Below are 229,990 nucleotides of genomic sequence, written 5' to 3'. Positions count from 1 at the left end.
TCTCGTGCTTCAGGAAGGCGTCGTACTCGGCGGGCTTCAGCCGTTGCAGCGGCCCGCGCCAGCCGTGCCGGTGCGAGGCGTCGTCCAGCCCGGTGCGCAGGGCCTTTTCCGCCGCGGCCTGGTGCACCGGCTCCATGCTGGTGCGCACGTGCAGGCCCAGTTCGTAGATGGCGTCCTCGCCGTAGCGGTCCACCTTCAGGCCCAGGCGCTTGACGTTGGCCTCGCTGAAGAAGTCGATGAGCTGGCGGCGCACCTCTTCGAGGTACCACGCGCCCTCGCGCCAGCCGCTGTCGTCCATGGACCGGTACACCAGGGGCTGGGCCACGGCCTCGTCGTATTCGGCGCGGTTGATCCAGCCCAGCTCCAGCATGCGGTGCAGCACGTACATCTGGCGCTGCCTGGTGGCGTCGGGGTCGCGGAAGGGGTTGTACTTCGAGGGGGCCTGCGGCAGGCCGCCGATCACCGCCGCCTCGGCCAGCGACAATTCGTTGATGTGCTTGCCGAAGTAGGTGCGCGCCGCCGCCTCCACCCCGTAGGCGCCGCCGCCGAGGTAGATCTGGTTCAGGTAGATGGTGAGGATTTCATCCTTGCTCAGGTATTTTTCCAGCCTGTACGCAAGGATGGCTTCCTTTATCTTGCGCTCGTAGCTCTTTTCCGAGGTCAGCAGCAGCCGCTTGACGATCTGCTGGGTGATGGTGCTGCCGCCCTGCTTGATGGACCCGGCCTGCATGTTCTTGAGGAACGCGCGGAAGATGGCGATGGGGTCGATGCCCTCGTGCCGGTAGAAGCCGTCGTCCTCGGCGGCCAGGAACGCCTGCGGAACGCGGGGCGACATCTTGTCCAGCGGCGCGAGGAAGCGCTTTTCGCGGTAGAAGTAGCCCATCACGCTGCCGTCGCGGGCGTACACGGTGGTGACGAGGGGGGGGCGGTAATCGGCGATGCGGGTGAAACTGGGCAGGTCGTGCGAGGCCCAGACCACCAGCATGGCGGCAAGCCCGGCCGCGGCGGCAATGCCCAGCGCGCCGACGATGCCGAGGGTGAGCAGCAGTTTTTTCATGGGGGTGCGCGTTACAACGTTTCCGGCCCGTCGTCCAGAGCACCGGGTTTGCCGGGCCGGGGCGGCCTGCGGCGGCCGCGCGGCGCGGTGCGGGGATCGGGGACGGGCTGGGGTTTGGGCAGGGGGGCCGCGTCCCGCGCTCCGTGGGGAGGCGGCGCGGCGGGGGCCTCGACGTCATCGGCCACGGGGGTGGTGAAGGGCAGCCCGGCCTCCGGGGAGTCCAGCGGGGGCAGGCCCCAGGCCAGGCGCATGCGCCCGAACAGCAGGCGGACGTCCTTTTCCGTCAGGTGCACGGCGGCCAGCACGCTGGCCAGGGTGCGCCCTTCGCGCACGGCCACGCAGTGGTCCGGGGTGAACAGGGTGATGCGCTCGCCGCGCATCCACAGGGGAAACAGGCGACAGTACCAGGGCCGCGCCTCGCGCGGCAGGCGGCAGCCCTCGGCCCCCAAGAAGGCGCAGTCGCCCCGCCGGTCCACGGCCAGGCGCAGGTGTTCGCCGTGCAGGGGGAACAGGGCTTCCACGGCCGCCTCCTCGCCGGGGAACAGGCGCTTCATGCCGTCCACGAAGGGGCGGGTGTTGCGCTCGGTGGCGAATCCGCCCACGTGGTCGCACCATTCCACGATGCGCTCCCATTCCGAGCGGGACAGGGGGAAGCAGAATTCCTCCTCGCCGGGGGTGGTGGAGCAGCATGTGGGGCCTTGCGCCGCGCAGCGGGCGCAGGCCGAGGGATCGGGCGCGGGCGCGTCCCGTCTGGCATGGGGTCTGGCGTGGGGCCGGGCGCAGGGGGCGTCCGGCGTTCCCGGCGTTCCGGAAGTTGCGGGGGGACGGGGGGCGCGCGCCATGTCAGTAGGCTCCGGAGCCCGAACTGGGCCAGTTGCCGTTGAAGCCGCGCAGCACCACCACCCAGAAGGCCCGGCCGGGTTTGCCCCGGTGGGTGGACTGGTAGCGGGTGACCTGCGCGGAGTCGAACATGGCGCCAAGCTGGCGGGGCATGTCCGGCCCGTCGCGCCGCACCAGCACCGCGTCCCAGCCCACCTTGTCGGCGGGCGACGGCCAGATGTCGTACTGGCTCATGCGGCGGCCGAAGTCGGCGCAGTAGGTCACCGGCTGGCCGGGGGCGTAGAAGGCCAGCGAGGCGGTCATGTCGTAGGCGTCGGAAAAGAAGAACACCCGGTCCGGGTCGGGCAGCTGGCGGCGCACCTCGTCGAGGTGTTCGCCAAGGTCGGCCCAGCCCTTCAGACGGGTGGCGGGGTTGTACTGCGGCGGCAGGGGCAGGACGTCCTGCGCGTGCACCAGGCCGAAGGTCAGCACGCCCAGCACCGCCCATACGGGCACCAGCCTGCGCCAGGCGGTGGTGCGCGCGCCCTCCGCGCGGAGGGCGGCGTCGCGGCGGCGGGCGGCCAGCAGGTCGGCCAGGCAGCACGCGGCCAGCATGATGCCCGCCACATAGCTCATGGCGGGCCAGTTGGGATAGATGCGGGTGTGCAGGCTCCACAGGGTCATGCCGCCCCACAGGGGCCAGAACCCGGCGGCCAGCAGGATGTCGCGGCGCAGCAGGGGCGCGTCGGCCGCGGCTTCGTCCGTGCGCCCGGTGCAGGCGTTGCGCAGGGCGCGCCAGCCGCCCGCCAGCATCAGGCCCAGCCACCACGGGGTGATGATGCCCGCCTGCGCGCCGAGGTGCTCGGGCAGGCGGTCCGGGGTCAGGAAGGTCTTGGCGGCCTTGCCCGCCACCCCGGCCAGGGTGGCCACGTGGCGGAAGCTGACCCAGTCGTTGGCGATGTTCCAGGCCAGGATGGGCAGCATGCCCACGGCGGAACCGGCGGCCATCACCGCCAGCACGCGCCAGGCCACGCCGCGCGCCAGCAGGCCGTGGCGCGCGAGGCCCCATAGCCACAGCACGGCCACCCCGCCCATGGCCAGCATCATGTACTTGGCAAGCACGCCAAGGGCCATGCAGACGAACAACAACACCCATGGCGCGCGGCGGCGCGGTTCGCGCGATATCCAGTGCAGGCAGAACAGCGCCCCGGCCCAGCACAGCAGCAGGGGGCTGTCGGTGGTCATCAGCACGCCCGAGGCCATGAACAGTGGCGTGGCGTTGGCAACGAACAGGGTCAGCACGCCCAGCGCGGGCGCGCGGAACAGCCGGGCGACGCCAAGGTACAGCAGGGTCTGGGCCATGGCCGAATTGACCACCGCGCCCATGCGCACGCCGGTTTCCGTGTCGCCCAGCAGGGCCGTCCAGGTGTGGATGAGCCACGCGATGAGCGGCCCCTTGGAGTAGTAGGAAAGTTGCAGCCTGCGCGACCAGTCCCAGTACTGCGATTCGTCCTGCACCAGGTCCAGTTGGCCGGACACCACGAACCACAGCCGGACCAGGGTGGTGACGGCGATGATCGCGCCCGCGCACAGGGCGGGGTTGCGTTCCCAGACGGGGGCCGGGGAGGAAGGGCGGAATTCGGGCCGGTGTATGGATGCGGGCATGCGCGCGAAGCTGACCTGTGGGGATAGGGGGGATGGGGGCGGCGGGCGCGGGCGAAACCGCGTGCCGGGGAGCGTGTCTGGTGTGAATCGTTTTGGTTCGAACCTGTCTGGCGCGAACCTGTCTGGCGCGAACCGCTCCCGAACGGCGCCGCAGGGAATGTAGCCTCTCGGAGTGGGGGTGTCCAGAAGGGCGGGACGCGGCCATGGCGGCCCGCTGCCCGCCCTTCCCGTTCAGGCGTGTGCGGTTGTCGCGGGGCTCTTGCCGCCGCGCGGGGTTTGCTACCTGTACAGCCGCTTGAGCACCTTCAGCTTCAGGTCCGAGCCGGGGGCGAAGCGCAGCGGGATGTCGAAGAAGTTGGAGCCCACGGCGGCCGCGCACGGGGCCGAGAAGGTGGTCAGACCGGCCGGGCCCGCCACCGCGCCGTGCCCGGTTTCGCCCACGCCCCCCTGCGGCAGGCGCGGGTTGGCGAAGTGGGTGGCCGCGTCGTTGATCAGCACGGCCCCGGCGCGGGTAGTTTCCATCAGCCGTTCGCCGCGCGCGTGGGCGGTGGTGAAGGCGTACAGCGCGGTGAGCGCGGGCAACCCGGCCAGGAAGGCCGTGGCCTCGTCCAGACGGGCGTAGGGGCGCACCGCCAGCACGGGGCCGAAGCCCTCCTCGCGCAGGACCGGGCTGTCGTCGGGCACGTCGGTGATCAGGGCGGGCGGCACGTACAGGGCTTCCCGGTCCGGCTGGTTCTGGGAATCCCCGGGGCCGAAGGGCAGGGCGCGCCCGGCGGCCAGCCGTTCCGCCTGGCGCACGAACCCGGCGGCGGAGACCATGCGGCCGAAGTCCGCGCTGGCGCGGGGCTGCGGGCCGAAGGCGCGTTCCAGTTCGGCGCGCAGCGCGTCCAGCACGCGGTCCAGCACGGTGCGCTGCACCAGCAGCACGTCGGGCGCGGCGCGCAGCTGCCCGGCGTGCAGGAACTTGGCCCACACGATGCGCCGGGCGGCCATGGCGATGTCCGCGTCGCCGTGCACCAGCGCGGCGGACGGCCCGCCGGTGATGGCGGCGTACGGGGTCAGGGTGCGGGCTGCCAGCGCGGCGATGGTTCGCGCGCCGCGCGTGTCGCCGTCGTACCACACGAAGTCGGGCGCGGTGGCCAGCAGGGCCTCGTCCGTTTCCGCCCCGCCGGTGACCACGGCCACGTGCTCCGGCTCGAAGTACTGGCGCACCAGCCGGGCCACCATCTCTGCCGTGGCCGGGGCTTCGGCCGAGGGGCGCAGCACCACGGCATTGCCCGCGCCGACGGCGTCGGCCAGGGGCACCAGCAGGCTGCGGAACGGGTCGGCCCAATGACCGTGCACGACCACTCGGCCCAGCGGCTGGCGGCGCACGTAGCTGCGCGCCTTGAACTGCCCCAGCGACGAGAGCACCCGCCGCCCGCCGCAGAAGCCGGGCACGGCCTTGATCAGCCAGTCGATCTCGTGCAGCGCGGGCACCACCTCGCGCACCAGAAAGGGGTGCTCCGGGCGGCCGTAGTCGGCGCGGATGGCGTCGGCCAGGCGGTCGCGGTAGCCCTGCACGCCTTCGCGCAGGCGGCGCAGGGCGTCCACCCGCGCGCCGGAGGGCAGCACCGCGCCCGAGGCGATGAACGATTTCTGGCGCGCGGCCAGCGCGGCCATGTCCTCACCGATGACCGAGGGCCCGGCGACGGAAGCGCCTGCGGCGGCATCGGCAGGGGAGGACGGGAAGGGGGATGCGGAGGGCTGGGCGGAACTGGTGGCGGAGGTCTGGGTCATGGCGCGCTCCTTGGCGGACGTTCCGGCTCGGGGCGGATGCGCCCCGCCCGATGCGGAGGGTTCGGCGGAAGGCTGGCGGCTGGCCGGGGCGCGGGACGCCCGCCGGTACGGTTCGCCATTGTGTACTGATAACGCATCCCGTGTCGCCGCGCCAGTGGGGGCGGCGGGGAAACACGGCTGCGCGGGCGTCTTGACAGGTTTGGCGCTTGCGGTGCAGGGTAGACTGGCCTTCGTGCGGCCCGGCGTCTGGAAGCAGCACTCTGAAACCAGCACTGACGGGGCCGGTCACTGCGGGCGCACGCGACACCGCTTGCGCCCCTTCGGCGTGCCCGTGGCACGGCGCGACGCAGGTGCCCCTTTCCCCATGCCGCGCGGATGCCGCAATGATCCGTCAGGGAGAGTTTTCACGATGTCAAAGGGTTCCAATCAGTTCGACGTCATCGTCGTGGGCGGCGGCCCGGCCGGGCTGTTCGCCGCGTACCATCTTGCCGAGCATTCCGGCCTGCGCACCTGCCTCATCGAGCGCGGGCAGGACGTGCGCAAGCGCAGTTGCCCCATCAACAAGACGCAGAAGTGTCTGAAGTGCAAGCCGTGCCACATCCTGTCCGGCATGGGCGGCGGCGGCCTGTTTTCGGACGGCAAGCTCAATTTCATCCACAAGCTGGGCAAGACCGACCTTACCCAGTTCATGCCCCGTTCCGAGGCGGAAGCCCTGATCGACGAGACGGAGACCATCTTCAACCGTTTCGGCATGGACGGCCCGGTCTACCCCTCGGACATGGAGGCGGCCAAGGCCATCCGCAAGCAGGCCAAGAAGCACGGCATCGACCTGCTGCTCATCAAGCAGAAACACCTCGGCAGCGACTGCCTGCCCGACCATATCGCCTCCATGTGCGCACACATCCGCGACAAGGGCGTGGACATCCGCACCGGCGAGGAAGTGCGCGCGCTGACCGTGGAAAATGGCGCGGTGCGCGGCCTGGTCACCGACAAGGGCGAATATTCCTGCAAGGCGGTGATCATCGCCCCCGGCCGCGTGGGCGCGGACTGGGTGGGCGAACTGGCGCGCGGGCACGGCCTGGCCGTGAGCCAGCGCGGCATAGAGGTGGGCGTGCGCGTGGAGGTGCACAAGGACATCATGTCGGACATCACCGACGTGATCTACGACCCCACCTTCTTCGTGCAGACCGACAAGTACGACGACCAGACCCGCACCTTCTGCACCAACCCGGAAGGGTTCATCGCGCTGGAGAACTACCAGGACTTCGTGTGCGTGAACGGTCACGCCTACCGCCACCGCAAGTCGGAGAACACCAACTTCGCCTTCCTGTCCAAGGTGGTGCTGACCGACCCGGTGTCCGACAACCAGGGCTACGGCACCGCCATCGGGCGGCTGGCCACCATCATCGGCGGCGGCAAGCCCATCCTGCAACGCTTCGGCGACCTGCGGCGGGGCCGCCGGTCCACGTGGAACCGCGTCAACAAGGGCTACATAGAGCCCACCATGACCAACGTGGTGCCCGGCGACATCGCCATGGCCCTGCCGGAACGCATCGTGACCAACCTGGTGGAGGGGCTGGAGCAGCTGAACAACGTCATGCCCGGCATCGCCAACGAGGAAACGCTGCTCTACGCGCCGGAGATCAAGTTCTTCGCCACGCAGGTGGAGACGGACAACCGCCTGGAAACCTCGCTGAAGGGGCTGTTCGTGGCGGGCGACGGGCCGGGGGTCGCGGGCAACATCGTGTCCGCCGCAGCCACCGGACTGATCCCGGCCAAGGCCATCATCGAACGGCTGTAGCGCGGCGGCGTGGCGGGAAACGGCCCTTCGCGTGTCTTGAAAACCGCCGTTCCGGTCTTATGTTCTTGGACGAGACACCAGTCGCGCCCAGCGCGAGGGAGGTGATGCGCATGTTCACCGGCATAGCACGCGTGCCACGGCACGTATGGGACAGCGACCCGGCCGTCCGGGACGACTTCGAGCGGTTGATCGAACGGCTGGAAGGGCTGGCCCTGGATGTGGGCCTGGACCCCGAACGCAACATCTGCCTCACCGACGGCGAGGGGGATGTGCGGGTGGGGATCAGCGAGGAGATGGACATGTATCTCCGCGAGGAACCCGGCACCTGGCGCATGTAACAGGTACCGCGCGTCGGCCCGGAGGGGGTGCACCCCGGCGGATTTTCGGCCGGGAACCGGCCGGGCATGACGCGTGAACGGCACGATGAAGGGGCGCTCCGCCTGTGGTGGAACGCCCCTTTTTCGTGGTCTTTTTCCGGCGCGCCCCGCCTGCGAGCCCCGCCTACGAACAGGACGAGGACACCGAGTTGGGCGGAAACACCCGGATGGCCCAGGTCAGCGCCAGCGCGAACAGCGCCGAGACGATGCCCACGCCCGCGTCCCAGAACGGCGGCGCGCCAAGGGCGATGCGCATGAGCAGGGTGGCGATGACGTAGCCCGAGTTGCGGAACACCGCGTGGAACGAGGGCATGAAGGTCTGCGCCACCAGCACCATCAGGATGTCCGCGAAGATGAGCACCGTGTAGATGGTCTCGAAGAAGTCGAACGACTGGCCGGTGGTGGCGAACATCCAGCCGTCCCACAGGGCCACGCCGATGAACGTCACGAACAGGCCGAGCGCCAGGATCTTCTTGGCCATGACGTAGTGCATGCGGTCCATGGCCGAGGTGATGTACCCCTGCGGCCGCTGCACCTTGTAGTACAGGCCCAGGCACAGGAAGATCACCAGCGCGGCGCTGGCCGACACGATGATGTGCAGCACGGGCTGAAGATCGAGCGACAGGGTGATGGGCTCGTGCATGTGCGAAAGCTCCTTGAAGGAGTTCCGCAGCAGGATCAGCGCGAGGATCTCGAACTGCTTGCCGACGGAGCGCGACAGCGAGCAGGACAGCACCAGGATCAGGCTCATCACTTCCAGCACCAGCAGCATGGTGAAGGCGAAGTTGACGGCCTGGAAATGGTTGGAGGGAACGAAGCGGGTCAGCTCTTCCGGCAGGCCGGTCAGCAGGCCGCGCCGGTTCAGTTCGATGGCGATGATGCCGCCGATGAACGCGAAGATGAGACCGAGCGCCACCCGGCGCTGGGTGCGCGGGTGTTCCCAGTAATGGTGCAGCAGGTCGAAGAGATGGGTGAGTGGTTCGAGGCGGAACATGGTCGTGCCCGGGCGCCGGGGCCTGATGGATGGTTTCGGGTCTTGCGGGCCACGCGGAGTGCGAGCCGCGTGCGCATGTGACCGACGTCGTCCGCCTATAGCAGGAAATAACGACAAACAGAAAGGGATTTGCCTGAATTTTCCGAACCGTCGGTTGGTCCGCCCCGGCATTGCCGTATGGGCTCGGGACCAGGTTCACCGGCAAATCCCTTTCATCGGGAAGTGTTCCGTCGGCATTATTCCGTTGCATCCTCCGCCGGGGTTTACCTGCGGGGCCAGGGGAGCACCCGCGGGCCTCTGCCATGTATGTCTGGGAAGCAGGGGCCTTCCCGGACTTGCATGACCTTTCCCTTACCATAGGGATAAGGCCGCGCAGCGGGGCGTCAAGCGCGGCGGGCGGCGGCTGGCGTTATTTTGTGAGGGGGAGGGGGGCGGTGGAGGATGGACGACTGACATCGCGGCCGTGCGGTCCGTGAGCACGGCGGCCTGCCCAACCCGCCATGCCCGCCGAAAAAACAGTTGACGCGCCGCCTTCCCGTTGGCTATTGAATCGCTCCGCGCCACCGGCGCGCCAGCGCGTCCCCATCGTCTAGCTGGCCCAGGACAACGGCCTTTCACGCCGTCGACAGGGGTTCAAATCCCCTTGGGGACGCCAAATTTCGGAATCGAGAGAGCGGCAAGGTACGAAATACCTTGCCGCTCTCTCGATTTTGCGGGGTTGATCGGGAACGCCAGGCCCGAATTGGTCTTGCATCGGTTCGGTTGGAAATCTGGTCCTGTAGGCTTGTAAAATCACCCACGTGATGGCATATTTTACACCATGAGCAAGCGCACGATACATGTCCGGCTGCTGGAAGCCTTGTCCGACACTCCGGTCGTTTTCCTGCGGGGCGCCCGCCAAACCGGCAAGACAACGCTGGTGAAGCAACTGGCCGAAAAAACTGTCGATACCGATGGCCGTCAATATATCAGCCTGGATTCGGCAACCGCTCTGGCCGGGGCGCTGGATGACCCGACGGGTTTCCTGCAGGGGTTGAAGAAGCCCTTGATCATCGACGAGGCGCAACGCGCATCCGCCCTGGTGCTGGCCATCAAGGAGGATGTTGACCGCGAACGTCACCCCGGACGCTATCTGCTGACCGGTTCTGCCAACATTCTGGCCTTGCCGGGCATTGCCGACTCTCTGGCGGGCCGCATGGAAGTATTGACTCTGTATCCGCTTTCGCAGGGGGAGATGGCAGGTGTCCGGGAAGACTTCATCCACGCGCTGTTCCAAAAGGATTTCCCGTCCGGGAACGCACCGGTTCCATTGACCAGGGACGCGCTCCTGGAAGCCGTCGCCGTGGGGGGGTACCCGGAGGTGCTTGCCAGAAGCAGCCCCAGGCGTCGCGCCGCCTGGTTCGACTCGTACATCACCACCCTGGTGGAACGGGATGTGCGCGATATCGCAACTATTCAGGATATCAGCGGGTTGATCCGCCTGTTGCGTCTGCTTGGCGTCCGTTCCGGCACGTTGCACAACCAGGCCGAACTTTCGCGGAGCGTGGGCGTGCCCGCCAGCACTCTGGGCAGGTATATCCCGTTGCTGGAGGCGCTGTTCCTCATTTGGTTTCTGCCCGCCTGGTCGAGCAATTTGAGCAAGCGGCTGGTGAAGTCGCCCAAGATCCACGTCTGCGATTCCGGTCTGGCCTGCCATCTGTGCGGCGCTGATGCGGCGCGTCTGGCCGACGATTCAATCCTGGCCGGACGGCTCCTGGAATCCTTCGTCGCCGGGGAACTGCTGAAACAGAGCAGTTGGACGGAACATCCGGTGTCGCTCTACCATTATCGCTCGCAAGGCGGCGAGGAAGTGGACGTGGTGCTGGAAGACCGGGCCGGGCGCGTGGCAGCCGTGGAAGTGAAGCTGGCCGCCAGCGTGGCATCGCACGACATCAAGGGGCTGGCGTCACTGCGCGACGCGCTGGGCGATCGCTTCGTCCGGGGCGTGGTCGTGTACACCGGTCAGGAAGCCATACCCATGGGAGACAGGATTCTTGCGGTGCCCATCGGGATGGTGTTTGCAGGGTAAACGCGGGTAGGCAGCGACTTGGGAGGCTCTTTGCCGGTTTTGCCGATCCGCTGGTGCGGACGCGCGGGAGAACAGCAGCCGGGGGTGCCCGCCGGGCGCGCGCGGCACGTCAGCGTTTGGAACGAGGGGGATAGTCGCTTTCCCCGTTGTCTGACAGGCCAGCCGCAATTTCATCCGTTTCCATCCGATTATGGGGTTTGCCGGGGCGACGCCGCCCGCTGTCCCCCCGGCTCCTCGCCCAAGCCCCGCCATGCCCCGCCACGTTGACGCCACCCCGCCGAGTTCCTATGACTGCCGGGTGCGCACCCTCAGCAGCAAACCGGCACTCCGGCCAGACACGCAAGGCTTCGAACCCGTGCCCAGCAGCATCCCTCTGGCCGTGATCCGTGCGTGTGCCCTTGCCGTTGCAGTATCCCTTGCCTGCATCGTCGCCCCCGCCTCCCCGTCCCGCGCCTCCTCCGCCACCCCGGCCCGCGCGGCTCCTGTCGTCCAGCCGCAGGACGCGGCCTCCGCGCAGCGGGTGCTGGTCATCGGCGGCGACAGGAACTACCCGCCCTACGAATACCTGGACGACAAGGGCCAGCCCACCGGCTTCAATGTGGACCTTTCGCGCGCCGTGGGAGAGGCCATGGGCGTGCCCGTGCGGTTCGTGCTCATGGACTGGTCGCGCCTGCACGACGCCCTTGCCGACGGTACGGTGGACGCCCTACAACGCACCCCGTACTCCAACCTGTGGCTGCGCGAGGCGGAACTGACCCCGCCGCACACCACCATCAACCACGCCATCTTCGCCCGCAAGGGCACGCCCGCCGTCTCGTCGCTGGAAGAACTGGCCGGAAGGAAGGTCATCGTCCACCCCGGCGGCAGCATCAACGACATTCTCGACGGCATGGGCTACGAGAAGGACCTGATTTTCTCCAAGACCCCCGTGGGCGGGCTTCGCCGTCTGGCGGGCGGCGAGGCCGACTACGCGGTGGTCGCCATGCTGCCCGGCATGTTCACGCTGGAGCACGACGGCATCGACAACGTGCGCGTGGTGGCGAAAAGCGTCACCAGCCAGCCCTACGGCTTTGCCGTGCGCCACGGCGACGAGGCCACCCTGGCCCTGCTGGGCGAAGGTCTGGCCCTGGTCAAGCAGTCCGGCCGCTATCAGGAACTGCGCCGCAAGTGGTTCGGCGTCATGGACACGGAAGGCATCTCCGCCCGGATGGTGGCGCGCTACGCGGCCGTGGTGCTGGGGCCGCTGCTGCTTCTGCTGTGCGCGGCGGCGCTGTGGACGCGCGCGCTCAAGCGGCAGGTGGACCAGCGCACCCGCTCGCTGTCCGACGCCCTTTCGCAACTGCGCGAGAACCAGCAGCAACTTGTGCAGGCCGACAAGATGGCCGCCCTGGGGGTGCTGGTTTCCGGCGTGGCGCACGAGATCAACAATCCCAACGGGTTGATCCTGGTCAACGTGCCCATCCTCAAGAAGCTGAACGCGGAAGCCATGCGCGTGCTGGACGAGGTGTACCGCGAAAAGGGCGATTTTCCGCTGGGCGGCAGCAGCTATTCGCGCATCCGCGACAAGCTGCCCCGCATCGTCGAGGTGGTGGAGGAAAGCGCCCAGCGCATCCGGCGCATCGTGGACGACCTGCGCGACTTCTCGCGCGTGGCCCCCGCCAGCGACCACCAGTCCTTCGACCTGGGCGAGGTGGCGCAAAAGGCCGTCCGGCTGGTGGGCAGTTCCATCCACAAGGCCACCGCGCGTTGCGACACGCACTTCGCCCCCGGCCTGCCGCCCGTGTGGGGCAACCCCTCGCGCATGGAGCAGGTGGTGGTCAACGTGCTGCTGAACGCCTGCCAGGCCCTGCCCGCGCCCGAAGACGGCGACCCGCGCGACCCGCGCGAGCGGGGCATCACCGTGTCCACCGCCGCCGCGCCGGACGGCAAGTCCGTGGTGCTCACCGTGACGGACGAGGGCGTGGGCATCGCGCCGCAGGACATCCCCCGCCTGACCGATCCCTTCTTCACCACCAAACGCACCAGCGGCGGCACGGGGCTGGGGCTTTCCGTCTCGGCGGGCATCGTGCAGGAGCACGGCGGCAGCCTGGACTTCACCTCCGAACCGGGCCGGGGCACCACCGTGCGCCTCGTGCTGCCCGTGGCAGGCGGCGGCGCGTCATGAGCGGATACTGTGCCGACACCCCGGAAAGCCTCGCGGCCCCCGGCATCCTCCTGGTGGACGACGAGGCGGACTGGCTGGCCTCCATGACCCTACTGCTGGAATTCTCGGCCGGGTTCTCCGACGTGCGCGCCTGCCAGGACAGCCGGCAGGTCATGGACATCCTGGACGCGGGGGGCGTCGGCCTCGTGCTGCTGGACCTGACCATGCCGCACGTGTCCGGCGTCGAACTGCTGGCCGCCATTGCCGAACGCCACCCCGAAGTGTGCTGCATCGTGCTTTCGGGCATGAACCAGTTGGCCACCGCCGTGGAATGCATGCGCCTTGGGGCCTATGACTACTACGTCAAGACCGACGACGAATCGCGCATCGTGGGCGGCATCATGCGGGCCATGCACATGCTGGAACTACGCGCCGAAAACCGCGAGGTGGCCAGCCGCCTGGTGTCGGGCCAACTGCGCAGGCCGGAGGTCTTCGCGGCCATCCACACCCGCAGCGCGGCCATGCACGCCATCTTCGCCTACATCGAGGCCGTGGCCGGAAGCCCCCGCCCCCTGCTGGTCACCGGCGAATCGGGCGTGGGCAAGGAAAGCCTGGTGCGCGCCGCCCACGAACTGAGCGGCAGGCGCGGCCCGCTGGTGGCCCTGAACGTGGCCGGGCTGGACGACGCGGTGTTCGCGGACACGCTGTTCGGCCACGTGCGCGGGGCCTTCACCGGGGCGGACGCGCCGCGCCGGGGGCTGGTGGAAGAGGCGGCCGAAGGTACGCTGTTCCTCGACGAGATCGGCGACCTGTCCATCGCCTCGCAGGTCAAGCTGCTGCGCCTGCTGCAAGAGGGCGAATACTACCCGCTGGGCAGCGACCAGCCGCGCAGGCTGTGCGCCCGCGTCATCGCCGCCACCCACGCGGACCTTGCCGCCAGCGAGCGGGAAGGGCGCTTCCGGCGCGACCTGTTCTTCCGCCTGCGCACCCACCACGTGGCCGTGCCGCCCCTGCGCGAGCGGCCGGAAGACATCGCCCCGCTGCTGGACCACTTCCTGGGCGAGGCGGCGGCGGCCATGGGCAAGCGCAAGCCCACCCCGCCCCCGGAGCTGGCCGCGCTGCTGGCCGCGTATCCCTTCCCCGGCAACGTGCGCGAACTGGCGGCCATGGTCTACGACGCGGTCAGCCTGCACGCCGGGCGCATGCTGTCCATGGATGTCTTCAAGCGGCACATCGGCGCGCCGGAAGCGGCAACCGCCGTGGCCGCCGCCGTGGCGGAGGGCGACAACCCCTTCGCGGGGCTGACAACCCTGCCCAGCTTCGCCCAGGCGGAACGGCTGCTGCTGGACGAGGCCATGGCCCGTTCCGGCGGACGGCAGACCCTGGCCGCGCGGCTGCTGGGGGTCACCCAGTCCGCCCTGTCCAAGCGCCTGAAGGCGCAACGCCGCCGCGACGACGCCTGTTGACGCATTCCCCCGCCGTTCCTCCCCTTTGTTTGCCATGCTTCCGCAACCCTGCCGCCACGCCCGGCGATGGGGTATTCCCGGCGGCATGTCGCGCCATTTGGTAATAGTCGCCAACATGGCGTGAATGCTCGTCTTTCCTCGGAAAGGAAAAATGTCGTTCCCGGCGGCATACCCCTTCGCGTCCTCCCCGTCTCCGTCTTGTCCAAATAGTCACAGGGATTCCGCAAAGTTGCCGGAACGCTCCGGACTGGCATCGTACCTGCTTTCGCGTCGCAGCCACGGACGGGCCGTATCGCTGCCGGCGACGCTCCGTGGCGCGCGCGGCATGGGGCCGCGCGCCGCAACGCAAGGAGAAGGAGTACCTCCAGATGATCAAGGACATGAACGATACCGACGCGACCCGCCGCAACTTCATCAAGGTGGGCATGGTGGCCGGCGCCGCCGCGCTGCTCACCCCCGTGCTGGTCAAAACGGTCCAGGCTGCGGACGCCGCCGCTCCCGCCCCCGCCGCCCCTGCTCCGGCCCCTGCCGCGGCCGCCGCCTCCGGCCCCAAGCTGAAGATGGGCGACGTGCTGCGCGTGGCCCGCGAAAAGCTGTACCCCATCTGCCGCGTGTGTCCGGAATGCGACGGCGTGGCCTGCGCGGGCGAAGTGCCCGGCATGGGCGGCATCGGCTCCGGCCAGGCGTTCAAGAACAACTACAACGCCCTGGCCCGCATCGAACTGGTCATGCGCACCTTCCACGACGTCAAGAAACCCGACCTCACCACCACCCTGTTCGGGCAGAAGCTGTCCATGCCCGTGACCTCCGCCGTCACCGGCGGCGTCACCTACAACATGGGCGGCAAGATGACCGAAGAGGAGTACATCAACTCCATCCTCGGCGGCTGCCTCGACGCGGGCACCCTGGGCTGGGTGGCCGACGGCATCGGCGACAAGATGGAGGTCTTCGAGCGGCGCATCTCGGTGCTCAAGACCCAGTTCGGCGGCAAGGGCATCGTGACCATCAAGCCCAAGACCAACGACGAGATCATCAAGCGCATCCGCATGGTGGAAGACGCCGGCGGCGTGGCCGTGGCCATCGACATCGACTCGGCGGGCCGCGCCGCCCGCGCCGTGCCCGGCCAGACCGTGGAGCCCAAGACGCCGAAGCAGCTGGCAGAACTGGCGAAGTCCACCAGCCTGCCGTTCATCATCAAGGGCATCATGACAGTGGAGGAAGCCCGCATCGCCGTGGACGTGGGGGCCAGGGGCATCTGCGTGTCCAACCACGGCGGCCGCGTGCTCGACTACACCCCGGCCACGGCCACGGTGCTGCCCGCCATCGCCGCCGCCGTGAAGGGCAAGACCACCATCCTGGTGGACGGCGCGGTGCGGCGCGGCCAGGACGTGCTGAAGTACCTGGCCCTCGGCGCGGACGCCTGCCTGTGCGGCCGCCCGCTGGTGCGCGGCGCGCACGGCGCGGGGCGCGACGGCGTGGCCCTGATCATGAACACCATCAAGGACGAACTGACCGTGGCCATGACCCTGACCGGCGTGGCCGACGTGCGCAAGGCCACCTCAAACGTCATAGCAAAGGTGCAGGCATGAAACGAGCCTGGAGTCTCCTGCTCCTGGCTCTGCTGACCGCCTGGCCGGGGCTTGCCCTGGCGACCAGCGAAGGGAAGGCCCTGCGCTACGGCGGCGGAGGCCAGGGGACCGTCATGTTCGACGGCAGGCTTCACGCGTCCAAGGGCTTCCGGTGCGACGACTGCCACTCGAAGCTCTTCGACACCAAGAAGACGGCCCACATCACCATGGCCGACCACTTCACCGACAAGGCCTGCTTCAAGTGCCACAACAACACCGACAAGTCCGACGCCACGGGATACCCCCCCACGGCCTCGCGCGACTGCGCCACCTGCCACCGCAAGGTGGCGTCCAACGCGGTCACCTCCACCGACGCCATGGGCGGGGTCATCGCCACGCCCTTCGCCGGTGACGAGGCGCAAAAGGCCCTGCTGCTGGCCGGCAAGCGGGGCGTGACGGCTCAGAGCACGGCCTGCCTGTCGTGTCACGGCGCGGACACGCCGCCGCACCCGGTGACCGAGCGCGGCCAGACGCTGGACCTGCATATCGACCGGGACGCCTACATGCGCGGCACGCACGCCAACCTGCCGTGCGCCACCTGCCACATCGGGCAGAAGGGCGAAGACAGCTTCCTGCTGCAACCCCACGCGGTGGCCAGGCCAGACAACGCGACCTGCCTGTCCTGTCACAACGTGGGCCTGGCGCACCAGGTGAAGGCTTTCGGGCAGAGCGCCCACGCCCAAAAGCTGGGCGACAAGGTGTCCTGCGACAGCTGCCACAACCCGCACGCCCAGCCGAAGAACCCGGCCAAGGTGGCCTACGTGCCGCTGACGGCCATGTACAACGCCCAGTGCCTGGCCTGCCACGGCGACGCGGGCAAGCTGCGCGAACTGTCGGGGCGATCCGTGCCCGACGCCAAGTCCGCGCACTCGTTCCTGGCCAACTGGGACGCCCACAGCCGTTCGGTGATGTGCGTGGAATGCCACACACCCAACGACGCCGACGGCTCCATGTCCACGCCCGACTCGCACCTCATCGGCGAGAAGAAGACCGCCCTGCGCAACTGCGCCACCTGCCACACCTCGGGCGATTCGCTCATCGTGGTGCGGGCAAGCGTGCACGTGGACGGCGCGGGACCGGTGACCTCGGGCTACTTCCCGCCCAAGCGGGTGATGCCCGGACTGGACGGCCCGGCCGCCACCGGCCTTGCCGCCGTGGCCGCCCTGGTGGCGCTGCACGCGCTGGGCCGCATCGTCACGGCATACATGGTCAGGGCACACATGGTCAGGGCACACATGGTCAGGGGCAGAAAACACCACGGTCCGCTGGTCGCGGAGTTCGTGTATCCGGGCTTCGTGCGGGTCACCCACTGGATCAACGCCGCGCTGTTCGTGGTGCTGGGCTACACCGGGCTTTCGGTGCGCTTCACGGAAAGCCCGTGGGCGCTGGGGCTGGAGGCGGCGACCCGCATCCACAACGCGGGCGGCGTGCTGCTGGCCCTGAACTTCCTGGCTTACGTGGCCAGGGCCTTCCTGACCGGAGACATCCGCCAGTATCTGCCGGGGCCGGGCGAGGGCGTGCGCGCCCTGTTCACCCAGGCGCGCTACTACTGCTTCGGCATCTTCCGGGGCGAACCCCATCCCTTCCCGGTGACGGCGCGGCGGCGGTTCAACCCGTTGCAGCGCGTGGCCTACCTGGTGGTGTTTCTGCTGGGCATGCCGGTGCTCATCGCCTCGGGCCTGCTGCTGCTTCTGCCGGAACCGGCGTCGGCGTCCATCGCCCCTCGCCAGTTCCTGGTGGCGGCGCACTTCGTCATCGTCATCGCCTTCGGGCTGTTCTGCGTGGGCCACCTGTACCTTGCCACCACCGGGGCGACCCCGCTCGGCCTGGTGAAGGGCATGATCACCGGGCTCCATGAACACGAGCAGGACGGCCACCGCCCGGACGGGAAGGACGGCGACGGCTGAGCCTGAGCTGAACCTGCACATGAAGGGGGCCGGTCACCGTCGGCCCCCTTCGGCCAGCGACAAAGCGGGCGCCGGGGATTTTCCCGGCGCCCGTTCCTGTCGGGCAGACATGGCGAAATGGAGGCGGACCGGCCTACGCCCGGAATTCCGCGTGCGGGGGCAGCAGCGGGGCAAGGCCGGTCATGAACCGGTCCAGCGCCAGGGTGATGCGTTCCGAGGCATGGCCGTCGCCGGGTGCGGCGCAGGCCGCCGCCATGGCCGCGCGGTGGGCCGGGTCGTCCAGAAGGGCCGCCGTCTCGCGCAGGATGGCGGCCTTGTCCGTTCCCACCAGTCTGGCGCGCCCGGCGCGCACCGCCTCGGGCAGGTGCGGGGTGGCGCGCAGGGCCAGCACCGGCACGCCCAGCGCGGCGGCCTGCTCCAGCACGTCGGCGGCGTCGGTCAGCACCAGACAGGCCGCGCGCAGGCAGGCCACGAATTCTGGCAGCGGGGGCACCGGCATCAGGCGCACGTTGGGCACCGCGCCCAGCAGCGGGATGGCCGCATCGCGCAGGGGGCGGTGGCTGCCCACCGGCACCAGGAAGCCGGTGTCGCGGCGGGCCAGGGCCAGTTCGCGCACGGCCGCGCAGACGTTCTTCAGGGCCGGGGGGCTGGCGTGCATGCCGTTCAGGCTGACCAGCACGGTACGGCCTTCGGGCCAGGGCCGGGCAGGGACCGGCGGCGCGGCGGCCCGCACCGTAACGGAACCTTTTCCCTCACCGTCCGGAGCCGGTCCCTCCGCCTGCCCGGTTTCCGCGAACCGGCGCAGACTTTCCGCCACCGTGGCCCCGGTGACGGCGATGCGCGCGCCGTCCACACCTTCGTGCAGCAGGGCATCGCGCGCCGCAACCGTGGCCGCGAAATGCAGCGAGGCTACGGCCGCGATGCAGCGGCGGTTGCCTTCCTCGGCCGGGGGAATGCCTGTCCGGCCTTCGGGGGCGTCATGCGGCCCGGTGTCGATGTGGGCCACCGGAACGTTGTTGTGGAAGGCCGTCAGCGCCACGGCCAGGGCCGTGGCGGAGGCACCCTGCACTAGCACGATGTCCGGCCGCAGGCGCGAGACCACCAGCCCGAAGCGCAACACCGCGTTGCCTGCCAGCAGGTGGAACTGGCCCTCGTCGATGTCGCCGGGCAGGCTGAGGTCGATGTCGCACTCCATGTCCAGGTCGTGCAGGGTGGGCACGAACCGGTCGCGGTGCAGGCCCGCGCCGACCACGATGGCGTGGAACCGGGCGGCCCCTTCGCGCAGGGCGCGCACCACCGGCGCGCAGGCGATGGCCTGGGCGCGCGTGCCCACCACCACCATCACCCTGGTCCGGCGCCGGGCGGGAATGTGAACGACGTTGTCCGCCATGGTTGCCTCCGTTCCGGCGGGCGGCGCGGAGCGGGGTGCACGGGTGGAACATTCCCCCGGCACTGCCGCGTGCTTCCGCCGCCCGCACCGCACGATATTTCGCCCAGCCATAGCAGATGCGCGCAGCCGCGTGCGGGGCGGGCGCGGCATCTTTACGCCGGTTGACACTATTTAACGCGGGCGGCGGGCACGGGCTTGCCCTCGCGGCGCGGAGCGGTTAGCCAGAAGGAACGGACCCGGACCCAGGGCCCGCGCCCTGCCCGCGCTTCAGTCCACGCCCCAGCCTGCATCATGACCGCGCCATGACCATGCCCATATGACCATGACCATGCCGACGCACACGCCCCGCCGCGCCGCCGGATGCCCGCAGCCATCCGGCCACCTCCCGCGCCCCGCCGCGCCGGGACGCATGCGCACGCATGGCGTCTGCCCCCGTTGCGGGGGCACGATAGGCCGGGGCCGTCCGTTCGGCCTCGGTACGCTGCTGCGGCGGGGGCTGTCCGCGCCGGTGCGCTACCTGCGGGCGGCCCCGCTGCCCCACGCCACCGGGGGCGTTTCCGCGCTCATCGGGGCCGGTCTGGCCCGCGTGGCGCTGGAAGCGCTGGCGGAAGAGGCGTTGTCCCTGGGGCTGCTGCTGTTCATGCCCGCGTCCGGCTGGTTCGGGCTGGCCCTGCTGTGCGGGGCCGACGGCATGAGCCGCTACCGCGAATACCTGCGGGTGCGCCGCATGCTGGACCGCTGGGGGTACACGCCCCGGCTGCTGCGGCCCCTGGCGTCGTCGCGCTGCCAGCGCGACGCGGCCATGCAGGCCGCGCGCGAGACGGGCTGCGCCGACAGGGCCCGCGCCTACTACCGCGAACTGGGGTATCGCTGGTACCACCTGCTGCCCGACAAGGTGACGGCCAATCCGTTGACATTTCTCGACATACGGTTCCTGAGAGCCACATTTTTACCCGGCAAGCGCTAGGGGCTGTTTCTAAATTGTCCTTTCGCCCGTTGGCATCCGACCCGAAGGGCGCGAAGCGTGCCCGTTAAGCGAGCTTGCGAGCTTTACGGGCATCGTGCGCAGAGCGGTCAAACTTCGCCTGCCATGTCGGTCGAATACGATAAGAGTATACTCCCTCATGGCGGGCTCGTTTTCCTTGCCAACGAACGAAAATCCTAATTTAGAAATAGCCCCTAGGGGGCTGCCTCTGCCGTGCCTTGCCGCCTGCCCGCAATGCGGTGCGGAGCGGACCCGGCGCGGCAAGTTCCTGTCGCGCCGGGGCGCGTTCTGGTGTAGGCTGGCCCGAGGCGGTGGCTGGTTTCCGGCAGTTGCGCCGCCCATTGCGGGGGGAGCGTGCCGGAGATATTCCGGCCCCGACGGGAAGGGGACTACGGGGCGGCGGCGAGCGCCGCCGGGGAGCGCACGCATGGCAGCCGACGACGGCCTTCACGATCACGACGCCACCGGGGTTCGCCCCGTAGCCGGGCAAACCGGCGACATGGCCGAGCACTATCGCCTGCTGCTGGAGCACCTGCCCAGCGGCTATTCCCTGCACGAAATGCTCTGGGACGAGCACGGCCAGCCGCGCGACTACCGGTTCCTCGACGTCAATCCCGCCTTCGAGGCCATGACCGGCCTTGCCCGCGACAAGGTGCTGGGGCGCACCCTGTCCGAGGTGCTGCCCGGCATCGAGCCCAGGTGGGTGGAAATCTACGGCCGCGTGGCGCGCACCGGCGAAAGCGTCAGCTTCGAGCACCGCGACGCGGTGCTGGGCAGGCACTGGGAGGTGCGGGCCTGGCGTCCGGAGCCGAACCGGTTCGCGGTGGTCTTTTCCGACGCCACCCGCTGCCGGGTCATGGAGGACGAACTGCGGCGCTTTTCGGCGTTGCAGCGGGCCATGATCCGCAACATTCCCCTGGACCTGTGGGCGCGCGACGCCACCGGCCGCGTGGTCATGCAGAGCGACATCTCCGTGGCCATGTGGGGCGACCTGACCGTCTCGCCCGACAGCGAGCGGGACGTGCCGGAGGCGACCCGCGCCATGTGGGAGGACGTCAACGCCCGCGCCCGCGCCGGAGAGACGGTGCGCCGCGAGCACGAAGTGCTGCTGCCCGACGGCAGGCGGCGCGTCTTCTCCAGCGTGGTGGCCCCCATCCGCGACGGGACGGGCGAGGGCATCCCCGGCATTCTCGGCATCAATATCGACATCACCGAACAGCGCGCCGCCGAACAGGCCCTGCGCGAGAGCGAGCAGCGCTTCCGCTCGCTGATCGAGAACGCCCTGAACCTGCCGGTGCAGGGCTACGACCACGAGCGGCGGGTGTTCTTCTGGAACGCCGCCAGCGAACGGCTGTACGGCTTCACCCGCCAGGAGGCCATGGGCAGGCGGCTGGAGGAACTCATCATCCCCGAGGACATGGCCGCCGAGGTCCGGCGTGACATCGCCCGCTGGATGGCGGCCGGCGCCGCCCCCCCGGCGGGCGAGTTGCGCCTGCGCCACAAGGACGGCAGCCCGGTGGCGGTGTTCTCGTCGCACGTCATGTTGCAGGGGCCGGGCGGCAAGCCCGAGATGTACTGCATCGACGTGAACCTCGACGATCTGCGCCGTGCGGAACTGGCCCTGCGCGAGAGCGAGCAGCGCTTCCGCTCGCTGGTGGCCAACCTGCCCGGCGTGGTCTATCGCTGCGAGGCCGAGCGGCCGTGGCGGGCGCTGTTCGTTTCCGGCCAGGTCGAACAGCTGACCGGGCATCCGGCGGCGGAATACCAGAGCGGGAGCCTGCCCCTGGAGCACATCGTCCATCCCGACGACCGCGCGCGGGTGGCCGGAGAGGTGAAGGCGGCCAACGACCCGGACGGGCATTTCTCGCTGGAGTACCGGGTGCGGCACGAGGACGGCACCCTGCGCGCCGTCATCGAGCAGGGGCGGCGGGTGCGCGACGAGGAGGGCAGGGAGTTCCTGGACGGGGTGATCCTGGACGTCACCCCCCTGCGCGAGGCCCTGCGCGAACTGGCCGCCGCGCTCGACTTCCTGGACGCGGTGATGGAGGCCATGCCCTCCGCCCTGGCCGGGGTGGGTCCGGACGGGATGATCATCCACTGGAACCGCGCGGCCGAGGAGGCATCCGGCCTCCCGCGCGACGCGGCGCGCGGCCGCCCGGCGGCGGAGGTGCTGTCCCGGCTGGTGGGGACCGCGCCGGAAGTGCACGAGGCCGTGGCCCGGCGGCAGGCCGCCCGCTTCGAGGGCCTGCCCCGCGTGACGGGCGGGAGGCTGCGCCATCTCGACGTGATGCTGTTCCCCCTCACGGGGCAGGCGGGAAGCCCCGGCGTGCCGGGCGCCGTCATCGTGCGGGTGGACGACGTGACCGAACGCACCCGCCTGGCCGACATGCTGGTGCAGACCGAGAAGATGCTGTCGGTGGGCGGCCTTGCGGGCGGCATGGCGCATGAACTGAACAACCCGCTGGGGGCGGTGTTGCAGGGCGTGCAGAACATCGTGCGCAGGCTGGACCCCGACCTGCCCGCCAACGCCCGGGCCGCCCGCGAAACCGGCGTGTCGCTGACGGCCCTGCGCGCCTACATGGAGGCCCGGCGCATCTCGGAAATGCTGGACGGCATCCGCGACGCGGGCACCCGCGCGGCGGACATCATCGCCACCATGCTCGAATTCACGCGGCCGGGGCAGGGGCGGCGCACCACGGCGCGGGCGCACTCGCTGGCCGAGCGGGCGCTGGCCCTGGCGGGCAGCGACTACGACCTGCGCCGCCAGTACGATTTCCGCAAGGTGCACGTGGTGCGGGACTATGCGGAGAACGACGACACCCTGACCTGCGTGCCCACCGAGATCGAACAGGTGCTGCTGAACCTGTTCAAGAACGCGGCCCACGCCATGGCGGAAAAACGCTATCCGGCCGGGCAGACGCCCGCCCTGCGGGTGGCCACCCGGCGCGAAGGCGACGAGGTGGTCATCGTGGTGGAGGACAACGGGCCGGGCATCGAGCCGGAGGTGCGCCGCCGGGTGTTCGAGCCGTTCTTCACCACCAAGCCGCCGGGCGTGGGCACCGGGCTGGGGCTTGCGGTCAGCTACTTCATCGTGGTGCGCACCCACGGCGGCAGCATCGCCTGCGACGGAGTGCCCGGCGAAGGGGCGCGGTTCACGGTGCGGCTGCCGGCGAAGCAAGCGGTGGACGGCTAGGGCCTTCCGGGGTTCGGGGTTGCGGTTGTTTGTGCAAGTTGCCCGCACAATGCGGGCCGTGCTTGCACAAGTTGGCGCATTGTAGCATTCGGGCGTATGCGATGGCCTAAGCGTGCGGAGTCGGGAATGTATCCCGGCATGCACCGCGCGCGGTGGGCGGCACTTTTGCGCGCATCATGCGCCTTCACGGGACGGAACCATGATCGGAGAACTGTTTCAGCCGATGCATCTGCTGGTGGTCGGCATCGTGGCCCTGTTCGTTTTCGGGCCGGACAAGCTGCCCCAGCTGGGCAGGACACTGGGCAAGGCCGTGCGTGAACTGCGCGGGGCCATGAACGAACCCGACGAGATCACCAAGGACAACACGAAGTAGGCAGTGCTTCCCGGCCCGGCGAATGTGGCCCGGCGAATGCGAACGGGCCAATACGAACGGGCCAATACGGACGGGCCAATACGGACGGGACGGGCGCGGCGGTTGCCGTGTCCGTCCCGTTCGTGCCGTTTGGCGATGAGGGGAACAGGTCGGCGGCTAGTGCGCGGCAATCCACCATGCGGCGGTGACGGCGGCCAGGCTGGCCACGCGGAACAGCTGGCTCTGCACCAGCAGCACCAGCCCCAGACGGGGGGTGAAGATGCCGGTGTGCGACGGCAGCTGATGGCGCAGCGCCCGGATGGGGGTGGCCACGATGGTGCCCAGCACCAGGGCCAGGGCGGTCTGGGCCGTGTCCAGCGAACCCGCGTCCAGCAGGGCGGCGGCAGCGGCCACCCCGGCCGAGAATTCCGCCGCGGCGGAAAACACCACCACCCCGGCGGCCTCCACCGGCAGGATGCCCAGGCCAAGGCCCCCGGCCGCCAGATCGCGCAGGGCGTCGAACACCCCGGCCTGGTGCAGGGCGTACATGGCAAGGTAGGTGGGCGCGGTGAACAGGGCCATGCGCCCGATGCGGCGGCGGAACCGCGTGCCCACCAGGGCCAGGGCGCTCCGCAGGCGTTCCGGCAGGGTGACGGGGGCGTTCGGCCCGGACATGTGCGATCCGGACATGTGCGATCCGGACATGGGCGATCCGGACATGTGCGATGCGGAAGCGCGTGGGCTGGCGGAAAGCTGGCCGGACGGCGGCCCTCCGGCCTTTTCCGGCGGTCCCGCCCGCCGGGTGAGCAGCAGGACCAGCGCCGTGCGCAGCAGGGCGGCCACGCCGTTCAGCGTCAGGTAGATGATGCCCGCCGTGCGCGCCAGCGGCCCCACCACGAAGAAGGTGGTGGGCAGGTGCAGCAGGAACACCGGCAAGCCGGAATTCAGCAGGTACGACAGGCGCAGCTCGCGCGGGGAAAGCCGCCCGGCCGTGTGGGCCTCCATGAGCAGCGAGTTGGACGCGGCCGTGGACAGGAAGGCCGTGGCGAAGGCCGCGCCGCTGTCGTCGGGCAGGCGGCCCCAGCGGGTCACCGGGCGGGCCAGCCGGGCCAGCAGCGGCGTCCAGCCGAAGGCTTCCACGGCCAGGCCCACGGCCAGGCCCACGCCCATGGTCACCAGCATGTGCAGCAGGGGGCGCACCAGCCCCGGCCACGCCGCGTGCCAGGCCAGCAGCTTGGGGTCGCGGGCCAGGATGGCTCCCAGCGCCACGGCGCAGGCCAGCAGCGGCAGGGCCACGCCCATGCGCGAGGCGCGGCGTCCGCCCGCCCTTTCCCGGTGGTCCCGTCCGCCGGGGGGCCTGTGCGCGCCGCGCCCCGGACCGTGGCCCGGAGCCGTGGCGGAGGACGAGGGCGCACCCGGCGCGCCGGGGGGCTGGGACGGGGCGGAGGCATCGTGCTGGCGGGCGTGCGGAGTGGGCATGGCGGTGGGCGGTGTGGCGGGGCGGATGGCTGTCCGGACGAGCATCGGGTTTTGCGGGGCTGCCGCCGGTCGGCAGCCTGCGGGGGCATTGCGGGTTGTAGGCCCGGCGGCGGCGCGGCGCAAGGGAAAACCGCGCGTCATGTCGGACCTGGCCGGGCTTGGCCGGACCTGGTCGGACTTGGCCGGACTTAGCCAAGCTTGGCCGGGTGAATCCGGCAGGGCGCATCCCCGCCGCAAAATGCCCGCATGCCCGGTGGCCCTTTGCGGGGAAAGGCGCTATATTCCGCGCCGGACGATGCCTTGCGCCGCGACGGCGGCTTGTCGCCGGGACGGCACGCGGGCGTCATCATCCGGGGACGGTTCCGACATATCATGCGCGGCGAGTCCGGTCGCGGTCCAGGCTCTTGACCTGCCGGGCCGCGCGGACCGTATCGGCGCACACGCGGGTTCTCACGGGGGCATGGCACGGCCAGCGCCCCGGCCGGGAGGGATCATGGGGCAGACCGGCATTCTGCTGGAATCCGGCACCAACGAACTCGAAATCGTCGAGTTCTTCGTGGACGAGGCCGCTCCCGACGGCGCGGCGCCCGTCGCATCGGGCATGTCGGGCGGCGCCGCCTGCGGGGCGGAAGCATCCCCCGAGGCGGCCTTTGGCGTGGCGGGTGCGCCGGCCTGCGGCGCGCTGCGGCGGCGTTACGGCGTCAACGTGGCCAAGGTGCTGGAAATCATCCGCATGCAGCCCGTCACCTCGCTGCCGCAGATGCCCCATCCGGCGGTGCTGGGGGCCTTTCCGCACCGCGACGGGCGGGTCATCCCGCTGGTGGACCTGGCAAGATACCTGGGCATCCGGCGTGACCCGCACGGCGAGCCCAAGATCATCGTCACCGAGTTCAACGGCGTCGTCACCGGGTTTCTCGTTTCCGGGGTGAACCGCATCCACCGCATCAGCTGGACCGCCGTGGAGGCCCCCGGCCGCTTCCTGCAGGAAGCCAGCCGCAATTCCATCACCGGCATGGTCCGGCTGGACGAGCGGGTGGTGTTCCTGCTGGACATGGAAAGCATCGTGGCCGAAATGCACCCGGACCTGTCCATCCGCATGGAACGGCCCATGGGCCGGACGCCCGCCGGGGAGCCGGAGGCGACGACGGCGCAGGAGGCGCAGGCAACCCTGCCGCCGCGCCGCTACCGCATCCTGCACGCAGACGATTCCGGCAGCGTGCGCCGCCTGGTGCGCAGCCTGCTGGAGGCTGGCGGCCGGTTCGAACTGTTGCAGGCCACCGACGGGCAGGAGGCGTGGGAGATGTTGGACGGGCTGCGGCGCGAGGCCGAAGCCAGGGGCGCGCCCCTGGCCGACCTGGTGCAGGCGGTGGTGTCGGACATCGAAATGCCGCGCATGGACGGCCTGACCCTGTGCCGCCGCATCAAGGAAGACCCCGCGCTGCGCGCGCTGCCGGTGGCGCTGTTCTCGTCGCTGGTCTCGGAACGGCTGGGCCACAAGGGCGAATCGGTGGGCGCGGATGCCCAGTTCGCCAAGCCGGATCTGCAATTGCTCAGCCAGAAGGTGCTGGAGTTGTTGGGCGAAACCGCCTGACGGCCCTTCCTGCCCCGCGTTCCGCCGTTTTTCCTCGCCGTGACCCGCCACTCCATCGCGTGGCGTGTTTCCCCCGTCTTCCGCCACAACGTGCGGGGCGCGCCGTTCCCCATGGAACGGCGCGCCCCGATTTCGCCCGCGACGCACCGACTGCGCCACGGACCCCTGCGGATGGAATGCGTCCGACGCATTCCCCCGTACCGGCTGGCCTTGTCCAACCGCCCTCCGGCACGGATCGGGCATCGACCGACATGCCCGTTGTCTGTTGCCATATACTTACCAAGAAGCGTGCCACTCGTGTCGCAGCGGTGTGACGTGGTTGAATTATTATAAATTACAGTATGTTGTGATTATATTGATTGGGTGGGCAAATGGTATTGTGGTGCTTCGCGGGAGTTTGTCCGCGATGGCGGACGGCTTGAAGCCGATAAAAATCCGCGATGGCGGATGCTGTTCATGAGCGGTTATCCGCGATGGCGGACAGCCGGGTGGGATGCGGCAATGCCGGGGCTCAGCGAGGGGGGATGCCGTGCTTGCGCAGCAGGTCGTACAGGTGCGAGCGGGAAAGGCCGGACAGGCCGCAGGCGGCGCGGATGTCGCCCCCGGCCCGGCGCATCAGTTCGCGCAGATAGGTGGTGAACTGGGCGTCCCGGAAATCGAAGAAGCGGGGCAGTTTGCCGGGGAAGGGCGCGGCCTCCCGGCTGCCGGGGACGGAATGGAATGCTAGCATGGCCGGTTGCGGCACCGGTTCCGCCCCGCCGATAGACGGCCCGGCATGCGTGGGCTCCGGAGGAGGGGCGTAGTGCGGCGAGGTGTAGATGGCATAGGGTGCGCGCGGCCCCCAGCCGGGCGAAACCGGCGATGCTGACCGGGCCGGGGTTGCGGGGGCGTTGGTGCGGTCCCGCGCGGGGTGCGGGCCGTCCGCTTTCCGGTGCGCGGCGTTTCCGCGCCGGAGCGCTTCGACCGAGGCTGCGAGGGCTGCCGGTTCGGCGGATGCCGCCGCTGGCCCGCCCTCGGGGGATGCTTCCGCAAGAACGGCGCGTTCCCCGATCCCGTACAGGCAGGACGGGCCGCCCGGCCCCCCGTGGCCATCGGTGGCGGCCACGCCGTTGCGCGCGGCGGTGCGGGCCAGGCAGATGCGCAAGTAGTCCGGCAGGTGGCGGGCGAACAGCTTGGGCGCGTCCTGGGATGCCAGCACCGCCCGCTCCAGGGTGTGGATGAGTTCGCGCACGTTGCCCGGCCAGTGGTAGGCCAGCAGGGTTTCGTGGAAGTCGGGCGAGATGTCCTTTTCCGGCAGGGCGAAGCGCGCCCAGATGCGCGGCAGGTAGTGCCCGGCCAGGGCGGTGACGTCCTCGCACCGCTCGCGCAGCGGCGGAATGCTCACCACCACCGTGCGCATGCGGTACAGCAGGTCGCTGCGAAAGGTGTTGCGCTCGGCCATGTCTTCCAGGTCGCGGTTGGTGGCGGCGATCAGCCGGAAATCGCTGGTGATTTCCGTACGGCCGCCCACCGGGCGGAAGCGGTGCTCCTGCAACACGCGCAGGAACATCTTCTGCATGGACAGGGGCAGTTCGCCCACTTCGTCCAGGAACAGGGTGCCGCCGTCGGCCTGCAACACCAGGCCGTCGCGGTTGGAATCGGCCCCGGTGAAGGCCCCCTTGCGGTGGCCGAACAGGATGGACCCGGCCAGCGAGCGCGGCAGCGAGGCGCAGTCCACGGCCACGAAGGGCGCGGCCGCCCGGGGGCTGTTGTCGTGGATGGCCCGGGCGAACAGTTCCTTGCCCACGCCCGTCTCGCCGGTGACCAGCGCGGCGGCGTCGCTGCCCGCCGCCTCGGCCACCACGTCCAGGCAGCGGCGGATGGCCGTGCTGACCCCCACGATGGAATGCTTCAGGCGCGACGAGGGCCGCTGGGCGGGCAGGCGGGCGCGGTAGTCCAGCGCGCGCAGCAGCGGCAGCACCACCCGGTCGGCGGGCAGGGGCTTGCGCAGCCATTCCCACGCCCCGTGGCGGATGGCCCGCTCCGCGCCGTCCGGGTCGCCCCCTTCGGCGGTGACGATGAGTTCCGGCTGGCCGGGCAGGGCGCGCAGGCCGGGCATGGCTTCCACGCCGTTGCCGTCGGGCAGGGTGGCGGCCAGAAAGATCACGTCGGCGTCGTCGGCCAGCAGGCGGCCCTCCACCAGCCCGCCCGCCCGCGAAGCCCGGTGGCCCAGCCCTTCGGCAATGCCCGCCACCAGTTGGGCGAAGGCGGCGTCGGCGTCGATGATCAGCACGTGGGCCATGGGTGTTCCGTGGGGTTGCGCGGCCGGGGCCGGGGTGGCGGTTGCGCCAGTTGGGCCGGTTGCGCCAGTTGTGTTTGCCGGGGGCGGAGCGGCCCGTCAGGCCCGATCAGGCCCAATTAGGCCCGAATGAATAGGCCGGTGGCAAGCCCTTCGTGGGCGCAGTGCAGCACCCCCGCCATGCCGGGGTGCAACTGGTCCACGGTTTCGCCCTTGTGGTTCTCCAGCCGGAAGTCGCCGGGGTGCAGTTCCGGCCGGTGCAGGCCGGGCAGCAACAGTTCCATGGGCCGCGCGGCGCGCCACGGGGCGCGCACGGACACGTGCCACGCGCCGTCCCCCGCGGGCTGCTCGATGCGCGCCACCACCGGGCGGCGCATGGCGTCGTGCGGCAGGCCCCGGCTCAGCCGTCTGCCGCCGGGCAGGAAGAAGCCCGTGGACAGCGGCCTGCTGGCGGTGTTCAGCAGTTCGTACAGGTAGTCTTCATGCCGGAAGGTGCGCCGGGTCAGGTCGTCCAGCGCGGTGCGGTAGGCGTCGGTGACCTGGGCCACGTAGCCCGCGCTCTTCACCCGGCCCTCGATCTTCAGCGAGGCCACGCCCACGGCGGCGAACCAGCGCACGTACTTCACCAGGCACAGGTCGTTGGGGGCCCAGAAGCTGGAGTGGAACGGGCCGTCCTCCACCGCCTCCCACGCGATTTCCCCGGGCCGGGTCTTTTCCTCCACGGCCAGGGCCATGCCCAGGTATTCGAAGCGGCAGGGGTGGGTGCACTGGCCGAGGTTGGCCGGGCGGTTGTTCATCCAGGCCGAAAGCAGGCAGTGCCCGGACACGGCCAGGCACACGGCCCCATGCACGAAAGCCTCGAATTCCAGCCCCGGACAGGCCCGCACCAACTCGCGGATGCCGGACAGGTCCAGCTCGCGGGCCATGTTCACGCGGGCGGCCCCCATGTCCTGCCAGAACAGGGCCGCCTCGGCGTTGGCGGTGTTGGCCTGGGTGGAAACGTGCAGCGGCAGGCGCGGCGCGCGGCGGCGGGCCATGCGGGCGACGCCGGGGTCGGCCACGATCAGGGCGTCCATGCCCGCCGCGTCGGCCTCGTCGATGGCGGCCTCCACGTCGCGCAGGTGGCGCTGGTGGGGCAGGCTGTTCAGGCAGTAGTAGGCGCGCGCGCCCACGGCATGGGCGCGCCGGGCCGCCTCGGGCAGTTCGTCGGGCGCAAAGCCCTGCGCGCCCGCGCGCAGGTTGGGGCCGCGTCCGCCAAGGTACACGGCGTTGGCCCCGTAACGCAGGGCCGCGTCCAGCTTTTCCATGTCGCCCGCCGGGGCCAGCAGTTCGGGCAGCGCCGGGCGCGCGGGGTCGGGAGGGACCGCGTCTTGCGGGGATGCGTGGGGGGATGATGTGGAGCCGGTGGTCATGATGTGGGTGGCTGTGGTTGGCGGCGGTGGACCCGCCGTCGGTTTGCGGAGTGCGCGGGGCGGTGGGGCGCGGGTGCGCGCGCCTACACCGGCAGCCCCTGGCGGCGTCTGCGTTCCTTCAGGTCGTCGAGCACGGCGGTGGTCACGCGCAGGCCGCCGCGTCCCCGACCCAGCGCGATGCCGGGCTTGCCCGCGCCGTGGTAGTCCGAGCCGCCGGTCAGGGCCAGCCCGTGCCGGGCGGCCAGGTCCACGCAGCGGCGGGTGTCGGCCTGGGAATGTTCGCTGTGGTAGGCTTCTATGGCGTCCAGGCCGTGGCGCTTCAGGTCGGCCACGGTGTCGTCCAGCCATTCCGCAAAGCCGTTGCCGGGGTAGCGGAACAGCATGGGGTGGGCCAGGGCCACGGTGGCCCCCACGGAATGCAGCAGGCGCACGCCGTCGGCCGGGGACAGGGTTTCCTTGGCCACGTAAGCGCGGCCGCCGGGGCCGATGTACCGGGCAAAGGCCTCTTGCGGCGTGGGCACGTAGCCCTTTTGGTGCAGGATGCGCGCGAAGTGCAGGCGGCTTACCGATTCGCCGCCGGAGATGGCCTCCACCTCGGCGTACTCGATGTCCACGCCGCACTGGCGCAGTTGCGCGGCGATGCGGCGGTTGCGGGCGGCGCGGTGGCCGCGCAGTTCGGCCAGGGTGGCGTCCAGCGGGGTTGAGCCCGAGGGGGGGGCGTCGCCTTCGGGCAGCCACAATCCCAGGATGTGCAGTTCGCCGTGTTCGCAGCGCACGCCCAGTTCGCACCCCCGGATGACCTCCAGGCCGAGTCGGCGGCCTTCGCGGACGGCCTCGTCCAGCCCGGACGTGGTGTCGTGGTCGGTGAGCGCGATGGCGGCCAGCCTGGCGGCTGCCGCCTTGCGGACCAGTTCCGCCGGGGTGTCGCTGCCGTCCGAGGCGGTGGAATGGGAATGCAGGTCTATGAAACGGATGGACATGGCTGCTCCGGATCCCTGATGCCCCGTGCCCGTTGCGTTGCCGGACGGAGCGGCGGGGTACGGCGCGATGCTACGTGCCGCCCCGGCGGGTGTCAACAAAGGCGTCCGGCATCCCGGACGGGGCTGTCATGGGATGGAGCCGGGATGGCGGCGGGGAGATGCCGCCGGCGGCGCGCGGAAAACCGGCCATGCCCGCTCCGCTTGAGCAGGCGGCGGCTTCGGGCTATGGTGCGCGCACAATGCAACCAAGGAGTGCGCCGTGTCGCTGAACAAGGAACTGCTGGAAATCCTCGCCTGCCCCAAGTGCCGCCAGCCCGTGGAACCCGTGGACAACGAGCGCGGCCTGAAGTGCGCCCAGTGCAAGGTGGTCTATCCCGTGCGCGACGAGATTCCCGTGATGCTGGTGGAGGAGGCCGTCCCGGCCGAGCGGTGGGAGCAGGGGCAGCGCTCGGTGAAGTAGCGTACCCCGGCCCCGCCCCGCCCGCATCCGCATTGACAGCGCCGCCGGGGGTGTTAGCTATGCCGGTGTGGCCCCGGTTCGCCGTGGTCCCGGTCCGCCGTGGCCGGGCGCCGTCCGCAACCCGCCGACCAGAAGAGGTGCGCATGGTCATCGACTTCAGCGCGTTCTACGAATTTCCCAACCTGCTCGACCGCCTGGCGGGCGACGCGGGTCGCACCCTGGCGGCCACGCGCGGCCGCGCCCAGTTTCCGCCGCTGAACATCGGCGAGGACGACGCGGCCATCCGCGTGCGGGCGCTGGTGCCTGGCGTGGACATGGACGGGCTGGACATCACCATCACCGACAAGACCCTGGTGCTCAAGGGCGAACTGCCCGTGGTGCGCGGCCGGTACTACCGGCAGGAGCGGCCCACCGGCCCCTTCCAGCGGGTGGTGACCCTGAACGTGCCCATCGACCGCGACCGGGCCACGGCCACCATGAAGGACGGCGTGCTGGAAATCGTGCTGCCCAAGGCGCAGGCGGTGCGGCCGCGTACCGTGCATATCGAAGTTCGCTAGGGGCTGTTTCGAAATTGTCCCTTCGTCCGTTGGCTGCGTCAAACTTCTCCTTCCATTTCGGTCAAATACGATAAGAGTATATTCCCTCATGTCAGGCTCGTTTTCCTTGCCAACGAACGAAAATCCTAATTTGGAAACAGCCCCCAGGAGACAGCCGTGACGCCCCCAGACCGCCGCCCCCGTTTTCCGCATCCCGCGTCCCGTCCCGCCCGCCAGAACGAACGGGGCGGCCAGGGCGGGCCGGAAGGCCGCGCCCGGCAGGGCCGGTTCGCCCAGTCGCCGCAGCCGCCGCGCATGCGCCCCCAGGCCGACCTGGTGGAGCGCGAGGACGGCTTTCACCTGTTTCTGGACATGCCCGGCGTGGCCCACGACGGCCTGGTGCTGGACGTGGAGGGCGACGAACTGATCGTGCGCGGCATGACCCGCTTCGGTGATTGCCGCGACATGGGACGCGACGGGGGACGTGAGGCCACGGCAGACGCCGGTCCGGACGTGAAAGCCCCTCCGGAGCCCGCCCCCTGCGGCTGCGGCCCGGCGGGCGGCCTCCGCGTGCACGCCATGGAGTTCGGCGACGTGGAGTACCACGCCGTGTTCACCCTGTCGGACATGGTGGACGCCGCGCGCATTTCGGCCCAACTGGCCAACGGCGTGCTGACCATCCGCATGCCCAAGCGCGAGGCGGCCGCGCCGCGCAGGATTACCGTCGAGCACGTGTAGCCCGCGCGCCGCATCCCGGCCATTTTTCCGCTTTTCCGCATACGTCCACGTTCCGGGCCACCGCCTCAGGGCGGCGGCCCGTTCCCTTCCCGGCGCGGCGCACGGCGGGCGCGCCTTCCTCACCATCAGGAATCAGACGACCATGAAGCTGCTCATCGCCTCCGACCTGCACGGCTCGCTGCCGCGCACCGAACTGGTGCTGGAACTGGCCCGCACCCACTATCCGGACGCCCTGGTGCTGCTGGGCGACCTGCTGTACCACGGCCCGCGCAACCCGGTGCCGGAAGGCTACGCCCCGCGCGAGGTGGCGGCGCTGCTCAATGATTGGGCCCCGCGCATCATCGCCGTGCGCGGCAACTGCGATGCCGAGGTGGATGCCATGGTCCTGCGCTTTCCCCTGCCGGAAGCGGCGTGGATATTCGCCGACGGGCTGCGCATCTGGGCCAACCATGGGCACCATCACCAACTGCCCGACCGTTTCCCCGGCCTGGCCCCCGGTGACGTGTTTCTGTGCGGGCACACCCACATCCCCCGCGCGGAAACCGTGGACGGCCTGCACATCTGGAACGTGGGCTCCACCACTCTGCCCAAGGACGGGTACGTGGCCTCGTACGGCCTGTACGAGGCGGGCGCCCTGTCCATCCGTGACCTGGACGGCAACGAACTGCTGCGCCACACCCCCGGCCATGCATGACGCCGCCCTTGCCGCGCGCCTGCGCCAGCCGCTGACCGTGGGCGGGCGCACCGTGCCGGGACGGCTGTGGCTGGCCCCCATGGCCGGGCTGGGCCACGCCGCCTTCCGCGAGGTGGTGGAAGGCTACGGCGGCTGCGGGCTGCTGTTCACCGGCATGTGCAACGCCCGCGCCGTGCCTACGGAACGGCCGGAAAAGTCCGAGGCGTTCTCGTGGCGCGAGGGCGAGCCGCCCCGGCTGGTCTGCCAGTTGTTCGGGGCCGAACCGGAGCACATGGCCGAGGGCGCCCGCCGGGTGCAGGCCGAAGGCTTTTTCGGCGTGGACCTGAACATGGGCTGTTCCGTCTCGGCCATCGTCAAGCGCGGCTGCGGCGCGGACCTGCTGCGCGACCCGGAGCGGGCCGTGCGCATGGTGGCGGCGGTGCGCCGCGCCGTGGACATTCCGGTGTTCGTCAAGTTCCGCACCGGCTGGTCGCCGGACCCGCAACCCGCCGTGGACTTGGCCCGCCGCTTCGAGGACGCCGGGGCCGACTGCCTGGTCTTCCACCCCCGCGTGGCCCCGGACCGGCGCACCCAGCCGCCCCGGCGCGCCCACATCGGGCTGGTCAGGGCGGCGGTGTCCATTCCGGTCATGGGCAACGGCGACGTGTTCACGCCGGAGGATTGCGCCGGGTTGCTGGACGACACCGGCTGCGACGGCGTGTCGCTGGGGCGCATCGCCGTGGCCCGCCCGTGGGTGTTCGCGGCCTGGACGGGCGTACTGACGGGTGCGCTGGCGGGTGGGCCAGACGACGACCCGGCCCGCAATCCCGCCCCGTGGCGCGAGGCCCCGCTGGCCCTGCTGGACGCGCTGGCCCGGCGGCATGGCCCGGCCCGCGCCGTGCGCATGTTCGGCAAGTTCCTGGTCTACATCACCGCCAACTACACCTACGGCAACGGGTTGCGCGGGCGGCTGCTGCGGGTGATGGGCCAGACGACCGCACCGCCCGCTCTGGATGACCCCGGCGGCCTGCGCGCGCTGCAAGATGCCCTGCGCGCCGAACTGGACCCGCTGCCCGCCGTGCTGCGCCGCCCCAGCGCCCTGCTGTTCGGCATGTAGTCCCGTTTGCCCCTACCTCGGCCAGGCCAGCAGCACGTCCTCGCGGCGCAGCGGCAGGTCCAGCGCGTCCTCCGGGACGGCGTGCGCCGCACCGCCTGCCTCCAGCCCCGCCGCGTACCCCGGCGGCAGCGCCCACACCCCGATGGCCGGGCCGCCGTCCATGCGGATGGCCAGCGCCACGGCCTCGTCGTTCAGGCCCAGGATGCGGGCGGGCCTGCGACACCACGGCAGCCGCGCCACGGCAGGCAGCGGCGGCGCGCCCTTCTTCCGCTTGGGCATGCAGGGTTCGCCGCGCAGACGGAAGGACAGCAGCACGCTGGTCCAGTCCCCCTCGCTGCCGTCGGCGCGGGCGGGCGTCAGCGTGTCCTCCTGCCGGGCGAACAGGCGGAACACCTCCACCCGTGCCCGGTGGTAGGTGTCCGTGCGGCGGCAGCGCACCCCGCTGCGGTGGATGGCGAAACAGGCTTCGTTGATGGCGAGCAGACGGCGGGTTCCCGTGCAGGTGACGCCGGGAATCGTGACCATGGAATCGGCAAGTAGCTGGAACGGCATGTCGGTTCCTCCTGCTGATAACCTACTTTCCCGGTAGGCTATTCGGAAGCGGAAGGCAAGGGAAATCGGAGGAAATTCGTTCCATATGTTTCATTCCGATACGCGCCGTTCCGACATGCATCGGTATGAAATACGTATCTGCCTGAAAGAAGAGATGAAAAAACGGGTCCTGCGCCGTGCGTGCGCGGGACCCGTTGCGTTTCCGGCCAGGAAAAGGGTGAAGGAAGGCGAGAGCCCCACTCGGCCCCACCCAGTTCCACTCAGTTGAAGACGATCCGCCCCGCCTCGTCCAGCTTCAGGGAAGGCACGTGGGCAACTTCCCAGGGGTGGCCGTCCGGGTCGGCGAAGTAGCCGGTGTAGCCCCACGGCTTGTCGCGCGGTGCGTCCAGCACCGTGCCCCCCGCCGCCACGGCCTCGGCCAGCAGCGCATCCACCATGGCCCGTTCGGTCACGTTGTGGGCCAGGGTGATGCCCCCCGGCGCGGGCTTGGCCCCGGCCATGCCGCAGTCTTGCAGCAGTTCTTCGCGCGGGTACAGGGCCACGGCCAGTTCGCCCACCTGGAAGAACACGATCTTGTCGCAGTCCGGGTAGGCGGGCTTCCAGCCCAGGGCCTCGTAAAAGGCCCGGCTGCGGGCAAGGTCCGCCACGCCGAGCGTCAGCAGGCAGATGCGGGGAATGGGCATGGGGTCTCCTTGGGGGGTGTTGGGCCGCGATGCCTATGTGCGCCCCACCAACTCTTCGTCGGGCTTGGGCTTGGCCGAGCGCTGCTGCACGATCTTGGAGCCGGGCGGCACGTCGTGGGTCACCCACACGTTGCCGCCGACCATGGACCCCTTGCCGATGGTCACCCGGCCGAGGATGGTGGCCCCGGCGTACACCGTGACGTTGTCCTCCAGTATGGGGTGGCGCGGGTTGCCCTTGATCAGCACGCCGTCGCCGTCCTTGGGGAAGGACAGCGCGCCCAGGGTCACCCCCTGGTACAGGCGGCAGCCGCGCCCGATGATGCACGTCTCGCCGATGACCACGCCGGTGCCGTGGTCGATGAAGAACTCCTCGCCTATCCGCGCGCCGGGGTGGATGTCGATGCCGGTGCGCGAGTGGGCCATTTCGCTGATGATGCGCGGGATCAGCGGCACTTCCATGCGGTACAGTTCGTGCGCGATGCGGTGGTTGATCATGGCCGCGATGGACGGGTAGCAGAACACAGTTTCGCCGGGGCTCTTGGCGGCGGGGTCGCCCTCGTAGGCGGCCTTGACGTCGCTGGCGAGCATGCGGCGGATTTCCGGCAGCTTCTGCAGGAACTGGATGGCCTTGTCGCGCGAGTGCAGTTCGCAGCTGCCGCATTCGCGCGCGAAGTCGGCGCAGGTGAAACACGCCCCGCGGCGGATCTGTTCGGACAGGATGCGGAAGATGGAATCGAGGTTGGCGGCCAGGTGGTAGCGCATCGATTCCAGGTGCACGGTGGCGGTGCCGAAAAAGCCGGGCAGCAGCGCGGCGCGCAGACGGCTGACCATTTCGGCCAGGGCTTCCAGCGAGGGCATGGGCGCGTCGTGCAGCGAGCGGTGGTAGACCGCTTCGTACGATTCCGGCGCGCACAGTTCGCCCGCGATGCGTTCCAGTTCGGGCATGCCTTGCAGCGAGCGGGCGTCGAGGTCGTCGAGTTTCTTCATGCGCGTGCGATCCGTCGGGGGTTGGGGGTGATGGGCGAAAGGCGCACCAGACGGGGTCAGTCGGGCATTTCCGTAAAGAGAGGAGTGGAGAGATACCGCTCCCCCGTGTCGCACACCACGAACACCACGCGCCTGCCCGCGAATTCCGGGCGGCGCGCCACGGCCAGCGCGGCGAAGGCGTTGGCCCCGGACGAGATGCCGCACAGAATGCCTTCCTCGCGTAGCAGCCGCCGGGCCATGGCCAGGGCGTCCTTGCCGGGCACGCGGATGATTTCGTCGTAGACCCTGGTGTCCAGCACCGGGGGCACGAAGCCCGCGCCGATGCCCTGGATGGCGTGCGGGCCGGGGGTTCCGCCCGACAGCACGGGCGATTCGTCCGGCTCCACGGCAACTATCCTGACGGCCGGGTTCAGTTCGCGCAGGCGCTTGCCCGCGCCGGTCAGGGTGCCGCCGGTGCCCACGCCCGCCACGAAGGCGTCCACCTTGCCGCCGGTGTCGGCCCAGATTTCCTCGGCCGTGGTCTTGCGGTGCGCCAGCGGGTTGTCCGGGTTCACGAACTGGCCCAGCATCACCGCGCCGGGCGTTTCGGCCACGATGCGCTCGGCTTCCTCGATGGCCCCGCGCATGCCCCTGGAGGCCGGGGTGAGCACCAGCCGCGCGCCGAAGCCGCGCAACAGCGCCTTGCGCTCGTTGCTCATGCTTTCGGGCATGGTCAGCACCAGGGTCAGGCCGCGCACGGCCGCCACGAAGGCCAGGCCCACGCCGGTGTTGCCGCTGGTGGGCTCCACCAGCATGCCGCCGGGGGCCAGTTCGCCGCGCTCCATGGCCCCGTCGATCATGGCCAGGGCGATGCGGTCCTTTACCGAGGCGCAGGGGTTGTTGAATTCCAGCTTCGCCACCACCTCGGCCGCGCAGCCTTCGCTGACGCGGTTCAGGCGTACCAGCGGGGTGCGGCCGACCAGTTCCGTCATGTCGCGGGCGATCTTCATGCAAGCCTCCTCTGGGTGTCCGGTGCGGATGGACAGGGTAGCGCGCGCGGGGGCGGCGTGCGTGGCCGCCGTGTCGCCGGTGTACGAAAAGGGGGAGGGAGCGCCCCCTCCCCCGAACGTGCGGTAACGTATGTGCGGATGCAGCCGGAACTGTTGGCGATGCCTACGGATGCCACAAACGGCCCGGCGCGTACAGTGGCAGGGGGGGCAGGGCCACGCCCTTGCGGGCCGCTAGCAACTGCACGCGGGCTTCTTGAGCGCCGCCTCTGCCTCGCTGCCGGCGCGGAAAGGCGACATCTCGCGCAGGCGGGCGATGACACGCGGCAGTTCGCGCACCACGTGGTCCACTTCCTCCACGGTGTTGAAGCGCGAAAGGCTGAAGCGGATGGAGCCGTGCGCGTAGGTGAACGGCACGCCCATGGCCCGCAGCACGTGCGAGGGCTCCAGGCTGCCGGAGGTGCAGGCCGAGCCGGAACTGGCGCATACCCCCAGCTGGTCGAGCAGCAGCAGGATGGCCTCGCCCTCCACGTACTTGAACGAGATGTTGCTGGTGTTGGGCAGGCGGTTGTCCCGGTCGCCGTTGACGATGGCGTCGGGGATGGCGGCCAGCAGGCCCGATTCCAGGCGGTCGCGCAGGGCGCGCACGCGGGTGTTCTCTTCCGCCATGTTGGCGGCGGCCAGGTCGCAGGCCACGCCCAGGCCGATGATGGCGGGCACGTTCTCGGTGCCGCCCCGGCGGCCGCGTTCCTGGTGCCCCCCGCGCAGGAAGGGCCGGAAGGCCGCCCCGCGCCGCACGTACAGCGCGCCGACGCCCTTGGGGGCATGCAGCTTGTGGCCGGACAGCACCAGATAGTCCACGGGCAGTTCGCGCACGTCGATGGCCAGCTTGCCCACGGCCTGCACCGCATCGGTGTGGAAGGGCACGCCGCGCTCCTTGCAGATGGCGGCGGCCTCGGCCACGGGGAAGATGGTGCCCGTCTCGTTGTTGGCGAACATGATGGACACGATGGCCGTGTCCTTGCGGATGGCCTCGCGCAGTTCGTCCAGGTCCATGCGGCCCTTGTCGTCCACGCCCAGCAGGGTCAGTTCGTAACCGTTCTTTTCCAGGTGCTGGGACAGGCTGAGCACGGCGGGGTGCTCCACCCGGGTGGTGATGATGTGTTTCTTCTCGGGCTGGGCGGCCAGCGCGGCGCGGATGGCGGTGTTGTCGCCCTCGGTCCCGCACGAGGTGAACACGATCTCTTCCGGCGCGGCCCCGATGAGCCGGGCCACCTGCTCGCGCGCCTCGCGCACGGCGCGGCCCACCTGCCCCCCGAAGGTGTGCATGGACGAGGGGTTGCCGTACAGTTCGCCGAAATAGGGCAGCATGGCCGCAAGCACGGCCGGATCCACGCGGGTGGTGGCGTTGTTGTCGAAGTACACGGTGTTCACGCTGCCGCCTCCTTGACCACAATGTTCTCGTCCACGTGCTCGCGCAGGGTCTTTTCCACGAAGCCTTCCAGGGTCAGGCGGCTGGAGGGACAGCTGGTGCACATGCCGCGCAGGGCCACGTAGACGGTGGAGCCGTCCATGTCCACCAGTTCGATGTCGCCGCCGTCCTGTTGCAGGCGCGGGCGGATTTCGCCTTCCAGCACCTTCATGACCAGTTGCATGCGCTGCACGTTGGTGAGCTTTTTCGGCGCGGCGGCCAGCGGGGTTTCACACAGCGGGGCCTTGCCCAGTTCCGCGTCCAGCAGCTTCTGGAGTTCGCCCACGCATTCGCCGCAGCCGCCGCCGGCCTTGGTGTAGTGGGTGATTTCCTCCACGGTCTTCAGGTTGTTCTCGCGGATGGCGCGCACGATCTGCTCGTCGGTGACGCCGAAGCACTTGCAGACAAGCTGCCCCTCGTGCGCGTGTTCCACGGCGGGTTCGCCGCGCCAGTTGCGGATGGCGGCCTCCAGCGCTTCCTGCCCCATGACCGAGCAGTGCATCTTTTCCTTGGGCAGGCCGCCCAGAAATTCGGCGATGTCGCGGTTGGTCAGCTTCAGGGCTTCCTCCACCGTCATGCCCTTGATCAGTTCGGTGAGGGCCGAGCTGGAGGCGATGGCGCTGGCGCAGCCGAAGGTCTGGAACTTGGCGTCCACGATGCGGTCGTCTTCTATCTTGAGATAGAGCTTGAGGGCGTCCCCGCAGGCAAGGCTGCCGACCTCGCCGATGGCGTTGGCGTCGTCAAGGGAGCCCACGTTGCGCGGGTTCAGGAAGTGCTCACGCACCTTGTCGGTATACTCCCACATGTTGCTGTTCCTCCGGGGGGCGTTAACGCGAATCGCGCGTCATTATGCGGCATATAACAACGCACGTCCGGCCGGGGAAGGGGCGGAGCGGATTTTTCCGGTCGGGATTGTGCGGCGGAACAGGCGGCGGAGCGGGAAGCGGACGGGAGGGGGCGCGCCGGAGGCGTTGCGGCGCAAGGGGGCGCTACACCACGTTGGCGCCGGAAAGGATCATCACGAAGCGTTTGAAGATGTCGAGGTCGATCTGTTCGCGCATCTCGTTCATCATCAGGCGCAGCACCTGGAAGGCGTTCATGGCCGGGGCGTAGGGGCGGTTGGAGGTCAGGGCGTCGTAGATGTCGGCGATGGTGATGGCCCGCACCGGCAGGGGGATTTCGCCGCCGGCGAGGCCGCAGGGGTAGCCGGAGCCGTCCAGTTTCTCATGGTGGAACAGGATGCAGTTGATGGCGTCCTGCGACAGGGGCATCAGCGTGCACGCGCCCACGCCGAACACCGGGTGGCGGTTGACCTCGATGCGCTCGTCCGGGGTGAGGGTGCCGGGCTTGGCCAGGATGTCCGGGTTCACGAAGGTCTTGCCGATGTCGTGGAGCATGGCCCCCAGGCCGAACTGGACCAGGCTTTCCTCGTCGAAGCCGTAGCTTTGCAGGATGGCCTGCGAATACACGAAGACGTGCAGCGAGTGGGAATAGGTGTGGTAGTCGTGCGCCACCAGCGAGGCCACGGTCTTCAGCGAATTCTCCAGCGTCAGGAAGCTGATGCCTTCGGTGACCAGGGCCAGGATGCGGTCGAAGGTGGCGCGCTTCAGGCTGCGGGGCAGCTTGCGCTCGAACACCTCCTGCACGATTTCGGTGGAGGTGGCGTAGAACAGGCGGGCCCGTTCGGGCAGGGGGATGGTTTCGTCGGAAAGGATGCTGCCCAGGTGCTGTTCGCGGTGTTCGCGGTACAGGGGGTGCTGCGCGCGGTGGACGTAGATGCTCTCCACCCCGTGCGCGCGCAGTTGCAGGCGATGGCGCGGCGTGAACTGCTCGCCTTCGTGGGCGTAGAGGACGAACCCCTTCTCCTGCCTGATGTACACGCCGAAAGAACCCGACATGTCGGGCAGAAGCATCGTGGTGGGCACCGCGAAGAATTCCGAGGGGTCCTGTTGCGCAGCCGATGCCTGTGTCATTTCCAAGAATTTCCTGGATGTTGCAGTGGTGCCGGGCCGTTGAGGACGCACCTCTCCCCTCGCAAGGCATGACGGAAAGCACAAGCATTGTCAACTTTTTCTAGACTTTCTCTTCAGCGGAAGGGGTGGGGGGAAGGAATAGCGTGTCGGCGGGGCCGCCGAAGCGTGCCGGACCGTGCGCTTGCGCTCGCGCGTGGCTGGTCCCGCAGTCCGGCGGCGCCCTCATGCGTCCGGTGGGGCCGGTCAGTCCATCCCGGCGCCGAAGCCGCCGTCCAGCATGGCCCCGGACAGCACCAGCACGAAGCGCCGGAACATCTCCATGTCCAGGGTGGACGCCATTTCCGCGCGCATGCGGTTCAGCACTTCGAAGGCCGAGGTGGCCGCGGGCAGGCCCCCGCGCGTGGAGATGAGCGTGTCGAAGGTGTCGGCCACGGCCAGGGCCCGCACCACGGGCGGAATCTGGTCACCGGAAAGCCCGGTGGGGTACCCGCTGCCGTCCATGCGCTCGTGGTGGAACAGGATGCAGTTGATGGCCTCCTGCGTCAGGGGCACCTGGGCGATGGTGGCCACGCCCTGCGCGGGGTGGGTGCGGTACACCGCCTCCTCGTCCGGGGTCAGGCGTCCGGCCCGCTCGATGACCGTCTTGGGCACGCGGGTCATGCCCACGTCGTGCAGCAGGGTGCCTATGCCCACGCGGATCAGCGCCGCATCGTCCAGCCCCAGGGTCTGCGCCAGGGGCATGGTGTAGATGAACACGTTGATGGAGTGGGTATAGGTCTTGTAGTCGTGCGCGATGAATTCGCCGAGGGCGCGCAGCGAATCGGCGCTGGTCAGGAAGCGGATGGACTGGGTGACGAAGTAGTGCAGCCTGCGGAAGGTTTCGCTGTCCAGCGGCACGGGCATGCGCGCCTCGAAGGCGGCGCGCAGGATTTCGGTGGAGGCCCGGTAGAAGGTGCCCGCCCGTTCCGGCAGGGGAATGGACTCGTCCTGCAGTATGGCGCCCAGGTTTTCTTCCACGTAGCGGGTGTAGTTTTCGCGCTGTTCAAGAAGAACGTACACCTCGCGCACGCCGTTCTCGAACAGGTTGAGCCGGTGCCGCTCGGTAAAGGCTTCGCCTGCGGCGGCATACAACACCAGGGTGTTGCCCTGCCGCAGGTACACGCTGAACGACCCCACGGCCTTGGGAAAGATCATCAGGGGCGATACGGGGAAGAAGCGCGGGTCGCCCGCCGGAGTATGCGAAGGAATTGTTTCTTTCATGGGATGTTACGCAATGGACGTGAAAGCCGTCCGGAAAGGAGTGTGTCGTCGTGCGGCGAACATACCGTTGTCGCGCGGCGAAGGAAAGGGCCTTGCGCATGCGGCCCGAACTTGTGGGCAGCCCCGGGGATTTTCTTGAAAGGCCCCGTCCGCTCGGCTAACGTTTATGCCGGTTGCGCCGATAGGCTGTAACGTGATGCATGCCGCCAAATGCATCCGTTGCGGGCGCACGCAGCAAATGCTCCCGGCGCGGGGCGGCGCCGCCAGACTCCACCGCCATTTTGCCGTGTCCTGTCACACAAGGAGATGCCTCGATGATGCAAGGGTTGCGCATCCGGACACTTATCTTCCTGCTCGCACTGGTTCCCCTGGTCTGTCTGGGCGGTTTCGCCTGGCTCGGTTCGGTGGGCGCGGGCTCCGTCACCCCCGGCGCCATCTGGCTGGCCGGGGGCATCACCGTGGGGTGCGCGGTGGTGCTGGCCATAGTCCTGGCCCTTCTGCTGCACGCCAAGGTGGTCAGGCCCCTGGGCGAGATCACCCGGCGGCTCGACCTCCTGAAGGCCGGGGACCATTCCGTCTGTTTCGCCTGCGACGGCGGCGATGAACTGGTCGAGATGCGCATCGCCCTCGATGGGCTTATCGGCCAGTTGCGCAGAAACCTTTCCTTTGCGCAGGGCGTGCTGAAGGGCATCGACACCCCCTTCGTGGTGGTGGACCCCAAGGAGGTGCTCACCTACACCAACACCAACCTGCTGCACATCCTGGAGCACGACGGCAAGCCGGAGGACTTCCACGGCCAGAACGTGGCCCAGTTCTTCTACGGCGACGCCACCCGGCGCACGGTGCTGCGCGACTGTATCGAGAACGGCACCGTCGCCCGGCGCGAGGTGGACCTGACCGGACGCAAGGGCGGCAAGCGGCGCATCTTCATCAACGCCTCGCCCCTGTACGACATCGAGGGCAAGCTGATGGGCGCGCTGTGCATCTATCAGGACCTTACCGACCTGCGCGCCCGCGAGGCCGAGCTGGAGGCCACCAACCGGCGCATCGCCGACGCGGCCCGCCAGTCGGAGGAAATCTCCGGCGAGGTGGCCCGCACCTCGGCCACCCTGGCCGGGCAGATGCGCAACGCGGGCACCCTCACCGACCGGCAGGCCGGGCGCATCGGCGAGACGGCCGCCGCCATGGACGAAATGAACAGCGCCGTGCTGGCCGTGGCCCGCAGCGCCTCGGACGCCGCCCATCAGGCCACCGACGCCCGCGCCAAGGCGGAAGCCGGGGCGGGCGTGGTGGAAAAGGCCATGGCCGCCATCGACGAGGTGAGCGCCATGGCCGCCCGGCTCAAGGCCGACCTGGGCGCGCTGGGCACCAGGGCCGAGGGCATCGGCCGGGTCATGGAGGTCATCAGCGACATCGCCGACCAGACCAACCTGCTGGCCCTGAACGCGGCCATCGAGGCGGCCCGCGCCGGTGACGCCGGACGCGGTTTCGCCGTGGTGGCCGACGAGGTGCGCAAGCTGGCCGAAAAGACCATGAACGCCACCCGCGAGGTGGGCGAGGCCATCCGGGCCATCCAGGAAGGCACCCGCGATTCGGTGGCGGGCATGGAGGCGGCGGTGCATGCCGTGGAGCGCTCGCGCGGGCTGTCCGCCGAATCGGGCGCGGCCCTGGCCGAAATCGTCACCCTGGTGGTGGCCACCAACGACCAGGTGCACGCCATCGCCACGGCGGCGGAACAGCAGTCGTCCACCAGCGAACACATCAGCAGTTCCGTGGCCGAGGTGCGCGACATCTCGGGCAAGGTCACGTCCGAGGTGGAGCAGGCCGGGCGCGCGGTGAGCGCGCTGGCCGACATGGCCGGGCAGTTGCGGGGGATCATTCATAATATGACAGCATAGGGGCGCAAGCCGCCCCGCCCCGAAAGACAAGGCAACGCGGCCGCCCGTCGGAATACTCCGGCGGGCGGCCTTCGTGTCTGTTCTGTCTGGTGTGGCGCGGGGCTACTTGCCGCCGGGCTTGGGGGCGTCCTTGGGGGCGGCGGGCTTGGCCGGTTCCGGCTTGGAGTCGCCATAGCTCACCGAGGACGCCGGGGCCGTGGGGCCGGGCTTGGCCGGGGCAGCCGCAGCCTTGGCGTCGGCAGGCTTGGCCGGGGCCGGGGTGGCCTTGGCCGCTTCCGCGGGGGCGGAGGTGGGGCAGCCCTTGGCGCAGGGGGCGTCGCCCTTGGGCAGGTCGGCGGAGATGGTCAGCGGGTCTTCCACCACGGCGGGGGCCGCGCTCCATTCCAGTTCCAGCGAGAACTTCTGCTTGTCGCCCTTGCGGCGCGCCTCGATTTCCACGTTCACGCTCTGCGGCGGGGTCAGCACCACCGATTCGCCGCTGCGCTCCACCACGATGCGGCCTTCCTTGAAGCCCTTCAGCAGCGCTTCCAGGTAGGCCACCGCCTCGGCGTAGGCCATCTGCTGTTCGATGCTCACCTTCTGCTTTTCACCGTCCATGGGAATCCTCCATTCGTTGGTAGCGGTTGTGTTCGGTGCGGGCCGCGCGGACGCCCTGCCGGGCTCAGCACAACGAAAGCAGCACCGGATTGAGCAGGCGTTCGTCGATGTACGGGGCCGACTGGCGGCTTACCAGCGGGCAGTCCAGCACGCGGATGCCCAGTTCGGCCAGGCGCTGCAACATGGCCCTGGGAATGCCGCCGGGGTAGCGGCCGCCCTTGGAATCCACCAGCATGAAGTCCAGCACGTCGCGCGGGCTGATGGCGTCCGGCGCGTCGTTGCGCAGGTGGCGCAGCAACCGCTCCACCTGCAACTCAAGGGTGTGGCCCAGCAGTTCCGGGTCGCTGCCGGTGTTGGGCACGAAGACCTTGGGGCAGCGGGTGGCGGCCAGGGCCGCGCCCACGCCCGAGGGCAGCAGGTTGGCGATGACGCTGGAATAGAAGCTGCCCACAGGATAACACACCAGTTCGGCCATGGCGATGAGTTCGCGCACCTTGGCCCGCAGGCGCAGGTCCGCCGGGGCGGTGTCGTCGGGCGACCTGCACAGCCAGATGTCCTCGATGCGCGCGGTGAGCGGCGGCATGCCGTTCTTGCCGGTGAAACGGTGCTGCCCGCCGATGACCCGGCCGTCGGCCAGCTTCACGGCCAGGTGCAGGTCGGCGTTGGCGATGGGCCGCACCACCCCGCGCACCTGCACCAGCTTGGAAAAGATGAAGATCACCGGGTCCAGGTGGCGGCGGTTCTGGAGGTAGCCGGACGCCAGCACGATGTTGCCGAGGCTGGCCCCGCGCGGGTCGAAGCCGCCTTCCTTTTGCAGCCCGGCATGCTCGATGAACGCGCCGATGTGCGAGCGCACGATCTTGCGCAGCGGGTCGGGTATGGCCCGCACAAGGGGGTGCCTGCCCTGGGCCAGCGCGCCGAGGGTATCGGCCAATTCCGCTCGGTCGCCCTCGGCGGGCAGGCGGAAGGCGAACAGCCGGAACACGGCGGGGTTGCCGTGCAGGCTGCGGTCGGCCAGGGCCATCAGCCGGTTGCGCAGGTCCCCCACGGCGGGCATGGCGAAGGCTTGGCGCAGCCGGGCGGAACTGCCGCCGGAATCGAACGGGGTGATCAGGTGCACCGAGTTGTGGGTGTGCCGCGCAAGGTCGGTGGCGGCGTCGCGCAGGGCCGTGCCCCCGCTGAAGAACAGGATGCGCGGCCCAAGGTCCGGCGCGCGGGCGAAGCGTTCCACCTTCACCGGGTCGGGCAGGGTGACCTGCCGGGTCAGCAGCAGCCGGGCCATTCCGCGCCCGGTCCTACAGCCCGCCCGTGGACAGGAAGCGCATGCACGCATCCGCCGCGTCGTCGAAGTCCACCCCGCCGGACAGTTCGATGATGGGGACCCCGGCAAGGGCGCGCGCATACTCCGCAAGGCCGGGGTCCTGGTCCCAGCCGCCGGGGCCGGGCAGGTAGAAGACCCCGGTGGACTTCATGAACGCAGGCAGCAGGTCGGGCCGGTCGTCCGCGCTGTCCATGCGCACCCGCAGCGGTTCGCCGTTGCGCCGCCAGTTCAGGATCACCAGCGCGTCCAGCGGGGCCTGCGGTACGAAGCGCCCCGGTCCGAAGCAGTCGGAGATGATGGCGTCGTACTTGCGCTCCAGGTGCCACAGGGCGTCGGGGGGCAGCGCGGACAGGGTGACGCGTTCCTCTTGGGTCAGCACCGGGGCAAGGTCGGGGTTGGCCAGGATGGTGCCGGGGTTGATGCGCGGCTGCTTGGGAATGCCCAGGCAGCGCGGGGCGGCGACGCCGCTTCCCCGTTCCACCAGCACCCGGTCGTTGCTGACGAAGGTGGTTCCCCGGCTCATCAGCCGCAGCGACAGGGTCGACTTGCCCATGCCCGAAAAGCCCGCCACGGCCAGGCCGCGCCCGGCGTGGGACACGGCGGCGGCGTGGCCCAGCAGGCAGCCCCGGTTCAGCATCAGTTCCAGGTAGCGGTTGTTGATGAAGTTGACCACCTGGTTGTCGTTGGCGATGCACGGCCCCACGGCCACGTTGTCCCCCCCGCCGAAGGCGAAGAGCATGCCCGTCAGCCGCTTGTGCACCATGCGCCCATCCGGCAGGTCCAGGTATTCTTCCTTGACCGTGCGCTTGCCCGCGTCGGGCCGCTTCACGGTGAAGGGCAGCCCCCAGTCGCGGCGCGGGGCCTCGTGCGCGGTGACCCGGATGACGTCCGCCCCGACGGGCACGCCGTGCTCCGGCACGTCCGGCGTCAGGAATCCGCCGAAGTAGCGGGACAGCTTGTGGTGCAGTTCCGGCGCGTTGGTGGCCACGCGCACGTACACGTCGTTGATGCGCAGGGCCAGTTCATGGGTGGCGGGGTACCAGCCGCGCACGTCGGCGGCCAGGGCGGCGCGGGTCAGGTGCGGGGAAAGGGTGCGGGCGGCGGTGGCGCTCATGCGGCGGGCTCCATGGGGGTATCACCTGACAGGCAGTTCCGCACGTGCTCCAGCAGGAGTTGCGCGGCGTCCAGCCCGCTGGTTTCCAGAATGCCCCGGAACCCGCCGAAGGCCGACACCTCGAAGACGTAGGGGCCGGACGCGGTCAGGGCCACGTCCACGCAGGTGAAATCAAGGCCGAACAGCGCCTGCGCCCGCTCGGCCATGGCGATGACCTCGGCCGGGGGCTCGAACGGGGCATATTTGCCGCCGTCGGCCGTGGTAGTGTTCCAGCTGCCGTTGGTGCGGCAGCGGGCATAGGTGGTCAGGTACCTGCCGCCCAGGAACACCACCCCAAGGTCCTGCCCGCCTTCCAGCTCGATGGTCTTCTGGATGTACAGGATGGAATGGTCGGCCTTGTAGGCCGCCACCCTGTCGTGAAGGTCGTGAAGGTCGCGCAGGTCGGGGCCATCCTCCATGACGGTCATGCCCCGCGCCTTGGTGGAGTACAGCGGCTTGAACACCGCGCGGCCGTATTCCCGCACGGCTTCCACGGCGTGGTCCACGTCCTCGGTGATGGTGGTGGGCGGCATGGGTACGCCGCCGGACTGCAAGGTGATGGTGCAACTCAGCCGGTCCAGCACCCGCAGCACCCGCAGCGGGGCCGAGAACATGGGCAGGCCCCGTTCGTTGAGCAGGCGCAGCATTTCCAGCCGGTCCAGCAGGTCCGGCGAGTACCACGCACCGATCTTCTTGATGATCAGCGCGTCCAGCGTGGAAAGGTCGGTGCCTTCGTACAGGCAGCGGCCCGACGGCAGGTCCAGCCGCACCTTGTCCATTTCGATGAGCAGGCGGTGCCCGGTGGCCCTGCCCACGGTGTCGGCCAGCAGTTCCGACGACCAGCCGCCGCTGGTTCCTACGACGCCAATGCGCACGGCGCTTCCTCCCTCATGATGGCGTTGCGGCCGCAGTCCAGCACCTCCACCGGCAGGCGGAAGCTTTCCCACGGGCCGCGATGGGCCACGATGCGCTCCATCAGGTAGTGCGAGCGCAGGTACATGTCCTTGGCGAAATGGTGGTTCAGTTCGAACCGGGTGGATGTGTACAGCGAACGGGCCAGCGCCAGGGCCAGCCGCGCCTGGAAGGTGGCGTCGCCGCGCGCGTCCGCCACCCCGAGGGCGAAGAGCAGGAATTCGCGCATCACCCAGCGGATGCGCCCGCGCAGGGCGGGCTCGAATACCGGCAGCCGGTAGTTGGAGACCAGGAACACCGAAATGTCCTGCACGTAGTCGCAGTCGCGCGAGCGGTGCAGATCGATGAACCGCACCGCCTGCCGGGTGTGGTCGTAGACCAGGTTGTTCACGTTGAAGTCGCCGTGGATGAACACGGTGAACGGCGCGGGCAGGGTCTTTTCGATGGCCTCGCAGCGGTCCATGAGCTGTTCGGTGGACAGGGCGCCCGCGCCGCACAGGCTGACGCCGTCGCGCCGCAGGCCGGGGTGCACCTGCAACACGGACTCCATGCGCGAACGCATCTGGCGCATGTAGTCGGTGGGCACGGGGCCGGGCGCGGCCGTCCTTTCCCATATCGCGTGCAGGGTCTGGAGCAGCACGAACATGGCGTTCTGCAGGATTTCGCCGTCGCCGGTCAGGACGATTTCGTCCAGCGTGCACCCTTGCAGGAATTCCACCAGCAGCGCGGCGGAGTCGTCGTCCTCGTGGTAGCCGAAGATTTCCGGCACCAGGTTGGGGAACAGGGTGGACCAGCGGGCGATGTTGTCCCGCTCCCTGATGATCTTCTTCTTGTTGCCCTGCTTGTAGATGGAGCCGAGGCCACCGGGGCCGCCCCCGCCTTCCGCGTCGCCGGTGGAACTGCGCGCGTTGCGCACCCGCTCCACCCGGCCGATGCGGCAGCCCGAGCGGGTGCCCCAGATGGAACGGAAGTCGATGTCCGACAGCGAATCGCCGAAGCCCGATGTGGATAGCGTTTTCTGCAACGCCTCGAACTGCTTTATCTTTATCTTTTCGCCCAGCACGCTGAAGATCAGCGCCTCGCCCACGTTCAGCAGGCTGTCGCCGATGCGTTCCAGATACCGGAAGATGAAGATGGTGGTGATGCGGTCGTGCACGCTGCGGCCGTCGGACATTTCGGCCAGGGTGCGGTGGAACACCGCCTCGTACAGCCGGTCCAGCTCGTACTCGCTGCGGCAGATGGCCAGGGCGCCGGGCAGGTCTTCCTTTTCCAGCGCGGGGATGATGCGGTTCAGGCTGGCCTCTATCTCGGCGAAGATGGGGTCGTACTCGTCGGCCCGCAGGCGGCCGGGGTCGGAAAGGTGGGCCATCTGCCCCAGGATGTTCACGCAGAAGTCGGCGATGCGCTCCAGGTTCACGGCAATGGTATGGATGGCCCGGATGCGGTGTATCTCGCGCCGGTCCAGCGAGTTGTCCGTGTGGATGCGCGAGAAACACTTGTTCTCGATGATGGTCTTCAGGTTGTCGATGTAGTCGTCGCGCCCGGTGATGCGGTCGAACAGCTCGCGCGTGGGGGTACGCATGAACTCGTGCGTGGCGCGCAACTGGCCCGAAACCTCGAGCACCAGGAACCTGAAGTTTTCGCTCAGCCCTTCGAAGGTGATCATGTGCGGAACATCTTGCCTTTGGGACTGTCCGTTGAAGAAGGCGGGGGCGGCGCTCCGGCCCCGTTCTCATGGAGGGGCGTCAGTTGCTGCTGACGGACAGCGTCCTGTCGGTGGTTTCCACGCGGGGGGCGTCCTTCCATTCCAGCTTCAGGCTGACCTTGCTCGACCCGCCCTTGCGCCGGGCCTTCACTTCCACCTGCAACAGCCCCTGCGGGAACAACTCGATGCGCTCGCCGCCGGAGGACAGCACAAGGTGCTTGCTGCCCACGCCCTCGGTGAGCGCTTCAAGGAAGGCGCGGATGGATTCGCAGTCTTGCAGCGATTCGAAGACGAACTTTTCTTCCGAACTCATGGCTGTCTCCTGTCTCGGATTGGTTATGCCCCGCGCGGGGGGCGGCGGCGTGCCGTACCGGTGAAGGTCGGGTGACGGCGGGGCAGGGCGGGGGTGGGGGACAGGGGTGCGTCGCGTCGCCTGCGGGCCGTTGTCAGCCCGCCAGTCGCGCCCGGTAATCCCTGATGACGCTGGCGCGGCTCACCCCGGTCAGCGAAAGGCGCTTGCGCACGGCGGGGTCGTCCCAGGCCGGTTGCAGGCCCACCTCGCGGGCGGCCTTTTCCGTGTCCTGCCGGTCGCGCGGGCGGGTCTTTTCGCCCAGGTGGCAGTCGTCGCCCATGAACACCAGGATTTCGCGGCGCGAAAGGCCCGGCCCCCGGTTCTTGCGGTTGGCCACGGAGATGAGGAATTCGGTGTACCGGCTGGACTGGGGGTTCCACACCTCGTAGCCGTCCACGTCATATTCGGCGAGCAGGATGGGCCAGAACTGTTCCGGATGCGGAATGACCACGCACCCGCCAAGGCCGTGCGCTTCTTCGATGAACTCCGTGGCCCGGTAGAAGTAGCCGAGCGGAAAGCGCCGCTTCACCTGTTCCTTCACCGCCTTCAGGTAGGCTTGCACCCGGTCGATGAAGGTGTCTTCCCAGTGGCCGCGCAGGCCGTCGATGAAGTTGCGCAGCAGCTTGTTCTTGACCATGTCCTTGGGCAGGTCCGCGCCGTGGGTTTCCAGCAGACGAGAGAACTTGCCGGTCATGGTCCGGGCGAAGGCCAGCACGTCGTCGTCGGCGCCGGTCTCGCGCACGGCGTGCCCGGCCGCGTCGTCGTCGGGCCGCACCACGGCGCGCACGTAGTCGTACAGTTGCGAGGCGCGGTACCTGCGGGTGTGGGCCAGCATGGAGCGCAGGGTGTGCGCCCTGTCGCCCGGAAGGGGGGCGGGCGCGTCCGCGCAGCCGCCGGTCGGGGCGTCGCCGGGCGTGCCGTCGGCCACGCGGCGGCTTTCGAAGTGCAGCAGCAGTTGCACCTTCTGGTTGAAGCCGCTGGAATAGCAGTCCACCTCCACGCCGGTGTAGCCGTCCCAGCTTGTCAGTTCGTTGTGCTGGGTGGGGATGATCAACTCTTCCTCGCGGCCGGGGAACATGGTCTCGATGCGCCGTCGGATGAGCCCCATGGGCACGAATTCCGGGTGCCAGTGGGTGGCCAGCACCTCGCGCTGGGCCTCGTGCACGGCCGGGGGCGTGGTCACCTGTTCCTCCTGCCAGGGGGCCAGTTCGGTGACGACCAGCGAGCGGAACAGGGCGTCCTCCTGCTCGGTGACGTCATCGGAAAGGGCCTGCAACCGGGCTTCGAGGTCTGCGCACCGGCGCGCCGGGGGTTTGACGATCTTCATGGCGGGCGGCCTATTTGTAGCGGTCATGGCACAGGACCATGAGCCGGTAGAGTTCTTCCACGGCGTGGCGGATTTCCGGCGTGACGGGCGGAATGGCGGCCGGGGCAGGGGGGACGCCGGAGGGGGCGGCGGCGGGAGAACCGTCCGTGGGCGCGGCCTCCAGCGCCGCGCGCAGGGCTTCGGTGGCCTGGCGATACGCCCCGTAGTGTTCGTCGCCGTAGCCCGGATATTCCACCATCAGCAGCGAATCGGACAGGAACGACGCGGCGGCCTCGGGCGGGGGCATCGCCCCGGCCTGCACGGCCCGGCGCAACGCCTTGAACGACGAGCGCATCCGCTTCTTCAGCGACTTGTACGAGGGGCGTCCCGGCGACCGGGCCGTTTCGGCGGCATGGGGCGGGATGGCGGCCGCGTCGGGGGTCTTGACCTTGAGCACCACCTCCATCTGGCCGAAGGCGTGCGTGGCGTTGAGCTTGAACTTGCGGAAATCGCCCAGCCCGGCGGCCAGCAGCGGGTCCGTTTCGCCGCCGGTTGCCGCGCCGGACTGCTCCTCGGCATCGGCCCGCTCCAGGGCGTCGGCAATGCGCCGCAGCACGGCGGGCAGTTCCTGCCGGGTGATGGAAAAGGAGGTCTTTCTGCTGCCCATGGTCAGGTACCCCGATGGCGGGCACGGTGCCCCGTTTCTGGCCGCTTCCGCGCCGTGTGACGGTTCCGGAACGTCGTCTTCCGGTCATATACACGCGGGCAAGGCCAGCCTTGATGGCCGGACGGTGGCGGTATCGTTACAATGATATTCCGGACGTTACGTTTGCATGACGGGGGGCTGCCGCCGACACGCCATGCCGCCTTGGCGTTGCGGAACCATGCGGCATGCATGATGGAATGCGGGAACGCCATGCGGCGGCACGCGGGGGCGGGCACGTGCGCATGTTGCAGTGTTCGCTTGCGAGGCACGGGGTTTGCTTCACATTCGGAGATCCGCCAGTGCGGCATGTTCTGCCGTATTACGATATGATGTCGCGGCATGGTGATGCCGCGCGGGCCGATGTTCCGCGGAGGACTTGCATGAACTGTCGCGGCACGGTATGCGGCGGCAGCGGGATGAGGGTTCCGCACAAGACGAACACCCGCGCCGGGCAAGGGGAAACAGGCATCCGCGCGGGATGATGCACCGGAATGGAGGTGGCATGACGGTATTTCGGGGAAGGATGCAGTGGGGTCCGGGCGCCGCGCGGCTGCTTGCGGTGGCCCTCGCATCCCTTCTGCTGGTCGCGGCGCTGTCGGGGTGCGGCCGCAAGGCCGTGGCTCCGGCCCCCGTTGTCGAGGCGCGGAAGGAACACTGCCCCCAGCCGCCCGCCTCGGTGGAGCGGCGGATGTGCCAGCGCGAACGGCTGTGGAACGTGGGCTACGCCCTGCGCGAATCCAACGCCCCGCTGTGCGGCGGGCGCACCGTGCTGGACGACGGCGTGGTGGTGGTCAGCACCGACACGCTGGACGACATGCTTTCGCCGGTGCGCTGGGGCGACCTTGGCGCTTTCGTGGAAATGCGGCGCTGGCGCGACGCCTACGCGCGCGAGTACGGGCTGGATGCGCGCCACCGGGTCATCAGCGTGCTGCGCGGCAGCGGCGGCGAAGAGGCGGGCATCCGCCCCGGCGACGTGCTGGCGGCGGTGAACGGCCAGCCCATGCCCACCGGCAAGCTGGCCGCGCGCACCCTGCGCTGGCAGGTGACCAAGGCCCTGGGCGCGGGCGACACCGTGACCTACACCGTGGACCGGAACGGCCTGCGCATGGACGTGCCGGTGCGCTTCCGCCGGGTGTGCGACACCGTCATGGACGTGGAGGTGCGCGACACCGTGGACGCCTCTTCCACGGGCCAGTCCATCCACGTGACCATCGGCCTGCTGGAGCGCTTTTCCGACGATGCGGACCTGGCCGCCGTGCTGGGCCGCGAAATGGCCAGGCATATCCGCCAGACCGGCCAGACAGGCCAGACGGGGGGCGGCGCGGCGTCGTCGGGAACCGGCAAGCCCGGCGTGCGCGGATACTACGGAATGCCCCCGGCGGGCGGGCTGGTGAAGCCCGAAGCCGCGGAGGCGGACCGCCAGACCGGCGGCCACGACATCGACCGTCTGGCCCTGTTCTGCATGGCCCGCGCGGGGTACGACCACCGCCGGGCCGGACCCATGTTCGAGGCGATGGCGGAACTTCCGCCCTCGCGCCGCTCGGTGCTGCACGGCGAAACCGCCCCGGCTGGCGCCGACGCCCGGGCGCGCTCCGCCCGGCTGGCCCTGGCCGTGGCCGAGATCGACGGCAGGCTGGCGGCGGGGCAGCCGCTTGTGCCGTAGTACGGCGCATGCCCGCATCGAAAACAGGAACGGGGCGGAAACCATGCGGGTTTCCGCCCCGTTTTCGTTCGGGGGGTGAGGACTGTCCGGGGGGCCACCCGGAGGCTGCCCCGGCGGCGCGCTACGCCTTCAGGATGGCCCTGGCGAACTCGTCCTGCACGTCGGTGATGAACGGGATGCCGGTCTCGCGCTCGGTCTCGCGGTTGCCCGAGGCGATGTCCTCGCGGCGGATCTGGTCCAGCGAGAAGCGGCGCGCGCCCGCCATCAGCTGCTGCACGCCCGCGCCCAGCTTGTCCAGCAGGGTCCACATGGCGATGGCCCCGTACGGCAGGTCCTTCATGGCCTCGCGCCCGATCTTGGCCTGCATGTCATGGTACCCGGCGAAGATTTCCGCCGCGGTGGTTCCGTGCTCGGACACGGTCTTGGGCAGCGTGTCCCAGTTGCCGCTGACGCGGGCGCGGTTTTCGGGCTTCAGCACGCCCTCGATGTTGGACCCGAGGAAACCGGGAATCATCATGGCCCGGCCCATGCAGATCATCTTCACGTAGGGCGCGCCAAGGGCCAGCCCCTTGAATATCTGGCTGGGCTTGGCGAAGCCGCCCGCGAAGGACATGTCCACCACCCGGCGGCCGCTGGCGGCCAGCAGGGCCGCGTATTCGGCGGCCTTGGCGTGCAGCAGGATGGACGGCACGCCCCAGGTTTCCATCATGTCCCACGGGCTCATGCCGGTGCCGCCGCCCGCGCCGTCGATGGTCAGCAGGTCCAGTTCGCACTCGGAGGCCAGGCGGATGGACATGGCCAGGGCTTCCATGCCGTAGGCGCCGGTCTTCAGCGAGATGCGGCCGAAGCCCAGCGAGCGCAGGTAGGCCACCTGGGTCATGAAGTTCTCGCGCACCTGCTCGTAGCCGGAAAGGTCGGTGTAGCCCAGGCGGCTGTGCCGGGCGAAGCCCTTCACCGCGCCGCTGCGGTAGCCTTCCTGCACCTCGGGCCGGGTGGGGTCGGGGTCCACCAGGTAGCCGCGCTGGTTCAGGAACTGGGCGTAGTCCAGGCTCTTCACCTCGATCTCGCCGCCGATGTCCTTGGCGCCCTGGCCCCACTTCAGTTCGATGATCACCTTGTCGCCGTACTTGCCCGCCACGTATTCGGCCACGCCGTTGCGGGTGTCCTCCACGTTCAGCTGCACGATGATGGCCCCGTGCCCGTCGTAATAGCGCAGGTAGTTGTCGATGCGGCGTTCCAGTTCGGGGGCCCTGGTGATGCGCCCGTTCTCCAGCACGGCCTCGCGGTCGATGCCCACCACGTTTTCGCCCACCACGATGGGCACGCCACAGATGGCGCAGCCGGTGGCGAAGGCGTCCCAGTACTTGGCGGCCACGAAGGTGGAGCCGAGGGCGCCGGTCATCAGCGGGTAGCGGCAGGTGGTCTTGCTGTGCGCGCCGAAGGAGGCGGCAAGGGAAACATCGGTGAACAGGGCGTCGCCGCTGGCGGCCTTTTCGCCCGCGCCGCAGGCCCCGTAGTTGTAGCCCTGGATGCGCAGCGAATTGTACGATACGCCCACGTGGGTGGTGTTGCCGCTGCCGGCGGTGACGATGCCGAAGTCGCGCGGGTACAGGGTTTCCCGTCCCTTCATGCACGACAGCCAGGTTTCGCACTTGCCCATGCAGTCGGCGCGGCACAGGGTGCACAGGCCGGATTCGGCCGTGTTGCCGCGGTTGGTGGTGCCGAGGACGTCATTGCTCTTGAGCCACTGGGACATGCTTCCTTCCTCCGGGGTGGTCCATGATATGCCAGGTGATGGAAAGCGGGCATACCGCCAGGAACCGGGCAAGGCAACGCGGGCGTGCATGACGGATGACATGCTGTTGCAAGGGTGTTTCCGGATGGTGCATGCACCGGGCGCGGCAAGCCGCACCCGACGCCATGCAACGGCCGCAGTCCGGCATGGCGGATGCGCCGGGAAGGGACGTCCCCCGCGTGCATGGGCATGGTTCGGTGTGGAGCGCCGGTTGCCGTCATCTGTCCGCCATGGAACCGGCAGTGGCGGTACAGCCATGCCGCAGTGGTATGCCCGCGCGTATGGCCGGGCGCAAGCACGGGAATGCATGATTTTTACAATTTCGGCTTGCTACATTTTTGTCGTAAAAAATGTCAGATTTTGACATTTTTATTCCAAAAAATTGGTACGCCGCACAGCTATCCCGGAAATATTCGCTTTCGAACTGCCCTGAATGAGGCGGCGGACGAGGCGACCTTGTAATCCGAATATGTCGAAAATGTAGAAAATCGGAAAAATGGAACGTGGGCCGTCATGACCACCATGGCTGGCCTGTCCGGCGTATCCGGTGAATCCGGTGAATCGGGCGTATCCGGTGAATTGGGCGCAGTTGGCGCGTATGGGAGGAATCATGAAATCATGGCGCAAGGAATTGTGGTTCAACGTGCCCACGCGGCGGGCGTTCATCAACATCACCCCGCAGGTGGACGCGGAACTGGCGGAAAGCGGCATCCGCGAGGGGTTGTGCCTGGTCAACGCCATGCACATCACGGCCAGCGTGTTCATCAACGACGACGAAAGCGGCCTGCACCACGACTACGAGCAGTGGCTGGAACGGCTGGCCCCGCACGAGCCGGTGCGCCAGTACCGCCACAACGTGGGCGAGGACAACGCCGACGCGCACATGAAGCGCCAGATCATGGGCCGCGAGGTGGTGGTGGCCGTGACCGAAGGCAAGCTGGACCTCGGCCCGTGGGAGCAGGTGTTCTACGGGGAGTTCGACGGCGGGCGCCGCAAGCGGGTGCTGGTGAAGATCATCGGGGAATGACCCCGGCGGACGGCGTCAGGGCAGGGTGGCCCAGTAGTAGCCAAGCCCCACCAGCGCGATGGACGCGGCGCGCAGGGCCTGGTTGACCACGATGAGTTCCACCGCCAGCGCGGGCTTGAAGTATCCGGAGTAGGACGGGAACTGGTGGCGGAAGGCGCGCATGGGCGTGGACAGCACGTTGCCCGCCAGCAGGGCCAGCACGATCTCGCGCTCGGTCAACGCTCCGCCGCCCAGCACCGCCCCGGCGGCGGACACCGCCGCGCCGAATTCCGCCGCCAGGTGCAGCAGCACGATGCCCAGCGCTTCCGGCCGCAGGAAGGACAGGGCGTCCATGTGCCGGGCCATCCAGGCTTCGGCCAGGTGGAACCAGCCCGCCTGCTGCATGAAGTACACGGCCGCGTATGTGGGCACGGTGAAGAAGACCACCCGCGGCATGCGCTTGCGAAAGCGCAGCCACGCCGTGCGCAGACCGGCCCGCCAGCCTCCGGATTCATGCCCGTCCAGATGGCAGGCCACGCAGCCTTCGGGCAGCGGGGGCAGCAGCACCCGCCCGCAGGCGACCGTGAGCGCGGTGCGCAGGAAGGCGGCCAGCAGCGTCAGCCCCACGTAGACCACGGCGGGAAAGCCCAGCACCGGCCAGGTGATGAAGAACAGCGTGGGCAGGTGCACGAAGTAGCTGGGCAGGCTGTTGAACAGGTTGGCGAAGCGCAGTTCGCGCCTGGACAGTTCGCCCTTTTCGTAGCTTTCGGCCAGCAGCGAGTTGGACGCCACGGACGAGAAGAACGCCAGCGAGAACGACGCCCCGGCCACGTCGCGCAGGTGCCCCAGGCGCACCAGCGGCGCGGCCAGCCGGGCCACCCCGCGCGTCCAGTGCAGGGCCTCTATGCAGTTGGCCACGAACAGCCCGGCGGACATGGACAGCACCAGACGCAGCAGGGGGCGGCCAAGGCCGTCCCAGAGGTGTCCCATGGTCTGCGCGTCGGTCATGCGGGGCTCCGTGCGGGGGAAGGGGGATGCGCGTCGTGCGCACGGCTGGGGCGCGCCGCGCAACGCCGTGGCGGCGCATGGCCCGAGGCATCAGGTAGTGGCGGGGCAGGGGGGCGTCAAGCGTCCCGGAAACGGGGAGCGGTCGGCCATGGAACGGACGGGGCCGCGGCGGGCAGTCCGGCGGTCCGGCGGTCACACCAGGCAGGACACGCTGTCGAGGTAGGTGGACAGTTCCAGCTGCGTATCGGTGCCGAGGTCGGCGAACTTCAGGCCCAACTGCACCCGGCTGCCGTCCATGGAGATGCTTTTCACCAGGCAGGAAAGGGAGGTCTGGGCCGCGCCCTCGCTGCCGAAGAAGCCGCACTGCAACACCAGCATGTCGTCCACGGCGGTTTCGCGGAAGGGGTCCTCGCGTTGCAGTTCCAGCGAGACCTTGCAGCCGCCCTCGCTGAGGTCCAGCAGGATGCACTTGTGCACGCCATGGCGGCCGTGCACGGCGGCGGGCAGCAGGCAGTTGACCCGGCGGTGCCGGCGCAGGTCCACCTGTTCCATGGAGTCGGGGTACTCCACGAACAGCAGGAAGCCCGGCTTGACGATGTGGTTCAGCACCTGGCTCTTGAAACCGAAGATGGTGCCCCCGGCGATGTAGCGCAGGGTCACCATCTCTCCGTTCAGCAGCCGCGCGCGGATGCCGGGCACCAGCGGCATTTTCAGGATCAGGTATTCGAAGTGCTGCAACCCCACCAGTTCGCTGGACAGGTTTTCCTTGGTGCCCGCCATGTTCAGCAGCATGCGCGTGCCGAGGGGAAGGTCGAGGGCCTGGCCGTTGCGGGTGCGGGTGACCATTGAGCGCTCCGTGGCCCGCTCGGCGGGGCGTCCGGTGGTTGCGTTGCGGGGGTGCATGCGCGTTTCTAGCCGGATTTCCCCAAAAAAAGAATGGGGGATAACCCTACCGGGTTCGCCCCGCCATCGGCAAATGCCATGGCTTTGGCCGGTCCCCCGGTACGGGTCATTCCCGGTATCCCGTGTCTGGGGGCAGCCCGCCCGACGAGGCGCGGGTGCGGGCCAGCACGTCGCACCGTTCGTTCTCCGGGTGGCCGGAATGGCCGCGCACCCAGTGAAAGCGCACCGTGTGCACGTCCAGCAGGGGTTGCAGCCGTTCCCACAGGTCGCGGTTCTTCACCGGCTTCTTGTCGCTGGTCTTCCAGCCGTTGCGACGCCAGCCCGCCAGCCATTTCTTTTCCACCGCGTTGCGCACGTACTGCGAGTCGGTGTGCAGGTCCACGCTGCACGGTTCCTTCAGGATGGAAAGGGCCTCGATGACCGCCAGGATTTCCATGCGGTTGTTGGTGGTCAGGGCGAAGCCCCCCGAAAGCTCGCGCTCCGAGCCGTTGCAGCGCAGCACGGCGGCCCAGCCGCCGGGGCCGGGGTTGCCGAGGCACGAGCCGTCGGTGAAGGCCTGGACGTTCTTCATGGTCATGTGATGGTCCGGTGATGTCGGTTGGGGGTAACTGGATGGCAAAAAATATGGCCGGGCCGGATCATGCCTCGCCCAGCTTGTCCCACAGGTATTTCAGGGTGCGCACCAGCCCTTCGGCCCACTGGCCGGACGCCATGGCGGGGCGCAGCCAGTCGTTTTCCAGGGTCTGGGGCAGGGTTTCGCCGTAGGCCCTGCGCACCAGCGGGGGCAGTTCCACGATGGCCTGCCCCTTTGCCGGGCACAGCCCCACGAAGATGGTGCGGGCGTCCACGGTGGGCAGTTCCGGGGTGTCGCGCCGGATGTGGATGACCAGCTTCAGCCCGTGCACCTCGCGGAAGGCGCCTACCAGTTCGCGCAGGGCCTTTTCCTGCGCGTCGGCCAGCAGGTCCGCCTCGTCCCATACGGCGGAGGAGGCGCGCAGGTCGGCCAGGCGGCGTTCGTTGTTGGCCCAGAAGGCCCACGCCGTCAATGCGAACACGGTCAGCAGCAGCATGGTGCGCAGCAGGAACTGGCCCGGCGTGTCGGCGTGGACCAGCGGCAGGCGCGGCTCGCCGCGCTCGCGCTTGGGAAAGAGGCGGAACATGGATCAGGCTCCTGCGTGCCGGGCTGCCGGTCTGGCGGTGTGGAGGTCCGGCGGTACGGCAGCCGGACGCCGGCTATGCGGTGGCGGCGTCACCGGCCAACGCCTCGGCGATCCAGGCCGTGAGCGGGGTTTCCAGCAGCGCGCGGATTTCGGCCAGGCGTCCGGGCGTTTCCGCCTCGAAGCGCAGCACCAGCACCGGCTGGGTGTTCGAGGCGCGCACCAGGGCCCAGCCGTCGGGCCAGGTGATGCGCGCGCCGTCGATCTCGTTGACGTCGTACAGCGCGCGGAAGTGTTCCTGCGCGCGGCGCACCACGTCGAACTTCACCTCGTCCGGGCAGGCCATGTGCAGTTCCGGCGTGGCGTACGAGGGCGGCCAGCCGGGCAGTTCCGTCAGCGGCACGCCGGACGCGGACAGGATGCGCAGCAGCAGGGCCGCCGCGTAGATGGCGTCGTCGAAGCCGTACCAGCCCTCGTTGAAGAACATGTGCCCGCTCATCTCGCCCGCCAGCGGGGCGTCCACCTCCAGCATGCGGGCCTTCATCACCGAATGGCCGGTGATCCACATGGCGGGCTTGCCGCCGTGGGCCTCGATGTCGCGGAACAGGCGGTGCGAGCACTTCACGTCGGCCATCACCTCGCCCCCCGGCTTGCGGGCCAGCAGGTCGCGCGCGAAGAGCGAGAGCAGTTCGTCGCCGAACAGCAGGCGGCCGTGCGCGTCCACCACGCCCAGCCGGTCGGCGTCGCCGTCCAGGCCGATGCCCAGGTCCGCCCCCTCTGCGGCCACGCGGGCCTTGAGGTCGCGCATGTTGGCCTCCACCACCGGGTCGGGGTGGTGGTTGGGAAAGGCCCCGTCCGGCTCGCAGTACTGCGCGACCACGTCGGCGCCCAGGCGGCGCAGCAGTTCGGCGCAGATCTCGCCGCCCGCGCCGTTGCCGCCGTCCACCACCACCTTCAGGGGGCCGGAGGCGCGCGGGGCAAGCCGCACCCGCTGCGTCACCGCCTCCATGTAGGCGGGCACGATGTCCAGGGAACAACCCACGCCCTTGCCGGAGGCGAAGCGCCCGGCGGCGAGGATTTCATAGATGCGGCGGATTTCGGTGGTGTGGATGGTGGTCTGCCCCGCCCACACCTTGAAGCCGTTGTATTCCGGCGGGTTGTGGCTGGCGGTGATCATGATGCCGCCCTGGCGCTCCAGGTGGCGCACCGCGAAGTACAGCAGGGGGGTGGGCACCATGCCCACGCTGACCACGTCGATGCCGCAGGCGATGAGCCCGGCGGCCAGCGCGTCGTGGTAGGCGGGGGAGCTGTGGCGGCAGTCGTGGCCCACCACGGCGGACGGGATGCCGCGCTCCAGCAGGTAGGTGCCGCAGGCGCGCCCAAGGCGCTCCACCCATTCGGCGTCGAAGTCGGCATCGACGATGCCGCGTATGTCATAGGCCCGGAACGGGCGGTCGGAAATCGGCTTCATGGGTGCTCCGGCAGGCGGGGTGGGGCCGCAAATCGGCGTCATGCCTTGACCGCATTCCACATCTGCCCTATTTTTGAGGCATTATGAACTGGGATTGGGAAAAACTGCAAGAAAAACGGCAGCGGCACTCCGGGTGGCGCGGTGGTTCCGGCGGCTCCGGCGACGGTGACGACGGGGGCTCCGGCGGTTCGGGCGGTTCCGGTGGTTCCGGCGGCCCTGGCGGCCCCGGCGGTTGGGACGACCCCTCCGGACCGGACTTCGAAAAGCTCGGGGAAACCTTCCGCAAATTCCGCGAATACCCCTTCCCCGCCGGGAAGCTGGTGGTCTTGGTGTTCGTCCTGTTGTGGGCGGCATCGGGCATCTACATCGTCGAGCCCGACGAACTGGGGGTGGTGCTGCGCTTCGGCCGCTACGACCGCACCGTGGAATCGGGACCGCACTATCACCTGCCGTTCCCCGTGGAGTCGGTGTACACCCCCAAGGTGACCCAGGTGCAACGGGCCGAGGTGGGCTTCCGCTCGCTGGCGCAGGGCGCGTCGTTCCAGCAGGGGGGCGGGCGCATCGTGCCCGAGGAAGCCGCCATGCTCACGGGCGACGAGAACATCGTCAACGTGCAGTTCAGCATCCAGTACCAGATCAAGGACCCCGTCCAGTATCTGTTCAACGTCACCAACCCCTCCGCCGTGGTGCGCAGCGCGGGCGAAGCCGCCATGCGCGAGGTCATCGGCAACAGCCGCATCGACGCCGCCCTCACCGACGGCAAGCAGCTCATCCAGAACGACACGCTGGCGCTGTTGCAGGATATCCTGGACATCTACCAGGTGGGCGTGCGCGTGCTGGCCGTGCAGATGCAGGACGTGCACCCGCCGAAAGAGGTCATCGACGCCTTCAAGGACGTGGCCAGCGCCCGCGAGGACAAGAGCCGCATCATCAACGAGGCCGAGGCCTACCAGAACGAGATACTTCCCCGCACCCGTGGCCTGGCCGCCGAGGTGGTCAACCAGGCCGAGGCGTACCGGCAGGCCCGAGTGCGCGAGGCCGAGGGCCAGGCCAACCGCTTCCTGGCCGTGCTGAAGGAATACAACAAGGCCAAGGACGTGACCCGCAAGCGCCTGTACCTGGAGGCCATGGAAGAGGTGCTTTCCGCGCCCGGCATGGAGAAGATCGTCATTCCCGGCGAGGCGGGGGCGCGCATGTTGCCCTACCTGCCGCTGGACGGGGCGCGGCCCCGGGGCGACGCGGGCGCGGCCCGCAAGGGGAGCGAATAGCATGGATCGCCGTACCATTACCGTGCTCATCGCCCTTGCGGCGCTGCTGATCATGGGCAGCCAGTGCATGTACACCGTGCACCAGACCCAGAAGGCCATCGTGCTGCAGCTGGGCGAGCCCGTCGGCGGCGTGGTGACGCCCGGCCTGCACTTCAAGCTGCCGTTCGTCCAGAACGTGGTGTACTTCGACGCGCGCATCCTGGACTACGACGCCCGCTCGGCCGAGGCCCTGACCAGCGACAAGAAGGCCATCGTGCTGGACAACTACGCCCGCTGGCGCATCACCGACCCGCTGACCTTCTACCGCACCGTGCGCACCATTCCCGGCGCCCAGGCCCGCCTGGACGACACCGTGTACTCGCAGTTGCGCGTCTTTGTGGGGCGCAACACCCTGACCGAGGTGGTCTCTTCCAAGCGCGCCGAAATCATGGGCGCGGTGACGGCCCGCACCTCTGAACTGCTGCGCGAGTACGGCATGGAGATCATCGACGTGCGCATCAAGCGCACCGACCTGCCCACGGAGAACCAGCGCGCCATCTTCGGCCGCATGCGCGCCGAACGAGAGCGCCAGGCCAAGCAGTACCGCTCGGAAGGCCAGGAGGAATCGACCAAGATCCGCTCCGCCGCCGACCGCGAGCGCACCGTGCTCATGGCCGAGGCCACCCGCAAGTCAGAGGTGCTGCGGGGCGAAGGCGACGCCGACGCCGCGCGCATCTTCTCCGAAGCGCTTACGCAGTCGCCGGAATTCTACGATTTCCAGCGCAGCCTGGACGCCTACCGCAAGGTGTTCCGCGACAACACGCGCATCATCCTCACCCCCAACGATCCGTTCCTGAAACAGTTCCAGGGGCGCTAGTGTAACATTGTTACACTGCCTTTTCACGGGCAGTGTAACAATGTTACGGGCTGTCGCTCCGATACCGGAAAGCGCGTTACGCTATACAGGCTGCTACCACCGGGAATCATGGACCCTATCCAGAGGTGGCACCGTTTTTGTATTGCCAGAATGCGTAACGACCCGGCATGCGGGCGGTAACGAGCGACGCAGCGTTGCCGATGCGGTGCATCCGTTTTCAGGCGAGCACCTGCATCACGGCATTGACGTGTCGCTCGTTCCATGCGAGGCAGCACTCCACGGTGCGCCGCAACCTCCAGGAATGTGAGGCGCACGCCGGGGACCGGTTTCCGCCGCGCCGGGGCGCGGCCGTGGGGCCGTAATTCTTGAATGGGAGAACACCGTGTCCACCTTTGAAGAAGTTTTTGAGCGCATCAAGCTGGCCACCAATACGCGTACCCAAGTGGAACTCGCCGAGGTGCTCGACATCCGACAGTCCAGCATTTCCGACGCCAAGCGCCGCAATTCCGTGCCTTCCGACTGGTACATGAAGCTGTTCGAGAAGTTCGGCCTGAACCCCGACTGGCTCAAGAAGGCCTCCGGACCCATGTACCTGCGCACCGAGCAGGGCTACCAGCCTCTGGACGCCCCCGCCGCCGGCATGGTGCTGGAGGATCCGGCCCGCTACGGCGACCCGGATGCCAAGAGCAGCGTGGTCACCGTGCATTCCATGCACTGCGAGGTCACGGAGCAGGGCGGTGGCCCGCTGAAGGCCATCGGCAAGCTGTCCGTACCGCAGTCGTACTCCGGCCCCACCGTGCAGGTGGTGCGCATGGACGCATCGAGCATGGAACCGCTGGTGCGCAAGGGCGCCTACGTGGGCATCGATACGGTGCAGAAGAATGTGGTTTCCGGAGAACTGTACGGCGTGTACGTTCCTTACGAGGGCGTGGCGCTGAAACGCATCTTTCTCGATGCGGAGAAGGGGCGCTTCGTGCTGCGTTCCGAAAATCCGGCCCACCCCGAACAGTACCTGCCCGTGGACAAGCACGCGGAGCGCATCGTGGGCCGCGTGGCCTGGGTGCTGCAACGGTTCTGATCTCCGTATTCCCTGCGGCAGCGCAAGACCTGCGGGGGGAACACGAACAGGCCATCAGGAAGGGGCCGTGCCGTGAAGGCGGCACGGCCCCTTTTGCGTCGTGGAATGGGGGAAAACCGGTGGGGGCTGGGTGTGTCGCGCATCAGATATCTTGCATTGAATGGTGAAACGCGGCATATGCCGAAGTGAATCCGATCCGTCGCGCTGCCCGCCTCCCCGCATGCGTCACAGGCCCCGCCGCCAATCCCTCAGCACCGCCGGACAGCGCTCCATGACGCAATCGCAGCCCATTCCGGAATCTTCCCGCCCTTCGGTGGTCATCGTCGACGACGAGCAGATCGTGGCGCTGGACATCAGGCGCACCCTGGAACGCCTGGGGTACGCCGTGCCCGCCATGGCCGCCGACGGGGAGGAGGCCGTGCGCGTGGCGGGCGAGTTGCGGCCCGACCTCGTGCTGATGGACATCCGCCTGCGCGGCACCATGGACGGCATAGAGGCGGCGGGGCGCATCTCCACCCAGTACGGGGTGCCGGTGGTGTTCCTGACGGCCTTTTCCGACGCCGCCACCCTGGAGCGGGCCAAGTCCTGCGGGCCGTTCGGCTTTCTGGTGAAGCCCTTCGAGGAGCGCGAACTGCATTCCACCATCGAGGTGGCCCTGCTGAAGCACCGCGCCGTGCGCGAACTGGACGAGGCGCGGCGCGCCGCCGAGAACGCCAGCATCGCCAAAAGCGCCTTTCTCGCGGGCATGAGCCACGAGATCCGCAATTCGCTCAACGGCATTCTGGGCATGACCGACCTTGCGCTGGAATCGGCCGGGGACGAGGAACAGCGCGACCATCTGGTGACGGTGCTGGAATCTGCCGAAACGCTGCTGGCCCTGCTCAACGACGTGCTGGACTTCTCCCGGCTGGAGGCGCGGCAGATCCGCCTGGTGGAGCGCCCCTTCGAGCCCGCCGCCGTGGTGCGCAAGGTGATGCGCTCGGTGCAGTCCGAGGCGGCCCGGCGCGGGCTGGCCCTGTCCTGGCGGGTGGCGCCGGAGATTCCCCCGATGCTGGCGGGCGACCCGGTGCGGCTGACCCAGGTGCTGGCCAACCTTGTGGGCAACGCGGTGAAGTTCACCCATGCGGGGGTGGTCTCGGTGGAAGTGGCTCCGGTGCCCTCGCCGCCAAGCCTGTTCGAATCGCTGTTTCCCCCCGGCGAGCCGGGCGGGGCCACCCTGCTGTTCACCGTGCGCGACACCGGCATCGGCATCGCCGAGGACCGGCTGGAATCCATCTTCGACATGTATGCCCAGGCTTCGGAAGATACCGGGGCCACCTACGGCGGCGCCGGCCTGGGCCTTGCCATCTGTCGCCAACTGGTGGGCATGATGGGCGGCAGCATCTGGGCGCGCAGCACGCCGGGAGCGGGCAGTTCGTTCCATTTCACCTGCCGTCTTCGCCCGGCCCCCGCCGCCCAGGCAGGGGTGGCCCGTGCCGCCACGACCGCCCCCGGCGGGCCGGACTGTCCGCCGACCTGTCCGGCGGCCCCGGCGGGCGGAGCCCCGCGCCCGGCGCGGCCGCACGACCAGCCTTCCGCCCATTCAGCATCCCGGCCCGCACCCCTGTCCGATCTTCAGCCCGGCGAACCGGCCGGCCGTTCGCTGCACGTGCTGGTGGCCGACGACAGCGAGGTGGCCCGCACCATCGCCGCGCGTCTGCTGCAACGGCGCGGACATACCTGCTCCACGGCCCAGGACGGCGTGGAGGCCCTGACCCGCCTGGCGGCGGAACGCTTCGACCTGGTGCTGCTGAACGTGGAGATGCCGCGCATGAACGGCTTCGAAACCCTGCGGCGCATCCGCAATTCCATGCACCCCGGCGTCAGCCCGGCCCTGCCCGTGGTGGCCATGACCGCCCACGCCCTGGCGGGCGACCGCGAGCGCATGCTGGCGGCCGGTATGGACGGGTACGTGGCCAAGCCCATCCAGCCCGCCGCCTTTCACGAGGAAATCGCGCGGGTGGCGCGTCTGGCCGGGCTTGTCCGGCAGGGCTGAGCCCGTCGGCAACGGCCTTGCGCAACGCTGCGTGCGATATCGCACTGCATGCCGCATGGAAAAGACTTTGACGCAGTGTGCGAAAAGGAACACTATGCCGCATCACCATGCGCACATCGGACGATCACGCGGCACAGCCCGTCCCATCCGAGGGGGATGACGCGCCCCTTTCCCCGCACGCGTCCCGTTCCGCATCCGCGCCCGCCGGAGACGGCTTTCCGCCGCTGGCTCCGGGCGGCCCGACGGCTGCGGGCCGGGTGATGCGCCTGCCGCGCCGCCTGCCGCCGCCGGTGGCCGCCCTGCTGGCCCAGATCGCCGATACCCCCGGTGCGCCGCACGCCCCCGCCGATGCGGCAGGCTCCACAGGCCCGTCAGGCTCCACGGGCCAGGCCCCGGCGCACGACGCCCCGCCCGCGGGCGGCTTCGCCTACGCGGCCTCGGTCATCCTGCCCCAGACCGGCTGGCCGGAGGCGGAATTCCTGCCGCGCCTGGTGGGCGAACTTTCCACCCCCGGCAACCTTTCCGTGCTCGAGCGCGAGATGCATCGCCGGACGGCCGCGGCGCCCACTCCCTATTCCCTGTCCCTGCGCGGCGAAACCGGCACCTCGGTGGAACTGCTGGTCACCCCTCGCCCCCTGCGCGGCGCCGCGCGGGCGGCGTCCGGAAAGGACGGGGCGGAGCCGGTGCTGTGCGCCAGCCTGACGGCCACCCCCCTGTCCAGCCTGTCCAGCGAGGGACCCGCCCCGGCCTGGACCGAACGCACCCGGCTGCTCAACCTGCTGGACCGGCTGCCCGCCTACGTGGTGCTGCTGGGGCCGGACTATTCCATCCGCTACGAGAACCGGGGCTTTCGCCAACTGTTCGGCCCCGGCGTGGGCCGCCCCTGCTACGAGGTGATCCGGGGCCAGAACAGGCCCTGCGCGCTGTGCCCTCCCTTCGACGTGTTCGATTCGCGCACCCTGTGCGTGTACGACTGGGCCTGCCCGGAACGCCGTTCCGCCTTCCGCATCTATTCCTACCCCTTCGAGGACGTGGACGGTTCGCCCCTGGTGCTCAAGCTGGGCATCGACATTACTTCCGGGGTGCGGGCGCAGGAAGCCCTGTCCATCAGCGAGGGGCGCTACCGTTCCATTACCGACAACCTCACCCTGGGCATCGCCGTGCTGGACCGGGCGCTGGGCATCACCGCGTCCAACCCGCGCCTGCGCGAATGGTTCGGCGATGCGGCGGCGTCCGGCGGCCTGCTGTGCCACATGCTGGCCGAGCACTGCGGCGAGGACAACGCCCGCTGCCCCGGCTGCGCCTGCCTGGCCACCTTCCGCGACGGCCAGACCCACGAATGGCGGCTGGAGGCCACGGCCCGCTCCGGCGGGCGGCGATCGTACCGCCTGACCTCGTGCCCCATCCTGGCCGGGGACGGCGGGGTGGATTCGGTCATCGTCATGCTGGAGGACGAGACCGACCGCCTGCGCGTGGAGGAACGGCTGCAACGCGCCCGCAAGCTGGAGGCCATGGGCACCCTGGCCACGGGCATCGCCCACGAGATCAACCAGCCCCTTTCGGCCCTGCAACTGTACGCGGGCAGCCTGGAAATGCTGGCGGAAAAGGACCGCGCCCCGGACCGCGAAACCCTGCTGGCCCGTCTTTCGCTCATCCTTGGCGAAGCGGCGCGCATCCGCGACATCATCGACCACATGCGGGCGCTGGTGGCCCACGGCGACGCGGCCCTGACGCCCACCCAGGTCGAGGCGGCGGTGGACCGGGCCCTGGGCCTGGTGGGGGCGCAACTGCGGGCCCACCGGGTGACCGTGGAGCGCGTGCTGCCGCCGGACCTGCCCGCCGTGCGCGCCAACCCGGTGCAACTGGAACAGGTGGTCATCAACCTGGTGGTCAACGCCATGCACGCGCTGGACGCCAAGGAATGGGCAGACAGCCCGGACCGGCGCATCCGCATCGAGGCCTCGTCGCCGGGCCGCGTGCTGCTGACCGTGTCCGACAACGGTCCGGGCTTGCAGGGCCTGGAGGGCCGGGTCTTCGATCCTTTCTTCACCACCAAGGATCCGCACAAGGGGCTGGGGCTGGGCCTCGCCATCGTGCACAGCTTCGTGGAATCGTGGGGCGGCGAGATTTCCGTGTCTGGCGGCGAGCCGCCCATGACCGGAGCCGCCTTCACCCTGGCCCTGCGCCGGGCCGAGCCGCCGGGGGGCGGCGAGGGGCCGGAGGGGGCCGCAGGGGGCGGATAGACCGCCTTGCGGCATGAACAGCGCATCGCCGGGGGGCTGCGCGCCACGCGGCCACGGGGCCGCCCAGACAGGAAAGGATAGACAGGAAAGGATAGACAGGAAGAACGGAACAAGGGGGGGATGGACCGCGCGCCGCGCGTGCACGCCAGTGCGCGGCACGGCGCAGACCAAGGTGCAACCCAAGGCGCCAACAGGACATCCCGCATGCGCATACTCATCGTCGACGACAACCTGCCGAGCCTCCAGAGCCTCAGCCTCGTCCTGCACGACCTGGGCCACGAACCCACGCCCTTCGAAGACCCGCTGGCCGCGCTGGCCGAAGCCCGCACCACCTGGTTTCCGCTGATCATCACCGACATCCGCATGCCCGGCATGGACGGGCTGACGCTGCTCTCGCACCTCAAGGAGGATTCCTCCACCGCCGAGGCGGACGTGGTGCTCATCACCGGCCACGGCGACATGGAAACCGCCGTGGAGGCGTTGCGGCGCGGGGCCTATGACTACCTGAACAAGCCCATCAACGCCCGCGAACTGGCGGCGGTGGTGGAGCGCTGCGCGGAGCATCAGGCCCTGCTGATGGAAAACCGCGAATTGCGCGAACACCTCGACGAGGCCGTGGAACAGCGGGCCGACGCCCTGCGCCGCGAACTGGAATCGGCCCGCACCCGGCTGCGCCAGGTGACCGGCATCGGAGAGGTGGTGGCGGCCTCGTCCGTCATGTCCACGCTGCTGGACGAGACGCGGGTGTTCCACGCCGAGCCGTCCGTGCCCGTGCTCATCGAGGGCGAAACCGGCACCGGCAAGGAAGTGGTGGCCCGGCTCATCCACTACGGCGAATCGGGCAACGACGCCCCGTTCATCGCCCTGAACTGCGCGGCCATTCCCCACGAACTGTTCGAGGCGGAACTGTTCGGGCACGAGCCGGGGGCCTACACCGGCAGCCGCGCCGGGGGCGCCCCCGGCAAGCTGGAACTGGCGGGCAGCGGCACCCTGTTCCTGGACGAAGTGGCGGAAATGCCCCTGACGCTCCAGCCCAAGCTGCTGCGGGTGCTCGAAGAGCGCTGCTTCTACCGCCTGGGCGGGGTGAAGCGGCGCGAATTCCGGGCCAGGGTGATCTGCGCGGGCAACCGCGACCTTGCGGCCATGGTGGAGGCCGGGCAGTTCCGGCGCGACCTGTACCACCGGCTGCGGGTGGGGCACCTGCGCATTCCCCCGCTGCGCGAACGGCCGGAGGACATCCCCGTGCTGGCCGGGCTGTTCCTGCAACGCGAGGCGGTGCGCAAGAAGAAGCGTTTCACCGCGCTCTCGCCCGACGCCCTGCGCCTGCTGGGACGCCATCCGTGGACCGGCAACGTGCGCGAACTGGAAAACGCCGTGGAGCGCGCCGTGCTGCTGCACGACGGACCCGCGCTCACCGCCCGGCATCTGGGCTTTCTGGACGAGGACGGCGCGGGCGAGTCGCCGCTGGCCGTGCGGCGCGACGGCGACCGGCCGGGCGCGTGGCGGCTGGACCCGGACAACCTGACCCTGCCCGACGCCCCCTTCGACGTGGAGGCGCTGGTGGACGCCCTGGTGCGCAAGGCGGTGGAGCGCTTCGGCGGCAACAAGAGCCGCGCGGCGGCGCACCTGGGCATCTCGCGGTTCGCCCTGCACCGGCGGCTTGCCAAGTAGCGGGTGCGCGGACCACCGGCTCGGAAACCCCTACCTTTCGCATGGGGGATCTGGTGATATGTGCGGGAACGCCCTACTGTGCGGAATCGCGCGTGCGATTCCGCACGGTAACGGGTGGGAAAAGGGCGCACGCCCGGGCACGGAATTCTTCTGGCGTTATATTTGCGTGTATTTGTTGAGAATACGCCGCAGATAGTGTCCGCTCACATTGTGGCACGCGGATTGCTAAATCAAAGAAACGACTGCGGGACACTAGCCGTATCGGCGGTCCCCCCCCCGACCCCCGCAGTCGAACACAGGCTCTGATGTGCCGGGCCCAGGCGGATATCCCCCCCCATCCGCCCGAGGTTCCGGGGTGTTACCTCAGATCCCCCCTTTCGGAAGCCTTCTGTGCGGACATCCCCCCCGTCCCGCAGAAGGCTTTCGACTTTTCCGGCATGCGCGCGGGCGGGGGCATGGCGGTTCGCGCACCCGGCCTCAGGCCCCGCGCCCGATTCCCCCTTGCCTCGCACGGGCGGCGGCTGTAGCATCCGGCCCGAATCCTCAGGGCGGGGTGAAAGTCCCCACCGGCGGTATTCCCGCGCGGCCACGCCGCGCCGGAGAGCCCGCGAGCGCCCGCTCCGTCGTGGAGCGGGGTCAGCAGACCCGGTGAGATGCCGGGGCCGACGGTAACAGTCCGGATGAAAGAGGACGCGGTGCGCCGCACGGCCAGCCACGTGGGCATCCCACGCACTGGCGCGGCGTTTCGCGTGACGGCGGACACGCATCGTGCGCGCCGTCACGCCGCGTTTCCACACGCCCTGATTCTGGACCTCCAGCCAAGGAGATGCGCCATGAATCAGTTGTCCCCCACTTCCGTCGCGGCCGGAGCCACCGGCCCTCCCTTGTCGCCCGTCACGCCCGTGCCGCAGGCCCTGGACGCCCTGCGCGCAAGGTGCGGCCGCACCGGCAACTCCAGGGGGGTGGGCATGGTGTAGCGGACCGGCGTGCCCCGGCATCCCCGCCCCTGCGGGCCATGGCGACTGCGACGCCGGGCCCGTGAGAAGGAACCGGATGAAGAAACCGGAGAAGGGGCAGGGAAGAGGGCTTCCGCCACCGGAACGTGCCCGCCCGGCGACTGCGACGCCCGGCGGGAGCCCCGGAGGCGGGTGAAGCCCATCCGCCGGATGGCACGGCAGGATGATGAAAACGGCGCGGCGGGGGTTACCCCGCCGCGCCTTCAAGTCCTGTCCTTGCCGTTGCCGCCCTCATGCATGCCATTCGCACCATTCGTACTATCCGCGTCGTCCAGCGCAGCATCGGGCTCAGCATCGGGCTCCGCCTCGGGCGTCGCGTCGAACCAGTCGGGCAGGGTGGTGTCGTGGTAGGCGCGCAGGGTCATGTTGGCCGGGCTGGCGGCCATGTCCCCGGCCAGCCGGGCCAGGGTGGCGTTGATGAACTCGAAGGCCGTGGCCACCCGCTCCTCGCCCTCGCCCCGCGTGCGCCCGGCCAGGGCCAGCAGCACGTCGGCGATGCGCAGTCGGTCGGGCGGCGCGCCCAGCACCCAGGCCGGGGCATCCTCGCACACCCGCACCGCCATGCCCTCGCGGGCCAGGCGGTCCAGCACGTCGTCCAGCACGTGGTCCGGGGCGTCCAGCAGGGCGGCCATGCGGTGGCCGGGCACCGCGCCCGTGCCGCGCGCGAAGGCCCGGGTAAGCAGCAGCATGGCCAGCACGGCCAGCCGGTCGCGTTCCAGGCGGCTCACCCGCCCGGCACGGAGGTGCTTTTCGAAGGTGGGCGCGTTCTGCACCGCGTGGCACACCTCCACGCCGAACAGCACCACCGCCCACGAGACGTACAGCCACATCAGGAACAGCGGAACCTGCGCGAAGCTGCCGTAGATCAGCCCGTAGCTGGCGAAGCGGGCCTGCCAGACCATGTACGCGTATTCCGCGCCCTGCCAGGCCATGGCCGCCAGCAGCGCCCCGGCCATGGCCGCGCGGGGCCGCACCTTCGTGTTGGGAATGTACGAGTACAGGAACAGCAGCACCACGAAGACCATGAACAACGGCAGCAGCTTGAGCAGCAGCAGGTAGGCCTCGCCCACCGGGGCCACCTCCAGCAGCCGCCCCACCACCCTGCCGCTGCGCAGGCTGGCGCCCAGGGTGACGGCGGAGCCCATCAGCAGCGGGCAGACCAGCATCACCGAAAAGAAGTCGGTGAACTTGCGCCACGCGCTGCGGCCCTGGCGCACCTTCCAGATGGCGTTGAACGAGCGCTCGATGTTGGCCATGAGCATGCCCGTGGTCACCAGCAGGAAGGCCGCGCTCACCGCGCCCATGCGGCCCGCGCTGGTGCGCTCCACGTATTCCAGGATGCGCGCCACCGTGTCCTGGTTGCCCGCCGCCAGCCGCAGCAGGAACATCTGCGTGACCTCGGCGTTCTGCACGCCCAGCCCCTTGGTGATGGAAAACACCACGGCCAGGAAGGGCACCATGGACAGCACGAAGGTCATGGTCAGGGCGGAGGCGCGCAGCAGGCACTGGTCGTCCACGAAGCCCAGCGCCGCCAGAAAGGCCCGCCGGACCAGCCAGATCAGGCCGCGCCGGGCGGGGGGGCCTGTTTCGGCGCGTTCCTGCCACACGTCGCGGGTCACATAGCGGCGCACGCGTTTGGCGCGCTCGCGCAGGGTGGTTCCGTGCATCCGGCCTCCACGGGTTGAGGGGGGACGAGGCGGAAGGCGAGCCGGGCGGGGCCGCATCAGCCCCTTGCCATGGACCGGGACAGTTCGTACCATGGCCTCATGCAAGCGTACCAGACCGGGACCGATGCAGGCAATCACGTGCCGCGCGAGGAGCGCGCGCCCTCCCCGTCCCGCGTGGCCGCGTGGCGCGCGCTGGCGTCCGCCGCGCTGTGCGCCCTGCTGCTGACGGGGTGCAGCGGCACCCGGCAGGCAGCGCCCGAAGCCTCGGCCACTCCCCTGGCCCCCGGCGAGGTGAAGATGGACGCCGCCGGGCAGGCGGCCAGTGCCCATGCGCCCGGCTCTCCCGGTTCGTCCGGCCCGTCCAGCCCGTCCAGTTTGTCCGGTTCGCCCGCCGCCTGCTGGAGCCCCCTGCTGGGGCGGCTGGCGGCCGACGGCGTGTCCGGCGGGCGCATCGACGCGCTGTTCGCCCAACTGGGCGATGCGGTTTCGCCCGACCCCATGGGCCGCAAGGTCAAGGAACTGTACACCACCAAGTTCCTGCGCCCCGAGCCGCAACCGGTCCCCCCCGGCCAGAAACCCAAGCCTCCGCCCCCGCCCATGTACCCCGGCGTGGTCACCGAGGAGAACGCGGCCAAATGCCGCGCCTTCCTGACCGTAAACGCGCGCTGGTTCTCGCTGGCGGAATCGCGCTACGGCGTGCCGCGCGAGGTGGCCGTGTCGCTGCTGTTCGTGGAGACGCGCCTGGGCACCGCGCTGGGCAAGGGCAACGCCTTCCGCAACCTGGCCGCCATGGCCGCCGCCGACAGTCCGGACATGGTGCCCGGCTACATCGCCGCGCTGCCCGGCGCGGACGGCAACCTGGACTGGATTTCCCTGCGCATGCGCCAGAAGTCGGACTGGGCCTACCAGGAACTGAAGGCCCTCATCCGCCACGCCGACGCGCTGGGCCAGGATCCGCTGACCATGCCCGGCTCCATCTACGGCGCCGTGGGCATCTGCCAGTTCATGCCCTCCAACATCCCGGCCTACGGGGTAGACGGCGACGGCGACGGCCGGGTGGACCTGTTCTCGGTGGGCGACGCGGTGTTCAGCCTGTCCAACTACCTGGGCAGGCACGGCTGGCAGCCCGGCATGCGGCGCGACGCGCGCTACAACGTGCTGAAGCGCTACAACAACAGCGCGGCCTACGCCAACACCATCCTGGCCCTGGCGGACAAGGTGGCGGGCAAGTCCGCGCAGCCGGGCAAGTCCTCCAAGCCCGCACCGGCCAAGCCCGGTACCCCCGCTCCACAGGCCAAGCCCACACAGGCCAAGCCCGCCAAGGCCGCCGCCACGGCCTCGGCCGCGCGGTAGCCTTGCCCGGCGTGACCGTTCCCCTCCGTGCATGGCGCGCGCCGCGAACCGGCAGAGTAATAATGGTGGGCCGATTTTTCCGGGGTTAGCTTTTGGCATCGCCGCCCAGGAGGCCCGATGTCCGTCGCCCAACCCCCCGAATCCCCGCGTCACGGTCCCCCGTCTCCGCCCGCGCCCCCGGTGTCGCCGCGCGGCATGCTGCCCGCCCTGGTCCTGCCCCTGACCGCCCTGGCCCTGCAATGGGCGCTGTGGGACTACATCCGGCCCTATGCGTGGTTCCTGTTCTATCCCGCCGTATTCCTCGCCTCGTGGACGGGGGGGATGGCGGGGGGCATCGCCGCCACCCTGCTTTCGGCGGTGCTGGCGCTGTTCTTCTTCGTTTCGCCCAGCCTGTCCTTCATTGTGGACGATTCGACGAGCCTGCTCACCATGGGGATGTTCCTGGCCATGGGGATGCTGTTCAGCCTGGGCCACCAGCGGCTGCGCGACGCCGCCCACCGCGCCGCCGGGGACCTGGAGCGGCAGCGGGCCGCTCTCGCCGAGGCGGACGCGACCAGCGCGCGGCTGCGCAAGGCCAACGCCGAACTGGTGGCCCGGTGCGAGCGGGCGCATGAACTGGACGCCTTGAAGACCCGCTTCTTCGCCAACATCAGCCACGAATTGCGCACCCCCCTGACCCTGCTGCTGGGACCGCTGGAACGGCTGCTGGCCGAAACGCCGGAGGACGACGAGCGCCGCCGCGCGCTGGGCACCATGCTGCGCAACGCCCGGTTGCTGCACCTGCACGTGGACGACATGCTGGATCTTTCGCGCGTGGACGCCGGGGCCATACAACCGCGCCATGCCGAGGCGGACCTGTCCGCGTTGACGCGCGCCACCTGCGCCTGTTTCGACACCCTGGCGGCCCAGCGGGGCATGCGTTACGGGGTGCAGGCGCCCCTGCGGCTCGCGGCGCAGGTGGACACGGACAAGTACCGCCGCATCCTGCTCAACCTGCTGTCCAATGCCTTCAAGTTCACCCCGGACGGGGGCAGCGTGTCCGTGACCCTGGAACGCCAGGGCGGCGACGCGCTGCTTTCGGTGAGCGACGACGGACCCGGCGTGCCCGCGGACCTGCGCGGCGAGGTGTTCGAACGCTATCGCCAGAGCGGCGAGGGGGCGCGGGGGCTGCATGGCGGCAGCGGCCTGGGCTTGGCCATCGTCAAGGAATTCGCGGAACTGCACGGCGGCTCCGCCAGCGTGGAACAGGGGGCCGAGGGCGGGGCGCTGTTCCAGGTGCGGCTGCCCCTGGCCGCCCCGCCCGGCGTGGAGGTGGCCCCTGCGGAGCCCGCCGGGCCGGGGGGCTTCGCGGCGAATCCGGCCGATCTGACGAATCCGGCCCGTCAGGCCCGGCATCCGTCGCCGGAACCGGACGGGACGCCGGACAAGGGCGACGGACTGGTGCTGGTGGTGGAAGACAACCGCGACATGAGCGCCCACATCGTGGACATCCTGCGGCCGCACCACCCGGTGGCCGTGGCCTTCGACGGCGAGGAAGGGCTGCGCAGGGCGCTGGACCTGCGGCCCGACCTCATCGTGTGCGACGTGATGATGCCCCGCGTGGACGGGCAGCGCATGGTGGAACAGTTGCGCCGCTACCCCGGCATGGCCGACGTGCCCGTGCTGATGCTTACCGCCAAGGCCGACGACGACCTGCGGGCGCACCTGCTGCACGGCGCCGTGCAGGGGTACATCCGCAAGCCGTTCACGGCGGCCGAACTGCTGGCCAGCGTGCACGCCGAACTGCGCGACCGGGCCCGGCACAAGGCCGAACTGGACGAGAGCGAGACGCGTTTCCGCGCCACCTTCGAGCAGGCGGCCGTGGGCCTGGCTCTGGTGTCCCCGGACGGCAACTGGCTGCGCGCCAACGGCAAGCTGTGCTCCATCGTGGGCTACTCGCCCGAAGAACTGGCGGAACTGCGCTTCCAGGACATCACCCACCCGGAGCATCTCGACACCGACCTTGTCCAGATGCGCCGGGTGCTGGCCGGAGAAATCGGCAACTACACCATGGAGAAGCAGTACCTGCGCAAGGGCGGCGAGCCGGTGTGGGTGAACCTGACCGTGGCCCTGGTGCGCAAGGCCGACGGCGCGCCCGACTATTTCATCGCGGTGGTGGAGGACATCCAGCGGCGCAAGACCTACGAACGGCGTCTGGCCGAAAGCGAGGAACGCTTCCGGCAGGTGGTGGAGAACGCCCCGGAAGCCATCTTCCTGCAGAAGGAGCGCAGGTTCGCCTACGCCAACCCCGCCGCGCGCGCCCTGTTCGGGGTGGACGACCCCAAGGAGATCATGGGGCGCGGCGTGCTGGGCTTCATCCATCCCGACGACCGGGACATGGTGGCCGAGAGCATCCGCGTGCTGAACGAGGACCGGCGCAGCACGGCACAGGGGCACGTGCGCATCCTGCGCAGGGACGGGGCCATCGTGGATGCCGAAACGTCGGCCGTGCCCTTCCGGATGGGCGTGCGCGACGGCGCGCTGGTCTTCGTGCGCGATATCGGCGAGCGGTTGCGGGCGGAACGCGAGATCCGCGACATGGCCCGCTTCCCCGGCGAGAACCCCAATCCGGTCATGCGGGTGAACCCGGAACTGGTGCTGCTGCACGCCAACAAATCCAGCTCCCCCTTCCTCGAAGGCTTCGGCGCGCGGGTGGGCGCTCTCTTTCCCCCCCGGTTCGCCGGACCGGTGGCCGAGGCCCTGCGCACGTGGACCGTGCAGACGTTCGAGGCCGAATGCGGCGGACGCAGCTACGCCATGACCGTGAACCCCATCGCCGACGGAGGCTACGCCAACATCTACGGCATGGACATCACCGAACGGAAGAACGCCGAGCGCGACCTGATCCAGGCGCGCGAGACGGCGGAAACCGCCACCAGGGCCAAAAGCGCCTTCCTTGCCAACATGAGCCACGAACTGCGCACCCCCATGAACGGGGTGCTGGGCATGCTGCAACTGCTGGACGCCACCCCCCTGGACCCGGAACAGCGCGGCTACGTGCAGGTGGCCCACGCGGCGGGCAGTACCCTGACGCGCCTGCTGGGCGACCTGCTGGACCTGGCCGGGGTGGAATCGGGGCGGCTGACCATCCGCGAGGAGCCGTTCGATTTCGCGGCGCTGGCGCACGAGGTGCAGGCCGTGCTGCGGCCCGAGGCGGAGCGCAAGAACATCGTGCTGGAGGCCACGGCGGACGGCGTGCCGCCCGGCCTGCTGGGCGACCCGGTGCGCATCCGCCAGATGCTGCTGAACATCGTGGGCAACGCGGTGAAGTTCACCGACCGGGGCCACGTGCGGCTGCGGGCCCGGTACGGGACGCCGCGCGGTCCCGGCGGCAAGGGCGCGCTGACTGTCGAGGTCGAAGATACCGGCATCGGCATCCCCGAAGGCATGCTGGCCACCATCTTCGAGCCGTTCACCCAGGTGGAGGACGTGGTGTCGCGCAGGCACGGCGGGGCCGGGCTGGGGTTGTCCATCGTGCGGCGCATTGTGGCCTTGATGGACGGCGAGATATCCATATCCAGCACCGAAGGGCGGGGCACCGTCGTGACCCTGCGTCTGCCCGCCGCCGCGACGGACGGGACGCCCGCGCCTCCGGAGGCCGGAAACGGGCTGGATGCCGCGCCCGCGCGCCACGGCCGCCTGCTGCTGGCCGAGGACGACCACGTGAACCGGCTGACCGTGCTCTGGCTGCTGGACAAGATGGGCTACGAGGCGGTGGCCGTGGGGGACGGCGCGGCGGCCCTGGAAACCCTGCGGGCGGAACGCTTCGACGCGGTGCTGATGGACGTGCAGATGCCGGTCATGGACGGCCTGCGGGCCACGGCGGCCATCCGCCAGGCCACGGACCTGCCCGGCGGGCCGGGCGTCCCGGTCATCGCGCTGACCGCCTACGCCATGGAGGGCGACCGCGAACGGCTGCTGGCGGCGGGCATGGACGAGTACATCGAGAAGCCGGTGGACGTGCAGGCGCTGCGCCGGGTGCTGGCCCGGTTCGTGGGCGCGCCAAGTGTGGCGGTCGAAAAGGTCGGGCCGGCCTGATCGCAAAAGGCCGGGGAAGCCGCGCCGAACGGCCTACATGGCCCGGCGCAGACGCCGTTCCACGCGGCGCGCGGCCAGCGAGCAGGAAAAGGTCAGCACCAGGTATAGGGCCGCCACCGTGAGCCAGATCTCGAAGGTCAGGTAGGTGGCGGCCATCAGTTCCATGCCTTGGAAGGTCAGTTCGCGGATGGAGATCACCGACAGGATGGCAGAATCCTTGATGGTGGAGATGAACTGCCCGGCCAGCGGCGGGACGATGAGCCGGAAGGCCTGCGGCAGGATGACGTGGCGCAGTTGCTGCCGCCGGGTCAGCCCCGTGGAGGCCGACGCCTCCCACTGGCCGCGTCCCACGCCCTCCAGCCCGGCGCGCACGATTTCGGTGATGTACGCCCCTTCATACAGCCCAAGGACCACCACCCCGGAAAGGAACACCGGCAACTGCTCCGGCGGGGCCAGCAGCACGGCCGAGGCCCCCGCCAGCCACACCCGCGCGACCGGGGGCAGCAGGAAGGCCGCGCCATCGGCCACGGGGGCGAACAGCCCGGCCAGCAGCGGGGCGAACTGCGAACTCACGAAGAAGTGGAAGATGAACACCAGCACCAGCGGCGGCAGGTTGCGCACCCCCTCCACGTAGGTGCGCGCCACCATGCGCCGGAACAGGCGCGGGCTGGCCCGCAAGAGGCCCATGCCGGTGCCGATGCACAGGGCCAGCAGGGTGGACCACAGCCCCAGGCGCACCGTGACCAGCAGCCCTTGGGCCAGCATGCCCGGCACCCAGCCCCGTTCCGCGTCATGGCGGACCAGGTACTGCCCCACCACCCCCCAGTTCCAGGCGTAGTCCATGCGGCCGGCCCCGTTCCAGAACAGCCAAGCACCGGCGGCCAGCAGCAGGGCCAGCAGGGCCGCGTCCAGCCGCCGCGCCGCCGGAGGCGACAGGAAGTCCTCCACCGCGCCGGGTGTGCCGAACGCGTCACGCGGAGAGGGCGATCCGGGACGCCGCGCGTCCTCGTCCGCACCCTTGGGGCGCGGGGGGCGCGGGGGAAAGGCCGGGACGTTGTGCTCCGGCGGCAGGGCCGGGAACGGGCGGGGAGCCATGGATATCCTGAAGGGTTGTGGGTGCCTGCCGGGCTGGCGCGCATGCCCCGGCAATCCCGGGCGCGCCGCCCCCGGCGGGAGTCCGGCGCGCCCGGAAGCGGGACACGGGCCATGGCGCGAGGAACGCTACTTCAGTTGCGCTTCCCACTCGTTGGTTTCGAACCAGTAGTGCTTGCGCTCCTTCAGCCAGCCCTCGGCATCCACCAGGCGGATCCAGTTGTCGAACACGTTCAGGGTGTCCACGTCGCCCTTGCGCACGGCAAAACCCACCGGTTCGCTGGTGAAGGTGCCGGGCACGGGCAGGAACAGCTTGTCCGGGTTCTTCAGCGCTTCGAAGGCGGGCAGCGGCGCGCTGGAAACCATGGCGTGGGCGCGGCCGGACAGCACTTCCTGGATGGCCGGGGCCTCGTCGTCGAACAGGCGCAGGGTGGCCTTGGGCAGGCGCTTTTTGGCTGCCGCCGCGGCGGTGCTGCCGGTGCGCGCGGCGATGGTCACCTCGGGCTTGTCGAAGTCGTCCAGGCTGGTGAAGCCCCTGGCCGTGGCGCGGCTGGCCATCAGGGCCATACCCGCGTAATCGTAGGGGATGGTGAAATTCACCTTCAGATTGCGGTCGGGCTTCACGCTCATGCCGCCGATGATCACGTCGAACTTGCCGGTGAGCAGGGCGGGGATGATGCCCGACCACTTGGTGGGCACGAATTCCACCTTCACGCCCAGGTCTTCGGCCAGGCGGGTGGCCACGTCCACCTCGAAGCCGATGAACTTGCCGGTCTTGTCCTGCATGGCCCACGGCACGAAGGTGGAAAAGCCCACGCGCAGCACGCCGCGTTGCAGAACGTCGGCGATGACGCTTTCCTCGGACAGTTTCTGGCGCACGGACGCGTCGGCCGCGCGCGCGGGGGCGTGCGGCGCCAGCAGCACCGCAAGCGCCAGCAGGGCGGCCAGCAGCAGGGCCGGGCCATGGAGACGGGTGGGGGGAGTGGTCGTGTGCATGGGTGTGCCTCCGTTGCGTGTTGCCGCCGGTGGCGGCGCGGGGATGCCGCCGGGCGGCGGAGTGGCCGCGTCCGGCCAGTGGCTGTCCGGACGCGTCAGAATTCGTAGCGCAGGCGGCGTTCCAGCAACTGCGCCAGGGCCGAAAGGGCCAGCGTGAGGGCAAGGTACATGCCCGCCACGAGAAACCAGACCTCGAACACCAGGAACGTGTCGGCGGCCACCGCCTGGGCCTGCATGGCCAGATCGTGCAGGGCGATGGTGCTGACCAGGGACGAATCCTTGACCAGGGACACCAGTTGCCCGGTCAGGGGCGGCAGGGCGGTGCGGGCCGCCTGGGGCAGCACCACCTCCATATAGGTTCCGGGCACGTCCATGCCAAGGCTGCGCGAGGCTTCCCACTGCCCCGTGGGCACGGACAGGATGCCCGCGCGCAGGATTTCGGCGATGTACGCCCCCTCGAACAGCGAAAGGGCCAACACCCCGGCCGCGAAGCGGCCCATGCCCAGCACCGGGGCCAGCACGAAGTAGACCACGAACAACTGGATGAGCAGCGGGGTGTTGCGCACCGTCTCCACGTAGCCCACGGCCAGCGCGCGGCCCACGCGCGAGCCGGACTGGCGCAGCAGCGCGGCCAGCAGGCCCGCCAGCAGCGCCAGGGCCAGGCTTGCCGCCACCACCTGCAACGTCACGCCAAGGCCGTCCAGCAGCGGCCCGGCGCGCAGCCCGCCGTCGGACGTCACCGTGAACAGGTGCCGCCACAGCCGATGCCACTGCCAGTCGTAGCCCGATGCGGCGGTGCCGCGCAGGGTGATCCACACCAGCGCTCCCATGACGCAGCAGTATTGGGCCACGTCGCGGGCCACGCGCAGCAGGGCGCGCCCAGTGGAGGGGACAGGTGGCGTGGCTGGCGGAGAGCCGGGCGCGGTGCGGTGCGCCGCAACGGGGAGCGGGGCCGGGCGGTCCCGGCCGTGTCGGGAATTTTCCATTCTGTGGCGCAGCATACGCCGCAACACGTCCCCTGCCAAGGTGTACGGCGCGGACGGAATGGGCGCGGGCGTGAAAAAGGGCGGGACAGGTTGCCCTGTCCCGCCCGTTCATGCGGTGTCTGCGCGGCCTTGGCGGCCCCTGGGAACAGACGCTACTTGTTCAGCTTCACTTCCTGCGGGAACACCGGCAGGTAGCGGTACGACAGGCTGAGGATCAGGGCCGCGTAGGCCATGATCATGGCGCTGGCGCCCCATTCCGCCCAGTTGGGGGCGTAGGTTTCCCAGCTGTCGAAGGGCATCACCGGCGCGGCCAGGGCCTGCACGGTCATGACGTAGCGGTTGATGGTCACGCCGATGCAGTCAAGGATGGCCGCGGTGTAGAACAGCGTGCGGTTGTTGCGCAGCGAGGGCGTGATCAGGATGATGGCGGGCAGCACGCCGCAGGCGAACAGTTCCGCCCACAGCAGCCACTTGCCGTAGATCCAGCCGTAGAACAGCTGGTCGAAGGTCAGGCCGGAGCGGGGCAGGATGTCGTTGGCCCAGGCCCAGGTGTCGGCCAGCTTGAAGACCATGTACACGGTCAGCATGGTGCCGGCGATCTTGCCCATCAGGCTCTTGATCTCCCAGGTGACCAGCCGCTTGCCGGACATCTTTTCCATGATGGTGCACACGAGCACGGTGAACACCGGCCCGGAGCCCACGGCGGAGAGGACGTACAGGAAGAACGTCCAGGGCCAGATGAAGAAGCCGTCGCGCGCGATATACGGGCGGGCGAAGAGCACGCCGTACATGCCGCCCAGCGACCCCTGGTGGAACGTGGACAGGAAGGCGCCGATGCCCGCGAACAGCGGCATCATCAGGTGGAAGTTGTGGGCGATGGCGTGCACCAGCTTGTTGCGGTTCAGCTGCTTTTGCTCGAGGATCAGCGGCACGTACTCGATGATCAGCACGAGGCAGTAGCAGGTGATGCAGAAGATCACTTCCGTCAGCATGGAGTGCACGTTGGCGTGCCAGTAGCCGAACCAGGCGCGCAGCGGCTGGCCGATGTCGAGCACCAGGACGAGCATGGCGCCCGAGTAGCACAGGAAGCCCACGATGACCGTGAGGTTGATGATGTTCTTCAGCGGGTCGATGTTCAGGATGTAGCGCAGAAGGCCCGTGAAGAACGCGCCCGCGCCCAGGGCGATGACCGCGAGGTCGAAGGTGATCCACAGCCCGAACCCGAAGTAGTCGTCGAGGCCCGTGACGCCGAGGCCCTCGGACAGCACGCGGAAGGCGGCGTACAGACCCCATCCGAACACGGCCATGACGGCCGCGATCCAGACGAGGAACTTGGACAGCGAGCAGCGCGTGCAGCCTTCGGGGAACAGCGCCGCGTCGATGGGAAGGTCGTAGTTCTTATCCATGGCCGCCCCCTACCCTTTGACCTTTTCGTTTTCGAGATAGTTGTCGCCAAGACGGCGCACCCACTCGCGGCGGCTGACGTAGTAGACCTGGGGGTCGGTGCCCAGGCGTTCCAGCAGCCGGAAGGCGTACTTGCTCTTCACGAGTTCGTGCACCTTGTGCGCGGGGTTGTTCACGTCGCCGAACACGATGGCCCCGTTGGGGCAGGCCTCGGTGCACGAGGTGATGTAGTCGCCGTCGTTGAGGGCGTTGGGATCACGGCCCTCCACGCGGGCCTTGTCCTTGGCCTGCATGAAGCGATGGTGGCAGAACGAGCACTTTTCCACCACGCCGCGCGGACGCACCGACACGTCGGGGGTCAGGGTCTTGTCCATGCCTTCGGGCCAGATCGGATCGAACCAGTTGAAGTACCGGGCATGGTAGGGACACGAGGCCATGCAGTACCGGCAGCCGATGCACCGGGGGTAGATCTGGCTGACGATGCCGCCTTCCTCGTTCTTTTCGGTGGCGATGACCGGGCACACCGACACGCACGAGGGCTTGCCGCACTGCATGCAGGGGCGGGGCAGGTAGGCCACTTCATGCTCGGGGAAGGGCTTGCCGTTGGTCAGTTCGTATACGACCAGCCAGTTCAGCGACTTCAGCTTGTTGCTGGCGTCCGGCTGGGGGGCGATGTTGTTCTCGGCCTGGCAGGCGACCATGCACGCGCCGCAACCCGTACATTTGTCCAGGTCGATGGCCATTCCCCACTTGATCTTGAATTCCTTGAATGAGGACATGACGTACGTTCCTTATGCTTTGGCGATGTTTACGCCGGCGCTGGTCCAGACCGAAAGGCCCGTGCCGGGTTCCGCACCAGCTGCGAGCAGGCGCATGACGTTTTCGCCCTTGCCCTTGCTGAACTCGTCGAAGGCGGTGTGCCCGTGCCCGGCAGGCACGGCGACCGTGTCGTTCATGACGCCTTCGAACACGTTCACCCGCACCGTGAACTTGCCGGCGGGGTTGGAGAGCTCGATGCGGTCGTGCTTCCGCAGGCCCAGCTTGGCGGCCGTGGCCCCGTTCATCATCACGTAGAGTTCCTTGCCCTGGATTTCCCAGCGCCGGACGGTCTTGGTGTTGAAGGGCGGGGTGGCGGTCATGCTGGTGCCCACGTTCAGCTTGGCGACCGGGGCGAGGGCGACGGGGAAGGCCGGGGCCTTCACGTCGATGGCCTTGGAGAGTACGTCGGGGCGCAGCGCGATGCCGTTGACCGGCAACACCGCGCCGCTCACGTGCGCGTTGGTGGCCGAAGGCTCGGTGAAGCTCGCGCCGCGGGCTTCGGCCTTGGCTTTCAGGGCATCCGCGAAGGCGGCCACGCCAAGGTCGGCGCCCAGCTTCTTGGCGATGCCGATGACCACGTCGCCGGCGGGGCGGGCGTCCACCAGGGGGGCCAGCGCGGGCACGGCAAGGGCGTAGACCACCTGGCCGCAGCCGTAGGGGGTGTCCACGTCGTCGAAGCGTTCGAGGCCCATGGGCACCGGCAGCACGAGGTCGCAGGCCATGGCCGTTTCATCAAGGAAGCTGGTGAAGGCCACCTTGAAGGGCACCTTGGCCAGCGTGGCCTTGACGGCGTCGGCCTGGGGCAGCGCGTAGACGGGGTTGGCCTCGTAGAAGACCACCGCCTGCGGGGCCGCGGCCTTGCCGGAGGCCACCTTGCCGAGCCACGCCACCAGGTCGTTCTGCAGCAGGGCCTTGCGGTCCATGGCGGCAGGCACCACCTTGCGGGCGTGGGGCAGGGCGCGGATGCCGCCTTCGCGGTTCATGGAGCCCAGCAGCGAGTTCAGGGCAAGGCCGGCCAGCACGGGAGCCGCGCCGCCGCCCTGTCCGAACTCGGACCCGGCGATGACCAGCGGCCGCTTGGCCTTGGCCAGTTCCTGGGCCACGGCGGCAAGACGCTTGGCGTCCACGCCGGTCTGCGCCGCCACCTGTTCGGGGGTGAACCTGGCGGCCAGGGCCCTGAACTCGGCGAAGTCGGCGGCGGGGCTGGCAGCGCCCGCCTTGATCAGCAGGTTGGCAAGACCCAGCGCCAGCACCGCTTCGGTGCCGGGGCGGATGGCCAGCCACACGTCGGCGGTGGAGGCGGTGTTGTTCTGCACCGGACCCGCATAGGCGAAACGCACGGCCGGGGCTTCGCCATGGGGGCGGCCCACCCGGAAGGCGTGGCGGTTGCGGATGACCGGGCCCCAGGTTTCGAGCACGTTGGCGCCGATGGCGAGCACGTAGTCGCTCTTCTCGATGTCGTAGCCCACCTGGCCTTCGCCGCCCATCAGTTCCCACGCCTTGGCGGCGGGCTGGGCCTCGCCGGGCATCAGGAAGCAGGACTTCGAACCCATCTCGGCGGCCAGCGCCGTGAACAGTTCGTTGATGGTGCCGGTTTCGTCGCCGGAGACGACGGCGAGCCTGTCGCCGCCCTTGGCCTTCTTCAGGCCTTCCACCAGCATGGTTTCGGCCTCTTCCCAGGTGATGCCCACGTACGCGCCGTCGGCGGTGCGCTTGAGCGGGCGCTTCATGCGGGAGGGGCTGTACAGCAGTTGCACTTCCGCCGCGGCGATGGACGAAAGCCCGCCGCCGAGGGGGTGATCGTTGTTGGTCAGCACGCGCACCGGGCGGCCGTCCACCAGCCGCACCCGCACGCCCACACCGGACGGGCACAGCTTGCTGACGGTGGGCACGTACGAATTGGCGCCGTCGATGTTGCGCGGAATCCACGACCAGTTCTGCGACCAGATGGACACGTCGTCCAGGCTTTTCCAGACGACGGGGGTGGCGAGAATGCCCGCGGTGGCGCCGCCGATGAACTTCAGGAAACCTCTTCTGTCCAGAGCCATAGCACCACCCCTTTACTTGTGGCAGACGAAGCAGGCATTGCTGGAACTCGTCACGCCGTAGTGGTTCTCATTGGCGTGACAGCGTTCGCATTGCCACATCTTCATGGTTTGCTTGCTGTAACCGGTCAGCTTGTTCTCGTAGAGGGTCGGAGCGCTGTCGGAGTTGGCCACGTCGGGGTGGCACTGCGCGCACAGTTCCGATTCCTTGAAGTCGTGACACTGGTTGCAGCCGTCAAGGGAATGGGCGGCATGGCTGAAGAAGACGTTGTCGGGCTGGATCTGGTAGACCAGCCACTTAACTTCCTTGCCGGTTTTCACGTACTCGTTGACGAAGCGGGCTTCCTCGGGGTCGGAACCCATGACGTCGGAATGGCAGTCGGCACAGCTGGCCGTGGAGGGCAGACCCGCGAAGGTCCCGTCCTCACGCAGCACATGACACTGCTTGCATTCCATGCCCGCGTCTTCCATGTGCACCTTGTGGCTGAAGCGTATCGGTTGTTCCTTCTTGCTGTACAGCATGTCCGGAAAGACCCACCAGCCAAAGATGAGCGACACGACCAGACCCACGAGAAACGGAGTGATGCCGCCGCCGCAGCACTTCCCGCCATCCGTCGCGCAGCCTGAACTGTTTAACTGCCTGTCCTCCATACCCTTCGCCTCATTAGCTGATTTGAGAGATGAATAACGAATGCCCACACTTGCCACGACAACCTTACTAGGCGACAGTTTGAAAGCCTGTCAAGGTGAAATATTTCACGAATCCGCTTCCATTTCGCGCAACTAGGTGAAATCGCAAAGCGGCTGAGCGGCCGTTCAGCCCTCCTTGCGGCGTCCGTACACGTCGTCGAAGCGGACGATGTCGTCTTCGCCCAGATACGGACCGCTTTGGATTTCAATGAGTTCGAGGGGAATGCGTCCCGGGTTGGTCAACCGGTGAAGGGTGGCTTTCGGAATATCCACCCATTCATTCTCGGTCAGGGTGCGTTCCTCGTTGCCAACCTGCACAAGCGCGGCGCCTTTGGCCACCACCCAGTGCTCGCTGCGGTGATGGTGCATCTGCAACGACAGGCGCGCGCCGGGGTTCACCTCGATGCGCTTGACCTTGCGGCCGGGGCCCTCGTCGAGCACCGTGTAGTTGCCCCAGGGGCGGCGCACGGTAAGGTGCACGTCCACCAGCGGGCTCTTTTCGGCCTTCAGTTTTTCCACCACGTCCTTCACCCGCTGTACCTGGTCCTTGGCGCAGATCAGGGTGGCGTCGCGGGTCTGCACAGCGATGACGCCGGAAAGCCCGATGGCCACCAGCTTGCCCCCGCGTGAGAGCAGCAGGCAGTCGTCGCAGTCCAGGGCCATGGTGTCGCCCTGGACCACGCAGCCGCGCTCGTCCTTGGCGCCCAGGCGGTACAGCGCCTCCCAACTGCCCAGGTCGTCCCAGCCGAAGTCGGCCTCCACCACGGCGATGCGGTCCACGTGCTCCATGATCCCGTAGTCTATGGATATGGACGGCAGGGTGGCGTAGCCGTGGGTTAGCGGTATGCCGGGGGTCAGCGAGGTATCCTTGCGGGTGGCCCACCACGCGGCCAGTTTCGGCTGGAAGCGTTCCACGGCGGAAAGCAGTACCGCGCCGTTGAACACGAACATGCCGCTGTTCCAGAAATGCATGCCCTCGCGCAGGAAGGCGCGCGCGGTTTCGAGGTCGGGCTTTTCCACGAACCCGTCAACGGAATAGGTGGGGGCAAACGCGGGGGCTGGGGAGGGGGCCTGCGTGGAACCCGGCAGGGGTTCGCCCCGGCGGATGTAGCCGTAGCCCGTCTCGGGCGTGGTGGGCGGCACCCCGAAGGTGACCGACCAGCCTTCGGCGGCCAGGTCGGCCCCGCGCGTGACGGCGGCGCGCCAGCGCGCCTCGTCGTGCAGCAGATGATCGGAGGGGAACACCGCCAGCAGGGGGGCGTGGCCGTCGTGGCCCGCGTCCGCGCCGCCCATGGCCGCGTCCAGCCCCAGCAGGATGGCGGGCAGGGTGTTGCGGCCCACGGGTTCGGCCAGCACCTGGGTGTCCAGCCGTTCGTCCAGGGCGCGGGCCTGGGCGCGCACCTCGAACATGTGCTCCTCGTTGGTCACGATGTGCACCCGCTCGGGCGGGAACAGCGAGAGCACGCGGCGCACGGTCTGCTGGAGCAAGGAGAGGTCGCCGCTCAGGGCCAGCAGTTGCTTGGGGAACAGCGCGCGCGAAAGGGGCCACAGCCGGGTGCCGGAGCCGCCCGCCAGGATGATGGCGTGGCAGCGGCCGAGGGCGGCAGGGGAATCCGCCGGTGCATGGGCGACCGTGGCGGTGAGGTTGGCGGGGGATATGGTCATGCGGCGGCCTTACGCCTGGGGGGCGGGTTCGAAGGTGAAGGGCGAATCGAAGTCGCGCAGCCGGGGCAGGCGGCGGTCTTTATCGGACAAAATGGGCGGGATGTCCGGCCAGGGGATGGCCAGGTCGGGGTCGTCCCAGGCGATGCCCCCTTCGATTTCCGGGGCGTAGTAGGCATCGACCTTGTACTGGAACTCGGTGCCGGGCTCCAGGGTCATGTATCCGTGGGCGAAACCGCGCGGCACGAACAGCCGCGCGAAGTTGCGTTCGCTCAGTTCGCAGCCGTACCATTTGCCGTAGGTGGGCGAGCCCGCCCGCAGGTCCACGGCCACGTCGTACACCGCGCCGCGCGTGGCCCAGACCAGCTTGGCCTGGGCAGCGGGGGGCAACTGGAAGTGCAGCCCGCGCAGCACGCCGGGCTGTTCTGACCGGGCGTGGTTGTCCTGCACGAATCCGGCGGCAACGCCCAGGCGGTCGAACAGTTCGCGGCGGTAGGTTTCGAGAAAGAAGCCGCGCTCGTCCCTGAACACGCGGGGTTCGAGCCGAAGCAGGCCGGGAATGCCGGTTTCGATGATCTGCACATGGCCTCCGGTGCCGGTGAATGTGGAATCCCCCAAGCGCTTACCCGATTGGGGGGCTTTTTTGAAGCCCCCACATGCGCCCCCGGCGTTTGCCCCGCGCGGCCTGCGCGGCACCCGCCCCCTGTTGCGCGGCGATTCCGCGGCGGACGCGGATTGCCAAAACCGTTGCTCATGCCCGCGGAATTGGGATACAGAAACGCAATTGTGGCGAACTTCGCAGTATGTGTCCTACCTATGGATATGCCATGAGCGAGCGAGAGACGGCGTGGAAGGCGCCCGAACAGGGGATGGGGATGGTGTTCGAGGATGCCGGGACGGCGCGCGAGGCCGCGCTGGAAGCGGAGATCGGGAAGTTGCGGGCGGAACGCGACGCCGCGCTTGCGGCCGAGCGCACGCTGCGTGACATCCTGATCTCGATTCCCGACCTGCTGACAGTGCACGACCGGGCGGAACAGGTGGTGTTCAGCAACTGGCAGGGCGACAACGTGCGCTGGGAGACGCAGGGTGGCGACCAGCACGGCAGGAGTTGCTTCGGTTGCTACTTCCGGGGCGAGAAAAACTGCGATGCCTGCCAGATAGCGGAGGTGTTCGACACCGGCCGCCAGAAGGTCATCGAGCTGTACAATCCCGATTCGCGCACCTTCCGGTCCATCACCGTGTTCCCGGTGCGCAACGCCGCCGGACAGGTGGCCATGGTGGCGGAATACGTGCGCGACGTGACCGAAACCCGCCGCATGGAGCGCGAACTGCGCGTGGCCAAGGAGGCCGCGGAGGCGGCGGACAAGGCCAAGAGCGAGTTTCTGGCCTCCATGAGCCACGAGATACGCACTCCCATGAACGGCGTGCTCGGCATGCTGGACCTTGCGCTGGACACTCCGTTGGACGAGGAGCAGCGCGAATACCTGGAGGCGGCGCAGAATTCCGCCGAATCGCTGCTGGCGCTCATCAACGACATCCTCGACTTCTCCAAGATAGAGGCGGGGATGGTGGAACTGGACAGCCAGGTGTTCCGCCTGCGCAAGCGCCTGTCCACCCTGCACACCATGTTCGTGCACCGGGCGGAGGAAAAGGGCCTGGGCTTCGCCTTCCTGGTGCCGGAAGATGTGCCCGACGGCCTGGTGGGCGACCCCATGCGCCTGCGCCAGGTGCTGGTGAACCTGCTGGACAACGCCCTGAAGTTCACCGAGCAGGGCCGCGTCTCCCTTGCCGTGCGCATGGTGGAGTCCACGCCCGAATCGGCGATGCTGGAATTTTCCGTCACCGATTCCGGCCCCGGCATTCTGGAGAAGCACCGTGAACACATTTTCGAGCGGTTCGTGCAGGCCGACGGTTCGCTGTCGCGCCGCCACAAGGGCACGGGCCTTGGACTGGCCATCTGCAAGCGGCTGTCGCTGCTCATGGGCGGGGACATCCGCGTGGAGAGCGCGCCGGGGCAGGGTAGCACCTTTCACTTCACGGCCCGCTTCGACACGGCCCGCCTGGAAGGCGAAGAGGCCGCCCGCACGCCGGTGCAGACGCCCGAGCCGGAGTGCCGGGCGCGCATCCTGGTGGCCGAGGATCATCCCATGAACCTGATGTTCATCGAAAAATTTCTGCAAAAGCAGGGGTATGAGGTGCAGTCCGTGACGGACGGCAGCGAAGTGGTGCCCGCGTTGCGCAGGCAGGAATTCGACCTGGTGCTGATGGACATCGCCATGCCGGTCATGGACGGCATGGAGGCCACGCGCATGGTGCGCAAGGCGCAGGGCATGGCCACCAACAGCAACGTGCCCATCATCGCCATGACCGCCCACGCCATGAAGGGCGACCGCGAACAGTTTCTGGCGGCGGGCATGGACGACTACATCGGCAAGCCCATCAATTCCGACAACCTGCGTAGCCTGCTGCTGAAGCACATTCAGAAGTGCCGCCGGGGCGGGGTGGCAGGCGCGGGCAACGGGGCCTTGAACGGTGCCGGGTAGCGTGGCCGGGCGCGCCATGCCGTTGCTGACCCAGCGCGGGCAGCGTCCCGCGCGTGGTGTGAACCGGAGTGGGGAACGCCCGGTGCCTGCGCCACGCCGCCGGGCGCAACGGGTGGCCGCGTGAAGACCTTTCTGCTGTATTTCGCCACGGCCATCGCGGAGATTGCCGGGTGCTACCTTGCGTACCTGTGGCTGAAGGGCGGCAAGACGGCGTGGCTGCTGGCCCCGGCCGCCGCAAGCCTTGCGGTGTTCGCGTGGCTGCTGACCATGCACGAGACGGCGGCCGGGCGCGTGTACGCGGCATACGGCGGCGTGTACATCGGCGTCGCCATCGGCTGGCTGTGGCTGGTGGACGGCGTGCGCCCCACGCACTGGGACGTGGCCGGGGTGCTGGTGGCCCTGGCGGGCATGGGCATCATCATGTTCCAGCCGCGCTGACGGGCACGTGTCGCTATGCAGCCGGTCCTGCTTCATCTTGACCGCCACCCACGGTCAGGGCATAACCGCCCGGCGAGGCAGAGCAGTGGCGTATCGTTTCTGGTACGGCCTGCCCGTCACCACACGCGGAAGGGTGGCAGAGTCCGGTTTATTGCGGCGGTCTTGAAAACCGTTGTGGGGGGAACCCCACCGGGGGTTCGAATCCCTCCCCTTCCGCCATTTCAGTCCGCTTCCGAGCGCACCAATAGCCGCACTTGGCCCGCATAAGCGTCCTTAACAGTCTCTCCCATAACGAGCAGTTACAACGCGGCGGCAGCCACGTCGGCCCGGAGGCGAACGCGCTTCCACATTGCGCCGTAGCGAGCCGGATGCCCCCCGTCAGCCAGCGACCCGTCGCTCCTGCATCCAGCGGCGGTAGCGCCTGGCGCGGCATTTCGCCTCCGCCAGCGAGACGATCAGCGCCCAGGCCGGCGAGATGCCGGGTACCGTGCGTCGGCGACGACTGAGGCGGGCCATCTGATACCTGACGGCAGCCATGTGCGCCGCCGAAGCCAGCGGCTTGCTCTTCCACGAGATTGGCTTGAGCTTCGGCGCATCCGGTCGGCCAAGCCGCCAGTTGCGCGGCAGGTTCGGTTCGATGGCGAGCGCGGTGGCGATCCCCGCCATGGCGATACCGCTGTCGATGACCTGCTCCGCGACCTCCCGCCGACGGATGCCACCGGTGACCATGAGAGGCGTCGTCGCAACAGTGGCGATCTCACGGGCGAATTCGAGGAAATAGGCTTCACGCGCCAGCGTGCGTTCGTCGCGGGCGGAACCCATCATCGCCGGCGCCTCGTAACTGCCGCCGGAAAGCTCGACGAGATCGACGCCGAGGGAACTGAGCATCTTGACCACAGTCTGCGCGTCTTCGGGCGAGAAGCCGCCGCGCTGGAAGTCGGCCGAATTGAGCTTGACCGCCATCGCAAAGCCGGGCGTGACCACGGCCCGGATGCCGCGCACGATGTCGAGCAGCAGGCGCGCCCGGTTTTCGAGACTCCCGCCCCAGCGGTCCTGCCGGTGGTTCGACAGCGGTGAGAGGAACTGGCTGATGAGGTAGCCGTGCGCTGCGTGGACCTCCGCGCCGGCGAAGCCCGCTTGCTCAGCGAGCAGCGCGGTGGTGGCGAAGCGGCGTTCGACCTCCGCGATGTCGGCAGCAGTCATTTCGCGTGGTACCGGGAACCGTTTCGACTGCGCCCCAAGATCAAGCGCAACCGGCGATGGCGCCAGCGTCTCCTGGCCGAGGTCTGCCGGCATCTGCCGTCCAGGATGGTTGATCTGCATCCAGACCTGCGCACCGCGCGAGCGTCCCGCCTCGGCCCAAGCCCTGAAGCGGTCGAGGTGGCGGGCGTTTTCCAGCACCACGCCGCCCGGGCCGGTCATGGCGCGGGCGTCGACCATCACGTTTCCGGTGATGATCAGCCCCGCCTCGCCCTCGGCCCAGGCCCGGTAAAGGCGGATCAGGTCGATGGAGGGTGCATGGTCTTCATCGGCCATGTTTTCTTCCATGGCGGCCTTGGCGATGCGATTGGGAATGACGGCGCCATTGGGCAGCGCCAGCGGTGAGAACAGGGGCATGAGCGGTCTCCAATTTGCGGTCTGGACACTTCTTAACATTCAAGTTAAGCTTAAGGTCAAGCACCTTTTGACGGAGTTCCGACCATGAAGATCGGGGAGCTGGCGGAGCGCAGTGGCCTCACCTCTTCGCGCATCCGCTTCTATGAGAGTATTGGCCTGCTGCAGACCGTCGAACGCCGGCCAAACGGCTACCGGACCTATCCGCCAGAGGCGGTCGTCGTGCTGGACCTGATCGTGACCGCGCAGAGGGCGGGCTTCAGCCTCGACGAAATCCGCACGCTGTTGCCGAGCGATCTGGAGCAGTGGGAGCACGGCGTGCTGATCGAGGCGCTCCGCCGCAAGGTAGCGGATATCGAGGCGCTGGTGGCGCGGCTCATGCAGAGCAAGACGCAACTTGTGTCACTCATCGCGGATATCGAGGCCAAGCCTGACGACATCGACTGTGCCGCCAACGCGCGCAGGATCCTCTCTCGAATGCTGGACGGAAAGGTCGAGAATCCGACGTTGGGGGGCGATGATGTCAGGCTGCTCGGCAAGGCAAGCCGCCGCCGTCCGGTCAGGGTCCGTTAGTTGGCAGTCCCCCGCACCAGCCAGTCGATCGACCTTCCCGTCCTCAGCCCCGCATCGATGAGCCAGTCCGGCGGGATGCGTCCGTTCTTGCGCGCGTTAGAGATGGACGCCGCCGACACGTTCAGGAAGGTCGCCAGTTCGCGGTCGGTGCGCGCGCCCGCCGCCTCCTTCAGGCGTTCCAGCACCATGGGCGCCTGGCGCAGCCCCACCTCGCCGGAGACGTCGCGCGCCACCACGTACACGCGGGGTTCGCCGTAGATGGTGTCGTTGTACACCAGCCGTGAATGCACCGTGGAATAGCTGCCCGACAGGTTGCGAATGCGGCATTCGAAGTGCTGTTCGCGGTGTTCGCGCATGGCCCGCAGCAGGGCCTGGCGCACGGCGGGCAGGTCGCTTTCGTGCAGCAGGTCCAGCACCGGCCCCATGTCCAGGGTGTAGGCGTCGTACGGCTCCTGCCGCCCGAAGATGGCCGGGGTCAGCGTCTGGCGCGACCGCCGCAGTATCCGGCCCTGGTCGTCGGTCACCACCACCACGTCGCCATGGTGGGCGTGCAACTGCTCGATGAAGGCGTTCTCCTGCACCACCTTGGAGGAAATGTCCTGCGCGATGCCCAGCAGGCCGATGACCTCCTGCCGGTTGTCGTCGAAGATGGGCCGCCGGATCACCCGGTACCACACGGAAGGGTCCAGCAGATGCGGCACCGCCGGGTGTTCCAGTTCCCGCTTCTCCTCGAACACCTTCAGCGCCGCCTCCACGGGATAGCGGGCCAGTTCCGGCGGCATGAAGTCGTATTCGGTGCGGCCCATCACCTCGTCGCGGGTGCGGCGGTAGGCGGCAAGATACGCGTCGTTGACGGCCACGATGCGCAGGTCGCGCCCGCACACCCAGGCCAGCCCCGGCAGGGCGTCCACCACGCGCGAAAAGTCGCTGGCCAGCTTGGATGAAAACGCGAACGGCCGCTCCTGAAAGTAGCCGCTGTAGGCCACCATGCGGCCCGAGGCGTCGCGGATGGATTCCGCGCTGTACCACAGCGTCAGGGGCGAGCCGTCCTTGCGGCGCAGGGTCACCTCGCCGTTTTCCACCTCTGTCCGCTCGATGAGCTGGCTGACGATGCGCTTGCGCGCCGTGGAGGTGAAGTAGAACTCCCGCGCGGAACGGCCGATCAGTTCGTCCCGCGTGTACCCGCAGATGGCGCACAGCGCCGGGCTGACCGCCTGGATGACCCCGCTGGGCAGGATGGTGAAGCCCATCTCCTGCCCGCCCTCGGTGGTGCGCGGCCTGCCCCAGGCCACATAGGCGGCGCGGTGCGCGGCAATGGCGCCGGATGCGCTGCCGCCAGCCCCGCCTTCGTCCCCGCCGGGCACGGGTATGGCCACGCAGGTCCAGCTTATCTGGCGGATGCCCGCGCCGTCGGGCAGGGTGATGCGGGTGCGGCTTTCGCGCACCGGCGCGCCGTCCTCGGGCACGGGGGGCACCTCTTCGTGCCGCCAGCCGTGGGCGGGCATGGCCTCGCCATCCCCGCCGCTTCGATGCAGCCGCCGGGCGGGCTCGTTGGCGTACAGCACGCCGCCCCCGCCATCCAGCAACAGGGCGGGTACGTCCATGGCATCCAGGCGGGGGGCATAGAACGCGACAAGATCATTGCAGGTCATGGATTCACCACGCTTGAACGGCCGGGCAGTCCATTCATGAAATATGAATGCAAAAATTTACCATGTTCATTGACGCTGTACTTCTGCCTGCTACACTCCCGTGGCCCTGTCAATGTTCGGCGGGCATATTCTGCAAGTACGGGAAGTTGTCATGCGAAAGCCGTTGTTCCTGCTCTGTCTTGTCCTTGTTCCGCTTCTGCTGCCGATGCAGGCCCGCGCCTCGGGCTATGCCGTCTACGAATGGAGCGCGCGCGGCACCGCCCTGGGCGGCGCCATGGTGGCCCGCGACGCCGACCCCTCGGCCGTGGCCTACAACCCGGCCAACATCACCGACCTGCCGGGGGGGCAGGTGCAGGTGGGCGCCACGGCCATCAAGCCCAACGCCACCATGAACTTCAAAAGTCCCGCCGTGGAAGACCGCGACTTTTCCGACGCCATCTGGGGTCTGCCCACCGCCTACTACACGCAGCAACTGTCCGACCATTACTGGTTCGGCCTCGGCATATTCCCGCGCGTGGGGCTGGGCACCGAATACGCCGGCGGCGACAACTGGGCCGGGCGCTACAACTGCTCGTACGCGGGCATCCAGTCGCTTTCCATCAACCCCAACCTGGCCATGAAGTTCTCCGACCAGTTCTCGCTGGCCGTGGGCATTGACGCCACCTACCTGCGCTTCATGTACGATTCCACCATTCCCGGCGCGGACGTGAAGCAGGAAATCGACGCCGACGGCTGGGCCTACGGCTTCAACGCCGGGGCGCGCTACAGGCCCTACGACTGGCTGGCCTTCGGCCTGACCTGGCGCAGCCAGATCGATCTCAAGGTCAATGGACACGCCGACTTTTCACAGAAGGGCGGTTACACTCCCGCGTGGGATCGCGGCGACGTGTCCGGCACCGAGCCCATTCCCGAATCGGTCACCTTCGGCGTGATGGTCAAGCCCATCGACCGCCTGAGCCTGGAAGCCGACGTGGTGTGGACCCACTGGAGCGCCTATCAGGCCCTGACCATCAACTACGACCCGGCGCTGCTCCCCGGCATGTCGCGGGTGAGCAAGGACAAGGACTGGAACAACACCTGGCGGTTCCAGTTCGGCGCGGAATACGCCCTGACCGACAGCGTGGACCTGCGCGCGGGCTACGTCTACGACCAGAGCCCCATCAACGACACGTACGAGGACTTCGCCGTGCCCTGTTCCGACCGCCAGATCGTCACTGTGGGCGCGGGGTGGAAGGTGGACCAGAACTGGGTGCTGGACGTGTTCTACGGCTACCTGTGGATGACCGACCGCCACTACGACGCCCGCCCGGCCGACTACATCAACGAAGTGGACCGCGAGGACGCCCACGCCCACATGGCGGGGCTCAGCGTCACCTACAAATTCTAGCCGCCAAATCAGTTCCGGAGGTTGCTCCGGCTTCTCACGAATCCGCGAACAGCTTCTGGTTCTCCCCAGCCGCCCGCCGTTCCCTCCGGCGGGCGGTCTCAGTTTCTGGGCCAGCCCACGGTCTGGCTGATGACGATGCGCCGGTCGGCGGGCAGGCGCAGGGCGGCATGCAGGGCCGCCTCGTCGTAGCTGGCCCGCACCACGTTGCCGAGCCCGGCGGACGCGCAGAACAGCCCCGCGCCCTGGTACATGGAGCCAGCGTGCATGGCCGCGTACACCGGGTCTTCCGACGCGGCGGCCGTGTACACCAGGGTGACCGGGGCCGTGGCCACGTACGACTGGCGCGCCAGCAGGGGGCGCAGGTCTTCGGCGGCGGCGCGCTCAAGGGCGTGGGCCGCGCCGTCGTAGCGCCACGCCCCGTCGGCGCGCACCACGTACACGTCCATGCCCTGCCGGTTCCTGGCCGTGGGCACGGTGCGCTTTCCATCGGGCCGGTTGACGCCCCAGGCCGCCCACAAGAGATCGCCCAGCACCTGGTCGGGGATGGCGTCCTCGCGGAAGGCGCGGGTGGAGGCGCGCCCGGCCAGGGCCTGCATCAGCGGCTTGCTTCCAGCCCCGCCCGCCGCGCCGGAAAGGTCCGGCGGCGGCAGGGCCACCGCGCCCTGCGCGGCGCGGGCCTCTCCGGTCAGCAGCGGGCGCAGGGCGCGCCGCGCCAGTCCCGCCATTCCTTCCGTACCGCTTCCGTTGGTGCGTCCCGCCGGGGCGGGCAGCCCGGCCGTGGCCAGCGTGCCGCCCAGCAGGGCCAGCACGGCCAGTACGGCGCGTCGCGTGATGCGGGCGCCGGCGCCTGTCGTGTCCAGCATGGTCAACCTCCGTGTGTGTCTCGCGGCGGATTCCGGGGTCGCGGCCCTCCGCCATTGGTGCAGGGTGGCGCGCCGTGCCGCCCGCGTCAAGCGAAGGCCCGCGCGCGGGATTTCCACCCCAGGCGGGAGCCGCGCCTCTCTCCTGTCGCGGCGGCAGGTTGCGCTCGGAAGAGCGCCAGCATCACCCCGGAAAGAATCTAATATCGAATAATCATGAATGTTGCGAAGATACGAAATGGAAATGTTTTTCGGAACGTGGAGAGATATCGCTCTTTCTGATGGGCAGGACATCCGTACAGCGATATCAGCGTGGAACATTTGAAACATGCAGCTACCGTGCAAGGAGCACTGTCCATGAAGCTGTCTGTCAAACTTTCCTGTGCATTCGGAATCATTCTCGCAATGATGCTCGTATTGGGAGGATATGGAAACTACATGTTCGGAAATATCCTTGCTGATGTCCACGACGTAACGAAGAACTGGCTGCCAAGTATCAAGGAACTTGGCGAATTGCTGTCGGGGTTGAACAACGTGCGTCGTGCGGAGTTGCAGCACATCATCGCCAGCAACAGGGCCCAGATGGACGACGAGGAGCGCGCCATGGACAAGGGGCGCACCGACGTGCTGAACGCGCTGCGACGCTACGGACCGATGATTTCCAATCCCGAGGAGCACCGCCTGTACGAACAGGCGGCGGCCCAGGCGAACGCCTATTTCGCCGTTCTGCCGGAAATAATCTCTCTGTCGCGGGCCATGAAGACGGAGGAAGCCAACCGGATATCCGTGGAGAAGGCCCGGACGTCGTTCCGTGCGGCCCTGGCCACCCTGGCGGAGATGGTGGCGGTCAACGACAAGGGGTCCACGGCGTCGGGACTGGAGGCGGAAAGAGCCGCAGCCTCGGCGCGCACGGTCAGCCTTGTGTTGATGGCGCTGTCGCTGGGCCTGGGGCTGGCCGCCACGCTGTACATCATCCGCTCCACCCTGGCCCAGTTGGGAGAGGATCCGGGCTACCTGCACACCGTCTCGCGCGAGATCGCGGCGGGCAACCTTGGGGTGAGCTTCCGGCCCAGCCGGTTCAAGGGCGTGTACGACGCCATGCAGCAGATGGTGGGCACGCTGAAGGGCAAGATCGCAGAGGCGGAGGACAAGAGCCGCCAGGCCGCCGCCAAGGAGCAGGAAGCCCTGGCCGCCATGCACGAGGCCGACGAGGCCCGCCGCCAGGCCGAGAACGCCAGGCGCGAGGGCATGCTGCAGGCCGCCGGACGGCTGGAGGGAGTGGTGGAGGTGGTGTCCTCCGCGTCGGAGGAACTGTCCGCCCAGATCGAGCAGTCCGACCGGGGAGCCGAAGAACAGTCGCGCCGGGTGGCGGAAACCGCCACGGCCATGGAAGAGATGAACGCCAGCGTGCTCGAGGTGGCCCGCAACGCGGGCGGAGCGGCCGACGTTTCGGAAAACGCCCGCCGCATGGCCGACGAGGGGGCCGCCATCGTGGGCCAGGTGGTGGAGGGTATCGGGCAGGTGCAGCAGCAGTCGCTGGAACTGAAGCGCGACATGGAGGAACTGGGGCGGCAGGCGGAATCCATCGGCCAGATCATGAACGTGATCAGCGACATCGCCGACCAGACCAACCTGCTGGCGCTCAACGCCGCCATCGAGGCCGCACGGGCGGGCGACGCCGGGCGCGGCTTCGCCGTGGTGGCCGACGAGGTGCGCAAGCTGGCGGAAAAGACCATGCACGCCACGCAGGAGGTGGGCGCGGCGGTGCGGGGCATTCAGCAGGGCACGCGCACCAACATGGAGCACGTGGACCGTTCCGTGGGCGCCATCGAGGAAGCCACCGGACTTGCCCGGCGCTCGGGCGAGTCGCTGCGCGAGATCGTGCGCTTCGTGGATGCGGCGGCGGACCAGGTGCGCGGCATCGCCACCGCGTCGGAACAGCAGTCCGCCGCCAGCGAGGAAATCAACCGCGCCGTGGAGCAGGTCAGCGCCATTTCGGCCGAAACTGCCCAGGCCATGCGCGAGGCGGCCACCGCCGTGAACGAACTGACCAGTCAGGCCCAGGTGCTCAAGCGCCTGGTGGAGGAACTGAAACTGGGGTAGGCGCGCCGCCGCCGCGCATCTGCGCGCGGCCCGCCCCGGTGGCGTGCCGCGCGTTTTTTTGTCTGGCGAAGATGCGCTTGCCATTATAAAGGAAAGCCGCACCGCAATATTGACGTGTGCCGGCAATTCCCCTATTACGGGTCTGCATTGTATGTGCTATTTTTCACAAAAAGCGGGGCAGCACAAGAGGGGTGCCTCCGCATTTTCGGGGAGAACCATGTTCCGTTTCCGTTTGTCCAGCAAGGTGTGTCTCGTGGCCGTCATCGCGGGGGTGGTGACGGCCGTGGTGTCCATGCCCGTCCGGGCTGCGTCCCCCTATGCGGGCAGCGCCGCGTGCCAGCCCTGCCACGCCGGGGAATACGAGAAGTTCCAGAAGTATTCCAAGAAGGCCAAATCGTGGAAGAGCGTGGCCACCATGGCCCCCAAGCTGACGCAGGACGAACTGCGCGGCTGCTACGAATGCCACGTGACGGGGTACGGCAAGGGCGGTTTCGTCGAGTACGCCACCACCCCGCAGTTCGCCGACGTGGGGTGCGAAACCTGCCACGGGCCCGGCGCGGCGCATGCCGAAGCGGGCGATCCGTCACTGATCGGCAAACCCACCATGGCCACCTGCGAAGGCTGCCACAACGAAAGCCGGGTGCGTTCGTTCGGTTTCAAGCCGTTGTTGCACAGCGGCGCGCACTAGGGGGCGGACATGGCGGGCACTCTCGCGCGGTCTCTCAGCCTGCGCACCTCGCTGCTGGTGACGGTCATCGCCGTCGCCGTGTTCGCGGTCATCATCGGCACCGGGGCGTGGCGCCAGCGCCACGCGGCCCTGGAAGAGCTGGAGTCGGTGGTCACCCGCGAGTCGGCCATGATCAAGACGGCCATCGACCGGCCCATGCTGCTCGGCAACGACGCGGGCACCCGCGCCGAATTCGCCGAACTGGCGCGCCACTACTCCGACACCACGGTGCACCTGGCCAGCTTCAACGGCAACATCACCTATTCCACCCGGCCCGACGTGGAACGGCGCGACCTGGCCGACGTGCTGACCGACCCCGGCCTGCGCGACCTGACCGGCCGCGCCCGGCGCGAGGCGCTGGAAGCCTCGCTGCTCTTCGAGCGGGACGGGCGCTCCATTTTCGCGCACGTGGTCGGCATCCGCAACGAGCCGTCGTGCCATCACTGCCATGGCGCATCGCAGCCGCTGCTGGGCCAGCTGGTGGTGATGCAGGACGTCACCCCGGTGCTGGCCGGGGTGCACGGGCGCATCCTGGAAAGCGCGGGTATTTCGGCGGCGGGGCTGGTGGCGTTGCTGGCCGGGGTCATCCTGTTCATCCGGCGGGCCATCGTGGACCGGGTGCACCGCCTTACCGAGGCCAGCACGGCCATCGCCGGGGGGGACCTGAACGCGGACCTGGCCGTGGGCGGCCACGACGAACTGGCCCGCCTGGCCGCCAACCTGCACGGCATGGTGGGCGGGCTGAAGAAGGAACTGGGCTTTTCCAAGGGCATCCTGAGCGGCATGACCCTGCCCTTCCTGGTGGCGGACACGGAGGGCCGCGTCAGCTACTGCAACGCGGCCCTGCTGCGCATGCTGGGCCTGGACGGCGACCCCGAAGCCCAGGCCGGCAGGACCGTGGGCGACATCATGCACGGCGAGCCGCAGCGCGACACGGTGACCAACCGCGTGCTGCGCGACCGCACCGCGCGCACCGGCCAGCGCGTGACCCTGAACAGCCGCAAGGGCGGCCAGGTGCACCTGGTGGTGGATTCCGCGCCGCTGCTGGATCTGGACGGCAATCTCATCGGCGCGTTCAGCGTGTATGCCGACATCACCGAAATGCAGCGCCAGCAGGCGGACATAGAGGAGCAGCACGCCCGCATCGCCCGCGCCGCCGACGCCGCGCGTCAGGTTTCCGCGCGGGTGGCCTCCGCCTCGGGCGAGTTGTCCGCCCAGGTGGAGGAGGCCAGCACCGGGGCCGACGAGCAGCGCGGGCTGGCCGTGGAAAGCGCCACGGCCATGGAACAGATGAACGCCTCCGTCATGGAGGTGGCCAGCAACGCCGGTTCCGCCGCCGACCTGGCCGGTTCCGCCCACGAGCAGGCCCGGCAGGGTTCGGCCGTGGTGGAAGAGGCCGTGGCCTGCATCAACCGCGTGGCCGGGCAGGCCCGCGTGCTGGAACGCGACATGGGCGAACTGGGCAGCCAGGCCGAAGGCGTGGGGCGCATCATCGGGGTCATCGAGGACATCGCGGACCAGACCAACCTGCTGGCCCTGAACGCGGCCATCGAGGCGGCCCGCGCCGGTGACGCGGGGCGCGGCTTCGCCGTGGTGGCCGACGAGGTGCGCAAGCTGGCCGAAAAGACCATGCAGGCCACGCGCGAGGTGGTGGGCTTCGTGGAGGCCATCCGCGACAGTGTGGCCCGCAGCCGCGCCGCCACCGACGAGGCGGTGCGCCTGGTGGAGCAGTCCACGGGGCTTGCGGGGCGCAGCGGCGAGGCGCTGCTGGCCATCGTGGGCACCGTGGACCGCACGGCGGACCAGGTGCGGGCCATCGCCACGGCGGCGGAGCAGCAGTCCGCCGCCAGCGAGCAGATCACCCGCGCGGTGGACCGCATCAGCTCCATTTCGGGCCACACGGCGGACACCATGCGCCAATCGGCAGAGGCCGTGGGCGACCTGGCCCGGCTGGCGCAGGAGTTGGATGCCATCATCGACGAGATGCGCTGACGCCCGGCAGGGCCCGGCTACTCGGTAAAGCCGGGCGGCAGGCCGCCGGATGGCGGCGCGCCGTCGCCGTCCGGGTAGGGCGGGGCTTCCTCGCCGTGCGCGCCGTCCGGCTTTCTGGGCGTGAACACCAGGCGCAGCCCGCGCTCCTCGGCCGCCGCGCGCATGCTGCCGGTGGCGATGCGCAGGGCGTCGCGCGTGCGGATGACGATGGCCTTCTCGCCGGTGGCCTGCGCCGTTTCCGGGCAGTGTTTTTCGCAGAAGCCGCACCCGGCGCAGCGGACCGGGTCCACGTGGGGCACGCCCACGGCGTAGCCGGGCTCCGGCTTCAGGGCGATGGCGTCGTAAGGGCACACCTCGTCGCAGACCAGGCAGCGCTTTTTCTTTGCCCAGGCCAGGCAGTGGTCGCGCAGCACCTCGGCCGTGCCGATCTTGGCGTAGGTGCGCTCGTCGGCCAGCCGCCGGATGGCCGTGGTGGGGCAGGCGCGGGCGCAGGCGTGGCAGGCCGGGTCGCAGAAGCCGCGCGCCGGGGTGACCACCGGGCTGAACATGCCCAGCGCGCCGCTGGCCAGCCATGCGGGTTGCAGGGTGTTGGTGGGACAGGCGGCGGCGCACAGTCCGCAGCGCACGCAACGGGCCAGAAAGTCCGGCTCCGGCAGTGCGCCCGGCGGGCGCAGCACCCCTTCCGGCCTGCCCAGGGCCGGGGCGGCGTGGCCCAGCGCGGCGGCGCAGGCTCCCACGGCAAGGCCCGCCAGCAGCGCGCGGCGCTGCGACCGGGCATGCGGGCTTCCGGCACCGGTGGCATCGGGGGCGGGGACGGCCGCGCCAAGCGCGCCAGGTGCGTCGGCTCCGACAACATCCCGGAGGGCGAAGCGCACCGCGTCCACGGGGCAGACGTCGGCGCAGCGCAGGCATTTCAGGCATTCGGCGTGGTCCGTGGCGCGCGGGGCCGCCACGGGGATGGCCCCGGCCGGACACTGCCGCGCGCAGGCTCCGCAGGCGGTGCAGGCGTGGTCCACCCGCCGCCGCCACGGGGCCGCGCGGCCCGCAAGGCCCATGGCGGCCCCGGCAGGGCAGAGCATGCGGCACCACAGGCGCGGGGCCAGCAGCCCGCCCGCCAGCACCAGCGCGAAGAAGCCGACGATGTAGCTGGTGGCCGCGTAGCCGGGCACGGGGATTTCCGCGAAGGCCAGTCCGGTGGCCCCCATCCGGCGGGCCAGGGGGGCGGCCAGGGAAAGGCCGGTCTCGGCCAGCCGGGCCACCGGAGGCCAGGCGGCCAGCGCCCAGAACCGCGCGGCCAGCGGCAGCGGCGCGGCCCAGAACACCAGGTCCAGGCCCGCCAGCGCGGCCGTCAGCACCCCGGCCAGCACCGCGTACTTGGGCAGGCGCGGCACGGCGGGGCGGCGTGCCGCGTCATTCCGGCGGGATTCCGGCCGCCCGGCCTTGCGCCGCCGGGTTTTCGCCAGGCGACGCCACACGGCGTCACCGGCGTCCACCATGGCCCCGAACGGGCACGCCCAGCCGCAGAACGCCCGGCCCAGCAACAGGGCGGACGCCAGCACCACCAGCCCCGGCACAACCGCGCCGATGAACGCACGGCCCGCCACGCTGGCGGCCAGGGCCACGGCCGGGTCCAGCCGTACCAGCAGGTCGCGGGGCAGATCGCGGGGCAGATCGCGGGGCACGATTTCACCGCCGGGCACGGCCTGCCCCGCACCCCACGCCAGCAGCACGAAGGCCGCGAAGAACAGCCAGCGGCTGGCCAGGCGCGCGCGTTGCCGGTTCATGCCATGCGGCCCCGGCCCTTACAGGGTCACCCGCGCCACGGCGCGCGCGGACAGGTCCATGGAGCCCAGGCCCCGTTCGTGGGCCAGCCGGATGTGGCTGACCTGCCGCGCGGCAAAGCGCCGCCCGTACCACTCGAACGATTCCACGGCGCAGGCGTCGGCGGCCACAGGGTCGGCCGAGGCGATCACCGTGTTTTCCTGTATGACCTTGCCGGGCCCGCCGGGGCCGCCGGTGGTCAGCACGTAGGTGCCGTCGATGACCGTGAGCGCGGCGCGCAGTTTCGTGTTCAGGTCCACGATGGCGGTGTCGAGGTCGTAGCGCGAATGCATCACCCCGCGCTGGCGGATCAGCCCCATCATGCCCTTGAGCCCCAGCGAGACGCCGGTGGAACTGTGCGACTTGGCCGTGGGCGCGGCGATGAGCACGTCGGCGTCCAGCGCGTCGCGCAGGAAGGTATTGGCGGTCATCTGTTGCGCGCCGTCGATGTCCAGTTCGCGGTAGAACCGCTCCGCCGTCGGGGCCTGCACGATGTCGCCGAACTCGGCGCAGGCGGTCCGGATTCCCGAACGCTCGATGCACTGCTCGGCCGGGGCCAGCGGGTTGTCCAGCACCAGCACCGAGGCGGCCCCCGCGTCGCGGCACATGCGCACCAGCGCGGCCACCACCTCGGGGTGGGTGTTGGTGCCCAGGCTGGCGGCCGAGGCGAAGGACATGTTGGGCTTGATGACCACCTTCTGCCCGGTCTTCACGAAGCGGCCCATGCCGCCCAGCATGCCCACGCAGGCATGGGCGGCGGCGGCGGGCGAGCCCTTGACCACGGCGACATCGGGCCCGGCGGAGGCGGCCAGGGCTTCGTCCGGACCCGGCAGCAACGGGGAGAGGGGCGAAAGCGCGGACGGCGCGGCGGGCAGGACCGCTCCGGCGGCCAGCCACAATGCGCCGGACATCTGCCATTTCAGGAAGTCCCTGCGACGCATGATGCCTCCTTGCGCCGGGCGGCGCGGCTGCGGGCGGGGTGGGGGAGGCTCCGGGCGGGGGGCCGGGCGCGGGAGCGGAAAGGGGGACAACAGGAACCGTTCCGCCGGGCAGGCCGGGGCGGTACGCACCTTGTGCATGCGTATACCACCTTCGGCGGACGGGGAGCAATGACTGACGGGGAATGGCCGATACCGGTGCGCGGCGGAGCCGCGCGGGACATGCGCCCAGCAACGCAACGCGCCCCCGGTGAAGGGGGCGCGCACGCCGCGAGGCGGAACCGTGGGACCGGCGAGGAGGAGGTGCAGGCCCCACGGGGGAATCCTTGTGTCTGCCGTGAAAGCGGGCGGCCCCCCCCGTGAGAAAGGTATGGAAGGCCGCCTTGCGTGGCGCTAGCTGTGGCGGACCGGCGCCTTGCCGTCGTTGCCCGGCATCATGTGTCCGGCGCCGCCGGGCTTGGCGTCCATGTTCCCCATGGAGCCGTGGCCGTCCTTCATCATCTGGCAGCAGCCGCAGCCTTGCATGGGGGCGGGCTGGGCGTCGCCGGGGGCCTTGTCCGCCGGAGCAGAGGCAGCCGGGGGCGTGGGGTGGGCATCGTGGCCGCCGGTGCTGCCCGCCGCCATGGCCGAGCCGATGGTGATGGCGAAAATGGCCAGGGCGGCCGGGAGAATGCGGGTGATCTTCATGAACTGCTCCTGCGTGTGGTTTCCGTTTCCGGGTGTGTGCAGCACATAAGGCAAGGGGCGTGCCACCGCGCACAGGGGGCGGGCGCGCGGCGCGAACATGGCGTGGCCAAAGGATTTGCCGGAAACAGGGCGTCCCGAGCCGCACCCGGAGCATGTATGATTATTGGACAGTTCGATGTGCAGGATGTGCAAAGCGGAGCGGAACTGTCCGATTTTTGGACAGTGGGCCGGTAGCGCTGGGCCTCCGTTTTTCCGGCTCGTCCTCCCCGGTTTCCGCCTTGCCGGTTCCGCCCATGCAGGACCCCGTCAGGATCGAGCGTTGCGGGGCGGTTGGACTTCCGGCCCCGAATGCAGTATGAAAACCGATTCGAATGGTACGGCGACGCGCGCCGGGTCATTGACCACCCCCCGGCCACCCCATGGCCGGCCGGCGCGTACGGCACCATCGGCGCCCGTACCCATCCCATGCCGCACATTTTTCAGGAGGCGCGCCGCCGCACGGCGGCACCCACGTTATGCCCAGACAGGAACACATCCGCAATTTCAGCATCATCGCGCACATCGACCACGGCAAATCCACCCTGGCCGACCGCATCCTCGAGGTTACCGGACTGGTCAGCGAGCGCGAAAAGCGCGACCAGTACCTGGACCGCATGGAGCTTGAGCGCGAACGCGGCATCACCATCAAGGCCCAGTCGGTGCGCATTCCGTACACGGGGAAAGATGGCCGCAAGTACGTGCTGAACCTCATCGACACGCCCGGCCACGTGGACTTCAACTACGAGGTCTCGCGGTCCCTTGCCGCGTGCGAAGGGGCCCTGCTGGTGGTGGACGCCTCGCAGGGCGTGGAGGCCCAGACCCTGGCCAACGTCTACCTGGCGCTGGACCACAACCTCGAGGTCATCCCCGTCCTGAACAAGATCGACCTGCCCAGCGCCGACGCCGACCGCGTGAAGCACGAGATCGAGGAAAGCATCGGCCTCGACTGTTCCGACGCCGTGGCCGTCAGCGCCAAGACCGGCCTGAACGTGGACAAGGTGCTGGAAGCCATCGTCGAACGCCTGCCCGCGCCCGAAGGCAACCCCAACGCCCCGCTGAAGGCCCTGATCTTCGATTCGTGGTACGATTCGTACCAGGGCGTGGTGGTGCTGTTCCGCATCGTGGACGGCGTGCTGCGCAAGGGCGACCGCATCAAGCTGTTCGCCACCGAGCGCAGCTACGAGGTGATCCGCCTTGGCGCGTTCTCGCCCGAAATCCTGGACATGACCGAACTGGCCGCGGGCGAGGTGGGCTTTCTCTGCGCCAACATCAAGGAACTGGGCGACGCCAAGGTGGGCGACACCATCACCCACGCCGACCGCCCGGCCGAAGAGCCCGTGGAAGGCTTCAAGGAAGTGCAGCCCATGGTCTTCTGCGGGCTGTACCCCACCGATTCCGCCGACTACGAGCAGCTGAAATACGCGCTGGAAAAGTTGCAGCTCAACGACGCCGCCTTCTCGTACGAGCCGGAAACCTCGCAGGCCCTTGGCTTCGGTTTCCGCTGCGGGTTCCTGGGCCTTCTGCACATGGAGATCATTCAGGAACGGCTGGAGCGCGAATTCCAGGTGGAACTCATCGCCACCGCTCCCTCGGTGATCTACAAGATCGACACCGTGGACGGGAAGACCAGCGACATCGACAACCCCTCCAAGCTGCCCGACCCCACCAAGATCGCCGCGCTGTACGAGCCCTACGTGCGCATGGACATCCACGTGCCCAACGACTACGTGGGCAACGTGCTGAAACTGTGCGAGGAAAAGCGCGGCATCCAGAAGAACATGGGGTACATCGCGTCCAACCGCGTGGTGATCACCTACGAGCTGCCCTTCGCGGAAATCGTGTTCGACTTCTTCGACCGGCTGAAATCGGGCACCAAGGGCTACGCATCGATGGACTACGAGTTCATCGACTACCGGCAGTCGTCCCTGGTGAAGCTGGACATCCTGATCAACGGCGAGGCCGTGGACGCGCTGGCCGTCATCGTGCACCGCGACAAGGCGTACCACTACGGCCGCGCGCTGGCCCTGAAACTGAAGCGCACCATCCCGCGCCAGATGTTCGAGGTGGCCATCCAGGCGGCCATCGGGCAGAAGATCATCGCCCGCGAATCCATTTCCGCGCTGCGCAAGAACGTGACCGCCAAGTGCTACGGCGGCGACATCACCCGCAAGCGCAAGTTGTTGGAAAAGCAGAAGGAAGGCAAGAAGCGCATGAAGCGCATGGGCAACGTGGAGTTGCCGCAGGAGGCGTTCCTGGCCGCGCTTCAGGTCGGCGACGAATAATTTCGCGGCAGGGCGGCAATGGCGGCGTCATGCGCCGTTGCCGCTCGGGTCACGTACCGAAGAGTACGCTCCCCTCGCGGGGAATGCCGTTTTCCTTGCCCTTGCCGCCCTGCCGCGAAATTATCGGGAGACAGCGCGTCTGTCCTTGCCGCCCGTGCGCACCGCTGCCAGTGTGTAGGTGCGTGTAAAGATTGAAGATAGAATCCTTGCCGCTGCGTACCGCCATCCGGGCGCGCGGCAGGGATGGACCGAAGAGAGAGCGCGAAGAAGCCGGTCCCGCCTTGGGCGACAGCCTTTGGCGGGTTTTCGATGAACCGCAAATCCCCGTCCCCGCGCGGCCGCGCGACAGGACGCGGAGGCACCCGCATGCAACAGAAAAGCCTGCTGCTGGAATACGTGGAGGCGCTTGTCGTCGCCTTTGCGCTGGCCATGCTCATCCGCACCTTCGTGGTGCAGGCGTACAAGATTCCCTCCGGCTCCATGCTCGAAACCTTGCAGATCGGCGACCACCTGCTGGTCAACAAGTTCAGCTACGGCGTGAAGCTGCCCTTCACCCACAAGGTGGTGCTGCCCGTGGGCGACCCGCAGCGCGGCGACATCATCGTGTTCGAGTACCCCGGCGATCCGTCCATCGACTACATCAAGCGCATCGTGGGCGTGCCCGGCGACGTGATAGAGGTGCGCAACAAGCAGTTGTACCGCAACGGCGAGGCCGTGCAGGAAGCGTACATCCGCCATTCGCAGCCCGGCATCGTCATGCCCGTGCGCGACAGCTTCGGCCCGGTCACCGTGCCCGAGGGCCACTACTTCGCCATGGGCGACAACCGCGACGACTCGCAAGACTCCCGCTTCTGGGGCTTCGTCCCGCGCGGGGCCATCCGGGGCAAGGCGTGGGTCATCTACTGGTCGTGGGAAGGGCTCGGCAACGTGCGCTGGGACCGCATCGGCAACGTCATCAATTAGGTCCGCCTCGACCGCTTCCGCTCCTCACACTTTCGCGCAGGGGGCTTGATGATCGTTCGCGTGGCCTGCGCCGCCCTGCACGGGGTGGACGCCTTCCGGGTGGACCTGGAGGTGGACTTCGCCCGTCAGGGCATGCCCGCCTTCGTCATGGTGGGCCTGGCGGAAGGCGCCCTGCGCGAATCGCGCGAGCGCGTATTTGCCGCCATGCGGGCCTGCAACCTGCGCCTGCCGCCCGCGCGCATCACCGTCAACCTCGCCCCGGCCGACCGCCGCAAGAGCGGGAGCGGCTTCGACCTTCCCCTTGCCATCGGCCTGCTGGCCGCCGCCGAAATCCTGCCCCAGGGCTGCACCGACGGATGGTTTCTGCTGGGTGAACTGTCCCTGACCGGCGAACTGAAGCCCGTGCCGGGCGTGCTGCCCGTGGCCGTGCGCGCCCGCGCCGAAGGGGCGCGCGGCATGCTGGTGGCGGCGGACAACGCCGCCGAGGCCGCCGTGGTGGAAGGGCTGCCGGTGTATCCGGTGCGGTCGCTGGGCGAGGCGGCGGCCTTCCTGGCCGGGCAGGCGGACATTGCTGCCGTGCCTTCGGACGGGCGCGCCGCGTGGGAGCGCGGCCCGGAATGGCCCGTGGACTTCGCGGAGGTGAAGGGCCAGGAGCACGCCAAGCGGGCCATCGAAATCGCGGCGGCGGGCGCGCACAACCTGCTGTTCATCGGGCCGCCCGGCAGCGGCAAGACCATGCTGGCCCAGCGCATTCCCACGGTGCTGCCCCCGCTTTCCTTCGGCGAGGCGCTGGAGGTGACCACCATCTACAGCGTGGCGGGCCTGCTGGACGGGCAGGGGCTGATCACCCGCCGTCCCTTCCGCGCGCCGCATCACACCGTGTCCGACTACGGCCTGGTGGGCGGCGGGGCCAACCCGCGCCCCGGCGAGATTTCGCTGGCCCATCGCGGGGTGCTGTTCCTGGACGAACTGCCGGAATTCCGCAAGACCGCGCTGGAGGTGATGCGCCAGCCGCTGGAGGACGGCGTGGTGACCATCGCCCGCGCCGCCGTCTCGCTGACCTACCCGGCGGACAGCATGCTGGTGGCGGCCATGAATCCCTGCCCCTGCGGCTACAGGACCGACGACCGGCACGCCTGCACCTGCCTCGGCCCGGCGGTGCAGCGCTACCGGGCGCGCCTTTCCGGCCCGTTGCTGGACCGCATCGACCTGCACGTGGAGGTGCCCGCCGTGCCCTACGAGGACTTGCGCGGCGGCCTCACCGGGAGTACGTCGGCCGAAATGCGCGGCCGCATCGCGGCGGCCCGCGCCGTGCAGGCGGCGCGGTACGCGGGCACCCCGTGCCGCACCAACGCGGACCTGACCGGCAGGCTGCTGGAGGAACACTGCGCCCTGGGCCCGGACGAGCACGCCTTTCTGGAGGGCGCGGTGCGCGCCCTGGCCCTGTCGGCGCGGGCGTACACGCGCATTCTGCGCATCGCGCGGACCATCGCGGATCTGGAGGCGGGACAGGCGGGACAGGCAGAGCGGGCGCTGGCCGCCGCCGGTCCTATCCGGGTCGCCCACCTGGCGGAGGCCATCAACTGCCGCGCGCTGGACCGCGAACGATTGTAGGCCATGAAGCGCCGCGCGGCACGCGCGGCGGGACGGACACACACATACCACGGAGCCGGTCCGTATCCTGGGGGGATACATGGACGAGAAACGGTATTGCGTGCATGCCGCGCTGGGAACGCGCGGCCAACGGTTGCGTCTGGTGCGGATACGGCCCGAGCATTGCCAGTGCGCCGGGCAGGACACGGTGGAGCAGCCGGGGGATGGCGCCGCTCCGGCGGCCGGTCTCCCTGCGGAAATTTCCTCGCCTGACGACCCGCGCCAACTGCCGCTGCCCGGCGCGCGCCCGGTGGTGCTGGCCGAAGGGCTGACCGCCCGGCAGGCCGAGCGGTTGGCCGCGCTGCTGTCCGGCCTGGTGGATGCGGATGCGCTCCAGGCCGGTGGTGCGGCCGTCGCCTCAGGGGCCGGGGGCATCGCCGTGCCCGAAGGCGCGCAGCGCAAGGCACGGGACGGGCTGGGCCTGCTGCGCGAGGCGTTGCTTGCGGTCATGGCCTGCAACCCCGGCGGGCTCACCGGCCCGGAACTGCTCCTGGCGTTGGGCCTGCCGGGGATGAAAGACGGGCGCCCGCACGGTGCGGACCTGCTGGTGCGCGGGTTGCTGGAACTGCTGCGCGGAGAGGGCGCGGTGCGCCCCGGCGAGGGACGCTGAAGCGCGCGAGACCACTACGCACGGGCCGGGAATGTGGACGGGCCTTGCCGGTGTTCCGGAAAGGCCCGTTTCGCTCTCGCGCGCATGGCGGTGCGTGGCTGGCTACGTCTTCCCGTTCTCCAGCCCCAGTTCGGACAGGGCGGCGGCCAGGTCGGCGCGCAGCAGCGGCTTGGCCAGCATCGCGCTGACCCCGGCCGCCATGGCCGCGTCGCGTCCCAGCCCTTCGCTGAATCCGGAGCACAGCACCACCGGCAGGTCGGGCCGCAGGGCGCGCACCTGCCGCGTCAGTTCGGTGCCGGTCATGCCGGGCATGGTCTGGTCGGTCACCACCAGCCGCCAGCTTGCCGGGTCCGCCCGGAAGCGCTCCAGCGCGTCGAGGGGATTGGACGTCATCACGGCCCGGTAGCCCAGCTTTTCCAGCATGGCCCCCATGATGGCCGCCAGCGGGGCCTCGTCGTCCACCACCAGCGCCGCGCCGCTGCCGCTGTGGGCGGAGCCGGGCCCCGGCGCGGCCTCTTCGCCCGCCTGCGGGGCCAGCGGCAGCAACACCTCGAACTCCGTGCCCATCCCCACGGTGGACTGCACCGAAACGCAGCCGCCGTGCGCGGTGACGATGCCGTGCACCAGCGCAAGGCCCATGCCCGTGCCCTCGTCCGGCTTCTTGGTGGTGAAGAACGGGTCGAAGATGTTCTCCAGGATGTCCGCCGGAATGCCGTGCCCCGTGTCGCGCACGCGCAGCCGGGCGTAGCCGCCTGGCGCGGGCAGCGAGCGGGCGGCGGCCTCGTCCTCGTCCAGTTCCACCGCGTCCAGCGCCAGTTGCAGCACCCCGCCTTGTTCCTTCATGGCGTGGGCCGCGTTGCCGCACAGGTTCATGATCACCTGCTGCAACTGGCTGAGGTTGGCCAGGACGGGGCCGGTGTCGGCCAGGTCCAGCCGGATGTCCACGTTGGCGGGCAGGGTGGCGCGCAGCAGGCGCACCGTCTCCTTGATGGGCGCGAGCAGGGGCAGCGGCAGGCGGGACGGCTCCTCCTGCCTGCTGAAGGTCAGGATCTGGCGGATCAGGTCGCGTGCGCGGCGGCCCGCGGCCAACACCTCGGACAGGCGGCGGTGCTGGGCGTCGCCGTCCTCGGTCTGGTCCAGGCTCATTTCCGTGTAGCCCATCATCACGCCAAGGATATTGTTGAAATCGTGGGCGATGCCCCCGGCCAGGGTGCCGATGGCCTCCATCTTCTGGGCCTGGCGCAACCGGGCTTCCAGCTGCTTGCGGCTGCTGATGTCGTGGGCCACCAGCACCGTGCCCGGCGCGGGCTCCTCGCGGCCGGTTTCGCCGTCGTACTGGCTGTCGGCGAGGTAGGGCGACAGGGTGACCAGAAAGTGCCCGCTAAGGCTGGGCAGGTACAGTTCCTGGGTGCGGCTTTCGCCCCAGGGCATGGCCCGGACGGCCGCGGACACGTTGTCGGGCATGACGGCCGCGCACATGTCGTCGGACATGACGGACGCGCCGAGCACCTCGTTGCAGTGGCGGCCCACCACGTCCCTGGGGTGCAGGCCCAGCAGCCGCCCCAGCGCCATGTTGCTGCGCCGCACCCGCTGGCCCGCGTCCATGATCATGATCACGTCGGGCACGCTGTCGAAGGTCTTCTCCCACTCCTGCTTGGCGCGGATGATCATGTTCTCCACGGCCTTGCGGCGGTCGATGTCCTCCACCGTGCCTTCGATGCCGGAAATTTCGCCGGTGGCGCCGCGCTGCACGCGGGCGTTCACCGAAATCCAGAAAGTGGACCCGTCGGCCCGCCGGGCCGTGGTCTCGAAGTCGCGCACCTCGCCTTCGTCGCGCAGGGTGTTCAGCATGCGGTCCAGGGTGGCCCGGTCCAGAAAGCCGCCCGGCAGCCAGCCGTCGGGCAGGGGACTATCGGGCAGAGCGTTGTTGGGGGCGGCACCGGCTGCGCCGCCGGACCGGATGGCCGCGATCAGCGCGTCGGGGGAGGGGTAGCCGAACATGTCGGCAAAGGCGGGGTTGGCGCTCGTCAGTTCGCCCCAGGGACGGCAGCGGAAGATGCCGAGCACCGTGCCTTCCACCATGCCGCGCCACTGGCGGGCGTCGCGGTTTATCTCGCGCCAGTGCACCGAAAGGGTGCGCCGCCGTTCCGCCTCGCGCACCAGGCGCATGAAGGCCGGGCCAAGGTGCCAGTCGTCGGCGCAGAGCACCTCGTCGGCCCCCTCGCGCACGGCTTCCACGGCCGTTTCCTCGTCGGGGGCGGGGGTCACCAGCACGAAGGGCACGTCCTCGCGCACCCCGCGCACCAGCATCAGCACTTCCTGCCAGGTCATGCCGGGGGCCTCGGATTCGGCCACCACCATGTCCCACGGCTCTTCGGTGATCAGGCGCGAAAGCTCGGGCGGGGTCTCGGCCAGCATGTACGAGGGCTCCAGCCCGCAGGCCGCGAGGCGCGCCGCCAGCCCGCGCGCGAACTCCTCGGACTCCGAGACGATGAGCAGGCTGAGCCGCGCCGCGCCGTGCGCGGCAATATCCTGACCGGGCACGGCGCCCGGCGTGGGAGAGGACGCGGATGGCGGGGATGCGGGCATGGCTTCCCTGTGGGTGGAGGGCCAGTGGGTGGCGGAGTGGCCGCCGAGGGCGGCTTGCGCAAGGTGCGCGAGGGCGGCGGCCCGCCGGGCCGGACTCCGGCGCGCGGGGCCGGTATCGTCCGCGCTCTCCGCGTTGCCTGTGCTGCCCGTGTTGCCCGTGCTGTCTGACGGACAGTCCGGGTCCGCCGCAGGCTCCATGATAGCAGAACGGGCCACGCCCGCAAACCGGGGTGGCCCGTCATGCGCCGGGGTGAACGCTTCCGGCGCGGGAGGCGCGGCGGGCCGTGCCCCCGCCTCCGGCAGGCCGGGCGACCCGGAACCGGGTGCGCCCTGCCAGCCGGAGACGGCGACGACGTCGTGCGCCTCGGGCGCGCAGTGCAGCGAAAGCCCCAGACGCGGGATCATTTGCAGATGGCCCAGGGTTCGTTGACCATGCGCTCGCGCCCGGTGACGGTCAGTTGCGCCGGCAGCAGCGAACCCACCAGCGGCGTCAGCGGCGCGTAGCGGTAGTCCACCTGCACCTCCACGGTCTGGCAGGGGTCGCCGCCGCTGTCTTCCCTGGCGGCGGCCGAGGTGCCGTTGGGGTAGCTGCGCACCAGGATGGTCACGCCCGTGCCGGTGGAGCCGGACAGCACCTGGGTCAGGGGCCGGGCCGCGTCCTTGATCAGCGCCACCCGGTTGCCCGTGTCGTAGCCTTCGCCGGTGACGGCGAAGCGTGTCCCCACCTGCGCGGCCTTTTCCACGGTGGAGCGGGCGAAGAGGTTGTAGCCGAATTCCACAAGGCCGAAGAGCATGGCCAGCAGAACCGGCAGGACGAACGCCACCTCCAGCGAACTGACCCCGGCTTCACCGCGCCACAGGCGGAACGGCAGCATGCGGCATGCGCGCATCATAGTGTCCTCCCCGCCGCGCTAGCGCAGCAGCCGCCAGCCCAGTTGCCGGCCGATCTTCTTGAAGATTTCTTCAAGATCGTAGGCCGAGGGCGCGTTGTAGTAGTGGTCGGTGGTGCCCGCCTTGCTGGAGGCGATGGCCTTCATCAGGCTGATGTCCGTGGAGTCGGAATCTCCGTAGCGGATGGCGAATATCTCGATGCCCTTGTCCTTGGCGATCTGCGCCTCGCTCAGCATGGCCGCGTTCAGCTTGCCGCCGTTCTCGCAGTGGGTGGTCATGTCGAACATGCCGTAGTAGGCGTTGGTCCAGTAGGCGTTGGGCGTGTAGCTGAGCGCGTAGTTGCCGCCGCAGGTGCCGTCTTCCGTATCGCCGTCGGTGAGCACGATCATCACCTTGCGCATGTCCTTGTTGGACGAGCCCTGGGTGAACGGGGCCTCGGGGGTGAGCACGTGGCGTCCCCACTTGATGCCTTCCGAGATGACGGTGCCCGAGGCGTCGCCCTGGGCGTCCTGCCTGGCGATGGCGTTGACGATGGTGGCGCGGTCGCTGGTCAGGGCCTGCACGCGCGGAATGCTGCCGCAGGTGTTCTGCGGCACGTTGAGCGACGAATTCTTGGGCGTGCGGTACTTGGACTGCTTGTACTCCTCCAGTATCCACGTGGGGGCCAGGGTGCCGTCGGCGTTGCGGCAGCCGTCGGCCAGGCCGTCCACGCCCGCGGGCAGGTGCACCTTGCCCCGGAACGGCACCAGCCCCACCTTGACCGAGGTTTCCATGCCTTCGGGCATGATCAGTTCGGCAAGCTGGGTGGCGGCCGCGTTGGCCTGCTGGATGGCCGTGCCCTTCATGGAACCGGTGTTGTCGATGACGAAGACCACTTCCAGGTTGTTGTACCCGGCGGTGGCCTGGGCGCGCACCGTGGTGGAGCCGATGCCCAGGGCGCCCATGAAGATGGTGGCCACGTTGGCCTCGGCCTTCACGGTGACGCTGCGTTCCTCGGTGCCGGGGGTGACGCCCTTCAGTTGGGCCTCGGGGTAGTTGGCGGCCATGTATTCGTTCACGGCCCCCCTCACCAGCCCCTTGTCCAGTTGCGGGTCGTAGGGAAGTTGCAGGCTGCCCGCCAGCGCCGCCGCGTCCACGGCGCCCTGCAGGCGGTTGTGCGCGAGGTAGAGCATGCCCGAATCGATGCCGAGGCCCGCAAGGCCCAGCACCACGGGCAGCAGCACGGCCATCAGCATGGCCATGGACCCCCGCGTGCCGCGCCACAGGCCGCGCACGCGGGCGCGAAAACCGGCAGGCCGGGCCGGGTTACGGCGTGGGCATGCTGGTGCTTGCGGAAAACGTGTAGAGCGCGTCATGGGGGTCTCCGTTGTAGGGATTGCTCGTGAATACCGACTTGTAGGCATACTGCACGGTCACCGTGACCATCTGCTTGCCCGTGTCCTTGACGGCGGTGGCCGTCAGGGCGTTGGGATCCAGCATGGTGGCCATCGAGCGGACGAAGGTCTGCACGCCCGCCACGTCGTCGTTCATGACCACGTGGCGCGCGCCCGTGCGGCTGGCTTCGGTCAGGGCGGAGTAGGCGCGGATGGTGTTGCCTCCCTCCACCAGCACGTAGAGCAGCGCGGCGATGACCGGCAGCATCAGGGCCACTTCCAGCGCGGCAAGGCCGCGCTGGGCAAGCTCCCGCGACGGCGGAAGGCGGCGCAGTCCCCTGCGCGTTCCGCCGGGCGGCGCCGGTGGCGAGATGGCGCGTGTTTCGGACATGGTGTTCACTCCTTGATGATGGGCCGCCCCCCGGCGAATTCCATCAGCGGTGCCCCCAACGGACAATGGACGGGCGCGGCGCGCCCGAAATTTCTCGCGGCGTCTACTTTCCGTCGCGCAGTTCGCCCTCGCGCACGGCGGCCGGGGTGGCGCGGGCCTTCAGCGGCACGGACGAAGGCGGCAACGTCACCGGGGTGGCCACCCCGGCCGCGCCCTGCACGGCTCCGGCCCCTGTGGCCCCTGTGGCCCCGCTGAACCCGGCCGTGGGGTCCATTCCGGGACCGGCCATGGGCAGCGGCGCGGCGGTGGGCGAGGCCGGGCCCTGGCCCTGGGCGATGCGCGCGGCCAGGCGCGCGCGCTTCAGGTTTTCGGCGGCGCGGGCGTAGTAGCGCGGCTCCACTTCCAGGGCGCGTTGCAGGTGGTACAGGGCCAGGGCGTGCTCGCCCTGCTGCGAAAGGTACACGCCCAGGTTGTTGTGCGCGGCGGCCTCGCCCCCTGCGTTGCGGAACGCCTCGAAGGCTTCGTCGTAGCGGCCCAGGCGGCACAGCGACAGGCCCATGTTGTTCCACACCCGGTTGCCGGGCGCGCCGTAGGTGATGGCCGCGCGGAAATGGTCCACGGCGGCGGCGTCGTTGCCCAGCATGGCCTGCGCGATGCCCGCGTTGTTGTGCAGTTCGCCCGAGCGGGGCAGCAGTTCCAGCGCGCGCAGGTACAGGGCCCGCGCCTTGTCCGGGTGGCCCTGGTAGTTGTGGATGGCCCCCAGGTGGCTGGCCGCCCCCGCAAGGCGCGGGTCCAGCGCCAGCGCCCGCTCGAAGCGGGTTCCGGCCTCGGTGAGGTTGCCTTCGGCAAAGCTGAGCATGCCCGCCGTCTCCCAGGCCCGCGCGTTGTCCGGGGCCAGGGTGAGGGCGGCGTCGATGTCGGGCCGCGCCTCGGCGGCGGCGCCGCGCGCCACCAGCAGCGCGCCGCGCTGGTAGCGGGCCTCGGCCAGCCTGGGATCCAACTGGCAGGCCCGGCTGAACTGTTCGAAGGCCAGTTCCGGCCGGTTCTGGGCAAGGTAGGCCATGCCGCGTTGCAGGTGTTCCTGGGCGTTCATGGCGTCGCCCTGCGGGGTGGGCTTCTCCCCTTCGCCGTCGTGCAGCAGGTCCTTGCCGCTGTGGTAGCGTTCCATCAGCGAAAGGTTGGAGCCACGGGTGGTCTGCTGCGCGCCGCAACCGGCAAGCAGCAGGGCGCAGAGCGCCAGCAGGGCGAGGGCGGAACGGGCGGCGGTGCGGGCGGTCATGGCGTTTTCCTTCGGTGTCCGCAGCCGGGCGGCGTCACTGCTTGCCCCGGCTGGGGATTTCGTTCGCTGGCAAGGAGAGCGGGCCAGCCATGAGGGAGCATACTTTTTTCGTATTCGACCGATATGGCTGGCGACGCTCGACGCCGCCAGCGGGCGAAAGCCTCGCCGGGGCTACTGGCCCATCTGTTCGAAAACACGCATCAACGTGATAAACGCGGGCCCCATGATGGTCACGAACAGGGCCGGAAGAATGCAGAACACCAGCGGGAACAGCAGCTTCACCGGCATCTTGGCGGCGATTTCCTCGGCCCGCTGGAAGCGCGTGGTGCGCATGGTGTCGGAATAGACGCGCAACGTGCTGGAAACGCTGGTGCCGAAGGCGTCGGCCTGCACGATGAGCGTGACCAGGCTGTTCACGTCTTCCAGGGCCACGCGCGCGGCCAGGTTCTTCAGGGCCTCCGCGCGCGACTTGCCCGCGCGCAGTTCCAGGATGACCAGGTTCAGTTCTTCGGCCAGCACCGGGTTGGTGGCCGCCATTTCGCGGGCCACGCGGGCGAAGGCCTGGTCCAGGCCCATGCCCGCCTCCACGCAGACCACCAGCAGGTCCAGCGCGTCGGGCAGCGAGTTGGTGATGTCCAGCCTGCGGGCCTTGATGCGCCGCGAAAGCCATACGTTGGGAGCGTACAGGCCCACCACCGCCGGGCAGATGAACAGCAGCGCCACCATGCCCAGGGGGATGTCGTCGCCCGCCAGCAGGCGGATCACCAGCCCCAGCAGCAGGCCGCAGAGGGTCAGCCCGGCCTTGACGCCCCAGAACACCAGCGGCGCGCGGCGGTTGCGGTAGCCCGCGCGCACCAGCGCCATGCCCGCCTCGTTCAGTTCGTCGTCGCCGTCCTTGACCACCTTGCGGCCCACCCGTTCGGCCACCGCGTTCAGGGCGCCCTTCAGGGAGGCAAGGGGCGAATCGGGCAGGGCCGGGGCGGCTGCGGCCACGGCGCGCGCGCCCCCGGCGTGCCGGGCAAGGCGTGTGTGCATGCGCTGCACCCGCTGGCGGCTGCCGAACACGCCGCGCAGGGCCTGCGCGGCCAGCAGCACCGCGCCGGAGGCCAGCACGGCGGCCAGCAGGGGGAGCATGGTTTCGTCAAGTGGCATGGAACTTCCCCTATACCCGGATGGTGGTCATGCGCTTGAGCGCAACGCCGCCGATGGCCATCTGGAACAGCGAGGCGGTGAGCAGCATGTTGCCCTCGGGCGTGGCGTACAGCGCGCTCATGAACTCGGGGTTCAGCAGGTTGATGATGAACCCGATGCCGAAGGGCAGCACGAACAGGATCCACGCGGTCAGGCGGCCTTCGGCAGAAAGCACGCGCACCCGGCCCGCCAGCTTGAACCGCTCGCGGATCAGCCGGGCGATGTTGGTGACGATTTCCGCCAGGTTGCCGCCGGTTTCGCGCTGGATGTTCACCGACACCACGAAGAATTTCAGGTCCGGGCAGTCCACGCGGCGGGTCAGGTTGTGCAGGGCCGCGTCCGCCGGGATGCCGAAGTTGATCTCGTCCAGGGTCTTCTGGAATTCCGGGCCGATGGGGTCCGCGAACTCGTCGGCCACCATGCGCATGCCCTGGTTGAAGGCGTGCCCCGCCTTCAGCGCGCGGGCGATGAGGTCCAGCGCGTCGGGCAACTGGCGCTGGAAGCGGCCCATGCGGGCGTCGCGCTTGCGCTGCACCCACATGAAGGGCGCGTAGCCCAGCGCCAGCGGCGGAACCACCAGCAGGAACAGGTTGTCCACCAGCAGGTGCATGACCAGGAAGCACGAGGCCGCGCCCAGCACGGAAGCCAGCAGCAGCACGCCCAGGGTGGCCCGCACCTGCGCCTGCTCCAGCGCGAGGTCCATCTGCTTCGTCCACGACTGGGCGGCCAGCGCGCGGTGCAGCCAGTCCACGTCGGACAGGGCGCGGCGGCGTTCCAGGTCCACCCGGTCCTGCTCGTTTTTCGCCCGCAGCAGGTTTTCCATGCGCCGTCCCACGCGCTGCGCCGTGGCGCGGCGGCGGCCGTAGGCCAGGTCCAGCACGCCCATGACGAACACGAACATGGCGATGACCGAGAGTACGGCGATGACGAGCATCATGGCGAAATCCCTTTCCGTTCAGGCTGCCGCGCCTACTGCGACAGGCTGGGGTCGAACAGCGCGCCGCCGAGCTCGATGCCCATGGCGGCCAGGCGCGGGGCGAAGCGCGGCCGGATGCCGCCGGAGCGGAACCGCCCCTGCACCTTGCCGTCCCCGTCCACGCCGGTCTGTTCGAAGGTGAAGATGTCCTGCATGGTGATGGCGTCGCCTTCCATGCCGGTGATTTCCGAAAGGCTGGTCATCTTGCGCGAGCCGTCGGCCAGGCGCGAGACCTGGATGATCACGTCCACGGCGGACGAGATGTACCGCTTCAGCGACAGGGTGCTGATGTTCAGCCCGGCCATGGCCACCATGGTTTCCAGGCGCATCAGGCAGTCGCGCGGGGTGTTGGCGTGGATGGTGGTCAGCGAGCCGTCGTGGCCGGTGTTCATGGCCTGGAGCATGTCCAGCACCTCGCCGCTGCGCACTTCGCCCACGATGATGCGGTCGGGCCGCATGCGCAGGCAGTTCTTGACCAGGTCGCGCGCGGTGACCTCGCCGTGGCCCTCGATGTTGGCGGGCCGGGTTTCCAGCCGCACCACGTGGTCCTGCTTGAGTTGCAGTTCCGCCGCGTCCTCGATGGTCACGATGCGCTCGTCGTGCGGCACGAAGCGCGACAGGCAGTTGAGCATGGTGGTCTTGCCCGAGCCGGTGCCGCCGGAAACGATGATGTTCAGCCGCGCCTTGACGATGCCGCGCAGCACTTCGCCCATTTCCGGGGTCAGCGCGCCGAAGCGGATCAGGTCTTCCAGTTCCAGCGGGTCCTTGGAAAAGCGGCGGATGGACAGGCTGGGGCCGTCCAGGGCCAGCGGCGGGATGATGGCGTTGACGCGCGAGCCGTCGGCCAGGCGGGCGTCCACCATGGGCGAGGCTTCGTCCACGCGGCGGCCGATGCGGGCCACGATGCGGTCGATGATCTTGCGCAGGTGGTCGTCGTCCAGGAAGCGGGTGTTGACCTTCAGCAGTTTGCCGCGCCGCTCCACGTAGATCATGCGGTGGTTGTTGACGAGGATGTCGTTGACCGTGGGGTCGCGCAGCAGCGGTTCCAGCGGGCCGAGGCCCATGACCTCGTCACGGATGTCCTCGACGATCCGGCGTTGTTCCTGGGCGTTGAGGGGGGCCTGCCGGAACTCTTCGCGCAGCAGCTTTTCCACCAGTCGGGCGATTTCGGCGGCCAGGCGGTCGGGCGGCAGCGATTCGGCGGCGGCCAGGTCCATCATGTCCAGCAGGCGGTCCTGCAACCGGGCGCGCAGTTCATAGTAGTGGTCGCCGTGCAGGGTCAGGGTGGTCACGTCGCAGACCTGCTCCGCGTGGGCGGGCCGGGCGGCGGGGCGGGCCATGGGCCGGGCCTTGCCGGGCTGGGCGGCCTGGGCTTCGGCGGTGTCGGCGCGGGGTTCCACGCGGGGTGCGGGGGCCGTCGCGGGTTCGGCCATCGGAGCGGATTCGGGACGCGGGGCGCGGAACAGGGTGGCGGCGTTGACCGGCACGCGCGGGATGGGAGCCTCGCCGGTTTCGTCCGGCCCGTCTGCCCCGCCCAGAGGTGCGGACGGACCGGACCCTGCGGAACCATCGGTCAGATTTGGCAGGCCGGGCGCGGCGGCGACGCCGTTGGGGAAAAGATGGCTGCGGGCGTTGAGGCCCGAGGCGCCCAGGCGCGGCGCCTGCGGTTCGCGCGCGGGGGCGGCGTCGCGCTCCGGGCCGTCCAATTCGAGGTGGAGGCGTCCGCAGGCGTCGTCGTCCGCGTGGATGGCATCCGCACGGGCGGCGGCCGCCGCCACGGGGTCCAGCGTCAGGGCGGGGACGGGGGCGGGGGCGGGCTGCCGCCGCGTGGTGCGCATCAGTCGTTCGGCCAGTCTCATGGCTATCCCCTTGCGCCCTGTAACAGTGCGCCGTGCGGCAGCAGGCCGTCACGTTCGCGGCCCGGCTCCCGTCCCGATTCGCGCCGATTGGGTTCGTGCGTATCGTCGCCCTTGCGGTGCAGCAGCCGCGCGAACAGGCCGCCCGCCTTCATGCCGGGTGCGGCGCCGCCGTTGCCGGGGGCCGGGGCGGCGGGGGCCAGTCGTTCGGCCAGTTTCGCCAGCGAACGGGCCGCCACCGAGCGGGGCGCGGCCTCGCACAGGGGCACGCCCTGGTTGATGGCGGCCACGGCCGCGCCGTAGTCGTCGCCCACGGTGGCGAACACCTTGCGTTCCAGCAGCCGTTCGGCCTCGGACAGGTCCACCCCGGCCTGGGCCGACATGCGGTTGACCACCAACTGGATGCGCGCCGCCACGGACGGCGCGACGGCGGCCACGTCGTCCAGCAGGCGGCGGGCTCCCGCCAGGGCGGGCAGGGCCAGGTCGGTGACCAGCAGGATGGTTTCCGCCTCCTGCATGGAGACCAGGGCCAGTTCGTCGGCGTAGGGGCCGCCGTCCACCACGGTGACGGCGTACAGCGCGCGAGCAAGGTCCAGCACGGCCTTCACCGCGCGCGGGCTGATGGCGTCCAGGTCGTCGCCCGCGTCGGGCGAGGCGAACACTTCGAGGCCGCTGGCGTGCCGCTCGGCCAGGCTGCGCAGGAAGGTGGCGTCCAGCCTGCCCATGTTGCGCGCGCCGTCGGCCCAGGTGCGGGAATATTCCATGTCCAGGAACAGCGGCACGTCGCCCTGGGGCAGCCGCATGTCCATGAGCGCCGCCAGCGGCAGCGCGGCGGGCGCGAAGGCTGCCGGGCCGCCTGTGGCCAGGGCCATGCCGCCCATGTCCTGCATGTCGCGCGCGGCGGCGCCGTTGCGCCCGCCCAGTCGGTTCAGTCCGTTCAGTCCCTTGCCGGACTTCGCCGTATCGTCGCCGGGCACCTTGCCGGACAGGGAACGCGCGGCCAGCACGGCCAGGTTCACGGCCACGGTGGTGGCGCCCACGCCGCCCTTGGCGCCCATGACGTGGATGACTCGGCCGCCCGCCGCCGGGACGGTGGCAGGGCTTGCGGCGCGGGCGGTGCGGCGGCGGCGCGCGTAGCCTTCCAGCGCGGCCAGCACTTCGTCCGAGCGGAACGGCTGGGACAAAAATTCGCTGACCCCGGCGCGCATGGCGCGGATGATCAGGTCCGGATCCTTCCGGCGCGAGGCCACGAACACCTCGCCCACGCGCGGGTCGGACACCAGCGAGGCGATGGATTCGAAATCGTCATTCAGGCTGTCTCCCGGCAAGTCCTCTCCCAGTTCCAGGATGACCAGGCCGAGGTCGTCGGCTTCACCGGGGGAGACGAGGCGGAAACCATCCTGCCGGGCAAGGACGCGGGTGAGTTCCTCGCGCGTGGCGAGGCGCTTGGTGAGGAGGCAGACGGGATGGGTGATGTTCATGGCGGCCTCTCGCTACTTGCCGATCTTGAAGCGGACGGTGTTGCTTTCGTCGGCCTTCTTCTCGCCGTCGCGCATGTTCTTCATGACGCGTTCGGCCACGCGGCCGTCCAGGCCAACGACGGGGTCGTCGTCCGCCGGACCGGGGTTCAGCCTCTGGGCGTCGCGCTGGGCGCGGAAGGCTTCGCCCTGGGTGAAGGTCCATTCGGACATGGGCGATTCCCTGGACGGCCCGGCGCAGCCCGTCAGGGACGTCATGATCGTCAGGGCCAGCGTCAGGACCAGCAGGGGGGCCAGCGGCATGATCCGGGTACGGGCGCTCATTGCCTGCCTCCTTGGGCGTGGCCGGGCAGCACGTGCCCGAATTCGCCCTCCATGCCGGACGGGGCGTTGCCCGAGCCGGTGGCCGGGGCGTAGGCGGCGGGGGCGGTGATGGCCGGGGCCTCGCCCTCCATCTTGCCCTGCAGGAAGAATTCGAATTCCGTGGGCTCGCGGAAGCCGTCGGTGGGCAGCTTGGCCGTGGCGCCGTCCAGCGGCTTGGCCAGGCGCGGGGTGACGATGATGACCAGTTCGGTCTCGCTCTTCTGCCAGTTGCTGGAGCGGAACAGCGTGCCCAGCAGGGGCACGTCGCCCAGCACCGGATATTTCTTGATGTTCTCGCGCACTTCGTCGCGCAGGAGGCCCGCCACGGCAAAGCTCTGGCCGTCGGCCAGTTCCACGGTGGTGGCGGCGCGCCGGGTGGAGATGGCCGGAATGGTGAACCCGTTGATTTCGATGACGTTGGAGTAGTCCAGTTCCGAAACTTCCGGGTTCACCCGCATGCTGATCAGCTTGTCCGAGACCACCGTGGGGGTGAAGCCCAGCGTCACGCCGTACTTCTTGTACTCGATGGCTACGGTGCCCAGGCCCTGCGGCACGGGGATGGGAATCTCGCCCCCGGCCAGGAAGTCGGCGTTCTCGCCGCTGCGGCAGATCAGCGTGGGTTCGGCCAGCACCTTGACCAGGCCGTTCTGCTTCAGCACGTCCAGAAAGCCCATCAGGTTCACCTGGCCCGAGGTGATGCGGAACATGCCGTTGACGTTGGGGCTGGGGACGGCCGCGCTGGGGCCCACGTTCACCACACCCTTCTGGTTGTCCAGGGTGAACAGCTGGCTGAGCATGGTGAAGGCGAAGTCGTTGTTCCAGGCGTAGGTCAGGTCGATGCCCAGGCGTTGCAGCACCGACTTGCGCATCTCGGCCACCTTCACTTCCAGCATCACCTGGTGCACGCCGCCCACCTGCATGAGGTTGGTCACCTTGTCCGGGGCGTACATCTTGGCCATGTCCAGGGCGGTGGCCATGCCCGCGCTGCTGCGCACGGTGCCGGCCAGGGTGATGGACTCGCCCACGGCCATGACCATGATGTCCTTTTCGTCGGGCAGCACGCGGTGCAGCATTTCCTTCAGTTGGGCGAGGTCCGGGGTGACCTGGATGTCGTAGACCTGGGTGATGGCCCCGGCGGCGTTCCACAGGGTGAGGGTGGTGCCGCCCGGCTTCTTGCCGGTGACGTAGACCTGCTGGGGCGACAGCACCACCACGCCCGCGATGGCTTCGTCGGCCACGGACACGCGGGCCGCGGGCTGCGCGGTGCGCACCACCATGGACTTGCCCACGGCCAGCGGCACGGCCTGGGGCGCGGCATCGGCCAGGGCCTGGGTGGCGGCGGCCAGAAGCAGCACGGCGGCCAGCAGGGCGCTGAAGACGAAGGTACGGCGGGCGGGGCGGCTCATTGCGGGAACCTCAGCGTTGAACGTTCGGTGCCGGAGATCATCTCCACCTTGGTCTCGCGTACCTTGGGAACCGGCTTGCCTTCGGGGGTGCTGGTCAGCAGGGCCAGGGTGCCGGGCACGTCGGTGCCGGGGGTCAGCACCTGGCCGTCGTCGGCGGGGTTGCGCAGGGCGAAGTGCAGTTCGCCGCGCGAGGCGGCCAGGGCCAGCGGCTCGGCCTGCTGGGGGGAAATTTCCAGGGTGTACACGTCCACCGACGAGGTGGAGGTGTCGTCGCCTTCCTGCTTCAGTTCGGTGCCGGTGGCCAGCACGCGCACGTTTTCCAGCACCAGCTTGGTGCGCGACTTGGACTTCTCGCGGCTTTCGTCGTCCAGGGTCGCCAGCACGTCCACGTGGTTGCCGGGGCGGATGAATCCGGCCAGGCCCAGCACCTTGTTGCCCTTCACGGCCACGGCGCGCATGCCGGGGGCGATCAGCGTGCTGACGCCGCCGTGCGCCTCGCCGTCCTGCAGCAGGCGGGCTTCGGTGATGGGTTCCCCGGCGGCCACGGCGGCGGAAAGCACCCGGCCCACGGGCATGGCGTCCTTGGAGAAGGCGCCGGAGGGGGCGCTGGCCTTCAGGAAGGGGGCCACCTGGAGCTGTTCGGCCTTCAGTCTGGCGCCGCGCGGCACGTCGGCGGCGGCCACCACCAGTTCGACCTGCTCGGGGGCGGCCACGCGGGGGGCGGCGGCGCGGTTCACCTGCATGAACCGGAACACCAGCACCCCGGCCACCAGGGCCAGCACCAGCGCCAGGGAAATCTGGATCAGGGAGGTGGCGCGCATGACGGCACCCCCCTACAGGACGGCGGCCCAGGCGGGCAGCAACGAGGACATGGCCGTGGGGAAGGCAGCCTGGGCCATGGCGAGGCCGGTGCCCAGCGCGATGGCCACGCCGTAGCACAGCCGGGGCAGGCGGGCGTTGGCGGTGGCGGGCACGTAGTCGAAGCGGCCGGTGACGGCCAGCAGTTCAACGGACACCCGCAGCGAGCGCAGCACGGCGCGCAGTTGCGGCAGGTGGAAGGCCAGCACACCGAGGGCGTACACGCCGCCCGCCAGGCTGGTCCAGATGAAGGCCCGGAACACCGTTTCCGCGCCCAGGAAGGCACCGGCGGCGGCCAGCAGCTTCACGTCGCCCGCGCCCATGACCCGCAGCAGGAAGGGGATCAGCATCAGGCCAAGGCCAAGGCCGAAGCCGGACAGGGAGAAGAGCAGCCCGTCCCAGGCCCCGGAAAGGCCGCCGGTGAACGCGCCCAGCGCCGCGTTGGCCACGATGCCCGCCAGCATGGCGGGAAAGGTCAGCCAGTTGGGAATGCGCATGGCGCGCAGGTCGGTGGCTACGGCCACCAGCAGCACGGCGGCGAGGGGGGCGGCAAGGATGGGGTTCATGGGTGCTCTCCTCTGGTGACCGGGGGACCGGTGGCTGCGGGGGAAACGGGAGCGGTGTTTTTTGCAGGCTGCCTTGGCGGCGGGCACCGGTTCGGACGGATCCTTTATCGCAAGGTTCGCGGTTTCGATGACGAAGGGGCCGGGGGGAACTTCCCCGGCCCCTTCGGGTGGGCGCTTGCGGGATAACCCTTGTGCCGTCGTGCGCTCTGCTATTAAGGCATCGCGCCCGAGATGGTCGTGAAGGTCTCGCGGACCTTTTCGCCAAGGGTGGTGACGGCGCCCACGATGACGGCGGCGATGAGGGCGGCGATGAGGCCGTATTCGAGAGCGGTGGCGCCTTCTTCGTCGTGTATCAGGGTGGTGATGGCCTTGAACATGATTGATCTCCTTCGCTATACGAAATGTTTGTTGGAGGGCCGGGGGGCCGTTGTTGACTCCCATTCAGCAACCCGCGTGCCAAGCAGCGTCATGCAGAACGTAATACGACGTAATATTCCGAAACAATGTGAAATATTTTTTCATGCAGCCCGAAACGGGCTGTTAGAACGGGGGATATCGGGGCGATGCGGGCGGGGTCTGGGGGCGGGATGGTGGAGAGGAATCCACGAATCGTAGAGTGGGAGTGGCGGAAGCGGGTGCGTGGAGGTAGCGGGCGCGGGGGCCGGGAGGAGAAACCCGATGGCGCAAGCGGGCTGCGTGCGAATCTAGGATTCTTGGAGTGAACTGGGCGCAGACCACAAGGGGGTGGAGAAGGTTCGTGCACGTACGGGCAGGGGGCGGTGGGGGAAGCCGCGAAACGCGGCGGGGGGCGGGTTGCGCGGGGCGGCGGAGGAAAATCTAGGATTCCTGGATCAGGGGCAATCCGTTGCGCGGCTTGATGCCGTGCTTCTGCAATTTGGCCCAGAGGTTCTTGGGCGTCAGCCCCAGCAGCACGGCGGCCTCGGTCTGGCGGCCTTCGGCGCGGCGCAGGGCGTCCAGCAGCAGGTTGCGTTCGACCATGCGCACGGTTTCGCGCAGGTCGATGGGGCCGGTGAGGGCCGCGCCCGCAAAGGCGTGCGGGGAGGATGCCCCGGAGGGCGGCACGGCTGGCGGGCCGCAGGCGTCCTCTCCGGCATGGGGTCCGGCATCGGCCGGGTCCGTGTCGCCCGGTGCGGGGACGGGGCAGCACACGCCCCCGTCGGCGTGGCCGCCCGGCGCGCGGCCCAGGGCGCGGTCCACGTCGGGGGCGTCGATGGGGCCTTCGGCGGCGATGGCCGCACGCTCGATGACGTTGGCCAGTTGGCGCACATTGCCCGGCCAGTCGCAGGCGCACAGGGCGGCCACGGCCGCCGGGGTCAGCCCGTGCACGGGCAGGCCCAGGGTGCCCTGCAACCGCCGCACCACATGCTGGGCCAGCAGGGGGATGTCCTCCTTGCGGCTGCGCAGCGGGGGCAGGTGCACCACGGCCACGCCCAGGCGGTAGTACAGGTCTTCGCGGAAGGCCCGTTCGCGCACCCGGTCGGCCAGGTTCTGGTTGGTGGCGGCGATGAGCCGCACGTCCAGCGAGACGGGCCTGCGCCCGCCCAGGCGTTCCACCTGCTTCTGCTCCACCACCCGCAGCAGCTTGGGCTGAATGGCCAGGGGCATGTCGCCGATTTCGTCCAGCAGCAGGGTGCCGCCCTGGGCCAGTTCGAACTTGCCGGGCTGGGACGTGGCCGCGCCGGTGAACGCGCCCTTCTCGTGGCCGAAGAGTTCGTTTTCGAAAAGATGCTCGGGAATGGCCGCGCAGTTCACCTTCACGAAGGGGGCGGCCGCGCGGGGCGACAGCGCCCGGATGGTGTCCGAGGCCAGTTCCTTGCCGGTGCCCGATTCGCCCATGATCAGCACGGTGGTGTCCAGCGGGGCCACCTTTTCGATGAGCGCCTTGACCTCCATGATGGCCCGGCTTTCCCCGATGATGCGGCTGGCCGGGCCGTCGCGGCGCAGCGAGTCGCGCAGGGCGGCGATTTCCGCCTGCAATCTGCGCTTTTCCATGGCCCGGCGGATGACGATGTCCATTTCCTTCAGGCTGAAGGGCTTGGAGAACACGTCGTAGGCGCCCAGCTTCACCGCCTCCAGCGCCAGTTCGCGCGTGGAGTAGGCGGTCATGACGATGATGTCGGTGCCGGGTGCGGCGGAGAGCAGGTGGGGGATGGCCTCCACCCCGGACATGCCGGGCAGCATCACGTCGGACAGCACAAGATCGAAGCCGCCGCCGCGCAGCAGGGCGATGCCGTCCTCGGCGCGCCCGGCCACGGTGACGCGGTGGCCGCGTTCTTCCAGCGCCTCGCGCAGCATGGACTGGAAGGCGGTGTCGTCTTCGATCAGCAGGATGTGGCCGCTCATGCGTTGCCGCTCGTCCGGATGCCGGTGGATGGGGCGGAGCATGCGCCGCACGCAAGGCGGTGGCGCGGTGCCCCAGGGGCGCGGCGGCGCGGCGGCGAGGCCGGACGGCGCGCAAACTGCGCGGAAGCCTACAACGGTCCGCCGGGGAGGGCAAATGCTTAGATTTGCACACCTGTCCGCCCATCCGGACTTCGGTGCGGGGATATGTCCTTGTGCGTGAAGGGGTTGTGCGCGCAGCGGGGCGCACGGCACGGGCGGAGCGGCCGCCCGGATATCGTCCCCGGCTAGCTTCCGGCCTGCTTCACGCGCGGCGGCAGGGGCGACTTTACCAGCCGCTGGTTGAGCGCCTTGCGCTGGTCGGGCGAAAGCTGGCGCAGCAGGGGCGGCAGGTCCTTCATGGCGCGCGGTTCGCCCAGCACGTCGGCGCAGGCCAGCCAGTAGGCGGCCTGGGGCCAGTCCTTGCGGGCGCCCCGGCCCTCGCGCAGCATCAGGCCAAGATTGTAGGCGGCGAGCCCGTTGCCCTTTTCTGCGGCCTTGCGGAACAGCCGCACCGCCTCGCCGGGGTCGGCGGTGCTGGCCCGGCCGCTGTCGATGAGCAGGGCCAACTGGTTCATGGCGTTGGCGTCCCCTTTGGAACTCGCCTGCCGGTACAGGGTTTCGGCGCGGCGCAGGTCCTTCGGCACGCCGCGTCCTTCCTCGTGCAGCAGGCCCAGTTGCAGTTGGGCGCGCGGGTCGCCCGATTCCGCCTGGGCGGTGAGCCTTGCCAGTTGCTCGCCAGCCGGGGGAAGCGAAGGGGCGGCCTGCATTGCGTTTTCCTGGTTGGCCGTGGTCCCGGCCATGCAGGGGAAGGCGGGCGGAATCAGCGGCAGGGCAGCCGCGAGCACCACGGCCGACAGGGCGCGGCGGAACGGGGAAGAGAGGAAAGGCCGGCGGAGCGTGGCGAGCGGGCGGGGAGCGTGCATGAGGGCCTCCGGAGGAATTTCACGGGACATGGCATATCGGTCCCCCGCGGCGCAAGGGGTTGCCGCACCTCGGGACGGTGCGGTAGGTGTGTGTGTCGGTCCCACATTGTCTGGCCGATGTGTTCCCGCAACGGCGTACCCGTTTCCCGCAGGAGTTCCGCATGCAGCTTGGCCGCATGGCGCGCAGCGCCCTTCGCCCCATGATCGTCGGCACCGACATCGAGACCTTTCGCCGGCACTGCGGCGGCAGCCTTGGCGGGCTGTTCCACTGCACGCGCTACCCGGGGCCGCGCCTGCTGTGGGACGGCGGCACGGGCGAGTTCGTGGACGAGGCGGGCGCGGTGGTGGAGGGTCTGGACGCCCTGGCCGGGGAACTGGCCGTGCTGCGCGACGCCGTGGGCGGTGCGCTGGCGGGGGGCGCATCCGCCGCCGTTCCCGTATCCATGGACGGCACCCTGCTGCGCGGGCAGGACGGTTCCGCCCACTACCGCATCTACGACCTTATCCACCCGGACCTGCCGGTATGGCGGCAGGTGAACCTGCTGGCCGACCTGTTCTGCCAACTGGAACACCGGGTGCCCCACGTGCGCCCGGTGCCCCACGAGCATACCCCGGCCATGAAGACGGAGACCCGCGTGGCCCGCTGGCTGGCCACCTGGAAGCGCCCCGGCTGCGGCGGCGTGCTGCTGAAACGCCCCGAACTGGTCTACGCCCCCGGCCGGGAGACGCCAGACGCGTGCTGCGTCGTCACGCGTTGATCGCGTGCAGCGTCGTCATGAGGTAATCGCCTGCTGCGTCGTCATGCGCTGACCGCGTGCAGCGTCGCGATTCGCTGGCGCCCGTGGCGCGCCGTCCCTTTCCGGCCGGAAAAATTGTCATGACACACAGTCATCGTGTCAGAGGGATTGCTTTTCTTCGGCTTTTTCCGCAAAATGTCGTTAGCGGCCCGCATCAGACGCGGCCCGCCCATTCGTGTTGACAATAACGTTGACAATAATGTCCATTCACCGGGACGGTACCACGGCGGGCCTGTCGCCCGTCGTGTCGCACCATGCGAAGAGGCGAGGAAAAGGTATCGGGGAAACAGTCTAGCGAGGGATCCGCGGGTTCCCGGGAGGTTTCGACATGAAACACGTTGTAAAGGCGCTGACGCTCGCACTTGCCGCTTCGCTGCTCATGGCCGCCACGGCCTTTGCGGCGCCGGTGAAGATCGGCCTGATGTGCCCCCTGACCGGCAAATGGGCCAGCGAAGGGCAGGACATGCGCAACATCGTCACCCTGCTCGCCGATGAGCTGAACAAGGCTGGCGGCGTCAACGGCAACAAGGTCGAACTGGTCGTCGAAGACGACGGCGGCGACCCGCGCACCGCGGCCCTGGCCGCGCAGAAGCTGACCACCTCGGGCGTCGTCGCCGCCATCGGCACCTACGGTTCGGCGGTCACCGAAGCCTCCCAGAGCATCTACGACGAAGCGGGCGTGGTGCAGATCGCCACCGGCTCCACCGCCGTGCGCCTGACCGAAAAGGGCCTGAAGCACTTCCTGCGCACCGCCCCGCGCGACGACGAGCAGGGCATGGTGGCCGCCAAGGTCATCAAGGCCAAGGGCTACAAGGCCGTGGCGCTGCTGCACGACAACTCGTCCTACGCCAAGGGCCTGGCCGACGAGACCAAGGCGCTGCTGGACAAGGAAGGCACCAAGATCGTGTTCTACGACGCCCTCACCCCCGGCGAGCGCGACTACACCACCATCCTCACCAAGCTGAAGGCCGCCAACCCCGACATCATCTTCTGCACCGGCTACTACCCCGAAGTGGGCATGCTGCTGCGCCAGAAGATGGAAATGAAGTGGAACGTGCCCATGATGGGCGGCGACGCCGCCAACCATGCCGACCTGGTGAAGATTTCCGGCAAGGAAGCGGCCAAGGGCTACTTCTTCCTCAGCCCTCCCGGCCCGCAGGACCTGGACGCCCCGGCCGCCAAGGCCATGCTGGCCGCCTACAAGGCCAAGTACAACGGCGTGCCCGGCTCCGTGTGGTCCGTGCTGGCCGGTGACGCGTTCAACGTCATCGTCGAGGCCGTGAAGTCCACCGGCAAGGCCGATTCGGCCGCCATCGCCGACTACCTGAAGACCAAGCTGAAGAACTACCCCGGCTTCACCGGCCAGATCTCGTTCAACGAGAAGGGCGACCGCGTGGGCGACCTGTACCGGGTGTATGAAGTGAACGCCAACGGCGAGTTCATCCTGCAACCCTAGCAGCCGCACGCAGCCGACATGGCATGCACGACGGGGCGGGCGCTGCCGCCCGCCCCGTTTCACCGCCGCGCCACTGCCCCGCGCATGGGCGGGCACGGGCGGCGGGACGACGAAATCGCCGGTCGCAAGGCCGTACCGGGGCGCGCGCCGCCCCATTCGCAGGCGGACCCTCACCGGGGTCCGCGTTTCGCGCCGCAGCGCCCGTATCGTCCGCCGTACCATTCGCCGGACCATCCGGCAGGGCGGGCGGCGTGGGGAGAAGAAGCACAGGGACGCGTATGGAAGAATTCTTTCAGCAGTTGACCAACGGCCTTGCGGTGGGGGGCATCTACGCGCTCATCGCGCTGGGCTACACCATGGTCTATGGTGTGCTCAAACTCATAAATTTCGCGCATGGCGACCTGTTCACCATCGGGGCCTATTTCGGCTTCACGCTGTTCACCGCCTTCGGCCTGTCGGGCGCGGTGTCCGGGCCCGGGGCGGTGCTGCTGGTGCTGGTCATGGTCATGGGGCTCGTGGCGCTGATCGGCTACCTGCTGGAACGGGTGGCCTACCGGCCCCTGCGCGGCTCCAGCCGCCTGTCCGCCGTGGTCTCGGCGCTGGGCTCCTCCATCTTCTTCCAGAACGCGGTCATGCTCATCTACGGGGCCAAGATCCAGGTCTACCCCGGCGGCATCCGGCCCAGCTACGTGCTGTCCATCATGGGCATCGACGTGCCGTTGGTGCGCATCATGATGATCGCCGCCTCGGTGGGGCTGATGCTGGCCCTGTACTGGTTCACCCAGCGCACCCGCATCGGCACGGCCATCCGGGCCACGGCCATCGACCAGGGCGCGGCCAAGCTCATGGGCATCGACGTGAACCGGGTCATCTCGCTGGTGTTCATGATCGGCCCGGCGCTGGGCGGCGTGGCCGGGGTGATGGTGGGCCTGTACTACGGCCAGGTGGACTTCACCATGGGCTGGGTCTACGGCCTTAAAGCCTTCACCGCCGCCATCCTGGGCGGCATCGGCAACATACCCGGCGCCATGGTGGGCGGCCTTCTGCTGGGCGTCATCGAAGCCCTGGGCTCGGCCTACATCTCCATCGCGTGGAAGGACGCCATCGCCTTCCTGGTGCTGATCCTCATCCTGATCATCCGGCCCACGGGCCTGCTCGGCGAAAGGGTGGCCGACAAGATATGACGGTGTCGCGCACCACGAGCTACGCGGGCATCGCGGTGGTGGTGGCCGTGCTGCCCCTGCTGCTGAACCCCTACTGGACGGACGTGTTCGTCAGCATCGGCCTGTACTCCGTGCTGGCGCTTTCGCTGAACATCATCCTGGGCCAGGCCGGGCTGTTCCACATGGGCCACGCGGCGTTCTACGCCGTGGGCGCCTACGTGACGGCCATCGCCAACACCATGTGGGGCGTGCCGGTGCTGTGGGCCATGCCCTTCGCCGGGCTGGCCGCCGCGCTGTTCGCCATGCTGGTGGCGCGGCCCATCATCCACCTGCGCGGCGACTACCTGCTCATCGTGACCATCGGCATCGTCGAGATCGTGCGCATCGCGCTGATCAACAACGTGTTCGGGCTCACCGGCGGGGCCAACGGCATCTTCGGCATCTCGCGGCCGACGGTGTTCGGGTTCAGGATCGCCAAGCCCATCCACTTCTACTACCTGGTCTGGGCGTACGTGGCGTGTTCCATCCTGCTGTTCCGCAGGCTGGAGAATTCGCGCTTCGGCCGCGCCCTCAACTACATCAAGGAAGACGACACCGCCGCCGAGGGCAGCGGGGTGAACACCGCCTCGTACAAGCTGTGGGCCTTCGTGCTGGGCGCGTTCTGGGCGGGCATGACCGGCACCATCTACGCGGCCAAGATGACCATCATCTCGCCGGAATCGTTCTCGTTCTGGGAATCGGTGGTGCTCTTCGCCATCGTCATCCTGGGTGGCGGCTCCAACCGGGGCGTGCTGCTGGGGGCGTTCCTGCTCATCGGGATGCCGGAATTCTTCCGCGAATTCGCCAGCGCCCGCATGCTGGCCTTCGGCTTTGCCATGGTGGTGATGATGATCTTCCGGCCGCAGGGCATGCTGCCGCCCCTGCCGCGCTTCTACAAGCTGCCGGAGCGCATCCGCTGCATCACCGGCAAGGGCGGCGACGCGGCCGCTGCACAGGCGGGGGGTGGGGCATGAGCCTGCTCGCGCTGCGCAACCTGACCAAGACCTTCGGCGGGCTGGTGGCCGTGAACAACGTGACGTTCGACGTGGCCGAAGGGTCCATCGTCGGGCTCATCGGCCCCAACGGGGCGGGCAAGACCACGGTGTTCAACCTGATCACCGGCAACTACAAGCCCGATTCCGGCGACATCTTCTTCGACGGCCGCACCATCAAGGGGCTGCCCACCCACCGCATCGTGCAGCAGGGCATCGCGCGCACGTTCCAGACCATCCGGCTGTTCCAGAACATGTCGGTCATCGAGAACGCGCTGGCGGGCTGCCACTGTCGCATGCAGTCGGGCATGCTGGCGGCCATGCTGCGCACCCCGGCCCAGCGCGCCGAGGAAAGCCGCGCCCTGCTGCGCGCCACGCGCGAACTGGAATTCGTGGGGCTGGCCGACGAACACGCCAACCTGGCCAAGAACCTGTCCTACGGCAACCAGCGGCTGCTGGAGATTGCCCGCGCCCTGGCCACCGACCCGCGTTTCATCATTCTGGACGAGCCCGCCGGGGGCATGAACGACCAGGAGACGGCGGCGCTCATCGACACCATCCGCGCCATCCGCGACCGGGGCATCACCGTGCTGCTCATCGAGCACGACATGAGCCTGGTCATGAAGGTGTGCGAAAAGCTGGTGGTGCTGGAATACGGGGCGCTGCTGGCCGAGGGGGTGCCCGCGGCCATCAAGGACGACCCGCGCGTGATCGAGGCGTATCTTGGTGCCGACACCGACGATTAGAATCCGCTCCGAAAGGTCCTTTTGCTCCCTGGCTGCGTCAGGCTCGTCCCGTGCGGAGGTCGAATATGAAAGAATATACTCCCTCCGCCCGGAACTCGCCTTCCTTGCCAGGAAGCAAAAAACCTCTTTCGGTAGCGGATTCCAAATCGCGTGAGCGACACGGCCGCCAGCCCGGGAACAGGTGGCTTCATCCGCCCCGGGCAGGTGAACGGCAACACGTATTGCCGGAACATGCCGCCCCTGTGGGCCGAGGCTCCAACGGATATCGGGAGAGACGATGTTTCTGGAATTGCGCGACCTGCATGTGAAGTACGGCAACGTCGAGGCCCTGCACGGCATCAACGTGCACGTGGACGAAGGCGAGATCGTGACCATCCTTGGCGCCAACGGCGCGGGCAAGACCACCACGCTGATGTCCGTCAGCGGGCTGGTGCGGCCCAGCCAGGGCGGCGTCTACTTCAAGGGCAAGGCCCTGCACGAGATGCCCAGCCACGCCGTGGTGCGCGAGGGCATCACCCAGTCGCCCGAGGGGCGGCGGGTGTTCGGCACCCTGACCGTGCTCGAAAACCTGAACCTGGGCGCCTTCACCAGCAACGACAAGGCCCGCATCCGCAAGACGCGGGACTGGATCTTCGAGCTGTTCCCCCGCCTGCTGGAACGCAAGGACCAGCTTGCGGGCACCCTGTCCGGCGGCGAGCAGCAGATGCTGGCCATCGGCCGCGCGCTCATGGGCGACCCCAAGGTGCTGCTGCTGGACGAGCCCTCGCTGGGGCTGGCCCCCATCCTGGTCAAGTCCATCTTCGAGACCGTGCGCGCCATCAACAAGACCGGCATGACCGTGGTGCTGGTGGAGCAGAACGCCCGCGCCGCGCTGAAGCTGGCCACGCGCGGCTACGTGCTGGAGGTGGGCCGGGTGGTCATGGAGGATGCGGCGGCGAGCCTGCTGGCGAATACGGATGTGCAGGATGCCTACCTCGGCGGCTCTGGCCACTAGGTGATGCCGTCACAAGGGGCTTTTTGCCCTCTGCCTTCGTCAGAACGCCTTTTCGTTCCGGTCGAGTACGATAAGAGCGCGTTGCGGTCGCCATCCGTAAGGCTCGCGGACTCGCCTAACGGCTGCCGCACTCCCTCCACGAAAAGGCGTTCTTCCTCGGCAGAGAACAAAAATCCTCCTTGTGCCGACATCACCGTTTTGGGGCCCGCAGCGTGCCGCTTGGGCCGCGCGGGATGAAACAGACAAAAAGGCGCTCCGGAAACGGGGCGCCTTTTGCGTGCACAGGTTTCCGCAGGTTGCTCTCACCCCGCCAGATGGGCGGCGATGGTGGCCATAAGGTCCTGGCGGGTGATGGGTTTGGTGAGCAGGCCGTTGCAGCCCGCGTCGGCGCAGCGGAGCATGTCCTCGTGGCCGTCGTGGGCGGTCAGGGCCACGATGGGCACCGGGCGGCGGCCCAGCAGGCGTTCTTCCTCGCGCATGGCGCGCACGGTGTCCGTGCCGTCCATGTCGGGCATCACCACGTCCATCAGCACCAGGTCCACGGGGTGTTCGCGAAAGATGCGCAGTGCCGCGCTGCCGGAATCGGCCTCCATGCAGCGCAACGGTGTGTCGCGCAGCAGAAGCAGCAGCAGGGCGCGGTTGGGGGCGGCGTCATCGACGATGAGCACCGTGGCGGGCGGCAGCGGGCGGTCGGGGGCGGTGGTCATCCAGAACTCCGGGAAGCGGGCCGGTTCCCGGCGCGCCGAATAGGGGTGCCGGACGCATGCGGCGGAGTGGTGTTGCAGTGGCGGCGGTTCACCCACCACGTTTCATGCATAGCGCAAGGACGCCCGTAGCCGCAAGGTGGGGTGAAGTGGCGCCGCACGTACCGGCAGGAGTGGGTGCATCATTCCGGCGGCGGCGCGGCGCATTGCCGCGCGTGGCTCCCTTGCGTTGGAAGTGCGGGCATGGCACATCCGTGCGGTCGGCGCGGCCTTCCCCCTCATCATCAGCATGCCCACGCGGCGCAGGAGCAGCACATGGTCACCATCGGCACCCCCAACACCCCCTCCGCAACCCGCATCCTGCTGCTCGGCTCCGGCGAGTTGGGCCGCGAAGTGGCCATCGAGGCCATGCGCCTCGGCGTGGAGGTGATTGCCGTGGACCGCTACCCCAATGCGCCCGCCATGCAGGTGGCCCACCGCAGCCACGTGGTGTCGATGCTGGACGGCGCGGCCCTGCGCCGGATCATCGAGGCGGAACGCCCCCACTGCATCGTGCCCGAGATCGAGGCCATCGCCACCGAAACCCTGCTGGAACTGGAAAGGGAAGGCTTCCGCGTGGTGCCCACGGCCCGCGCCGCCCGCCTGACCATGGACCGCGAGGGCATCCGCCGCCTGGCGGCGGAGGAACTGGGCCTGCCCACCTCGCCCTACCGCTTCGCCGCCACCGGGTCGGAATACCGCGAGGCCGTGGCCGCCGTGGGCCTGCCCTGCGTGGTCAAGCCGGTGATGAGTTCGTCCGGCAAGGGGCAGAGCACCGTGCGCGCCGAGGCCGACGTCATGAAGGCGTGGGACTACGCCCAGACCGGCGGCCGCGCGGGCGGCGGCAAGGTCATCGTGGAAGGCTTCGTGGACTTCGACTACGAGATCACCCAGCTTACCGTGCGCCACGCGGGCGGCATCACCTTCTGCGACCCTATCGGGCACTTGCAGAAGGAAGGCGACTACCGCGAATCGTGGCAGCCCCAGCCCATGAGCCAGGCCGCCCTGGCCGAGTCCCGGCGCATGGCCGAGGCCGTCACCGACGCCCTTGGCGGGTGGGGCATCTTCGGGGTGGAACTGTTCATCAAGGGCGACAAGGTCTACTTCAGCGAGGTTTCGCCCCGCCCGCACGATACCGGGCTGGTGACGCTGATCTCGCAGAACCTCAGCGAATTCGCCCTGCATGCCCGCGCCATCCTGGGGTTGCCCGTGCCCGCGCTGCGCCAGAACGGACCGGCCGCCTCGTGCGTGGTGCTGGCCGAGGGCGACAGCGCATCGCCCAGCTATCACTCCATCGAGGCCGCCCTGGCGGAGCCGGACACCGGGCTGTGCCTGTTCGGCAAGCCCGAGGTGCACGGCAAGCGCCGCATGGGCGTGGCCCTGGCCCTTGGCGGAACCATCGAGGAAGCCCGCGACAAGGCCCGCCGCGCTGCCGCCGCCGTGCGGGTGGAACTGTAGCCGCATTCCCGACGCGCCCACGCGCCCGCTCCGGAATGCCGGGGCGGGCGTTTTGCGTGGCGGGCCGCCCCGCAGGCCGTGCGTTCCCCCCTTTTCAAACGCGCATCCCGCCGCTATGGTGCGCGCCATGCCGAACCAGACCGAAATTTCCACCGCCATGGCCCCTGCCGAAATTCCCGGTACCTTCCATATCCACGCCACCGACGGCGCGGCCCGCACCGGCGTGCTGCACACCGCGCACGGCCCGGTGCGCACGCCCATCTTCATGCCCGTGGGCACGGTGGGCAGCGTGAAGGCCGTGGCCCCCGACGACCTGGACGCCATCGGGGCCGAGATCATCCTTGGCAATACCTACCACCTGTACCTGCGCCCCGGCGACGAGCTGGTGGCCCGGCGCGGCGGCCTGCACGGCTTCAATGCCTGGAAGAAGCCCATCCTGACGGACAGCGGCGGCTTTCAGGTGTTCAGCCTGTCGGCCCTGCGCAAGATCACCGAGGAAGGGGTGGAGTTCCGTTCGCACCTCGACGGGTCGAAGCACCTGTTCACCCCCGAGAAGGTGGTGTCCATCCAGCGCAACCTGAATTCCGACATCATGATGGTGCTGGACGAGTGCGTGCCCTATGGGGCCGACCGGCCGTACACCGAGAAGTCGCTGGCCCTCACCACCCGCTGGGCGCAACGCTGCCGCGACGCCCACCCCAGGGGCGCGGCGGGCAACCTGCTGTTCGGCATCACCCAGGGCGGGTTTTTCAAGGACCTGCGCGAGCGCTCCATCGGGGAACTGACGCAGATCGACTTCGACGGCTTCGCGCTGGGCGGGCTTTCGGTGGGCGAATCCAAGCCGGAGATGATGGACATCCTGTACCACTGCGCGCCCATGCTGCCCGCGGACAAGCCGCGCTACCTGATGGGCGTGGGCACGCCGCTGGACATCGTCAACGGCATCGCCGCCGGGGTGGATATGTTCGACTGCGTGCTGCCCACCCGCAACGCGCGCAACGGCACGCTGTACACCTCGCTGGGCAAGATCAACATCAAGCGCAGGGAATTCGCGGAGGACGACGGCCCGCTGGACCCGGCGTGCGGCTGCTACGCCTGCCGCACCTTCTCGCGCGCCTACCTGCGCCATCTGTACGTGGCCAAGGAACTGCTGGCCTTCCGCCTGAACTCGGTGCACAACCTGACCTATTTCCTCGACGTGGTGCGCGGCGCGCGCGCGGCCATCGCCGAGGGGCGCTTTGCCGCGTACAAGGTGGGGTTCGAGGCCATCTACCCCGAGGAAGTGGTGGCGTAGCGGCGGGCAGGCGGTTTCGCGCGGTCAGGCCGCCCCCGTCCCGTCTCCCCCGTCTCCGGATGCCCCGTTCCCGGACGTGCCATCCCTGCCCGCGCCGTCCGGGCAGGTGGGCGTGGCTTGCGGGGCGCACACCCGGTTGCGGCCGCCCTCCTTGGCGCGCATCAGCATCTGGTCGGCGCGGCGGATCAGGTCGTCCAGCGAATCGTTGGCGCCCCGGTATTCCGCCGCACCCACGCTGACGGTGCAGCCCACCCAGGCATCGCGCACGGCCACCGGAGCGTCCTCCACGGCGGTGCGGATGCGTTCCGCCGTGCGCAGGGCGCGGTCCAGCGCCGTTTCCGGCAGCAGCACGCCGAATTCCTCGCCCCCCAGACGGCCGATAAGGTCGTTCTCGCGCAGGGACAGCCCCATCACGTCGGTGATGTGGCGCAGCACCATGTCGCCCGCCTCGTGCCCCCAGGTGTCGTTGACGGCCTTGAAATGGTCGGCGTCCAGCAGCAGCACCGAGAGCGGGCGGCCGTAGCGCTGCGAGCGCGTGGCCTCGTCCTCCAGCCGGGCCATGAAGTGGCGGCGGTTGGACACGCCGGTCAGCTCGTCGGTGGTGGCCAGCTGTTCCAGGCGCATGGTGTCTTCCACCTGGCCGGTCACGTCCAGGAAGAACCCTTCCACCTCGGGCTCCCCGGCCGTGCCGGTGCGCCGGGCGTACAGCGATATCCAGATGGTCTCGCCCCCGCGCCGGTACCAGCGCAGCCGCTGGCCGGTCACCACCTCTCCGGCGGCCAGGTCGTCCAGCATGGCCTGGCGGTCCATGGGCTCGACGTGCAGGGGGATGACGGAATCGTCCAGCAGGGCGCGGGCGTGGGCCACGTCGCGGAAGCCCAGCAGCGCGGCCCCGTGCTGGTTCAGCACCAGGATGGTGCCGTCCCACGTGGTGCGGAAGATGCCGATGGGCGCGTTTTCCACCAGTTCGCGGTGCTGGCGCTCCGCGTCGCGCAGGGCGGCCTCCGCGTCGCGGCGGGCCATGACCAGTTCGTTCAGGTGGCGGTTCAGCGCGCCGAATTCGTCGCGGCCGGAAAACAGGTTGCGCACGGTGAAGTCGCCGTGCGCCACGCTGCGCATGTACTCGGCAAGCTGGCCCACCCGGCCGGACGCCCCCACGGTGGCCGTGGCGAACAGCACGGCGAACAGGGTGAGCATGCCGCCGATGGCGAGGACGGTGCCGTAGCGGATGGGGGCCACGGCGCGCAGCAGTTCCTCCTGCGGCACCAGCAGCACCAGCCGCCAGCCGGGGCCGGGCACGGCGCGCACGGCGGCCAGCACCCGCTCGCCGTCCACGTCCAGGTAGGTGGCGCCGTTGCCCGCGTTGTCGCCGATGGTGCCGCCCATGGCGTGGCCGTTTCCGGGGGGCGCGTGGGCGGTGTGGGTGCCGCGCGCCAGGTTGCGCAGGGGGGTGGCGTCCACGCGGTCGGCCAGCGCGGCCCCCAGCCCGGTGGCGGTGACCGGCCGTCCGTCGGCGGTGAGCACCAGCAGGCCGCTGCCAGAGGGCAGGGCCACGCCGGACAGGATGTTCCGCAGCCCGTCGGCGGTAATGTCCAGGCCAAGCACGCCCAGGGGCTTGCCGCCCTCCGGGGCGTCCACGGTGGCCACGGTGCTGACCACGGTCTTGCCGGTGATGAATTCGGTGTACGGGTCGGACCAACCCACCACGCCGGGGTGTTCCATGGCCCTGCGGAACCATGGGCGCGTGCGGGCGTCGAAGTCGGGCGGCAGTTCACGCAGGGGCTGGATGGCATGGACGCGCCCCGACAGGTCTGCGAAATAGACGAAGAACGCCTCGGAGCGCAGCCGCAGGAAGCTGGACCAGCTGGCCAGCAGCCCTTCCCGGTCGTAGGGGCGTCCGGCAAGGCAGGCCGCCACGCGCGGGTCCTGGCGTAGGCCGGCCACGGCGCGGGCGTATTCCCCGGCGTACTGGCTGACGATGGCGTTGGCCAGGGTGTCGGCTTGCAGGGCCATGGCCGATTCGGCCCCGTGCAGCATGATGTTCTTGGCGCGCACGTAGGAGAACGTCCCCAGCGCGACCAGCGTCAGGGACGAGAGGATGGCGAGGAGGAGCAACAGGCGTTGCCGCAGGGGGAAGACCCGCATGGCGGTCCTCGCGCCCGGAGGGAGGGCGGGCGCACGGTCAGAGCATGGCCGAAGGTTGCGGAAACTTACAGGATGGAGCGCCGTGCCGCAAGCGTTGCACGAATGTCGGCGGACAAGGGCGTCCGGGAACATCCGGGGAACATTTGGGGGACATCCGGGGGGGGGCACACGCGGCTGCGAGCCTTTTCTTTTTGTACAGCCACGTTGCCCGCATGGCGCGAGTCTGATAGGGCATGCATAAGGTAGGGTGCATGCGTTGGCCTGCTGCCGCGGGCCATGGAACACCCGGCCAGTGTGCGCCTTCGGGAGGGGAGCGGGGCGTCCGTGCGGCGGGCGGCCCGGTGCCGGGGCCGTGCACCGTCACGGCCGTTCACCGCCCGCGACACCGCAAGGGGTATTCCATGTCCGACCTCTCCGGAAAGTCCGACACGCCCGGCGTTTCCGCCCGTTCGGCCGCATCCGGCCCCGGCGCCGGTTCCGATCCGTCCCGGGCCAACCGCCTGTCCGAATCCAAGAGCCCGTACCTGCTCCAGCACGCGGACAACCCCGTGCACTGGCACCCGTGGGGCGACGAGGCCCTGCAACGCGCCCGCGACGAGGACCGGCCGCTGTTCGTCAGCATCGGGTACTCCACCTGCCACTGGTGTCACGTCATGGCGCACGAGTCGTTCGAGGACGATGAGGTGGCCCGCCTGCTCAACGACGCCTTCGTGTGCGTCAAGGTGGACCGCGAGGAACGCCCCGACATCGACGCCGCCTACATGGCCGCCTGCCAGATGCTGACCGGCACCGGCGGCTGGCCGCTGACCATCATCGCCCTGCCCGACGGACGGCCCTTCTTCGCCGCCACCTACCTGCCCAAGCATTCGCGGCCCGGCCGCATCGGGCTGATGGACCTGGTGCCGCGCGTGCTGTCCGTGTGGCGCGACAAGCGCGGCGAGGTGCTGGATTCCGCCGACAGCATCGTGGAGCACGTGCGCCGCCATGCGGAGGCCATGCTGCGCCCGCCCGCCGACGGCCGCCTGCCCGGCGCGGGCACCCTGCACGCCGCCTGCGAGGCCATGGCCTCGGAATTCGACGAGGCCAACGGCGGCTTCGGCGCTGCGCCCAAGTTTCCTTCGCCGCACAACCTGCTGTTCCTGCTGCGCTGGGCGCGCCGCAACGGCTACGCCGCCGGGCAGACGGGGTTGTCCCCGGCCGCCCCCGCTCAGGCGCAGGCCGAGCCCGCGGGGGCCAAGGCCCTGCGCATGGCGGCGCAGACCCTGCGGGCCATCCGGCGCGGCGGCATCCACGACCACGTGGGCTACGGCTTTCACCGCTATTCCACCGACGCCCGCTGGCTGCTGCCCCACTTCGAGAAGATGCTCTACGACCAGGCCATGCTGATGCTGGCCTACGCCGAGGCGTGGCTGGCCACCGGCGACGGCGAGTTCCGCCGTACGGCGGAAGAGACCGCCGCCTACGTCCTGCGCGACCTGACCTCGCCCGAGGGGGCCTTCTACAGCGCCGAGGACGCCGACAGCGAACTGGACGGTGCGCGCGGCGAAGGGCTGTTCTACACCTTCACCCTGGCGGACCTCGAGGAGGCCTGCGCCCCGCTCGATGTGGGAAATGTCGTGGGGAGTGACGTGGGGCATGGCGTGGGCGGCGGCCCCGTCTCCGATGCGGACCCGGCCCACATTTCCGACGCGGACCTGGCGGCCCGGGCCTTCGGCTGCACGGCCTACGGCAACTACGAGGACGAGGCCACCCGCAGCCGCACCGGCCGCAACGTCCTGCACCTGCCCCGCACCCCCGGCGAACTCGCGCGCGACCTGGGCCTGCCCCAGCGCGAGGTGGAGGAACGCCTTGAGGCGGCCCGCGCCGCGCTGTTCGACCTGCGCGCGCGGCGGCCGCGCCCCCACCTGGACGACAAGGTGCTGGCCGACTGGAACGGCCTGGCCATCGCCGCCATGTCGCGCTGCGCCCAGGCCTTCGACGCGCCGCACCTGGCGGAGGCCGCCGCAGCGGCCGCGGACTTCGTGCTGTCGCGCATGTCCACCCCGGAAGGGCGTCTGCTGCACCGCTGGCGCGACGGTGAGGCCGCCGTTCCCGGCCTGCTGGACGACTACGCCTTCATGATCTGGGGGCTCATCGAACTGTACGGCGCCACCGGCGAGGTGCGCTGGCTGCGCCGCGCCCTGCGGTTGCAGGAGGTGCAGGACACCTTCTTCCACGACCCCGAGGGCGGCGGCTACTGGATGACCCCGGCCGACGGCGACGCCCTGCTGGTGCGCCGCAAGGAAGGGCACGACGGCGCGCTGCCCTCGGGCAACGCCGCCTCGCTGTTCAACCTGCTGCGCCTTTCGCTGCTGCTGGGGCGGCCGGAATACGGCGAGCGGGCGCGGGGCGTGCTGCGCGCCTTCGCCACGCAGGTGCGCCATCACCCCATCGGTTCCACCATGTTCCTGTGCGGGGTGGACTTCGCGCTCAGCGGCGGTCGGTCGGTGATCGTGGCGGGCGAGCCGGACCAGCCGGACACCGAGGCCATGCTGGCCGCCGTGCGCGGCACCTACGCCCCCACCACGGTGCTGCACCTGCGGACCAGCGACAACGCGCGCGACCTGGCCGCGCTGGTGCCGTTCACCGCGCATCTCGCCCCGGTGGAGGACCGCGCCACGGCCTGGCTGTGCGAGAACTACGCCTGCTCGGCCCCCATCACCGACCCGGCGGAACTGAAGGAACGGCTGCTGGCGGTGCGGCCGCTGACGCCGGGGTAGCGCGGAACGGACGGCGACTGTTTGTGTAAACGGCATGTTTTGCGGGGAATGCCAGTGTGTTACGAGAGCGCTTGCGTTTCCCCCGGCAACCGGATACACCCCCATTCACGCTTGGTTTCGGATGACGACAGCAGGAGAGACCCCAGCCGGCGGCAAACGGCATGGGGCGCCGACGAAGTAAATCTTTCAGGCGAAAGGACTGCTGCCCGACGAGCCTCTGGAGAGCCTCCACCAGTGGAGCACCGAAGGAGCAAACCGCCCATGTCCTCGCAGGGAACCGGGGTGGCGAAACTCTCAGGTAAAAGGACAGAGTGCCACGCGTGACTCCGGTCGGCATGCGACCGCCCGCGCCAGCGCGCAGGCGGCTCCCGCCCGCGACCCGGCCCGCCAGGCCGATCCTTCGTGATCGCGCCCCGCGCCGGGGGGCCGCCGGACACCCACCGTGCCCCCAAGGCAACGCCCGCCCCGCGCGGGCTGCCGTCCTCCGCTTCCACACCGGCTTTCCCGGCAGGCGAATCCGCCATGCTTTCCGACGCCCTGGTGCCCGTACACCGCGTCGGGAACGTCGCGCATTCGCTTCGCCGCATGGGTTCGTCACGAATGCGTGCCGGAATCCTGCGTGGCGGAACGTGCGCGCGGCGGCCCTGCCGTCGCGCGGCACGTCCGCAACGCGAAGTTGGCAACGCCCTGTCTCCTGGGCGAGTCATGTGGTCGCAGGCCGAAGGGGCGGTCCCTTCGGCCTGTCGCCGTTTTAGGGGAGTGAAAGGCGCATCGGCGCGTCACTGCGCCGGGGGCAGGTGGTGCAGCACGAATTGGGGCAGGGGCGTCCACACCGGGGTGCGCGCCCCGGTGGTGGCCAGCGCCTCGGCTGCCCAGGTGTTGCAGGTGCGCAGGGGGCTGAAGCGGCCGGTGGCTTCAAGGAACAGGCTGCCCGGCCCGTAGCCCGGCCCGTAGCCCGCGCCGTTGCCTTGCTGCGTGGCGGCGATGCGCACGGGCCGCCCCGCCGTGTCGCGGGACAGGCTGGCGGCCACGAAGGCCACCAGGTTCCGGTAGCCCTGCCGCGTAAGGTGCAGGGTACGGGTATCCGCGTCGGGCAGGGGCGGCCCCGGCATCACCTCCACGTGCAGGACGGCGGGGGCCAGGGCCAGCGCCCGCAGGGCCACGCCGGGACGCACCTGGTCCCAGGCGGGCGTGGTCAGGTAGAATTCCCGCGCGCCCCAGCCGACGGCCAGATGGGCATGGGGCGACAGGGCGGGCGCGCCGTCCGTCGCGCCGTCCAGTCCCAGCACTTCCGCCAGCCCCGGTTCCCCTTGCACCTGTGCGGGCAGCACGATGTCCGCATGCACTCCGTTGCTGATCACATGGATGGTCACGAGGGGCGCTTGCCGCGCGGTGTCTTCCGCCGCGTCCGGCACAACCGGCGCGTCCGTCGCGTCAGTCGCATCCGGCACGGCTGGCGCATTCGGGCCGTCCCGTTCCGCCTCGATCACGCGGGCGGCGCTGGTGGCCAGGCAGCACGCAGGCAGCGAAAGCCTGTCCGTGGGCCGGGGCACCGCGCCCAGCACGGCCACGGCCAGCACGTATCCCAGCACCAGCAGCGCCAGGCCGCGCGCCGTCCACGCCAGCGCGCGGCGCGCTGGGTGGCGGGGCGGTCCGGACGGCTGGCGGCGGTGCGAAGGGCGCGTGAAGGGCATGGTGCTTCCTGGCAAGGGTTGGGGATGCTGCCCGCCGACGGGGCGATGATGGCATGATATTCCGTAACCCGGTGGATTGCCAAGGCATTGGTGGGGGGTGCGTGATATCGATGATAATCCGTGGCGGTTTTTCGGAAAATCATTTCACACGGGCGTCCATTTTGGTGTACGCTGTCGGCAGGATTCTCTCCTCCCGTTTGCGTTCCGCATCATGCCGGGGCGCGGCGGGCTTGCGGTCACCCCCTCCACCCTCAAACCGCAGGAGTGGCGCCATGCAGGAAATCAGACTGCACCGTAACGGACGCGAAGACCTCGTCTTCACCGGCGAACACCTGGCCACGGTGGACGACCGTGAATGGATGGGCATAGCCCCCAACTGGTGGGAACTGGCCCTGTACCGTTCCGAAGCGGGGGGATTCGTGCTTTCCTCCGTGTTCTACCTGAACTTTCCCCGGCACCGTGTGCTGCGCGGGGCCGTGGTGTTCCAGAACATCGCCGATGTGCGCGACTACGTGGTCAACGCGTGCAACGGCCCCTCCATGATCGCCGACGGGCTGTTGGGCCGGGCGCGCAGGTGCCTCCGCCAGTTGGACGACCCCATTCCGCCGCTGCCGCGGTTCGCTCCGGTGGCCGATTACGAATCGTTCGGAGAACGCGAGATTCCCTATGCGTGACACCGGATGCACGACGAAAATCCCCCTGCCGTCCGTGGTGAGGGGGGTGTCATGAAACGGCGGCCCTGGCCGCCGTTTTCCGTTGCGGGATGGCCGTGGGGAGAGGGGAGGGACCGGCGGGACAGGCAGACCCGGCAGGGGCCGGCAGGGTCCGGCAGGATACGGCACGCGCCATGCCGCCGCGCCGGGGGTCAGGCGGCGCGCGGCGTGGATGTGGCCCGCACGTAAGGGTGGAACTTGGTGTCGTCGTCCAGCATGTGGCGCGCCACCACCTCGTTGGCGATGACCTCCAGCGCCTCGTCAAGGGGCAGGTCCGCGCGCTCGTAGCGCTCGGCCAGGTTGCCGGCGGCCTCCAGCAGGGTGGCGTGCAGTTCCGCGTGGTGGTCCGTGTCGGGGTAGCCCCGGCTGCGCAGCACCTCCTCCTCGTCGCGGAAGTGCTGGGTGAGCGCGGTGAGCAGTTCGTGGATGATGGCCAGGCAGGCGGCGCGGGGGGCGTTGTCCAGAAAGGCGGCCAGCAGCCGGTTGACCATCTCGAACAACTGGCGGTGCTGGGCGTCGATGCCCGCGTCGCCGCATTCGTACGACCGGCTCCACGAAAGGCGCAGCAGTTCGCCGGGCAGGCGCAGCCCGCCGTGCAGGCAGGCCAGCGGGGACGGGGCTCCGGGCGCCGTGGCCACCTTGTTCCGTCCTTCGGCCTTGGCCCGGTACAGGGCCCGGTCGGCCATGTCGATGACCAGGTCCGGCGTGGCGTTGCGCCCGCCGCGCACCGTGGCTATGCCGACGCTGACGGTGACGTGCCCGGCCGGCGTGCCGCCGGGATGGGCGATGCACAGTCCGGCCACGGCCCGGCGGATGCGTTCGGCCATCAGGGCCGCCCCCTGTTCCGAGGTGCCAGGCAGCACGCAGGCGAACTCCTCGCCGCCGTAGCGGGCCACCAGGTCCGGCGAGCGGTGCACCTCCGTGCGCAGGGCGTGGGCCACGGCCCGCAGGCAGGCATCGCCCGCGAGATGCCCGTGGATGTCGTTGTAGGCCTTGAAGTTGTCCACGTCGACCATCAGCAGCGACAGCACGTCCTCCGAGCGCTGGGCGCGGCGCAGTTCCGCCTCCAGCGCGCAGTCCAGCCGGCTTCTGTTGAACAGCCCGGTCAGCGGGTCGTGCATGGCCTTCCGCTCCCACATTTCGCGGGTGCTGTCGGCGTCCAGCAACTGGCGGTTGTGCAGGGCCACTCCCAGGGTCACCAGGGTGGTGCTGCACAGGAAGGCGGCCAGCAGGAAGGCCGCCTCGCCCGCGGTCGGCATCTGGAACGGGCCGAACCCCATGGTGGCGCTGTAGGACACGGCCATCACGGAGGGCACCAGGGCCAGCATCAGCCCGTGCAGGCGGGCATGGTAGGCCAGCAGCACCAGCAGGGGCATGATGAAATAGATGCACCCGCCGTACCCGTTGAACGACAGGGCGAGGAACACCATGTTGCTCCCCAGCACGCCCCCCACCCAGCGGCATTCCCGGCTGGTGAGACAGCGGTGCGCGGCGCAGGCCCGGTACAGCGGGTAGACCAGCAGCAGCCCCAGGCTCACCGCCATGACCAGCGTGGCGAACATGTGCCCGGCCAGGCTCCACGGCACGTGCCCCCCGCTGGCCTGCTGCAGCGCGATGACCCCCGCCCCGGCCACGGCGGCGGGCAGGCAGACCCGGCCCACGGCGCGGAACAGGTCGGGCACGCTGGCGGGGGGCACGGAGAACACCCGCCGCAGCAGCATGGCGGCCAGGCCGCCGGCAAGGGCGTCGGACACGGCGGCGGACAGGGCGCAGGAAAAGGGAAGGGCGGCGGACCGTTCCGGTCCGGCAAACAGGGCCACGGCCAGCGCAAGGGCCGCGATGAGCGGCATGGCCTGCCACCCGGTGCGCAGGCACACCACCATGGCCACCCCCGCACCGAGGCGCAGGGGGGTAAGGTTGTGCGTGTTCAGGGCGAAGACGTTGGCGTCAAGCCAGGTGGCGGCGCAGTATGCGGCAAGGGCGGGGAAGAGCCAGGCGGCGTGGCGGCGCGTCATGGGTTGGCCGGTTATGGGACGGTCCATGGGGATAGGCTATACGCGATTTCAGGCGGCAGGCAAGGTGGTGCAATGCCCACCATCCTGCCGTTCCGTGCCGTGCCGGGACGCGCCGGGCGTGGCCGCGTGGGGACGGATACGTCCCCCTTCGGGTGGAAGTGGCCATGGCGGACGCCGGATTGGCCCGGCCGTGCGCGGAAATGGCCTGCAATGATGGCGGGTTGGACGAACATTCAGGGATATGGGGGAAAACCCCCATGCAGGGCGCTTGCCGCCCCCATGCTCCCTTAGGGAACGCCGGATTCCCCCAGATGCACCGACGCCACATCGGGAATGGCCCGCACCATCTGCACCAGGCCATGCCAGTCCAGGTCCTCGTCGGTGGCGATGCGCACCACCAGGCGGCAGCGGTCGGTGGCGGCGTCGCATTCGTAGACCGAAACCTGCACGTCCTCGCAGCCGTAGTCGTGCAGGGCGGCCACCACCGCGTCGAAGGGCGCGGACCCGCCGGGCGCGGACACCGTGAGCATGTAGTAGCGCTGCGCATGGGCCGCCACGCGGTGCATCTGCGGCGACAGGTAGACGATGGCCGTGACCACCAGCGCCGTGCACAGGGCGGGCACGTACATGCCTATGCCCACGGAAAGCCCCACCCCGGTCACCACCCACAGCATGGTGGCCGTGGTCAGCCCGCGCACCCGGCTCTTGCCCTTGAGGATGGCTCCGCCGCCGATGAACCCGATGCCCGACACGGCGTACGAGGCCACGCGGGCGGCGTCGGCATGGGCGATGGTGGAGATGTACAGCGAAAGCTGGCCCAGCAGGCAGGCGGCCACGGCCACCAGCATGTTGGTGCGGAAACCGGCGGCCTGTCCCTTGCGTTCCCGCTCGTAGCCCACCAGCCCGCCGAAGGCGGCGGAGGCGGCAAGGCGGGCGATGTCGGGCAGCAGGTCGTGGAGTTGGGTGACGAATTCGTTCATGGAGTGTGGCCCTGCGGTGCGCTCTCCTCTCCGGTGCGGGCGTTGCGGCACGGAATTGCGGCGGCGCAGGAATGCGCTGCGATTGCGGAATGTTGGCGATGCCGGAGGGATGCCCGCCCATGCAACCTACGCCCCTGCCCGGTGCGCTGTCCAGCCGCCATTCCGGCACAATCCCGGCGTCGCCCCGGCGGCGTCCGTGCGCCGGGCTAGGGGTTGTTTCTAAATTAGGATTTTCGTTTGTTGGCAAGGAAAACGAGCCTGCTATGAGGGAGCATACTCTTATCGTATTTGACCGAAATGGCAGGCGAAGTTTGACGCAGCCAACGGGCGAAGGGACAATTTGGAAACAGCCCCTACCCGTGCAGTTGCAGGAACACCAGTTGGTCCAGCACGTCCAGCAGTTCGGCGTACAGGCCGCCGCTGGCCATGGGCGGGCCGAACAGGGCGGCGCGCTGTTCCTTCAGGCTGTGGCGCGAGACGGTTTCCGGAAAGGTCTTGGACAGGGTCATGGCCAGCCGTTCGGCCAGCAGGTACCCGGTGACGCCCTTGTGGAACAGGGTCAGCCGGTGGAGGAAATCCTCCTTGCGCTCGTTCCAGTACGCCTCGGCGGCGGGAGTGGGCGGGGTGGACACGGCGGTGCACACCGCCGCGTGCAGGTTGTTCAGGTTGGCGCCGGGAATGCCCGCGCGCCAGCCGATGAGCCACGAATTGCGCCGGAAGAACAGGCAGTGGTTGATGCCGATGGTCACGATGTCGTCGAACAGCGCGCGGGCGCGCAGCAGGCCGCCGTCGTGCCAGCGGGCGGGCAGGGCGTCCAGTTCCCACGCGGGCACCAGGGGCGTGGCGGCGCGCAGGCCGCCTGGGCCGCTTGGGCCACTTGGGCCACCTGAGGCGGTCGGGCCGTCGGTCAGCCGTTCCACCAGGTGCGCCAGCCACAGGTTGGCCTGGGGCGATTCCGGCGTTTCCAGGTGGGTGTAGCTGAGGGTGTAGCTGCCCTTGCCGCAGGCTCCGTGCAGGATGCACGGCTGCCCGGCGAGAAAGGTGGGCCGCAGGCGGATGCCGTACAGGTCTTCCCACTCGGCGAAGGTGCCGGGGGGCAGGGTGTCCAGCGGCAGGTCGGCCACCCAGAAGTCGCCGCCCGGCTCGGTGTAGCGGGCCAGGATTTCCACGTCGTGGCCGTCCTCCGGCGCGAAGCGGCCGGGCCACCACACCGGCAGGGCCGGTTCCGCCGCAAGTCCGGCGGGGGTCAGGGGGTGCCCGGCGCTGACCGTGGCGTGCACGTGGCCGGACACGAAGTGCTGCATGCGGTCGGTGAACGCCGCGCGCGACCACGGGCACAGCCCGAGGCCGTGTTCGCCGGTCAGGCCCAGCCCCGCGCCACCGCAGAAGCCGAGATAGCGGCCGCCCCCGGCCACGTAGCCGCGCACGGCCCGCATGCCTGCGTCGCCCAGGGCGTCGGCCTTGAGGCGGGCGGTGCCGCCAGGCACCAGCAGCAGGGCGGGGGGATTGCGGGAAAGCAGGCCGTCGGCTATCTCTTGCGCCCGCACCAGCCGGTAGGGCAGGCCCATGCTCTCGGCCGCGCGCCAGGCCAGCAGCCCCCAGATGTGGGATTCGTCCCAAAGTATGTGAAGGGTTGACATCTCTCTGCCGCTCATTAGGGTGGGGAATCCGTTTTGCCGGGGGGCGCCGCCGGGCTTTGCCGTCATGACGATCCGTCCGCACGGCATGCCCGGCGCGGCGTTTCGCCCGTGTCAGGGTGGCCGTAGCGGGTGGCCGTCGCGGACAACTGCCGCGCGCATCGCCCGCCGGTGCGGCACACTACATCATCTTTTCCGGAGATTACAACATGTCGGACAACGCGCTGCCCAAGGGCTACGAGCCTCGGGACGTCGAATCCCGCTGGCGTGCCCACTGGGAGGGGAACAAGACCTTCACCCCCGACCTGGACGCCCCCGGCGAACCCTTCTCCATCGTCATACCGCCGCCCAACGTCACCGGGGCCCTGCACATGGGCCACGCCCTCAACCTGACCATCCAGGACATCCTGTGCCGCCATGCCCGCCAGAAGGGCAAGAAGGTGCTGTGGGTGCCGGGCACCGACCACGCGGGTATCGCCACCCAGAACGTGGTGGAGCGCGGGCTGGCCAAGGAGGGCAAGGGCCGCCACGACCTGGGCCGCGAGAAGTTCATCGAGCGGGTCTGGGAATGGCGCGAGGAGTACGGCACCCGCATCCTGAACCAGATCCGCGCCATGGGCGCTTCCGTGGACTGGACGCGCGAGCGCTTCACCATGGACGAGGGGCTTTCGCGCGCGGTGCGCCAGGTGTTCGTGAAGCTGTACGACGACGGCCTGATCTACAAGGGCGACTACATCATCAACTGGTGCAACCGCTGCCACACCGCCCTTGCCGACGACGAGGTGGACCACCTGACGCGCAAGGACCACCTGTGGCAGGTGCGCTACCCGCTGGCCGACGGCAGCGGCGAACTGGTCATCGCCACCACCCGGCCGGAGACCATGTTCGGGGACACCGCCGTGTGCGTGCACCCCGAGGACGAGCGCTACACCGCCTTCATCGGCAAGACGGTGAAGCTGCCCCTGACCGACCGCGAGATTCCGGTCATCGCCGACAGCTACGTGGACCGCGAGTTCGGCACCGGCGCGCTGAAGGTCACCCCCTCGCACGACCACAACGACTGGGAACTGGGGCACCGCCACAAGCTGGAATTCCTCCAGGTCATCGACGAGGACGGCGTGATGAACGAGCACGCCGGCATCTACGCGGGCCTGAGCAAGGAGGAATGCCGCAAGCGCGTGGTGGCCGACCTTCAGGCGCAGGGCCTTCTGGTCAAGGAAGAGGAGTTGGACCACAGCGTGGGCCACTGTTACCGTTGCAAGTCGGTCATCGAGCCGCACGTGTCCACGCAATGGTTCGTGGCGGCCAGCAAGATGGCCCCGCGCGCCCGCGCCGCCGTGCCCGCCGCCACGCAGATCTTCCCCGACAACTGGGAGAAGACCTACTACAACTGGCTGGACAACATCCGCGACTGGTGCATCAGCCGCCAGATATGGTGGGGGCACCGCATTCCCGCCTGGACCTGCGACGACTGCGGCAAGCTCATGGTGGCCGTGGACGCGCCGGAACGCTGCGCCTGCGGTTCCACCCGCCTCACGCAGGACGAGGACGTGCTGGACACGTGGTTCTCGTCCGCGCTGTGGCCGTTCTCGACAATGGGATGGCCCGACGAGACCCGCGAACTGAAGACCTTCTACCCCACCTCGGTGCTGGTCACCGGCTTCGACATCCTGTTCTTCTGGGTGGCCCGCATGATGATGATGGGGCTGCACTTCATGGACGAGGCGCCGTTCCGCCACGTGTACATCCACGCCCTGGTGCGCGACGCCGAAGGCCGCAAGATGTCCAAGTCCACGGGCAACGTCATCGACCCGCTGGAAATGATCGACAAGTACGGCACCGACTCGCTGCGCTTCACCCTGGCGGCCTTCGCGGCCATGGGGCGCGACATCAAGCTCAGCGAAGACCGCATCGAGGGCTACCGCCACTTCGTCAACAAGCTGTGGAACGCCGCGCGGTTCGCGCTGATGAACCTGCCCGACGACGAACCGCCCGCGCCGGTGGACCTGGACACCGTGCAGGGGCTGCACCACCGCTGGATTCTGCACCGGCTGGAAGAGATGAAGGAGTCCACCGACGCCGCCGTCGTGGGCTATCGTTTCAACGATGCGGCGCAGGGGCTGTACCGGTTCATCTGGAACGAGTTCTGCGACTGGTATCTGGAACTCATCAAGCCGGACATGCAGGCCGGGGGCGAACGCAAGGCGGCGGCGCAGCACGTGCTGCTCACCGTGCTGCGCGAAACGCTGACCCTGCTGCACCCCATCATGCCCTTCGTCACTTCCGAGATATGGGCGGCCCTGCCCGGCAACGCGGGCACCGACCTCGCCGCGCAGCCCTTCCCGGCGGCGCGCCCCGGCTGCGTCAAGCCCGAGGATGCCGCGCGCATGGAACTGGTGCAGGGCGTCATCGGCGCGGTGCGCACCATCCGGGCAGAACTGAACATCGCCCCCTCGCTGCGTCTCACCGCCCTGGTGCGCACGGCCAGCGAGCACGACCTCCAGGTGCTGGAGGAAAACCGCGAAATGCTGCTGGTGCTGGCCCGGCTGGAAAAGGCGGAGTTCGGCCCCGCCATCGAGGCCCCGCGCGCCTCGGCCAGCAATGTGGTGTCCGGCAACGAGGTCATCGTGCCGCTGACCGGCGCGGTGGACTTCGAGGCGGAGCTTGCCCGTCTGGACAAGGAACTGGGCAAGATCGAAAAGGACCTGGTGCAGGTCAACAAGAAGCTGGCCAACGAGAGCTTCGTGGACAAGGCCCCCGCCGAGGTGGTGGCCAAGGAGCGCGCCCGCGCCGGTGAACTGGCCGACGCCAAGGCCAAGCTGGAGGCGTTGCAGCAGCGGTTCCGCGAGGCCATCGGCTAGCGGGTGGGATGATTGCCGGGGAGGCGCTGCCTCCCCGGACCCCTCCGGCAAGGGGCCGCGCCCCTTGCAACCCTTTTTGGCCGTGTGTGGAGGCCGCCGTCGGCGCGCGTGCACGCCTTGTTCCGGTTGCGACGGAAATATTTCTGGACACGGCAAGTGCGCGAAAGGCATCCTCCTGCCGCCTGCGTGCGCGGATGTTACGCCGCGCCCCGCAGACCCGACCCATCAATAAAAAGACGCTGACGTGCGCTCACGCAGAACCACGGAGGAAGGATGAAGGTCTATCTCATCGGCGCGGGGCCCGGCGACCCCGGCCTGCTCACGCTCAAGGGCAAGCGCATCCTCGAATCGGCGGACGTCATCGTCTACGACTACCTCGCCAACGACGCGTTCCTTTCCTACGCCAAGCCCGGCGCGGAAATCATCTACGTGGGCAAGAAGGGCGGCGACCACACCCTGTCGCAGGACAGCATCAACCGCCTGATCGTGGACAAGGCCAGGGAAGGCAAGACCGTGGCCCGCCTGAAGGGCGGCGACCCCTACATGTTCGGGCGCGGCGGCGAAGAGGCCGAGGAACTTCTGGACGCCGGGGTCCCCTTCGAGGAAGTGCCCGGCGTCACCAGCGCCGTGGCCGGTCCCGCCTACGCGGGCATTCCGCTGACGCACCGCTCCTACTCCTCGTCCGTGTCGTTCATCACCGGGCACGAAGACCCCACCAAGCCCGGCTCGGTGCACAACTGGAAGGCCCTGGCCGAAAGCGCCAGCACCTTGGTTTTCTTCATGGGCATGAAGAACCTGCCCGAAATCTCGCGCAAGCTCATCGAGGCGGGCATGCCCCCGGACACCCCGGCCGCCCTGGTGCACTGGGGCACCACCGCCCGTCACCGCAGTCTGGTGGCCACCATCGCCACCCTGCCGGAAGAAGGCCCGAAGCACGGTTTCACCAACCCCTCGCTCATCGTGGTGGGCGGCGTGGTCAACCTGCACGACCGCCTGAACTGGTTCGAGCAGAAGCCCCTGCTGGGCAAGGGCGTGGTGGTCACCCGCGCCCGCGAGCAGGCCAGCGGCCTGGCCGAAGCCCTGCGCGAACTGGGCGCGGACGTGGTGCAGTTCCCCACCATCGAGATCATCCCCCTGGCCGACTACGCCCCGGTGGACGCGGCCATCCGCGAGCTTTCCGACTATGACTGGGTGGTGTTCACCTCGGTCAACGGCGTGAAGCACTTCTGGACCCGCCTTGCCGCGTGCGGGCAGGATTCGCGCGCGCTGGCCGGGCGCAAGGTGGCCGCCATCGGCCCCGCCACGGCCGACGTGCTGCGCGCCAAGGGCATCGAGCCGGACTTCATCCCCGAAAAGTACGTGGCCGAAGGCGTGGTGGAAGGCATGCTGGCGCGCGGCATGGGCGGCAAGCGCGTGCTGCTGCCCCGCGCCCGCGAGGCGCGCGAGGTGCTGCCCGACGAACTGCGCAAGGCCGGGGCCGTGGTGGACGTGCTGCCGGTGTATGAAACCGTGCCCAGCACCGCCCGCAAGGACGACGTGCTGGCCCGCATGCAGGAAGGGCGCATCCACTGCGTCACCTTCGGCTCTTCGTCCACCGTGGACAACTTCTTCTCGCTGGTGCCCGTGGACACGGTAAAGGCCCACCCCGAGGTGAAGCTGGCCTGCATCGGCCCCGTCACCCGCAAGACGCTGGAAGGCCATGGCCTGACCTGCCATATCCAGCCGGAGGACTTCACCATCCCCGCGCTGGTGGACGAGTTGGTCAGGCGTTTGCCCGAGATGTAGCCGGGGCTTCCCGGATGTCGTCGGGTGCCGGGTTTTATCGAATGCTGGTCCGGTGCCGGACCGTGCGCCAGTGCGACTCCATTTGACAGGTGAAACGTCCCGTGTTGTGAGGAATGCGTGACCGGACCGTTCCGGTCCGCAATCCCGCCCGGCCCCGCGCCGGGCGCGGCATCCTTACGGACATCCAAGGGAGAGGCACCGCATGGGCATCGTACGAGCCGTCTGTATCAGCGAGCGGAAAGGCGAACGCAAGCGGGTGGTGGATTCCATCACCCTGCGCGAGGACTACGGCGTGGAAGAGGACGCCCATGGCGGCAGCGGCAGGCAGGTCAGCCTGTTGGCCGTGGAGAGCGTGGACGTGATGCGCCCGCGCATGCCGGAATTGGCGGCGGGCGACTTTGCGGAAAACATCCTGGTGGAAGGGCTGCCCCTGACCCGCTGCGCGGTGGGCGACCGGCTCACCGCCGGGCCGGACATCCTTCTGGAGATCACCCAGATCGGCAAGACCTGTCATTCCAAGTGCAACATTCACAAGACCGTGGGCTTCTGCATCATGCCCACCGAAGGGGTGTTCGCCAGGGTGCTGCGCGGCGGCGTGCTGCGGGCCGGGGATGCCATCGACGTGACGGCGGGGTAGCCCCGCGCGGGGCCTGGCCCCGGCCGTCTGACACCGAACCCGTTTTTCAGGGAGCCACATGACGCTGCAACTGGCCGTGCTTGCCTCCGGCAACGGGTCGAACCTTCAGGCCATTCTCGACCGCATCGCCAGCGGCGCGCTGGATGCCAGGGTGTGCCTTGTGCTGTGCAACAAGCCCGAGGCCCGCGCCCTCACGCGCGCCCGCGCGGCGGGCGTGGCGCATCTGGCCCTTTCTCCGGCGGACCATCCGGACCGGGAATCCTTCGACGCGGCCATGGTGGCGGCCATCCGCGCCCATGGGGCGGACACCGTGGCCCTGGCCGGGTACATGCGGCTGCTCACGCCGGGGTTTCTGGCGGCGTTTCCGGGCCGGGTGGTGAACATCCACCCCGCGCTGCTGCCCAGCTTTCCGGGGTTGCGCGGCGCGGCCGACGCCCAGGACTACGGCGTGACCCTGGCCGGGTGCACCGTGCATTTCGTGGACGAGCAGATGGACCATGGCGCGGTCATCGTGCAGGCGGCCGTGCCGGTGAACCCCGGCGAACCGCTGGATGATCTCAAGGCGCGGATTCACGCCATGGAGCATCGCATCTATCCGCAGGCGTTGCAGTGGCTGGCCGCGGGGCGCTTGCGCGTGGAGGGCCGGGCCGTGCGGGTGCTGCCGCGCGGGGACGGCACGACCGTGCCGGGCGTGCCCGACGGGCCGTGGCTGGTTTGGCCGCCGCTGGAGCCGGGGTTTTAGGCTGGCTAGGGACAGTGCTGTTTTTGGTAGCGCGCACACGCTGCCAGCGGAATCCGTCTTTTTGGGCCGGGCGGCGTTGGCGCGCGATTTTCCCTGCTCACGTACGCCAGTACGCTCCGCGTGAAAATCACGCGCCGCCTTGCCCGGCCACAAAAACTCGTAATTCCTTGCATCGTGTCCGCACCAGCCATCCGCGCCGGAAAGACCGGCGCGGAGTATAAGGAATAAAGGCTCCTTCAATGCTGGAGCGGTGCATCGGATAGACGCATGTCTTTTGGTTCAGAACGGTTTCGTGTCTCTCCCGGCCCGCGTCTTCTTTCCTAACCCCCTCCCTTCTTGCCGTCATGCTCTACAATCTTTTCGCCCTGTTCGGCCTGTGCATGGTGGGCCGCATGAGTCCCGGCCCGGACATGATGCTGCTGGTGCGCCACGGCGCGGGCGGTCCCACGCGCGCGGCCTATGCCTGCGTGCTGGGTATCTGTCTGGGGCTCACCTTTCACGTGACCTGGGCGGTGCTGGGCACCGGCCTGTTGCAGGGCAGCCCCCGCGCGTTCCAGGCGGTGCAGTTGGCCGGGGCCGGGTATCTGGCGTGGGTGGGGTGGAAGGCCCTGCGCGCGCGGGCCGACGAAGGCGGCGGGGGGGCCGCGCCGCCCACCCTGCGCGAGGGCTTTCGCGACGGGCTGTTCTGCAACCTGCTGAACCCCAAGGTGACGCTGTTCATCCTCTCGGTGTTCACGCAGTTCGTGGCCCCCGGCACGCCCACGGGCGAGCGGGTGGCCTACGGCGCGGTCATCGTGCTGGAAGCGCTGGTGGGCTGGACCATCTTCGTGCGCTTTCTGGACACCGCGCCCATGCGCCGCTTCTACGAGCGCCACGGCCTGCATCTGGTGCGGCTGACCGGCGCGCTGCTGCTGCTCCTGGCGGGGTGGAGCGTGGTGTCCTTCCTGCGCGGGTAGCGGCAGGAGGCGGATGAGCCCCGGCCCGTCGTCAGCCCCTCCCCGGAAACGCCCCTGACGCGGGCCGTTACACCGGGCAGCCGGGATACTCGCGCGGCGCTTCGGGCGCGCGGTCGCTGCCGGGCAGCGGCAGACGCAGGGTGAAGGTGGAGCCCCGGCCCGGCTCGGAGGCCACGCCGAAGGCGCCCGCGTGGTTGCGGGTGACGATGAAGTAGGACACCGACAGGCCGAGCCCCGTGCCCACGCCCACTTCCTTGGTGGTGAAGAACGGCTCGAACACCCGCCGCCGCACCTCTTCCGGCATGCCGGTGCCGTTGTCCCGCACCTCGATGTACACCCATTTCTCTTCGTTTCGCGTGCGCAGCACGATGCACGGCTCGTCCTGCGGCGCTCTCGCGGGCATGTCGGCCCGCGAGGCATCCGGACGCGCCGCGATGGCCTGGGCCGCGTTGCGCAACAGGTTCAGCAGCACCTGGGCGATTTCCTGTTCGGAGCAGACCACCGGCGGCAGGTCGGGCGCGTAGTCGCGCACGATGGTGATGTTCCGGAAGTCGTAGCGCTTCTTCAGGTCGTAGTCGCTGGCGGCGATGTCCACCGTGCGGTCCAGCAGGGCGTGCAGGTTCACCGTGGTGCGGCGCGCCCCGCTGCTGCGGCTGAATTCCAGCATGTTGGTGATGATGTTGGCGGCGCGGCAGCCCGCCTCGCGGATGCTGTCCAGGAATTCCAGCACCCGCCGTTCCTCCAGGTAGGCGCGGATGACCGGCAGCGAACAGCCCAGGCGTTCGGCGGCCTGTTCGTTGGCGGGCAGACCGTCGGCCAGCCGCCGCTGGATGTTCTGCGCCCCCTGCAGGATGGCCCCCAGGGGGTTGTTGATCTCGTGGGCCATGCCCGCCGCCAGCCCGCCCACGGACAGCATCTTCTCCGACTGCACCAGCACCTCTTCCATGCGCACCCGGTCGGTCACGTCGTCGATGCGCAGCACGCCCCCGTCGCCCTCGCCGGCGCCGCCCATGGGGTACAGCGATACGTCCTCGTAGCGGTACTGCCCCCCGTGCAGGGTGACCACGCGTTCGCGGTCCACGGGGATGCGGCGCGCCATGGCGGCCGCCAGCCGTACGGCGGTCTCCTCGTGGCCGGGCAGCAGTTCGGCCAGGGGCATGCCCGCCGGGGTCACGGCGTGGCCGGTGCGGCGCAGCGCGGCGGGGTTCATGCGCACCACCCGGCAATGCCCGTCCAGGGCGATGATGGCCGAGGGCATGGCGTCCATCATCTGCTGCACGTAGGCCCGGGTGCGGCGCAGCGCCCCCTCGCGCTGGCGCACCGTGGCAGCCATGTCGCGGAATTCCCGGTCCACCTCGTTCAGTTCCGCCAGCCGCCCGCCGTCCGGGGGCGGCAGGTCGTAGCTGCCGCCCGAGACCCGCCGGATGGACTGGCAGAACTCGGACAGCGGGCGGGCGATGGCCCATTCCAGTTCGGCCAGCAGCGACACGGCGAACACGGTCAGCAGCACCGTGAGCAGCAGCAGGAAGACGGCCATCTCGCTGGCCACCTCGGACAGCACGGCTCCCTGCCGCTTCAGGGTGACGATGGTCCAGTCCGGCCCGGCCACCGCGGCGGTGCAGGCGAACCACGTCTCGTCCTCGAACCGCACCCGCTGCACGGTCTGGTCGGCATCGGGCCGGGCGGCGGTCCTGAAGAAGGGCAGGTGGCCGATGTTCTCCTGGCGCTGCACGCGGGTCAGGTCGGGGTGGGCGATGAGGTTGCCGTAGGCGTCGGCCAGCAACACCGCGCTGTCGCTTCCCGGCAGCAGGTGCAGCACGTGTTCCTGCAATACGTTCAGGCGCAGCGCGCCCACCAGTTGCCCGCCGCCTTCGAGGCGCTCGCTGATGTACACCACCACCTCGCCGGTGTCGGGCAGGGGGGCCGGGCTGCCCAGCCGGTAGCCGCGCCCGTCGTGGCGGTGCGCGTCCCTGCCGCGCAGCACGGGAAAGTCCACCATCACGGGGCCGTCCGGCAGCGAGAACACCACCCGCTGCGCATGGTCCAGCAGCATGATCCGCGCGAAATACTGGCGCGTGGACCGCCGCCGCCCCAACTCCTCGGCCACGCGGGCGGGCGAGGGCGAGGGGGGCAGGGCCGAGGCCAGCCGGGCCAGCGACAGGGCGGCGTTGTCCACGTGCTCTTCGAGGTAGCGGGCCAGCGTGGCCGTCAGCAGCGCGCTTTGCCGTTCGAAGTCGGCCTTGCGGCCAAGGTAGGTGAAGGTGCCCGCGAAGGCCAGGATGCACAGGCCCAGCAGCACCAGCCACACCAGCAGCCGGGTGTGCAGCAGGCGGCGCAGCGAGCGGGGCGCGCTGCCGGGGGCGGGGTCGGTGGCGCGGGCCTGGCCGGTGGGGGCTGTGGGGGGCGTGCTCATTGCAGTGTCGCGAATTCGCCGTCGCGGATGGTCAGGATGAACGAGCGGCGCTGCACGTCGCCGTATTGGTCGAGGCTGATGGGTCCCAGCACCCCGGCAAGGCTGCCGACTTCGGGAAGGGTCTTGCGCAGTCCGGCCGGATCGCCCCCGGCGCGGGCCAGGGCGTCGCCCGCCACCATCACCGCCTCGTAGGCGAAGGCGGCCGCGAAGTTGGGCATCCAGCCGAAGCGGGCCGCGTAGTCGGCCTGGAAATGGCGGAAGGCCTCGTCGTCGAGGTCGGCGGCGTAGGCGTGGGCGAAGACGATGCCTTCCACGTCGCGCCCGCCCGCCAGCATCAGTTCGCGGGTGTAGCCCCACGAGGAACTGTACAGCGCGGGAAAGAACCCGTCGCGGTGGAATGCCTGCGCGGCCATGGCCACGTCGCGCGCCGGGCAGACCAGCAGCACGCCCGATGCGGCCGACTGCCGGGCATGGCGCAGCGCCTCGGAGAATTCCCGCCGGTCGGCGGTGGCGTAGGGCAGGTCGGCGGCCACGGTGCCGCCCAGTTCCCGGAACCGGCCCGCGAAGGCTTCCGCAAACGGCGCGGAGAAGGGGGCGTTGGCGGTCTCGCGCACCATGGCCACCTCGCGCAGCCCGGCGGAGCGGGCGTACGCCGCCAGCGCCACGGCCCACGTGGTGTTGACCGGAATGACGCGGAAGAAGCCGTCCTCCTTGCCCTCCAGCGAGGGGGCGCTGGTGGTGGGCGAGATCAGGGGCACCCCGGCGGCTTCCCACAGGGGCAGGGCGGCCACGGTCTGCCCGCTGGTCATGTGGCCCACGGCCAGCCGGACGTCACGGGCCAGCAGACGGGTGACGGCGGCGCGGGCTTCCTCGGGGGTGGTGCCGTCGTGCTCGGCCACCAGTTCCAGGAGCCGCCCGGCCACGCCCCCGGAGGCGTTCAGGTGTTCCACGGCCAGTTGCGCGCCGTTGCGCCCCTGTACGCCCAGGTCGGACATGAGCCCTTCGAGCTGGCCCGCAAAGCCGATGCGCACGGTGCGCGGCTCGCGCGGCAGGGCCACCATGACCAGCAGACCCAGCAAGACCAGCAGTCCCACGAGGGCGGCCCCCACCGTCACACCCGTGGCCGTGGTGACGCGCCACGGGCGGCGGCCCGGTACGCCGCCATGTCCCGGCGTGTCGCCGGGGGGCTGTGCGTTGCCGTGGGCCGGTGCATTGCCGTGGGAGGGATGCGCCATGTGACCTCTTGCGGGGAAAGATGACCGGGAGCTTATAGCGGCCATGGGGGAAAGTCCATCGGTGGCCGGTGGGGTACCCCCCCCCCGCGCCCCACCTGTTCGCCATGTCCCGCCATGTCCCGCCATGTCCCGCCAGTCCCGCCAGCCCCGCCATGCCCGCGTCCCGCCGTTCCTGTGGACGGGCCGGACGGGCTCTGGCACCATGAGCCCGCGCGGCCACTGCCGGGCGGCATGGTGTCGCCCCCGTGGCGCGCGAGGGAGTCCCCATGCCCGCGCCCCATGCGCCCTCCGATGGTTCCGATGCCCCCGATCCCGCTGACGCCGGTTCCGGCGCGTTCCGGCTGGAACTGTCCGCCGCCGAGCGGGCATGGCTGCTCGATCTTGCCCGCTGGGTCGTGCTGCGCCACCTGTCCGGGGGTGACGACGAACCGGAAGGGTCCGGCGGCCCCGATGACGCCGGGGTGCCCGCGCCGCCCCCCGGCGTGCTGCACCGTTCCCTGGGGGCGTTCGTCACCTTCAAGCAGGGCGGCCACCTGCGCGGCTGCATCGGCTCCATGGTGGGCGATGGGCCGTTGTACCTCACCGTGGCCCGCATGGCCCGCGCGGCGGCCTTCGAGGACCCGCGCTTTCCGCCGGTGACCGCCGCCGAGGCGTCCGGGCTGGAACTGGACATCTCGGTGCTGGGTCCCCTGACCCGCTGCCCCGACCCGTCCCTGGTGCGGGTGGGGCGGCACGGGCTGCTGGTGCGCCAGGGCTTCCGCTCCGGGGTGTTGCTGCCGCAGGTGCCCGTGGAATGGGGCTGGGACCGCGAAACCTTCCTGGCCCAGACCTGCCGCAAGGCGGGCCTGCCCCCCGGCGTCTGGCAGGACGCCTGGAAGGACGGGCGCACCGAACTGTACTGGTTCGAGGCCGAGGTGTTCGGCGACCGGTAATTCCTGCGGTGCCCTTTCGCTCGCCTTCTCCCCCCTCTCCCCCCTTCCTTCCTCCCCGGCGGGCTGGGCCTCTCCGGCCCCGGCCCGCGCGGACTGGCGCGCGCTCGCCTCGTTGACAGTGCCCACGCGCGGGCGTAGGGCACACCTTCCGGCCCAACCCCGTGCGCGGGCGCCCGTCCCGCACCGGCATCCTTTCCGTCCCCCATCCGGCGCGACATCTTCCGTTCCGCCCGCAGGAGCCTTGCGTGCAGCGCGTCCCCGACCTGCCCACCATTCCCAACCGGCCCATGTACGTCTTCCTGCTGGTGCTCACCCTGGCCAACGCCATCGGGTATCAGGGCTGGAGCACGCTCTACACCAACTTCGCCGTGCACGAGGCGGGGCTTACCGGCGCGCAGAACGGCCTGGTGCAGTCCCTGCGCGAGGTGCCGGGCCTGTTGTCCATCGGGGTCATCCTGTTGCTGCTGGTGCTGCGCGAGCACCGCCTGGCCGCGCTTTCGGTGGTCATGCTGGGCGTGGGAGTGCTGGCCGCCGGGTTCTTTCCGTCGTTCGGGGGCATCGTGTTCACCACCATGCTGATGTCCTTCGGCTTCCACTACTTCGAGACCACCAACCAGTCGCTGATCCTCCAGTACTTCGACGTGCGCACGGCCCCGCTGGTCATCGGGCGGCTGCGCGGGCTCAACGCCGGGGGCAACCTGGCCATCGGCGCGGTGATCTTCCTTGCCGCCGGGGTGCTGCCCTTTTCCGGCCTGTTCGCCATCTCGGGCGGGCTGGCCGTCATCGCCGGGCTGTGGGCGCTGACGCGCGACCCGCGCGCCCAGGGGCTGCCGGTGCAGCGCCGGGGCATGGTCATGCGCAAACGCTACTGGCTGTTCTACCTGCTCACCCTGCTGGGCGGGGCGCGGCGGCAGATATTCATCGTGTTCTCGGCTTTCCTGCTGGTGGAGCGCTTCGAGTTCGGCGTGCGCGAGATGACGCTGTTCTTCATGCTCAACAACGCGGTGAACTGGTTCCTGAACCCGCTCATCGGCAAGGCCATCAACGCCGTGGGCGAACGCAGGCTGCTGGTGCTGGAATGCCTGTCGCTGGGGGGCATTTGCCTGGCCTACACCGTGGTCGAGGACCGCTGGCTGGTGGGCCTGCTGTACGTGCTGGACCAGATATTCTTCAACTTCATCGTGGCCGTGCGCACCTACTTCCAGAAGATCGCCGACCCTGCCGACATCGCCCCCAGCATGGCCGTGGGCGTTGCGGTGAACCACGTGGCGGCGGTGGTGGTGCCCGCCGTGGGCGGCATGTTGTGGATGATGGACTTTCGCATTCCGTTTTATCTGGGGGCCGCGCTGGCGGCGTGTTCGCTGGTGGCCACACTGTTCATGCGGGTGCCCGCAAGGGGCGCGTCTTGCTAAATGCTTCGGCAGCGACTACCCTTGTGGGACGATCCGTGAACCGCAAGGAGGTTGTGTCATGCCGCGCCCGTTCCCGCTCCGCACGTCCGCATCCAAGCCGCGCCCATGGGCGCTCCTGCTGCTGTCCGTTTCGCTGTTCCTGATCGCCGCCGCACTGTTCCCCCTGTTTCCCCAGTCCTCCCTGTTCCCCGGAATCGTCGGCGTCTCTTCCGCGCTGGCCGCCGAGGCCGCGCCCAAGGCCGTGGCCGACAAGCCCGCCCCCAACGTGGACCGGGCCGTGCAGGTGGCCGTGGAGCTGGAGGGCACCGACAGCCTGGGGGCGCGCCTGGCCTTCCGCCTGAAGGATGTCTTCAACGCCAGTTCGCTGTTCGTGCTGTCCGAAAAGGACGCGCCCAAGATCCGGGTGCTGCTTTCCACCACGCCGGAATTCCCGTCCCGGCCCGCCGTGGGCTCGGCCTATTCCGTGGTCTGGGTGTTCTCGCAGAGCGAGGGCACGCTGCGCCACTACCTTGCCCGGGAGGTGGGCGTGGTGACCGCGGAAACCGTGGAAGACCTGGTGGCCCACATCGCGGAGCGCACCGACGGCATTTCGGTCCGCTACGGCTACCTGTTCCAGTAGGTCCGCCATGGAGCGCCACCTGCTGCTGACCATGGGGGGAGACGGCGGCGAATCGTGGAACCTGCGTTTCGTGGCCGGATTCTTCCGCTGCAAAACTGCCCTGCGGCTGACGCTGTTCTACGTGGTGCCCGACGCCTACACCGCCGGCCTTGGCGAGGTGATCCTGTCCGACGCGCAGATGCGCCAGGGCATGGAACAGCTGGCCCGGGCCCGCCGGTGGGCCGTGGAGCACGGCTTTGCGGCCGAGAACGTGGAGACGCGCGCCGTGCCCCGCCAGTTCGGCGTGGTGCGCGACATCGTCGAGGAAGCCCACCGGGGCCTGTACGATGCCGTGGTCTCCGGCCGCCGCTACCTGGGCTGGCTGGAGCAGACCTACACCACCAGCGTTTCGCGCGGGCTGCTGGGCGAGGAGATAGCCTTCCCCCTGTGGGTGTGCCACCAGCCGGAGCCGGGCCTGTCCGGCGTGCTGCTGTGCGTGGACGGTTCCGGCGAAAACCTGCGCATGGCCGATCATGTGGGGTTCATGCTGAACACCCCCGGCGCGGAGGACCACACCGTGACCCTGCTGCATTGCCGGGAGCCGGGGCGGGAACCGGGGCGGGAATTGGGGCGCGAGCCGGGCAACGGGGCCGGTCACGGCCCGGACGGCGCGTGCGGCGATACGTCCGGCCATGCGTCCGGCCTTGGCTCGTGCATGTCGGGCGAAGAGGCCATCGCCGCCGCGCGCGAGGCCGTGCTGGCCAACGGCGTGGACGAGGCCCGGATCCGGGTGCTGATGGTGGGCGGCCGCGACTGCACCGACAGGGCCGACAAGGCCGAGACCATCCTGCGTGTGGCCGAGCGGGACAGGTTTGCCGTGGTGGCGGTGGGCCGCCGCACGGCGCTGCCCGATACCCTGATGCGCCGCATGTTCGGACGTAGCGTCAGCGAACGGCTGCACGACCGGGTGAACCGTTTTTCCCTGTGGGTGAGCAAGTAGACCATGCCCAAGCGCGCCGCTTCCCGTACCGGCACGCCGCCCGGCTCCGGGGGCGCGCCGCAGGCATCCCCCGGCACGGCGGAACCGCCCGTGTCCTCCAGTCTGGGCAGCTCGGGCAGCCCGGCCAGTCCGGCTAATCCGGCCAGTTCTGCCGGTTCTGCCAGTTCTGCCAATTCCGTTTGTCCCGCCCGTGCCGCCCGTGCTGAACAGTCGGCGGGCGGCGGCACGCCCGCCGGGGCGGCAGTACCCCGGCAGGTCCTGTTCCCCCAGTCCGCCGCCCAGACCCCCGAGCCCCTCGCCCCCCTCGCCCCCCTTGCCCCCCTCGCGTTGACGCCGGACCAGGAACTGCAACGCCTGCGCGCCGAGGTGGCCGTGCTGCGCCACCGGCTGCGCAAGGCCGAGGCGCGCCTGCTGCCCCTGGATGCCGACCCCGAAACCCCCGACATGCTGCTGGATTCGGTGCCCCTGCTGGCGCTGTGCGCGGATGCCGACGGGCGGGTGCGCATGGTCAACCGGGGCTTCGAGGCGTTGTTCGGGGTCTGGCGCATGGAGGCGCGCGGCCGCAGGCTGGAAGAACTGGTGCCCGCCGGGGTGGCCGCGCAACTGGCGCCCCTGCTGGCGCGCACCTTCGCGGGCGAGCAGCGCGTGACCGGCGAACTGGCCGTCACCGGCGGCGCGGGCGAGCGGCATTTCAACATCACCCTGGCGGGCCGCGGCCTGCCGGGCAGCGGCATCGTGTGCCGGGCGCTGCTGGTGGGGGTGGAGATCACCGAGGCGGTCAACGCCCGCCGCGCCCTGCGCGAGATAGGCGAAACCCGCCGCGCTTTGCTGGATGCGGCGCCGGGGGCCGCCTTCCTGATGGAGCCGGACGGCACCATCGTGGCGCACAACAGCGCCGCCTCGCGCCATGCCTGGCGCGACGGGCAGGACATGACCGGCGAGAGCATGTTCACCCACATGCCGCCGGAGATGGCCGGCAAGCGCCGGGCGGAACTGGCCCGCTGCGTGGCCACCGGGCGCGGCGGCTCTTTCGAGGACCGCGACGGCGGCCGTGTGCTGCGCCACAACTTGGCGCCCGTGCACGACGCCCAGGGCCGCGTGGCCCAGATCGCCGTGTACGTGCACGACGTGACCACCCAGCGCCGGGCCGAAGAGGAATTGCAGGCCACCCTGGAACACAAGGACCGCATGGTCCATGCCCACGAGGCGGCCCTGGGCAGGCACGAACGTCTGCTGCGCCGCATCTACGACGACGTGCCCGTGGGCCTCTTGCACACCAGCGCGGCGGGCAACGTCATCGAGGCCAACCGGGCGCTGTGCGCCATCACCGGGCTGACCCTGGGCGAGATGCGCGGCACCCACGTGCTCGACCTGGTGTTGCCCGAATACCGCGAATCTCTGGCCTATGAGATGCAGCGCAACCGGGCCGAACGCGACCGGGTGGCCCGGTTCGAGGTGCGGGTGCGCAGGCCAGACGGCCAGATCAGGCTGTGCCGCGTGACCTCCACGGTGGTCTGGGGCACCGACGAGCTGCCCCTGTTCGGGCTGGGCGTGGTGGAGGACCAGACCGAACTGCACCGCCTGCGGGCCGAGGCCGTGCGGGCCGGGCAACTGGCCGCCCTGGGCGAACTGGCCGCCGGGGTGGCGCACGAGATCAACAACCCCATCAACGGCATCATCAACTGCGCCCAGCTGATGCTGGACGACGCGGATTCGGCGGCGCAGGGGGGCATGCGCCACGAGCCGCAGCCCGAACTGGCCGGGCGCATCCTGCGCGAGGGCCAGCGCATCGCGGGCATCGTGCGCAACCTGCTGTTCTTCGGGCGCGACCGGCGGGACTCCGACGCGCGGGTGGACCTGCGCGAGGTGTTGCACGACGCCCTGGCCCTTACCCGCACCCACATGGAGGGCGACGGGGTGGTCATCGAACTCGACCTGCCGGAAGCGCCGCTGATGGTGGTGGGCCGCCCCGGCGAACTCCAGCAGGTGTTCATGAACCTGCTGGCCAACGCCCACCACGCCCTGAACGCGGCGTTCTCCACGGGATTCGCGGATGCCGCCCCGCCGGATGCCGTCCCGCCGGATGCCGCTCTGTCTGGCGGGGCGCGGCGGCCCAAGCACCTGACCCTGACGGCCGCGCGGTCTTCGCTGGGGCCGCACCGGGGGGGCCGCACGGGGGGAGGGGGGCGCAAGGGCGCGCCGTCCGAAGCCGGGGACGACCGCTGCAAGGGGGCATGCATCCCCGAGCGCCGCTCCGCCCGGCGCTCGGGCGGCCGCCTGACGGTGAGCGGCCCGTGCGTGTGCGTCACCGTGGCGGATACCGGCACGGGCATCGACCCGGCGGTGCTGGACCGGGTGTTCGAGCCGTTCTTCACCACCAAGCCGGAGGGCAAGGGCACCGGGCTCGGCCTGTCCATCAGCTACGGCATCATCAAGAGCCACGGCGGCACGCTGATGCTGGACAGCGACGGGGCCTCGGGCACCCGCGCCGTGGTGGTCCTGCCGGAGGCGCCTTCCGAGGTCCCGTCCGAAGCCCCGGAAGCGGAACCCCGCAACGCCAGCCCCCGTGGGGAGGTCGCCCATGGCGAAGATACTGCTCGTTGACGACGAGGAGAGCATCCGCTTCACCCTGTCGGCCTTCCTGCGCCGCGACGGGCACGTGGTGGTCACGGCGGCCAGCCTGGACGAGGCGTTGCGCGCGCTGGAACCGGCCAACGGCGGCCCGCCGGACCTGGTCGTCACCGACATCGTGCTGCGCGGCGAGAACGGACTGGATTTCGCCCGCGTCGTGCGCGAGCGCTGCCCCTTCGTGCCGGTCATCCTGCTGACCGGGCGGCCCAGCGTGGAATCGGCCGTGCGGGCGGTGTCGGAAGGGGCGGAGCAGTACCTGATCAAGCCCGTGGACAAGGAGCAGATGCTTCAGGCGGCCCGGACGGCCCTGCGCCACAAGGCCCTGGAGGACGAACGCCGCGCCCTGGTGGCCGAGCGCGAAAACCTGCGGGTGCACCTGGAGGCGGTGTTCCAGGCCGTGCCCGACGTGCTGGTGACCGTGACGCCGGACCTGCGGGTGCAGCGCATGAACCTTGCCGCGCGCGAATTGCCCGGCGGCGCGCGCGATGCCCGCCAGGCGGCGGGGCGGCGCTTTGACGAGGCGTTGGGTCTGTTCGCCCCGCTGTTCCGGCCGGTGCTGGACGAAACCCTGGGCGCGCGCCGGGCCTCGCGCCGACGCCGGGTTTCCGCGCAACTGGCCGACGGCCGGGAGCAGGTGTTCGAGATAGAGGCCGCGCCGCTGGCGGGCGGCGGGGGCGAATTCCTGGGGGCGCTGCTGGTGGCGCGCGACGTCACCCGCCTGGCGGGGCTGGAAGAGGCCCTGGGCCACCGGGCGGGCATGAACCAGATCATCGGGCGCAGCGCGCCCATGTCCGAGCTGTTCCACCTGCTGGACGAACTGGCCCAGACCGACACCACCGTGCTCATCACCGGCGAATCGGGCACCGGCAAGGAACTGGTGGCCGAGGCGCTGCACCGGGGCGGGCCGCGCGCGCTGGGGCCGCTGGTCAAGGTGAACTGCTCGGCGCTGTCCGAACACCTGCTGGAAAGCGAGTTGTTCGGCCACGTGCGCGGGGCCTTCACCGGGGCCGTGCGCGACAGGGTGGGGCGGTTCCAGTTGGCGCACGGGGGCACCATCTTTCTGGACGAGATCGGCGACGTCTCGTCCGCCGTGCAGCTGAAGCTGCTGCGGGTGTTGCAGGAACGCGAGTTCGAGCGGGTGGGCGACACGCGCACCGTGAAGGTGGACGTGCGGGTCATCGCCGCCACCAACCGTCCCCTGCCCGAACTGGTGCGTTCCGGCCGGTTGCGCGAGGACCTGTACTACCGGCTGCGGGTGGTGGAACTGCACCTGCCCGCCCTGCGCGACAGGCGTCCGGACATTCCGCTGCTGGTGGACCACTTCGTGGAACAGTTCAACATCCACTTCCACCGCCGCGTGGCCGGGGTGACCCCGGCGGCGCTGAAGGCGCTGACGGCGCATTCCTGGCCGGGCAACGTGCGTGAGTTGCGCCACGCGCTGGAGCACGGCTTCATCCTTTCGCGCGGCGACGTTATCGACGTGGACGCCCTGCCGCCCGAAGTGCGCGCCGCCGCCGGGGTGGGGTCACCGGCCGCCGCCGTGCCGCGCTCCATCCCCTGCGATACGGACCTGCCCGGAAATGCGGGTGGAGGATGGACCGGCGGCCGGGCCGACCGGGTGGAGTGGGGACGCTCCGGGGCGGGCCACATGGGCGGCGTGCCCCCAGTCGGTCCGGTCGGTCCGGTCGGTCCAGTCAGCCCGGCCGTGGGCCCTGAAGGAGCGGCCCATTCCGGGTTCTACCCCGACGGCACGCCCGTGGACTTGCCCGTTGCCGGGCGGAGAGCGGCCCCGGCGTCCGCCACACCGGCCGAATCGGACGGCACGTCTGGCGGGCACGTGGGCGAGGATGCCGCCCCCTACGGTCCCGACGCGGGCCGCCGCCTGCGCTTGACCCCGGAACTGCTGGCCGACGCGCTGCGCAGGGCCGGGGGCAACAAGGCCCGCGCGGCCCGGCTGCTGGGCGTTTCGCGCCAGACGGTGTACCGCAAGCTCGTGGAGTTCGGCATGGCCGACGGAACGGGTGACGGGGAAGAGGGCGGCCCCGCGAGGCCCGGTTCCTAGCCGGGTGTTTTCCCGCTGCGCGGCCTCGGGCGGTCATCGCCCTCCGTGCATTGCGGCTGCCAGCACGGCATGATGGCCCTCGCGCCCCGCCCGGAATCCCGGCCGGGGCGTTTTTCTTGTCCTGCCACGGCCCCCGTGCGCCCGGTGACGGGCGCGGAGCGGCCCGTGGTCATTCAGTTCTGTTTTTTTCAGCATGTTTATTTTTGGTACATTTTGGTTATTAAAAGGCATTTATGGTTTTTATGGGTGCGTAAAGGTCGTTGTTTCGGATGAACGGTGCCAATCCTTGTGCACGTTTTCTACTTGTTTCGTGACTGTTTGGGCTGCTAACAATACCATCCATTGGTGAAAGACCGGACACCCATCGCCAACCGACAAACCCGGAGGATGCCCATGCGTCGTCTGCTTCTCGTTCTTTGCCTGTTCACCGTGTTGCTGCCCGCGCAGTCCATGGCGGCGGACAAGGTGCTGATGATGGCCACCACCACCAGCACCGCCGATACCGGCCTGCTCGACGACCTCGCCCCCGCCTTCCAGAAGGAGACGGGCATCGAACTCAAGTTCACGGCCACCGGCACCGGCAAGGCGCTGGAAATGGGCCGCAGCTGCAACGTGGACGTGCTGCTGGTGCACGATCCCGAGGCCGAGGCCAAGTTCGTGGGCGAAGGCTTCGGCATCAACCGCACCCAACTGATGTACAACGATTTCGTCATGGTGGGCCCCAAGGCCGACCCGGCGGGCGTGAAGGGCAAGTCCGTGGCCGAGGCCATGAAGGCCCTGTCCGGCGGCAAGGCCCCGTTCATTAGCCGTGGCGACAAGTCCGGCACCCATGCCCTGGAACTGCGCCTGTGGAAGGACACCGGCGCGGGCGTGCCCGAAGGCAAGGAATGGTACGTGGAAGCCGGGCAGGGCATGATGCGCACCATCGCCATGTGCGCGGAAAAGGGCGGCTACACCCTCACCGACCGCGGCACCTGGATCAAGTACGAGGCGGGCCTGAAGGAACCCGGCCCGCTGGCCATCGTGGTGGAAAAGGACCAGAAGCTGTTCAACCAGTACAGCTCCATCACCGTGAATCCGGCCAAGTGCTCCTCGGCCAAGGCCGACCTGGCCGACGCCTTCACCAAGTGGATGGCCAGCCCTTCCACCCAGAAGCGCATCGCCGACTTCAAGCTGATGGACAAGTCGCTGTTCACGCCCAACGCGGGCAAGTAGCCGCGCGCTGCTGACGCATGCCCGGCGGCGGGACGGCGGTGCCGTTCCGCCGCCTTTGCATGGCGGCCGGACGCCCGTGCGGCGTTTGCTCGCGCGGCGGGACTGCGTTTAGTGTCCCTGCAAGGAGACCACCGCCCCATGGACTACCTGCTCGACGGCTTTGCCACCGCCCTGCGCCTGCTGGCCGCGGGCGACGCGGAAACCTTCTCCGCCGTGTGGATCACCCTTGCGGCGTCGGGAATGTCCATCGCCGCGTGTCTGCTCATCGGTGCGCCGTTGGGGTTTCTGATCGGCTACCACGACTTTCCCGGCCGCCGGGCCGTGCGCATCGCCGTGGACACGGCGCTGTGCTTCCCCACCGTGGTCATCGGCCTGCTGGTGTACCTGCTGCTGTCGCGGCAGGGGCCGCTGGGCGACCTGGGGCTGCTGTTCACCATTCCCGGCATGTCCATCGGCCTGACCATGCTGGGGGTGCCCATCGTCATGGCCATGACCGCCCTGGCCGTGGAGCAGGCCGACGCGCGCCTGCGCCTGACCCTGCTCACCCTGGGGGCCGACGGCCGCCAACTGCTCACCGCCACCCTGTGGGAGACCCGCTACCACCTGATGCTGGCGGGGGTGGCGGCCTTCGGGCGCATCGTGTCCGAGGTGGGCATCTCCATGATGGTGGGGGGCAACATCAAGTGGCACACCCGCACCATCACCACGGCCATCGCGCTGGAGACGGGCAAGGGGGATTACGCCCTGGGCATCGCCCTGGGGCTGGTGCTGCTGGCCATCGCCCTGCTGCTGAACCTGTTGCTGGCGGCGCTGCGCAGGAGGGCGGGACGATGAACGGGCACGAGAACCACTGTGTGCCGCCGACACTCTCCGGCACCTCCATGCCCGGCGCCCCCATGCCGGATGCGGCTGACGGGCCGTGCACGGGCGCGCCGTGCGCCCGCTGCGCCACGCCGCTTTATCAGTTGGAGGGCGTGGTGCGCCGCCATGGCGAACGCACCGTGCTCGACGTGCCCCGGCTGGACATCCCCGCCGGGGGCATCACCGGCGTGGTGGGGCCCAACGGCGGGGGCAAGTCCACCCTGCTGCGGTTGCTGGCCCTGCTGGACGCGCCCAGCCAGGGGGTGCTGCGCTTCGCGGGCGAGGTGGTGGGGCCGGTGTCCGCCGCGCGCACGGCCGACCTGCGCCGCTCGGTGACCCTGCTGTTGCAGGAGCCCTACCTGCTGCGCCGCAGCGTGTACGAGAACGTGGCCTACGGCCTGTCCGTGCGCGGCGTGCGCGACGCCCGGAATGTTGTGCGCGGGGCGCTGGAACTGGTGGCCCTGGACCCGGACATGTTCCTGCGCCGCCGCTGGTTCGAACTTTCCGGCGGAGAGGCCCAGCGCGTGGCCCTGGCCGCCCGGCTGGCCCTTGCGCCGCGCGTGCTGCTGATGGACGAGCCCACGGCCAGCCTGGACGAGGACAGCGCCGTGCGCATCGCCGACGCCGCCCGCGCCGTGGCCGCGCGGGGCACCACGGTCATCGTGGTCTCGCACGACCGCGACTGGCTGGAACCGCTGGCATCGCGCATCCTCACGGTGCGGAGGGGCCGGGTGGAAGGGTAGCCCGGCGCGGGCATGGCCCGCCAGACGGCATGATGGCGCTGCCGACGTGCGCAGCGTTGCCGCAATGACGCGAACGCCGCCCCGGACCACGCGAGTGGGGGGCGGCGTTCGCATTTCGGCCCTTGAGGGGCGCCGGATGTCCGATGTCTAGAAACTGTAGACCGGTTTTTCAGGCAGGGGAAACCGGTTCGAAAAACTTTAGAGTTTGGCGTGATTTTTCTAGAGATGGCGGCTGCTGCGGGTTTGACCCGTTGCGCGATTATTCCGACCCCCGGCGGCGGCAACCGCCGGGTATAGGCTGGGGGATTGCCCCGAAAGGGCGGGGGTGAGGGGCGGAACGGAATGGGAATTGGTAAAAGATGAAGCCTGCGCAAGAGGGAGCTTTGTTCTCTGCCGAGGAAGAACGCCTTTTTATGAAGGGAGCGTACTCTTTCTGTACTCGACCGGAATAAAAAGGTGTTCTGACGAAGGCAGAGGGCAAAAGGCCCCTTGCGCAGGCTTCATCTACACGTAGCCGTCTTCCAGCGTGGACAAATCCCCCGTCTCCCGGCCCAGTTCCTCGCTGCGCAGCACCCGGCGCATGATCTTGCCGCTGCGGTTGCGGGGCAGTCCATCGCGGAAGGACACCTCGCGGATCACCGCCACCGGCCCCAGTTCGCGCCGCACGTGCTCCACCAGTTCGGCGGCCAGGTCGTCGGGGCTGACCATGGTGCCCAGCGGCGGGTGGTCGTCCACCAGCACCACGAAGGCCTTGGCCACCTCGCCGCGCAGGTCGTCGGGCACGCCGATCACCGCGCATTCCGCCACCGAGGGGTGCGAGGCCAGGGCCGCCTCCATCTCCGCCGTGCCGATGCGGTGCCCGGCGATGAGCAGCACGTCGTCGGCCCGGCCCTGAATCCAGAAGTAGCCGTCCTCGTCGCGCCGGGCCACGTCGCCGGTGCAGTACCAGCCGGGAAAGCGTTCCCAGTACAGGCGGCGGTAGCTTTCGTCGTCGTTGTACACCCCGCAGGACATGGCGGGCCACGGGCGTTGCAGCACCAGCAGGCCGCCGCGTCCCGGAGGCACGGGGCGGCCGTGCTCGTCCACCACCTCGGCCTCGATGCCGGGCAGCGGCCGGGTGACCGAGCCGGGCTTCAGCAGCGACACGGGCAGGGGGCTGAGCATGATCATGCCGGTTTCCGTCTGCCACCAGGTGTCCAGCACCGGGCAGCGGCCGCGCCCCACGTGGCGGTGGAACCACAGCCACGCCTCCGGGCTGATGGGTTCGCCCACCGTGCCCAGCAGGCGCAGGGTGGTCAGGTCGTGCCGGGCCACGTGCTGCGCGCCGTGGCGCATCAGCATGCGCACCAGGGTTGGCGCGGTGTACAGGATGGTCACGCCCAGCCGTTCCACCATGGACCACACCCGCCCCGGCTCGGGGTACAGGGGGTGCCCTTCGTACAGCACCGTGGTGGTGCCCGCCATGAGCGGCCCGTACACCACGTAGCTGTGCCCGGTGATCCAGCCGGGTTCGGCCGTGCACCAGAAGATGTCCGTGGGCTTCACGTCGAACACCCAGCGCATGGTGCGGTGCACCCCCACCATGTAGCCGCCGTGGGCGTGGACGTGGCCCTTGGGCTTGCCCGTGGTGCCGGATGTGTACAGCAGGAACAGCGGGTCGGTGCTGTCCATGATCTCGGTGAGCGCCTCGTGGTGCTGGCCGCGCACCGCGTCGTGGTACCAGATGTCGCGGCCCTCGGTCATGGGCGTTTCCACGTGGGCGCGGTGCACCACCACCATGTGACGCACCCCGGCGGCCAGGTCCGGCGGCAGGGTGCGCACCGCCTCGTCGGCGATGGGCTTCAGCGGGATGACCCGGCCGTTGCGGTAGAAGCCGTCGACGGTGACGACGACGGCCGGGCGGGCGTCCTCCATGCGGTCGCGCAGCGAGCGGGCGGAAAAGCCGCCGAACACCGTGGAATGCACCGCGCCGATCTTGGCGGCGGCCAGCATGGCGAACACCGTTTCCGGCAGGGGCGGCATGTAGATGACCACCCGGTCGCCCTTGCCCACGCCCAGGCCGCGCAGCGCGTTGGCCAGGCGGTTCACCTCGCGGTACAGCTGGTAGTAGGTGAAGCTGCGCGTATCGCCCGATTCGCCTTCCCAGACCAGGGCCAGGCGGTTCTTGATGCCGGTCTCGATGTGCCGGTCCAGCGCGTTGTGCACGATGTTGCAGCGCGCGCCGGGGAACCAGCGGTGGAAGGGGGCGTTGCTGCCGTCGTGCACCGCGTCCCAGCGGCGGAACCATTCCAGTTCTTCCGCCGCCTCTTCCCAGTAGCCGTCCGGGTCGGCGGCGGCGCGGGCGCGGGCGCGGGCCACGTCCTGCGGGTTGACCACGGCCCCGGCCACCACCTGCGGCAGGGGGCGGAACACGCGTTCCTCGCGCAGCAGGGCGTCGATGGTGCCGCCGGTGAAGGGCAGGTCGCGCACGGGGGGCGCGGCGTCGGCCGGGGCGCCCGGCGCTGCGGGAGGAGGTGCGGGATGTTTGCGGCGCGGCATGGCTAGAGCCCCAGTATCTCTTTCAGTTCGCCCAGCCGCCTGCGGCTGATGGGCAGTTCGATGCGGGTGCGGCCCATGGTGCGCAGCATGCAGTTGCCGCCCGGCACCGAGGCGATTTCCGTCACCATGTCCAGGTTGACCAGATACTTGCGGTGCACGCGGAAGAACCGGTGCGGCCGCAGCCTGCCTTCCAGCACCTTCAGCCGGTACGAGGTCAGGTACTTGTCGGTGGACGTGTGCACGTAGCTGTAGTCCTCGTAGGCCTCCACGAAGACGATTTCGTTGTACGGCACCAGGATGGTGGTGCCGTCCTGGGTGATGGCCAGCTTGCCGATCTCCACCGGGCGGAAGCGGCTGGTGTAGTCCCAGGCGGAACCCAGGGCGGACAGGAAGCTGTCCTGTTCCTCGTCGCCCAGCGCCAGTTGCAGGGTCTGCACCGGGGGGCCGTCGTCGCCTGGATCGCGCGCGTCGTCCCGCCATTCCTCGTGCCAGCCGTCCTGCCACCCGCCAAGGGGTTCGATGTCGCCCGAGGCGATGGCCGCCCGCACGGCGGAGGGGCGAACGTCAGCGGGGGATGCGCCCTGACCGGCGGGCTCCGGCCGGGAAGCGTCGCCTCCACCCTGCCGGGCCGCCTGCGCCATTTGGTCAGGTGATTGGCCTGGCGATTCCGGCGACTGGTTCGGCGATTGGTCTGGCGATTGGCCGGGCATCTGGTGCGACGGCTGGTGCGGTTCGCGCCACCGGGCCCCCGGTTCCGGGGCCAGCCGGAAGTGGGCGCGGAACTGGTCCAGCCGTCCCACGGTGCGCTGGAAGCGTTCGTCCGGGCAGGGAAAGATGAGGTAGTCGGTGGCGTCCAGGTCGAAGGCTTCGAAGGCCAGTTTTTCGTCCGCGGCGATGAACACCAGCGCCGGGCGGTCGCGGCGGCCCAGCAGGCGGCGGGCCAGTTCCAGCCCGGACGTCTCGCCGCCAAGGTCCACCCCGGTGAAGAACACCCCGTAGGGCAGCGCGTCCAGCAGGGCCCACGCCTCGTCGCCGTCGGCGGCCTCGCCCAGCACGCGCAGGAAGGGCACGGGCGCCAGCAGATGGCGCAGGCGTTGGCGCACTTCCGGGTCCGGGTGGGCGAGCAGGGTGTTCAGGCGCGTCATGGATTGAGCCGTGATGGGCCGTGATGGCCGTGGATGCGCGGGGCGCCGCCGTTGTGGGGTGACCGGCCGGGCCGCGAGGCGCACGGTCCGGCGGAACCAGCCCGCCGCGCCGCGCCCCATGCGCCCGGAACAATGACATTCACTCCGCACTGTACATGCGCCACGGGAATCTGAAAAGGGGCGGCGGGTTGGGCGCGGCGAGGTTGTGCGAACAACCTGCGCGCACGGTTCGCGGACCAGCCCACGAGAAAGCCCCCGCGCCGCTTCCGGGGAAGGGGGGCGGGGGCCTGGTCGCCATGGTGGCGTCGGCGCGCCGGGCGCGTCACATGCGCAGGCTGACCTTTTCCGGCGACAGCCTGCGTTCCAGCCGCGCCGCGAACACCGACATGGTGTAGCAGCAGATGAAGTAGAAGAAGGCCACCGTGCCGTAGATCTCCATGGGATGGATCATCAGGCGGTTGTTGATGCCCTGGGCCACGAAGGTCAGTTCCAGCACGCCCAGCACGAAGGCCAGCGAGGTGTCCTTGAAGATGGCGATGAACTGGCCCACAATGGCCGGGATCATCTGCTTCAGCGCCTGCGGCAGCACGATCCTGCGCATGGTTTGCAGGTAGGTGAGGCCCGTGGAGTAGGCGGCCTCCACCTGCCCGGCGGGAATGTTCTGGATGCCGGTGCGCACGATTTCGGCAAGGTAGGCCCCGGTAAAGGCCGTCAGCGCCCAGGTGGCCGACCAGAACACGTTGAGCGTGGTGCCGAACATGACCGGAATGAAGAAGTACACCCAGAAGATGACGATGATCAGCGGGTTGCCGCGAATCAGTTCGATGTACAGCAGGCAGGGGATGCGGAACACCCGGTTGGACGACGAACGCCCCACCCCCACGGCCAGGCCGATGAAGAAGCTGACCGAAATGGCGATGACCGCCATGAGCAGCGAATAGGCAAGGCCGCCAAGGCCCATGAACATCTCGTCCGGCCGCCCGTCGGGAAAGTGCCAGATGAGCAGGGCGCGCAGGTTGTCGAACACCACGTGCCACTGGAAGCCCCACAGCCCCTTGCCCACCGAATAGAGCAGCCCGGCCAGCACGGCCACAAACAGCCCTTTGCCCGCCAGCACGGCGGCGCGGGCGGCGTGCCGCCCAAGCTGGTGCAGCATGGCCGCCAGCGGGGTGTAGGTGGTCTGCGCGGACGAGCGGCGGCGGGCCCGCAGGGCGCGGGTGACCGGCCGGATGAACATGCGGCGGACGAGCCCGAGCGGGGCCAGCAGCGCGTCCACCACCAGCACCGGCGCGGAGCGGCCGGGGGCGGAATCCAGCCGCATGCGGCCGTTCACCCCGTTGAGAATGAACGAGATGACCAGCGACAGCGAAAGGTACAGCACCGTGGCGGCGCTGGTGGCCTCGAAGCCCTTGAAGGTCAGCGATTCCACCTGCTGGGCCTGCCAGGTCAGTTCCGCCACGCCCACCACCATGGCCAGCGACGAGTTCTTCATGTTGTTCAGGAACTCACTGCCCAGCGGCGGAATGATGGCCCGGAACGCCAGCGGCAGGATGATGGTGCGCAGCACCTGGAAATAGGACAGGCCCGAGGAGTAGGCCGCTTCCAGCAGTCCCTTGGGGATGGACTGGAGCCCGGCGCGGATGACCTCCGCCATGAACGAGGCCGTGTAGACGGACAGGCCGATGGTGGCGCACCAGAACTCGAACTGGATGGAGAACAGCGCCTCGCGCGCGTTGTCGGGCAGGATGGCCGGAAAGGCGAAATACCAGAAGAACAGCTGGATGAGCAGCGGCGTGTTGCGGAAGAACTCGATGATGCAGGTGGCCGTGGCCCGCAGCGGGCGGAACAGCGAAAGCCGCGCGAGGCCCAGCATGGTGCCGAGCAGCAGGGCCAGGGCCGAACTGATCAGGGAAATGCGCACCGTGTTGGCGAGGCCCTTCAGGATTTCCGCGCCCATGACCACGCCGTAGGTCTCGTTGCGCGTGAAGAGCATGCTCCACTTGAATTCGTAGCCGAAGTCGAAGACCCAGCCGCAATAGTAGATGGCGAACGCCGCCAGCGAGATGAGGATTGCGTTCTGGACCCAGGTCTTTTCCAGCCAGTATCGGATCATGTGCCGTTCCGGAAAGGGCGCGCCGGGCCCGGCGGGGTGCGGGGGACGGCGGCGCGTGCGTGGTCGTGGTGCGTGTGCGGGCCTGCGGTTGCCGCCCGTCCGCGCGCTGGCGCGCGGGTCTTCAACAATGCGCAAGCCCGGACGGGCCGGGCTTGCGCGCAATGTTCAGCAGTGGCGAACCGTTAGGGCCACATTTCGATCTGGCCGGCCAGCGGCATTTCGAACGGGGTGCCCGGGCCGTACCACTTGTTGTAGATCTGCTTGTAGGTGCCGTCCTTCCACATGTCCTGGATGGCGGCGTTCACGGCGTCGCGCAGGGCGGAATCGTCCTGGGGCATGGCCATGCCGTAGGGCTCGTCGGACAGGAAGTCGCCCACCAGTTCGAACTGGCCGGGGGTCTTGGCGGCGTAGCCGACCAGGATGGAGGCGTCGGTGGACCAGCCGGCCACGCGGCCGTTCTGCAGCGCCTGGAAGCACTCGGATTCCTTCTGGAAGGAGATCACGTTGGCTTCGGCGTTGGGGTCGCCCGCTTCCTTCAGGGCGCGGCGCACGTTGATTTCGGACGTGGTGCCCTGCATGGTGGCGATCTTCTTGCCCACCATGTCCTTGATGGTCTTGAACTGGCCCTTCTTGGACAGGATCTTCTGGCCGTCGAAGAAGTAGGTGATGGAGAAGTCCACGGACTTGTCGCGTTCGCGGGTGTGGGTCATGTTCGACACGGAAAGGTCGATCTGGCCCGACTGCACCAGGGCGATGCGGGTCTTGTTGTTCACCTGGACGCGTTCGATCTCCACGCCCATGCGCTTGGCCACTTCGGTGGCCATGTCATAGTCGAAGCCGCCCCATTCGCCCTTTTCGTTGTAGAAGGCGCCGGGGATGGAGTCGGTCATGATGCCGATGCGGATCTTCTTTTCCTTCTGGATGCGGTCGAAGACCGGACCGGCCATGGCCACGGAGGCCATCAGCACGGTGAGGGCCGAAGCCAGTGCAAGCAGTTTGACCAAGCGCATATCCTTCTCCCTGTTTTGGGTTGCCCACGGCCCCCGCACATGCGGGCAGGCCCCTGCGGGGCTGCGGTCCCCTCGGCAAAAGGGACGGCGGGCCGACAACGGCAAGAAAGGCTCAACAGTCAAAGCGTGTTATGGCAAAGCGTGTTGCGGAAACCGTGATGCGGCGAAGCTCGTGCGGCAAGGCGTGTCCCGGAAAGGTTCCGGGGCGGGTCGGCTAATGCGTCAGGATCTTGCTGAGAAATTCCCTGGTGCGGTCGTGGACGGGATTGCTGAAGAACGCCTCGGGGGTGTTCTCTTCCACCATGACGCCCTGGTCCATGAAGATGACCCGGTCGGCCACCTCGCGGGCAAAGCCCATTTCGTGCGTCACGCAGACCATGGTCATGCCCTCGCGGGCAAGCTGGCGCATGACGTCGAGCACTTCGTTGATCATTTCCGGGTCGAGGGCGCTGGTGGGCTCGTCGAAGAGCATGATGCGCGGCTTCATGGCCAGGCCGCGCGCGATGGCCACGCGCTGCTGCTGCCCGCCGGAAAGCTGGCCGGGGTAGGCGCCCGCCTTGTCGGGAATGTTCACCTTCTCCAGCAGTTCCATGGCCGTCTTCTCGGCCTCGGCGCGGGGGGTGTTGCGCACCAGCAGGGGGGCCAGGGTGATGTTTTCCAGCACGGTCATGTGCGGGTACAGGTTGAACTGCTGGAAGACGAAGCCCACCTCCGCGCGCAGCATGGTGAGGTTGGTGCGCGGGTCGTTGATGTCCACGCCGTCCACCACGATGTGGCCCTTCTGGATGGGCTCCAGCTTGTTGATGCAGCGGATCAGCGTACTCTTGCCGGACCCGCTGGGCCCACAGATGACGACGACCTCGCCCTGCCCGATCTCCAGGGTGATATCCTGCAACACATGCAGTCCGCTGGCGTACCACTTGTGCACATGGTCGAATTTGATCACACGGTGCTCCCCGGTTCTGTCTGGGGCGGTCTGGAACGCTCCGGAAGGGCAGGCGCGGACGGCGGCCCCCCCGTGCGCCGGCATGTGCCGACGCGCCCCGCGCCTGCGAAGTAGCAGAATACGGGGGTACGGGCAACCCGTGGGCTGACGCTTTTGACATTAATGTTTCAATTCGAGGCGTTGCGTCACAAACACACGGCACGCGGGGGCCGGATATCGCCCTTTGTGGCGGGCGGTTGGCGCAGGCCGGGGGGTGCGTGCCCCGCGCAAAATGATGCCGATTTGCGAAATTGTCAGCCCTTGGCAGGAGCGGCGCACCAGTTTCCGCGTCCACCACCGCAGGACGGTGGGGCCGGGCTGCCGCAGGTCCAACCGGGGTCAGGTCCAACCCAGGTCAGGCCGGGCCCGTTGGGGGGAGCTTCGGTCCGGGGGTGGCTCAACTCAGGGCCGGGGCGTCGCAGGGCAGCAGAAGGTAGAAGGCGTTGCCGCCTTCCTGCGCTTCATAGCCCACGCGGCCGCCGTGCAGGTCCACGATTTCGCGCACGAAGTGCAGGCCGTGCCCGGTGCCGTATTCGCCATGGGTGTTGGACCCCCGGAAGTCCGGTTCGAACAGGTGGGGCGCGTCCTCGGCGGACACGGCGGGCCCGGTGGTGAACACCTCCACCCGCGCGCCGTGACGTCCGGCGCCGAAGGCGTCGGGCACGCGGCAGATGCGGCAGCGCACCGCCTGGCGGAGGAAACCCGGAGTGGGGCGGGTGTACTTGACCGCGTTGGACAGCAGGTTGGCCAGCACCTGGCTGATCAGCCCCACGTCGGCGGAAACGCGCACGTGCTCGCATTCCGGGCGTATGTCCATGCGGACCTCGATGCCCTTTTCCTCCAGCCGCGACCGGAAGCGCTCAAGCTGCGGCAGCACCACGCGCTGGGCGATGTCGATCTCCGTCTTCTGGAGCACGTAGTGCCCCTGGTCGAAGTGGCTCTGCCGCAACAGCGTTTCCAGAAACAGGCTGGATTGCAGGAAGTGGCGGTAAATCTCGCGGTACTGCTCGTCCAGCCGTTCGTGCAGGTAGCCCAGTTGGCGGATGGCCTCGGCCTCCGGTCCGCTGGGCATGCGTCCGCCCGCGCTGAGGGTTTCGCGCAGTTCACCCATGGCCTGTATCTTGCCTTCCAACTGCCGGAACAGCAGCTTGAAGTACATGTTGGGCACGATGACGTTGTGGCCGATGTCGTGCACCAGGCTGCGGATGAACCGGATATGTTCGCGGTTCTTCATTTGCAGCAGCCGGTTGTGCAGTTGGAAGCCCACACGGTTGGCGTATTTTTCGTAGTAGAAGCGGTCGTGTCCGGTGAGCGGCGCGGCGGGGTGCAGCACCATCATGCCCAGCACGTCGCCCACGGGGGTGAAGGGCAGGCTTTCCCGGTCGGCATGGCGGCCGCGCACGGGGATGCGGTACTGCCCGTCCTGCATGTGCGGCCCCTCGGCCAGGTGGTCGCGATGGGGCGGATTGTCCGCGAACGGGGGCATGTCCGGGTTGCGCCGCACCAGATTGCCCGAGGCGTCGAGCACGTACAGTTCCGCCTGCATGTCGAACAGGATGCGCGGCACCAGCACGGCCAGGGCGTACAGGTCGGGCAGGGCGTCGAATTCCTGCGCCAGGTCGAAGAACACGTTGAAGGCGCAGATCTGCCGCGCGGTGAAGTTGTAGCGGGTGTAGTCGGAGAGCTTGGCGTGGATGCGCGCGGAGACGTGGTCGGCGCCCAGTGCGGTGGGCGGCGTGGGGGGAGAGGAGTTGGACGGCGGGACGGGGGGGGCGGAGGACTGCTCGGACGTCATGACAACCTTCTGGGCTACCCGGCGGCTGCGGGGCTTTCGGGGCCGTGCGGGCGCCCCGGAAAAGGGGCGGCCCGGTTTGGCGTCCGCTCGTGACAGACGACGGGGGCGGTCGAGCGTTTGCCGGTGGGGGGCGGGGCATCCGATGGCTGCTGGTCCGTTGTCATCATGCATCATTTCCCGCTCCGCGCCAAGGGCTTGGGCCGGGTTCGCGGGGTATTCGCGCGGTGCCGGAGGCAGCCCGGAAGACCATGGGACGGGCTGTGGCCGAATCCCGGTGGCGTCAGGGTGGCGTCAGGGCGGCATCGGGGCGGCGTCGGGCCGCAACGCCCCCGCAAGTCTCATTGACGCGGCGTGGCGCGCCATGCCATCACCCCGTGAAGAAACGGGATCGCGCGGGACGCCCGGCCAGACCGGCAGTCCGGCCGGTCCCGCACGGAAGGGGGGGCACATGGTGCCGCAGGTGTTGGGGGTGTATGTTTCGGTGCGCACCGAGCGCACGGGCATGGGCACCACGAGCAGGGACGTTTCGCAGAAGATCTACTGGCTGGTGGCCTGTCTGCCTGAAGGGCCAGACGGGCCGTACAGGCCAGACGGGCCGGGCGATACGGACGGGGGGCGGTACATCCTGCAACCGCTGACCGACGCGCATCTGCCCTCGGGACTGGTGAAGAACCTGCCCGAGGCGGACTTCATCGAGCATTTCCTGCCGGACACGGAGTGCTACGAAACGTTCATCCGCCCGGCGGCCGATGCGCTGGCCGCATACATTGACGAACTGCCCGCGGACGAGCCCTTTTCGGTGGAGCGGTACAGTCCGCTGGCCCTGCCGTTCGACCAGCTGCGCGTGCTGGACGGCCTGCTGGCCGTGCTGCGGGGCAGGCCGGGGCTGGTGCCCCGCGAGCACGACGTGCCCGACCTGCGGGCCATGCTGGCGGGCATGTCGCAGCTGCGCATGGCGCCCGACTTCCAGAACCGCGTGGCCGGGGTGGCCATCGGCCTGCGCAAGCGCGGCGACTATGCGGCGGCGGAATACTACTATGAACGCGCCCTGGCCGTGAGCGGCCAGGAAGACCGCATCCTGTTCAACCTGGCGCGGGTGTATTACGAGACGGGAAGGGCCGAGAAGGCCGCCGACTGCCTGCGCCGCGCGCTGGAGGCCAATCCCGGACTGGCGGTGGCCGAACAGTTCCTGCGCTTCGTCCTGACCGGGGCGCGCTCCGCCGATGCGGGCGGTGTCCCCGGCGTCACCCCATCCGGCAAGGAGACCCCATGAGCGATGACCGCCGCACCTATCCCCGGCTGCAACTGGACTGCCCCTGCTTCGTCACCCTGCGCCGCGACGCGGGCGACGTGCCGTGCATGGTCGGCAACATCAGCGCGGGCGGGGTGATGCTGCAACTGCCCCCCTTCTGCGCGGCCGAAGGGCTGCCCTTCGGCGAGGTGGTGAGCCTGGTGGAGGTGCCGCAGGCCCTGTCCGGCGCGCTGGAAGGCGTTCAGGGCCGGGTGGCCTGGTGCAGCGGCGCGCAGGCGGGCGTCTGCTTCGACGACGTGCTGCCCTTCGGCGTGGACGACATCATGGACATGCTGGACGAGGTCTGCTGAGCGGGCGGGCATGCCCACCGTCTCCGGATGGCGCGGCGTGCCGGTTTGCCGTCGCGGCTGCTCACCGGGCGTCCGCCGGTGCGTACACCAGCCGGAAGTCCAGCGAAATGGCGTCGTCCACCCGGTGGTAGCCCAGGTGCCGGAAGAACCGCGCCGAGCCGTACAGCACGCCCCAGCGGGTGCGGTCCAGGTCGCAGTGCCCGGCCAGCGCCAGCCCGCCCGCATCGTCGATACGCCGCACCGCCACGTTCATGGCCAGCTTCCCGCGCACGCCGCGCAGGGCGAGGTGCGCCGTCAGCCGGTAGTTGGGGGTGGTGGCCGTGGCTCCGCGCAGGGGCGTCAGGACCATGTCCTCCAGCGTGGCCTGCGGGAACAGGGTGACGAAGAAGAAGTCGTCCGAGGCCAGATGGGATTCCAGCACCGGCCGCAGGGCGTCGTCGGCGATGTCCCGGTCGCGGATGGAGCGCATGTCGATGCGTAGCCCGCCCTGCCCGTGCCCGCCGGAGAAGGCCAGCGCGCCCCCGGCGCAGTCCACGGTGCCGGTGTGCGCGCCGTTGTCGTTGCGGCCGGTCCAGTGGATGACGGAGGCCGCCGCATCCAGCGCGTGGCGGCCGTCGGGCATGACCACCGGCGGATGGGCGTCCAGCCGGGCATGGGGGGCGCTGCCCTCCAGCGGAAGCCCGGCGGCGCACCACGCCTCCAGCCCGCCCGCGAACCAGCGCACGTCGGTGTGCCCCTGGCGCAGCAGCTTTTCCGCCGCCATGCGCCCGTCCAGCGAGCCCGCGCCCGCGCCGCAGACCAGCACCGGCACCGAGCGGTCCGGGGCCAGCGCGGCCACGGCGTCGCAGAACACCACCTCGTGCACGCAGGCCTGCACCGCGCCGGGGATGTGCCGCTGCTCGAAATGCTCGGGCACCATCACGTCCAGCACGATGCCCGCGCGCGCCTCCACGAAGGCCCGCGCCGCCGCGAGCCCCACCTTGCGTACCTTGTGAACCGTGGTCATGTCGCCTCCTTGCGCGTGGTGTCCGCCGTCCGTCTCCATGGCCGACGGGACGCGCCCGCCGGACCCGATGCGCCGTGAAAGCCCCTACCGGTCCAACCCGGCGGGGGCCGGGTGGCGGATGAAGGTGCCTGACCGCACCTCGCGGAACGCGGTTTCCAGTTCCTGGTCGGTGTTCATGACGATGGGGCCGCGCCAGGCCACGGGTTCGCCCAGCGGGCGGCCGGTGAACAGCAGCAGGCGCAGGCCGTCCCCGCCCGCGCGGAAGGCCACGGAGTCCTCCCCCTCCGCGCGTTCCGCCCCGCCGGGCCGCCGGAACAGCACCAGGGTGCGGTCGGCCACGGCGGTATCGCCGGTGTTGCCCGCCGCCGCCCCCGTAATCACCCCTGTTCCGCCAATGACGTAGGCGATGGCGGTGTGGCCGCGCGGCACGGGGTGCTCGTGCGTCACGCCCGCCGGAACGGTCAGGTCCAGGTAGCCCGGATCGGTGACGATGTCCGCCGCAGGCCCCGTCACCGGTCCCGCCGCGCCGGTCACCGTCCCGGCGATGACCCTGGCCGTCACCCCCTGCGCCAGTTGCGCCACGGGGATTTCCGCCGCCGTGATGCTGCGGTAGCGCGGCTCCATCATCTTGTGGCTGGCGGGCAGGTTGGCCCACAGCTGGAAGCCGTGCATGGCCCCGTGCGCGTCGCCCTTGGGCATTTCCTGGTGGATGATGCCGCTGCCCGCCGTCATCCACTGCACGTCGCCGGAGGAGATGACCCCCTTGTTGCCCATGCTGTCGCCGTGCTCCACGTCGCCGCGCAGGATGTAGGTGATGGTTTCGATACCCCGGTGCGGGTGCCATGGAAAGCCCTTGATGAAGTCTTCCGGCCGGTCGGAGCGGAAGTCGTCCAGCAGCAGGAACGGGTCGAACATGGGGGCCTCGAAGTAGCCGAACATGCGGCGCAGCCGCACGCCCGCGCCCTCGGTGACCGGTTCCCCGTGCAGGACGAGTTCGACGTCTCTCGGCATGGCGTGCCTCCCTTCTTGCGGTGATGGCGGGTGCGCCGTGGGCCGTGGCCGCCGCCAGACGGCCGCCGGACAATGGGGCGGGCTCCACGGACCCTGCGCCACTTTGGCACACCGGACACGCGGGGGCAAGGCGCGGTGGAAAGATTGGCGGATGGTGGGGAGGGGGAGCGGGCGCGAGGCGGACGGACGATGGCAGGGCGATGGAGGCGGGGCCGGGCAGGGCGTCCGCCGCGCCCCGGCCATCCCGTCAATGCCCGGAATACGCCAGCACGTGGTTCAGCCCGGCGCTGGACTTCTTGATGTCCGTTCCTTCGATGCGGTAGCGGGTCAGCCGCCAGGCGTCCAGGTCGATGTGGTCGATGCGGCCCTGGCAGGCCGGGGTCAGGTGCGGGGCGATGGCGTCGGCCAGTTCCTGCGCGTCGCAGTACGGGCCTTCGTAGGCGATGCGCAGAAGGTCGCCCTCCAGTTCCACCCACTCCTCGCCGATGGCCCCGGCCGCGGCGCGCAGCATGTCCTGTCCGGCGGGCCATACCGCGCCGTAGACCTTTTCCTGAATCATGTCGCGGGCCATGCTGGTTTCCTTCTGGTTTCCTTTGCGTGTGCCCCGTTGCCGGCGGATGATTTTTGTGCGCCTTCGGCGGGCGGAAACGTTTCTGGTTTTTTGTACGCCTCCGGCGGGCAGGGGACGTTGTCCCCTGCACCCCTTGATAGGGGTATCCAGGTTGTGAGCGGGTCATGATGGGGGTGCAGGGGGCGGTAGCCCCTTGCCCGCCGGAGGCGTACAAAAAAGAGCGAACCTAAGGCAACGCCTACAACCGGAATTCCCCGTCCTCGTAGACCACCGCCCGCTTTCCCCCCGGCGTGACGGCGGTGACCCGGCGCGGGGTGGTGGCCACCAGATCCCAGTGCAGGCTGGAGCTGTTGAAGCCCAGGTCGCGCCGGGCATCGGCGGTGAGTCCGCCGGACGGCCCGGAGAAGGTGTTGGCGTAGGACTGGCCCAGGGCCACGTGCATGGAGCCGTGCGGACCGCCGTGGTTCTCGTCGTACAGGGTGTTGGCCATGAACCGGGTGATGCGCGAGAAGCGCCGGTCCACCAGGGCGAATTCGCCCAGCATGGCCGCGCCGGGGTCGCTGTTGAGCTGCCCGGTGGCGAAGCCTTCGCCCCGTTCGGCGTCCAGCCGCACCACCCGGCCCTGCCGGAATTCCAGGCGCACCCCCTGCACGATGTTGCCGGAGCGGAACGACGGCAGGTCGGCGGTGTACACCCCCTCCACGCCGCGCCAGTCGGGCGAGACGTACAGCTCGAAGCTGGGAATGTTGCGGCCGGTCACCCCGGCCCAGCGGCGCATGCGGCCCACGCGCAGGCGCAGGTCGGTGCCTTCGGCCTCCACGTGCAGGTCGGCGTCGCCCAGTTCGTCCAGCTTCGTGCGGATTTCCTCGGCCTGCTTCGCCACGCGGGCCCAGGTGGCGGCGGGGTCGGCCTCGCCCAGCAGGCAGGCGCGGCGCACCTCGTCGGCGTAGTCGGCGGGCGAAAGCCCGGCCTGCCCGGCCAGGGCCGCCGTGGGCCAGATGCACAGGGTCCAGCCGTAGGCGCCCATGTCCTCGCGCAGGTGGGTGATGTCCTGCAACGGGCGGCGGGCGGCCTGGGCCATGGCGATGCGCTCCGGCTCGATGGAGGCCAGATGGGTGAGCGATTCCGGCGCGATGATGGTGATGCACCCGCCAAGGTGGCTGTACAGGTCGCGCTCGCCGGGAATCAGTGTGGTCAGCCGCTTGTTGTTGGCCCTGGCGTAGAAGTCGTACTCCATGCGCGGGGTGGGCTGCATGCGCGGCACGGGAATCATGCCCATGTCGTGCAGCCTGCCGCACAGTTCCTCTGCCAGGGGCAGGCCCGGCAGGTCGAAGCGCACCAGCACGAAGTCGCTCTTGCGCAGGGGCGCGCGGCGGCCGCGCGCCAGGCCCCACAGCATGACGTCGGCGTATTTTCCCAGGGTTTCGGCATCGTACATGGCGTGCTCCAAAGGGTGCGGGCCGCGCGGAGGTGTCGCCGTCGCGGCGAAGTTATCATTGCCGGGTCAACGGATCGTGCTATCGTGGGCGCGTGGTGCCTTGGAAACCCGTTTACGGTTTCCGCGCCGCGTCCACCCGCACCCCCCTGTGCAGGGCCCGGACACGTCCGGGAGATACGTACGGCAGCAAACGTATCGCCGAAGGGACGCGGCAAGGGCAACCCGGCCACTCATCCTCCCCCTTGCAGCGTCGGCCGCGTTCCAGCCCCTCGGAGCGCGGCCGGCCTCTTTTGCGGCGCGCGGCGTCAGGGCAGCGTGCGCGGAGCCGGGCTGTCGTCCGGCAGTTCGTACAGGCTGGCCTCGCGTCCGGCGTCGCGCCCGGCCTCACGCCCGACGCCTTGAGGGACGCCGTTGCCGGTGGACGTATCCCCCTGCCCAGGGTTGCCGGTCGTGCCGGTCGTACCGGCCGCGCCCAGGGCGTCCGACGCGCCGTCCTGCGGCGACGGTTGCAGCATAGCAGGTTTTTCGCCGGGGGGAACGTGCCCGATGAACGCGCCCGCCCTGTCTGGCTGGTCTGGCTGGTCCGCCCCGTCTGTCTGCCCTGCCCCGTCTGTCTGGTTGGTCTCGTCCGCCGGGGGGCGGCATTGCCCGCGCCCGCGCGCCAGCCGCAATCCCTCGCAGTCGCCCAGGGCGCAGGCCCGGTAGAAATCGTCGCACATGGGGCCGGGCTCGCCGCGCACCTGCCACGCCGCCCCGCGCACCCGCCAGTGGGCGGCCACGTCGGGGCGCAGGCGGATGGCGGCCGAGGCGTCCTCCACGGCCAGGGCGGGCATCTGCAAGCGCAGGTGGCACACGGCGCGGGCATGCAGGGCGCGGGCGAAGCCGGGGGACAGCCTGAGGGCGCGGTCCTGGGCCTCCATGGCGTCCTGCGGCCGGTCCAGCAGCAGCAGGGCTTCGCCCAGGGCGTTCCACAGCAGCGGGTTGCGCGCGTCCAGCGTCACGGCGCGGCGCATGTGGCGCAGCACGGCCTCGGGCGCGAGGCCCCAGCCGTTCCCCGCGCCGTTTGCGGCCTGAGGGGCCGGGACCGCCGCGCTGTCCCCGTCTTGGGCCTCGCCCTCGGCGGGGATGCCGGTCAGGCAGGCGCGGTACAGTTCCAGCGCTTCCAGCGAGCGGGCCAGCGCGCCCAGCCGCTGGGCAAAGGGGCTTTCATCGTCGCCGCCGTGGCGGGCCACGTGGCGGGCGGTGGCCTGGGCCGCGTCAAGGGCCTCTTCGGTCAGGGCGGCTTCCCGGCGCAGCGCTTCTTCGTGCAGTTCCAGCAGGGATTCGTTGCGCAGCACGGCGCGGACGAGGTCGGAACCGTCGGCTGCGGCATCGCCTGACCCCGCGACAGCGGCGTCACCGGACGCCATGCCGGGCGGCGGCACGGCCTGCACGGTCACGGCCACGCGCACCTCGGGCGGGTAGCCTTCCACGCGGATGGCGGTGACGCGGGTGGCCAGCACGGCGGACGCCACGGCCAGGCGGCGCTGCGGATCGTGCGCGGCCAGGGCGGCGAAGGACGCGGCCGCGCCTTCGCGCAAAATGGGCATCCCCTCGCGCAACGCGGCCAGGCGCGCGGCGGAGCGGGCGATGACGAGGGCGGATTCCTTGCGCAGGCCGCCGCCGAAGGGCACCGTGACGGTGCTGGCGGCGTGCGTGGTGGCGGCTGTCGCCAGCAGGATGGCGATGCCGCAGAGCAGCCGGGCAAGCCCGGCGCGGGGGCGGGCGGGAGGGGGCGGTACCGGGCCCGTTGCAAGGCCCGGCGCCGCCCGTCCGGAATGACGCATCTACTTCTTCACGGTGGCCTGTATCTTGCGGGCCGCGGGTTGCAACACGTCGCGCAGGGTTTCGGCCAGCAGCTTTTCGGCCACGTCCGAGGCGGGGATGACCTGCTTGGACTGCCCGCCGGAAAGGTGCTCGGTGTACAGCGTCCTGGTGTAGTCGGACACGGTGACGGCCAGCTTCATGGACGTGCTGAACTCGGTGGTCTTCAGTTCCTTCAGCCACACCTCGTTGACCACGCCGGTGACGATGTAGTCGGGGCCGCCCGCGCGGGCCTGTTCCGGGGTCAGGGCGAAGGACACCTGCAAGCCCTGGCGGGCCAGTTCGTCGGCCAGCGAGCGGCTGACCCAGTCGGACACGGTGGACGAGGCCACGAACGAGGTGCCGTCCTTGCGTTCGCCCACCTGCACCACCGGGCGCTTGTCCTCGAACATGACCACGGTCACGCGGGGGGCGGAAGGATCGGGCAGCACCGAGGCGTCGGGCGGCGAGTAGAGCAGGCGGACCGAGTTGCCGGGGGCGCAGGCCGAAAGGGCCAGCGCGGCAAGGACCAGCAGCAGCGCGGCGAGCGTGCGCGAAACGTTGTGGTGAAGCATTGTTCCTCCTGTGCGCGGTGCGCAACGCGCGGCGCATGGATGTTCGCCGCCGGGGCGGCGGGTGTTACAGCGGGGCCAGCGGCAGGTAGAGGCGGGTCAGCAGGTCGTCCTCCGGCGTGGCGCCGGGATCGTTGAGGTAGGCCTCCATGCGGGGCGCGTTCATGGGGGTGCGCCCGCTGGCGGGCAGCCATTCCCAGTACAGCGCCGACCACGACCACGGCAGGGTGGCGTAGGGCCCCTTGTGCACGGCCACGGCGTATTCCCTCGGGCGGATGATGCGCACGGTGACGTAGTCGTCCGGCTCGAAGTCTTCGGGCACGGTGACCACGGCGTCGTAGCGGATGCGTTCCGGGGGGGTGGTTTCCGGGTCGTCGTGGCACAGGCCCAGGAACATGGTGGACGCGCTGGTCACCTGCCGCCGTGCGATCCACGGCGTGAGCAGCTTCCACGCCTCCGGCCCCGATTCGGCATAGGGGCCGAGCACGCGGATGCCGGCCACGCGAAGTTCCGGCAGGCGTTCGATGCGCACTTCCATGTGGCTTGTGTCTCCCTGTTTCCCGTCTCCCTGTCCGGTCTCTATAGCGCAAGCGGGACCGAAATCAAAGGGTTGCGCAACGCGTTTTCCCGTCATGACGGCGCGTTCCGGCTTGGCGGGGGCGTTTGCGCGGGTGCGCGGGCCATGCCCGGAGCGGGGCATTTTCGTGACGAATCAAGCAACGACGCGCCTTCGTGGGCGGAAACGGTTGACAAGGGGGCCAACCTCTGTAAAAGCTGCGCCCTTGCACCATGTGCATGCAATACCGCGCCGCCGGAGCGCGCGCGGACCGAAACCCCCCATATGGAGATACCGATGACCAAAGCTGAACTGGTTGAAAAGATCCGCGCCAAGGCCGGTCTTGCCTCCAAGGTCCAGGCCGAAGGCGCCCTCGACGCCACCATCGCCGTGCTCGCCGAAGCCCTGGCCGCCGGCGAATCCGTGACCTTCACCGGCTTCGGCAGCTTCAAGGTGACCGAACGCGCCGCGCGCAAGGGCCGCAATCCCCGCACCGGCGAAGAAATCACCATTCCTTCCGGCAAGGTGGTGAAGTTCACCCCCGGCAAGCTGCTGAAGGATTCCGTGAAGTAGGCAGCCCACGGGCCGCAGATTTCCGCGCCCCGCGTCTCCTTGCCGGAGACGCGGGGCGTTTCGCGTTTTCAGGGTGAAAGGGAAGACCAGGACGCGGGGCCCGAAAGTGGGGCCGGGCCGCCTCAGGCGGCGGGCTTGCCCTTGGGCGCGTCCACCAGCAGCACGGCCAGGTCCATGACGTTGGTCAGGGTGGGGCCGGTGCGCAGGATGTGCCCGGTGCGGTCCAGGAAGTGGTAGGCGTCGTTGTCGGCCAGGTGCCCGTGCGCGTCCACGCCGCATTCCCTGGCCACGCACAGGGTGCGGCCCGAGGCGTAGCCCCCGGCGGCGTCCGTGGGTCCGTCGGTGCCGTCGGTGCCCGCGCAGAGCATGGCGATGTGCTCGCAATCGGCCAGTTCGTCCATGCGGATGGCGGCGGCCAGGGCCATTTCCTGGTTGCGGCCGCCAAGGCCCCCGCCGGTGAGGGTGACGGTGGTCTCGCCGCCCGCCAGCAGGCAGAACGGCCCTTCGGGGTGGGGCAGGGTTTCGGCGGCGCGGGAGGCTTCCTCCACCAGTTCGCGGGCGCGCACGCGGGCCTCGCCGGTCATGGTGTCGGTAAGGATGCGCGGCCGGTAGCCGTGCGCGGCGGCCGCTTCCGCCGCCGCCTCCAGCGCCAGCCGGTTGCTGGCCACGATGCAGTTCTGCACCGCGCCGAACACCGGGTCGCCGGGCTTGGGCGTTTCCGCCGCCATGCCGCGCAGGCCCGCCGTCAGCCGTTCGATGACCGGCCCGGGCAGCCTGTCGAGGATGCCGAACCTGTCGGCGATGGACTGGCAGTCGGCGTAGGTCGAAACGTCGGGCGAGGTGGGGCCGGAGGCGATGACGTCCAGATCGTCGCCCACCACGTCGGAGATGATCAGCGAGACCACCCGCGCCGGGGCCGCCGCGCGGGCCAGGTTGCCCCCGCCGAAGGCGGACAGGTGTTTGCGCAGGGCGTTGATCTCGTGGATGGTGGCCCCGCATTCCAGCAGCAGGGAGGTGGCGGCGCGCATGTCGTCCAGGGTGATGCCCGGTTGCAGCGCCGGGGTCAGCGCGCTGGCCCCGCCGGTAAGGGCGCACAGCACTAGGTCGCGCGGGCCCGCCGCGCGCACTAGGTCCAGGATTTCGTTGGCCGCGCGTTCACCGGCGGCGTCGGGCACGGGGTGGGCGGCCTCGCGCAGGGCGATGCGCTTCAGCGGGGCGGTGTGCCCGTACTTCACCACCACCACGCCGTCGTGCACCCGGTCGCCCAGGATGTCCTCCAGCGCGGCGGCCATGGGGGCCGCGCCCTTGCCCGCGCCCACCACGTACACCCGTTCGTGGGCGGCAAGGTCGTAGGCGCGCCCCGCGATGTGCAGGGTGTCGCCCTCGCGGCGCACGTGGCGGTGCACGGCGCGGTCGGGGGCCACGGCGTCAAGGGCGCGGGACAGGATATGGTCGAGGACGGCGCGCTGTTCGGGGGTCATGCGGCGATCTCCTTGGGGCGTCGTTGCGGGGACGTGTTGGGGGTGGGCGCGGGGCGCGGCTTCCGGCCCGTGGCGGTCCTTCGCCGGGGAAGGAACGGGCGGACGCCGCCGCGTGATGCATGGTAGGTGGGTGGAACGCCCGTGGTCAAGAGGGGGGGCAGGAGGGAGGCGGAGAGGACCGGGGAACCCGCGCGAGATTCCGTCCGAATGGCCCCCTGCCCGGTGACAGCGCGCCCGGCGCGTGCTATCTTTCACCATGAATCCCCGTGCCCGCGCCGCCCCGTGGGCCGCGCGGGGCATGGGGCAACGGACAGCAGAAAACACGCAGGAGACAGCCATGAAACGCCGCATCCTTTCCGCCGTCGTGCCGGTGCTGCTGCTGGCGGCCTCGGTGCTCGCGCTTTCCGGCCTTGGCGGCTGTGCCGTCTATTCCGTGCCGAAGGACGAACGCACCGTGGGCACCATGGTGGATGACAGCACCATCCGCACCACCATCAAGAGCGAACTCATGCAGCGCGACGCCTCGGACGGATACGCCGTGAAGGTGTACAGCTACGATGGGCGCGTCTTCCTGGTGGGCGAGGTGCAGTCGTCGTTCCGCGACCCGGCCGTGAGCATCGCCCGCAAGGTCAAGGGCGTGCGCTCGGTGACCACCCACTGGTTCGACCCCGGCACCGGCAATACCGCCGACGACCTGGCCATTTCGACCAAGGTGCGCACCAACCTCATCGCCGAAAAGGCCCTGAGTTCCACCCAGATCGACCATGAAGTGTACGGCGGCCACGTGGTGCTGCTGGGCATGGTGCGCGCGCAGGCCGACGTGGACCGCGCCGTGGCCGTGGCCCGCGGCGTGGGCGGCGTGCGCTCGGTGAAGTCGTACCTGATTCCGTAGCCATCCCGCCGTACCCGCGCGCGGGCCGTGCGCGGACGGCCGAAACAGCGCCCGACATGGCGCAAGGAGACATCGATGCAGAAGTACAAGTGCCCCTGCGGCTATGTGTACGACCCCGCCGAGGGCGACCCCGAGCACGGCGTGGGGCCGGACACCCCCTTCGCCGACCTGCCCGACGACTGGGTGTGCCCGTGGTGCGACGCGGAGAAGGAATACTTCGAACCCGTGCAGTAGCCGCGAGGACCGTTTCCGCGACAGCAAATGAACGACGCCCCCGGTCCGCCCCTGTGAGTCAGGGCGCGCCGGGGGCGTTTGATGTTTGGGGAATGTTCTGTGATTAAGGACTGTCGGGTGTCGGAAAGCCTCCGGTGGGTGCCGGTATGCAGTGCATCGGCGCGCATGCGTCGATGCGGAGTTGGGGCGGCGTCGAGGCAAGTTGCCGGTGGCTTTCCGCTCGCGCCCCTAGTCCTGCATTACGCTTTCGATGACGTCCAGCGCGGCGTCCACCAAGGCTTCCGTGGCCTGGGTGCCCATGTGGCCCAGGCGGAACACCTTGCCCGCCATGGGGCCGAAGCTGCCCGAGACGATAAGCCCGCGCTCGCGCAGGCGGCGCTGCCATTCCGGCCAGTCGAAGCCCTCGGGAATCAGGGCCGCCGTCACCGTGGGCGAGTTCACCGCGCCCTCGGCCGTCCACAGGTCCACGCCCAGCTTGGCGAGGCCCGCGCGGCAGCGATCGGCAACTTCCCGGTGCCGGTCGAAGCAGCCCTGCATGCCCCCCGTTTCGTTCAGGATGGCCAGCGCGCCCGCGTTGAGCGCGGCGGTGCCGTGCCAGTACGGGGTGTACGGGCAGCGGCCGTCCCGCTGCACGGTGCGGAACGGGGCGATGGCGTCGTAGCCCTGGTAGCCCACCGCCTCGATGACCTCCCACGCCGCCGGGCTGACCGACAGGAAGCTCATGGACGGCGGGGCGGAAAGACACTTCTGCGAGCCGCCCAGCACCAGGTCCGCGTGCCAGGCGTCGGCCTGCACGGGCGCGCCGCCCACGCTGGCCACCGCGTCCACGTAGAACAGCGGCACGCCGCAGGACTGCTTCAGCGCGCCAAGGCCGGCCAGCGGGTTCAGCGTGCCGGACGGGGTTTCGCAGTGCACGGCGGTGAGCATCTTCGGGCGGAAGCTGCGTATGGCGTCCTCGATGCCGGTGAGGTCGTCGATGGTCTCGTCGTACGGCAGCGAGACCTTGAGCACCTCGCAGCCGATGGACGCGGCCATGTCGCCGATGCCGTCGCCGAACACGCCGGTGCCCACGGACAGCACCCTGTCGCCGGGCGTAAGGCAGCTTTTCAGCGCGGCCCACAGGGCCAGCATGCCCTCGCCGGTCATGAGCACCACGTCGTGCCGCGTGTCCATGAGTTGCGCGAGGTTGCGGCCCGTCTCCGCGTACAGGGCCAGGTAGTCCGGCTCGATCTGGCCGGAGCCGTAGTCGCGGGTCATGGCCGCCAGCACGGCGGGGTGCAGGGTGACCGGGCCGGGCACCATGGGGATGGGGGCGTACGGCTTGTGAGCCATGGGGGTGACCTCCGGTGGGGGCTTGGGGCGGTGGGTGTTGTGTGCGCTGTGCGTCGTGCGAACTACAGATCTATCAACTCGACCTCGTCCGGGGCGATGGCCGTACCCAGGAACAGCCCGCCGGTGCGGGCGAAGCGGGGCACGTCGTCGGTGGTCAGAAAGCGCGCCTCGCCGCATTCGTTGCCGCCCGGCCCCGTGCGGACGGGCCGCACCAGCCCGGCGGCCTGCAATTCCGCCTGTACGGCCAGGGCGGTGGTGGCGGCGGAATCGACGATGACCGGCTCCGGCCCGATGACGTTGCGGATGGCCCGCGCCAGCAGGGGAAAGTGGGTGCAGCCCAGCACCAGGCAGTCGGGCGTTTCCGGCGTGTCGCTGCCGGACGCGGGGCGAAAGATGGGGTCCAGGTAGCGCGCGGCGATGTCTTCCACGATCCTGCCGTCCACCCAGCCTTCCTCGGCCAGCGGCACGAACAGCGGGCACGGCTGCCCGATGATCTGCGCGTCGGGCCGCAGGCCGTGGATGGCCTTGTGGTAGGCGCGGCCCCGGATGGTGGATTCCGTGGCGATGACCGCGATGCTGCCCCGGCGCGAGGCCCGGCAGGCGGCCTGTGCGCCCGGCTGCACCACGCCCACCACGGGCAGGCCGGGGTTGGCGGCGCGCAGGGCGTCCAGCGCCACGGAGGTGGCCGTGTTGCAGGCCACCACCAGCAGCTTGATGCGCCGCTGCACCAGCTTGGACGCGGCCTGCACGGCGTAACGGGTGATGGTTTCCGCGCTCTTGGTGCCGTAGGGCAGGCGGGCGGTGTCGCCCAGGTACAGGATGTCCTCGCAGGGCATGCGGGCGCGCAGGGCCTTCAGCACCGTAAGGCCGCCCACGCCGGAATCGAACATGCCGATGGGCAGGTGCGCGGCGTCGGGGCCATCATGGTCAGAGCCCGTGGCGGCGGGGCCGCACGCGGGGCCGTCTACTTGCATCGGTCCTCGTCCTCCAGAAGTTCGTAGCTGCTCACGGTCACCGGGGCGCGCAGGGTGTCCAGCACCCGTTCCAGCAGGATGCCCTCGCGGCTGGGCGAATTGTGCCCGAAGGTGGCGCGGATGCCCAGCGTGACGAAGTGCACGGCGCGGTCCATGGCGATGGGCAGGCTGTCGCCCTGCAACAGGCTGCCGGTGAGCACGCTGGCGAAGGTGTCGCCCGTGCCGGGATAGTGCGCGGGTATGTACTGGCAGTCCACCTTCCAGAACCGGTCGTGGGTGCTGTGGTAGGCCGCCACCGAACTGACGCCCGCATGCCCGGCCACCGGCACGCTGGTGATCACCGCCACGCGCGGGCCCATGGCCGTCAGGCGGCGCAGCCAGTCCTTGAGGTCCGCCGTGGAGATGGATTCGCGGTAGGGCTCGTCCAGCAGCAGGGCGGCCTCGGTGAAATTGGGGGTGATGACGTCCGCCTTGTGCACCAGCCAGCGCATGCGCTGCACCATCTCCATGTCCATGGTGGGTTCCAGCTGGCCGTTGTCGCCAAGCACCGGGTCCACCACGGCAAGGCCGCCCTCCACCCGGCAGGTGTCGATGCACCGGGCGACAATCTCCACCTGCGCCGGGGACCCTAGAAAGCCGCTGTACACCGCGTCGAATCGCAGCCCCAGGGCCTGCCAGTGGTCCAGAAACAGGCGCATCTGGTCGGTAAGGTCCAGAAAGCTGTAGTCCGTGAAGCCCGCCGTGTGTGTGGACAGCACCGCCGTGGGCATGGGGCAGACCTGCGCGCCCATGGCGGACAGCACGGGAATGGCCACGGTGAGCGAGGTGCGGCCGAAGCCGGAAAGATCGTGGATGGCCGCCACGCGCGGCACGGCATTGCGCATTGCAGGGCTCCTTGCCCGGTGTTCCGGACTGGCCGGGCTCCGGGCAGGACGATGGATGCCCGGAGTATGCCCGGACGGGCATGGTCCGGCCCGGCGGGCACACCATCACCACGGAGCGGGGCAAAAGGCAAGAGTGTAGAGGTATAAGAACAGTTTTGAAAACAGGCTTGACCAAAGCGCCACGAGTCGGCACAGGAGAAAAAAGGAGGATTTATGTCACGATATACTCTTGACGATTCGGCGGGGGAAGATGCCGCATTTGTTATCACTATAAATTATGATCCGTTGGCAGAATCCCCGGCAAGGATATTTATGGTTGCCGGGGAGTTGCTTCAAATATTACAAAAAGTTGATACACTATTGACCGCTAGCGTTGATGAGCAGATAGGCTCGCGATTCGTAATAGAACGAATCGAGTCTGGCTCGTTGAGAATGCGTATAGCAACGCTTTTGAAGGCTGTAGATGATGATGCTTTAAAAAGTATGGATTGGAAAAAGGCTGTTGGGAAATATGTTGTAAAAGCGAAGTATTTTTTACTTAAGAAATTAGAGAATTGTGAAATCAAGAGTAAAGCTGATTTGGACGGGTTGGCTCATGACATCAGGATTCTTGCTGAACAGACGAATGTTCTCAGGATGCCTGCCTATAGAATGGTGCAGCCACTTGATCTTGCAGGCAGTATTGTTGGACTCGGGAAATCGCTAGAAGGGTTAAAAACTGGCGAGTCGATAGAATTCTATTCTGGTGACGGGAGTGCCAGAATCGAAAAAGACAATATGCTATCACAAGATTATGTTGAGGAACTTCTTACGGAGAAAACGATTGTCAATACTGTGGATAGAATTCTAACCGTAAAGAAGCCTGACTTTCTTGGGGATTCAAGATGGGTCTTTAAATTTTCAGGCACACTTTATGAAGCAAATGTTGATGACGTGGAATGGCTATCAAGATTTCGCTCTGGGAGCATTGATATTAGACCTCAAGATTCATTGCATGTGACTGTAAAAGAGTCGTTTCGATATGGTTCAGGCGGCGTGCTAATTTCTCAGAAAAATACAATACTTTATGTTCGGGATATTGTCCGGGCTAAGAGGGAAATGACTTTGGGGCTCCCGTATCATTAAACTGTATGATATTTTTGATGCAGTGAGTGGAAGGTGTGTCTATAGTCTGCGAGTGTATTACTGGGTTATGACAGTATGGCTGGTAATCTTATTTAAAAAATTCCACCACGTACTTCCCCGCCGTAAGCAGCAGGACGCAGCACAGCATCCACTTGATGAGCCGGGCGGAAACGTACTTCTGGCAGCGCGCGCCCAGGTACATGCCCGCCATGCCGCCAAGGCCCAGCAGCAGGCCCAGCATCCAGTCCGGGGCCACGGACATGTGTGGGTACAGCGGCGCGATGGCCATGTAGAAGGTGACCCCTGCCACCGAGGTGACGAAGGTGCCCATCAGGGCCGCGCCCGCCACGGTGTACACCGGCAGCCCGAAGAACGAGACGAAGAACGGCGCGATGATGGCCCCGCCGCCGATGCCGTACACCCCGCCCACGATGCCCACGACGAAGCTCAGGCTGAAGATGCCCACAGTGCGAAAGCTGTAGGTTTCGCCGTAGAAGCTGTACGAGATGCGCGACAGGCAGCACTCGTTCATGCACACGGCGGGCAGGTCGTCGGGGTTCCTGCCTTCCGCCGCCGCCTTTTCGCGGTGGGCGCGCACCAGCGTGCGGAACTTTTCCTCCGCCGTGGCCTTGCCGTTGCCCGCCTTCTTCTTCGTCAGGTCGCGCACCATGCGCAGGGCGATGTAGGCCAGCACGCACGCGGCGAACAGCTTGAAGTCGCGCGCGTCGGGCAGCCAGGTCACCCGGACCAGGGCCCCTATCAGTACCCCCGGCAGCGTGCCGACGATCACCACCCACGTCAGCGGCCAGACCATGCGCCCTTCGCGGATGTAGCGGTACACCCCGCTGGGGATGGCCACCACGTTGTAGAACTGGTTGGTGGCGCTGACGGAGGGGTTCACGTAGCCCAGGAAGGACATCTGGAAGGGCAGCAGCAGGAACGCGCCCGACACGCCCCCCATGGACATGAAGAATGACACCACGAACGCCACCAGCGGCGGTATCCACGGTTCCGCGTGTATGCCTGCGACGGGGAAGTACATGGCGGCCTCCTGCGCGTGAGCGGCCGGGGCGGGGAAGACCGGGACGGATGCCGGACCGGCGGTGGCGGACAGGATGCCCGGCCGGTTCCGGCGGTTCTTTTTCTGACACGTTTTTTATAATCTTCGTGTTAGTTGAAAAATAGCGCATGGCCGGGCTGATGTCACGGATTATTTTATTTTCATGCCTGTGCGCGGAATGAATCACGGCTTTTATTTTCGCGCGTCAGCGCCTATATGATAAAAATTCTGACGACGGACGGACGGGTTCGCGGCGTTCGCCGCCGTATTCCGGACCTGTCGCCGCAGGGCGCACGCCCGGCGACAGACACGGCCCCGCCCGGCCCCACGCGCACGCAACCAACGGGACACCCATGCGACAGGACGACAGCCTCGAACGAATCTGGGAAGCGCTGGCCGAAAACGTGGCGGAACGCCGCCACAATCCGGCGGGCATGCTCTCCATACCCGACGACGTGAAGTATCTGGACACGGTGGAACTGGCTCGGCTGGAAGAGGCCTTCCGCCTGTGGGCCGCCCGTCCGGCGCGGGGCGACGTGCGCCGCTCGCGCCTGCGCATGCTGCTGGTGTTCCTGCTCATCCGCCACACCGGGGCGCGCCTTGGCGAGGTGCTGGCCCTGGCCCCGGCCCGCGACATCGACACGGCGCGCGGCGTGGCCCGCCTGGGCGAACCGGTGCGCGAGGTGCAACTGCCGCCCGATCTCGTGGCCCAGCTTTCCGGCCTGCTGGACGAGGCCGTGGCGGGCGAGGGCGAACGCCCCTTCGACGTGGACCAGGCCCACGTGCGCCGCAAGTTCTACGAGCGCGCCCACGAGTGCGACCTGGCCCCGGACCTCGCCAACCCCAGCGCCCTGCGCCGCTCGCGGGCCATCGAACTGCTGCGCTCGGGCCTGCCGCTGCCGGTGGTGCAGCGGTTGCTGGGCCATTCCACGGCCAGCCTGACGGCGGCGTACATCGACGTCTCGCACGAGGACATGCAGCGCATGGTGGGCCACGCGCTGGACCGCGAGCAGCGCCGCCGCACCAGCGCGCGCAACGCCTTCTACGGGCGCATCGCGGCGGTGGTGCGCGGCGACGTGCAGTCGGTGGTTTCGGTGCAGACGCCGTCGGGCATCCGGGTGGCCTCGGTCATCACCAACGACAGCCTGGACAATCTGGGCCTGCGCCCCGGCGTGTTCGCCGCGGCGGAGGTGAAGGCCCCGTGGGTGGTGCTGACCGTGGGCAGCGAGGCCCCCACCTCCACGGCGGGCAACGTGTACCCGGCCACCATCGTCAAGGTGCTGATGGGCGCGGCCACGGCGGAAGCGGTGGCCCGGCTGGAGGACGGCACCGAGATCTGCTCCGTGCTCACGGCGGACCGGGTGCGCTCGCTGGACCTGGCCGTGGGCACCCCGGTGTGGGTGCTGATCAACGTGTTTTCCGTCATCCTGAACGTGAGCTGACGGCGCGGGGCGTCGCCCCCGGCCCGCCCCGCCTTCGCCCCCCGTCTTTCGCCCCTACCTTTCGCCTGCCGGGGCCGGACCGTGCGCCAGTGCGGCGCTCTCGACTTTTGCCCGCCGCTCCGGTATGTGGCGCGGACACACCATGCCGCCTGAGCGCGCAGGCAGTTTCCGCCGGCGTGCCCCCCGCGCGGAGTTCCGTCGCATTTCCGTCGCACAACAGGCCGCACTCTCAAGGAGGCCGCCATGCCATGCCGTACGCTCTTCCTCCGGTCCGTGGATGACGGGGAGGAACTGCAGGCCCTGCTCGCGGGGCGTGACAACCCCGGCGACACCGTGGAACCCGCCGTCCGCGAGATTCTGGATACCGTCCGCGCCGGGGGCGACGCCGCCCTGGCCGACTACACCCGCCGTTTCGACTGTCCCGGCTTCGACGCCGCGCGCATTCGCGTGGGCGAAGACGAAATCGCCGCCGCCCTCGAAGAGGTCGGCCCCGGCGACCGGGCCATCATCGCCGAAGCCGCCGCCAACATCCGCGCCTTTCACGAGGCGCAGAAGGAACGGTCGTGGTTCTCCACCCGGCCGGACGGCTCCGTGCTGGGCCAGATGGTCACCCCCGTGGACCGCGCCGGGCTGTACGTGCCCGGCGGGCAGGGCGGCAACACCCCGCTCATCTCCAGCCTGCTGATGAACGCCATTCCCGCGCAGGTGGCCGGGGTGCCGGAAATCGCCGTCATCTCGCCGCCCCGCAAGGACGGCACGCTGAACCCGTTCATCCTCGCCGCCGCGCACCACCTTGGCGTCACCGAGGTGCACCGCGCGGGCAGCGCCTGGGCCATCGCCGCCCTGGCCTTCGGCACCGAGACCGTGCGGCCCGTGGACGTCATCGCCGGGCCGGGCAACATCTGGGTGACCACGGCCAAGCGGCTGCTCATCGGCCGGGTGGGCATCGACATGATCGCCGGGCCCAGCGAAATCCTGATTTTGGCCGACCACACCGCCCGCGCCGACTGGGTGGCCGCCGACATGCTGTCGCAGGCCGAGCACGATCCGCTGGCCTCGTCCATCTGCGTCACCGATTCGCCCGCGCTGGTGGACGCCCTGAAGCTGGAACTGGCCGCCCAGTGCGACACGCTGCCCCGCGCCGACATCGCCCGCAAGGCGCTGGCCGACTGGGGCGCCATCGTGGTGGTGCCGGACATGGACACCGGCGTCGCCATCACCAACAGGATCGCGCCGGAACACCTTGAAGTGCTGACCAGAGACCCGTGGGCGCTGCTGGGCTCCATCCGCCATGCCGGGGCCGTGTTTCTGGGCGGCTGGTCGCCGGAGCCGGTGGGCGACTATTTTGCCGGGCCCAACCACGTGTTGCCCACCATGGGCACGGCGCGCTTCTCGTCCGCCCTTTCGGTGCAGACCTTCTGTAAGCGCACCAGCGTCATTTCGGCCACGGCCGCGTTCACCCGCAGCAACGCCGCCTCCATCGCGCGGCTGGCCCGGCTGGAAGGGCTGGAGGCGCACGCCCGCTCGGCGGAATCCCGCAACAGGTAGCGGCGGGCGGGGAGCGTGGCCACCTGGGACGCGCATGGCGTCAGGCCGCACTTTGTACCGGCCGCGCATCTTGTACGGCCCGCCCGACCCGCGTTATCGTATCCGAAGGCCCGGCGGTTCCGGCCCGCCCCCGCGCGGCCGGGCCCGTCGGCACCGGCAAGCCGTGACGCCGCCGGGCGTCGCGCAGCATCGCACCGCAACCGCAGACAAGGGAAGACAAGGGAAGATACATGCAGGTCGTCACGCAAACCGACATCAAGGAATACCCGCTGCTCTCGCGGGGCAAGGTCCGCGACATCTACGAAATCGACGCGCAGACCCTGCTCATCGTCACCACCGACCGCATGTCGGCCTTTGACGTGATCATGGGCGAGCCCATCCCCTACAAGGGCGTGATCCTGAACAGCATCACCCTGTTCTGGATGCAGCGCTTCGCCGGGCTGGTGAAGAACCACCTCGTCGAGCACGACGTGGACCGTTTTCCCGCGCCGCTCGCCCCCTACCGCGACATGCTGGAGGGCCGCGCCGTCATCGTGCGCAAGGCCAAGCCCCTGCCGGTGGAATGCATCGTGCGCGGGCACATCACCGGTTCCGGCTGGAAGGACTATCAGGCCACCGGCGCGGTGTGCGGCCACAAGCTGCCCGCCGGGCTGCCGGAATCGGCCAAGCTGGAAACCCCGCTGTTCACCCCCTCGACCAAGGCGGAACAGGGCGAGCACGACGAGAACATCAGCATCGAGGAAGCCGCCAGGCTGCTGGGCGCGGACCTGGCCGCCAGGGTGCAGGAGCTTGCCATCGCCATCTTCTCGCAGGGGCGCGAATACGCCGAAGGGCGGGGCATCATCATCGCCGACACCAAGTTCGAGTTCGGGCTGGTGGATGGCGAGGTGATCCTGATCGACGAGGTGCTCACCCCCGATTCGTCGCGCTTCTGGCCCGCCGAAGGGTATGCGCCCGGCAAGGGCCAGCCCAGCTTCGACAAGCAGTACCTGCGCGACTGGCTGGCCTCGCAGCCGTGGGACAAGACGCCGCCGCCCCCGGCCCTGCCGGAGCACGTCATTGCCGAAACCGGCAGGAAGTACCGCGAGGCGTACGAGATTTTGACCGGCCAGAAGCTGGCCGTTTAGACAGGCGGCAAACTGTCCTTTTTCCCGCTGGCGTCGTCAAACTTCGCCCGTCATGGCTTTGCTGTCCTTAGCCGTAAGACTCGCAAGCTCGTCTAACGGCTAAGGCTCGGTCGAATACGATAAGAGTATGCTCTGCGGTCGCCATCCGTAAGGTTCGCTTTGCTCACCTAACGGCTGCCGCACTCCCTCATGGCGGGCTCGTTTTCCTAGCCAGCGGAAAAAAATCCTAGTTTGCCAGTATGTCGCATGCGCGTGGCGCTCCCGAGGGAAGAGCGCCGCGCCGCCGCAAGCCGGGACGCCGCGCCGCGCGCTGCATCCCCGTTTTTCCGTCATCTACCCAGAACAACAGGGAGAACCGCATGCTGCTCGCAGGAAAGAAGGCACTGATCTTCGGCGTGGCCAACAACAAGAGCATCGCCTACGGCATTTCCAGGGAATTCAAGAACCACGGCGCCCAGCTGGCCTTCAGCTACGTGGGCGAGGCCATCCAGAAGCGCGTGGAGCCCATCTGCGAGGAACTGGGCGGCGACTTCACCTTCCCCTGTGACGTCACCGACGACGCGCAGGTGGCCGCCGCCGCCGAAATGGTGCGCGAGAAGTGGGGCACCGTGGACGTCATCGTCCACTCCGTGGCCTTTGCCCACCGCGACGACCTGCACGGCCGCTTCATCGACACCACCCGCGACGGCTTCAAGCTGGCGCTGGACGTTTCCGCCTACTCGCTGGTGGCGCTGTGCAAGGCTTTCGAGCCGCTGCTGCACCCCGGCTCCTCGGTGCTGACCATGACCTACTACGGCGCGCAGAAGGTCATCACCAACTACAACGTCATGGGCGTGGCCAAGGCCGCGCTGGAAGCCTCGGTCCGCTACCTGGCCGTGGACCTGGGCGCCAAGGGCGTGCGCATCAACGGCCTGAGCGCCGGGCCCATCAAGACCCTGGCCGCCTCGGGCATCTCGGGCTTCAAGCAGATCCTGGACCACATCGAGGAACATTCACCCCTGCGCCGCAACGTGACTACCGAGGACGTGGGCCGCGCGGCCGTGTACCTGGCCTCGGACCTGTCGTCCGCCATGACCGGCGAGGTGATGTTCGTGGATTCCGGGTACAACGTCATGGGCATCTAGCACGCCATCCACAAACGGGCGCTTTTGCCCGATGGCGTCGTCAAACGGCGTTTTTGCGCGGGTCGAGTACGGTAAGAGCGCGCTGCGGTCGTCATCCGTAATGCTCGCAGGCTCGCATAACGGCTGCCGCACACTCCCCTTGCAAAAACGCCGTTTTCCTTGCCCTCGGCACAAAATCGCTCCGCTTGCGGACGGCGTGATAATGCGCGGACGGATGTGGGGAAAGGCAAAGTGTCTTTCGTGCGTAAGCCGATGGTTTCGGCTTTTTCGCAAGGGCCCACCCTTTCGGGTGGGCCTTTTGTGTTTGCGGCAGTTGCGGACGGCGTGTTGTCGCTCGGGCGGGGTAGGGATTGAGAAGCGGTGCCAACCCTTCCGTATTCCGAGAAATGGGGCCTGCGGAACGGCGGGCGGAGGATTGGCGCGCTCCCCGCACTTTTCGCTTGCCATGCTGCCCCGGCGTCTGCTAGACACTGCCTTCTCGCACGGAGAGGTGTCCGAGATGGCCTAAGGAGCACGATTGGAAATCGTGTGTACCCTAACCCGGTACCGGGAGTTCGAATCTCCCCCTCTCCGCCAGTTTTTATGCTTGATACAGATCGGGAGCCGGACGGCGGCAACGCCGCCAACCCCGTCAGGTCCGAAAGGAAGCAGCGGTAACGGTTGTGGCCGGGTGTCCGGCTCCCTGAAGGCACAAGGCAGCTTGTGCCTTCATCTGTTATGCGCCCGTGTTCATCCGCACGTGCGCATCGGCGGTCCCGGATGCTCCCGCGTTGCGGGCGCTTCCGGACGGGGCAGCCCGAAAGGGAAGCCTCGGCATACCACCGCCACCTCCAAACAAGACGGCCAGCGCAATCGGGAGCGCTGGCCGTCTCGTTTTTCCAGGCTGAAATGGAGGGATTCACTCCCCGAACCTCCCCGCGCCGTGGCCCATGCGGTTCACGTTGGCGGCCTCGCGGCTGGGCAGGGTGTACAGGCGCACCTTGTGGCTGCGCGGAAATTCGCGCTTGAGCAGGGTCTTCAGCAGGCGGCGCACCGCGTCGGCGGAAAGGGCGGTCCACGTCTCCTCGTGAAATCCCGCCTCGAACACGTCGTAGCTGTCCGGCCCGGTGCGCACGATGGCCACGGAACGGTTGCGCTTGTAGGTGCGCAGATCCAGGCAGTGGCCCGTTTCCAGCCGGGGCAGCCGTTCGCACACCGTGGCGATGAGGGTGGTCTTGTCCAGCATGGGCCGTGATGTCCGGGTGATGTCCGGGGGTTCGTGCTTGCGTCGGGTCGGCGCTTCTGCGACGTTGCTTCTTCGGGGTTTCGCCCTGTGCCCGGTCCGGGCGGCTGCCGCGCACAGGCGTGGCGTCAGCCGAACGGAGCATCGCGCGAACGGAGCATCGCACGCACGGAGTATCGCACATGGACACGCAGCAACTGTTTCTGGCGTTCGGCCTGACGCTCTTCGCCGGGCTTGCCACCGGCATCGGCTCGGCGCTGGCCTTCTGGACCCGGCGGACCAACACCTCGTTCCTAGCCGGAGCCATGGGGTTTTCGGCGGGCGTGATGGTCTATGTCTCCTTCGTGGAGATTCTCGTCAAGGCGCGGGAGGCCCTCAGCGAGCAGTGGGGCGAAACGCCTGGCGCATGGGCGGCGGTGCTGGCGTTCTTCGCGGGCATGGGCCTCATCGCGGCCATCGACAGGCTGGTGCCCGACTACGAGAACCCGCACGAACTGCACTCCATCGAGGAACTGGACGCCGGGCTCGACAACCTGCCTCGCAACGAGGCGCACGACTTCGGAAAACTGCGTCGCGCGGGCGTGTTCACGGCCATCGCCATCGCCATCCACAACTTTCCCGAGGGGCTGGCCACCTTCACCGCCGCGCTGACGGACCCGGCCATGGGCATCGCCATCGCCGTGGCCATCGCCATTCACAACATCCCGGAAGGCATCGCCGTTTCCGTGCCCATTTTCTACGCCACCGGCGACCGCTGGAAGGCCTTTCGCTATTCCTTCCTGTCCGGGCTGTCCGAGCCCGTCGGCGCGCTGGTGGGCTATCTGGTGCTGCTGCCGTTCTTCTCCCCGGCCGTGTTCGGAGTGCTGTTCGCCGGGGTGGCCGGGATCATGGTCTACATCTCGTTCGACCAGTTGCTGCCGGGCGCGGAGGAGTACGGGAAGCACCACGTCTGTATCTTCGGGCTGGTGGCGGGCATGGCGGTGATGGCGCTCTCGCTGTTGCTGCTGGGATAGCGGCGGCGCGTGCCGGGCGTCCCGGGGCCGGGTCAGTCCTTCATGGTTTCGTCGATGGCCCCTTCCAGAAGCAGCAGCCAGCGTTTCATGGGCAGACCGGACGCGCCGAAGCCGTGCAGCCGGATGTTGCGGCCGGAACCGCCCAGCACCCGGTGGCAGGGAATGACCAGCGGCCACGGGTTGCGCGCCATGATCTGCCCCACCCCGCGCGCCGCGCCGGGGCGGCCCGCCAGCGCGGCCAGCCCGGCGTAGGTGGTGAACTGTCCGTGCGGAACCTTGTCGCGCAGGGCCATGAGCACGTCGCGGGTGAACGGGGTCAGGCCGTCCATCAGGAAGGGCAGGTCGGGCCAGCGTACCGGCTTTCCGGCCACGTAGGCTTCAAGGGCGGCCTGAACGGCGCGGCCATGAGCGGTGACCGGACCGGCGGGCAAGCCGGGCCAGGAATCCGGGCGCGGGTTGCTCCACCCGTCGCGCGCGGCGGGCGCGGAGGCCAGCGCGGGCGCGTCCCAACTCATGGTGATCTCGCGCAATCGGTCGCCACGCCAGTGCAGGATCAGCGAGAGCGGTCCGGCCACGAGGCGTTCGCGCACCTCGTCGAACAGCGATTCGTCAAGGAAGTCAGCCGTGGCGAGGCGACGGCGGGGGGTGGTGGAATGTCGTGACATGTGGCCTCCGCGAGGTCGCTCCGGATAGTATGGTGTTGCGTGGCGCTGCCGCTCCGTTGCGGATGGCATGCCTGTTGTGCACGGAACCATAGAATCATTACAATACGGGGGGCAGGGGGCTTTGTCCCCTCAGGGGGTTCCAAGGGGCGACAGCCCCTTGGCCGCCGGAGGCGAACAAGAACACCGCCACCCCTCCACCGGCCGCAGGTGCGCAAAAGCCGCGCACGCCGTCGCGTATTCCGCCTCCCACGCGCGGGCCTGTTCCGTGTCGCGCAGGCGCGGCGCAGCCCCCGGCAGGCGGTGGGGCGGCACCGCGAACCATGCGGGCGGGGCGGACGGGGCGTCCGGCGTATTCGGGGTTTCCCCCGCCACATCCTTCCCCTGCCAGGTGTCCCGCTCGGCCAGCAGTTCGTGGATGCGCGCCGTGGTGGCCCGCTTGTCCCCGGCCCAGTCCGGGGCCAGCAGTTCATCCCCCGCCGGGTCCCCGGTCAGGCGCTGGACGACGATCTCCGGCCGCAGCCGGGGCAGGGCGCGGGCCATGAGGTCCGCGTACTCCTCGCGCTCCAGCGGGGTATATTCCCCGGCCCGCCACTGCCGCGCCAGCGCGGTGTGCTCGCACACGTACAGCCCGTGGAATTTCACCCCGTGCACCGGCAGCCAGTTCACCCAGTCCACCGTGGCCAGGAAGTCCCGTGCGTTCTCGCCCGGCAGCCCGGCCATGAGGTGTGCGCACACGCGCAGCCCCCGCGCGGCGGCCGCGCGTACCGCCCGCTCGGACGCGGCCGCGCCGTGCCCCCGGTTGATGCGGGCCAGGGTGGCGTCATGGGCCGACTGCAACCCCAGTTCCAGCCAGACTTCGGGAAGGGGGAGTGCGGCCACCAGGTCGAGCCGTTCATCATCCACACAGTCGGGCCGGGTGCCCACCGCCGCGCCCACGATGCCCGGCAGTGCAGGCAACGCGCCGAGAACATGGCGCAATTTGTCGATTGGCCCATATGTGTTGGAAAACGACTGCAAATAGGCTATGAACAGTCCGGCGTTGCGCGTGCGGGCGTAACGCCCCGTCCAGACCGTCCACTGTTCTTCCAGCGTCAGTCCATCTTCGCCAAGCCCGGAACCGGAACCGCGCGGGTTGCAGAACACGCAGCCCCCGCGCGACAATGTTCCGTCGCGGTTGGGGCAGGAGAATCCGGCGTCGAGCGGCACCTTCTGGACGCGCGCGCCGAAGCGCAACCGCAAATACGTCGCCAGCAGGTGCAGCCGGGCCGTGGTGTTTTCCATTGACAATGGCTGTCCTTTTGGAAGAATGCCCTGTTTCCAACGTTGATACGCATTCCCCCTCAGAGAGGCAAGTAAGATAACATGGCAAAGATACTGGATTTCGTCCTTGGAATGTTTTCCAACGACCTGGCCATAGACCTGGGTACGGCCAATACCTGCGTCTACGTCAAGGGCCAGGGCATCGTGCTGCGCGAACCCTCGGTGGTGGCGGTGAAAAAGGATACGCGCGGCAACAACGTGGTGCTGGCCGTGGGCCACGACGCCAAGCGCATGCTGGGCCGCACCCCTGGGAACATCCAGGCCATCCGGCCCATGAAGGACGGCGTCATCGCCGACTTCGAGATCACCGAGGCCATGCTGCGCCACTTCATCTCCAAGGTGCACAATTCCCGCCGCCTGGTGCGGCCGCGCATCATGATCTGCGTGCCCACCGGCATCACCCAGGTGGAAAAGCGCGCGGTGAAGGAATCGGCCCAGAGCGCGGGCGCGCGAGAGGTGTACCTGATCGAGGAGCCCATGGCCGCGGCCATCGGGGCCAACCTGCCCATCCAGGAACCCACCTCGAACATGGTGGTGGACATCGGCGGCGGCACCACCGAGGTGGCGGTCATCTCGCTGTCGGGCATCGTCTACTCGCGCTCGGTGCGCGTGGGCGGCGACAAGATGGACGAGGCGATCATGACCCACGTCAAGCGCAAGTACAACATGCTCATCGGCGAATCGTCGGCCGAAGAGATCAAGATCAAGATAGCCTCGGCCTATCCCATGGACCCCGAGCAGCAGCTTGAGGTGAAGGGCCGCGACCTCGTCACCGGCATTCCGCAGAACATCATCATCACCTCCGAAGAGGTGCGCAAGGCCATTTCCGAGCAGGTCGAGAGCATCGTCCAGGCGGTGCGCATCGCGCTTGAACAGACCCCGCCGGAACTGGCGGCCGACATCGTGGACCGGGGCATCGTGCTCACGGGCGGCGGCGGCCTGCTCAAGGGGCTCGACCAACTGCTGCGCGAAGAAACCTCGCTGCCCATCACCGTGGTGGACGATCCGCTCTCCACCGTGGTCATCGGCACCGGCAAGGCGCTGGACAATCTGCACATCCTGAAGGAGGTGTGCATAGATTAACGCCTCGCTCAAGCGCATCATCCTGCTTCTGGTACTGGCGCTGTTCCTGTACCTCGGCCTGTATACCTGGAACCAGAGAACCGGCGTGCTCGACAGGCTGGCGGAACACGCCGGTCTCGAATTCGTGGGCGCCATCCTGAAGCCGGGCGTGTGGGCGAGGGACCAGGTCGTTTCGTCGTGGAACAACTACCTCGACCTGGTCGGGGTGCGCGAGGAAAACGAGGCGCTGCACGAGCAGGTGCGCACTCTTTCGCAACAGGTGCAGGTTGCCTCCGAAGAGCGGGCCGAACTGGCCCGCCTGCGCGCGTTGCTGGAACTGGAACCCCCCGAAGGCTGGCGGCCCCTTGGCGCGCGCGTGGTGGCCAACCGGCTTGGCCCGCAGGCCGCCCTGGAATCGGCCATCATCAGCCGGGGCTACTATTCCGGCGCGGGGCCGGGCACGCCCGTGGTCACCCACGAGGGCGTGGTGGGCCGCGTGTACCGCGCGGGACCCTACACCGCCACCGTACTGCTGCTGACCGATCCGGGCAGCCGCATGGCCGTGCTCAGCGCCGTCAACCGCACCGCGGGCATTCTGGTGGGCACCGGCCCGCGCGGCCTGCTGGAGATGAAGTACGTGCCCCAGAACGCCCGCATCGAGGTGGGCGAACTGGTGCTGACCTCGGGCCTGGAGGGCGCCTTCCCCAAGGGGGTGCCGGTGGCCCAGGTGGAAAGCGTGTCCCAGTCCGACCTTTCGCTGTTCCAGACCGTGTACGCCAGCCCCCTGGCCGACCTGGAAGCCTTGGAAGAGGTGTTGCTGCTGGAGCGCCCTCCCGTGCAGCCCGGCGCGCGCACCCTGCCCCTGCCCGCGGTCAACGCCACCCAAGGCGTGGGGCCGGGCACCGGCCATGGTCCGGGCCAGGGCAACGGCACGGCGGGGCACGGCGGCCAGCGCGCGCAGCCGGTGCAGTCCAACCAGCCCGCGCCGCGCGCGCCGCGTCCGCAACCCGCGCAACCCGCGCAGCAGCCGCAGCAGGCCCCGCAGCCTGCCCAGGCTCCCCGGCAATAGGCGGCATCCGCCCGGCCCGCGCGGCATCGCGCGCTCCGGCGCGCGGCGCGCAACGCAACCCAGGCCCGTCCAACCAGTCCAACCAGTCCGGCCCGGTCCCGTCCGGTCCCGTCCGGGCGCAACCACCAAGCCATGCCGGAACGTCCATGAATTTCAGCAACCTCGTCTGGTGGGCCTGCTTCATCGTCGCGGGGGTGTGGCTCCAGCAGGGGCTGCCCGGCGTCGACGTGCTGGTGGCGGGCCTGCTGGTGTCGTTGCAGGAGCGGCGCCACTACCAGACCTTCTGGCTGCTGCTGGTGCTGCTGCTGGTGCAGGAGGGGGCGGGCACGCTGGCCTTCGGCTCCACGGTCCTGTGGTACGGCGTGCTGGTGGTCTTCTTCAACGTGGGGCGCTGGCTGTTCGAGGCGGAAAACCTGGCCTTCGTGGTGCTGCTCAGTCTTGGCCTTGGCGCATGCCACTTCCTGTTCACCCTGATGATGGCGTCCCTGCAACAACTGGACATCCCGCAGGACAGGCTGCTCCTGGAAAGCGTGTGGCAGGCCTGCGTCGTTCCCCCGGCCTGGTGGCTGACCCATATCGTGCGCCGGAGATGCATGGGCGATGCGTATACAGTTTGAGCCGGAAGGCTTCCAGCCGCCCCGCGCGGGCCTGATACTGCTTCAGTGCATCGTGGCGGGGCTGTTCTTCCTGTTCGTGGTGCGCTTCTGGTACCTGCAGATCCACCGGGGCGAGGAATTCGCCCGCCTGGCGCGCGAGAACCGGCTGCGCCAGGAACGCATCTACGCCTCGCGCGGGCTGCTGCGCGACCGCGACGGCCGCCTGCTGGCCGAGAACCGCCCCGCCTTCGGCCTTGCCCTGGTCCGCGAAGACTGCCGCGACATCCCCTCCACCCTGGCCCAGGTCAGCGAGTGGACGGGCATCCCCCTCGAACAGCTCACCGCCAAGTTCAACCAGGACCGCCAGCGGGTGAAGCCCTTCGAACACCTGCTGCTCATTTCCGACATGCCCTTCGACCTGCTGGCGCGCATCGAGAACCGCGTGCTGCAATGGCCGGGGCTGGAGATCGTCACCCGGTCCAAGCGCAACTACCCGCAGGGCGAGCTGATGGCCCACATCCTGGGGTACGTGGCCGAAGCCAACGAAAAGGAACTGGAGGACGACAAGGACCTGAACCTCGGCGACTTCGTGGGCAAGCAGGGGCTGGAACTGGTGCTGGAACGCCGCCTGCGCGGCCAGAAGGGCCTGCATCAGCTGGAAGTGGACGTGCTGGGCCGCCAGTTGAACAAGAAGCTGGTGCAGGAACCGGTGAGCGGCGAGAACATCGACCTCGCCATCGACCTCGAACTGCAACAGGTGGCCTGGGAGGCGCTGGAGGACGAGACCGGCTGCGTGGTGGCCATGGACCCCGACACCGGCAAGCTGCTGGCCCTGGTCACCAAGCCTTCGTTCGACAACAACGCCTTTGCCGCCGGGCTTTCGCTGAAGGAATGGACGGCCCTGCGCGACAACCCCCGCCACCCCCTGCAGAACCGCGTCATCCAGAGCGTGTACCCGCCCGGTTCGGTGTGGAAGCTGATGATGGCGGGCATGCTGCTGAACGAGGGTGTGAACCCCGCCGACTCGGTGTGGTGCACGGGCGAGGTGGCCCTGGGCAAGCAGGTGTTCCGCTGCTGGAAGAAGGGCGGCCACGGCCGCGTGGACATGATGCGCTCGCTCATCGAGTCGTGCGACGTGTACTACTACCAGATGAGCGACCGGTTCGGCATCGACAAGATCGAAGCCTTCGCCAAGGCCTGCGGCTTCGGCGCGCCCACGGGCATCGACCTGCCGCACGAAAAGTCGGGCCTGGTGCCCTCCAAGGCGTGGAAGCGCCGCCGCTTCGGCGAGCCGTGGCACCGGGGCGAAACGCTGAACGTCTCCATCGGCCAGGGCTTCACGCTGGTCACGCCGGTGCAGGTGGCGGCCTTCGTCTCCGCCCTGATGAACGGCGGCAAGCTGCTGAAGCCCAGCCTGCTGGCCGACGAGGACCCCACGGTGCGGTCCTCGCTGCCGTTCACCGCCTCCGGCCGCAAGATGATCCTCGACGGCATGCGCCTGACCGTCAACGACGACCGGGGCACCGCCAAGGTGCTGCGGCGGCCCGATGTGGTCATGGGCGGCAAGACCGGCACGGCGCAGGTCACCAAGCTGAAGATGGTGGGCGAGCAGCGCGTGCGCACCGAAGACCTGGCCTACGAGCACCGCGACCACGCCTGGATCGCCACCTGGGGCGAGAAGGCGGGCAAGCGGCTGGTGGTGGTGGTCATGGTGGAACACGGCGGCCACGGCGGCTCCGACGCGGGGCCCGTGGCGCGCCGGGTGTACGACAGGTTCTTCGGCCCGCCGCCGGGCGCCGCGCCGCTGGTTCCCGCCGGACAGACCGCTCCGGCCGCCCCGGCAACTCCGGGCGTGGCCGCCCCCGGCCAGCCCGCGCAGCCCATGCAGCAGATGCAGCCCGGCCCGGCCCCCCGTCCCGCCGCCCCGGCCGCGCAGGAGCAGCCGGACCGGCAGGATATGCAGGACCGGCCAGACAGGCCAGACAGGCAGGAAGAAGGACTGCGCACCGTGCCCACGGGCCGTTCGGCGCGGCCCGCCGGACGCGACCGCGCGGCGGGCAGGGGGGCCGAGGCCAGCGAGGTCGAGGACGCGCGCGAGGGCCAGCACCGCTACGACCCCGACACCTTCGACCCCGACGCGGACTCGCCGGACGGGCGGGGCGGCGACGACGGCGTGGTGCCGCCGCTGCGCCGCTTCCAGAACGTGGCCCCGGAGGACGGACAATGAGCCCCATCGACCGACGACTGATCACCCACATGAACTGGGGCCTGGTGGCCTTCACCGCGCTGCTGTTCCTGGCCGGGGTGGCCAACCTGTACTCGGCCAGCGGCGTGCGCATGGAAGACGGCATCGTGGTCTCCACGTTCTACCAGAAGCAGCTGCTGTGGGGGCTGATGGGGCTTGGCGGCATGGTCTTCTTCATGCTGTTCGACTACCGGCACATGAAAAGCCTGGCCCTGCCGCTGTTCATCGTCACCATGATCCTGCTGGCCGCCATCCCGGTGTTCGGCAAGGTGGTGTACGGCGCGCGGCGCTGGCTGCCGTTGGGGTTCATGAACCTGCAACCCAGCGAGGTGGCCAAGATCGCCATCCTGATCATGGGGGCGCGCTTCCTGTCGCGCAGCCGCGAGCCGCTGGGCTGGAAGGGGCTGTTCGAGGTGCTGGCGCTGGGCGCCCTGCCCGCCGGGTTCATCGTCATGCAGCCCGACCTTGGCACCACGCTGCTGCTGCTGATGCTGCTGGGCGGCATCACCCTGTTCCACGGGGTGAGGCCGGGCGTGCTGAAGACCTGCCTGGTGGTGGTGCCCTCCATGCTGCCGCTGGCCTGGTTCCGCCTGCACGACTACCAGAAGCAGCGCATCATGACCTTCCTCGACCCCGGCAACGACCCGCTGGGCGCGGGCTACCACATCATCCAGTCGCAGATCGCCATCGGTTCCGGGCAGCTGTGGGGCAAGGGCTTTCTGGGCGGCACCCAGAGCCAGCTGCGCTTCCTGCCGGAAAAGCACACCGACTTCGCCCTGGCCGTGTTCGGCGAGGAATGGGGCTTCATCGGCTGCGTGCTGCTGGTGGTGATGTTCTGCCTGTTCCTGCTCAGCATCTTCAACACCGCCCGCGACGCCAAGGACCGCTTCGGCAGCTACCTGACGGTGGGGGTGTTCTTCTATTTCTTCTGGCAGATATTGATCAACATGGGCATGGTCATGGGGCTCATGCCGGTGGTGGGGGTGCCCCTGCCGTTCATCAGCTACGGGGGCAGCGCAACCCTGGTCAATTTCTGCCTGATTGGGCTCGTGCTCAATGTCTCCATGCGCCGGTTCATGTTCAAGACATCGTGATTACTGAAAATACAAAGCTGCAAAGCGTTGCACTTTCGCTCACAAAGGAGGCGACACACATGGCAAGGGACGAGATAAACGCCTTCCTCGGCGCGGGCACCGTGTACCAGGGCCAGCTGAGTTTCCAGGGGGCGGTGCGCATAGACGGCAACTTCGTGGGCGAGGTGCATTCAGAGGGCACGCTCATCGTGGGCAAGGACGCCAACGTGGACGGGCAGGTGCGCGTGGGACAGCTGATCCTGTCCGGCCGCGTCACCGGCGAGGTGACGGCCCAGCGCAAGGTCATCCTGCACCGCACCGGCAACCTCAACGGCAACCTTTCCACCCCCGTGCTGGTCATGGAGGAGGGCGCCGTCATCGAAGGCCGCATCACCATGCAGCCCGCCGAAAAGACGGAGTAAACGCCGCCCCTTCACATGCCCTTCCAGGCCGCCTTCGGGCGGCTTTTTCATTTGTATCGCAATGACGGCGGGTTGGGGTCCAGAAGACTGTTTGCAAAGGAAAAAAGACTTTGACACCCGGGTTGTAATCAGCTAAATCCAACCCGACTTTGAGCTTAAATTCACAACCTCACCAAGGGAGCAGGCATGATCGATCTGAACATCACCTTCTTCTTCCAGTTGGTGAACTTCCTTGTGACGCTGGTTGTCCTGAATGCCATCCTCATCCGGCCGGTGCGGGATATCATCAGACAGCGGCGTGACAAGATGTCCGGTCTTCTCGGCGAATCGGAGCAGTTCGCCGGTCAGGCCGACGCCAAGCTGAAGAATTACGAGGCCACCCTTGTCAAGGCCCGCGCCGAAGCCACGGCCGAGCGCGACAAGGCCCGCGCCGAGGGCGTGGCCCGGGAGCAGGTGATCCTGGCCGACGCCGGCAGGCAGGCCCAGGACTACCTGGAAAAGTCCCGGCAGGAGGTGGCCGCCCAGGTGAAGACCGCCATGGACACCCTGAAGGGGCAGGTCGACGCGCTGGCCGCCAAGGCTACCGCCAAGGTGCTGGGCTAAGACACCACGTCAGTGCGCAACAGCAAGGAGGGATCGGCGTTGAAAGGGCTGAAACACAGTGCAGCGGCGCTCGGACTGGTGCTTGTCACCGCCGGCGTGGCGCTGGCCTCCGAGGGCGGGGGCGAGCACCATGCCGACTGGGGCAACTTCGCCTTCCGTGTCGCCAACTTCGTCATCTTCATCGGCATCATCTACTGGGCCGCGGGCAAGAAGATTGTGGGCTTCTTCTCCGGCCGCAGGAAGGGCATCGAGCAGGAACTGAACGACCTTGAAAGCCGCAAGGCCGAGGCCGCCAAGAACCTGGCCGACGTCGAGCGCCGCATCGCCAACCTGGAGCAGGAGCGGCAGGGCATCCTGGCCGAATACCGCGCCCAGGGCGAAGCCATGCAGGCCGCCATCATCGAGAAGGCGGAAAAGACCGCCTCCCAGATCACCGAGCAGGCCGCGCGCACGGCCGAGAACGAGATCAAGCAGGCCATGGAGACCATGCGCGCCGAGATGGCCGACCAGATCATCGCCGCCGCCGAAAAGATGCTTCAGGAAAAGCTCACTGGTGAGGAGCACGAGAAGCTCATCGACAAATACTTAACGAAGGTGGTGCTCAATTGACCGGCAACATCGTAGCTCGCAGATACGCCCGTGCGCTTTTCGCGCTGGGCGCGAAATCGGGCGTCGGTGAGCTCGATAAGCTCGGCAGCGACCTTGCCGCGCTTGCCGGGGCTCTCGACGCGGCGCCCGAACTTGGCCGCATCTTCCGCAATCCCATCATCACCGCCGATGAGAAGCGGAACGTGATCCTGAAACTGGTCGAGAAGTACGGCGTCAGCGCCACCGTCCGCAATTTCTGTCTGCTGCTGACGGACAAGGGGCGCCTGGACTGCCTTTCCGACATACAGGCCTTCTACGGCGTTCTCCTCGACGCCGAAAAGGGCGTCATCCGCGGCGAGCTGATGACGGCCGTTGAACTTGCGGAAGCAAAGCGCGCACAGGTCAAGGCGGCTCTTGAACAGCAGGCCGGACGCAAGCTGGAACTCACCTTCAGCGTGAACAAGGACATCCTTGGCGGCGTCGTGCTGAAGGTCGGCGACCGGGTGCTGGATGCCAGTCTGCGCGCGCAGTTAGGTATCCTCAAAGACAACATCAAGAGGGGTGAGTAGGGCTATGCAGATCAAAGCCGAAGAAATCAGCAAGATCATCGAAGAGCAGATCCAAAGCTATGAGCAGCGGGTCGAGATGAGCGAAACCGGCACCGTCCTTTCGGTCGGTGACGGCATTGCGCGCGTCTACGGCGTCCGTAACGCCATGGCCATGGAACTGCTCGAGTTCCCCGGCGGTCTCATGGGCATGGTGCTGAACCTTGAAGAGGACAACGTGGGTGTTGCTCTTCTGGGTGAAGACACAGGCATCAAGGAAGGCGACCCGGTCAAGCGTACCGGCAAGATCTTCTCGGTTCCCGTGGGTGACGAGGTCATGGGCCGCGTGCTCAACCCCCTCGGCCAGCCCATTGACGGCCTGGGCCCGCTGGAAGCCAAGGAGTTCCGCCCCGTGGAACTGAAGGCGCCCGGCATCATCGCCCGCAAGTCGGTGCACCAGCCCATGCCCACCGGCATCAAGGCCATCGACGCCATGACGCCCATCGGCCGCGGCCAGCGCGAACTGATCATCGGCGACCGCCAGACCGGCAAGACCGCCGTGTGCATCGACGCCATCCTGGCCCAGCGCGATACCGGCATCCGCTGCTTCTACGTGGCCATCGGCCAGAAGAAGGCGACGGTTGCCCTGGTGGCCGACACCCTGCGCAAGCACGGCGCCATGGAATACACCACCATCATCTCCGCCACCGCGTCGGAACCCGCGCCGTTGCAGTTCATCTCGGCGTACTCCGGCTGCACCATGGCCGAGTTCTACCGCGACAAGGGCGACCACGCCCTGATCATCTACGACGACCTGTCCAAGCAGGCCGTGGCCTACCGCCAGATGTCGCTGCTGCTCCGCCGTCCTCCGGGGCGCGAAGCCTACCCCGGCGACGTGTTCTACCTGCACTCGCGCCTGCTGGAACGCGCGGCCAAGGTCAACGATTCGCTGGGCGCCGGTTCGCTGACCGCCCTGCCGATCATCGAAACCCAGGCCGGCGACGTGTCCGCGTACATCCCGACCAACGTTATCTCCATCACCGACGGTCAGGTGTACCTGGAACCCAACCTGTTCAACGCGGGCATCCGCCCCGCTATCAACGTCGGTCTGTCGGTGTCCCGAGTGGGCGGCGCCGCGCAGATCAAGGCGATGAAGCAGGTTGCCGGCACCATGCGTCTGGACCTTGCCCAGTACCGCGAACTGGCCGCCTTCGCGCAGTTCGGTTCCGACCTCGACAAGGCCACCAAGCAGAAGCTCGACCGTGGCGCGCGCCTGGTGGAACTGCTGAAGCAGCCCCAGTACCAGCCCATGCCCGTCGAACAGCAGGTCGCCTCCATGTACGCCGCCACCCGCGGCCTGATGGACGACGTGCCCGTGCTGACCATTCGCAAGTTCGAAGCCGAGATGCTCGACTTCCTCAAGAACTCGAAGGCCGACATCCTGAACGACATCAAGACCAAGAAGGCTCTCGACGCGGACATCGAAGACCGCCTGAAGGCAGCTGTTGCCGAGTTCAAAAAGGGCTTCCAAGCCTAGGCGGGAGGTAACCGATGCCTTCTTTGAAAGACGTCAAGGTCAAGATCGCCGGGGTCAAGAAGACCAAGCAGATCACCAAGGCCATGAACATGGTGGCCTCGGCGAAGCTGCGCGGTGCCCAGCAGCGCATAGAACGGTTCCGCCCCTACGCGGCCAAGTTCTATGACATGCTGGGGGACCTGGCGAGCAAGGCGGACAGCTCCGTCCACCCGCTTCTGGAAGTGCGCGAGGAAATCAAGACGTGTGGGATCGTCCTCGCCACCTCCGACCGCGGGCTGTGCGGCAGCTTCAACTCCAACCTCATCACCACCGCCCTGAAGCTGGCCGCCAAGAAGGCCGCGGAAGGCAAGAAGGTCAAGTTCTACTGCGTGGGCAAGAAAGGCCGCGACGCGGCCCGCAAGACCGACCACGAGGTCGCCATGGCGCTTGCCGACCAGATGGGCAGCTTCGACTTCCAGCTCGCCAACCGGATCGGGCTCGACGTCATCAATGCCTACCTGACGCGTGAACTGGACGAAGTGATCATGGTCTACGGCGAGTTCGTGAGCATGGCCAGGCAGTTGCCCATCGCGCTGCCCATCCTGCCCATCGCTCCCAAGGAAGAGGAGGCCGCCCCGGCTGCCCCCGCCTCCAACAAGGAGTACATCTACGAACCCGCCGTGGAGGGCCTGCTGGCCGAACTGCTGCCCCGCTTCATCAAGGTGCAGCTGTATCGCGGCCTGCTCGACACCTCCGCCAGCGAGCATGCGGCGCGCATGGCCGCCATGGATAACGCCACGCGCAGCTGCGACGACATGATCGGTTCCCTGACGCTGCTCTACAACAAGACGCGGCAGGCTTCGATCACGCGCGACCTCATGGACATCGTCGGTGGCGCCGAGGCGCTGAAAGGCTAATAAGGGAGCGTACACACATGAGTGCTAACATTGGCAAGATCGTTCAGGTCATCGGCGCCGTCGTGGACGTCGAGTTCCCGAGCGGCAACCTGCCGAACATCTTGAGCGCGTTGGACATCAAGAACCCCAACAACAGCGACGCGCCCCAGCTGGTCTGCGAAGTTGCCCAGCACCTCGGCGACAACGTCGTCCGCACCATCGCCATGGACGCGACCGAAGGTCTCGTGCGCGGCATGGAAGCGGTGGACACCGGCAAGCCCATCATGGTGCCTGTCGGCAAGGCGTCGCTTGGTCGCATCATGAACGTGGTGGGCCGTCCCGTTGACGAAATGGGCCCCATCGATACCGACAAATACCTGCCCATTCACCGTCCGGCGCCGGAGTTCACCGAGCAGAACACCAAGGTCGAACTGCTCGAAACCGGCATCAAGGTCGTGGACCTGCTCATCCCGTTCCCCAAGGGCGGCAAGATGGGCCTGTTCGGCGGCGCGGGCGTGGGCAAGACCGTTATCCTCATGGAAATGATCAACAACATCGCGAAGCAGCACGGCGGCATCTCCGTGTTCGCGGGTGTTGGCGAGCGTACCCGTGAAGGGAACGACCTGTACCACGAAATGAAGGACGCCGGCGTTCTGGAGAAGGCCGCGCTTATCTACGGCCAGATGAACGAACCGCCAGGAGCCCGCGCCCGCGTGGCCCTGACCGCCCTCGCCTGCGCGGAATACTTCCGCGACATCGAGAACCAGGACGTGCTGCTGTTCATCGACAACATCTTCCGCTTCACCCAGGCGGGTTCGGAAGTGTCGGCGCTGCTCGGCCGCATGCCCTCGGCGGTGGGTTACCAGCCCACCCTGGGCACCGACCTTGGCGGCCTGCAGGAACGCATCACCTCCACGGTCAAGGGCTCGATCACCTCGGTCCAGGCCGTGTACGTGCCCGCGGACGACCTTACCGACCCCGCGCCTGCCACCACCTTCTCGCACCTTGACGGTACGCTGGTGCTTTCGCGTCAGATCGCGGAACTCGGCATCTACCCCGCGGTGGACCCGCTCGACTCCACGTCGCGCATCCTCGACCCCAACGTGGTCGGCACCGAGCACTACTCGGTGGCCCGCTCGGTCCAGCAGGTGCTCCAGAAGTACAAGGACCTGCAGGACATCATCGCCATCCTCGGCATGGACGAACTGTCGGACGAAGACAAGATGACCGTCGCCCGCGCGCGCCGCATCCAGCGCTTCCTGTCGCAGCCGTTCCACGTGGCCGAAACCTTCACCGGCACGCCCGGCGTGTACGTGAAGCTGGAAGACACCATCAAGGCGTTCCGGGGCATCCTGAACGGTGACTACGACCACCTGGCGGAAGGCGACTTCTACATGGTGGGCGGCATCGAGACGGCCCTCGAAAAGTACAAGAAGCGCCAGGAGCAGCAATAAGGAGTGACCCATGGAAAAGTCGCTCCATCTCGAAATCGTCACGCCTGACAGGCTCGTGCTCAGCGAGAAGGTCGACTATGTGGGCGCGCCCGGCTACGAGGGCGAATTCGGCATCCTGCCGAACCACATTCCCTTCCTCTCCGCGCTGAACATCGGCAGCCTGTACTACAAGGCTGGCGGCAAGACGCACTGGATCTTCGTGTCCGGCGGTTTTGCCGAGGTTTCGGACAACAAGGTGACCGTGCTGGCCGAATCGGCGGAACGCGCAGAGGACATCGACCTCGAACGCGCCCGCAAGGCCAAGGAACGCGCCGAGCAGCGCCTGGCCCAGGCCAAGGAAAAGCTCGACGGCGCACGGGCCCAGGCAGCCCTGCAACGCGCCCTGGCGCGCATGAGGGTGCGCGGCGCGGCCTAGCCCGCCGCACACGCCCGGTCCCAAGACGACATGAGACGGCCCGGAGGGAAACCTCCGGGCCGTTTGCGTTGCGTGTGGTTGCGGCGGGGCGGGCCCCGCGCGTCAGGGCTACCCCAGGGCCTTGGCGGCGATGGAGCGGAATAGCTTCAGGCTGTGCGGCTCGTTGCGGAATTCCGCCGAGGGCACCTTGGCCACGCCGTCGCCGTAGCGCTTGTACGCGGCGGCGGCCTTTCCTGCCGAAATGTTCTTGCCGCCGGGGCAGACCACGTTGCCCGAGGGGCTCATGGCGCAGCCCATGGCGGTGGCGGTCTGCATGAACTTGTGGGCGAATTCTTCCGGTTTCATGTATCCTCCCAGGTCGCGGTGTTGCGAGAAGGGCCCGCCGCCGGACCCGCGCGCAGGCTGGCAGCAGGGCGGGCGGCAACGGGCGGAACCATGTCCGAACTATGTGGGAAAGGCCGGGCATGGCCCCAAGCTTTCCCACCGTCACCATAAAGACACACCGGACACCAACCGTCAAGCCGACGATGCCCGGCATGAGCCTGCGATGCGGGAGGGGGGGGGAGTGGCATGGCCGACAGGCGTGCCGGAAATTTTCCGGAAACACGTTGACACGGTAATGGTAATTGTTACTGTGTAGTCGAGTGGTGCTTCCTCAGCCACACTCTCTCTCCTTCACATTGGCGACGGTTCACCTGCGGGCCGGGAGTGGCAGCCCGGCCCGCTCAGGTGACCGGATGCCCGCAGGGGGGGAGGCAGCCACGCGGAATTTCGACGCCCCGGCGGCATGCAGGCCGTCAACGAGATGTTTTACGCAACAGGCGGCGCGCAGGCCATCAGCGAGATATTTTACGCAACAGCGGCGTGCAGGCCACTTGGCACGCGAACCCACACGGCGGGAGTGAACGATGCAAGACCTGAAGACGCTCGGCCACATGGATATCGACTGGAACCTCAGCCCCGAGCACGCGGTGACCATGTACCTCGAGTGGGGCAACAACAACTGGCATTCGGAATACCCCCCGGTGCGCTCCAAGGACGACGTATCCACCTATTTCGTGGTGGACACCTGGGGCTCGCGCCCGGTGGTGCGCCTGGTGCGCCGCAATTCCGAGGCGGCGGAGGACATCTACAGCGCCCCGCTGCCCGAACGGCTGGCCAACCGTTTTCTGGCCGAGTTCGGCGACCTGCGCGGCATCTACGAGCCCACCCCCGAGATCAAGGAGTGGTTGCGGCACGAGATGGGCCTCGCATAGGCACCCGGCCGTTGCGTCCGTGAGAGGCCGCGCCCGCAGGCCGGGCAAGGTGTCCGGAACCGTCCGCAATCTGTCCTGACTCCAGATTTTCTCCTTCCTCCAACCATCGCAGCTATGGCAAGGATCCCCCTTCGGCCCCGGCATTGTGCCGGGGCCGTCGGTGTTTCGGGGGGCGGCCTCGTCCCGCCCGCGCGCCGCCATGCGCATTTCCCGCCCCGCAACCCCGCGCCAACCTCGCGCCAACCTCGCGTGGACCCCGCACGAACCGGGCCGGTGCACATCCTTGCACGAAAAATTGGCCTTCCCCTCTTTACGACGGGCAACCCCGCCTTACTATTCACACCAGCCAGCGCCGGAACGGCTCGCACCGGGACGGCGGCCAGCGCAAGATCATTCCGCGATGCGTTCGCGTACCCTTTGAGGAGGAAGACAATGGGCAAGATCATCGGCATCGACCTCGGGACCACCAACTCCTGCGTCTACGTGATGGAGGGCAAGGATCCCAAGTGCATCACCAACCCCGAAGGCGGGCGCACCACGCCCTCCATCGTGGCCTTCACCGACAAGGAGCGCCTTGTCGGCGACATCGCCAAGCGCCAGGCCGTCACCAACCCCGAGCGCACGGTGTTCGCCGTCAAGCGCCTGATGGGCCGCAAGGGCGACGCCCCCGAAGTGAACAACTGGAAGACCCACAGCCCCTACCGCATCGTGGCCGGGGCCAACGGCGACGCCGCCGTCGAGGTGCAGGGCCGCCAGTACTCCGCCGCCGAGATTTCGGCCATGATCCTCGGCAAGCTGAAGGCCGACGCGGAAGCCTACCTTGGCGAAACCGTGACCGACGCGGTCATCACCGTGCCCGCCTACTTCAACGACGCCCAGCGCCAGGCCACCAAGGACGCGGGCCGCATCGCGGGCCTTGACGTCAAGCGCATCATCAACGAACCCACCGCCGCCTCACTGGCCTACGGCTTCGACAAGAAGGCCAACGAGAAGATCGCGGTGTTCGACCTTGGCGGCGGCACGTTCGACATTTCCATCCTCGAGGTGGGCGACAACGTCGTGGAAGTGCGCGCCACCAACGGCGACACCTTCCTGGGCGGCGAAGACTTCGACCAGCGGGTCATCAACTACCTTGTGGAAGAGTTCCGCCGCGAGAACGGCGTCGACCTCTCCAAGGACCGCATGGCCCTGCAACGCCTGAAGGAAGCGGCGGAAAAGGCCAAGAAGGACCTTTCCACCTCCATGGAGACGGAAATCAACCTGCCCTTCATCACCGCCGACCAGAACGGTCCCAAGCACCTGATGATGAAGCTTTCGCGCGCCAAGCTCGAAAAGCTGGTGGAAGACCTGGTGGACCGCACCATCGAGCCGTGTCGCAAGGCCCTGGCCGACGCCGGCCTTTCCGCCGCGCAGATCGACGAGGTGGTGCTGGTGGGCGGCATGACCCGCATGCCGCTGGTGCAGAAGAAGGTGGGCGAGTTCTTCGGCAAGGAGCCCAACCGCTCGGTGAACCCCGACGAAGTGGTTGCCATGGGCGCGGCCATCCAGGGCGGCATCCTGGCGGGCGACGTGAAGGACGTGCTGCTGCTGGACGTGACCCCGCTCTCGCTGGGCATCGAGACCCTGGGCGGCGTGTTCACCCGGCTCATCGACCGCAACACCACCATCCCCACCCGCAAGAGCCAGACCTTCACCACGGCGGCGGACAACCAGCCCTCGGTGTCCATCCACGTGTTGCAGGGCGAACGTCCCATGGCCGGTGACAACATGACCCTGGGCCGCTTCGAGCTGACCGGCATTCCCCCGGCCATGCGCGGCACCCCGCAGGTGGAGGTCACCTTCGACATCGACGCCAACGGCATCGTCAACGTGTCGGCCAAGGACCTGGGCACCGGCAAGGAACAGTCCATCCGCATCACCGCCTCGTCCGGCCTGTCGGAGAGCGAGATCCAGCGCCTGATCAAGGAAGCGGAGTCGCACGCCGACGAGGACAAGAAGAAGCAGGAACTCATCGAGGCCCGCAACCAGGCCGACGGCCTGATCTACGGCACCGAAAAGTCCATCGCCGACCTCGGCGACAAGCTGGACGCCGCCACCAAGGCCGACATCGAGGGCAAGATCGAAGCCCTGAAGAAGGTCATGGACGGCTCCGACGCGGACGCCATCAAGTCCGCCTCGGAAGAACTGTCGCGCGCCTCGCACAAGCTGGCCGAACAGCTGTACCAGCAGAGCCAGCAGGGCCAGCCCGGCGCCGGTCCGGAAGCCGGTCCCGAGGCCGGTCACGCCGGTTCCGCCAAGGGCGACGACGACGTGGTGGACGCCGACTACACCGAAGTGAAGAAGTAATCCGCCGTCCCTGGCCGCCCGCGCGCATGGCGGGGGCAAGGATGGAATGTCACGGGGCGCGTCGCGCGTCCGGCCGGTCCCAGGGGGCAAGGCCGGGCGCAGGGCGCGCCCCGCTTGCATTCCGGGGCCACAATGTATAGCCTGACGCGATTCGCCGCAGGGCATGCCAAGGCACGTCCGCCCGTTTCGCGGCACCGGGTTCCGCCCCTGCGCCGGTTTCCGCCTTCGGCGCGTTTTCCGCGCGGCAACCCCGTACGGCAGGTCCGCGCGGGCCACCCGGCAACCAACGGTCCACCCCATGGTGCACACCACGGTACCCACGATGCAGCACGTTCTTTCGCGCGCCACGGTCCTGGCCCTGCTCGCGCTCATGATGCTTTCCGCCGCCGGGTGCGGCGGCAAGCGGTCCATCATCATTCCGCAGGAACCGGTCACCCCGCAGGCCCAGCAGCCGGTGCGGCGCTCCGTGCTGGACGAGGGCAACGAGGCCCTCGCGCGCGGCGACGCGGCCACGGCCGAACGCATCTTCGGCATGATGACCGCGCGCACCGACATCACGCCCGAGGAGCGCCTGGGCGCGTGGCGCGGCTACAGCATCGCGGCCGAGGCCAACGCCCACCCCAACCTGGCCCTGGACGGCCTGGAGGCGTGGCGCAGGCTGGACCCCGCCGCCGACGCCGGGCAGGAATGGCAGGACACCTGGTACCGCGCCATGACCCGCATTTCCAGAAACGAAAGCCGCCAGCGCGCCAGCGGGGTGTTCGGCGACCAGGCGCGTCCGTGGGGCCTGCGCGCGCAGGCCGGGCTCATCGTGGCCACCCGGCAGTGGGAAGGGGGCGACATTCCCGGCTCGCTCCAGACCCTGTCCAGCCTGTGGTCCCAAGCGGGCGCGCAGGGCGGGGGCGGCGCGGGCAGCCAGTCCTTCCGCGCCGCGCTGGAAAACCGCCTGCTCGACGAACTGAAGCGCGCCGACCAGGCCACGGTGGACAATCTGGCCGCCAGCGTGACCCCGGAAAACGAGGGCCGCTACCCGTACAACATTATCGAACTGGAGTCGGCCCGGCGCATGGCCGCCGCCAACGCCGGTTCGCTGCGCGCGCTGGAAACCCTCACCCGGTTGCAGCGCAGCGGCAACTTCAACGATCCCAACCTGCTCGGCGGGGTGCTGACGCCGCTGGAGCAGGGCGGCATGCGCGCCTCGCGCACCGTGGCCCTGGCCCTGCCCATGACCGGCGCCTTCGGCAACATCGGCTGGAAGATCTCGCGCGGGGCGGGCGCGGCCCAGTGGGAGCTTTCGCGCACCGGCGTGGAGGTCGAGGTGGTGGTGCTGAACACCGAATCGCCCGACTGGCTGGACAAGCTGGCCGCCCTGCCGCCCCAATGCATGGTGGTGGGCGGGCCGCTGCGCACCAACAACTTCAATGCCGCCAGGGAACGCGGCCTGACCGGCCAGCGCGCCTTCTTCACCTTTCTGCCGCAGCTTGACGGCAGCGACGAGGGCCGTGTGGCGTGGCGCTTCTTCACCAGCCCCGACGATCAGGTCGACGCGCTGCTGAACTTCACCCGGGACAACCTGGGCGTGACCAGCTACGGCGTGCTGCACCCGGACGACGCCTTCGGCGGCAGAATGGCCTCGCTCTTCGCCGAGCGGGCCCGCGCGCGCGGCGGCAGCGTGGCCTCCACCATGTCCTACCCGGCGAGCAGGCACCAGGAATGGAACCGTATCGCGGGCAGCTTCGTGAAGGTGCGCACCGTCAACAGTTATCCCGTGCCCGCCGTCACCTTCGAAGCCACCTTCCTGCCCGACGGCTGGAAGAACACCGAGATGTTGGTGCCCAACCTGTTCTTCCACGGCGAGGACCGGCAGGTGCTGCTGGGCACCACCCTGTGGGAGCAGGGGCTGGCCGGGCAGAAGGGCGTGGACGTGCGCAACTTCGGCCTGGCCGTGTTTCCCGGCGCGTGGAACGGCGCGCAGTCCTCGCCCGCGGGCGACGCCCTGGCGCGCACCCTGCGCGAGGCGGGCAACCCCGACGCCCCCGACTTCTGGGTGGGGCTGGGCTACGACTTCGTGCGCTTCGCCACCACCCTGGGCCTGCCGGAAACAGGCTGGACCCCGGAGGAGGTGAACCGCCGCCTGGCCGACGCCCAGCGCATGCAGTGGGCCATGGGCGCCCTGCACTGGTCCGCCGACGGCCGCGCCTCGCAGGACCTGTTCCTGTTCACGCCCGCGTCCGACGGGTTCAGGCCCGTGGAGCCCACGGAGTTCCGCCAGAAGCTGGAACGCACCCGCGAACGCCACGAGGCGCGGGCCAAGGCCGCCGCCACCGCCACCCCGCAATAATCCGTACGTCATACAGGACCGATCATGACCACCATCAGCACCGATCAGGTGGCCGCCATCGCGCGGCTGGCCCGGCTGGCCCCGGACGAGGCCCGGCTTGAAATTTTCGCCCGGCAGTTCGGCGACATCCTGGGCTACATGGAGATGCTCAACGGCCTCGACACCACCGGCGTCGAGCCATTGTACAGCCCCGTGGAGCACGCCACGGCCCTGCGTCCCGACGAGGCCGCCCCGCGCTGCACGCGCGAGGACGTGCTGCGCAATGCGCCGGAGGCTGACCACGAATTTTTCATTGTCCCTCGGATCGTGTGACGAGGTGCGGGGATTCCGCGCCGTGGCGGCGTCAGACTTCCTTTCCGGGGCTTGAAATACGAGAAGAGTATTCCTGCGCCCCGGAAAGATCGCCTTCCTTGCCACGACACGGACTTCCCGCACCTGACGCGCGGAGGCGCGCAGGGGAGTGGGGAGAAAAAAATACCTCCCGCCCTGAACCGAAAATCCGCCGCGCTGGTCGTGCCGACGCGACGGGAAAGGTAGAAAGGCAGAGCGGCGATGCACCTGGCGCGCGGAGGTGCGACGGGGGAAGGCAGGAAGAGAGGGTATCCGCCTGACGCGCGGAGGCGCGTGGCGCGGTTACCGATGCCTGTCTGGCCCGGTGGCAGGCAATGCAGGGGGACCGGGGGAACATGTTCCCCCGGCGGGGTTCGGGGCGGAGCCCCGATTCCTGACCCTCCTCTCGTGCAGATATTTTCCGGAGAGTTCACAGACAAGGCCCCGCCAAGCCGGCGGCATGCACAGCCAAGGATAGCAGATGTCCGATACGTCCACCGCAATCGTTTCCCTGTCGCTGGCCGAAGTGCGCGACCGGCTGGCCCGGCGCGAACTGACGGCGGAGCAGGTCACCGCCGCGTGTCTTGACCGCATAACGGCCACCGAGCCCGCCATCGCCGCGCTGCTCACCAACCGGGGCGAGGTTGCCCTGGCCGAGGCCCGCGCGCTGGACGCGGCCGGGCCGGACCCGGCAAAGCCGTTGTGGGGCGTGCCGCTGACGGTCAAGGACGCCCTGACCACGGCGGGCACCCGCACCACCTGCGGCTCGCGCATCCTGGGCGAGTTCACCCCGCACTACGACGCCTTTGCCGTGGCCCGGCTGCGCGAGGCCGGTGCGGTGATCCTGGGCAAGACCAACATGGACGAATTCGCCATGGGCTCGTCCACCGAAAATTCCGCCTTCGGCCCCACCCGCAACCCGTGGAACGCGGCCCGCGTGCCGGGCGGCTCCAGCGGCGGTTCCGCCGCCAGCGTGGCGGCCGGGCAGTGTTTCGGGTCCCTCGGCACCGATACCGGCGGCTCCATCCGCCAGCCCGCCTCGCTGTGCGGCTGCGTGGGGCTGAAGCCGACATACGGAAGGGTATCGCGCTTCGGGCTGGTGGCCTACGGTTCGTCGCTGGACCAGATCGGCCCGCTGACCCGCACCGTGGAGGATGCGGCCCTGCTGCTGTCGGTCATCGCCGGGCAC

Annotated in this window: 185 protein-coding genes, 3 tRNA genes, 1 other RNA gene, 1 pseudogene and 3 riboswitches (2 of these 193 cut by a window edge); of the genes and pseudogenes, 96 read left to right on the top strand and 94 right to left on the bottom strand. The window is 69.0% G+C overall.

Annotated elements, in window-relative coordinates; translation table 11 throughout:
* From ACR4XJ_RS02145 to ACR4XJ_RS02130, 4 genes are all read right to left on the bottom strand, one after another.
* Positions 1-1,057, bottom strand: the 5' end (the start) of a protein-coding gene (locus ACR4XJ_RS02145; RefSeq protein ID WP_434753657.1) for a penicillin-binding protein 1A. It extends 1,367 nt beyond the left edge of the window; only the first 1,057 of its 2,424 coding nucleotides appear in the window; its start codon is at positions 1,055-1,057; its stop codon lies off the left edge, out of view.
* A gap of 11 nt (positions 1,058-1,068) precedes the next feature.
* Positions 1,069-1,899: a hypothetical protein gene (locus ACR4XJ_RS02140; RefSeq protein WP_434753656.1), complete on the bottom strand. Its 831-nt coding sequence runs from the start codon at positions 1,897-1,899 to the stop codon at positions 1,069-1,071.
* Between the two features lies 1 nt (position 1,900).
* The gene (locus tag ACR4XJ_RS02135; protein ID WP_434753655.1) at positions 1,901-3,541 is read right to left on the bottom strand and encodes an ArnT family glycosyltransferase; all 1,641 of its coding nucleotides are present in this window, start codon (positions 3,539-3,541) and stop codon (positions 1,901-1,903) included.
* 279 nt (positions 3,542-3,820) lie between these two features.
* On the bottom strand, positions 3,821-5,320 hold the full coding sequence (locus tag ACR4XJ_RS02130) for an aldehyde dehydrogenase family protein (RefSeq protein ID WP_434753654.1): 1,500 nt from the start codon (positions 5,318-5,320) through the stop codon (positions 3,821-3,823).
* Positions 5,321-5,729: 409 nt separating this feature from the next.
* On the opposite strand from ACR4XJ_RS02130, the gene ACR4XJ_RS02125 reads away from it, so the two are divergent.
* Complete coding sequence (locus ACR4XJ_RS02125; RefSeq protein ID WP_434753653.1) at positions 5,730-7,121, top strand: NAD(P)/FAD-dependent oxidoreductase; 1,392 nt, start codon at positions 5,730-5,732, stop codon at positions 7,119-7,121.
* Between the two features lie 110 nt (positions 7,122-7,231).
* The gene (locus ACR4XJ_RS02120) at positions 7,232-7,459 is read left to right on the top strand and encodes a hypothetical protein (RefSeq protein ID WP_434753652.1); all 228 of its coding nucleotides are present in this window, start codon (positions 7,232-7,234) and stop codon (positions 7,457-7,459) included.
* Positions 7,460-7,622: 163 nt separating this feature from the next.
* On the opposite strand, the gene ACR4XJ_RS02115 is transcribed toward ACR4XJ_RS02120, so the two are convergent.
* On the bottom strand, positions 7,623-8,492 hold the full coding sequence (locus ACR4XJ_RS02115; RefSeq protein WP_434753651.1) for a hypothetical protein: 870 nt from the start codon (positions 8,490-8,492) through the stop codon (positions 7,623-7,625).
* Positions 8,493-9,070: 578 nt separating this feature from the next.
* Here ACR4XJ_RS02115 and ACR4XJ_RS02110 point away from each other — a divergent pair.
* The 6 genes from ACR4XJ_RS02110 (at position 9,071) to ACR4XJ_RS02085 (ending at position 17,704) form a co-directional block, all read left to right on the top strand.
* Positions 9,071-9,147 (top strand) — tRNA-Glu (locus tag ACR4XJ_RS02110).
* A gap of 165 nt (positions 9,148-9,312) precedes the next feature.
* The gene (locus ACR4XJ_RS02105; RefSeq protein ID WP_434753650.1) at positions 9,313-10,560 is read left to right on the top strand and encodes an ATP-binding protein; all 1,248 of its coding nucleotides are present in this window, start codon (positions 9,313-9,315) and stop codon (positions 10,558-10,560) included.
* Positions 10,561-10,915: 355 nt separating this feature from the next.
* Complete coding sequence (locus ACR4XJ_RS02100; protein WP_434753649.1) at positions 10,916-12,724, top strand: transporter substrate-binding domain-containing protein; 1,809 nt, start codon at positions 10,916-10,918, stop codon at positions 12,722-12,724.
* Positions 12,721-14,169: a sigma-54-dependent transcriptional regulator gene (locus ACR4XJ_RS02095; protein ID WP_434753648.1), complete on the top strand. Its 1,449-nt coding sequence runs from the start codon at positions 12,721-12,723 to the stop codon at positions 14,167-14,169. The genes ACR4XJ_RS02100 and ACR4XJ_RS02095 overlap by 4 nt, the downstream gene beginning before the upstream one ends.
* A 368-nt stretch (positions 14,170-14,537) precedes the next feature.
* Positions 14,538-15,758 (top strand): alpha-hydroxy-acid oxidizing protein, encoded by a 1,221-nt coding sequence (locus ACR4XJ_RS02090; protein WP_434753647.1) that lies wholly within the window; start codon positions 14,538-14,540, stop codon positions 15,756-15,758.
* The gene (locus tag ACR4XJ_RS02085; RefSeq protein WP_434753646.1) at positions 15,755-17,704 is read left to right on the top strand and encodes a cytochrome c3 family protein; all 1,950 of its coding nucleotides are present in this window, start codon (positions 15,755-15,757) and stop codon (positions 17,702-17,704) included. Before ACR4XJ_RS02090 ends, ACR4XJ_RS02085 begins: the two co-directional genes overlap by 4 nt.
* Positions 17,705-17,837: 133 nt before the next feature.
* On the opposite strand, the gene ACR4XJ_RS02080 is transcribed toward ACR4XJ_RS02085, so the two are convergent.
* Entirely contained in the window at positions 17,838-19,094 is a 1,257-nt protein-coding gene (locus tag ACR4XJ_RS02080) for a UDP-N-acetylglucosamine 2-epimerase (protein ID WP_434753645.1), read from the bottom strand.
* Positions 19,095-19,503: 409 nt separating this feature from the next.
* Here ACR4XJ_RS02080 and ACR4XJ_RS02075 point away from each other — a divergent pair, with 409 nt between their 5' ends.
* The 3 genes from ACR4XJ_RS02075 (at position 19,504) to ACR4XJ_RS02065 (ending at position 23,645) form a co-directional block, all read left to right on the top strand.
* Positions 19,504-20,061 carry a hypothetical protein gene (locus ACR4XJ_RS02075; RefSeq protein ID WP_434753644.1) on the top strand — a complete coding sequence of 186 codons (558 nt, stop codon included), beginning with the start codon at positions 19,504-19,506 and terminating at the stop codon, positions 20,059-20,061.
* 445 nt (positions 20,062-20,506) lie between these two features.
* A complete protein-coding gene (locus ACR4XJ_RS02070) occupies positions 20,507-23,272 on the top strand; it encodes a PAS domain S-box protein (protein WP_434753643.1) in 2,766 nt (921 codons plus the stop codon).
* A gap of 199 nt (positions 23,273-23,471) precedes the next feature.
* Positions 23,472-23,645: a twin-arginine translocase TatA/TatE family subunit gene (locus ACR4XJ_RS02065; protein WP_434753642.1), complete on the top strand. Its 174-nt coding sequence runs from the start codon at positions 23,472-23,474 to the stop codon at positions 23,643-23,645.
* A gap of 156 nt (positions 23,646-23,801) precedes the next feature.
* Here the strand turns inward: ACR4XJ_RS02065 and ACR4XJ_RS02060 are convergent, their stop codons facing one another.
* Positions 23,802-25,148 carry a nucleoside recognition domain-containing protein gene (locus ACR4XJ_RS02060; RefSeq protein ID WP_434753641.1) on the bottom strand — a complete coding sequence of 449 codons (1,347 nt, stop codon included), beginning with the start codon at positions 25,146-25,148 and terminating at the stop codon, positions 23,802-23,804.
* A 448-nt stretch (positions 25,149-25,596) separates the two neighbouring features.
* On the opposite strand from ACR4XJ_RS02060, the gene ACR4XJ_RS02055 reads away from it, so the two are divergent.
* A complete protein-coding gene (locus ACR4XJ_RS02055) occupies positions 25,597-26,694 on the top strand; it encodes a chemotaxis protein (RefSeq protein ID WP_434753640.1) in 1,098 nt (365 codons plus the stop codon).
* Positions 26,695-27,205: 511 nt separating this feature from the next.
* Here ACR4XJ_RS02055 and ACR4XJ_RS02050 read toward each other — a convergent pair.
* From ACR4XJ_RS02050 to ACR4XJ_RS02040, 3 genes are all read right to left on the bottom strand, one after another.
* Positions 27,206-28,975, bottom strand: coding sequence for a sigma 54-interacting transcriptional regulator (locus tag ACR4XJ_RS02050; RefSeq protein WP_434753639.1), 1,770 nt, complete (start codon positions 28,973-28,975; stop codon positions 27,206-27,208).
* Between the two features lie 116 nt (positions 28,976-29,091).
* Positions 29,092-30,384 (bottom strand): peptidase U32 family protein, encoded by a 1,293-nt coding sequence (locus ACR4XJ_RS02045; RefSeq protein WP_434753638.1) that lies wholly within the window; start codon positions 30,382-30,384, stop codon positions 29,092-29,094.
* Between the two features lie 83 nt (positions 30,385-30,467).
* Complete coding sequence (locus ACR4XJ_RS02040) at positions 30,468-31,364, bottom strand: PHP domain-containing protein (protein WP_434753637.1); 897 nt, start codon at positions 31,362-31,364, stop codon at positions 30,468-30,470.
* A gap of 259 nt (positions 31,365-31,623) precedes the next feature.
* Here ACR4XJ_RS02040 and ACR4XJ_RS02035 point away from each other — a divergent pair, with 259 nt between their 5' ends.
* The 5 genes from ACR4XJ_RS02035 (at position 31,624) to ACR4XJ_RS02015 (ending at position 34,888) form a co-directional block, all read left to right on the top strand.
* Positions 31,624-31,824 carry a Trm112 family protein gene (locus ACR4XJ_RS02035; RefSeq protein WP_015946274.1) on the top strand — a complete coding sequence of 67 codons (201 nt, stop codon included), beginning with the start codon at positions 31,624-31,626 and terminating at the stop codon, positions 31,822-31,824.
* A gap of 143 nt (positions 31,825-31,967) precedes the next feature.
* Complete coding sequence (locus ACR4XJ_RS02030; protein ID WP_333506599.1) at positions 31,968-32,381, top strand: Hsp20/alpha crystallin family protein; 414 nt, start codon at positions 31,968-31,970, stop codon at positions 32,379-32,381.
* A gap of 156 nt (positions 32,382-32,537) precedes the next feature.
* On the top strand, positions 32,538-33,098 hold the full coding sequence (locus ACR4XJ_RS02025; RefSeq protein ID WP_434753636.1) for an Hsp20/alpha crystallin family protein: 561 nt from the start codon (positions 32,538-32,540) through the stop codon (positions 33,096-33,098).
* A 142-nt stretch (positions 33,099-33,240) separates the two neighbouring features.
* A complete protein-coding gene (gene yfcE, locus ACR4XJ_RS02020; RefSeq protein WP_434753635.1) occupies positions 33,241-33,792 on the top strand; it encodes a phosphodiesterase in 552 nt (183 codons plus the stop codon).
* On the top strand, positions 33,785-34,888 hold the full coding sequence (locus ACR4XJ_RS02015) for a tRNA dihydrouridine synthase (RefSeq protein WP_434753634.1): 1,104 nt from the start codon (positions 33,785-33,787) through the stop codon (positions 34,886-34,888). The genes yfcE and ACR4XJ_RS02015 overlap by 8 nt, the downstream gene beginning before the upstream one ends.
* 12 nt (positions 34,889-34,900) lie before the next feature.
* Here ACR4XJ_RS02015 and ACR4XJ_RS02010 read toward each other — a convergent pair whose 3' ends face one another.
* From ACR4XJ_RS02010 to ACR4XJ_RS01975, 8 genes are all read right to left on the bottom strand, one after another.
* Positions 34,901-35,440 (bottom strand): hypothetical protein, encoded by a 540-nt coding sequence (locus ACR4XJ_RS02010; RefSeq protein WP_434753633.1) that lies wholly within the window; start codon positions 35,438-35,440, stop codon positions 34,901-34,903.
* A 260-nt stretch (positions 35,441-35,700) separates the two neighbouring features.
* Positions 35,701-36,123, bottom strand: a complete 423-nt coding sequence (locus ACR4XJ_RS02005; RefSeq protein ID WP_434753632.1) for a VOC family protein — start codon at positions 36,121-36,123, stop codon at positions 35,701-35,703.
* A 33-nt stretch (positions 36,124-36,156) separates the two neighbouring features.
* Positions 36,157-37,110: a serine O-acetyltransferase EpsC gene (gene epsC, locus ACR4XJ_RS02000; protein ID WP_333506606.1), complete on the bottom strand. Its 954-nt coding sequence runs from the start codon at positions 37,108-37,110 to the stop codon at positions 36,157-36,159.
* Between the two features lie 56 nt (positions 37,111-37,166).
* Positions 37,167-38,099, bottom strand: a complete 933-nt coding sequence (gene cysK / locus ACR4XJ_RS01995) for a cysteine synthase A (protein WP_434753631.1) — start codon at positions 38,097-38,099, stop codon at positions 37,167-37,169.
* A 231-nt stretch (positions 38,100-38,330) separates the two neighbouring features.
* A complete protein-coding gene (gene nifS / locus ACR4XJ_RS01990) occupies positions 38,331-39,530 on the bottom strand; it encodes a cysteine desulfurase NifS (protein WP_434753630.1) in 1,200 nt (399 codons plus the stop codon).
* Entirely contained in the window at positions 39,527-40,372 is an 846-nt protein-coding gene (gene nifU / locus ACR4XJ_RS01985; protein WP_434753629.1) for a Fe-S cluster assembly protein NifU, read from the bottom strand. The genes nifS and nifU overlap by 4 nt, the downstream gene beginning before the upstream one ends.
* Before the next feature lie 184 nt (positions 40,373-40,556).
* Positions 40,557-41,540 carry an HD-GYP domain-containing protein gene (locus tag ACR4XJ_RS01980; RefSeq protein ID WP_333506610.1) on the bottom strand — a complete coding sequence of 328 codons (984 nt, stop codon included), beginning with the start codon at positions 41,538-41,540 and terminating at the stop codon, positions 40,557-40,559.
* 243 nt (positions 41,541-41,783) lie between these two features.
* Positions 41,784-42,800, bottom strand: coding sequence for an HD-GYP domain-containing protein (locus ACR4XJ_RS01975; RefSeq protein WP_333506611.1), 1,017 nt, complete (start codon positions 42,798-42,800; stop codon positions 41,784-41,786).
* Positions 42,801-43,114: 314 nt separating this feature from the next.
* Here ACR4XJ_RS01975 and ACR4XJ_RS01970 point away from each other — a divergent pair, with 314 nt between their 5' ends.
* The gene (locus ACR4XJ_RS01970) at positions 43,115-44,698 is read left to right on the top strand and encodes a methyl-accepting chemotaxis protein (protein WP_434753628.1); all 1,584 of its coding nucleotides are present in this window, start codon (positions 43,115-43,117) and stop codon (positions 44,696-44,698) included.
* A 102-nt stretch (positions 44,699-44,800) separates the two neighbouring features.
* Here ACR4XJ_RS01970 and ACR4XJ_RS01965 read toward each other — a convergent pair whose 3' ends face one another.
* The 8 genes from ACR4XJ_RS01965 to ACR4XJ_RS01930 all read right to left on the bottom strand — a co-directional run bounded on the left by ACR4XJ_RS01965 (position 44,801) and on the right by ACR4XJ_RS01930 (position 52,711).
* On the bottom strand, positions 44,801-45,295 hold the full coding sequence (locus ACR4XJ_RS01965; RefSeq protein ID WP_434753627.1) for an amphi-Trp domain-containing protein: 495 nt from the start codon (positions 45,293-45,295) through the stop codon (positions 44,801-44,803).
* A 64-nt stretch (positions 45,296-45,359) separates the two neighbouring features.
* Positions 45,360-46,577, bottom strand: a complete 1,218-nt coding sequence (locus ACR4XJ_RS01960) for a GAK system CofD-like protein (protein WP_434753626.1) — start codon at positions 46,575-46,577, stop codon at positions 45,360-45,362.
* A 13-nt stretch (positions 46,578-46,590) separates the two neighbouring features.
* Complete coding sequence (locus tag ACR4XJ_RS01955) at positions 46,591-47,730, bottom strand: HprK-related kinase B (RefSeq protein ID WP_434753625.1); 1,140 nt, start codon at positions 47,728-47,730, stop codon at positions 46,591-46,593.
* Entirely contained in the window at positions 47,727-48,644 is a 918-nt protein-coding gene (locus ACR4XJ_RS01950; protein ID WP_434753624.1) for a GAK system ATP-grasp enzyme, read from the bottom strand. Before ACR4XJ_RS01950 ends, ACR4XJ_RS01955 begins: the two co-directional genes overlap by 4 nt.
* Positions 48,626-50,347 (bottom strand): PhoU domain-containing protein, encoded by a 1,722-nt coding sequence (locus ACR4XJ_RS01945; RefSeq protein WP_434753623.1) that lies wholly within the window; start codon positions 50,345-50,347, stop codon positions 48,626-48,628. The genes ACR4XJ_RS01950 and ACR4XJ_RS01945 overlap by 19 nt, the downstream gene beginning before the upstream one ends.
* A 79-nt stretch (positions 50,348-50,426) precedes the next feature.
* A complete protein-coding gene (locus ACR4XJ_RS01940; RefSeq protein ID WP_333506618.1) occupies positions 50,427-50,699 on the bottom strand; it encodes an amphi-Trp domain-containing protein in 273 nt (90 codons plus the stop codon).
* A 133-nt stretch (positions 50,700-50,832) separates the two neighbouring features.
* The gene (locus ACR4XJ_RS01935; protein WP_434753622.1) at positions 50,833-52,065 is read right to left on the bottom strand and encodes a hypothetical protein; all 1,233 of its coding nucleotides are present in this window, start codon (positions 52,063-52,065) and stop codon (positions 50,833-50,835) included.
* 10 nt (positions 52,066-52,075) lie between these two features.
* Complete coding sequence (locus tag ACR4XJ_RS01930) at positions 52,076-52,711, bottom strand: GAK system XXXCH domain-containing protein (RefSeq protein ID WP_434753621.1); 636 nt, start codon at positions 52,709-52,711, stop codon at positions 52,076-52,078.
* A gap of 541 nt (positions 52,712-53,252) precedes the next feature.
* Between ACR4XJ_RS01930 and ACR4XJ_RS01925 the strand changes: the two genes are divergently transcribed.
* Entirely contained in the window at positions 53,253-54,413 is a 1,161-nt protein-coding gene (locus ACR4XJ_RS01925) for a signal protein PDZ (protein ID WP_434753620.1), read from the top strand.
* 121 nt (positions 54,414-54,534) lie between these two features.
* Here ACR4XJ_RS01925 and ACR4XJ_RS01920 read toward each other — a convergent pair whose 3' ends face one another.
* Positions 54,535-56,169 (bottom strand): glutamate synthase-related protein, encoded by a 1,635-nt coding sequence (locus ACR4XJ_RS01920; RefSeq protein ID WP_434753619.1) that lies wholly within the window; start codon positions 56,167-56,169, stop codon positions 54,535-54,537.
* Positions 56,170-56,818: 649 nt separating this feature from the next.
* On the opposite strand from ACR4XJ_RS01920, the gene ACR4XJ_RS01915 reads away from it, so the two are divergent.
* On the top strand, positions 56,819-57,235 hold the full coding sequence (locus tag ACR4XJ_RS01915; RefSeq protein ID WP_434753618.1) for a secondary thiamine-phosphate synthase enzyme YjbQ: 417 nt from the start codon (positions 56,819-56,821) through the stop codon (positions 57,233-57,235).
* Between the two features lie 15 nt (positions 57,236-57,250).
* Here the strand turns inward: ACR4XJ_RS01915 and ACR4XJ_RS01910 are convergent, their stop codons facing one another.
* The 5 genes from ACR4XJ_RS01910 to ACR4XJ_RS01890 form a co-directional block, all read right to left on the bottom strand.
* Positions 57,251-58,222 (bottom strand): hypothetical protein, encoded by a 972-nt coding sequence (locus ACR4XJ_RS01910; protein WP_434753617.1) that lies wholly within the window; start codon positions 58,220-58,222, stop codon positions 57,251-57,253.
* A gap of 192 nt (positions 58,223-58,414) precedes the next feature.
* Positions 58,415-59,068 carry a flagellar brake domain-containing protein gene (locus tag ACR4XJ_RS01905; RefSeq protein WP_434753616.1) on the bottom strand — a complete coding sequence of 218 codons (654 nt, stop codon included), beginning with the start codon at positions 59,066-59,068 and terminating at the stop codon, positions 58,415-58,417.
* A gap of 163 nt (positions 59,069-59,231) precedes the next feature.
* Positions 59,232-59,702 carry a ribonuclease HI gene (gene rnhA / locus ACR4XJ_RS01900; RefSeq protein WP_434753615.1) on the bottom strand — a complete coding sequence of 157 codons (471 nt, stop codon included), beginning with the start codon at positions 59,700-59,702 and terminating at the stop codon, positions 59,232-59,234.
* A 61-nt stretch (positions 59,703-59,763) separates the two neighbouring features.
* Positions 59,764-60,285, bottom strand: coding sequence for a TPM domain-containing protein (locus tag ACR4XJ_RS01895; protein ID WP_434753614.1), 522 nt, complete (start codon positions 60,283-60,285; stop codon positions 59,764-59,766).
* A 73-nt stretch (positions 60,286-60,358) separates the two neighbouring features.
* On the bottom strand, positions 60,359-61,753 hold the full coding sequence (locus ACR4XJ_RS01890) for a phosphomannomutase/phosphoglucomutase (protein WP_434753613.1): 1,395 nt from the start codon (positions 61,751-61,753) through the stop codon (positions 60,359-60,361).
* An 83-nt stretch (positions 61,754-61,836) separates the two neighbouring features.
* On the opposite strand from ACR4XJ_RS01890, the gene hflK reads away from it, so the two are divergent.
* The 7 genes from hflK to ACR4XJ_RS01855 all read left to right on the top strand — a co-directional run bounded on the left by hflK (position 61,837) and on the right by ACR4XJ_RS01855 (position 71,881).
* Positions 61,837-63,021, top strand: coding sequence for an FtsH protease activity modulator HflK (hflK, locus tag ACR4XJ_RS01885; protein WP_434753612.1), 1,185 nt, complete (start codon positions 61,837-61,839; stop codon positions 63,019-63,021).
* Position 63,022: 1 nt separating this feature from the next.
* Positions 63,023-63,877, top strand: a complete 855-nt coding sequence (gene hflC / locus ACR4XJ_RS01880; RefSeq protein WP_434753611.1) for a protease modulator HflC — start codon at positions 63,023-63,025, stop codon at positions 63,875-63,877.
* Positions 63,878-64,259: 382 nt separating this feature from the next.
* On the top strand, positions 64,260-64,955 hold the full coding sequence (locus ACR4XJ_RS01875; protein WP_333505804.1) for a LexA family transcriptional regulator: 696 nt from the start codon (positions 64,260-64,262) through the stop codon (positions 64,953-64,955).
* Positions 64,956-65,226: 271 nt separating this feature from the next.
* A complete protein-coding gene (locus tag ACR4XJ_RS01870; protein ID WP_434753610.1) occupies positions 65,227-66,990 on the top strand; it encodes a response regulator in 1,764 nt (587 codons plus the stop codon).
* Between the two features lie 260 nt (positions 66,991-67,250).
* Positions 67,251-69,233: an ATP-binding protein gene (locus ACR4XJ_RS01865; RefSeq protein ID WP_434753609.1), complete on the top strand. Its 1,983-nt coding sequence runs from the start codon at positions 67,251-67,253 to the stop codon at positions 69,231-69,233.
* 204 nt (positions 69,234-69,437) lie between these two features.
* Positions 69,438-70,904, top strand: coding sequence for a sigma-54-dependent transcriptional regulator (locus ACR4XJ_RS01860; RefSeq protein WP_434753608.1), 1,467 nt, complete (start codon positions 69,438-69,440; stop codon positions 70,902-70,904).
* A 535-nt stretch (positions 70,905-71,439) separates the two neighbouring features.
* Positions 71,440-71,600, top strand: a riboswitch (FMN riboswitch).
* 137 nt (positions 71,601-71,737) lie between these two features.
* Positions 71,738-71,881 (top strand): hypothetical protein, encoded by a 144-nt coding sequence (locus tag ACR4XJ_RS01855; RefSeq protein WP_434753607.1) that lies wholly within the window; start codon positions 71,738-71,740, stop codon positions 71,879-71,881.
* A gap of 242 nt (positions 71,882-72,123) precedes the next feature.
* Here the strand turns inward: ACR4XJ_RS01855 and ACR4XJ_RS01850 are convergent, their stop codons facing one another.
* Positions 72,124-73,587 (bottom strand): YihY/virulence factor BrkB family protein, encoded by a 1,464-nt coding sequence (locus ACR4XJ_RS01850; protein ID WP_434753606.1) that lies wholly within the window; start codon positions 73,585-73,587, stop codon positions 72,124-72,126.
* 99 nt (positions 73,588-73,686) lie between these two features.
* Here ACR4XJ_RS01850 and ACR4XJ_RS01845 point away from each other — a divergent pair, with 99 nt between their 5' ends.
* Both ACR4XJ_RS01845 and ACR4XJ_RS01840 read left to right on the top strand, forming a co-directional pair.
* A complete protein-coding gene (locus ACR4XJ_RS01845; protein WP_434753605.1) occupies positions 73,687-74,940 on the top strand; it encodes a lytic murein transglycosylase in 1,254 nt (417 codons plus the stop codon).
* 117 nt (positions 74,941-75,057) lie between these two features.
* Complete coding sequence (locus ACR4XJ_RS01840) at positions 75,058-79,017, top strand: ATP-binding protein (protein ID WP_434753604.1); 3,960 nt, start codon at positions 75,058-75,060, stop codon at positions 79,015-79,017.
* A gap of 33 nt (positions 79,018-79,050) precedes the next feature.
* Here the strand turns inward: ACR4XJ_RS01840 and ACR4XJ_RS01835 are convergent, their stop codons facing one another.
* The 9 genes from ACR4XJ_RS01835 to rfbC all read right to left on the bottom strand — a co-directional run bounded on the left by ACR4XJ_RS01835 (position 79,051) and on the right by rfbC (position 89,293).
* Complete coding sequence (locus ACR4XJ_RS01835; RefSeq protein WP_434753603.1) at positions 79,051-80,112, bottom strand: amino acid ABC transporter permease; 1,062 nt, start codon at positions 80,110-80,112, stop codon at positions 79,051-79,053.
* A gap of 126 nt (positions 80,113-80,238) precedes the next feature.
* Positions 80,239-81,105, bottom strand: a complete 867-nt coding sequence (locus tag ACR4XJ_RS01830) for a transporter substrate-binding domain-containing protein (protein WP_434753602.1) — start codon at positions 81,103-81,105, stop codon at positions 80,239-80,241.
* Positions 81,106-81,200: 95 nt separating this feature from the next.
* Positions 81,201-82,106, bottom strand: coding sequence for an amino acid ABC transporter permease (locus ACR4XJ_RS01825; protein ID WP_434753601.1), 906 nt, complete (start codon positions 82,104-82,106; stop codon positions 81,201-81,203).
* A 137-nt stretch (positions 82,107-82,243) separates the two neighbouring features.
* Complete coding sequence (gene qrcD, locus ACR4XJ_RS01820) at positions 82,244-83,497, bottom strand: menaquinone reductase integral membrane subunit QrcD (RefSeq protein ID WP_434753600.1); 1,254 nt, start codon at positions 83,495-83,497, stop codon at positions 82,244-82,246.
* A 9-nt stretch (positions 83,498-83,506) separates the two neighbouring features.
* On the bottom strand, positions 83,507-84,274 hold the full coding sequence (gene qrcC / locus ACR4XJ_RS01815) for a menaquinone reductase iron-sulfur cluster-binding subunit QrcC (RefSeq protein ID WP_333505792.1): 768 nt from the start codon (positions 84,272-84,274) through the stop codon (positions 83,507-83,509).
* 12 nt (positions 84,275-84,286) lie between these two features.
* Positions 84,287-86,362 carry a menaquinone reductase molybdopterin-binding-like subunit QrcB gene (gene qrcB / locus ACR4XJ_RS01810; RefSeq protein ID WP_434753599.1) on the bottom strand — a complete coding sequence of 692 codons (2,076 nt, stop codon included), beginning with the start codon at positions 86,360-86,362 and terminating at the stop codon, positions 84,287-84,289.
* A 12-nt stretch (positions 86,363-86,374) separates the two neighbouring features.
* Complete coding sequence (gene qrcA / locus ACR4XJ_RS01805) at positions 86,375-87,010, bottom strand: menaquinone reductase multiheme cytochrome c subunit QrcA (RefSeq protein WP_333505790.1); 636 nt, start codon at positions 87,008-87,010, stop codon at positions 86,375-86,377.
* A 165-nt stretch (positions 87,011-87,175) separates the two neighbouring features.
* Positions 87,176-88,714, bottom strand: a complete 1,539-nt coding sequence (locus tag ACR4XJ_RS01800) for a mannose-1-phosphate guanylyltransferase/mannose-6-phosphate isomerase (protein ID WP_434753598.1) — start codon at positions 88,712-88,714, stop codon at positions 87,176-87,178.
* A gap of 9 nt (positions 88,715-88,723) precedes the next feature.
* Entirely contained in the window at positions 88,724-89,293 is a 570-nt protein-coding gene (rfbC, locus tag ACR4XJ_RS01795; RefSeq protein WP_434753597.1) for a dTDP-4-dehydrorhamnose 3,5-epimerase, read from the bottom strand.
* 245 nt (positions 89,294-89,538) lie between these two features.
* Between rfbC and ACR4XJ_RS01790 the strand changes: the two genes are divergently transcribed.
* The 3 genes from ACR4XJ_RS01790 (at position 89,539) to ACR4XJ_RS01780 (ending at position 91,911) form a co-directional block, all read left to right on the top strand.
* The gene (locus ACR4XJ_RS01790) at positions 89,539-91,254 is read left to right on the top strand and encodes an ATP-binding protein (RefSeq protein WP_434753596.1); all 1,716 of its coding nucleotides are present in this window, start codon (positions 89,539-89,541) and stop codon (positions 91,252-91,254) included.
* Positions 91,255-91,374: 120 nt separating this feature from the next.
* On the top strand, positions 91,375-91,692 hold the full coding sequence (locus ACR4XJ_RS01785; RefSeq protein ID WP_434753595.1) for a YnfA family protein: 318 nt from the start codon (positions 91,375-91,377) through the stop codon (positions 91,690-91,692).
* 127 nt (positions 91,693-91,819) lie between these two features.
* Positions 91,820-91,911 (top strand) — tRNA-Ser (locus ACR4XJ_RS01780).
* A 159-nt stretch (positions 91,912-92,070) separates the two neighbouring features.
* Here ACR4XJ_RS01780 and ACR4XJ_RS01775 read toward each other — a convergent pair.
* On the bottom strand, positions 92,071-93,309 hold the full coding sequence (locus ACR4XJ_RS01775) for an NADH:flavin oxidoreductase/NADH oxidase family protein (protein WP_434753594.1): 1,239 nt from the start codon (positions 93,307-93,309) through the stop codon (positions 92,071-92,073).
* Positions 93,310-93,393: 84 nt separating this feature from the next.
* Here ACR4XJ_RS01775 and ACR4XJ_RS01770 point away from each other — a divergent pair, with 84 nt between their 5' ends.
* Positions 93,394-93,879, top strand: a complete 486-nt coding sequence (locus ACR4XJ_RS01770; RefSeq protein WP_434753593.1) for a MerR family transcriptional regulator — start codon at positions 93,394-93,396, stop codon at positions 93,877-93,879.
* On the opposite strand, the gene ACR4XJ_RS01765 is transcribed toward ACR4XJ_RS01770, so the two are convergent.
* Positions 93,876-95,531: a PAS domain-containing protein gene (locus ACR4XJ_RS01765; RefSeq protein ID WP_434753592.1), complete on the bottom strand. Its 1,656-nt coding sequence runs from the start codon at positions 95,529-95,531 to the stop codon at positions 93,876-93,878. The genes ACR4XJ_RS01770 and ACR4XJ_RS01765 overlap by 4 nt on opposite strands.
* 151 nt (positions 95,532-95,682) lie before the next feature.
* On the opposite strand from ACR4XJ_RS01765, the gene ACR4XJ_RS01760 reads away from it, so the two are divergent.
* On the top strand, positions 95,683-96,918 hold the full coding sequence (locus ACR4XJ_RS01760; RefSeq protein ID WP_434753591.1) for an OmpP1/FadL family transporter: 1,236 nt from the start codon (positions 95,683-95,685) through the stop codon (positions 96,916-96,918).
* Between the two features lie 98 nt (positions 96,919-97,016).
* Here ACR4XJ_RS01760 and ACR4XJ_RS01755 read toward each other — a convergent pair whose 3' ends face one another.
* Positions 97,017-97,781, bottom strand: coding sequence for a nitroreductase family protein (locus ACR4XJ_RS01755; RefSeq protein ID WP_434753590.1), 765 nt, complete (start codon positions 97,779-97,781; stop codon positions 97,017-97,019).
* A 354-nt stretch (positions 97,782-98,135) separates the two neighbouring features.
* Here ACR4XJ_RS01755 and ACR4XJ_RS01750 point away from each other — a divergent pair, with 354 nt between their 5' ends.
* The 3 genes from ACR4XJ_RS01750 to ACR4XJ_RS01740 all read left to right on the top strand — a co-directional run bounded on the left by ACR4XJ_RS01750 (position 98,136) and on the right by ACR4XJ_RS01740 (position 102,600).
* Positions 98,136-99,881 (top strand): HAMP domain-containing methyl-accepting chemotaxis protein, encoded by a 1,746-nt coding sequence (locus ACR4XJ_RS01750; RefSeq protein ID WP_434753589.1) that lies wholly within the window; start codon positions 98,136-98,138, stop codon positions 99,879-99,881.
* Between the two features lie 217 nt (positions 99,882-100,098).
* Complete coding sequence (locus ACR4XJ_RS01745; protein ID WP_434753588.1) at positions 100,099-100,569, top strand: multiheme c-type cytochrome; 471 nt, start codon at positions 100,099-100,101, stop codon at positions 100,567-100,569.
* A gap of 9 nt (positions 100,570-100,578) precedes the next feature.
* A complete protein-coding gene (locus ACR4XJ_RS01740) occupies positions 100,579-102,600 on the top strand; it encodes a methyl-accepting chemotaxis protein (protein ID WP_434753587.1) in 2,022 nt (673 codons plus the stop codon).
* Positions 102,601-102,617: 17 nt separating this feature from the next.
* Here the strand turns inward: ACR4XJ_RS01740 and ACR4XJ_RS01735 are convergent, their stop codons facing one another.
* The 3 genes from ACR4XJ_RS01735 to ACR4XJ_RS01725 form a co-directional block, all read right to left on the bottom strand.
* Entirely contained in the window at positions 102,618-104,384 is a 1,767-nt protein-coding gene (locus ACR4XJ_RS01735) for a 4Fe-4S binding protein (RefSeq protein ID WP_434753586.1), read from the bottom strand.
* Positions 104,385-104,402: 18 nt separating this feature from the next.
* Entirely contained in the window at positions 104,403-105,362 is a 960-nt protein-coding gene (locus ACR4XJ_RS01730) for a DUF362 domain-containing protein (RefSeq protein ID WP_434753585.1), read from the bottom strand.
* Positions 105,363-105,752: 390 nt separating this feature from the next.
* The gene (locus tag ACR4XJ_RS01725) at positions 105,753-106,046 is read right to left on the bottom strand and encodes a hypothetical protein (RefSeq protein ID WP_434753584.1); all 294 of its coding nucleotides are present in this window, start codon (positions 106,044-106,046) and stop codon (positions 105,753-105,755) included.
* A 515-nt stretch (positions 106,047-106,561) separates the two neighbouring features.
* Here ACR4XJ_RS01725 and lepA point away from each other — a divergent pair.
* From lepA to ACR4XJ_RS01705, 4 genes are all read left to right on the top strand, one after another.
* On the top strand, positions 106,562-108,367 hold the full coding sequence (gene lepA, locus ACR4XJ_RS01720) for a translation elongation factor 4 (RefSeq protein WP_434753583.1): 1,806 nt from the start codon (positions 106,562-106,564) through the stop codon (positions 108,365-108,367).
* 366 nt (positions 108,368-108,733) lie between these two features.
* Positions 108,734-109,330, top strand: coding sequence for a signal peptidase I (gene lepB, locus ACR4XJ_RS01715; protein WP_434753582.1), 597 nt, complete (start codon positions 108,734-108,736; stop codon positions 109,328-109,330).
* 48 nt (positions 109,331-109,378) lie between these two features.
* Positions 109,379-110,944, top strand: coding sequence for a YifB family Mg chelatase-like AAA ATPase (locus ACR4XJ_RS01710; RefSeq protein WP_434753581.1), 1,566 nt, complete (start codon positions 109,379-109,381; stop codon positions 110,942-110,944).
* A gap of 79 nt (positions 110,945-111,023) precedes the next feature.
* Positions 111,024-111,593: a hypothetical protein gene (locus tag ACR4XJ_RS01705; RefSeq protein WP_434753580.1), complete on the top strand. Its 570-nt coding sequence runs from the start codon at positions 111,024-111,026 to the stop codon at positions 111,591-111,593.
* 102 nt (positions 111,594-111,695) lie between these two features.
* Here ACR4XJ_RS01705 and ACR4XJ_RS01700 read toward each other — a convergent pair whose 3' ends face one another.
* From ACR4XJ_RS01700 to ACR4XJ_RS01625, 16 genes are all read right to left on the bottom strand, one after another.
* Positions 111,696-114,587, bottom strand: a complete 2,892-nt coding sequence (locus tag ACR4XJ_RS01700; protein WP_434753579.1) for a response regulator — start codon at positions 114,585-114,587, stop codon at positions 111,696-111,698.
* A complete protein-coding gene (locus ACR4XJ_RS01695; RefSeq protein ID WP_434753578.1) occupies positions 114,584-115,075 on the bottom strand; it encodes a TadE/TadG family type IV pilus assembly protein in 492 nt (163 codons plus the stop codon). The genes ACR4XJ_RS01700 and ACR4XJ_RS01695 overlap by 4 nt, the downstream gene beginning before the upstream one ends.
* Before the next feature lie 18 nt (positions 115,076-115,093).
* Positions 115,094-116,314, bottom strand: coding sequence for a pilus assembly protein TadG-related protein (locus tag ACR4XJ_RS01690; RefSeq protein ID WP_434753577.1), 1,221 nt, complete (start codon positions 116,312-116,314; stop codon positions 115,094-115,096).
* A gap of 64 nt (positions 116,315-116,378) precedes the next feature.
* Complete coding sequence (locus ACR4XJ_RS01685; protein ID WP_434753576.1) at positions 116,379-116,837, bottom strand: TadE/TadG family type IV pilus assembly protein; 459 nt, start codon at positions 116,835-116,837, stop codon at positions 116,379-116,381.
* 103 nt (positions 116,838-116,940) lie between these two features.
* Complete coding sequence (locus ACR4XJ_RS01680; RefSeq protein ID WP_434753575.1) at positions 116,941-118,116, bottom strand: tetratricopeptide repeat protein; 1,176 nt, start codon at positions 118,114-118,116, stop codon at positions 116,941-116,943.
* 171 nt (positions 118,117-118,287) lie between these two features.
* Entirely contained in the window at positions 118,288-119,268 is a 981-nt protein-coding gene (locus ACR4XJ_RS01675) for a type II secretion system F family protein (RefSeq protein WP_434753574.1), read from the bottom strand.
* A 10-nt stretch (positions 119,269-119,278) separates the two neighbouring features.
* Positions 119,279-120,244, bottom strand: a complete 966-nt coding sequence (locus ACR4XJ_RS01670) for a type II secretion system F family protein (RefSeq protein ID WP_434753573.1) — start codon at positions 120,242-120,244, stop codon at positions 119,279-119,281.
* A gap of 32 nt (positions 120,245-120,276) precedes the next feature.
* Positions 120,277-122,142, bottom strand: a complete 1,866-nt coding sequence (locus ACR4XJ_RS01665; RefSeq protein ID WP_434753572.1) for an ATPase, T2SS/T4P/T4SS family — start codon at positions 122,140-122,142, stop codon at positions 120,277-120,279.
* A gap of 2 nt (positions 122,143-122,144) precedes the next feature.
* Positions 122,145-123,620, bottom strand: a complete 1,476-nt coding sequence (locus ACR4XJ_RS01660; protein WP_434753571.1) for a response regulator — start codon at positions 123,618-123,620, stop codon at positions 122,145-122,147.
* Positions 123,621-123,632: 12 nt separating this feature from the next.
* Positions 123,633-123,941, bottom strand: a complete 309-nt coding sequence (locus ACR4XJ_RS01655; protein WP_434753570.1) for a hypothetical protein — start codon at positions 123,939-123,941, stop codon at positions 123,633-123,635.
* Positions 123,938-125,386, bottom strand: a complete 1,449-nt coding sequence (locus tag ACR4XJ_RS01650; protein ID WP_434753569.1) for a type II and III secretion system protein family protein — start codon at positions 125,384-125,386, stop codon at positions 123,938-123,940. The genes ACR4XJ_RS01655 and ACR4XJ_RS01650 overlap by 4 nt, the downstream gene beginning before the upstream one ends.
* Positions 125,383-126,207 carry a Flp pilus assembly protein CpaB gene (cpaB, locus tag ACR4XJ_RS01645; protein WP_434753568.1) on the bottom strand — a complete coding sequence of 275 codons (825 nt, stop codon included), beginning with the start codon at positions 126,205-126,207 and terminating at the stop codon, positions 125,383-125,385. The genes ACR4XJ_RS01650 and cpaB overlap by 4 nt, the downstream gene beginning before the upstream one ends.
* A 12-nt stretch (positions 126,208-126,219) precedes the next feature.
* Complete coding sequence (locus ACR4XJ_RS01640; RefSeq protein ID WP_434753567.1) at positions 126,220-126,810, bottom strand: prepilin peptidase; 591 nt, start codon at positions 126,808-126,810, stop codon at positions 126,220-126,222.
* A gap of 212 nt (positions 126,811-127,022) precedes the next feature.
* Positions 127,023-127,187 carry a Flp family type IVb pilin gene (locus tag ACR4XJ_RS01635; protein ID WP_434753566.1) on the bottom strand — a complete coding sequence of 55 codons (165 nt, stop codon included), beginning with the start codon at positions 127,185-127,187 and terminating at the stop codon, positions 127,023-127,025.
* A 460-nt stretch (positions 127,188-127,647) separates the two neighbouring features.
* Positions 127,648-129,174 carry a sigma-54-dependent transcriptional regulator gene (locus ACR4XJ_RS01630; protein ID WP_434753565.1) on the bottom strand — a complete coding sequence of 509 codons (1,527 nt, stop codon included), beginning with the start codon at positions 129,172-129,174 and terminating at the stop codon, positions 127,648-127,650.
* 284 nt (positions 129,175-129,458) lie between these two features.
* Complete coding sequence (locus ACR4XJ_RS01625) at positions 129,459-130,136, bottom strand: tetratricopeptide repeat protein (RefSeq protein ID WP_434753564.1); 678 nt, start codon at positions 130,134-130,136, stop codon at positions 129,459-129,461.
* A gap of 161 nt (positions 130,137-130,297) precedes the next feature.
* On the opposite strand from ACR4XJ_RS01625, the gene ACR4XJ_RS01620 reads away from it, so the two are divergent.
* The 6 genes from ACR4XJ_RS01620 (at position 130,298) to ACR4XJ_RS01595 (ending at position 136,323) form a co-directional block, all read left to right on the top strand.
* On the top strand, positions 130,298-130,894 hold the full coding sequence (locus tag ACR4XJ_RS01620) for a hypothetical protein (protein ID WP_434753563.1): 597 nt from the start codon (positions 130,298-130,300) through the stop codon (positions 130,892-130,894).
* Between the two features lie 367 nt (positions 130,895-131,261).
* On the top strand, positions 131,262-132,389 hold the full coding sequence (locus ACR4XJ_RS01615) for a branched-chain amino acid ABC transporter substrate-binding protein (protein WP_434753562.1): 1,128 nt from the start codon (positions 131,262-131,264) through the stop codon (positions 132,387-132,389).
* A 278-nt stretch (positions 132,390-132,667) separates the two neighbouring features.
* Positions 132,668-133,573, top strand: a complete 906-nt coding sequence (locus ACR4XJ_RS01610; protein WP_434753561.1) for a branched-chain amino acid ABC transporter permease — start codon at positions 132,668-132,670, stop codon at positions 133,571-133,573.
* Positions 133,570-134,565 carry a branched-chain amino acid ABC transporter permease gene (locus ACR4XJ_RS01605; RefSeq protein WP_434753560.1) on the top strand — a complete coding sequence of 332 codons (996 nt, stop codon included), beginning with the start codon at positions 133,570-133,572 and terminating at the stop codon, positions 134,563-134,565. The genes ACR4XJ_RS01610 and ACR4XJ_RS01605 overlap by 4 nt, the downstream gene beginning before the upstream one ends.
* Entirely contained in the window at positions 134,562-135,329 is a 768-nt protein-coding gene (locus tag ACR4XJ_RS01600) for an ABC transporter ATP-binding protein (RefSeq protein ID WP_333505751.1), read from the top strand. Before ACR4XJ_RS01605 ends, ACR4XJ_RS01600 begins: the two co-directional genes overlap by 4 nt.
* A gap of 277 nt (positions 135,330-135,606) precedes the next feature.
* On the top strand, positions 135,607-136,323 hold the full coding sequence (locus ACR4XJ_RS01595) for an ABC transporter ATP-binding protein (protein WP_434753559.1): 717 nt from the start codon (positions 135,607-135,609) through the stop codon (positions 136,321-136,323).
* A 302-nt stretch (positions 136,324-136,625) separates the two neighbouring features.
* Here the strand turns inward: ACR4XJ_RS01595 and ACR4XJ_RS01590 are convergent, their stop codons facing one another.
* Positions 136,626-137,030, bottom strand: a complete 405-nt coding sequence (locus ACR4XJ_RS01590) for a response regulator (protein ID WP_434753558.1) — start codon at positions 137,028-137,030, stop codon at positions 136,626-136,628.
* A 312-nt stretch (positions 137,031-137,342) separates the two neighbouring features.
* Here ACR4XJ_RS01590 and purT point away from each other — a divergent pair, with 312 nt between their 5' ends.
* Entirely contained in the window at positions 137,343-138,524 is a 1,182-nt protein-coding gene (gene purT / locus ACR4XJ_RS01585; protein ID WP_434753557.1) for a formate-dependent phosphoribosylglycinamide formyltransferase, read from the top strand.
* Positions 138,525-138,681: 157 nt separating this feature from the next.
* Positions 138,682-139,818 carry a tRNA guanosine(34) transglycosylase Tgt gene (tgt, locus tag ACR4XJ_RS01580; RefSeq protein WP_434753844.1) on the top strand — a complete coding sequence of 379 codons (1,137 nt, stop codon included), beginning with the start codon at positions 138,682-138,684 and terminating at the stop codon, positions 139,816-139,818.
* A 24-nt stretch (positions 139,819-139,842) separates the two neighbouring features.
* On the opposite strand, the gene ACR4XJ_RS01575 is transcribed toward tgt, so the two are convergent.
* The gene (locus ACR4XJ_RS01575) at positions 139,843-141,963 is read right to left on the bottom strand and encodes a diguanylate cyclase (protein WP_434753556.1); all 2,121 of its coding nucleotides are present in this window, start codon (positions 141,961-141,963) and stop codon (positions 139,843-139,845) included.
* Between the two features lie 401 nt (positions 141,964-142,364).
* Here ACR4XJ_RS01575 and ACR4XJ_RS01570 point away from each other — a divergent pair, with 401 nt between their 5' ends.
* Positions 142,365-144,722 (top strand): thioredoxin domain-containing protein, encoded by a 2,358-nt coding sequence (locus tag ACR4XJ_RS01570; RefSeq protein ID WP_434753555.1) that lies wholly within the window; start codon positions 142,365-142,367, stop codon positions 144,720-144,722.
* A 121-nt stretch (positions 144,723-144,843) separates the two neighbouring features.
* Positions 144,844-144,934: riboswitch (glycine riboswitch) on the top strand.
* A gap of 3 nt (positions 144,935-144,937) precedes the next feature.
* Positions 144,938-145,034: riboswitch (glycine riboswitch) on the top strand.
* Positions 145,035-145,501: 467 nt separating this feature from the next.
* Here ACR4XJ_RS01570 and ACR4XJ_RS01565 read toward each other — a convergent pair.
* Complete coding sequence (locus tag ACR4XJ_RS01565) at positions 145,502-146,416, bottom strand: TIGR02117 family protein (protein ID WP_434753554.1); 915 nt, start codon at positions 146,414-146,416, stop codon at positions 145,502-145,504.
* Between the two features lie 272 nt (positions 146,417-146,688).
* Between ACR4XJ_RS01565 and ACR4XJ_RS01560 the strand changes: the two genes are divergently transcribed.
* Complete coding sequence (locus ACR4XJ_RS01560) at positions 146,689-147,090, top strand: hypothetical protein (protein ID WP_434753553.1); 402 nt, start codon at positions 146,689-146,691, stop codon at positions 147,088-147,090.
* Positions 147,091-147,281: 191 nt separating this feature from the next.
* Here the strand turns inward: ACR4XJ_RS01560 and ACR4XJ_RS01555 are convergent, their stop codons facing one another.
* The 3 genes from ACR4XJ_RS01555 to ACR4XJ_RS01545 form a co-directional block, all read right to left on the bottom strand.
* Positions 147,282-149,171, bottom strand: a complete 1,890-nt coding sequence (locus ACR4XJ_RS01555) for a diguanylate cyclase (protein ID WP_434753552.1) — start codon at positions 149,169-149,171, stop codon at positions 147,282-147,284.
* Between the two features lie 260 nt (positions 149,172-149,431).
* Positions 149,432-150,124 (bottom strand): MgtC/SapB family protein, encoded by a 693-nt coding sequence (locus ACR4XJ_RS01550; RefSeq protein WP_434753551.1) that lies wholly within the window; start codon positions 150,122-150,124, stop codon positions 149,432-149,434.
* Between the two features lie 353 nt (positions 150,125-150,477).
* Entirely contained in the window at positions 150,478-151,764 is a 1,287-nt protein-coding gene (locus ACR4XJ_RS01545) for a BPL-N domain-containing protein (RefSeq protein ID WP_434753550.1), read from the bottom strand.
* A 206-nt stretch (positions 151,765-151,970) separates the two neighbouring features.
* On the opposite strand from ACR4XJ_RS01545, the gene ACR4XJ_RS01540 reads away from it, so the two are divergent.
* From ACR4XJ_RS01540 to ACR4XJ_RS01520, 5 genes are all read left to right on the top strand, one after another.
* Complete coding sequence (locus ACR4XJ_RS01540) at positions 151,971-154,622, top strand: valine--tRNA ligase (protein ID WP_434753549.1); 2,652 nt, start codon at positions 151,971-151,973, stop codon at positions 154,620-154,622.
* Between the two features lie 273 nt (positions 154,623-154,895).
* Positions 154,896-156,407 (top strand): uroporphyrinogen-III C-methyltransferase, encoded by a 1,512-nt coding sequence (cobA, locus tag ACR4XJ_RS01535; RefSeq protein WP_434753548.1) that lies wholly within the window; start codon positions 154,896-154,898, stop codon positions 156,405-156,407.
* Positions 156,408-156,609: 202 nt separating this feature from the next.
* Entirely contained in the window at positions 156,610-157,044 is a 435-nt protein-coding gene (locus tag ACR4XJ_RS01530) for an MOSC domain-containing protein (protein WP_434753547.1), read from the top strand.
* A gap of 58 nt (positions 157,045-157,102) precedes the next feature.
* Complete coding sequence (gene purN / locus ACR4XJ_RS01525; RefSeq protein WP_434753546.1) at positions 157,103-157,786, top strand: phosphoribosylglycinamide formyltransferase; 684 nt, start codon at positions 157,103-157,105, stop codon at positions 157,784-157,786.
* Between the two features lie 344 nt (positions 157,787-158,130).
* Complete coding sequence (locus tag ACR4XJ_RS01520; RefSeq protein WP_434753545.1) at positions 158,131-158,742, top strand: LysE family translocator; 612 nt, start codon at positions 158,131-158,133, stop codon at positions 158,740-158,742.
* A gap of 67 nt (positions 158,743-158,809) precedes the next feature.
* Here the strand turns inward: ACR4XJ_RS01520 and ACR4XJ_RS01515 are convergent, their stop codons facing one another.
* A complete protein-coding gene (locus ACR4XJ_RS01515) occupies positions 158,810-161,155 on the bottom strand; it encodes a sensor histidine kinase (protein WP_434753544.1) in 2,346 nt (781 codons plus the stop codon).
* Positions 161,152-162,390 carry an ABC transporter substrate-binding protein gene (locus ACR4XJ_RS01510; RefSeq protein WP_434753543.1) on the bottom strand — a complete coding sequence of 413 codons (1,239 nt, stop codon included), beginning with the start codon at positions 162,388-162,390 and terminating at the stop codon, positions 161,152-161,154. The genes ACR4XJ_RS01515 and ACR4XJ_RS01510 overlap by 4 nt, the downstream gene beginning before the upstream one ends.
* A 266-nt stretch (positions 162,391-162,656) precedes the next feature.
* On the opposite strand from ACR4XJ_RS01510, the gene amrA reads away from it, so the two are divergent.
* The 9 genes from amrA (at position 162,657) to ACR4XJ_RS01465 (ending at position 173,844) form a co-directional block, all read left to right on the top strand.
* Positions 162,657-163,322, top strand: coding sequence for an AmmeMemoRadiSam system protein A (gene amrA, locus ACR4XJ_RS01505; RefSeq protein ID WP_434753542.1), 666 nt, complete (start codon positions 162,657-162,659; stop codon positions 163,320-163,322).
* Positions 163,323-163,567: 245 nt separating this feature from the next.
* On the top strand, positions 163,568-164,734 hold the full coding sequence (locus tag ACR4XJ_RS01500; RefSeq protein ID WP_434753541.1) for an MFS transporter: 1,167 nt from the start codon (positions 163,568-163,570) through the stop codon (positions 164,732-164,734).
* A gap of 58 nt (positions 164,735-164,792) precedes the next feature.
* Positions 164,793-165,353, top strand: coding sequence for a hypothetical protein (locus ACR4XJ_RS01495; RefSeq protein WP_434753540.1), 561 nt, complete (start codon positions 164,793-164,795; stop codon positions 165,351-165,353).
* 7 nt (positions 165,354-165,360) lie between these two features.
* Positions 165,361-166,332, top strand: coding sequence for a universal stress protein (locus tag ACR4XJ_RS01490; RefSeq protein ID WP_434753539.1), 972 nt, complete (start codon positions 165,361-165,363; stop codon positions 166,330-166,332).
* Between the two features lie 3 nt (positions 166,333-166,335).
* Positions 166,336-168,936, top strand: coding sequence for a PAS domain-containing sensor histidine kinase (locus tag ACR4XJ_RS01485; RefSeq protein WP_434753538.1), 2,601 nt, complete (start codon positions 166,336-166,338; stop codon positions 168,934-168,936).
* A complete protein-coding gene (locus ACR4XJ_RS01480) occupies positions 168,914-171,025 on the top strand; it encodes a sigma 54-interacting transcriptional regulator (RefSeq protein ID WP_434753537.1) in 2,112 nt (703 codons plus the stop codon). The genes ACR4XJ_RS01485 and ACR4XJ_RS01480 overlap by 23 nt, the downstream gene beginning before the upstream one ends.
* Positions 171,026-171,418: 393 nt before the next feature.
* Positions 171,419-172,240 carry a substrate-binding domain-containing protein gene (locus tag ACR4XJ_RS01475; protein ID WP_434753536.1) on the top strand — a complete coding sequence of 274 codons (822 nt, stop codon included), beginning with the start codon at positions 171,419-171,421 and terminating at the stop codon, positions 172,238-172,240.
* A gap of 138 nt (positions 172,241-172,378) precedes the next feature.
* Positions 172,379-173,074, top strand: coding sequence for an ABC transporter permease (locus tag ACR4XJ_RS01470; RefSeq protein ID WP_434753535.1), 696 nt, complete (start codon positions 172,379-172,381; stop codon positions 173,072-173,074).
* Positions 173,075-173,136: 62 nt separating this feature from the next.
* Positions 173,137-173,844, top strand: a complete 708-nt coding sequence (locus ACR4XJ_RS01465; protein WP_434753843.1) for an ATP-binding cassette domain-containing protein — start codon at positions 173,137-173,139, stop codon at positions 173,842-173,844.
* Between the two features lie 504 nt (positions 173,845-174,348).
* Here the strand turns inward: ACR4XJ_RS01465 and acs are convergent.
* The 6 genes from acs to ACR4XJ_RS01435 form a co-directional block, all read right to left on the bottom strand.
* Positions 174,349-176,382, bottom strand: coding sequence for an acetate--CoA ligase (gene acs / locus ACR4XJ_RS01460; protein ID WP_434753534.1), 2,034 nt, complete (start codon positions 176,380-176,382; stop codon positions 174,349-174,351).
* Between the two features lie 2 nt (positions 176,383-176,384).
* On the bottom strand, positions 176,385-177,527 hold the full coding sequence (locus tag ACR4XJ_RS01455) for a LytR/AlgR family response regulator transcription factor (RefSeq protein WP_434753533.1): 1,143 nt from the start codon (positions 177,525-177,527) through the stop codon (positions 176,385-176,387).
* 322 nt (positions 177,528-177,849) lie between these two features.
* A complete protein-coding gene (locus tag ACR4XJ_RS01450; protein WP_434753532.1) occupies positions 177,850-179,640 on the bottom strand; it encodes an amino acid ABC transporter permease in 1,791 nt (596 codons plus the stop codon).
* A 182-nt stretch (positions 179,641-179,822) separates the two neighbouring features.
* Positions 179,823-180,650 carry a transporter substrate-binding domain-containing protein gene (locus tag ACR4XJ_RS01445; RefSeq protein WP_434753531.1) on the bottom strand — a complete coding sequence of 276 codons (828 nt, stop codon included), beginning with the start codon at positions 180,648-180,650 and terminating at the stop codon, positions 179,823-179,825.
* Positions 180,651-180,864: 214 nt separating this feature from the next.
* A complete protein-coding gene (locus ACR4XJ_RS01440) occupies positions 180,865-181,596 on the bottom strand; it encodes an amino acid ABC transporter ATP-binding protein (RefSeq protein WP_434753530.1) in 732 nt (243 codons plus the stop codon).
* Between the two features lie 436 nt (positions 181,597-182,032).
* Entirely contained in the window at positions 182,033-183,430 is a 1,398-nt protein-coding gene (locus ACR4XJ_RS01435; RefSeq protein ID WP_434753529.1) for a sensor histidine kinase, read from the bottom strand.
* A gap of 448 nt (positions 183,431-183,878) precedes the next feature.
* On the opposite strand from ACR4XJ_RS01435, the gene ACR4XJ_RS01430 reads away from it, so the two are divergent.
* A complete protein-coding gene (locus ACR4XJ_RS01430) occupies positions 183,879-184,703 on the top strand; it encodes a tetratricopeptide repeat protein (protein WP_434753528.1) in 825 nt (274 codons plus the stop codon).
* Complete coding sequence (locus ACR4XJ_RS01425; protein ID WP_434753527.1) at positions 184,700-185,032, top strand: PilZ domain-containing protein; 333 nt, start codon at positions 184,700-184,702, stop codon at positions 185,030-185,032. Before ACR4XJ_RS01430 ends, ACR4XJ_RS01425 begins: the two co-directional genes overlap by 4 nt.
* 61 nt (positions 185,033-185,093) lie before the next feature.
* On the opposite strand, the gene ACR4XJ_RS01420 is transcribed toward ACR4XJ_RS01425, so the two are convergent.
* The 7 genes from ACR4XJ_RS01420 to ACR4XJ_RS01390 all read right to left on the bottom strand — a co-directional run bounded on the left by ACR4XJ_RS01420 (position 185,094) and on the right by ACR4XJ_RS01390 (position 192,010).
* Positions 185,094-186,038: a YceI family protein gene (locus ACR4XJ_RS01420; RefSeq protein WP_434753526.1), complete on the bottom strand. Its 945-nt coding sequence runs from the start codon at positions 186,036-186,038 to the stop codon at positions 185,094-185,096.
* A gap of 84 nt (positions 186,039-186,122) precedes the next feature.
* On the bottom strand, positions 186,123-187,049 hold the full coding sequence (locus tag ACR4XJ_RS01415; RefSeq protein ID WP_434753525.1) for a pirin family protein: 927 nt from the start codon (positions 187,047-187,049) through the stop codon (positions 186,123-186,125).
* 247 nt (positions 187,050-187,296) lie between these two features.
* A complete protein-coding gene (locus ACR4XJ_RS01410; RefSeq protein ID WP_434753524.1) occupies positions 187,297-187,620 on the bottom strand; it encodes a hypothetical protein in 324 nt (107 codons plus the stop codon).
* A 238-nt stretch (positions 187,621-187,858) separates the two neighbouring features.
* The gene (locus ACR4XJ_RS01405) at positions 187,859-189,058 is read right to left on the bottom strand and encodes an aminopeptidase (RefSeq protein ID WP_434753523.1); all 1,200 of its coding nucleotides are present in this window, start codon (positions 189,056-189,058) and stop codon (positions 187,859-187,861) included.
* Between the two features lie 305 nt (positions 189,059-189,363).
* Positions 189,364-190,884 (bottom strand): tetratricopeptide repeat protein, encoded by a 1,521-nt coding sequence (locus ACR4XJ_RS01400; RefSeq protein WP_434753522.1) that lies wholly within the window; start codon positions 190,882-190,884, stop codon positions 189,364-189,366.
* Complete coding sequence (locus tag ACR4XJ_RS01395; RefSeq protein ID WP_434753521.1) at positions 190,885-191,475, bottom strand: hypothetical protein; 591 nt, start codon at positions 191,473-191,475, stop codon at positions 190,885-190,887.
* Between the two features lie 64 nt (positions 191,476-191,539).
* Positions 191,540-192,010 carry an AraC family transcriptional regulator gene (locus tag ACR4XJ_RS01390; RefSeq protein ID WP_434753520.1) on the bottom strand — a complete coding sequence of 157 codons (471 nt, stop codon included), beginning with the start codon at positions 192,008-192,010 and terminating at the stop codon, positions 191,540-191,542.
* Between the two features lie 315 nt (positions 192,011-192,325).
* On the opposite strand from ACR4XJ_RS01390, the gene ACR4XJ_RS01385 reads away from it, so the two are divergent.
* Positions 192,326-192,601, top strand: coding sequence for an HU family DNA-binding protein (locus ACR4XJ_RS01385; protein WP_434753519.1), 276 nt, complete (start codon positions 192,326-192,328; stop codon positions 192,599-192,601).
* 122 nt (positions 192,602-192,723) lie between these two features.
* On the opposite strand, the gene ACR4XJ_RS01380 is transcribed toward ACR4XJ_RS01385, so the two are convergent.
* Positions 192,724-194,082 carry a glycerate kinase type-2 family protein gene (locus tag ACR4XJ_RS01380; protein WP_434753518.1) on the bottom strand — a complete coding sequence of 453 codons (1,359 nt, stop codon included), beginning with the start codon at positions 194,080-194,082 and terminating at the stop codon, positions 192,724-192,726.
* Between the two features lie 337 nt (positions 194,083-194,419).
* Between ACR4XJ_RS01380 and ACR4XJ_RS01375 the strand changes: the two genes are divergently transcribed.
* Entirely contained in the window at positions 194,420-194,974 is a 555-nt protein-coding gene (locus tag ACR4XJ_RS01375) for a BON domain-containing protein (RefSeq protein WP_434753517.1), read from the top strand.
* A 75-nt stretch (positions 194,975-195,049) separates the two neighbouring features.
* Positions 195,050-195,208 carry a rubredoxin gene (locus tag ACR4XJ_RS01370; RefSeq protein ID WP_434753516.1) on the top strand — a complete coding sequence of 53 codons (159 nt, stop codon included), beginning with the start codon at positions 195,050-195,052 and terminating at the stop codon, positions 195,206-195,208.
* Positions 195,209-195,436: 228 nt separating this feature from the next.
* Here ACR4XJ_RS01370 and ACR4XJ_RS01365 read toward each other — a convergent pair whose 3' ends face one another.
* The 3 genes from ACR4XJ_RS01365 to ACR4XJ_RS01355 all read right to left on the bottom strand — a co-directional run bounded on the left by ACR4XJ_RS01365 (position 195,437) and on the right by ACR4XJ_RS01355 (position 198,398).
* Positions 195,437-196,540, bottom strand: a complete 1,104-nt coding sequence (locus tag ACR4XJ_RS01365; protein ID WP_434753515.1) for a pyridoxal-phosphate-dependent aminotransferase family protein — start codon at positions 196,538-196,540, stop codon at positions 195,437-195,439.
* Positions 196,541-196,602: 62 nt separating this feature from the next.
* The gene (murI, locus tag ACR4XJ_RS01360) at positions 196,603-197,514 is read right to left on the bottom strand and encodes a glutamate racemase (protein WP_434753514.1); all 912 of its coding nucleotides are present in this window, start codon (positions 197,512-197,514) and stop codon (positions 196,603-196,605) included.
* Positions 197,505-198,398 (bottom strand): pyridoxamine kinase, encoded by an 894-nt coding sequence (locus ACR4XJ_RS01355; RefSeq protein ID WP_434753513.1) that lies wholly within the window; start codon positions 198,396-198,398, stop codon positions 197,505-197,507. Before ACR4XJ_RS01355 ends, murI begins: the two co-directional genes overlap by 10 nt.
* A gap of 213 nt (positions 198,399-198,611) precedes the next feature.
* Between ACR4XJ_RS01355 and ACR4XJ_RS01350 the strand changes: the two genes are divergently transcribed.
* Entirely contained in the window at positions 198,612-199,523 is a 912-nt protein-coding gene (locus tag ACR4XJ_RS01350; protein WP_434753512.1) for a hypothetical protein, read from the top strand.
* 88 nt (positions 199,524-199,611) lie between these two features.
* On the opposite strand, the gene ACR4XJ_RS01345 is transcribed toward ACR4XJ_RS01350, so the two are convergent.
* The gene (locus ACR4XJ_RS01345; protein ID WP_434753511.1) at positions 199,612-200,565 is read right to left on the bottom strand and encodes a sulfite exporter TauE/SafE family protein; all 954 of its coding nucleotides are present in this window, start codon (positions 200,563-200,565) and stop codon (positions 199,612-199,614) included.
* Between the two features lie 371 nt (positions 200,566-200,936).
* Here ACR4XJ_RS01345 and ACR4XJ_RS01340 point away from each other — a divergent pair, with 371 nt between their 5' ends.
* The 6 genes from ACR4XJ_RS01340 (at position 200,937) to ffs (ending at position 206,514) form a co-directional block, all read left to right on the top strand.
* The gene (locus ACR4XJ_RS01340) at positions 200,937-202,025 is read left to right on the top strand and encodes a TOBE domain-containing protein (protein WP_434753510.1); all 1,089 of its coding nucleotides are present in this window, start codon (positions 200,937-200,939) and stop codon (positions 202,023-202,025) included.
* Between the two features lie 243 nt (positions 202,026-202,268).
* Positions 202,269-203,573, top strand: coding sequence for a histidinol dehydrogenase (hisD, locus tag ACR4XJ_RS01335; RefSeq protein WP_434753509.1), 1,305 nt, complete (start codon positions 202,269-202,271; stop codon positions 203,571-203,573).
* 230 nt (positions 203,574-203,803) lie between these two features.
* Positions 203,804-204,700 carry a phosphoribosylaminoimidazolesuccinocarboxamide synthase gene (locus tag ACR4XJ_RS01330; RefSeq protein ID WP_434753508.1) on the top strand — a complete coding sequence of 299 codons (897 nt, stop codon included), beginning with the start codon at positions 203,804-203,806 and terminating at the stop codon, positions 204,698-204,700.
* A gap of 359 nt (positions 204,701-205,059) precedes the next feature.
* On the top strand, positions 205,060-205,824 hold the full coding sequence (locus tag ACR4XJ_RS01325) for an enoyl-ACP reductase FabI (RefSeq protein WP_434753507.1): 765 nt from the start codon (positions 205,060-205,062) through the stop codon (positions 205,822-205,824).
* Between the two features lie 484 nt (positions 205,825-206,308).
* A tRNA-Ser gene (locus ACR4XJ_RS01320) sits at positions 206,309-206,400 on the top strand.
* A gap of 18 nt (positions 206,401-206,418) precedes the next feature.
* An RNA gene (ffs, locus tag ACR4XJ_RS01315) (signal recognition particle sRNA small type) lies at positions 206,419-206,514 on the top strand.
* A gap of 208 nt (positions 206,515-206,722) precedes the next feature.
* Here the strand turns inward: ffs and ACR4XJ_RS01310 are convergent.
* Positions 206,723-207,049 (bottom strand): hypothetical protein, encoded by a 327-nt coding sequence (locus tag ACR4XJ_RS01310; protein ID WP_434753506.1) that lies wholly within the window; start codon positions 207,047-207,049, stop codon positions 206,723-206,725.
* Between the two features lie 179 nt (positions 207,050-207,228).
* Between ACR4XJ_RS01310 and zupT the strand changes: the two genes are divergently transcribed.
* Positions 207,229-208,059, top strand: a complete 831-nt coding sequence (gene zupT, locus ACR4XJ_RS01305) for a zinc transporter ZupT (protein ID WP_434753505.1) — start codon at positions 207,229-207,231, stop codon at positions 208,057-208,059.
* A gap of 32 nt (positions 208,060-208,091) precedes the next feature.
* On the opposite strand, the gene ACR4XJ_RS01300 is transcribed toward zupT, so the two are convergent.
* Positions 208,092-208,724 carry a methylated-DNA--[protein]-cysteine S-methyltransferase gene (locus ACR4XJ_RS01300; protein WP_434753504.1) on the bottom strand — a complete coding sequence of 211 codons (633 nt, stop codon included), beginning with the start codon at positions 208,722-208,724 and terminating at the stop codon, positions 208,092-208,094.
* A 129-nt stretch (positions 208,725-208,853) separates the two neighbouring features.
* Entirely contained in the window at positions 208,854-210,005 is a 1,152-nt protein-coding gene (locus tag ACR4XJ_RS01295) for a TIGR01212 family radical SAM protein (protein WP_434753503.1), read from the bottom strand.
* Positions 210,006-210,086: 81 nt separating this feature from the next.
* Between ACR4XJ_RS01295 and ACR4XJ_RS01290 the strand changes: the two genes are divergently transcribed.
* The 13 genes and pseudogenes from ACR4XJ_RS01290 to ACR4XJ_RS01230 all read left to right on the top strand — a co-directional run bounded on the left by ACR4XJ_RS01290 (position 210,087) and on the right by ACR4XJ_RS01230 (position 222,528).
* The gene (locus tag ACR4XJ_RS01290; RefSeq protein ID WP_007527040.1) at positions 210,087-211,127 is read left to right on the top strand and encodes a rod shape-determining protein; all 1,041 of its coding nucleotides are present in this window, start codon (positions 210,087-210,089) and stop codon (positions 211,125-211,127) included.
* The gene (mreC, locus tag ACR4XJ_RS01285) at positions 211,123-212,175 is read left to right on the top strand and encodes a rod shape-determining protein MreC (protein WP_434753842.1); all 1,053 of its coding nucleotides are present in this window, start codon (positions 211,123-211,125) and stop codon (positions 212,173-212,175) included. Before ACR4XJ_RS01290 ends, mreC begins: the two co-directional genes overlap by 5 nt.
* A 146-nt stretch (positions 212,176-212,321) precedes the next feature.
* On the top strand, positions 212,322-212,792 hold the full coding sequence (locus ACR4XJ_RS01280; RefSeq protein ID WP_434753502.1) for a hypothetical protein: 471 nt from the start codon (positions 212,322-212,324) through the stop codon (positions 212,790-212,792).
* Positions 212,776-214,554, top strand: a pseudogene (gene mrdA, locus ACR4XJ_RS01275) (penicillin-binding protein 2); the annotation flags it as partial. The gene ACR4XJ_RS01280 and the pseudogene mrdA, both read left to right, overlap by 17 nt.
* A 440-nt stretch (positions 214,555-214,994) precedes the next feature.
* A complete protein-coding gene (rodA, locus tag ACR4XJ_RS01270; RefSeq protein ID WP_434753501.1) occupies positions 214,995-216,110 on the top strand; it encodes a rod shape-determining protein RodA in 1,116 nt (371 codons plus the stop codon).
* A gap of 59 nt (positions 216,111-216,169) precedes the next feature.
* On the top strand, positions 216,170-216,511 hold the full coding sequence (locus tag ACR4XJ_RS01265) for a bactofilin family protein (RefSeq protein WP_434753500.1): 342 nt from the start codon (positions 216,170-216,172) through the stop codon (positions 216,509-216,511).
* Between the two features lie 186 nt (positions 216,512-216,697).
* On the top strand, positions 216,698-217,114 hold the full coding sequence (locus ACR4XJ_RS01260) for an ATP synthase F0 subunit B (protein WP_333504938.1): 417 nt from the start codon (positions 216,698-216,700) through the stop codon (positions 217,112-217,114).
* A 39-nt stretch (positions 217,115-217,153) separates the two neighbouring features.
* Positions 217,154-217,723 (top strand): F0F1 ATP synthase subunit B family protein, encoded by a 570-nt coding sequence (locus tag ACR4XJ_RS01255; protein ID WP_434753499.1) that lies wholly within the window; start codon positions 217,154-217,156, stop codon positions 217,721-217,723.
* Complete coding sequence (atpH, locus tag ACR4XJ_RS01250) at positions 217,720-218,271, top strand: ATP synthase F1 subunit delta (RefSeq protein ID WP_434753498.1); 552 nt, start codon at positions 217,720-217,722, stop codon at positions 218,269-218,271. The genes ACR4XJ_RS01255 and atpH overlap by 4 nt, the downstream gene beginning before the upstream one ends.
* A gap of 4 nt (positions 218,272-218,275) precedes the next feature.
* Positions 218,276-219,784, top strand: a complete 1,509-nt coding sequence (atpA, locus tag ACR4XJ_RS01245; RefSeq protein ID WP_434753497.1) for a F0F1 ATP synthase subunit alpha — start codon at positions 218,276-218,278, stop codon at positions 219,782-219,784.
* A 14-nt stretch (positions 219,785-219,798) separates the two neighbouring features.
* On the top strand, positions 219,799-220,680 hold the full coding sequence (locus ACR4XJ_RS01240) for a F0F1 ATP synthase subunit gamma (protein WP_434753496.1): 882 nt from the start codon (positions 219,799-219,801) through the stop codon (positions 220,678-220,680).
* A 17-nt stretch (positions 220,681-220,697) separates the two neighbouring features.
* Positions 220,698-222,113: a F0F1 ATP synthase subunit beta gene (gene atpD, locus ACR4XJ_RS01235; protein ID WP_434753495.1), complete on the top strand. Its 1,416-nt coding sequence runs from the start codon at positions 220,698-220,700 to the stop codon at positions 222,111-222,113.
* Positions 222,114-222,123: 10 nt separating this feature from the next.
* Complete coding sequence (locus ACR4XJ_RS01230; RefSeq protein ID WP_333504933.1) at positions 222,124-222,528, top strand: F0F1 ATP synthase subunit epsilon; 405 nt, start codon at positions 222,124-222,126, stop codon at positions 222,526-222,528.
* Positions 222,529-222,636: 108 nt separating this feature from the next.
* Here ACR4XJ_RS01230 and ACR4XJ_RS01225 read toward each other — a convergent pair whose 3' ends face one another.
* Entirely contained in the window at positions 222,637-222,873 is a 237-nt protein-coding gene (locus tag ACR4XJ_RS01225; RefSeq protein ID WP_434753494.1) for a hypothetical protein, read from the bottom strand.
* A gap of 563 nt (positions 222,874-223,436) precedes the next feature.
* Between ACR4XJ_RS01225 and ACR4XJ_RS01220 the strand changes: the two genes are divergently transcribed.
* The 5 genes from ACR4XJ_RS01220 to gatA form a co-directional block, all read left to right on the top strand.
* Complete coding sequence (locus tag ACR4XJ_RS01220; RefSeq protein WP_434753493.1) at positions 223,437-223,784, top strand: DVU0772 family protein; 348 nt, start codon at positions 223,437-223,439, stop codon at positions 223,782-223,784.
* Positions 223,785-224,216: 432 nt separating this feature from the next.
* Complete coding sequence (gene dnaK, locus ACR4XJ_RS01215; RefSeq protein ID WP_434753492.1) at positions 224,217-226,130, top strand: molecular chaperone DnaK; 1,914 nt, start codon at positions 224,217-224,219, stop codon at positions 226,128-226,130.
* 322 nt (positions 226,131-226,452) lie between these two features.
* Positions 226,453-228,471 carry a penicillin-binding protein activator gene (locus ACR4XJ_RS01210; protein ID WP_434753491.1) on the top strand — a complete coding sequence of 673 codons (2,019 nt, stop codon included), beginning with the start codon at positions 226,453-226,455 and terminating at the stop codon, positions 228,469-228,471.
* A gap of 24 nt (positions 228,472-228,495) precedes the next feature.
* Complete coding sequence (gene gatC / locus ACR4XJ_RS01205) at positions 228,496-228,783, top strand: Asp-tRNA(Asn)/Glu-tRNA(Gln) amidotransferase subunit GatC (RefSeq protein ID WP_434753490.1); 288 nt, start codon at positions 228,496-228,498, stop codon at positions 228,781-228,783.
* 499 nt (positions 228,784-229,282) lie between these two features.
* A protein-coding gene (gene gatA, locus ACR4XJ_RS01200) for an Asp-tRNA(Asn)/Glu-tRNA(Gln) amidotransferase subunit GatA (protein WP_434753489.1) crosses the window boundary here: on the top strand, positions 229,283-229,990 show its start. 822 nt of this gene lie beyond the right edge of the window; only the first 708 of its 1,530 coding nucleotides appear in the window; the start codon lies at positions 229,283-229,285; its stop codon lies off the right edge, out of view.

Source organism: Nitratidesulfovibrio sp. D1 (assembly GCF_051133415.1).
GTDB lineage: Bacteria > Desulfobacterota > Desulfovibrionia > Desulfovibrionales > Desulfovibrionaceae > Cupidesulfovibrio.
The sequence above is the reverse complement of the archived record's forward strand: the minus strand, read 5'-3'. Positions and strand labels throughout refer to the sequence as shown.

Coding starts and splice junctions, on each gene's coding strand:
- ACR4XJ_RS02140 (WP_434753656.1), bottom strand. CDS start 1,899: ATGGCGCGCGCCCCCCGTCCCCCCGCAACTTCCGGAACGCCGGGAACG.
- ACR4XJ_RS02135 (WP_434753655.1), bottom strand. CDS start 3,541: ATGCCCGCATCCATACACCGGCCCGAATTCCGCCCTTCCTCCCCGGCC.
- ACR4XJ_RS02130 (WP_434753654.1), bottom strand. CDS start 5,320: ATGACCCAGACCTCCGCCACCAGTTCCGCCCAGCCCTCCGCATCCCCC.
- ACR4XJ_RS02125 (WP_434753653.1), top strand. CDS start 5,730: ATGTCAAAGGGTTCCAATCAGTTCGACGTCATCGTCGTGGGCGGCGGC.
- ACR4XJ_RS02120 (WP_434753652.1), top strand. CDS start 7,232: ATGTTCACCGGCATAGCACGCGTGCCACGGCACGTATGGGACAGCGAC.
- ACR4XJ_RS02115 (WP_434753651.1), bottom strand. CDS start 8,492: ATGTTCCGCCTCGAACCACTCACCCATCTCTTCGACCTGCTGCACCAT.
- ACR4XJ_RS02105 (WP_434753650.1), top strand. CDS start 9,313: ATGAGCAAGCGCACGATACATGTCCGGCTGCTGGAAGCCTTGTCCGAC.
- ACR4XJ_RS02095 (WP_434753648.1), top strand. CDS start 12,721: ATGAGCGGATACTGTGCCGACACCCCGGAAAGCCTCGCGGCCCCCGGC.
- ACR4XJ_RS02090 (WP_434753647.1), top strand. CDS start 14,538: ATGATCAAGGACATGAACGATACCGACGCGACCCGCCGCAACTTCATC.
- ACR4XJ_RS02085 (WP_434753646.1), top strand. CDS start 15,755: ATGAAACGAGCCTGGAGTCTCCTGCTCCTGGCTCTGCTGACCGCCTGG.
- ACR4XJ_RS02080 (WP_434753645.1), bottom strand. CDS start 19,094: ATGGCGGACAACGTCGTTCACATTCCCGCCCGGCGCCGGACCAGGGTG.
- ACR4XJ_RS02075 (WP_434753644.1), top strand. CDS start 19,504: ATGCGCACGCATGGCGTCTGCCCCCGTTGCGGGGGCACGATAGGCCGG.
- ACR4XJ_RS02070 (WP_434753643.1), top strand. CDS start 20,507: ATGGCAGCCGACGACGGCCTTCACGATCACGACGCCACCGGGGTTCGC.
- ACR4XJ_RS02065 (WP_434753642.1), top strand. CDS start 23,472: ATGATCGGAGAACTGTTTCAGCCGATGCATCTGCTGGTGGTCGGCATC.
- ACR4XJ_RS02060 (WP_434753641.1), bottom strand. CDS start 25,148: ATGCTCGTCCGGACAGCCATCCGCCCCGCCACACCGCCCACCGCCATG.
- ACR4XJ_RS02055 (WP_434753640.1), top strand. CDS start 25,597: ATGGGGCAGACCGGCATTCTGCTGGAATCCGGCACCAACGAACTCGAA.
- ACR4XJ_RS02050 (WP_434753639.1), bottom strand. CDS start 28,975: ATGGCCCACGTGCTGATCATCGACGCCGACGCCGCCTTCGCCCAACTG.
- ACR4XJ_RS02045 (WP_434753638.1), bottom strand. CDS start 30,384: ATGACCACCGGCTCCACATCATCCCCCCACGCATCCCCGCAAGACGCG.
- ACR4XJ_RS02040 (WP_434753637.1), bottom strand. CDS start 31,364: ATGTCCATCCGTTTCATAGACCTGCATTCCCATTCCACCGCCTCGGAC.
- ACR4XJ_RS02030 (WP_333506599.1), top strand. CDS start 31,968: ATGGTCATCGACTTCAGCGCGTTCTACGAATTTCCCAACCTGCTCGAC.
- yfcE (WP_434753635.1), top strand. CDS start 33,241: ATGAAGCTGCTCATCGCCTCCGACCTGCACGGCTCGCTGCCGCGCACC.
- ACR4XJ_RS02015 (WP_434753634.1), top strand. CDS start 33,785: ATGCATGACGCCGCCCTTGCCGCGCGCCTGCGCCAGCCGCTGACCGTG.
- ACR4XJ_RS02010 (WP_434753633.1), bottom strand. CDS start 35,440: ATGCCGTTCCAGCTACTTGCCGATTCCATGGTCACGATTCCCGGCGTC.
- ACR4XJ_RS02005 (WP_434753632.1), bottom strand. CDS start 36,123: ATGCCCATTCCCCGCATCTGCCTGCTGACGCTCGGCGTGGCGGACCTT.
- epsC (WP_333506606.1), bottom strand. CDS start 37,110: ATGAAGAAACTCGACGACCTCGACGCCCGCTCGCTGCAAGGCATGCCC.
- cysK (WP_434753631.1), bottom strand. CDS start 38,099: ATGAAGATCGCCCGCGACATGACGGAACTGGTCGGCCGCACCCCGCTG.
- nifU (WP_434753629.1), bottom strand. CDS start 40,372: ATGTGGGAGTATACCGACAAGGTGCGTGAGCACTTCCTGAACCCGCGC.
- ACR4XJ_RS01980 (WP_333506610.1), bottom strand. CDS start 41,540: ATGACACAGGCATCGGCTGCGCAACAGGACCCCTCGGAATTCTTCGCG.
- ACR4XJ_RS01975 (WP_333506611.1), bottom strand. CDS start 42,800: ATGAAAGAAACAATTCCTTCGCATACTCCGGCGGGCGACCCGCGCTTC.
- ACR4XJ_RS01970 (WP_434753628.1), top strand. CDS start 43,115: ATGATGCAAGGGTTGCGCATCCGGACACTTATCTTCCTGCTCGCACTG.
- ACR4XJ_RS01965 (WP_434753627.1), bottom strand. CDS start 45,295: ATGGACGGTGAAAAGCAGAAGGTGAGCATCGAACAGCAGATGGCCTAC.
- ACR4XJ_RS01960 (WP_434753626.1), bottom strand. CDS start 46,577: ATGGCCCGGCTGCTGCTGACCCGGCAGGTCACCCTGCCCGACCCGGTG.
- ACR4XJ_RS01955 (WP_434753625.1), bottom strand. CDS start 47,730: ATGAGCGCCACCGCCGCCCGCACCCTTTCCCCGCACCTGACCCGCGCC.
- ACR4XJ_RS01945 (WP_434753623.1), bottom strand. CDS start 50,347: ATGATCACCTTCGAAGGGCTGAGCGAAAACTTCAGGTTCCTGGTGCTC.
- ACR4XJ_RS01940 (WP_333506618.1), bottom strand. CDS start 50,699: ATGAGTTCGGAAGAAAAGTTCGTCTTCGAATCGCTGCAAGACTGCGAA.
- ACR4XJ_RS01935 (WP_434753622.1), bottom strand. CDS start 52,065: ATGAAGATCGTCAAACCCCCGGCGCGCCGGTGCGCAGACCTCGAAGCC.
- ACR4XJ_RS01930 (WP_434753621.1), bottom strand. CDS start 52,711: ATGGGCAGCAGAAAGACCTCCTTTTCCATCACCCGGCAGGAACTGCCC.
- ACR4XJ_RS01925 (WP_434753620.1), top strand. CDS start 53,253: ATGACGGTATTTCGGGGAAGGATGCAGTGGGGTCCGGGCGCCGCGCGG.
- ACR4XJ_RS01920 (WP_434753619.1), bottom strand. CDS start 56,169: ATGTCCCAGTGGCTCAAGAGCAATGACGTCCTCGGCACCACCAACCGC.
- ACR4XJ_RS01915 (WP_434753618.1), top strand. CDS start 56,819: ATGAAATCATGGCGCAAGGAATTGTGGTTCAACGTGCCCACGCGGCGG.
- ACR4XJ_RS01910 (WP_434753617.1), bottom strand. CDS start 58,222: ATGACCGACGCGCAGACCATGGGACACCTCTGGGACGGCCTTGGCCGC.
- ACR4XJ_RS01905 (WP_434753616.1), bottom strand. CDS start 59,068: ATGGTCACCCGCACCCGCAACGGCCAGGCCCTCGACCTTCCCCTCGGC.
- rnhA (WP_434753615.1), bottom strand. CDS start 59,702: ATGACCATGAAGAACGTCCAGGCCTTCACCGACGGCTCGTGCCTCGGC.
- ACR4XJ_RS01895 (WP_434753614.1), bottom strand. CDS start 60,285: ATGTTCCGCCTCTTTCCCAAGCGCGAGCGCGGCGAGCCGCGCCTGCCG.
- ACR4XJ_RS01890 (WP_434753613.1), bottom strand. CDS start 61,753: ATGAAGCCGATTTCCGACCGCCCGTTCCGGGCCTATGACATACGCGGC.
- hflK (WP_434753612.1), top strand. CDS start 61,837: ATGAACTGGGATTGGGAAAAACTGCAAGAAAAACGGCAGCGGCACTCC.
- hflC (WP_434753611.1), top strand. CDS start 63,023: ATGGATCGCCGTACCATTACCGTGCTCATCGCCCTTGCGGCGCTGCTG.
- ACR4XJ_RS01870 (WP_434753610.1), top strand. CDS start 65,227: ATGACGCAATCGCAGCCCATTCCGGAATCTTCCCGCCCTTCGGTGGTC.
- ACR4XJ_RS01865 (WP_434753609.1), top strand. CDS start 67,251: ATGCGCCTGCCGCGCCGCCTGCCGCCGCCGGTGGCCGCCCTGCTGGCC.
- ACR4XJ_RS01860 (WP_434753608.1), top strand. CDS start 69,438: ATGCGCATACTCATCGTCGACGACAACCTGCCGAGCCTCCAGAGCCTC.
- ACR4XJ_RS01855 (WP_434753607.1), top strand. CDS start 71,738: ATGAATCAGTTGTCCCCCACTTCCGTCGCGGCCGGAGCCACCGGCCCT.
- ACR4XJ_RS01850 (WP_434753606.1), bottom strand. CDS start 73,587: ATGCACGGAACCACCCTGCGCGAGCGCGCCAAACGCGTGCGCCGCTAT.
- ACR4XJ_RS01845 (WP_434753605.1), top strand. CDS start 73,687: ATGCAAGCGTACCAGACCGGGACCGATGCAGGCAATCACGTGCCGCGC.
- ACR4XJ_RS01840 (WP_434753604.1), top strand. CDS start 75,058: ATGTCCGTCGCCCAACCCCCCGAATCCCCGCGTCACGGTCCCCCGTCT.
- ACR4XJ_RS01835 (WP_434753603.1), bottom strand. CDS start 80,112: ATGGCTCCCCGCCCGTTCCCGGCCCTGCCGCCGGAGCACAACGTCCCG.
- ACR4XJ_RS01830 (WP_434753602.1), bottom strand. CDS start 81,105: ATGCACACGACCACTCCCCCCACCCGTCTCCATGGCCCGGCCCTGCTG.
- ACR4XJ_RS01825 (WP_434753601.1), bottom strand. CDS start 82,106: ATGCTGCGCCACAGAATGGAAAATTCCCGACACGGCCGGGACCGCCCG.
- qrcD (WP_434753600.1), bottom strand. CDS start 83,497: ATGGATAAGAACTACGACCTTCCCATCGACGCGGCGCTGTTCCCCGAA.
- qrcC (WP_333505792.1), bottom strand. CDS start 84,274: ATGTCCTCATTCAAGGAATTCAAGATCAAGTGGGGAATGGCCATCGAC.
- qrcB (WP_434753599.1), bottom strand. CDS start 86,362: ATGGCTCTGGACAGAAGAGGTTTCCTGAAGTTCATCGGCGGCGCCACC.
- qrcA (WP_333505790.1), bottom strand. CDS start 87,010: ATGGAGGACAGGCAGTTAAACAGTTCAGGCTGCGCGACGGATGGCGGG.
- ACR4XJ_RS01800 (WP_434753598.1), bottom strand. CDS start 88,714: ATGACCATATCCCCCGCCAACCTCACCGCCACGGTCGCCCATGCACCG.
- ACR4XJ_RS01790 (WP_434753596.1), top strand. CDS start 89,539: ATGAGCGAGCGAGAGACGGCGTGGAAGGCGCCCGAACAGGGGATGGGG.
- ACR4XJ_RS01775 (WP_434753594.1), bottom strand. CDS start 93,309: ATGCCCCTGTTCTCACCGCTGGCGCTGCCCAATGGCGCCGTCATTCCC.
- ACR4XJ_RS01770 (WP_434753593.1), top strand. CDS start 93,394: ATGAAGATCGGGGAGCTGGCGGAGCGCAGTGGCCTCACCTCTTCGCGC.
- ACR4XJ_RS01765 (WP_434753592.1), bottom strand. CDS start 95,531: ATGACCTGCAATGATCTTGTCGCGTTCTATGCCCCCCGCCTGGATGCC.
- ACR4XJ_RS01760 (WP_434753591.1), top strand. CDS start 95,683: ATGCGAAAGCCGTTGTTCCTGCTCTGTCTTGTCCTTGTTCCGCTTCTG.
- ACR4XJ_RS01755 (WP_434753590.1), bottom strand. CDS start 97,781: ATGCTGGACACGACAGGCGCCGGCGCCCGCATCACGCGACGCGCCGTA.
- ACR4XJ_RS01750 (WP_434753589.1), top strand. CDS start 98,136: ATGAAGCTGTCTGTCAAACTTTCCTGTGCATTCGGAATCATTCTCGCA.
- ACR4XJ_RS01745 (WP_434753588.1), top strand. CDS start 100,099: ATGTTCCGTTTCCGTTTGTCCAGCAAGGTGTGTCTCGTGGCCGTCATC.
- ACR4XJ_RS01740 (WP_434753587.1), top strand. CDS start 100,579: ATGGCGGGCACTCTCGCGCGGTCTCTCAGCCTGCGCACCTCGCTGCTG.
- ACR4XJ_RS01735 (WP_434753586.1), bottom strand. CDS start 104,384: ATGAACCGGCAACGCGCGCGCCTGGCCAGCCGCTGGCTGTTCTTCGCG.
- ACR4XJ_RS01730 (WP_434753585.1), bottom strand. CDS start 105,362: ATGCGTCGCAGGGACTTCCTGAAATGGCAGATGTCCGGCGCATTGTGG.
- ACR4XJ_RS01725 (WP_434753584.1), bottom strand. CDS start 106,046: ATGAAGATCACCCGCATTCTCCCGGCCGCCCTGGCCATTTTCGCCATC.
- lepA (WP_434753583.1), top strand. CDS start 106,562: ATGCCCAGACAGGAACACATCCGCAATTTCAGCATCATCGCGCACATC.
- lepB (WP_434753582.1), top strand. CDS start 108,734: ATGCAACAGAAAAGCCTGCTGCTGGAATACGTGGAGGCGCTTGTCGTC.
- ACR4XJ_RS01710 (WP_434753581.1), top strand. CDS start 109,379: ATGATCGTTCGCGTGGCCTGCGCCGCCCTGCACGGGGTGGACGCCTTC.
- ACR4XJ_RS01705 (WP_434753580.1), top strand. CDS start 111,024: ATGGACGAGAAACGGTATTGCGTGCATGCCGCGCTGGGAACGCGCGGC.
- ACR4XJ_RS01700 (WP_434753579.1), bottom strand. CDS start 114,587: ATGATCCCGCGTCTGGGGCTTTCGCTGCACTGCGCGCCCGAGGCGCAC.
- ACR4XJ_RS01695 (WP_434753578.1), bottom strand. CDS start 115,075: ATGATGCGCGCATGCCGCATGCTGCCGTTCCGCCTGTGGCGCGGTGAA.
- ACR4XJ_RS01690 (WP_434753577.1), bottom strand. CDS start 116,314: ATGGCCATGCTGATGGCCGTGCTGCTGCCCGTGGTGCTGGGCCTTGCG.
- ACR4XJ_RS01685 (WP_434753576.1), bottom strand. CDS start 116,837: ATGTCCGAAACACGCGCCATCTCGCCACCGGCGCCGCCCGGCGGAACG.
- ACR4XJ_RS01680 (WP_434753575.1), bottom strand. CDS start 118,116: ATGACCGCCCGCACCGCCGCCCGTTCCGCCCTCGCCCTGCTGGCGCTC.
- ACR4XJ_RS01675 (WP_434753574.1), bottom strand. CDS start 119,268: ATGCCACTTGACGAAACCATGCTCCCCCTGCTGGCCGCCGTGCTGGCC.
- ACR4XJ_RS01670 (WP_434753573.1), bottom strand. CDS start 120,244: ATGATGCTCGTCATCGCCGTACTCTCGGTCATCGCCATGTTCGTGTTC.
- ACR4XJ_RS01665 (WP_434753572.1), bottom strand. CDS start 122,142: ATGAGACTGGCCGAACGACTGATGCGCACCACGCGGCGGCAGCCCGCC.
- ACR4XJ_RS01660 (WP_434753571.1), bottom strand. CDS start 123,620: ATGAACATCACCCATCCCGTCTGCCTCCTCACCAAGCGCCTCGCCACG.
- ACR4XJ_RS01655 (WP_434753570.1), bottom strand. CDS start 123,941: ATGAGCGCCCGTACCCGGATCATGCCGCTGGCCCCCCTGCTGGTCCTG.
- ACR4XJ_RS01650 (WP_434753569.1), bottom strand. CDS start 125,386: ATGAGCCGCCCCGCCCGCCGTACCTTCGTCTTCAGCGCCCTGCTGGCC.
- cpaB (WP_434753568.1), bottom strand. CDS start 126,207: ATGCGCGCCACCTCCCTGATCCAGATTTCCCTGGCGCTGGTGCTGGCC.
- ACR4XJ_RS01640 (WP_434753567.1), bottom strand. CDS start 126,810: ATGAACCCCATCCTTGCCGCCCCCCTCGCCGCCGTGCTGCTGGTGGCC.
- ACR4XJ_RS01635 (WP_434753566.1), bottom strand. CDS start 127,187: ATGTTCAAGGCCATCACCACCCTGATACACGACGAAGAAGGCGCCACC.
- ACR4XJ_RS01630 (WP_434753565.1), bottom strand. CDS start 129,174: ATGAGCGGCCACATCCTGCTGATCGAAGACGACACCGCCTTCCAGTCC.
- ACR4XJ_RS01625 (WP_434753564.1), bottom strand. CDS start 130,136: ATGCACGCTCCCCGCCCGCTCGCCACGCTCCGCCGGCCTTTCCTCTCT.
- ACR4XJ_RS01620 (WP_434753563.1), top strand. CDS start 130,298: ATGCAGCTTGGCCGCATGGCGCGCAGCGCCCTTCGCCCCATGATCGTC.
- ACR4XJ_RS01615 (WP_434753562.1), top strand. CDS start 131,262: ATGAAACACGTTGTAAAGGCGCTGACGCTCGCACTTGCCGCTTCGCTG.
- ACR4XJ_RS01610 (WP_434753561.1), top strand. CDS start 132,668: ATGGAAGAATTCTTTCAGCAGTTGACCAACGGCCTTGCGGTGGGGGGC.
- ACR4XJ_RS01605 (WP_434753560.1), top strand. CDS start 133,570: ATGACGGTGTCGCGCACCACGAGCTACGCGGGCATCGCGGTGGTGGTG.
- ACR4XJ_RS01600 (WP_333505751.1), top strand. CDS start 134,562: ATGAGCCTGCTCGCGCTGCGCAACCTGACCAAGACCTTCGGCGGGCTG.
- ACR4XJ_RS01595 (WP_434753559.1), top strand. CDS start 135,607: ATGTTTCTGGAATTGCGCGACCTGCATGTGAAGTACGGCAACGTCGAG.
- ACR4XJ_RS01590 (WP_434753558.1), bottom strand. CDS start 137,030: ATGACCACCGCCCCCGACCGCCCGCTGCCGCCCGCCACGGTGCTCATC.
- purT (WP_434753557.1), top strand. CDS start 137,343: ATGGTCACCATCGGCACCCCCAACACCCCCTCCGCAACCCGCATCCTG.
- tgt (WP_434753844.1), top strand. CDS start 138,682: ATGGCCCCTGCCGAAATTCCCGGTACCTTCCATATCCACGCCACCGAC.
- ACR4XJ_RS01575 (WP_434753556.1), bottom strand. CDS start 141,963: ATGCGGGTCTTCCCCCTGCGGCAACGCCTGTTGCTCCTCCTCGCCATC.
- ACR4XJ_RS01570 (WP_434753555.1), top strand. CDS start 142,365: ATGTCCGACCTCTCCGGAAAGTCCGACACGCCCGGCGTTTCCGCCCGT.
- ACR4XJ_RS01565 (WP_434753554.1), bottom strand. CDS start 146,416: ATGCCCTTCACGCGCCCTTCGCACCGCCGCCAGCCGTCCGGACCGCCC.
- ACR4XJ_RS01560 (WP_434753553.1), top strand. CDS start 146,689: ATGCAGGAAATCAGACTGCACCGTAACGGACGCGAAGACCTCGTCTTC.
- ACR4XJ_RS01555 (WP_434753552.1), bottom strand. CDS start 149,171: ATGGACCGTCCCATAACCGGCCAACCCATGACGCGCCGCCACGCCGCC.
- ACR4XJ_RS01550 (WP_434753551.1), bottom strand. CDS start 150,124: ATGAACGAATTCGTCACCCAACTCCACGACCTGCTGCCCGACATCGCC.
- ACR4XJ_RS01545 (WP_434753550.1), bottom strand. CDS start 151,764: ATGTCAACCCTTCACATACTTTGGGACGAATCCCACATCTGGGGGCTG.
- ACR4XJ_RS01540 (WP_434753549.1), top strand. CDS start 151,971: ATGTCGGACAACGCGCTGCCCAAGGGCTACGAGCCTCGGGACGTCGAA.
- cobA (WP_434753548.1), top strand. CDS start 154,896: ATGAAGGTCTATCTCATCGGCGCGGGGCCCGGCGACCCCGGCCTGCTC.
- ACR4XJ_RS01530 (WP_434753547.1), top strand. CDS start 156,610: ATGGGCATCGTACGAGCCGTCTGTATCAGCGAGCGGAAAGGCGAACGC.
- purN (WP_434753546.1), top strand. CDS start 157,103: ATGACGCTGCAACTGGCCGTGCTTGCCTCCGGCAACGGGTCGAACCTT.
- ACR4XJ_RS01520 (WP_434753545.1), top strand. CDS start 158,131: ATGCTCTACAATCTTTTCGCCCTGTTCGGCCTGTGCATGGTGGGCCGC.
- ACR4XJ_RS01515 (WP_434753544.1), bottom strand. CDS start 161,155: ATGAGCACGCCCCCCACAGCCCCCACCGGCCAGGCCCGCGCCACCGAC.
- ACR4XJ_RS01510 (WP_434753543.1), bottom strand. CDS start 162,390: ATGGCGCATCCCTCCCACGGCAATGCACCGGCCCACGGCAACGCACAG.
- amrA (WP_434753542.1), top strand. CDS start 162,657: ATGCCCGCGCCCCATGCGCCCTCCGATGGTTCCGATGCCCCCGATCCC.
- ACR4XJ_RS01495 (WP_434753540.1), top strand. CDS start 164,793: ATGCCGCGCCCGTTCCCGCTCCGCACGTCCGCATCCAAGCCGCGCCCA.
- ACR4XJ_RS01490 (WP_434753539.1), top strand. CDS start 165,361: ATGGAGCGCCACCTGCTGCTGACCATGGGGGGAGACGGCGGCGAATCG.
- ACR4XJ_RS01485 (WP_434753538.1), top strand. CDS start 166,336: ATGCCCAAGCGCGCCGCTTCCCGTACCGGCACGCCGCCCGGCTCCGGG.
- ACR4XJ_RS01480 (WP_434753537.1), top strand. CDS start 168,914: ATGGCGAAGATACTGCTCGTTGACGACGAGGAGAGCATCCGCTTCACC.
- ACR4XJ_RS01475 (WP_434753536.1), top strand. CDS start 171,419: ATGCGTCGTCTGCTTCTCGTTCTTTGCCTGTTCACCGTGTTGCTGCCC.
- ACR4XJ_RS01470 (WP_434753535.1), top strand. CDS start 172,379: ATGGACTACCTGCTCGACGGCTTTGCCACCGCCCTGCGCCTGCTGGCC.
- ACR4XJ_RS01465 (WP_434753843.1), top strand. CDS start 173,137: ATGCCGGATGCGGCTGACGGGCCGTGCACGGGCGCGCCGTGCGCCCGC.
- acs (WP_434753534.1), bottom strand. CDS start 176,382: ATGCCGCGCCGCAAACATCCCGCACCTCCTCCCGCAGCGCCGGGCGCC.
- ACR4XJ_RS01455 (WP_434753533.1), bottom strand. CDS start 177,527: ATGACGCGCCTGAACACCCTGCTCGCCCACCCGGACCCGGAAGTGCGC.
- ACR4XJ_RS01450 (WP_434753532.1), bottom strand. CDS start 179,640: ATGATCCGATACTGGCTGGAAAAGACCTGGGTCCAGAACGCAATCCTC.
- ACR4XJ_RS01445 (WP_434753531.1), bottom strand. CDS start 180,650: ATGCGCTTGGTCAAACTGCTTGCACTGGCTTCGGCCCTCACCGTGCTG.
- ACR4XJ_RS01435 (WP_434753529.1), bottom strand. CDS start 183,430: ATGACGTCCGAGCAGTCCTCCGCCCCCCCCGTCCCGCCGTCCAACTCC.
- ACR4XJ_RS01430 (WP_434753528.1), top strand. CDS start 183,879: ATGGTGCCGCAGGTGTTGGGGGTGTATGTTTCGGTGCGCACCGAGCGC.
- ACR4XJ_RS01425 (WP_434753527.1), top strand. CDS start 184,700: ATGAGCGATGACCGCCGCACCTATCCCCGGCTGCAACTGGACTGCCCC.
- ACR4XJ_RS01420 (WP_434753526.1), bottom strand. CDS start 186,038: ATGACCACGGTTCACAAGGTACGCAAGGTGGGGCTCGCGGCGGCGCGG.
- ACR4XJ_RS01415 (WP_434753525.1), bottom strand. CDS start 187,049: ATGCCGAGAGACGTCGAACTCGTCCTGCACGGGGAACCGGTCACCGAG.
- ACR4XJ_RS01410 (WP_434753524.1), bottom strand. CDS start 187,620: ATGGCCCGCGACATGATTCAGGAAAAGGTCTACGGCGCGGTATGGCCC.
- ACR4XJ_RS01405 (WP_434753523.1), bottom strand. CDS start 189,058: ATGTACGATGCCGAAACCCTGGGAAAATACGCCGACGTCATGCTGTGG.
- ACR4XJ_RS01400 (WP_434753522.1), bottom strand. CDS start 190,884: ATGCGTCATTCCGGACGGGCGGCGCCGGGCCTTGCAACGGGCCCGGTA.
- ACR4XJ_RS01395 (WP_434753521.1), bottom strand. CDS start 191,475: ATGCTTCACCACAACGTTTCGCGCACGCTCGCCGCGCTGCTGCTGGTC.
- ACR4XJ_RS01390 (WP_434753520.1), bottom strand. CDS start 192,010: ATGGAAGTGCGCATCGAACGCCTGCCGGAACTTCGCGTGGCCGGCATC.
- ACR4XJ_RS01385 (WP_434753519.1), top strand. CDS start 192,326: ATGACCAAAGCTGAACTGGTTGAAAAGATCCGCGCCAAGGCCGGTCTT.
- ACR4XJ_RS01380 (WP_434753518.1), bottom strand. CDS start 194,082: ATGACCCCCGAACAGCGCGCCGTCCTCGACCATATCCTGTCCCGCGCC.
- ACR4XJ_RS01375 (WP_434753517.1), top strand. CDS start 194,420: ATGAAACGCCGCATCCTTTCCGCCGTCGTGCCGGTGCTGCTGCTGGCG.
- ACR4XJ_RS01370 (WP_434753516.1), top strand. CDS start 195,050: ATGCAGAAGTACAAGTGCCCCTGCGGCTATGTGTACGACCCCGCCGAG.
- ACR4XJ_RS01365 (WP_434753515.1), bottom strand. CDS start 196,540: ATGGCTCACAAGCCGTACGCCCCCATCCCCATGGTGCCCGGCCCGGTC.
- murI (WP_434753514.1), bottom strand. CDS start 197,514: ATGCAAGTAGACGGCCCCGCGTGCGGCCCCGCCGCCACGGGCTCTGAC.
- ACR4XJ_RS01355 (WP_434753513.1), bottom strand. CDS start 198,398: ATGCGCAATGCCGTGCCGCGCGTGGCGGCCATCCACGATCTTTCCGGC.
- ACR4XJ_RS01350 (WP_434753512.1), top strand. CDS start 198,612: ATGTCACGATATACTCTTGACGATTCGGCGGGGGAAGATGCCGCATTT.
- ACR4XJ_RS01345 (WP_434753511.1), bottom strand. CDS start 200,565: ATGTACTTCCCCGTCGCAGGCATACACGCGGAACCGTGGATACCGCCG.
- ACR4XJ_RS01340 (WP_434753510.1), top strand. CDS start 200,937: ATGCGACAGGACGACAGCCTCGAACGAATCTGGGAAGCGCTGGCCGAA.
- hisD (WP_434753509.1), top strand. CDS start 202,269: ATGCCATGCCGTACGCTCTTCCTCCGGTCCGTGGATGACGGGGAGGAA.
- ACR4XJ_RS01330 (WP_434753508.1), top strand. CDS start 203,804: ATGCAGGTCGTCACGCAAACCGACATCAAGGAATACCCGCTGCTCTCG.
- ACR4XJ_RS01325 (WP_434753507.1), top strand. CDS start 205,060: ATGCTGCTCGCAGGAAAGAAGGCACTGATCTTCGGCGTGGCCAACAAC.
- ACR4XJ_RS01310 (WP_434753506.1), bottom strand. CDS start 207,049: ATGCTGGACAAGACCACCCTCATCGCCACGGTGTGCGAACGGCTGCCC.
- zupT (WP_434753505.1), top strand. CDS start 207,229: ATGGACACGCAGCAACTGTTTCTGGCGTTCGGCCTGACGCTCTTCGCC.
- ACR4XJ_RS01300 (WP_434753504.1), bottom strand. CDS start 208,724: ATGTCACGACATTCCACCACCCCCCGCCGTCGCCTCGCCACGGCTGAC.
- ACR4XJ_RS01295 (WP_434753503.1), bottom strand. CDS start 210,005: ATGGAAAACACCACGGCCCGGCTGCACCTGCTGGCGACGTATTTGCGG.
- ACR4XJ_RS01290 (WP_007527040.1), top strand. CDS start 210,087: ATGGCAAAGATACTGGATTTCGTCCTTGGAATGTTTTCCAACGACCTG.
- ACR4XJ_RS01280 (WP_434753502.1), top strand. CDS start 212,322: ATGAATTTCAGCAACCTCGTCTGGTGGGCCTGCTTCATCGTCGCGGGG.
- rodA (WP_434753501.1), top strand. CDS start 214,995: ATGAGCCCCATCGACCGACGACTGATCACCCACATGAACTGGGGCCTG.
- ACR4XJ_RS01265 (WP_434753500.1), top strand. CDS start 216,170: ATGGCAAGGGACGAGATAAACGCCTTCCTCGGCGCGGGCACCGTGTAC.
- ACR4XJ_RS01260 (WP_333504938.1), top strand. CDS start 216,698: ATGATCGATCTGAACATCACCTTCTTCTTCCAGTTGGTGAACTTCCTT.
- atpA (WP_434753497.1), top strand. CDS start 218,276: ATGCAGATCAAAGCCGAAGAAATCAGCAAGATCATCGAAGAGCAGATC.
- ACR4XJ_RS01240 (WP_434753496.1), top strand. CDS start 219,799: ATGCCTTCTTTGAAAGACGTCAAGGTCAAGATCGCCGGGGTCAAGAAG.
- atpD (WP_434753495.1), top strand. CDS start 220,698: ATGAGTGCTAACATTGGCAAGATCGTTCAGGTCATCGGCGCCGTCGTG.
- ACR4XJ_RS01230 (WP_333504933.1), top strand. CDS start 222,124: ATGGAAAAGTCGCTCCATCTCGAAATCGTCACGCCTGACAGGCTCGTG.
- ACR4XJ_RS01225 (WP_434753494.1), bottom strand. CDS start 222,873: ATGAAACCGGAAGAATTCGCCCACAAGTTCATGCAGACCGCCACCGCC.
- ACR4XJ_RS01220 (WP_434753493.1), top strand. CDS start 223,437: ATGCAAGACCTGAAGACGCTCGGCCACATGGATATCGACTGGAACCTC.
- dnaK (WP_434753492.1), top strand. CDS start 224,217: ATGGGCAAGATCATCGGCATCGACCTCGGGACCACCAACTCCTGCGTC.
- ACR4XJ_RS01210 (WP_434753491.1), top strand. CDS start 226,453: ATGCAGCACGTTCTTTCGCGCGCCACGGTCCTGGCCCTGCTCGCGCTC.
- gatC (WP_434753490.1), top strand. CDS start 228,496: ATGACCACCATCAGCACCGATCAGGTGGCCGCCATCGCGCGGCTGGCC.